This is a genomic window from Erythrobacter sp. (assembly GCF_039988855.1).
In the GTDB taxonomy this organism is placed as follows: Bacteria; Pseudomonadota; Alphaproteobacteria; order Sphingomonadales; family Sphingomonadaceae; genus Erythrobacter.
On the sequence record NZ_JBDXIY010000015.1, the window covers coordinates 802818 to 989470 of the forward strand.

Sequence of the window (186653 nt, forward strand, 5' to 3'; positions counted from 1 at the left end):
TGGAGGTTGCGGGCGGAGTGGCGACCGATGCTGCGGGCAATTCGATAACTGTTAAATATCAAGAAATGACCAGGCCCGGCTACAGTTACGGCGATTCTTATGTCATTTCCCAAGGTCCGAATGAGATCATTGATGAATTGGGGCGCAAACTTGAATCTGATTATTGCGTAACCATCGTTGCCGGAGGTCAAAGTGGTTTTGGCGGACAAGGGAATGCAGTTTCTCCCCTTGTAACTGGCTGTGCAGCGGTATCGGCCAGATATTGGAAACGGCCCAATGGCAGGCAATCAGATTACACCCATGACGTGCGCGGCAATATCCTGACGGTTACGGATAAGGCAGTACCTGGATCAAGTGATCCTGATATTACCCGATCATTCACATATGACTGCTCTTACGAGGTCAATTGCGCCAAGCCGACGAGTGTCACAGATGGCAATGGGAATGTATCTTTCTCCACCTACAGCACTGTTCACGGCGGCCTGATATCGCAAGTTGGACCCTCTGTGGGCGGCGTAGCACCGGCGATGAAGAACTATTACGTGCAACGTGAAGCATGGCTAAAGAGCGGTTCGGGTTATGCAAAGACGGGCGAGCCTATTTGGCTGCTTTCTGAAACGCGAAGTTGTCGTACCAGTGCGCTGGATCTGACCAATGGAACCTGTTCGGCCGGCGCAAATGATCTGGTGCGAACGACCTATGATTATGGCCCGGACACTGGCCCCAATAACCTCTGGCTGCGCGGTATGGCTGTTATTGCTGAAAATGGTGCAGGCCAGATCGAAACCCTTCGCACCTGTTATTCCTATGATGGCCAGGGCCGTAGAATTAGCGAGACCCAGCCAAACGCCGATCTGGCAAGCTGTCAGTAAAGGAGCAGTACGATGAAGAGATTTCTTTCTGCTGCGGCCCTTGTCAGCGCCGCCCTTTCAACTCTCGCTCCCAGCGTGGTTCAGGCGCAAAGTTCAGCTTCGCCTTATACCTCTGACACGCGTTATGATGTGATGGGCCGTGCGGTTGGCACAATTGCACCTGATCCAGATGGCTCTGGCTCCCTTGGGCATCTCGCAACGCGCACGACCTATGATGCGCGCGGCAATGTCATCAAGGTTGAGACAGGCGAGCTGACAAGTTGGCAAAGCGAGGCAGTGCTGCCTAAAGATTGGACTGGCTTCACCGTTCATACGATCGCTGAGACCACCTATGACGCGCTCAATCGCAAACTGACGGACCGTGTCAAAGGTTCGGATGGCGTTACCGTCGGCCCTACCGTCGGCCTTACCCAATACAGCTACGACAATCTTGGCCGTTTGGAATGCGCCGCTGTTCGCATGAACCCAGCGGTTTATGACAATCTGCCAGCCAGCGCATGTACGCCGGGAACGGAAGGATCAGAAGGCCCGGACCGGATCACCAAAACGATCTACGATGCCGCTGGACAGGTTTTGCAAGTGCGCAAGGCCGTTGATACAAACATTGAGATTGCGGATGTCACCTACTCCTACACGCTCAGTGGCCAGATTGAGCAGGTTATTGACGCCAACGGCAACCGGGCAGAGCTGCGCTATGATGGTCATGACCGGCAAACGCGCTGGGTATTCCCCTCCAAAACACGGCCAAGTAGTTTCAACAATGCAACCGCTGCAAGCGCGGCTTCATCAGCGGGCGCGCTTAATGAAAGCGACTACGAAGCCTACACCTACGACGACAACGGCAACCGGCTGAGCTTACGCAAGCGTGATGGGTCGGTCATCAACTACCAATATGACGCGCTTAACCGGATGACTAGGAAGGACTTGCCGGTTCGAGCAGACCTGCCAAGCTATCACCAGCGTGATGTCTACTACAGCTATGACCTACGCGGGCTTCAGACGCGGGCGGGCTTTTACAACCAAACCCACTCTTATGCTGTGAGATACGAGTACGATGGCTTTGGCCGCTTGCTCAACGAAGAGCAGCAAACTTATGGCGTATTGAATTCTGTCGATTCACGATACGACAAGAATGGCAACCGGACACATCTGACCTATCCTGACGGTGCGCAAGCTCGCTTTACCTATGATGGTCTCAATAGGCTCGATCGTGTAAAACAAGGTGGCACCGCTCTGGGCGGAATGATCTACAACGCTCGAGGCCTTACTTCTAAGCTCGAATGGCCGCTGAGCTCTTCGTCGGACAATGAGCGCAGCTATGGATACGACAATGCTGGCCGGTTGGACCAGATTGGTATCAATATTCATGGCACAGCTGATGATGTAACTTGGGGCTATACTCGCAACCCCGCCTCGCAAATCCGCGCCGAGACCCAGTCCAACGACAGCTACAGCTGGGATGGACATCCACAGACTGACGTGAATCGCAGCTACACAACCAATGGGCTTAATCAATACACCAGCGCGGGCCCTTCAAGCTTCACCTATGACGCTAATGGAAATCTAACCTCGGACGGCACCGACACTTACCTTTATGATATAGAGAACCGCTTGGTGCAGATGACGGGTGGTGGTTACACGACCAACCTATCATACGATCCGGTGGGCCGCCTTTATAAGCTGTCTTCCAATAAGCCAGGTTCAGTCGCGACATATTTTGTCTACGACGGCAATGCACTCATTGCTGAATACGACACTTCCAACCAAATGCTGCGGCGGTATGTCCATGGCTCCAATATAGAGGCCGATGATCCGTTGGTGTGGTATGAGGGCTCGGCGATGAGCTCCACCACGCGGCGGTATCTTCACGCCGACCCGCGCGGCAGCATTATTGCGGTCACCAACCGTCCGGGCGTATCCATCGCCATCAACTCCTACGATGAATACGGCATTCCGGACACAGCGTCAGGGGACGACATCGCCACCAAGGGACGGTTCCGGTATACGGGGCAGGCGTGGATCCCAGAGCTGGGCATGTATTACTACAAAGCCCGCATCTACTCGCCAACGCTGGGAAGGTTCCTCCAGACCGATCCGATTGGGTATGAGGACCAGTATAACCTCTACGGCTATGTCGGGAATGACCCGATCAATGGGATCGATCCGACGGGGTTGTTTGAGAGAGGCGGCACCCTTCAGCATGTGAACACCTGGAACGCCCAATCTGGAGGCACAATCAGGCAGCGGGATGTGGGCGGAAGCGCAAATGCTGCTCCCGAAGGTGGTGGAGAAGGGAATGGTGCTCAGGATGGGCAATCGAATGGCGTAGCTGAGACATTGGAAGAGATTAATCAGAGTTTAAATCTCACTCGGCTTGTGGCCTATCTGGCTTCCAAAGTGACTAAACGTTCAGCTGAAGCGGAGTACAAAGATATCCAAACGGCGGTGCTCAATCCGTTGACAACATTGGGCGAGCTAGCCCCAGCGTTCCCAGCTTCTGGCTTGGCGAGAGTTCCCGCTGCTACGGTCCAATTTGGAAGAGTGCCAAACCAAGTCTATCATACATTTCGACACGTCATAGATGCAGGGTTTGATGCAAGCAAGGTAGGTGGTGCTATTCTGAAGGATCTTCGCGGAGTGATAGTTCGAAACGGAGTCACGGTCGAACGGAGCGTCACAGTTGCTGGACAAAACTTCCAGTACAGGGCCCGTGGACTAGAAGGAGGAACAATTAATGTCGGAAGAATCGTCATACCTTGATAACAAAAGGAAAGCTCTAGTCGAATTCCTTTCAGGTACTAGCGTTTCGATCGATGTTAATTTTCAACCCGCCAACGATGGCGGGATGGGTGGGTTTTCCTTGGTATCACCAAGCATAGAGAAGTCGTCACCCACGCCAGAAAGCGAGGCGAAATACGTTGATACAGATGGCATTGAGGTATTGATCTCGTTGTTCTGTGACCGAAACGGAAACCCAGCATCGGTGGATTTCTGGAAACACGACTTTTCTTCACTGGTCGAGTTTCCAACTTCAAATCAGGTTGAGCGTATCTTTTGAGCAACTTGAATGGGCATCAATTGCATGCTCTATCTGGCCGCCGAATAAGGATCATACTCGGCAGGCGATGATCTCGCGACTTAGGGGCGGTTCCGGTATACGGGGCAGGCGTCGCTGCCAGAGCTGGGGCTCGGCTTGGGACAGTGCCCCCGGCACCGCCGTCGCCCGCGCTATTGCTACAAAGCCCGCATTTACTCGCCAACGCTCGGCAGGTTCCTCCAGACCGATCCGATTGGATATGAGGACCAGTACAACCTCTACGCCTATGTTGGGAATGATCCGATTAATGGGATTGATCCGACTGGGTTGTTTGAGAGAGGCGGCACCCTTCAGCATGTAAACACCTGGAACGCCCAATCTGGAGGCACAATCAGACAGCGCGATGTGGGCGGAAGCGCAAAAGAGCGCCAGAGTAGCGGAGTTCCGAGCAGTTTGGGGGTTGATGTTAGTGAAGCTGATCCGGCGACAGCTTCAGCATCTATGTCTAGGGAATCAGACGAATTGCATCCGCCCACAGGGTTTATAAATCCGTACGTCCATGTTGTACTTCCGGCAGATGGATTTGAGCATGCGGTGAATGTTCATGGAGCACAGAATCTGACGAGAAAGAAAAGCCTGTTCTTGTCTCAAATTAGTGATCCGCTGATTCTCCAGGTGATCGCACTTCAGGTTGCACGCAATTATGTTCCCGAGGTTGTTCGAAAGAATCCCAATGTCTACACATGGGTGACCACTCTTCCACATGCGGTCGGAACACTGCGAGGATCAGGATCGTTGACTTATAATATCACTGTGAAAGGGTTCAGAACTGGCTTCCATCCGAAGGATGGGCGAGCTATCATCCTCTTAAGCAACATTCACCCAGGCCGACCCAATGATTAATTTTTGACGACCATTTAGTTTATGAATTTGTTCCAATCGCGGAGAGAAATCGTGGATCAAGAACAGCTAGACACTCTTCATGAAGAACTAATCAAATTCCACTCTATGATTGCTTATTATCTCACCGCACAGGACCCGCTCCCCGATGAACTATCATCAAGTCTCGAACAGTTTTTGCCGAAAACCAGGGAGACTGTCGTAAAAATGGAAAGGGGGTTTGGCTGTCCACCTACGGGTTTGGCCATGATGTGGGACATGACAGGCGTACCGAAGCAAGAAGAGTGACGGTGTCGATCAGATCACATGGAACCGGGCTCCGTCGCTAATGAAGATTTGAAGCTTTGTTGCGGTTACCGATTATGCTGGCAACTCCATCGCCATCAACTCCTATGATGAATACGGCATTCCGGACACAGCGTCAGGGGATGACATCGCCACCAAGGGGCGGTTTCGGTATACGGGGCAGGCGTGGATCCCAGAGCTGGGCATGTACTACTACAAAGCCCGCATTTACTCACCAACGCTCGGAAGGTTCCTCCAGACCGATCCGATTGGGTATGAGGACCAGTATAATCTCTACGCCTATGTTGGGAATGATCCGATTAATCTGACAGACTTTTCCGGACTATGCCCGGATTGCAAAGCTGAAATGCTACAGGAAGCAGAGCGGCAGCAGGCTCAAACGCCGGAACAACTTGCTGCTGAGATTGAAGCAGTACGCAACAATCCTGAATCAAATGCGAAGGGAGCTATAGCTGGATTTGTAGTTCCGTTCGCTGGCGTAATGTCAGCTTTGCTACCTGGACCAGAGGATCTCGCTCTTTCCGGGGCGGTTGCCACCAAATTGGGCCAAAAACTAAAGGGGCTCTTCAGTTCAAGCAAAGGGGCGTCAAAAACATCCACCCTTTCACCAGGACCCAATGCTGGAGAGTCAATCCCGGCTTCGAGCACCGGTAGAGCTACAGCGTCCGAACAGAGGGAATTGAACCGAATAATGGGTGAGTCAGGTTGTCACAGCTGCGGTACTAACAATCCGGGAACCAAGAGCGGCAATGCAATCGGAGACCACCAGCCGGCGACTGCTTTAAATACTGACGGCGCACCTCAACGCTTGTACCCGCATTGCGATAGCTGTAGCCGTCGCCAAGCTGGTGAAGTGACAGCCGAAGCCCGGCGTCGAAGAGCAGAGCGCAATAGAAATAAGTACGGATAGCTATCAAATGGAAATGATAATCCCCCGCGGGATGCTTTACTTATATGATTGGGAGAATGACCAGGTCGAAATACCGGAGTACCGCGAAGATCAGACCGTTAGTGCCACGTCGACAGCTTTATCAATTGCTCTAATCAGCGATGAAGATGGTAATCCGACCGTCAAGCTAGGGCGCTTCGCAAATCAGGCGCGCTTCTCGTCAAGCTTTGGGACCTTTACGCTGAAATGCCCAAACAAGCTTTTGTCGTTGTGCACTATGGGTGACAACGAGGTTCAGCGGCTCCTACTAAGCCAAGACGCAATCGAAGTGAATATATCTGGAAATTCTAGAAAGTTCCCGTCTGAAATATTCATCTCAAGCTCATTTTTTGTCAGTGTTGAATAGGTTTACTTGATTGAAGTGCTGACCAGCAAGGGTTTTAACCTCCAAATGAGTGTTGGTTTCGAATGGTTCTTGAAGCCTATGGTGGAGCAACCAATTGGGTCGCTTTTTGCCCGATTTTCCTACATTTTAGAATCCTGTTACGCCTCGGCTTATGTTCAAAACTGGAAATCCCCGTATTCTCGTCCAATTTCAATCACTTCTCCCGCTCTAAGAGGCACTGATTGATGGAGTGGATTTTGTGCCTTGGACAGTGGCTCAAACGCCTACCACCGCGCTCCCTCTGCGGTCACTCCCGTCGCAAGGAGGCTCCAGAATAAGGGTCGTAGTCTGCAGACGGCAGTTCGGTTCTTGCGGGTTCGGCCACAGACGGCGGAGCTTGGTAAACCACTTGGCTCACGGGTTTCTCCCCTTGCCACATCAATGCCGAGGCTATTACCGGCGCGCCCAGCAGTACAAAGCATCCCAGCACCGCTCTTGCGCCCATCCGCACGGGCAAGCGCCCACCCAGCGCCGCAAACCCCACCAGAGCCACGGCTATCACACAAAGCGTCACCACCAGCGGCCCTTGCAACAGCTCGGTCATCCACCCCGCAGCGTTCTGCAAGGGCGAGCCACCGCTCGGCTCAAACAAGCTTGCCTGCACTGTCAAGAGCCCGATCATGCCGTCACCATCACTTGGGACACCCGCCGCTTGCCTGCTCTTCGCTCCAACTGGACGAACACATCAACGCTCTGGCGCACATAGTGCCGCACATCCTCGCGGCTGAGCTTGGAGCCTGCTTGCAACACCAGCAGAGCAAGCTGCTCAATGGCTCTGGCGGGCGTGTCTGCATGGATCGTGGTCATGGAGCCGGGATGCCCGGTGTTGACCGCGCGAAGGAAGGTGAAGGCCTCAACCCCGCGCAGCTCGCCCAGAATGATCCGGTCAGGCCGCATACGCAGCGCCGCGATCAACAAGTCTTCGGCTGTAATCTGCGCCTCGCTCAGCTCACCGCGTGCAGCGATCAAACCCACCGCGTTCTCATGCACGAGATGGAGTTCGGCAGTATCTTCGATCAGGACAAGTCGCTCCTCTCGCGGGATCTCAGCAAGCAGGGAGTTGAGGAAGGTGGTCTTGCCCGTTGAAGTTCCTCCAGAAACCAGAATATTGCGCCGGGAACGCACCGCTTCACGCAAAGCCGCTGCCGCTGCGACACCGCTAAGCGAGCGAAAGTCACGCTCCGTAGACAGCTCGCCCTTGTCTTTGACGGCTTCATCAAAAGCCCCGGCCTTCTCCCAATCGGCAAGCGCCAAATTGGCCGAGACATGTTTGCGGATAGCAAAGGAATACCCCTCGCGCGTGGCAGGAGGAGAGGCAATCTGCACCCGCGATCCGTCAGGCAAGGTTGCGGCAAGCAGAGGCTGCGTTCGGCTGATCCCTTGCGAGGAATGGGCGGCGATCTGTTTGGCAAGCCGTTCGAGCAGCTTGGGGTTAAGCGCATCGTTGGCGATACGTTCAATCCCGCCGCCAAGGCTCTCCACCCAAAGCTCCCCGGGACGATTGATCCAAATATCGGTCACGTCCTTGCGATCCAGAACGGTGGCGAGCGGCGCAAGGAAACTGTCGAGGTAGTAGCCTGCTTCGATGGTGCTCATCGATCAACACTCGAAAAGTCGAGGTCGCGGGCCACAAAGACCGATACGCTGGTGCCGTGGTTGACCTTTAAGGTGGGTTGGATGGCCTGAGGATCAGTGATCTGAACGTTCTGCGTGCTACCGGGGAGGGCCAATAGAACCCCGTTGCTGGCTTCGTTTACCGCCAGTCCAACGCCAATGTCGAGCACGGATTGCAAGATCGCCCCGCCAAACCTCTGCAAGAACTTGCTATCAACCTTGCCGCGAATACCCGCCCGACCAAGAGGGTCTGAGGAAGGCGAGTCCAAGGCAATCGTCACCCCATCGGGCCGGATCAGCCGTGTCCATTGGACCAGCGCTCTATTTTGCCCCCGCTGAAGATTGGCTTCGTATTCGCCATAAAGGCGGCTGCCCCTGGGGACGAGTACACGTGTGCCGTCAAAGCTCAGGACATTGCGCTGTACGAGCGCGCGCACGCCGCCAGCGCGGGTGGAATCCAAAGCTGTTTCAAGCACCGCTGGGATCACTGTGCCTTGCGGAATGGTGAAGGATGGATTGCGCAGGCGCTCAGCTTGGATACGTCCACCCTGCTCCTCTTCCTCGGCAAGGGAAGTCCTTGCCGTTCCCCGGGGGGCATCCGATGCCCTGAATACCACTTCGGGAATATCATTGTCTGGCGCTGCTGCCTGTGCGGGCTGAACGTCCGGCAGCAACGGCGAGGAAACTGACGGCAACGATATAGGCGGAGAAATCTGAGGGAAGAATACAGGTTGGCTCTGGACCGTGAGAGCAGGGGCGGGATTTGTTGGCCTTGCCTCAATCTGTGATCGCTCGCCAAACCTATCAGGCACCCGAAGCGGCGGCGGCGAGGCAATCCGTGTGCGAGGTGCTTCACTGGGTGCAAAGACGCTTGGTGCCTCTGCCGTTTCTTCTGATGCACTCAGAGCATTGTAGAGCATCCCTCCGCCAAGCAACAGTACCGCGAAGAAAGCCCACATCCTCCAATTGCTTTGCGAACCTGTGGAGACGACGGGCCTGATGTCTTGTGGCTCAGGGTCACTTGTTTCTGCCGAAGTCATTGCTCAGTGTCCTCGCGCGTGTTGCGCCTAGCCGTCGCTTTATCTTTGTTGATCCGGAAGATTAGCTCGCGGTGGACACGGTCGATCACAAACTCATCACCGCGCATATAGCCATCGACCACTTCCTCATCCCCTGTCGGTCCCTTGGCAAAGACAGCGGGGAGTGCTTGGTCAGGCGCGTAGGTAATGACGGTCTTTTCGCCATTGTCGCGAATAGACTGAGGACGCACTTCCCTGTCACCGCGAAGGCGGTAACCCCAAGTGAGGTTTCCGATGGGCACGGCCGTGTTCGTGCCGCTGTTTACTGCTGATGGACCGTATTCAAGCTCAACCACGAAAGCGGCCATCAGTCCTTCACTGACTTCTAACTCGAGTTGATAGAGCCTTTTGTCGGTCTGTACAGACAACCGTGCTGGCAAAGCTCCGGCTTTGGGAGTTATCTGAAGGCTGCCGCGTTCAGGAGGAACAGAAATGTCCCAAGCGCGGTTTCCGCTTAAGGTCGCGCGGCCAATTCTCTCGCCGGGATCTAAGATCACTGTGAGAGTGCTCTCAGGCAAAGCGGTGAGAATAACGGGTTGGCCTTCAATCCACTTCACGCTTTGAAGACGAGGATTGTTTGGATCAGGCGTTGGCAAAACTTGGGCAAAAGCAGTGTTAGCCGCCAACATCGATATTAAAAGCGCGCAGAGTGTTTTCATTGAGTCTGCCCTCCTGATTGTGACGGCAGCTCTACCCCGTTGACGATATTCTCCTCGGCAAGCGTTTCTGCATCGCGGCGATAGCCAGTCACTCGGAACCCAAGCGGATTCACATAGCGATCTGCCTCGCTCATTTCGGCGGCAACAAAATTGTAGTCGATAATGGCGACCCAATATTGCGGAGCTTGAGGTCTGCCACCTAAATCTGTTTGGCTTGTAGTGAAGCGGATCATCGCTCTGTTCTCGGCAAGGTTCGACACACTTCTGACCTCTGTGCGAAGGACTGCTCCTCGCGGGAGATACGCTAGTGGTGATGCCGGGTTCCCTGCATCCATGTCTCTTTGGTAGCCTTCGGCAACATTTCGGTCTGACCAAAGCGACACTTTGCGATAGTCGTCTTGGAGATTGCTCTGTGTAAAGCTCTCTCGAGCGATCACATATTGGACGAGAAACGACCGTGTAAGGGCAGTGTCGGGTGCGACAACCTGAGCGTTAAGAGGCGCAAGAGTTTCAACATTACCAGTCTGCCGATCAACAAGCAGCGTGTAGGGTTCAACTGTCTTCAGCGGAATTAGAAACACTAGGGCCAGCGCTTCAATAAACGCGATGAGAGCGGCAATGATAGCGACGATCCATGCGCGCCGGTTGGAGCGTTCGAGGCCATCGGTGACGCTGGTTGCCCAGCTGTCCGCAACTGGCAATTCAGAGATGTCGAGCTCGGGTTTTGCGTTCATGATTGTTGATCCCTAAGCAGCGAAGCCCTCGACGACCTTAGGCCGCGCCGGCGATAAGAGCTCCCTAGACGCGGCGCGTTTGCATGGGTGTGGTTCTGCGATTGCCCGCTTTGCACTCCCGCTTCGGTAGCGCGGCTATGGCTTTGGGCCGATATCAATCGCTCTCGCCTAACCGAGCTCTGGATTGAATTGCTTATGCGTTCAGCACGAAGGACAGGTCGTTCTAGCGATTGAGAGGGTAAATCGGCTGTTGCCCGTTGCCGCTCCCAAGGCCGCATCTGTTCTGGAAGATCTGGTAAGGTAACCCACCCACGGTAGAAAGTGACCTTCGCAAGCAGCCAGAGAATTGCCACTTGAACGATCACAAAAGCGAGCATGATCGCAAGAAGCTCCGTTGGAGCAGCCGGTGTTGCGTATCCAAGCCTTCTTACATTCAGAGCATCTGCCAACCACGGTTCGATAAGCGCAAGCTGAACGGACAAGACTATGCTCACGCCAATTGATCCGGCCACTGTGAATACCAATCCTTTCAGCCATCCTGCGAATATGCCGCGTGATTGCGCAAAGAAGTATAACCCCGCTGCAAGAGGCGCGAGCGCGAGAAGCAACCCGGCACCGATCCGCAAAAGTCCGAGAGTACCGATGACGCTTGCCAAATAGAGGACCCGTGCTCCCGCATAGCCGGTATCATCATCGACGGCGCTGCCTCGGAATGAGCTGTTTTGCCCCTCGCTCTCAACGATGGTGCCCGCATTTCGCCCTGCGCCAAGCGTTGTCAGCGCGACGATCGAATTGTCTGTGGCCTGCAACCGTTCAGAGAAGTCTCGAGAGCCACCATTACCGCTCGACGCCTGAATAACGCTCGCAATTTCGCCGGGGGCTTTGAGCGTCACATCATATACGACCGTCCTGAAGGCGGGCCAGGAAAAGGCGAGGGTGAGGACTAATCCGACCCTAATGACATCAAAGACAGCGTCACGCGCACCCGGCTGCGGACCGAACAAAAGCCTAATGCCAAAGAGCGCGATGAAAATGGTTAGGAGACTTGCCACCACCAGAGATACCGTGGAACCAGGCTGCCCCAAGGCCTGATATCCATAGCTGCCGATGAGCTGAGCTTGGCAGTCAATGTGTGTCAAAGTGCGTTCAAGAAACTCATCGCCAGTGATAATGGGAGGGCAAGTCATTAAGCTGCCTCCTCAATCAGGCGATGCAGCCAATTGGCAGGATCAGGACCGGTTTTCTTTACCAATTCGTCAAACAGTCGGACAGTGCTTTCCCTGCCTGAGAGTATCGTGAGAAGCTCACTCTCTCCGGATAGGTCGAGCCGAGCCACAACGCTTTCGCGGCCATGCTTGATCAGGAAACAATGTGAGGTGTCTGGAAGGGTGCGAACCAGATCGAACTCATGACGGCTCAGGCCAAAGCCGTTGATGTAATCTTCGGCTTTGGCCTTGGGGTTAATCATAAAGATCTGGGTTGCAGCCTGCTCGATTATTGCGCTTGCGATTTGGCTTTCGAGAGCATCGGATGCGCTTTGTGTTGCAAAGCCTACAATCCCGTTGCGTTTCCGGATCGTCTTTTCCCAATCCTTGATCCGGCGCACGAAGACCTCATCATCAAGCGCCTTCCAACCCTCATCAATCACAATGATCGTCGGGCTCCCATCAAGCCGTTCTTCGACCCGGTGGAAGAAATAGAACATAGCAGGCGTTCGGCACGCTGGGTCATCAAGGATCGCTGTCATGTCGAAGCCGACAGTTTCGGCATCTAGGTCGGTTAAGTCTCGCTCATTATCGAAGAGCCACGCCCGCTCTCCGTCGCCCCACCATGGACGCAGCCTCGAATAGAGATCGTCTGGCTCTGGCCGAGCATCGCCTCGAAAGAGCTCCACCAAGTGACGCAGTCTTCTGCGCTCGATGGGCTGAGCAAAATTTGTGTCGAGGGCGTCTTTGATAGCATCGAGCTCGGTGGTGCTCGCACCCCCGGCAAGGACACCTATCCAATCCATCAAAAACTGCCGATTTGCAGGCGTGTTTTCGATTTGGAGTGGATTAAGACCTGAACGGATGCCGGGGCTGAGCCTGTCGTATTGACCACCAATCGCCCGGATAAAAAGCTCTGCGCCTCGATCTTTGTCGAAGAAGATGGTCCGAGGTTGAAAGCGCCTCGCCTGAGCAAGCAGGAAGTTGAGCACCACGGTCTTACCGGAACCTGAGGGTCCGATAACCGTGAAGTTGCCAAGGTCTGCTTGATGGAAGTTGAAGAAGTACGGACCCGCAGCCGTCGTCTCAAACAGAGTGACAGCCTCGCCCCAATGATTGCCCCTTGCGCGCCCGACGGGAAAATTGTGCAGGCTGGCAAGCCCCGCAAAATTGGTCGTCGAAACTAATCCGCTCCGGCCAATATAGCGGAAGTTGCCGGGGAACTGCGCCCAGAACGTGGGCTCAAGCGCGATGTCCTCGCGAACAGCATTGATGCCAAGGTCTGCTAGCAGAGCGATAACTTCCGCGACGTGGCTTTCAAGATCGCTTATTTGATCTGCATGGATTGCAATGGTGGTGTGGTGCTCACCAAACCCTGCGCGGCCAGCTGCTACCTCATCTTTTGCATCGGCCAATTCATCGCGAAGCGAGCGCGCCTCATCATCGACCGATTGCATCCGTCGAAGGGTCAAGTTCATTTTCCCAAGTGCCTGTCCCCGCTCAACCATGGCAAAACTCTGAGAGACGTTGAGCTCAAACGGTAGCCTGTAAAGCTCATCGAACATGCCAGGGAAGGTTGAGCTTGGGTAATCCTTGATGGAAACCAGCGCCACAAAACGGCGAGCGTTATGACCCGATGGAGCCAGCTCAACGCAGTCTTGACCAAAGCTTATCCGGCGCGATGGGATGAAGTGTCCTAGATCGCCGTGAGGCAAAGCGACTGGGCGCATGTCTGCGTTGAAAAGGTATGAGAGGAACTCGAGTGGCTCGGAGCGCTTGCCATCTGGAGTGTCGTAAATACTCAGCAACGAAGGATCATACGCGCCGAGCGATGCCACCACCGCTTCCCGTGCTCGGTCAAGTGCGTGTTTTTCAGCTGCGATCAATCCTGCATTGCGCATGGCTGTGTTTGCGAACCAATTGCGGACTTGATCGACAATACCGATCTTGCCTTGCAAGGGGCGACGAATAATCGTCACAAACAGGTCATTCACAAACAGCTGTTTGCCAGAAAGCTTGCCCTGCCACCGCTCGTCAAGCCGCGCAGAAAAGTCATCAGCGGTCACGGGCTCAAGCGCGGCCTGGGCCCTTCGCCTTACGACATGATGATAGACCGCAAATCTTGAGCTCCCAAGCGTCCGCAGCATCGCATCACGCAGGCCTGCCCTGTAATTGAGTTCATCGGTATCAGCGGTTTCAAACAGCAATCCACCAAGACGGATTGTCTGCATCAGCAGCCCGTCGCGGGTTTGGACCGTCACATCATCAATGTGCCGAGCGTAAGGAAGGTGAACGCCCGCAGGCGCCTCCTTTGAGATCGTTTTAGGGTCATTTGTCAGGGCCGGTAGGAATTGCATTTCCACAGGCCGTAATTTTTAACGCGAGGACAATTGCGCACGCGGGTCAACCAAAGATCAAAAATACGCGGCTCTTGCAGGCAGGCAATCATTCCAATGCCGTGAATACACAAAGCTGCAAGCAAAACCCACAGGGTTTCGAAAATGAGGAACAGTTCAACTGCAATAATCGCATTGATCACGAAAAATGTGTAGGTAACGCCTGCGAACATTTGAGGTCGAGTAAGACCCACAAACAGTGTGTCACGTTGTAGTTGCTCTTCCATTTTCGCCCCACAAACAATTCTGATTCGATTGAATCAAGTTGGCGAGACAATTCAGACAATATACCGGACTATTGCAATCATAGGATTGCCTAATCACCAGACATTTGCACAAGATAATAGTTTTTGGAGCAAGTTACAGAAGTGGTGACAGGCTTATGTCCGCTTTCACCCCCATTTGCGTTCATCCTGCTATCGTCGACGAATGTCCAAAAGCCGACATCTGAGTTTCTTGACGGCCAGACAAATGGGTTAGTCTGTAAACAGGCCAATCGCATCGGCTCTTTCCAACAGATCAAATCCTAAATGTGGGAAATAATGTGGGAAAGTGGAACTGTAGTTAGCAGTAGGTCATTGAAATATAGAGCATATTTTAAGGAAAATGGCTCCCCGAGTTGGATTCGAACCAACGACCAAGTGATTAACAGTCACCTACTCTACCGCTGAGCTATCGGGGAGCAGCTTCCCAAGCGGTATTAAGGGAAGCGAGAGCGCGCCTATATGGGGGCTTTGCGACCTTGGCAAGAGGGGGTTTCAGGTTTTTTGCGCTCTACCCCATAATCATGGCTGAATTCTCTAATCAAGCGCAGCAGCAGGTGCTTTATCTGGGTGCCTAATCCACCGCAAACTGCTCAGACACGATCCGTTCTGCTAACGATTGTCCAGGATCAAACATCAGTTCAAGCGCTGAGGAATGGTCGATCTCCACCCGAACCTCTGCAATGTCACGAAGTTCTTTTTGGTCTGCGACCGCAGCAATTGGGCGTTTTGCCGGCTCAAGTACGCGCAATGTGATGCTCATTTCGTCAGGCAGAATGGCTCCGCGCCAACGCCGGGGCCTAAATGGGCTGATCGGGGTAAGGGCAAGCATGCTGCTATCGAGCGGCAAGATCGGTCCATTTGCAGAAAGGTTATAGGCGGTGGACCCGGCCGGGGTGGATACAAGAATACCATCCCCCACCAATTCCTTGATCCTAACCCTGCTTCCCACGGTAACTTCGATTTTTGCCGTCTGGCGCGTCTCACGCAGTAAGGATAGTTCATTGATAGCGCACAATTTGTGCATCTCGCCATCTTGCGTGACAGCTGTAATCCGCAAAGGTGAAATCGTTTTGCAGCGCGCCTTTTCCAAACGCCGGGTTACATTTGCCCGGTTGTCATAGCGGTTCATCAAAAAACCAACTGTGCCGCGGTTCATCCCGTAGGCCGGCACGATACGCCGCATATCCAACATGTTGTGTAGAGTGTGCAGCATAAAACCGTCACCTCCCAGAACCACAACCGCATCTGCATCACTCAGGGGAACCCAATCGCGTTGCCCTGCTAAGTTGGCAAAAGCCTCCTGCGCGCGCGGGGTTTCCGAGGCGACCAATGCAACCTTTTCAAATTGTATTGTTACATCGTCCAGCGAACCGCTCTCAGCATCCATGCCTATTGCCGTATCCATATGCGTTCTCCGCAAGATTTTCCCTCGTTGCCTTGCTATCGCCTAATCTCCGTTAGAGAGAGTATCAATGCATCAGCAACACGCCCCCCACGTTCGGCGCTAGTGAATATCACTGATGTTCCAAAATCGGGCGGATTGCAATCAATGAGCGCATTTAGCGGGATGAAGGCTAAGGAAAGCGCAATGGGTACTGGAAAGACATCGAAACCCTCGCAGCTATCCGGCTCCTTGCGCGGGCCGGTAGGCGGCGAGTTTCCCGGCGTGAAGCCGGCCGCACTCGACGCCGATTTGTTGCGCGCGCTTGACCGGCGCGAGATCGAAGTCCTTTTCCAGCCGCAGTTTTCTTGCCGCACCGGTGCATTGGTCGGGGCAGAGGCACTGGCCCGTTGGCAGCACCCCTCTTTGGGAGAAATCGGCGCGCGCGATCTGTTCGCGGTGGCTGAACGCGCAGCTTTGGTTGCGCCTTTGTCGCGCCATGTGGTTGCAAGAGCTCTTGAGGATGCAGCTTCATGGCCAAAAGAGCTGTCTGTATCGCTCAACATTACACCTGAAGAGCTAGGCGACCCGCGTTTTGCGGCTGACTTTGCGCAGGTAATTGCGAAAAGCGATATTGAGCCTGAGCGGCTGATGCTTGAGATCACGGAGGACGTGCTCTTGCGTAATTTGGATCAGGCAGCATCGGCCTTGCGCGCTTTGCGAGGGCTTGGGTTTAAAACCGCTCTCGATGATTTTGGCGCTGGCTTCTGCAACTTCCGCTATCTGCGTGAGTTGCCACTCGATGCGATCAAGCTTGATAAGATCATGGTCGATGATGTGCCGGGCGATGCCAAGGCGCTCGCGGTGCTTCGGGCGATTATTCAGCTTAGTAAAGCGCTGGACCTGGCGATCTATGCAGAAGGTATCGAGGACGATGTCCAGCGAGCCGCGATCACGGCGGAAGGTTGCGATTATTGGCAAGGGTTCTTGCGTGCTCAGCCAATGAAGAGCGATGATGTGCTGGCGCTTGCGGCAACTGCGCGTGGACGAGGGCATGGGTAGGAAGAGCCGGCTAACGTAGAGCTCTTCTAAGCAGCGCATCAGAGCTTATCGCTTGTTCTGTTATTAAATCAATTTTGACCTTGGTGAGTGAGCGCTTTTGGGGTTGTTAGCGGGCATGGCCCGAGGGTTGTTGGGCAAAATTTGGGTCTTCTAAAGCCCCTCGAACAGTACGGCTCAAACTTGGGCTATTGGTTCACCTTCAACGCTTTCGTCACTGTTTTGCGAAGGCGATTGAGCGGTTTTCAACAACAGCGAGATCAAGCCGGCGACAAACACCAACGCAGCGCTCGCCCCAAACATCGCTTGATACCCTCCGATTTCCTCTAATGTTGGCAGGATGGCCGACGCAATCACGAAACCCATTGTTCCCAAAGATAACAGGACGGACAGCGACGTCGCCGCAGTTGCAGTCGGCGTGACGCGCATCGCCAACACCAGATTTGCAAGGTAAAAGAGGAAAAGCGGCACACCCTTCGCAAAGTACCAGACAATATACAGCTCGTCCGATTGCCACAGCGCCTGATCCAGCATGTACACTGCCATAATCGGCATCGCCGCCGCGCCTGACCAAAAAGCGATCGGACCCGGACCAAGGCGATCCACGAACCAGCCTCCCACAGTCAGGCAAAAGGCGCCCATCACGATGTTTGAAATCGCGAGCATCGAGCCATATTCCGCTTGAGACCAACCCATTTGCCGGATCATAAACAGGCTATCTGTCGTGTCGTTAAGGTTCTGATGAATGCCGTAGGTCAGCAGCAAAAGCCCAACCAAGAGCGCTTCACGCCGGAACAGGCTCTTCAGTGCGGCGACCAAAATGGATCGCCAATCTTCATGATAAACGGCCCGTTGCGTGACAGTGCCTTGCGTCCAAGGAAGTAATTTTTCGCCTTCGCGTTCTCGAATGAGCACCACCGAAAGCGCCGGCAGCGCGAAGAATGCGATCATGCCCAGCATCGCGATTGAAAAGCCGTAATGTTCCAACAAATAGCTGGTTATCGCGGTCCCTCCGGCAATGCCGATAACTTTGCCGCCGAACATAAAACCGTTCATCCGACCCATTTCCGCCTTTGGTGTAAGATCAACAACCAACGCGTCGAGGGCGACATCTTGCACAGCCGTCAGGATCGACAGTGCTAGGATCACGCCGATCACGATGGCCGTGTCGCTTGCCTCAGGAGAGATCAATGCGGCAATGATCAAAGTGATAACGATGGCCGTTTGAGAGCCGATCAGCCAAGGGCGCCGCCGCCCCATGGGACGCCAAGTGTAGCGATCAATAAATAAGCCAGCGAGGAATTTTACGCTCCATGGCAGTCCGGCGGCTGCGACTGCAGATGCGACGACCGCAGTCGACTGACCGTTCGCGACAAGCCATGTTGGAATGGCAGCGAAGAATATTCCTTGCGGGAACTCTTGCGCCAAATAGAGCAAAGTTCCGAGCAAAAGGCGCAGTTTTGTGTGATCGGCAAAGGCAGGCAGCTTACCGGTTTCGCGCCATTCGGCGACGAGGCTTGTCATCGGGATTACCCCTTTATCTCAAAGGAAATGCGCGCTTTGACTGTGTGCGGCAGTTGGCATTTGCCTGCGCGATCAATCGTCATGATTGGTGACCAGTTTTTCATCGCCAACACGGGCGAGTAGGCACAGCAGCAATCCGATCAAACTGGTCACGCTCATGAACAGATAGGTCGCAGAATAGCCGCCCATCTCAATCACGAAACCGGAATTTGCCGAGTAGATGGATTGAGCCAAATTTGCGCTCGCCATAAACAATGCGAACTGCGTTGCGGCCACCGCTGGGCTGCAAATGCGCATCGCCCAACTTATCAAAGTGATCATCCCGGAAAGCGATAGGGCGTAGATCGCACAATCATAGATCATAAACGCCGTGTCGCCCTGCCAATTGGGCAAAGTCAGGCCGGCGGCTGCGCATAGGATCGCCAGGCCAGCCAATTGCACAATCACTGCCCGGGACAGGCCGAGCCACAACACAAGTGGGGCTGGCAGGATCAAGGCCGTACCCGCGGCGACCAGAGTGGCCGCGGCAACAAAATTGGAATAGCCTTCACTGCTAAATCCCAGATGCTGCACCGCTAAGGTTGGGGAGACTGAGCCAGCGAAGGCGAAGGGCGCTTGGGCAAAGGCAAGGCCTGCAAGGAAAAGCAGGACATGACGATTGAACAACGAGCGGATCACGCCAGTGATGATTGGCCAGAACGCATCCTGCTGACGCTCCAAACATTCAGGTGATGCGGTCCCATTGGACCATGGCGTCAGCCGTTCGCCCGGCCGTTCGCGAAAAATGCCAACGAAAACGCTCGCCACTGCGACAAGGGCCGCCAAGACCAGCGCGGTGGTTGTGATATCGCCTGACATAAGCAGGCCGCCGGCGATTACGCTGGTTAATGCGATGCCTGCCGATTGACTGGCAAACATGACACTGTTGATGCCGGTGCGTTCACTGTTGGGGACAATGTCCACCGCCAGCCCATCGACCGCCACATCGTTGAAGGCGGCGCACAGGTTTAAGACAAAGCACAGGCCCGATAATAGCGCTATTTCATTAGCAGTCGGCGCAAGCGCAGCCATGACCAAAAGGGTTGCGATCATCAAACCCTGCGCAGCTAGGATCCAACTCCGCCTTCGCCCCATAGGCTTGAACGTGAAGCGATCCATCAGCAATCCGTTGAACAGCTTTGCCGACCAAGGCAGCAGTGCAAAGGCCACAAAGGCTCCAATTTCAACCGGCGTGGCCCCTTTCGCCGCGAGCCATGCGGTCAGGGCGACCGTCGTCAATCCAGCGGGCACTCCTTGCAGGAAATAGAGCACCATAATGGTTGCAAACCGGGCGACGCGGTTTTCAGATAGTGCCGGGAGCGCAAGCGCGCGCGAAGGCGCAGCGCCAGATGCCGATGTCTGGGTCACGGTTGATCTCACAATGTAGATTGAACTCCGGCGGATAATTAGGACTAGCCATTACCCGCCGGAGCCAAGGGACCGGCGCTATTTGCGCACGGTATACTCTTGAAGCAGCATTGAGCTGAGCACGGTGCGATATTCGGCGCGGTTTCCGCTTTCAGCAATTTGCTGCTGGACGTTTGTTTTGGAGAATTCTGTCCAAGCGGCGTTGCGGCGTTCTTGCTCGGCAGCATCAAGCAACCTTGGGAACGTCGTCATCAGATAGATGTTTGGTTCGCCTTCACGCGGATTGACGTTAACATAGATTTTGTAGTCGCTGACCCATCCATTCGATTTGGCAAATTCCAAATTGGCGACCCACTGATCGGCAAGATGCTGCGCATATTTGAATTCAGCGCCATCGTTGACGAAGATTCCCGAGACTTCGGAATATTCACCGGGTTCGAGCGGAAATTCTTGCGCAGCTGCTGGAGCTGCCATTGGCAAAGCCAGTGCCATCGCAGTGACGGCAATCATTGTTTTAAATGTCTTCATGATGTTTCCCCTTGATTGAGAGAGGCCTCTCGCCCCTCCAAATTGGGAACAGTCAAAGCGCTGCAATTGCCCAGAATCCATGCGTTGCCGCGCTGGACTTCAAAGGCTTGCAAAACTTAGATTTTGTGCTGTTCCGCTGACCAAGGACTTGCCTGCAGCTGACCCATTGGGTCAACGGGGTGAAGCGTCAATAAAGCGTTATTTCGTCTTACATTTAGATATTGCGCGGGTCAGTTGGCATCAAATCAGGCCATCCATGGCGGTTCCATGCTTCGACCATGCCAATCTTTTCTGCAAACGCCATAAAGTCAGGATGAAGCCGGATATTCCTGATGGGGTCGATATCGATCCAAAGGCTCATTAGGCCAAACATGTTGGCGGGGTGAATGCGTTCAGAATACAGTTTCATCGCCAACTCGTTATGCCCCATCCAGATTGCAGGCATCGAAATTGAAGAATCGTATGGGTCGGCCATTGTTACATGAAGGCCATCGAGCATTTGGCAGTACGCATTGCGGGTGTCCTGTTCGCCGCTGAAAAGTCCGCGTGCTGCAAATTTAAAATAGGCATCGCGCGCTGCATCATCCATTTCGGGCATACCCGGCGGTCGCATGAGCAAGCTTCCAAGGAAGAAGCGGTTATAATAATGGTTTTCAACCGCAGCTTCGTATTCGCCCAAAGCAAACTGCGCCAGCGCGAAATACATTCGAACACCGCCAAGTTCTGCCATTCGCTTACCCACTTGGCGCGCTTCATCAAAATTGCCACTGGCCAAGTGCGCCGAGACAAGCATCGCGAAATTTCGAATGAAAATTGGATCGCGTTCAACCGCGGCTTCGATATAGGGCAATGCTTCGCGCGCTTTGCCCAGATAGAGCAGGCACGCTCCGAGACGTGAGGCCACATCGGAACTGCCCGGATCCCGAGCATAGGCTTCAAGCGAATAGTCCAGCGCTTTCGACGGATTGAACGACGTCCATTCATGCACGCCCAAGACGGAATAGGCATGGCCTTGGTTCGGATCGAGATCAATCGCGCGCTGCGCGCATCGCGCCGCATCGGCAGAATTCTTGACCCGTTCGAGGCTGGGGGTGAATGCTGCGACATTGATGTGTGCATCGGCCAGCTCCATCCAGCATTCAGCAAAATCGGGATCGATTTCGAGCGCGCGTTCGAGCAGGTCTATCGATTTCACAATGGCGCCATCCACTCCTACCCGGTGCAGCATTTCGCGCCCTTGTAAGTAGAGCGTGTAGGCCTCGCGATTTGTCGTCATCCGGCGCGAAGGTGCGGGCGATTGCGAAATGCCCAGTGCATTGCAGATCGCCGCAATGACATTCTCGCCGATGATCTGGCGCCCTTCCAAAAAGCTCTCAATCGAACCGGTGATTATGTCTGACCACAATTCGGTCCCCGTAGTTCCTTCGATCAGGGCTATTCTAATGGTAATTTCTTCAGCGCGGCGGCGGATTTCTCCTTCGATCAAATGGCTTACACGAAGGTTTTCGGCCATCTCTGTCAGCGTTTCGCCTCGCGCGGTGATGGCCGCAACCGAAGTCCTTCCGGCGAGCGCGAATCCTCCAATCCGGCCTAGTCCTGCCGACAATTCATCAAGCACCGCATCGGCGAGATAAAATTCGCCGCCCACATCATCGAATTGCTCGAGGGGAAGCACCGCCATGGTGATACGTCCGGTGCTAGGCGCTGCGGTTTGGAAAGCTGGAAAACGCACTCGAGCAGCTTCGAGCAAGGCGTCTCCAGCGGATTTTTCCGTAGCCGCATGTCCGGCCGATATCGCCGCTTTCAGCCGTGCATCGATGTGGTCGCGGCGTAGGGTGAGCCAATTGTCGAAAGCCGAATTGAGCGTTACGCCTTGGAGCAAGGGTCTGTTGCCAATTGCCAGAATCTGAGCGGTGGCCTCATCAGAACGAGTTTCCAAAGCTGTTTCGAGCGTGCTTATGTCGCTAGAGATTGATTGCGGGTCGAGCGCAACCACCGCACGGCTAACGTTGAGGCCTGAGTAGCCCAACGCCTCAAGCGCCCTTCCTAGATCGTGCAAGCATTGGCGTAGGCTTGCTTTAGCTTGTGGTAAAAAACGGTGGGGCCAAAACAACTTGGCCAAAGCCTCGCGATCGATCGAATGGTCAGTTTGAAGGAACAGGATTGCAAGGATCAGCGCCGCGCGCCGGTTGCTGATCGCAACTGGCGCGCCAGTATTCGTTTCAATTCTCAATTCGCCAAATAGGCTTGCGACAAGCGTCGTCGTTAACGCAGTTGCAGTCGCCTCATTTGTCAAAGCAATCCCCCCAAGCCGATGACGTTACATCAGCCACCGTACTTTGCAACGATCTGACGAGCTTAGCCTAAGCGCTATCGCCAACCATGCTTTCTTTGGGAAGGCAGGGGCTGTGCAAACGCAGATTGGCGAGGTCTTTCGACAAGCGCGGCAAGAATGGGGCTGCGGACACCAAAGCGATATACGCAAAAGTGACCTCTTGCCGCTACTGCGATGCGTCTGGTTCAGGGCCGAAGGCAGAACGGCGCCTTTTGGTTGGTTTAGCTTGGGAAGCGCTGTCTAAGCCGTTTTCTTGCGCCTATGCTTTCGCACTATGCCTGAAAGCCCCTTGGTCAGTTGGAACAATCCATTGAGGCGGCTTTCGGGGCTGCTCCATGCGCGGTTGATGACGAGCTTCATATCGGGGCGCAGTTTGGCGGTTTCTTGGCCGTTTTGGTTCTTCGTTTGGTTCAACCGGTCAACATAGGCGATAAGGCCGGGGCCATCGGGGAAGTTGTCCTTGTGGAAAGTCACCAGCGTTCCGCGTGCACCCACGTCGATCTTGGCAATGTTGGCTTCGATCGCTTGGTGCTTGATCTCGATCAGTTTGACGAGGTTTTGCGTTGGCGCGGGGAGGTCGCCGAAGCGGTCGATCATTTCGGCTGCCATGGCCTCAATCTCAGCCTTGTCGTTTGCTTGGTTAAGGCGGCGGTAGAGCGCCATGCGCACCGCCAAGTCGGGCACGTAATCCTCGGGGATCATGATCGGCGCATCCACCGTGATCTGGGGTGAGAAGGCGTCTTGCGCTTTCTCCAGACCCATTTCGCCCGCCTTGGCCGCTAGAATCGCGTCTTCGAGCATGGATTGGTAGAGTTCAAAGCCAACCTCGCGGATGTGGCCGGATTGCTCGTCTCCAAGCAGATTGCCTGCGCCGCGAATGTCGAGGTCGTGGGAGGCTAGTTGGAAGCCAGCACCGAGCGAATCAAGGTCGCCTAGAACTTTGAGGCGTTTCTCTGCGATTTCAGAAAGCTGCACGTCTTTCTCATAGGAGAGATAGGCGTAAGCCCGCAGTTTGGAGCGGCCCACGCGGCCCCTTAGTTGGTAGAGCTGTGCGAGGCCAAAGCGGTCGGCGCGGTGGATGATGATGGTGTTGGCAGATGGCAGATCGAGGCCCGATTCCACGATGGTGGTGGAGAGGAGCACTTCGTATTTGCCCTCGTAAAAGGCGCTCATCCGCTCTTCGATTTCGCCTGCGCCCATTTGGCCATGGGCGGAGATGGGCTTTACCTCGGGCACGTTCTCGCGCAGCCATTCTTCGACATCGGCCATATCGGAAATGCGGGGCACGACGATAAAGCTCTGCCCGCCGCGGTGGTGTTCGCGCAGCAGTGCCTCGCGCATCACCATATCGTCCCACTCCATCACATAAGTGCGCACCGCCAAGCGGTCGACCGGAGGGGTCTGTATGGTAGAAAGCTCGCGCAGGCCCGTCATCGCCATTTGCAGCGTGCGCGGGATGGGCGTTGCAGTCAGGGTCAGCATGTGGACGTCAGAGCGCAGCTGTTTGAGTTTCTCCTTATGCGTCACGCCAAAGCGCTGTTCTTCATCGACAATCACGAGGCCAAGGTTCTTAAACTCGGTCGATTTGGAAAGGATTGCGTGGGTGCCAACGATGATGTCCACCTGACCGCTTGAAAGGCCTTCGCGGGTTTCGGTCATCTCTTTGGAGGAGACGAGGCGTGAAAGGCGTCCGATGTTCAAGGGGAAGCCTGCAAAGCGTTCCTTGAAGTTGGTGTAATGCTGCCGCGCGAGCAGGGTGGTTGGGGCGACGATTGCGACTTGTTGGCCGTTCATGGCGGCAACGAAGGCTGCGCGAAGGGCGACTTCGGTTTTGCCAAAGCCAACGTCGCCGCACACCAAGCGGTCCATCGGCTTGCCGCTTTCAAGGTCGCGCAGGACATCAGCGATGGCGGCGTCCTGATCCTCGGTTTCTTCCCAAGGGAAGCGGTCGACGAATTGGTTGAAGCTGGCATCCTCGGCCTGGAACACGGGCGCTTTTTTTAGCGCGCGTTCGGCGGCAACCTTCATCAATTCGCCAGCGATTGCAGTGATGCGTTCTTTGAGCTTCGCGCGGCGTTTTTGCCAAGCTTCGCCGCCAAGCCGGTCGAGCATGACGGCGTCCTCGGATGAGCCATAGCGCGAGAGCACCTCAAGGTTCTCGACCGGGATAAAGAGCTTGTCGCCGCCTTTGTATTCAAGCTGTACGCAGTCATGCTGGCTTTTGCCGACGGGCACGCCTTCGAGGCCCATATATTTGCCGATGCCGTGCTCGACATGGACGACAAGGTCGCCTTTGGTGAGCGCTTGAAGCTCGGCAAGGAAGGCGTCGGAATCCTTGCGCTTCTTCTTGCGGCGCACAAGCCGGTCGCCGAGCACGTCCTGCTCAGTCAGGATTTCGAGTTCATCGCTGGCAAAGCCTGTATCAAGCGGCAGGACCATTGCCGCGATAGTGCCTTTGGCCGCTAGCCCCTGCGCTTCTTGCCAGCTGTCAGCGATGACCGAGGCCGCGCCTGCTTCATCGAGGATGGAGGCAATGCGCGCGCGACTTCCGGTGGAATAGGCGGCGAAGAGCGCTTTTTTGCCGGACTTGGTGATTGCGCCAAAGTGTTTGGCCGCCGCCTCATAGATGTTGTCACCGCGCGCGCGTTCTGGCGCAAAATCGCGGGCCGCTTTGAAACCAAAGTCTAGTGTGGTGGTGCTTTCGGGTTCAGCGAAAACGCTGGTGCGGTGGGCGGTTGCATCTTTGAGAGCGGCTTTGAATTCATCTTGCCCAAGATACAGTGCGTCTTTGCCCAATGGGCGATAACTGCCCGATTTCTCGCTCGCGATGCGGGTCCGTTGTGTGTGGTAATCGGTGATGTCAGACAATCGCTCTTCCGCAGCGCTTACGGCGCCTGCGTCAATCACGACCATGTCATCGGCGCTCAAATGGTCGAACAGTGTGGCGAGCTTGTCTTCAAACAGCGGGAGCCAATGCTCCATCCCGGCGAGGCGGCGCCCGTCGCTCACCGCTTCGTATAGCGGGTCTTGCGTCGCATTGGCCCCAAACAACTCGCGGTAGCGTGAGCGGAAACGCTTGATACTCTCATCGTCGATCAAAGCTTCGGATGCGGGGAGAAGTAGGTGGTCCTGCAAACGTCCGGTCGAACGCTGCGTGCTGGGATCGAACAGGCGCAAACTCTCAAGCTCATCGCCAAAGAAATCGAGCCGCAGACCTTCATCAAGGGACGAAGGGAAGATGTCGACAATCGAACCGCGCACCGCAAATTCGCCGTGGTCGATCACCGTGTCGGTGCGAGAATAGCCTTGGCGGGTGAGCAGGGCAGCGAGGCTGTCATGGCCGATGGTGGTGCCGACTTTAAATTCGCGCACGCTTTCGCGGATACGGAACGGGGTGAGCACGCGTTGCAGCACGGCATTGGCTGTGGTGACAATCAATTGCGAGGAACTCGACGGGCGCTGCATTCGGAACAGAGCCGACAAACGCGCAGCGCTGACCGACAAGGCAGGCGAGGCGCGGTCATAGGGGAGGCAATCCCATGCGGGGAACTCCAGAACCTCAACCTCTGGCGCAAAAAAGCGCGCGGCCTCTGCCACTGAACGCATCGCTGCATCATCGGGCGCGATAAAGACCGCGCGTTGTTTGGCGGCTCTCGCAAGGTCGGCCAGCACCAAGGGCTGCGCACCTCGGGGAAGTGAGGACAGCGTCAGCGGCGCGTTTGCGGAAAGGATGCGGGAGAGGTCTGGCATATCGGATCAGCTCAATAGCAATTGGGCCCCGCGAAGTTTTCGAGGGGCCTTTCGGTGTTTCAAGTTTGCAAACCGCTTAGCTTGGAATGTCGACGTAGTCGAGACGCTGCATCTTCTCGATCATTTCGCCTTGGAACCGCTCTGGCACGGCCTGCGTTTGAAGACCCCATGCCATGACATCGACATCGTCTTCGGCGAGCAAGTCTTCGAACCAGTCCATTTCGGTTTCGCCCCATGTCGCATGGTAGCGATCGAAATATCCACCGATCATATAGTCGGCTTCGCGCGTGCCTCTGTGCCAGGCGCGGAATTTGGCTCGGGCCAAACGGGTCTCTAATGTGGGCATATCAGGCATGTTCGTGCAGGTAAGGTACTCGCCACCGCCATGCAACCGGGTATAAGCAAGGCCCATGCGCCCAGACATTCTCAATCCCCTATTTGCAGAAAGCCAGACGCTGGACGGCGTTGGGCCAAAGCTTGCCAAGCCATTGGAGAAGCTGGGCCTGACGCGGGTGCGCGATCTGCTGTACCATCTGCCAGAAAGGTTCGTGACGCGGCGCGCGATTACCAATCTTGATGAAGCGGGTGAGGGCGAGCAGGTGATCGTCGCTCTTACGCCTACAGAGCACCGTGCGCCGTATAATCCGGGCCGTGGGCCCTTTCGCGTTCTGGCTCAGGATGAGATCGGGAATATTTGCGCTGTCACCTATTTTGGGCGCGCTTCCTATACTGGCAAGAAACAGCTTCCCGTGGGAGAGAAACGCTGGGTAGCAGGCCGCCTCGACCGATATGGCGATATGCTCCAGATCGTTCACCCCGACCATGTCGAGGAGACGAGCGATGCCAATATGGGCCGGATGACGGAGCCCATCTATCGCTTGTCCGAAGGGCTGACGCAGCCGCGCGTGGGTTCATTGGTGGAGCAATCGCTTTCCAAACTACCCGAGCTCTCCGAATGGATTGAGCCGGGACAGTTTGAGCGGGAAGGTTGGCCGTCATGGGCAGAGGCGGTGAAAGAGGCGCACAAGGGCCCGAATGAGCCAGCGCACAATCGTCTTGCCTATGATGAACTGCTCGCCAACAGCCTCGCGCTGCTTTTGGTGAAAGCGGAAGGGCGCAGGCGCAAGGGACAGGCGCTTGCGGGCGATGGCCGCTTTAGGGCGAAACTCGAATTGCCGTTTGAAATGACCGGGGCGCAGAAACGCTCTGTCACCGAAATCGAGGGCGATCTCCAGCAAGAGGCCCCGATGCTGCGCCTGCTGCAAGGCGATGTGGGGGCGGGTAAGACAGTTGTGGCCCTCAACGCCATGCTGATCGCCAATGAGGCAGGCAAGCAGGCGGCGCTTTTGGCTCCCACCGAAATCCTCGCGCGCCAGCATTTCGAGACCCTTCGCAAAATGGCCGCGCCTTGCGGTGTTGAGGTTGCGCTTCTCACGGGCCGGGCCAAGGGACGCGAGCGTGAGGGCGTTTTGATAAGCCTTTTACAGGGTGATATAGACATTCTGGTGGGCACCCATGCTATCTTTCAGGATAGCGTGACCTATAACGACTTGGGGCTGGTCGTGATTGATGAACAGCACCGCTTTGGCGTGGCTCAGCGTCTGGCACTTGCTGGCAAGGGTAAGCGCGCACCCCATACCCTTGCCATGACCGCAACACCCATCCCGCGCAGTTTAACGCTTGCCCAATATGGTGAGATGGATGTGAGCCGCTTAGATGAACTGCCGCCGGGCCGCCAAGCGATTGATACACTGGTCTTCCCGCAAAGCCGATTGGAAGAAATGGTCGCTGCTGTGGGCCGACATCTTGCTGGCGGGCAGCAAGCCTATTGGGTTTGCCCTATGGTCCGCGACGCCAATGGTTTCGGGGAAGTGACCGACATCGCCGCAGCCGAAGCGCGCTATGCGGCATTGGCCGAGCACTTCGGCGATCAAGTGGTTATGGTTCACGGACAGCTTCATCCCGATATCAAAGATGCGAGCATGCAAGCGTTTGCGAGCGGCAAGGCGAAGCTCCTCATCGCAACCACCGTCATTGAGGTCGGCGTCGATGTGCCCAGCGCTACGCTTATGGTGATTGAGCAAGCGGAACGCTTTGGCCTTGCGCAGCTGCACCAATTGCGCGGACGCGTGGGGCGGGGATCAGAGAAGAGCCGCTGCGTACTTCTTCGCGGGGATGAACTCTCCGAGAATGGTAAGAAACGCCTCACCTATGTGAAGGAATCGCAAGACGGCTTTTACCTCTCGGAAAAAGACCTTGAGCTGCGCGGCGGCGGTGAATTGCTGGGCACGCGACAATCAGGAGAGGCGGCTTTCCGGATTGCTGATTTGGAGCAAGTGCAAAAACTCCTCCCCGCGGCGCACGCCGATGCGCGCCTCTTAATGGAGCGTGATGGGGGCCTTACGTCTGAGCGAGGAGAAGCTGCGCGCATATTGCTCTATTTGTTTGAGCGCGATTGGGGTGTGCAGCTTTTAAGAGGGGGATAAGCAGTGTTTAGGCATGATCCGATTTGCGATTGCCCGCTAACACATCTGGACTATCCTCCAAGGCCCGCATTTTGGTGCGTCAGCTTTGCGACCAATTCGTCAACGGCTTCGCCAATTTCGTTCCAGCATTCCTGAAACTCGCTTTCGTCACCGTAGTACGGATCAGCAATTGAATCGCCACTGCGATGGTCCAATACGTCGAGCAGAAGGGACACTTGAGCCGTATGATTTCGAGGAGCCTTTGACCTAATGCCGGCGAGGTTTGCCTTGTCCAGGGCGAAGATATGCGTGAATTCATCGAAATCTGAATCGGCCAATTGCCGTCCACAGGCGCCCAAGATGTCGACGCCGTTTTGATGAGCGACGTCGATCGCACGCGGGTCAGGTGTATCGCCAATATGATAAGATGCAGTTCCAGCGGAATCCGTACGCACATTCAATCCTGCCTTTTGCGCCGCTGCGCGAAAGGCTCCTTCTGCCATTGGTGATCGGCAGATATTGCCAAGGCAGACGAAAAGTACCGAGTGTCTGTGATCATTTCCCTGTTGCATTGCTTAAAGCTACCAAGATGAGCGCAGCGCGCAACATGTAACCGTGCGGAATGTCGTAATCATTGGTCTATTTTGACCGGCTCCATGCGAGGCTGCGGCGCTATTCCTTCTTTGGGTTTGGGTCCGCCGCGATGACGGTTGCTTTGGACGTTGCCTCGGTCAACCAAATGTGCGCCGATTTGGTGGTTTGAGTTTACAATCACCCATGAATGGGTGTTAAGCGAAAGAACAACCAAAACCCCATTGAAGGAGCCGCCATGCTGGCCCGTTTCGTTGCTGCATTTTCGTTGCTTATTGCCTCTACCCCCGCCTTTGCTGAACCAGTTAGCTATTTTCAGGTTGAAGGCGTCACCTATAACGAAACGGTTGCCGCATATGAAGACCACGCAGGTTATGAAGTAGGCGAAAGGCCTGTGCGCCTTGGCGAGATGATCCCATATTTGCGGGGACTTGCGGCCAATTCAGATCGGATCGTTGTGGAGACTCTCGGCTATTCGCATGAACGCCGCCCGATAATTTCCTTCATCGTTACCAGCCCAGAAAATCACGCCAATTTAGAGAGCATCCGCCAAACCCACTTGGCCCGCCTTGAAGGCCGCGCCGCGCCGGGGTCTGCGCCGATGGTGTTGTGGATGAATTTCGGTGTTCACGGCGCAGAGACATCGGGGATGGAGGCCTCCGTTCCTGTACTGTACCATTTCGCAGCAGCCCAGGGCGCCGAAGTGGAAGCGATGCTGGATAACACGGTGCTGATATTCACCGTACCGTTCAATCCCGATGGCCACACGCGGCGGATCGATCATGTCGATACCTTTTGGTCTTACTCCGACAATTCCGACCCGAACGATGAAGCGCATGACCTTTGGGTGGAGGCGCGAACCAATCATTATTGGTTTGATTTGAACCGCCAATGGCTTTTGCTGACACAGCCCGAAGCACAGGCGTGGATCAAGCAATGGCACAAATGGAAGCCCATGTTGTCGGTTGACTATCACGAGATGGGGTCGAACTCGCCTTACTATTTCCACCCGGGAGAAGAGAAACGCAAAAACCCGTTGATCCCGGACCGCGCGCGCGAGCTGACGTACGGTATTGCCACGCGCCATGCGGCCTATCTCGACGCTGAAAAACATCTCTACACCACCGAAGAGCGCTTCGATAATTACTATATCGGCAAGGGCTCAACCTATCCCCAGGTGAACGGCTCGCTCGGAATTTTGTTCGAAGCAGGCGCAGCGCGGGGCGGGGCTATTCAAACGGAGCGCGGCCTTGTCAAAACTGCACAGAACGTACGGACTCAGTTCCGCACGGCTCTCACCAGCATTCAAGGCGCATTAGACCTTCGCAGCGAAATCACCGCTTATCAGCGCGACTTTTTTGCCGAAAATGCCAGAGCAGGCGGCGCGGGCGGCTGGGTGTTCACAGCTCAGGGCGATCCTGAACGCGCTGCACGCTTTGTTCGTTTGTTGAACATGCACGATATCGAGGTGAGCGCACTTGGCGCAGACTTCGCCGCAGATGGCGCAACATACAAAGCCGGTTCGAGCTACTTCGTTCCCATGTCTCAGACCAACAACCGGATGATCCGGGGCATTTTTGAGCGGGTGACAGAGTTTGAAGAGAACATCTTCTACGATGTTTCCGGTTGGACACTGCCGCTTGCCTATGACCTTGATTATACACGTGTCAGCCGTTCGCCTTCGGTGGCAGAGCGGGCACAGGGTCAGTTTCAAAGCGCAGCTGCGCCGGCGCGCGCGCCTTACGGATATGTGTTTGATTGGTCGCACACTTTTGCGCCGCGGGCGTTGAACCGCATCCTGTCCAAAGACATCATGGCAAGGGCCGCGATGGAAGAAACGGTTGTGCGTACGCAATCGGGAAATGTCGAACTGGGGCGCGGTGCGATTTTTGTCCCGCTTGACCGGCAAGAAGCGTCCGAGGAAACAATCCACCAAGTGATGCAAACCATCGCATTGGAAGACGGTGTGCCTGTTCATGCTGCGGTTTCGGGGCTTACCCCCGTGCCGGGACGCGACCTTGGCGCTGCCAACATATTCCGTGCACTGGAAGAACCGCGCATCGTGCTCGCCTACGGTGACGGCCTTGATTACTATGACGCAGGCGAAATGTGGTGGACTTTGGACCACGGGCAAAAAATGCCGGTGACTTTGGTGAGCAAAGACCGGCTTGGCCGGATTGATTGGAACCAATACACGCACCTTATCTTAGTTGGAGGCAATGCGTCATTACCCGCGCCCGTCACTGAAGGATTGAAACTCTGGATCAATGGCGGCGGAACTCTCATCGCGACGCGCAGCGCCAGCCTTTGGGCTGAGGAGCATATCCTTGGCCGCGAGAAGGAAGATGAGGAGGCAGACTCCGAAGAGGGCGAGGTCCCTCAGCGCCTGAATTTCGACGAGTTGGGTGTTCGCGATGCTGAACATGTGATCGGCGGGGCGATCTTTGCGAGCGATCTTGATACTTCGCATCCGCTGGGCTTTGGTTTTTCCGACCGCGCTTTGCCGGTTCACCGTAATGTGACTTTTACTTTGCAGCGTCCGGAAGAGAACCCTTACGCCGTGCCGGTGCAATATACGTCAGACCCGCTTCTTTCAGGTTACGCGTCTGAACGCCGCCAAGAAGAAATCGCCGGGACCCCTTCTGTGGTTGCAGAGCGCAAAGGGCGGGGCACTGTGATCCTTATGGCGGACAATCCTGTCTTTCGCGGCACATTTCCAGGCACAGAGAAGCTCTTGATGAACTCGCTGTTCTTCTCACGACTGATCGACGCACCGCGTGGAGACTATGCCGAACAAGGTGGCCACCAGCACAATTAGGCGCGAACCTTCGCATTTTGCGCTGCGAGGTGTGGATAGCCAAGGTGGCAAGTGGTCAATTCGCTCCTATAGATTGCGTTATGGCTACCCAAACGATTCCATCCTCGCCGCCCCATCCTGAACAGCAATATCTCGGTCTGATGCGGGATATTTGGGAACGTGGCAGTGAGCGCGTCGATCGAACCGGTATTGGCACACGTTCAATCCCCGGTGCGATGCTGCGTTTTGATCTGGCAAACGGCGCAATGCCGCTCCTCACTACAAAGCGCGTTTATTGGAAAACTGCCACGCGTGAGATGCTGTGGTTCCTTACTGGAGAGACCAATATCCGCCCGCTGGTGCTGCAAGGGGTAAAGATCTGGAACGAGTGGCCCCATGCTCGATATGTGAAGGAAACGGGCGAGGATATCTCGCTCGAGACCTTTGTAGAACGGATCGCGGATGATGAGGGCTTTGCTGACAAGTGGGGCGATCTTGGCCCCGTTTATGGCAAGCAATGGGTCGATTGGCCAACCTACCAGCGCCGCGAAGACGGTTTGTTTGAACAAGGCGCAGGTATCAATCAGGTCGCTGATGTGGTGGAATCCTTGCGCAATAACCCCGGAAGCCGCCGTCATATTATCGAAGGTTGGAACGTGGCAGAGGTCGATCAAATGGCGCTGCCGCCGTGCCATAAAACCTATCAGTTCCATGTGGCGGATGGGCGGTTGAACTGCCTCTTGTATCAACGCTCGTGCGATGTCGCCTTGGGCCTCCCATTTAACCTGTGGTCAGCGGCGCTTTTGAACCGGATGTTGGCGCAGCAAGCGGGGCTTGAACCGGGTGAACTCATTTGGATGGGCGGGGACGTGCATCTCTACCTCAATCACGCGCATTTGATTGATGAACAATTGAGTCGCACGCCTTCTGGAAACCCGACGCTGGAAATCACTAGAAAGCCTGAAACAATTTTCGATTACAAAATCGAGGACTTTGTAGTGCATGATTACGCGCCTCTGCCTCCAATCAAGGCTCCTGTTGCGGTTTGATTTGCATCGCTTGACCGCCGTAAAACGCCACCATACTCCCGCTCTCACACGCTTTTTCTGGGAGAGCAGACATGGCCGATCAGGCCTCCAACCGCCCCGCGCTTGCCTTGCACGTACCCGAGCCCAAGTCGCGGCCCGGTGATCCGGTTGATTTTAGCGAAGTTCATCTTCCCAAGGCTGGCGAGCAAGCTCGGCCGGACGAAGGCAGCAAGCCTGAAGATATGAAAGACTTTGCCTATGATCTCGTCCGTGTTCTGGGCGAGGACAATAAGGCGCATGGGCCATGGGACCCAAAGCTTGATCCCGATACCCTGCGCACGATGCTCGGCCATATGGCAATGGTTCGTGCTTTCGATGAACGCATGTTTCGCGGACAGCGTCAGGGTAAAACCTCATTCTACATGAAATGCACCGGGGAGGAGGCGACCAGCGTTGCCTCGTCCATGGCTCTGGCCTCCGATGACATGGTTTTCCCAAGCTATCGCCAGCAGGGCATTTTGATCGTGCGTGGTTATCCGCTGATCGAGATGATCAACCAGATCTATTCGAACGCCGGCGATAAGCTCAAAGGCCGCCAGCTGCCAATCATGTATTCAAGCCGCGAGCACAGCTTTTTCTCAATCTCCGGCAACTTGGCCACCCAAACCCCGCAAGCCGTTGGCTGGGCCATGGCAAGCGCGATTAAGGGCGACAGCCGGATTGCCGCCACATGGGTGGGCGAGGGCTCAACGGCGGAAGGCGACTTCCACTCCGCGTGTACTTTTGCCAGCGTTTACAACGCGCCGGTGATTTTGAATGTGGTGAACAATCAATGGGCGATTTCCAGCTTTAGCGGCTTTGCTGGCGCAGAACGCACCACCTTCGCCGCGCGCGCTTTGGGTTATGGCATCGCCGGGCTGCGCGTGGATGGGAACGATGCGCTCGCATGCTTTGCAGCGCAGCAATGGGCAGCAAACCGGGCGAGGGCGAACCAAGGTCCAACCTTGATCGAATATTTCACTTACCGCGCCGAAGGGCATTCAACCTCGGATGATCCATTGGGTTATCGCAGTGCGCAAGAGCGCGAGGAATGGCCGCTGGGCGATCCAGTGATGCGCCTCAAAAACCACCTGATCACCATAGGTGAGTGGGATGAAGACCGCCAAAAAGCGATGGATCTGGCCGCGGCTGAAGAGGTGAAGGCGACCACAAAGCAGGCGGAAAAGAACGGTATTTTGGGCCACGGTCTTCACCATCCGTTCCACACTATGTTCGAAGATGTGTTCGAAGAACTGCCGTGGCACCTCCAAGAACAAGCCGCACAGGCGACGCGCGAGCGAAAGATCAAATGGCCTGACCATCACCCCAAAGATGGAGCGGGCAAATGAACGCGCAGAGCAAAGATATGACTGACGCACCTGCAACCGCCGCAAGACGCATCAATATGATCGAGGCAATCAACGAAGCGCTCGACACAATGCTGGCGCGCGATCCCGATGTGATCGTGATGGGCGAAGATGTTGGCTATTTCGGCGGCGTCTTCCGCTGCACGGCGGGTCTTCAGGAAAAGCATGGTAAAACCCGTGTTTTCGACACTCCGATCAGCGAATGCGGCATCATTGGTGTGGCTGTTGGTATGGGAGCTTATGGCCTTCGCCCTGTCCCGGAAATCCAGTTTGCGGATTATATCTACCCTGGCATTGACCAGCTTATTAGCGAAGCGGCGCGCCTGCGTTATCGTTCGGCGACTGAATATATCGCGCCCATGACGGTGCGTTCGCCCTTTGGCGGCGGGATTTTTGGAGGGCAAACCCACTCGCAGTCACCTGAAAGCATGTTCACTCATGTCGCAGGGCTTAAGACAGTAATCCCATCGACGCCATATGATGCAAAAGGGCTGCTGATTTCAGCCATCGAAGACAATGATCCGGTGATCTTCTTCGAACCGAAGCGCATCTATAACGGCCCCTTCACGGGGTTCTACGACAAGCCCGTTGAACCTTGGAAAAAACACGATGCGAGCGAAGTGCCAGAGGGGTATTACAAGATACCACTGGGCAAGGCGCGCAATGTGCAAGAAGGTGAGGCTTTGACCATTCTGGCCTATGGGACCATGGTCCACGTCGCCGAAGCGGTGGCGCAAGAGAAGGGCGTGGACGCGGACATCCTCGACCTTCGCACGCTTGTCCCGCTTGATATCGAAGCGATTGAGGCATCGGTTAAAAAGACCGGGCGTTGCCTCATCGTACACGAAGCCACCCGCACCAGCGGCTTTGGCGCGGAACTATCCGCACTGGTGACAGAACGCTGTTTCTATCATCTCGAAGCGCCCGTTGAACGGGTAACCGGCTTCGACACACCCTATCCCCACAGTCTCGAATGGGCCTATTTCCCCGGTCCTGTTCGGATTGGCGAGGCAATCGACAAGATACTGAAAGACTGAGCGCATTATGGCAAAGTTTACATTCAACATGCCCGATGTGGGCGAGGGCGTCGCAGAAGCTGAGATCGTCGAATGGATGGTCAAGGTTGGCGATACTGTTTCTGAAGATCAGCACCTTGTCGACGTCATGACGGATAAGGCAACGATCGACATTGAAAGCCCGGTTGATGGCACCGTGACCGAGGTCGCTGGCGAAGTTGGTGATGTGGTCGCGGTTGGTTCAATGCTGCTCGTGGTTGAGATCGAGGGTGAGGATGCGCCAGAGGCCGAGGAGGAGGCTTCTCCTGCTCCGACACCAACACCAACGCCCGAACCAACACCTGAACCTAAGGCCCAACCTGCTCCAGCTGAAGCGCCAATCGAGGCAGCTGTTGAGGCGTCTTCGGGGGCAAAGGTCCTCGCAAGCCCGGCTGTGCGCCAACGTGCCCGCGATCTTGGCATTGACCTTGGCGAGGTAAAACCGGCGAGTGATGGCCGTGTGCGCCATGCCGATCTTGATCAATTCCTTGCCTACAATGCGGGCGCAGGCTTCTCTCCTGCAGGTGCAAAGCGCGAAGACGAGGCGATCAAAGTCATCGGCCTTCGCAAACGCATCGCCGCCAATATGAGCGCCGCCAAGCGCAACATCCCGCACTTTACCTATGTTGAAGAATGCGATGTGACGGACTTGGAAGCCATGCGTTCGGACCTCAATAGTGCGCGGGGCAGCAAGCCCAAGCTCACTATGATGCCGCTTCTGATTACGGCCTTTTGCAAGGTGCTTCCCAGCTATCCGATGATCAACGCGCGCTTCGATGATGAAGCCGGTGTTGTGACCCGCCATGGCTCGGTTCACCTTGGTATGGCGACGCAGACAGGCAATGGCCTGATGGTTCCGGTCATTCGCGATGCGCAAAGCCGCAATTTGTGGCAGCTGGCTTCTGAAATCACCCGTCTTGCCGGGGCCGCGCGTGATGGCTCGGCTAAGTCTGAGGAGCTTTCCGGCTCAACTCTCACGCTCACATCATTGGGGCCGCTTGGCGGGGTGGCGACCACTCCGGTCATCAATCGCCCTGAGGTTGCGATCATTGGCCCCAACCGGATTATCGAACGTCCGATGTTCGTATCCGATGGTATGGGCGGGGAGCGGATCGAGAAGCGCAAGCTTATGAATATCTCGATTTCCTGCGATCACCGCGTGGTCGATGGCTATGATGCAGCGAGCTTTATTCAGGAGGTGAAAACCTTGATCGAGACACCAGTTTTGCTGCTTTCAGACTAGCAGTTAAAAAAAGCGCATTTAGGTCAAAAGAGGGCGTTGACAGCCTTTCGAACGTGGCCTAGATGCGCGTCTCCCAAGAGGCGCTAGCCGCTTAAATGCGCGGGTGTAGCTCAGTTGGTTAGAGTATCGGCCTGTCACGCCGAGGGTCGCGAGTTCAAGTCTCGTCACTCGCGCCACTTGGGACATTTTCTTTAGGTATGAGCGATCATGATCCTCGCTGCGAAAGCAGTTCGAGGTTCGCCTCATGCTGTGCCTTGTCGATCTTATAGCGAGAGACAAAGTACAAGCCCGCCACATAGATCAGCAATAACGTTGGCGCGTAGAGCGCACCAAGCGACCACAATATGTCGTCGGCCACGGTGCCGGGCTCTGCTGCATCGGGGAATGCCACGGCAGATAGGATCAGCCCCGCTGCGAGCACGCCCAATCCTTGCGTGGATTTACGGGTGAAAGTGATTGCGGCGTAATAGACCCCTTCGTTGCGGCGCCCGGTCTTCACCTGGTTCGATTCCACAAGATCGGCGATCATCGCATAAGACACCGTCTGAACTGCGATGATAAAGGCCAGATCAAGCGTGTTGATCGCCACGATAAGCGGGAAGAGCAAAGGATCACCGTTTTCCGGCATCAATCCCGCCAGCCGGAGCAAATATGGCGCAGGTTGGACGGTGAACGCAAATAGGCCAAGGATGATCGTGGCGCGCTTTTTGCCCCACCGCTTCGTCGCCATGGGGGCAATCACAAAGGATATACCCGCCGACACAAACACCAGAGTAGTCCAGATGAATATCTGCCCTTCGCTAAATCCCCAAAAATGGTTGAGCATTAAGAATGCCAGACTTGCGCCCAATCCGGTGGCCACAGAAAATAAGACGGTCGCGGCAAACAGAGCAATGAAGCTGCGTTCGTTCAACGTTTCAAATATCTCTCCAAAGACGAGTTTTAGGCTGAATGGCTTTGTTCGCTTGGGCGGCACGGTAAGGGTCGGGATACGGTGATGGGTCCCGATGGTGGAAACCACAATTGCCGCGAACAATATGACTCCGGCGATAATGCCGTAAGTCTCAAAACCTGCCCGATCACGCAGACCAAGCGGGCCGGTTAGGATAAAGCCGAACATCAAAATGCTCATCATATTGCCGCCGCACCAGCCGAAGAAAATGCGGTACGATTGAAGGCTCGTGCGCTCATCATAATCGCGCGATAACTCTGGCAGCAGCGCAGTGGATGGCGTTTCGTAAAAGGTTATGAAGGTCCGGATCAGGACCGCCAGAATGGTGAGATAGAGGAACAATCCCAATTGCGAGAGTTCCGGCGGATTCCACAAAAGGAAATAGCTGAGCCCGACGGGGAGGGCGGCTGCATACATAAAGGGATGGCGCCTGCCCCAGCGTGATCGCAAATTGTCGGACCAATATCCCACCAAAGGGTCGGAAAAGGCATCGAACACCAAGGCGATCAGGATGGCGAGCCCAACAAGGCCGGGCTCCAACCCCACGACCGTTCCATAGAACAACAGCAGAAAGTAATCGAAACCGTTATTCTTGATCCCAAAGGCAGCCGCGCCAAAGCCGTGCGTGAGTTTCAGCAATACCGACGGCGGTGCAGGGGGGCTGGTTGCGGCGGGATTTTGCCCTGCCTGCGCGTTGTTTGCCATAAATGTCTCTCTCCAGTGAAAGAGGCTAAGCGCGTCCTTGCGCGCTGGCAATCAATGATTGTGAGAGGATGCGAAAAGCGAGGTCTAGGGCTCTAAGCGCCCCATTTGCCGGTTTCCATCCAGATGAGAAATCGCTTCAGCGGGAGTATCCAGATGACACCTAGGACGATGTAGACAATTGTTTGCACCCACCACGGCAATGCGCCCAAAATGTCAGCGAGATAGACCGCGATCAAGACACCATAGATTATCAACCCAAAAAACAGGCCGATAATGCCGACAGGAATTCTCCAAGTGGGGGTCTCGCGCATTAATCCAGTCCGTACATTCTTGTCGGTGTAATCACCGCATCCAATTTCACATCATGTGGCTCAATCGGCAATTCATCGCATAACTGCACGTCCCAGGCGAGGCCGATGGCCTTTGCCGGCGGATTTGCGGCAAGCCAACGGTCATAATGCCCGCCGCCTTGGCCCAATCGCTCTAACCTTTGCGTAAAACCGACCAGAGGCACGAAAAGCACGTCCGGTGAGATGAGTTCAGCATCTTGCGCGGGTTGGACAATTCCGAACGGACCTGGAGCGAGGTCTGTCTCGCTATGCGGATCGGTGTGCTCGCGAAATTCCATGCTTGCGCCTTCATTCGCGAAATGGGGAAGCGCGATGCGGTGCCCCGCCTCTTGGAAGAACCGGGCGTAAGCGTTTGTAGGCGCTTCAAATTCGGTGGCGTGGTACAGGCCGATTACGGCTCCACCATCAATCTTTGGCAGAAGGGGGCGAGGCGGCATGTTGAACAAAAGCCCGCGCACAATGTCAGGTTGTGCGGCCACATGTTCACGTCGGGCTTTGCGTAGAGATTTGCGAAGATCAGACTTAGTGATGGCGAGTATCCAAAAAACGGACGGAAGCCGCAGGGGCGACTGTCCTCATGTAGCGAAGCGATAGGGCAAAAGGGGCAACTGTCCTCATGTAGCGAAGCGATAGGGCAAAAGAAACGCCGACCGCAGCTTGTCTGCCCGTAAAGCGAGGATGCGCCTGCTGATGCGGGTGCGAAAGACAAAAAGTAGCGGAACCACCATGGGCCGGACCATGAAATCCACTGACGCGAAAACGTCAGGTGGGCGCCGTATACTCTAGACCCCAGGACGAACCCGTAATCTAAAGAAGGGACAGCTCCCTATGGATTGCTTATAGCCTCAGGGATGTTCGTTGGCTCGTGCCGGGCAGCCCCGCCGAGAGACTACTTAGGACGCCTTGGCCAACCCTTCAAGCTCAGTCGCAGTGGTCTCTGCGCGCAATGCCAAGGCTTCCAGTTTCTCAGCTAGCGCCTTGGTATGCGCCGCATTGTCTTCAGCGCTTCCAAACAAATCATGTTGGTGCCGTGCGTCTTCCTGCATTGCGGCGATTTCCGCCTTCAACTTTACCGCTTCCTTGCGTGAATGCTCTTCGGCCTTGCGCAAGGTTTCGATCTCTGCGTTGAGCTCGGCCTTACCCTTGCTTGCCTTCTCGATGTCCTGTTCGACTTCGGATTTTGCCTTGCGCGCGGCGTTGGTGATGTCGTCTTTTGCGCGGGCCAGTTCGGCATTCGCTTGTGCCAGTTCGGTGCGAGCATTGCCGACGTCTGTGCGCGCTTCGTCCAATTCATCGGCCATAAAAAGGGCAGCAAAAACCAAGTTCTCCGCCTCTTGTGCGGCACGAGCGCTCCCAAGTTTTGCGTAATTTTCGTCGATAAGCGCGCCAAATTTGCGCACCTTATCTTCGTCCGCCGGGTCACAGGCAATTTGGTAAGAACGTGGGCCGATCTGAATTTTGACCTTATTCACCCTCCAACTCCTCGATCAGTGTGTCCAATTCTCCAAGAGTATCAGCAACTTCTTCGCGAAGCTTCTCATGGGCATTAACAAGAGCCATAACTCGCGCTGAGCCGCCTGCGTGGGAGGGCGCGTCGGAGGGCGCGTCGGTTTTCTCTGAATTCTCAGTGGAAGACTTCAGGTCGAGCCGTGCCGCGTCAATACGCGCCATTGCAGCGGTTATCCGGGTCATAGCCTGATCGATACGTGTCGCGCTCATAGGGCGGAGATTTACCAAGTTTATGTCGGTTCGCAAAGCTTTGCTTGTTGCTGTTGATAAATGATCTCCAGATGGCAGCAATTATCAAGTCTTTGGGTAAGCGTGCGCGCCCGAGTGTTGACCTTGCAAGGTGGCTCAGCAATGGCCTTTCCACGCGGCAGTATATAGGGCGAATCGGCCCTTGCCTTGTCGTCAATGAAGTCGTGATAATCCAAGATTGCGTCCGCGAGGGTGCCCACGCAGGAGCCGAGCAAAATAATGACCATCGACCCAGCCCGCCTTCAACCAATGGCCAACGCCATCCGAGCTTTGTCGATGGACGCAGTGCAAGCTGCCAATTCTGGTCACCCAGGCATGCCCATGGGTATGGCTGATGCTGCGACCGTCTTGTTTGATCGGCATATGAAATTTGACGCAGGCCGTCCTGATTGGGCTGACCGCGACCGGTTTGTTCTTTCAGCGGGCCATGGGTCGATGCTGATCTATTCGCTTCTGAACCTTTCTGGATATGCGCGTCCGACAATGGACGAGATTGCCAACTTCCGCCAGCTGGGCAGCCCATGTGCTGGCCACCCTGAAAACTTCCTGCTTGATGGTGTTGAGTGCACCACCGGTCCTTTGGGACAGGGGCTTGCAATGGCCGTGGGCATGGCGATGGCTGAGCGGCATTTGAACGCGAAGTTTGGTGATGATCTGGTGGACCACCGCACTTGGGTGATTGCCGGCGACGGGTGCCTGATGGAAGGTATCAACCACGAGGCGATTGGTCTTGCTGGACACCTCAAGCTTGGTCAGATGAATGTCCTTTGGGATGACAATGCCATCACCATTGATGGCGGCACGGATATGTCGACCAGCGAAGATATCTGCGCCCGTTATGAAGCGACCGGTTGGCACGTCGTGAAATGCGATGGCCACGATTTTGCCAGCATTGATGCAGCGCTCGAGGCGGCGAAAGCTGACCCGCGCCCGTCCTTAGTGGCGTGTACGACGGTGATCGGCAAAGGCGCACCTAACAAGCAAGGCACCAGCGCCACCCACGGCGCGCCGCTTGGGCCTGATGAAATCAGCGCGGCGCGTGATGTTCTTGGTTGGGAAGCGGCGCCATTTAATGTGCCCGCCGAAATCGAAGCGAACTGGCGCAGCGTGGGCGCTAAGGGTGCTGAAGACAGCGCTGCATGGGATGCGCGTTTGGCAGCTTCCGCTCAAAAGCAAGCTTTCGAAGCGCAAATGGCAGGGCCTGCTGCGGGCGCAGATGCAGCGTTGCAAGGTTACATTCGCGCTCTTGCCGCAGAGCCAAAGAAGGTTGCGACCCGTAAGGCGTCCGAAATGGCGCTTGGCCCGCTGACTGAGCAGCTCCCGCAGCTTATCGGTGGCAGCGCTGACCTAACCGGGTCCAACAACACAAAAACACCATCGACCGCGCCGTTTACGCCCGAAGATTACGCGGGCCGTTATGTCTATTACGGCATCCGTGAATTTGGCATGGCCGCCGCGATGAACGGCATGGCTCTGCACGGCGGCGTGACCCCTTATGGCGGCACGTTCCTGATCTTCTCCGATTATTGCCGCAATGCGATCCGCCTGTCGGCTTTGCAGCAGACGCAGGTGATCTATGTCATGACCCATGACAGCATCGGCCTTGGCGAAGATGGTCCAACCCACCAGCCGATTGAGCAGGTGATGAGCCTTCGCCTGATCCCGAACCTTATGACATTCCGCCCGTGTGACACGATTGAGACCGCGGAATGCTGGGCATTGGCGGTGAAATCAACGCAGACGCCTTCGGTTCTTGCGCTGACCCGCCAAGGCTTGCCGCAGCTTCGCGGTGAGGGCGATGAAACATGGACCGGCGCCGACAACCGCTGCGCTAAGGGCGGCTACCGGCTCCAATCGGCGAAGGCCGCGCGCAAAGTTGTACTGGTCGCAAGCGGCAGCGAGGTCGCGCTTGCAACTGATTGCGCCGCCCAGCTTGAAGCGCAGGGCATCGGTACCGACATTGTCTCTATGCCGTGCACCGAACTCTTTGATGCGCAAGACGCAGCATATAAAGCAGACGTTTTGCCATCAGACGCTTTGATCGTTTCGATCGAAGCAGGCGTTACCCAAGGGTGGGAGCGTTATACGGGCCTTAGCGGGCTCAACATCGGCATCGACCGTTTCGGAGCCTCCGCGCCGGCCGGTCAGCTGTTCGAGAAATTCGGCCTCACCCCGGAGGCGATTGTTCCACAAATCCTCAAGAAATTGAGCAAGTAAGCAGGAAACCCTCACAATGACGACTAAGGTTGCAATTAACGGTTTTGGCCGCATCGGCCGTCTTGTCGCCCGCGCCATCCTTGAGCGCAGCGATGATGATATGGAGCTGGTCTCGATCAACGATCTGGCCGACACCAAATCAAACGCTCTTTTGTTCCAATATGATTCAACCCATGGCCGTTTCCCCGGCACGGTCGAAGTCGAAGAAGGCGCGATTGTCGTGAACGGCAACCGTATCGCTGTGACGTCTGAGCGTGACCCAGCCAACTTGCCGCATGGCGAACAGGGCGTGGACATTGTTCTGGAATGCACCGGCTTCTTCCAAAGCGACGAAGCATGCCGTCCGCACCTTGCTGCTGGCGCGAAACGCGTTCTGATCTCAGCCCCTGCGAAAGGCGTATCGGCAACCGTCGTATACGGCGTGAACCACGATGTTCTGACCGCAGAAGACGTAATCGTTTCGAACGCAAGCTGCACCACCAACTGCCTGTCGCCAATTGCCAAAGTGCTGAACGACACGGTCGGGATTGAGCGCGGCTTTATGACCACGGTTCACTCCTACACCAACGATCAGCGTATGCTGGACCAGATGCACGGTGATATGCGCCGGGCACGCGGCGGGGCTCAGAACATGATCCCAACCACTACTGGTGCTGCACGCGCTGTTGGTTTGGTTCTGCCTGAGCTTGCTGGTAAGCTCGACGGCTCTTCAATCCGCGTGCCAACACCGAACGTCAGCCTGGTTGACCTTGTGTTCCAACCGGGCCGCGACACCACGGCTGAGGAACTCAACGCTGCGCTTAAAGCGGCAGCCGATGGTCCGATGAAGGGTGTGCTTGATTTCACCACCGATCCGCTGGTGAGCTCAGACTTCAACCACCACCCGGCAAGCTCGACTGTGGACAGCCTTGAGACCAGCGTGATGGAAGGCAAGCTTGCCCGCGTGGTCAGCTGGTACGACAATGAATGGGGCTTCTCCAACCGCATGATCGACACCGCTAAGGTGATGGCGACGTTCCTTTAATTAGGTGCGCCCAATTCGATGAATATTACGGAATTGCATCCAGAATACCTTGGTGACCTCGCGCGCCAGTTTGGGTTTCTGGGTGCATTCCTTGGCGGTGTTTCGGCGACGCTTTTTGTGACACTCTTGACGCTGGCTAAGCCTTCGAACGTTGTGCGCTGGGCAATCGGGCTTGCCGCCGTGGGCGCCTGCTCATTCATCGTTACCGCTTATATGAGCGTTGGAGTGGTTGCGAACAGTCACCCCAATGCACCGCCCGAAATGGCAGGCAGTTCAATCGTGGCAATACAGGTTTTGATGTCTGCAAGCTTTGGGATTGGATCGCTGGCGTTGCTTGGGGCAATCGGTGTAAGCGGTTGGTCGCGTTCCAAAACGCTTGGCATAACAACGACCACGGTCGCCTTTCTTGGCGCCGTCCCGCTATTTTTAGATTTTGCATATTAGATTGACATAATTCAGTCGGAGCTCTCTTTTGATGTCTAAGTTCCAAACAATCGACGACTTAGGCGATGTGACCGGCAAGGTTGCGTTGGTCCGGGTCGATTTGAACCTTCCGATGAAGGATGGCTCTGCCACGGACCTAACCCGTGCTGAGGCGGTAAAGCCAACGATTCTTGAGCTAAGCAAAAAGGGCGCGAAAGTCCTATTGCTTGCCCACTTTGGCCGTCCTGGAGGCAAACGTTCCAGCGTGCTTTCGACCAGCATGGTTGTTGGCGATGTAGAGAATGTGCTGGGCAAAGAGATCATGTTCATCCCAGAGGTCTCTGGCCCAGTGGTTGAGCAAACTCTTGGTATCCTGCGCAATGGCGATATTGGCCTTTTGGAAAACACGCGGTTCTGGCCGGGTGAAGAGGCAAATGATGCCGGTTTTGCCAAGGACATTGCGGCCAGCGCCGATTTCTATGTGAATGATGCCTTTTCTGCCGCGCACCGGGCGCACGCAACCACCGAAGGCATCGCGCACATCCTGCCCGCCTATGCTGGCCGCGCGATGGAAAAGGAACTCAGGGCCCTCGATAGCGCGCTTGGCAATCCAGAGGCCCCCGTTGCCGCCGTCGTTGGCGGAGCGAAGGTATCGACCAAACTGGCTGTCCTCGAAAACCTTGTGGGCCGTGTCCAACACCTTATCATTGGTGGCGGCATGGCGAACACCTTCCTCGCTGCGCGCGGGGTCGATGTGGGCAAGAGCCTTTGCGAGCATGACCTTACCGATATCGCTTCCAAAATCATGGACGAAGCCGATCACGCTGGCTGCACCGTGCACCTGCCTTACGATGTTCTGGTTGCAAAGGAATTCGCGGCAAACCCTGCTTCTTTGCGCACATGCAATGTCCATGAAGTCGCAGAAGATGAGATGATCCTCGACATTGGTCCTCAGGCAACTGAGGCGCTGGCCGATGTACTCAAAACCTGCCGCACACTGGTATGGAACGGTCCATTGGGTGCGTTTGAAACGGAGCCCTTCGACACGGCAACCATGGCATTGGCCAATCATGTCGCCGCGTTAACCCTTGAAGAATCGCTGATCAGCGTTGCCGGGGGCGGGGATACGGTCGCTGCCGTTGCTCAAGCGGGCGTGACCGATGATGTGACCTATATCTCGACTGCAGGTGGTGCGTTCCTTGAATGGATGGAAGGTAAAGTCCTTCCCGGTGTTTCGGCGCTAGAAGGCTAAAATGAACAGGATTCAAGCCGAGCTCGAAGTCGATGAGACGCGCCTGATGCGTGCGTGGATGAATCGGGACCCGGACGAAGTGCGATCTATGATGGCGCGTGATTGTCTGATGATGTTTGGCACTCAACCGCCGGCATTGCTTGACCGGCCAAGCTTTCTAGCAGGGCTCGATCGAGGTCTTGTGTGCAAAGGCTTTCGTTTTCATGAGGCCAGTGCACGCAAATACGGCGCCAACGCTTGGTATTCGGCCCAGGTTGATTTGGAGCTTCAGGTCGGCGCAAACGATTGGTCCGGCACCTTTCTCCTGACCGATTTGTGGCGCCGCGCGAGAATTAGGCGCAATTGGCAGTTGGCTGAAAGGTCTGTTGCGCCGACGGACCCGAACAATAAGCTGTGCGATGCGATCCGTTCGCTGCAATTGTGGCGTTGAGATAAGGACGTGCTGCGATGACAGAACAAAAGACTGAATATGGCTATGGCAAAGCCGTCCGCTGCGAAGAGGGCGAGTTTGCTGGCTGGTATCATTGGAACCATGATCCATTCGAAACAGGCTCCGGACCGTTTTATATGCGCCGAGAGGACGATGGCACCTATCTGAGTGCCTTTCGGGCTGCGGAAAAACATATGAACGGTGGGGGCTCCATACATGGTGGATGCCTGATGACCTTCGCTGATTTTGCCTTATTCGCTATCGCGACCGATGAAATGGGTGAACAGATGGGGGTGACCATGAACCTATCGAGCGACTTTCTTGGAGGAGCGAAGGCCGGTGCATTGATGGAGGCACGCGGCGAAGTCACAAGAGGCGGGGGCAAGACCATATTTATTCGCGGGATGATCACCGCTGACGGCAAGCCCGCTCTCAGTTTTACAGGCATAATTCGGAAATTCTCAAAACGCTAACCACAAGGCCGGTTGCGAGCGGCAGTTGCTCTGGTTAAAGGGCTCGAGAAATTCACGCATACGATTGCATAGATGCGACATGCATAGAGGAATGAAGCGCAATGAACACTCAAGAGATGACTGCAAAAATTGCTAACGGCCAGGGCTTTATTGCAGCGCTTGACCAATCGGGCGGTTCAACTCCCAAGGCGCTTCGGGGCTACGGTGTGGAAGACAATGAATGGTCGGGCGATGATGAAATGTTCGCTCAAATCCATACTATGCGCAGCCGGGTCATCACAACGCCTTGTTTTTCCAGCGGTAAAGTTATCGGTGCGATCTTGTTCGAGAGAACCATGGACGGTGAAGTCGATGGAAAAAGCACAGCAGACGCCTTGAAGGCGCGCGGCATTGTACCGTTCATCAAAGTGGATCAAGGCTTGGCGGACGAGGAAAACGGCGCGCAGATGATGAAGCCATTGGACAAACTTCCTGCGCTTCTGGAAAAGTCAGTTGGTTACGGCATGTTCGGCACCAAAATGCGTTCGGTTATCAAGTCCGCAAATGCGCAAGGGATTGCGAACGTGGTGGCGCAGCAATTCGAAGTCGGCAACCAAATCGCGGACGCTGGCCTTATGCCGATGCTTGAGCCTGAATTTGATATCACCTCTGACAGCCGTGAGGAGGGTGAAGACACCCTTCTGGCGGAGATCATGAAAGGTTTGGACGCGCTGCCCGAAGGCCGCAAGGTCATGCTCAAGCTGTCTATCCCGGTAAAGCCGGGGCACTACGCCCCAGCGATTGAACACCCTAATGTGCTGCGCGTCGTGGCGCTTTCTGGTGGTTATTCAACCGATGACGCCTGCGACCATTTGGCCAAGAACCCCGGCATGATCGCAAGCTTCTCGCGCGGCCTCCTCCAAGATCTGCGCAAGGGCCAATCAAACGGTGAGTTTGACGGCGCACTTGGCAAGGCGATCAACCAAATTCAGGCGGCCAGCGTAGCGGGGTAAGGGACGCTTGTCCTGCAATGGTCTTTGCAAGGGGGCTTTGCCTAGGTGAGGCCCGTCGCTATGGGGTTGACCATGAGCGACATTGCAACACAGCTGTACCTTATCTCCCCGCAAGATGTAGGCGGTGATTTTCCTGACCGACTTGAGCGTGCTCTTAAGGCGGGTGAGGGGCTTGTCACTGCGTTTCAATTCCGGGTGAAGGGGCTCGCCGACCAACATGAGGCCGCTCGCTTGGCAGAGCCTTTACTAGAAATCTGCACCGCGCACGATGTCGCTTTTATCGTGAATGACGATGTGGCCCTTGCCAAACGCCTTAAGGCAGACGGTGTGCATTTGGGCCAAGATGATGGCGATCCTAAAGAAGCGCGCGAGGAGCTGGGCCGCGATGCGCAGATCGGTGTAACCTGTCATGCCTCAATGCATATGGCGATGGAAGCGGGCGAGGCGGGTGCAGACTATGTCGCCTTTGGCGCTTTCTTCGAGAGCACCACCAAGGACAAAGGCGATGCAGAGCGTCCGACGACTGAGATGATTGAACAGTGGGTAAAGCTGTTTGAAATTCCGCTTGTTGCTATCGGTGGGATCACGCCTGCTAATTGCGGGCCGTTGGTGGCTGCTGGCGCAGACTTTCTCGCCGTTTCCGGCGGTGTCTGGAATGGGGATGAAAGCAAAGCCGTGCGCGGCTTCAAAGAAGCGATTGACGCCGCGCAGTAAGTGCCGAGCCTATTGCCGCCGGTCCGCAAGCCTTGTGCATAGCAGTTCGCTGCGCTCACCCTTGGCATCAGTCTTAAGCAGTTGGTTTTCACCAACGCGTTCAAACAGCTCACCATTTTTGGGGCCTGCGGTGAACGTCAGTTTGTTTCCGCGCAGAATGTAGGTGCCCGTGCCCGCAGAATTTCGGTAGCGCGAAGCAGTGCTGATACGAAACCCTTCTGCATTCACCACCTTGTACGCAGCTCCGCCCGCATCACCAGGCAAGGTGCACTCATATTCTCCGTGCGGCATTGTCCGCAGCATTCCCCCTGTCGGAAGGGAAGCATGCTCGAATTGTCCAGAATGACCTTGCTTAGACAAGACAGGCCCAGCCGTCGCGACAACCGCTCCGGTCACGGCTAAAAGGATGATGAAAAGTGTTCTCATGCTTCGCTTGTATAGCTCTTGCCAGCTTTACTACCGATTTACCGTAAGTACGGCCAGCGTGTTAACCGTAAAAAAATGCATCCTATGCCGGAGGCGGGCGTAGTCATTCACTGCGCTTGCCCCGCATGGACGGAGCGGCTATTGGCGCCCATTGATTTCCAGTCAGGGTGCGCGCTCCAAATAAGCGACAGCGCCTTTCACATTTTTCGAAAGCATTTGTCTCATGAAAATCAGCGGCGTTGACATCCGTCCCGGCAATATCATCGAGTATGAGAAAGGCATCTGGAAGGTTGCCAAGATCCAGCATACCCAGCCAGGCAAAGGCGGCGCATATATGCAGGTCGAGATGAAGAACCTTCAGGACGGCCGCAAAACCAACGTCCGCTTCCGCAGCGCGGATACGGTGGAAAAGGTGCGCCTCGACACGCAGGATTACCAGTTCCTTTATGAAGACGGCGACATGCTCGTCTTTATGGACACGACCAATTATGAGCAGATCAACCTTCCCAACGATCTTCTCGGCGATGCGCGAGCGTTCCTTCAGGACGGGATGCAAGTGATGCTTGAGCTGTGGGAAGAAAAGCCAATCAGCGTACAATTGCCGCAACAGATCGAAGCCGAAATCACCGAGGCCGATGCCGTGGTGAAGGGTCAGACTGCCTCTTCGAGCTATAAGCCCGCCGTCCTCGACAATGGCGTTCGCATCATGGTTCCGCCTCACATCGAGAGCGGCACTCGCATTATCGTCGACGTGTACGAACAAACTTATGTTGGGAAGGCCTAAGCTCTCATGAGTATGTTTTCAGGCCTGATCCGCGTGATGGAACGCGCTGCTCGCAAAGCAGGTGGACGTTTGCGCCGTGACTTTGGCGAAGTTGAGCATTTGCAGGTGAGCCGCAAAGGCCCAGCGGACTTTGTTTCAAAGGCCGATATGCGCGCAGAACGCGCGATCTATGACGAACTGCTTCATGCACGGCCCGATTGGGGCTTCGTGATGGAAGAGGCTGGCGTCATCGAAGGCGCGCCGGACAAGCCGCGCTGGATCGTCGATCCTCTCGATGGAACGAGCAATTTCTTACACGGAATTCCCCACTTCGCGATCAGCATTGCAGTACAGGAACCGCGCCTTGGCGGCCCGGATGCGCAAGGGAACGCTTGGGGTGAAGTGACCGCTGGTGTCATCTACAACCCGATCCTTGACGAGACGTATTGGGCCGAAAAGACCCGCGGTGCATGGCTGCAAGACGCGCGGCTTCGCGTTTCAGCACGACGCCATTTGTCAGACGCTTTGATTGCCACTGGCATTCCGTTTCAGGGACACGGCGACTTTGCAGAGTGGAGCCGCATTTTCTGCGCGATCGGTCCAGAAGTTGCAGGTATCCGCCGGTTCGGCGCGGCCTCGCTTGATCTTGCCTATGTGGCGCAAGGGCGTTTTGATGGTTTTTGGGAAAGCGACCTCAACGATTGGGACACGGCTGCTGGCTGCCTTCTCGTGCGCGAGGCGGGCGGGTTTGTATCTGACTATCGCGGACGCTCTGAACAGATCCATTCCAAACAGATTATCGCTGCAAACGATGCGCTGCATTCCAAACTGCACAAAATTCTAGCGGGAAGCTTGCGATAAACGCCAAGCCCCGCTAACAGCGCGCTTCCGCTTTGCACGGAAGTGCCCCTGTGGTGGAATTGGTAGACGCGTTCGACTCAAAATCGAATTCCTAACGGAGTGCCCGTTCGAGTCGGGCCAGGGGCACCATTTTTTCTCACAACAACGCGTTATGATTGCGTCTCCGACGCGAACCGCAGGGGTTCCAGTGCGGATGGTTGCGAAAACACTTGCCATCACGCCTGCAAATTGAGAAACCTTGGGGCTCAAGCTGATTATGATTGAAGCTCCCTCCTATCACGCAATGGCCGCAATGGCTGTCACGGTCTTGATGTTTATCGAGTTCGTTCGCGGGCGCTTGTCGATTGAAATTGTTTCGCTACTTACCATCGCCGTTATCGCGGTGGGGCTCTATTTCTTTCCGCTTCCTGACAACAGGCCGATCGACGGCCTTGCACTCGCCTTTGGCGGATTTGGGCATTACGCGCTCATAACCATCTGCGCATTGATGATTATGGGCAGGGGACTTGTGGTCACAGGGGCACTGGAACCCGCCGCGCGGATACTTGAGCGATTGTTCAAGTTCAATCTGCAAATCGGGCTGCTTATATCCTTGGTGATTGCGCTGGTGCTGTCGATGTTCGTCAACAACACGCCTGTTCTGGTGTTGATGATCCCGATCTTCGCAGCGCTCGCTGCGAAAGGCGCGCTTCCTACGTCAAAGACGCTGATGCCGCTCAATGCGGCCAGCCTTATTGGCGGACTTGCAACAACCGTTGGTACCTCGACCAATATTCTTGTGGTTTCCATCGCTGTTGACCTTGGGATGCGAGAGATTGGTGTCTTTGATTTTACGCCGATTGTGATGGGCGCAGCGCTTATTGCGCTCCCCTATATGTGGCTGGTGATGCCTCGCTTGCTTAAAGATAACAGTGTTTCGGCGGCGGCGGGTGCGCGCATGTTCCACACGCGCCTGCGCGTTGGCAGCGATTCTATGCTGACGGGCAAAGAGCTTTCTGAAATCGAAGAGAAGCTTCCCGGCGGGATCACCTTTCACGGCAAACCCACCGGTCCATTTCAACCGCAGCAACGCGTCCATATCTCTGGCACGCATGAGGCCTTAGAAGATGCGACCCGCGAGCTGCGCGGCGAATTGGCCCCCACTTGGGTGCTCGACCGGATCAAGCGCACAGCCTCTGCTAAGGGCCTTGATCAGATGGTCGTGGAGATGACTGTCACGGCGGATTCGCGCCTGATCACACGGACACTGCCCAGCTCTGGCATCGCAGACCTTTACGGTGTGGCTGTGCTGGGTATCCACCGACCTGACCGGTTGATGGGAGAGCGCGACCAATATTCCGATGGGGGCGATCTGCGTATCGTCGAAGGCGATGTGCTTCTGGTCATGGGGATAGAACCTGATCTTCAGGAGTTTTCGCGTGCTGACAGTCTTCTAATGCTTGAAGGCGGACGCGAGCTTCCTCGGCGATCCAAAGCGTTGTTGTCCACCGCCATCATGGGCTTCTCGGTTGTTATGGCCGCGTTCGGTTTCTTGCCTATCGCAATTAGTGCGCTTGTCGGTGCGATCCTGATGTTTGTGACCGGCTGCGTGAAGTTTGACCGGGTGGGAAGGGCGCTTTCTGCTCAAGTGATCGTGCTGGTCGCGGCGTCCATCACCATAGGGCGCTTTATCGATGAAAGCGGGGCCGCGGCTTGGCTGGGTGAGAGCTTGTCGCTGGGTCTTGTATATCTTCCGCCTGCGCTGGTTCTGGCCGCAATCATGGCGTTTGTGACAGTGCTCACCAACTTTGCCTCCAACGCGACCGCCGCGACCGTCGGCACGCCGATTGCGTTTAGCATTGCCGCCACATTGGGCCTGCCTGCTGAACCGCTTGTGCTGGCTGTGCTGTTTGGGTGCAATCTATGTTACGCAACGCCGATTGCCTACCAAACCAACATGCTGATCATGGCAGAGGGTAAGTATGAGTTTGCCGACTATATCCGCACCGGTGTTCCGCTGGTGGTGATTATGGTGATGGCGCTCTCGGTGCTCTTGGTGATGAGTTATGGGCTTTAGGGGCGGTTATTAGGCCCTTTCAATAACCGGCTGTTTACAGCGAGAAAAAGCTCTTCAACATTTTCCTACATTGAGGCCATCTGCGATGGTTCGCGAATGCCGCAAGGGTTAGCATTCATCTCATCGAATTCACCGATTAATTGGTCCTTCGGTGATCGATCAGATTTTTGCCTTTGGACAGTGTGCCAAGTGTGTCAAAAACCTCTATTTAAAGAGCAAAAACAGAAAGTTGGTTCAGATCGCGAATTCGTTCTGCTCCGCCCAAATAATTACGGCCATCGACACAGGCGCGAACCTGCAGCGATGGCCGTGTTCTCCTCCCCAGGAGAAATTGGTTATGGGAAAACGCCTTATGCTTTAGCTTGGTACATATGTTCCCAAGCGGTGGTGCAGGGCGTTGATCTTGGCCAGTTCCTCGCGGTCTTCGGTTCCACGCGCATGGCTCTCAAGCGCGCGGCGCAAGAGCTTCATATCAGCGGTCGAAAGAAGCGCGCGGGCGCGGGCTGGTTCTGTGCTTGGGGTATCGGTGTCGCTCATCGTATCTCTCTTTACTGGTCCGAGATGGACCTAATGAGTTTAGCTAATGACGGGTCGTTTCGGTTCCCGCAAGGCCAGTCTTACGCTGGCCTTGCGGGTCCCCTCTCCAACTCGTTACGCGGCGGCGAACTGGTTCCCACTGACGCCTTAGGCGGCAGCGAATTGGTTCATCGTGTTGTCTTTGCCGCCGGCCTTAAGGGCTGCTTCACCGGCAAAGTACTCCTTGTGGTCATCGCCCATGTCGCTGCCTGCCATGTTCTGGTGCTTAACGCAGGCAATGCTTTGACGGATTTCTTCGCGCTGCACGTTCTTGACGTAGCCAAGCATCGCTTGCTCACCGAAGTATTCTTTCGCAAGATTGTCGGTGGACAAGGCAGCCGTGTGATAAGTTGGCAGCGTGATGAGGTGATGAAAGACGCCAGCACGTTTCGCAGCGTCTGCTTGGAAGGTGCGGATTTTTTCATCGGCTTCGATGGCAAGGTCGGTCGCGTCATAGTCGATGCTCATCAAGCGGTCGCGGTCGTAGGCAGAGATGTCTTTGCCCGCTTCGGACCAAGCGTCGAACACTTGTTGACGGAAGTTGAGGGTCCAGTTGAACGAAGGCGAGTTGTTGTAAACGAGCTTTGCGTTCGGGATGACTTCGCGAACACGGTCCACCATGCCAGCGATCTGCTCGACATGGGGCTTTTCGGTTTCGATCCACAGGAGGTCTGCGCCGTTCTGAAGCGAGGTGATGCAGTCAAGAACGCAGCGATCTTCGCCAGTGCCAGGACGGAAGCTGTAAAGGTTCGATGGGAGGCGTTTTGGCGCCATCAACTTGCCGTCACGGCTGATAAAGACCTGACCGTTGGTGATGTCAGCGGGGTCCACTTCGTCGCAGTCAAGGAATGCGTTGTATTGGTCACCAAGGTCGCCTGGCTCTTTCGAAAAAGCGATTTGCTTAGTGAGGCCAGCGCCGAGCGAGTCGGTCCGGGCAACGATCACGCCGTCTTCAACGCCCATTTCGAGGAAGGCGTGGCGACAAGCGCGGATCTTCTGAAGGAAGTCTTCGTGCGGAACGGTCACTTTGCCGTCTTGGTGGCCGCACTGCTTTTCGTCAGAAACTTGGTTCTCGATTTGGAGCGCGCAGGCACCCGCTTCGATCATCTTCTTGGCAAGGAGATAAGTCGCCTCTGCGTTACCAAAGCCGGCGTCGATATCGGCAATAATCGGAACCACGTGAGTTTCGTAATTGTCGATGTCGTTCTGGATTTGCTGTGCTTTAACATCGTCCCCCGCCTCGCGAGCTGCATCAAGAGTGCGGAACATACCGCCAAGCTCACGAGCGTCAGCTTGCTTGAGGAAAGTGTAAAGCTCTTCGATCAGTGCAGGAACAGAAGTCTTCTCATGCATGGATTGGTCGGGAAGCGGGCCAAACTCACTGCGAAGCGCGGCTACCATCCAGCCAGAAAGGTAGAGGTAACGCTGTTTCGTTGTGCCAAAGTGTTTCTTGATAGAGATCATCTTTTGTTGAGCGATAAACCCATGCCAGCAACCCAGCGATTGTGTGTAGTGGGCAGGGTCCGCGTCATAGGCTTCCATATCGGCGCGCATGATTCTTGCAGTGTGTTTCGCAATGTCGAGCCCGGTTGGGAAACGGTTCTGGATCGCCATACGGGCGGTCGCTTCGGGATCGATCGCGCCCCAGCTTGGACCGGCTGCAGAGATGGTGCTGCTCATTTCGGCGATTTTGTTTTGATAGGTCATGGGGAGGTCCTTAAGTCTCTGAGAGGGGTATGCACCTTCATTGCCATGGTGCAGCGCAACACAACAGGAAAACTTACAGACTTTGTTGTCTGTATAGCTCTATTTCCGGTAATTCTTGTGTAACTATGTAAAGTTATTTACAGATTCGATATGGCCGACTCTTCACTCCTTGCAGGACCATCCCTGCGTCGCCTGCGCAAACGCGAAGGCCTCACTCAAGCTGCAATGGCGGCTTCACTTGGCATCTCACCTAGCTATCTCAACTTGATCGAACGAAACCAGCGACCTTTGTCTGCACGGGTCTTGGTTCAAGTGATCGAACGCTTCGACTTTGATCCGCGCGACCTGCGTGAGGACGAGGCGATTGGCGGTATTGACGGCCTCGCACGCCGAATGGCGGATAAACGGTTTTCTGACCTCAATATCGACCGAGAAGAATTGCAGGAGTTCTTGTCAGCCGCTCCGCAAGCTGCCGCAGCCTTTGCCCGGCTCTATGACAATTCTCATGAACGCGAAGGCGGCACAGAGGATCCCATCGGGGAGGTGCGCGAAGCAGTGGAGCGGTGGCAAAACCACTTCGCCGATCTCGATCACAGCGCGGAAAAACTCGCTGACGAATTGCGCCTTTCACGCGGCGATATCAGTGTCGCCTTGATCGAACGTCTTCGCGAACGACACCGACTTAGTGTCCGAGTGCTGCCTGCCGAGGTCGTACCGGGTCTTGTGCACCGTCTCGACCTTCATGCGCGCCAATTGCAGCTTTCGGAAATGCTAGGCGGAGCAGCGCGCCGGTTTCAGATTGCTCGGCAGATCGCCAGCCTTGAACAGCGCGAAGAGATCGAATTGGTGGTCGAAGGCTCTAATTTGTCATCACCCGAAGCGCGGGAGAGATTTCGCGAGCACGTGACCGACTATGTCGCCGCGGCATTGTTGATGCCGTATGGGCGTTTCCTGAGGGCATGCGAGCAGACGGGCTACGATCTGCCGATTCTATCGCGCCGGTTTTCGGTTAGCTTTGACCAATTGGCACAGCGCCTTACCACCCTGCAACGTATCGGCGAACGCGGTCTTCCCTTCTTTACAGCATGGTTTGGACGGACGGGGCGCATGGTACATTTCAGCGGCGGGGCAAGCGGTGCGATCTATCCTCTGGATGGAGCTCGTTGGCCTGCATGGGCGCCCTATGCTTCCTTCGAAAGCCGCGGAACCATGCACACGCAGGCTGTGACCTTTGGCGAAGGGGAAGCTGCGCCCAAGCATTGGTTCACGGTTGCACGAACAATCGAAGTGGACGGTGCCGCGTGTTCTGCGCGCAGGTCCATCGTCTTGGGGCTTGAGGCGCGTTTCGCAGGCGAGATTGCGCAGGCGCGCGGTGTATTGCTTGACCCTCAAGATGCCGTGCCATTGGGAGCGGGATGCCCGCGCTGTGGACGATTGGAATGTCTAACACCCGCACCGGCGCGGCTTGCGATGCGGGAGGATTGACTGGAACGTAGGCGATTGAGGCCAAGCTTTATCACAGCGTTAACTCCTGATTCCCTCAGTTTTGCGGGGCTTACAAAGCCAGTGTAAAGTTTACCGACACTTAAACTCTCGCGCGTAGAGGGGGGAAACTAGAGTTTCTCAAGCCTAAGGCACCTGCGCTGCAATGATCCGTTTGTTCAAGCATTATATTCCCCATGCCGTTTTGCTTCTCGGCATGCTTGATTTTGCGCTTTTGGTGATCGCCAGCGAGACCGCATGGTTGCTTCGAGCCAATCAGATCGGAATGGATCTGGGCCCTATTGAGGGCCGCTGGGTGCCCTTGTTGGGCTCAGCTAGCGTCGTCTGGCTCGCGATGATCGCAGTTGGGGTTTACGGGCCTTATGCTTTGAGATCCCTTCGCTTTGCCAGCGCCCGTCTGCTTGTGGCGATCAGTCTTGGAATCATCGCGCTTGCAACTATCGACTGGCTTTTGCCCGGCGAGACCTTTTGGCGATCCACTTTGCTTTACGCGATGGGATTGTCGATCTTTGTGCTGATTGCTGACCGGCTGCTACTCAATAGTTTTCTCGGTTCATCTGCCTTTCGTAGGCGCGTCATGGTCTTGGGAGCAGGGGACCGAGCACAACGTTTGCGCAAACTTGGAGACCGGCCTGAATCTGGCTTTGTGATCGTGTCGTATATCTCGATGGGCGAAGCAGATCGCGTGGTTGAAGAAGCGATCGCGCGAGAGGCGATCCATGATTTGGGCCGCTTTGTTGAAAACCTAGGTGTGAGCGAGGTTGTGCTTGCGCTTCAAGAGCGCCGCAATTCACTGCCTTTGAGCGATCTTTTGCGGATCAAAACCAAAGGCGTTCACGTCAATGATTTTTCCAGCTTTCTGGAGCGGGAAACGGGCCGGGTCGATCTTGACACGGTCAATCCCAGCTGGCTGATTTTCTCCGATGGCTTCTCCAGCAGCCGGATTCTTTCCAGCGCGGCAAAGCGTGTTTTTGATATTCTTGCGAGCTTGATCCTGCTGCTTTTGACTTTCCCGATCATCGCGCTGTTTGCGCTGATTGTGAAATTGGACAGCAAGGGGCCTGCCTTCTTTAAGCAAAAACGGGTCGGACTGTATGGTGAACCCTTCTACCTCGTCAAACTGCGTTCAATGCGCACTGATGCGGAAAAGGATGGTGCAAAATGGGCTGCGGAAAACGATGACCGGATCACCCGCGTTGGCCGTTTTATTCGCAAAGTTCGCATCGACGAGCTTCCACAAACCTGGAGCGTGCTCAAAGGTGAGATGAGCTTTGTAGGTCCCCGTCCGGAGGTGCCAGCTTTCGTCGATGATCTCCAAGAGGAAATACGGTTCTATCAAGAGCGCCACATGGTCAAACCCGGAATTACCGGGTGGGCACAGATCAATTATCCCTACGGTGCGTCGACAGAAGACAGCCGTAAGAAGCTCGAATATGATCTCTATTACGCAAAGAACTACACGCCGTTTTTGGACTTCGTAATCCTGCTGCAAACGGTCCGCGTTGTGCTTTGGCCGGAAGGAGCACGGTAGTAGTGCCTGTGTTTGCCGACTTTACCAATATGATTGCGCTGATCTGCTATTTGATCGGCGGGATTGCTGCGGCGGGCGCCGGCGTCTGGATCGCGCGGGCGGGGGACGACAATCGCCCGGATCGCGAAGCTGCACTGATTGCATTGGGCGCGACCGTCATCTGGTGCAGCCTGTCGATCGCAGCCGAACCAGGATCAATTCTAATCGCCATTGCTGAAACGGCGCGCAACCTTGCGCTGCTGGCCGTGATTTTTCAGCTCTTTGCTGCCGACGGGCGAGATGAAAGCTTGAAGCCAACTAGGCCGGTGATTGTCACGCTTGTTCTGGTTCAGCTTTTCCAGCTGCTGGTGATTGCGATCGAGAAACAGGCAACCGAATTTCCGCAAGTCATGCAGCTTGCAAGTGAGATCGGCGGGCTTTTCAGCATGATGATCGCGATTGGTGCTCTTGTGTTGCTGCATAATCTTTATGCTGGCGCGGCCTCGGCATCGCGGCGGATTATCATGTGGAGTGGGATTGGGCTTGGCGCATTCTTTGCCTACGATCTCAACCTTCACACGCTTGCGTATTTGGGTGAAACAAACCCGGTGGTTTTGGGGTCGTTCCACGGAATCGTCGCAGGTGTTATGGCCATTATGATGGCAGTTGGCGCCAATTCGAGCAGCGCAGGGCTTGAATTCCGCCCCTCGCGCGCGGTGACGTTCCAAACACTCTCACTGCTTGTCATTGGTTCCTATTTGATCATCATGGTGCTCGTCACCCGTAGTCTTGCGCTGCTTGGAGGAGACGTCGGCAGAGCCAGCCAAATTGCATTTCTGGTTTTCGCCATTGCAGCGGCAATCATTTGGTTGCCGTCGCAGCGTATCCGCCGCTCTCTGCGGGTTATGGCAGCAAAACACTTGTTCCAGCACCGCTATGACTACCGCGAAGAATGGTTGCGTTTCACACGCACAATCGGCCATGCATCCAGTTCTGGCAGCAGCTTCAAAGAGCGCGCGGTAAAGGCGGTTGCAGACGTCACCGATAGCCCTGCAGGTTTGCTGCTAATGCCAAATGAAGAAGCCCAGCTAGAGCTTAACGCCCGTTGGAATTGGGCGACGCTTGATGTTCCTGCGCTGGCTAGCGACTTCAATTTGCCGGGCATTCTTGAGCAGCACAATCACATCCTTGCCTTGGATGAGACCCGTGCAGGTATCGAATATTTCGGTGAGCTGGAGCACATTCCGAGTTGGCTGAGCGAGGCAGAGGACGCATGGGCACTGGTGCCGCTTCTTCACTTCGATCGTTTAGTTGGGGTTATCGTCCTTGCTCGTCCGCGTATTGAGCGAAAACTCGACTGGGAGGATTTTGACCTCCTGCGCGTCGTAGGCCATCAATTGGCAAGTTATCTGGCTGAGCAAGCCGGCCAGCAGGCGCTGATGGATGCAAGCCGATTTGATGAATTCAACCGGCGAATGGCATTCGTGATGCACGATATCAAGAACATCGCGAGCCAACTCTCGCTGCTTTCGCGCAACGCACAAAAGCATGCCGATAATCCGGATTTCCGGGCTGATATGTTGGTCACCTTGCGCAATTCTTCGGACAAGCTGAATGCGCTTCTTGATCGGCTTGGCCGCTATGGCGCAGGGCACGCGCAAACAGCGCATGAGCTGGATCTGGCAGATCTAGCGGTCAAAGTGTGTGAGCGGTTCAAAGGTGTACACCCGGTTTCGCTGGCGCGTGCTGACCGGGTCACCGTGCTTGCTAATGCCGAAACTGCAGAACAGGCGATCCTCCATCTTGTGCAGAATGCGGTCGACGCCAGTGAGCCGGGTGAACCTGTTATAATCAACACGCAGCGCGATAAGCTGACCGGCGTGCTTGAAGTCGTGGATTCTGGCACGGGCATGACACCAGAATTTATGCGCACCGGTCTGTTCAAACCATTCGTATCGTCCAAGCAGGGTGGCTTTGGTATTGGTGCCTTTGAAGCGCGCGAAATTATCAAAGCGATGGGCGGCCGGCTGACTGTCGAATCCCGCGAGAATATTGGCACGCGCTTCTGCGTTAGTCTGCCGCTGCCCGAGGCGGCGCGCATGATTGACGAAAAAATGAGTTCGCGCACGCCGCCCGACAAAATCAATCAGAATATCACTCAAGAAAGCGAAGAGGCCGCCTGATGGCTGATAAGAAACCCGTATTGCTCGTTATTGAGGACGATGAAGGTCTACAGGCTCAGCTGAAATGGGCCTATGAGGACTTCGAAGTGGTTATCGCAGGCGACCGAGACAGTGCGATTGCCGCCCTGCGCAGCGAGATGCCAGCGGTGGTCACTCTTGATCTGGGTCTTCCACCTGATCCCGATGGCACAACCGAAGGCTTCGCCGTCCTTGATGCGATTATGGCGCTTAAGCCCGACACCAAAGTGATCGTGGCGAGCGGCCATGTTGCCCGCGAAAGCGCGCTTCAAGCGATTGAACGCGGTGCGTATGATTTCTACCAGAAACCGGTTGATATTGAGCAGCTTGGTTTGATCGTCAGGCGCGCGTTTAATCTGCACAAAATCGAAGGTGAGAACAGACGCCTCGTAGCGAATGCGAGCGAGGATAAGACAGTGCTTGGCCGCCTCATCACGGGCGCGCCAGAGATGGTGAAAGTTGCCCGTACAATTGAACGCGTTGCCTCAACCAATGTTTCTGTCATGCTTTTAGGTGCAAGTGGCACTGGCAAAGAGCTGCTTGCTCAAGGTTTGCATGATGCCAGCAACCGCTGCGACAAACCGTTCGTTGCAATTAACTGCGCCGCGATCCCAGAAAACCTCTTGGAAAGCGAGCTGTTTGGGCATGAAAAGGGCGCGTTTACCGGAGCGGTGAAGACGACCGAAGGTAAGATCGAAAGCGCGAATGGCGGCACGCTCTTCCTTGATGAAGTTGGCGATATTCCGCTGCCGCTCCAGGTGAAATTGCTCCGCTTTCTGCAGGAACGCACGATTGAACGGATAGGTGGGCGCAAGACCATTGAAGTCGACACGCGCATTGTGTGCGCCACCCACCAAAACCTTGAAGGGATGATTGCAGAAGGCACATTCCGCGAAGACCTGTTTTATCGGCTTGCAGAAATTGTGGTCCGCATTCCGGGCCTTGCCGAACGGCATGGTGATGGGATCCTTTTGGCCAAAGTGTTCCTGAAGCGTTTTGCCAAAGAGATGAACCCCGCGGTCACCGGTTTCGCCCCTGATGCATTGAAAGCCATTGATGGACATGATTGGCCCGGCAATGTGCGCGAGCTTGAAAACCGTGTGAAACGCGCTGTGATTATGGCCGATGGTAAATTGGTGGGGGCAGGTGACCTCGATTTCGAAGTCGATGATGAGGAGGACGAAGAAGTCCTCAACCTAAAATCTGCGCGCGAGCAATCAGATCGTCGGGTCATCCGCCATGCGCTTGCCCGCAGTGAGGGCAATATCTCAAGCACCGCAAAGCTCCTGGGAATCAGCCGTCCGACCCTTTATGATTTGCTCAAGCAGTACGATCTCCATGCTTAGAAGAACACATATGATCGCAGTGCTGGCTCTGGCGAGCGTGGTTGTTACGGGTTGCTCCAGCGAACCTACAACGGTTGAGCCCGTCCAGCTTAGCGGAAGCGAGGATTTTCTCAGGGTGGTTGAGGACGCGCGGCGATTTGTTCGGCAAGGCGATCTGGCGTCAGCTGGCAAAGCCTATGACGAAGCGCGAGAGATTGATCCCAATAACCCGGGTCTGTGGGTCGAGATTGCGCGCCTTCGCTTCTTGGGCGGTGAAAACCTTACAGCGATCGAGGCGGCGGATCATGCGCTAGAGCTTCAACCAAATTATGGGCCGGCGCTTCTTTTGCGTGCGCAGATGGTACGCGATGCAAATGGTATGGAAGAAGCCCTGCCATGGTTTGAAGCCGGGAATTCAGCAGATCCCGGCAATCAGGAAATGCTAGGCGAATATGCCGCGACACTGGGTGATCTGGGTTTCAACCGTGATATGCTCGATGCCGTTCGCGATCTTGCAGAGTTTTCGCCAGACAATGAACAAGCGCTCTATCTTCAGGCCGTGCTTGCTGCTCGCGGTAATAATCCAGCCGTGGCGGCACGTTTGCTCGAAAGAAGCCGTTATCTGCAAAACGATGTGCCAGCGGCAAAGATGCTCGATGCGATCATTAATATGCAACAGGGCAGTTATGATACCGCCGCAAATACGCTTGAGAGCTTAGCTGATGAGCAGCCGGCAAACATGCGGGTAAAAGAACTTCTGGCCAAAGCTTGGTGGCTTGGTGGCCGCGATGATTTGATCGCAGAGGGTTTTGGCGAAACCGCCAAACGTCCCGATGCTTCATCGTATCTCGTGATGCTGGTTGGCCGCGCAATTGAACGTTCGGGCAATCGCGAAGCAGCGATCCCCTACATCGAACGCGCCAATGCGCTAGGCAATGGATCAAGCTATGTCTTAACGAGCGAAGGCGGCCTTCCTGCCCCGACAAGCCGTTTGCGAGGACTTGTTTCAGCGGGTAATCTGAGCGAGGCACGCGCTGTCGCCGCGAGCGTGGTTCGGGAATTTCCGCAATCAGGTGATGCCTATTCACTTGCCGGTGATGTTGCTCTTGCCAGCGGCCAGCCTTTGGCTGCCATCGAAGCATATCAGGTGTCTGCCAAGGTGCGCCGTTCATGGCCGCTTACACGAAAGCTGACGGCGGCGATGTTGGAAGCCGGGGAGAGCGGGACTGCTAAGGCTTTGCTTTCAAGGTACATCCAAGGCGATCCGCAGAACTTAGATGCGTTGATGGTGCTTGCCCGTCTTAGCGCACAGGAAGAAGATTGGCTGCGCGTTGCAGTCCTTCTCGACACAGCAATCGCACATGGAGCGGGGAGCGATCCAACGGCTCTGGCGTTACGGGCACAAGCGGCACGCGAACTGGGTGATGAAGGCGATGCAAGTCAAGCAGAGGCCATGATCGCGGACCTTGTGGCCGAACCCTTCCTGTAGAAAGCAACCCGACTTCCTCGACAATTTTGTATTGCACAGGCAGGGGCGTAGGCAAATGTTGACCCGCTTCTCAATCCTTGCTGACCCAATGATAGTGGTGCTGCTTACTGCGACGCTATTGGCGAGCGTGTTACCCGCAACGGGCGAAGCGCGCGGTATCGCGCAAATGGTTTCAAACGTTGCAATCTTCCTCCTCTTCCTTGTGAATGGGATGCGCATTGCAAGAGGGGAAATTGCAAAGGGGCTGGCGAACTGGTGTTTCTTTGTGCCCCTGGTTGCATGGGTATTTGGCGCAATGCCCTTGATCGGCCTTGGCCTGTCTTCCTTGGCAGTGACTGTTTTGCCGCCATTGGTGGCCTTAGGCTTCCTGTTTCTGGGTGTGCTTCCATCAACGATACAATCGGCAACCTCTTACACCAGCCTTGCAAATGGCAATGTTGCGTTATCTGTGGTGGGGGCAGCCCTGATCAACATCGCCGGGGTCTTTATCACCGCGCCGCTGTTTGCTCTGCTTGCGGGAAGCGAGGCTGCGGATATCGGGATAGAGACGATTGTGCGTATCGGCATCATTCTGATCCTGCCCTTTATGATTGGACAAGCCGTTCAAGGCTGGACCATCGATTGGCTGAAAGAGCGCAAAAGCGATGTCGCGTGGCTCGACCGGATCGTCATTGGTATTGCGGTTTACGTAGCATTTTCAGGAGCGGTTGAACAAGGTTTGGGGCAAATGTTCACGCTTCTTGGCTGGGCGGCGCTCATTGGATTGATCATAGCCTATCTTATGACCGCAACTTGGGGCGCTTGGTTGACAGGTGGGTTGTTGAATGTGCCACGCGGAGACCGCATCGCCTTCCTGTTTGCTGGCGCTCAAAAGAGCGTTGCCATTGGCGCGCCATTGGCGGCAATTTTGTTTGCGCCAGATGTGGCAGGATTCGTTATCGCGCCGCTTTTGCTGTATCACCTGTTACAGCTGATAATCGCAGCGCCTCTTGCCAACATGCTTGGCAAAGAGACTAGCTCTTAGGCTGATAGGTCTGTTCTGCTGTCGGGAAGGTTCTCTCGCGCACTTCTTCAGCGTAATGCGCCACTGTCTTTTCAATGACAGTGGCAATGTCTTCATATTTCTTCACAAAGCGTGGTACGCGTTCAAACATGCCCAGCATGTCTTCGGTCACCAGAACCTGCCCATCGCACTGAGCCGAGGCACCAATGCCGATAGTGGGACAAGACACCGCTTTGGTTGCTTTGATCGCAATAGGTTCCAGAACCCCTTCAAGCACAATTCCAAACGCGCCTGCTTGATCGAGTGCAATCGCATCGCTCACAATCTTCTCAGCCTCCGCGTCCGACCGCCCGCGCGCCATATAGCCGCCAAGCACATTTACGGCTTGAGGGGTAAGGCCCACATGCCCCATTACCGGAATGCCGCGCTGATTTAGAAATTCGACTGTTTCGGCCATAGCTTCGCCGCCCTCAAGCTTTACCGCTGCTGCGCCCGTCTGTTTGAGCAGATAGGCGGCGCTTTCAAACGCTTGTTCTTTGGACGCTTCGTAAGAACCAAAGGGCATGTCTACAATCACAACCGAATGATACGAGCCTCGCACCACGGCCGCCCCATGATTGGCCATCATTTCAAGTGTCACCGGGACGGTGGAGGGGAGGCCATAGATCACCTGTGCAAGCGAATCTCCGACGAGCAACAGATCGCAATGTGCATCCAAAAGCTGTGCTTGCCGTGCGGTGTATGCGGTCAGCATTACAAGTGGTTCTTCGGTCATCCCATCCTTCTTGCGCGCCCTGATCTTGGGCACGGTCAGCCGCTTCATCGGCTGGGGAGTAGGATTGGCTCGGCTGGTGCTCGTATCGAGTTGGAATGTTGTGGACATATGGATGATTTAGCGCTCTGTTTCACAAAGGCCAATCAAGAGTTTTGCCAACCCCCTTGGCGCGCGGGCGAAAAACTTGCACAAAGGCTCTGTAGTTGAGGGATTGCGCCCATCAAGGGCGCTCTTAAAAGGAATATCACCACATGGCAGCAGTAGGTTCGGGGGCGAGAGCCGGTCATGAGAACTGGTCATCGCGTAGCGCTTTTATTTTGGCAGCCGTCGGCTCTGCAGTTGGGCTTGGCAATATGTGGCGCTTTCCAGCGGAAGCAGGAGAAAATGGGGGCGGTGCCTTTGTCCTCTTCTACATCTTCTGCGTGCTGTTGATTGGCTTGCCTGTTCTTTTGTCAGAGGTTTTGATCGGCCGGCACGGCCAAGCCAATGCACCCGAAAGTGTGCGCAAGGTGGCGCGCGATTCAAATGCGCCTGAAGGGTGGAGTGTGCTGGCCTCTATCGGCGTGTTTGCGGCGTTTCTCATCCTCAGCTTTTACTGCGTTGTTGGCGGCTGGGTGGTCTATTACATCGGCGTGTTTGCCAGCGATCTGTTCCAAACCGGGTTGGCCGGAGGCGCGTTTGAAGGGCGCAATCCAGATGATATCAAGGCGTTGATGCCGGGCTTGTTTGGCGATGGCAGTTTGATGGTCGCACTCAATCTGGGCTTTCTGGCGGTGACGATGTTCTTCGTCGCTCGCGGGGTTTCAAGCGGAATTGAATGGGTGGCAGTCTATCTTATGCCGCTGTTTTTCATACTTTTTCTTGCCATCACAATTTATGGCGCATTCACGGGTAATTTCGGAGATGCGGTGGCTTATCTCTTCACCTTCGATTTTTCCAAGCTAACGGGCGAAGTTATGCTGGCCGCTGTCGGTCAAGCGTTCTTTTCGCTTTCGCTGGGTGTTGCGGGTATGATGACTTACGGTGCCTATGCCAATCGCGACACCAATTTGGGCGAAACTTCCGGTATTATTGCAGGCGCTGACACGATGGTTGCCTTGTTGGCGGGCCTTGCAATTTTCCCGATTGTGTTTGCTGCAGGCCTTGCGACCAATGCGGGACCAGGGTTGATGTTTGAATCTCTGCCTTTGGCTTTCCAACAGATGCCTTTTGGCTCTCTGATCGGTTTGGCTTTCTTTGTGATGGTGTTCTTCGCAGCTTTGACTAGCTCGGTTTCACTTCTTGAAGCGCCTACAGCGTGGACTTTTGAGAAGTTCAAGATTGCGCGGCCTGTCGCAACAATCATTGTCGGCGCGGGCGCGGCAGTTTTGGGCGCGCTGTCTGCGCTATCCTTCAATGATTTGGCGGAGTTTTATCCACTTGGCTTCATCCCGCTGTTCGCCGAAACCAACTTCTTCGATACGCTCGACGGGCTGACGGCGAAGCTGTTTATGCCAATTGGTGCGATTTTGACCTGTATCTTTGTCGGTTGGATCGCCGATGCGCGGCTTATCGACAATGAGAACGGTCTTGATGGTGCTCTGCATAAGCTTTGGCGGGTGCTGGTACGCTTTGTGTGCCCGATTGTTCTGGCTGTGATCTTGTTCGTAGGTCTTACCAGTTAAGAGAAATAAGGAAGAGCGCACACTTGCACTCTTTCTTCACATGTGGAACATAATAGGAACAAGGGGACTGTTGGCGAGTCTCCTGCTATGTTCCTATGATAAAATCCGAACCTCTTCCTCGGCCTGAAATGCCGCCCCTTCCGCGCCTCTCGAGTGTGGATGTCGCTGCTCTATCAAAACAGCGTGAGGCGCGTTGGCGACCGTGCCTTGTCGATCAACCTCTGCATAGCGAGATTTTTGCCAGCGTTAGAGATGGCAGCGGGGCAGGGCTGGCATTGGCTTTGGCACGCGATGCTTTGGCGGTTGCAGGTGCCAAAGAGGATGCGCTGGTTGAGGCAGAGGACCGGCGCCAGCTCCTCTGGGTACAGGACAAGCGCGCGGTTCAGATGAATGGGCGGCCTTACATCCACGCTCTGCCAGAAGAATGGCGCGAACGGGTGATCTGTGTCGAAGCTGGCAAACCCGAAGATGCCCTGTTTGCATTGGAAGAAGGGCTTAAATGCCGTGAGTTAGCTTGCGTAATTGGAGAGATTGCGGGCAACCCGCGTGCGCTCGATTTTACCACATCGCGCAGACTTAGCCTGACAGCGGAAAAGCATGGTATCGCCTTGTGGTTGGTGCGGCTCGAGGCTGAGGCGGATTTGTCTTCTGCCCGTATGCGATGGCGCACACGGCCTGCGATTTCTTCTGAGTCGAGGTGGAATCCAGCTTGTCCCGGCACGCCTGCTTGGCAGGCGGAATTGTTCCGGGCGCGTTCTCATGCACCGGGAGAGTGGAGGCTTACCTCTAAAGACGGGCGATTGTGCGACGATGCACCGCCAAAGCAATCCAATCGTCCTCTAGAGCACCATCCAAATGTCCCTCTCTTCCTCTCCCAAAGATCACCGCACAGGTCGCCGCATTCTGGCAATCTGGTGCGCGCGACTTTCGGTCGATCGCTGGCGGCTGTCTCAAGAGGTTAAGGCGCGCGCGGCTGAATCTGAGGGAGATGATGAAAGGCTTGGTGCGAAGGAACCTGCGACAGTCCTCATCACTGAAACGGCCCATGGCCCGCGCATTGATGCGGTGAATGAAGCAGGGATCGAGGTGGGCGCGCGTTCAGGCACAATGCTCGCCGATGCCCGCGCGCTGTATCCAGGGCTCAAGACTGCTCCATCTGACCCGGCAGGTGATCTCGCCTTCCTTGAAAAGCTTGCCGTGTGGGCACAGCGTTGGGGGCCGTGGAGTGCGCTTGATCCGCCTGATGGCGTGCTCGTGGATGTAACCGCAGTCGCACATTTGTTTGGCGGGGAGCAGCGATTGTTAGCCGATGTGGAGAGCGCCTTTGCAAAACGGCATTTGGCGGTGCGCGCGGCTATTGCGCCCACAGCAGGCGCAGCGTGGGCGCTGGCGCATTACGGACCGCCTCTTGCGTGTGGGGGGAGCATTCTCAACGCTTCTGATGATGGAGAGGCTATGATGCGCCAACTCGCAGATATGCCAGCAGCGGCGCTTAGGCTCGATACTGATGTGCTCATTGTCCTGCGCCGTCTTGGGCTTAAACGTCTGGGGGACCTTTCCGACATCACCACAGGTGCCGTCAACCGCAGCGAAGCGGCTGCACGAGATGCGCTCCATCGCCGGTTTCGGGGACGCAAATCACCATCCGCGAACCCGCTTATCCGGCTCGATCAATTGCTGGGCAGAGTGCCTGAACCTCTGCTCCCCGTCGTTCCTCAGCATATGCCTTTGGTTCAGCGGCGTCTGATGGAGCCCCTCCGGCATCGCTCGCTACTGGATCAGGTACTTGCTGATTTGGCCCAAGATATGGCGCGCGAGCTTGAAGCGCAGGGGAAGGGGGCACGGCGGCTCGAACTGGGGATGTGGCGCGTCGATGGCGAGGTTATTGTGCGCCGGTTAGAGCTGGCCGCTGCCACCAGAGATGCGGCACACATTACCCGCCTGTTTGCTGAAAAGCTCGAGGGGATCGAGGCGGGTTTTGGCATCGAAACCGTACGCCTGCGCGCCAGCTGGGCTGAACCCTTTGCGGCCACTCAAGGCGATGTGGAAGAGGCGGCGGAACGCCACGGTATCTCTCTGTCCGCCTGTATCGACCGTTTGAGCGTTCGCCTTGGCCCCAATGCGGTGCGCCGCCCGGTTGCCCATGCTAGCCACCTGCCCGAACGCGCACAGAGTTGGCAGCCGCCGCTTGCGCCCGTTGCTGCTTGTGACACTTTGACGCCCCCCGGGACAAGGCCGCTCAAACTGCTGGACCGCGCAGAGAAAATCGCTGTGCTTTACGCCTCACCCGATGGCTATCCCCAGCGCTTTCGCTGGCGGTCCCGCGTTCATGAAGTGACCCGTGTTGAAGGACCTGAACGCATTGCACCTGAATGGTGGAGGGAGCGGTCCTCCACACGCCTTCGTGATTATTACCGTGTCGAGGATGAGCAAGGCGCGCGTTATTGGATATACCGTTCAGGCATTGCGAGTGATGGCCGCGGTGGTACTCCGGATTGGTTCCTTCACGGTATTGATGCGTAAACAGATGGAAATCATGCCCTTATGGTTATCTATTGTTAACTTGTCTCTGCGAAAATTCAGACATGGCTACTCAACAAGCCCCTCGCGAATCTGATCGGCGCCATCTTCAATTGATGGTGAAGGGACGCGTGCAATCGCGCGCGATCTTTGCCGATCTGTTGGATATCTCAGAAGGTGGTTGCAAACTTCGAGCGAGTTCTGGCTTTGCCAGCGTAGGCGACCGAGTGACAATTCGCATGAATGGCATTAATGCTCCCTTAGGCAAAGTTGCCTGGGTGGATGGTAAGATGGCGGGTGTTGCGTTTGAAAGCACCATGCATATCGCCGTTCTGGACCACCTTTGTGCAAGCGTTGAGAACGCAAGCTTCGGTGAACTGCAACGTATGCACCGCGTGTAGGCTGAACCAGAGCCCAATCTCAAAGACGCATGAAAAAAGGGACCAGGAGGATTATCCGGCCCCTTTTCGTTAGCAACCGTCGAAGCTGCTTTTTGATTTTTGGATTAGCCCGCGCTGAAAGGCAGTGAGCTGTGATGCAGGACGATTTTTAGATCGCCATTCTCGTCTTTTTCATAGGCAAATGAATACTCAACCTTGGTCACGCCGCCATCAGTGTCGGTGAACATGTAGTTGCCCATCGCGACCGCCATATCGCCGCTTTCTGAGATGACCGTACCGTTGTTGTCCCATGCAACAGCTGTGTAAGGCTTGATCGCAAAGCCGCCGTCTTCGGTGCCTTCGGTACCCACGAAGTAGCTCAGCGCTTCTTCTGTGGTTTCGCGGAACTGATCTTCAGCCGCCAAGGTTGGTTTGAACAGGATGGTTGCATCGTCGCCATAAGCATAGTGGGTCGCGATGTGTTCAGAAGCACGCGCGCTGTAATCGCCTTCTTCTGTGAAGGTTGCGCCAATTGCGACAATGCCTTCGCCCCATGCGATTTGTGCTGCTTCAACTTCTGCTTGGGTGATTGGGTTTGCGCTCGCAGCAGTTGCTGCATCATCGCCGCCGCATGCAGCCAGAGCAAGCGAACCAGCAGCGATGACACCAACGTAAGCAATCTTTTTCATAATTTTCTCCTTGGGCCCTCATAGAGCGTCTAAAGCTTGTGTCTTATATACGGCAGCGTGCTCGGGCGCAAAATTGCTCAGCAAGCCTAGGCCGGTGAGTGTAGGCTGGATACGTATATGAACGAGGGTGGCGGTTAAAGGTTTTGCATTTGCTGGATTGTGGAAAGGAACATATATAGAACAAATGCCCGAAACCCCGCTTACTCCTGATAAACGCACGCTGGAACTTGACCCTGACCTGATTGCGCCACCACCCAAGGCACCTTTCGTAGAGCTGGGGTTGGTGAGCTGTTTCTCATTCCTTCGCGGAGCCTCCGATGCGGTGGACTTGGTGATGAGCGCGCGCGAGCTGGGTTATGATGCGCTGGGGATCGCCGATAGCAACAGCTTTGCTGGTGTTGTGCGGCTTCATACTGAGGCAAAGACGCTCAAACTGCGACCTGTGATCGGCACAAGGATTGAGACGATCGAGGGGGTCGCCTTCCTCGCCTATCCCAAGGACCGTGCCGCTTATGGCCGTCTTTCGCGCTTGATCAGCCAAGGGCGGATGCGGACGATCTCGGGTGAGTGGCAGGAAAAGGGTGTGTGCGAGATCAGCCTTGCGATGTTGGCGGAGCATTCTGAGGGTGTGCAACTTATCCTCCTTCCCCCGGATAATCTGGACGCAAAGCTCACAATTGAGGTTGAGAATAATGTTGTTCCTCTTCGGCCTGAAGATGGCGCGGCGGGGATGATGAGTGTGACGGCTTCATTCCCTGAAATCCTTGGTCACCTCACTCACCAACTCTCAGGCCTGCATCACCTTGCCGCCAGCTACCTTTATAGGGGGGATGATGCGGCGAGGATCGATCGATTGGATGACCTTGCCCGTGCGCATGGTCTGATGCTGCTTGCGACCAATGATGTGCACTACCACACAGCTGCGCGGCGTCCCTTACAGGACGTTATGACGGCGATTGCGAATAAGAGGACCGTGGCTGAGGCAGGACACTTGCTCCACGCCAATGCTGAGCGACATTTGAAGTCGCCGGACCAAATGGTGCGCCTGTTTGAACGCTGGCCTCATGCAATCCATGCGGCGCGCGATATTGCGGATAATTGCGACTTTTCTCTTGATGAGCTTGCTTATGAGTACCCGGAGGAGATTTACCCCGATGGCATGACCCCGCAAGAATTCCTTGAGGTTGAAACATGGGCCGGGGCGCAGCGGCGGTACCCTGCCAAAGATTATCCGGGGGGTGTTCCCGAAACCGTCCATGATACGTTGGAACGCGAGTTGGCCTTGATCGCCAAACTGGATCTTGCTCGCTATTTTCTCACCATCAAGGATATCGTTGATTTTGCCCGGAACGTTGATCCGCCGATCCTGTGTCAGGGGAGGGGGTCTGCGGCCAATTCTGCCGTCTGCTATTGTCTTGAGATCACCAGTGTCGATCCGGCCAAGCACCAACTCCTCTTCGACCGCTTCATCTCCGAGGAACGCAAGGAACCGCCCGACATCGACGTCGATTTCGAGCATGAGCGGCGTGAGGAAGTGATTCAATATATCTATGCCAAATATGGCCGCGAGAGGGCTGGATTGACGGCGACGGTGATCCATTACCGACCCCGTATGGCAATCCGCGAAGTGGGCAAGGCGATGGGTCTCAGCGAGGATGTGACCAGCGCGCTCGCGCGCACGGTCTGGGGCGGTCATGGGCGTGAGATCGGAGAGGCGCATGTCGAAGATATCGGCATGGATCTCAGCGACCCACATTTGAAACGTGTGCTTGCCCTGACAGAGCAAATGATCGGTATGCCGCGCCATCTCTCACAGCATGTGGGGGGATTCATCCTGACACAAAAAGCGCTGACAGAGACGGTGCCTATCGGCAATGGCGCTATGCCAGAGCGTTCCTTCATCGAGTGGGACAAGGACGATATTGAGGCGCTCGGTATCCTTAAGGTGGATGTTCTGGCGTTGGGGATGTTGACCTGCATCAAGAAATGCCTCGACCTGCTCGCCGATCACCATGACCGCCCCTTGACACTCGCCACTGTGCCGCGTGAGGATCCAGAGACCTATGCGATGCTGCGCAAAGGAGACTCGCTCGGTGTCTTCCAGGTCGAGAGTAGGGCGCAGATGAACATGCTCCCACGCCTTCGCCCGCGCGAATTTTATGATCTTGTGATCCAGGTCGCGATTGTGCGCCCTGGACCCATTCAGGGTGACATGGTGCACCCCTATCTCAAACGTCGCCGGGGTGCAGAGGCGGTTGCAATCCCCAAACCTTCGCCAGCGCACGGCCCACCGGATGAGCTTTCCAGCATTTTGGCGCGCACTTTGGGTGTGCCGATTTTTCAAGAGCAGGCGATGAAGATCGCTCTGGATGCGGCCAAGTTTACAAGCCTTGAAGCCAACCGATTGCGTAAGGCGATGGCGACATTCCGGTCGCGCGGAAAGGTCGATGAGCTTGAGGACCTGATGGTCGGCAAGATGGTTGAGCGCGGATATGACGAGGATTTCGCTCAGCGCTGTTTCAATCAGATCAAGGGGTTTGGAGAATACGGCTTTCCTGAAAGTCACGCGGCCTCTTTCGCGCATCTCGTCTATGCCTCCAGCTGGCTCAAATGCCACTTCCCAGCAGCCTTCGCAGCGGCGCTTCTCAATTCCCAACCCATGGGCTTTTATGCGCCCGCGCAAATTGTACGGGACGCGCGCGAGCATGGCGTGAAAGTGCTTCCGGCAGACGTGAACGAGAGCCAATGGAATTGCACGCTCGAAGAGACTGATGATGGGGCGGGTAATACCCGCACGGGCCGCCTCGACCGTCATATCGCGCTTCGTCTTGGCCTGCGTCAGATTGACGGCCTGCATGAACACATCGCAGCACAATTGGTGGCAGAACGAGGGGAAAACGGCCCTTATCGCGATGTCACAGAGCTGCGCGAGCGGGCGGGGCTATCGCCTCCTCATATCGAGCGGCTTGCAAGCGCCGACGCATTCACTTCGCTTGAGCTTTCACGCCGTCAGGCCTTGTGGGATGCACGTAGCCTTATTGCAGGACCTGACCTGCCGCTCTTCCGTGCCGCTGATGAGCGTGATGAAGGGGCAGAGATTTCACCTACTAAGCTCCCGACGATGCCTCTCTCGGAAGAAGTGGTAAACGATTATCAGACCACGCGCCTGAGCCTCAAAGCGCACCCGCTCTCTTTCCTGCGCCCGCGCTTGGCCGAGCGCGGCTTTGTGCGGGCCTGCGACCTTAAGAACCGCAAGTATCGCTCTATGGCGCAGGTTGCTGGTGTGGTTCTCATCCGCCAGCGGCCAGGCAGCGCTAAAGGCGTGTGCTTTATCACGCTTGAAGATGAAACAGGGGTAGTGAACATAGTGATTTGGCCCGATCTGATGGCCGAGCAGCGCAAGGTTATCATGGGCGCACGGTTGATGGAGGTGCGAGGGCGCGTCGAATATGATGACGAGGTGATCCATGTCATCGCACACCACCTCACCGATGCGACCGATCGACTATACTCACTGTCAGATGACATGCTTAATTCGCCTGTTGCACGTGCAGATCATGTGAACACACCGCTTCAAGGTCGCAAAGCATCAACTGAGAAAGGCTCGGTAAAGCCGGTAAAGCCACGCGACATTATCGATCCGCTACCGCCCTCACGAGGCCATCCACGCAACCATCGGATCATTCCTAAGTCGCGGGATTTTCACTAGAGGGGGCACATGGCACGAAAGACGCGTTCAAAATCTCGGAAACGAAGATCAAAAAGTAGAAAGCGCGGGCTGTTAAGTCTGATCTTGCTTAGTATCGCTGCACTTGCCGTATTTGCCGGTTGGCATTGGTTGGAGCGGCACCCAGAGCACAACCCTTTGGCACCGCTCGATTTACGTGATCCGATTGGCCTTGCTACAGCCACAAAACTGATCGCCTTGCGCGGCGATACCCCAACATGCCGCGCGGTATTGGATCGAAGCGAGATTGCTTATTCTATCTTGCCACCACAAGGAGAAGGTCCATGCGCACGGCCAGATCGAACGCAGCTAAATACTTATCCGCTAAGGCCCAATGTGCCCGCAACGACATGTCCCGTCGCCGCGTCCCTCGAACTATGGCGCACGAAGAGCGTTGTACCTGCCGCGCGCGAAATTCTAGGTGGCGAGCTTTCCCATTTAGAACATATCGGTGTTTATAATTGCCGGCGGATGCGTGGCGGCAATTCTAATGCGTGGAGCCAGCATTCAACCGGAAATGCGATCGATATCAGTGCAGTGGTCCTAAAAGATGGAAGACGCATAAGCCTTCTTCAAAACTGGAATACTGAGGGAGATGAGGCCCGTTTTCTACGCGCAATCCGGGATGATGCCTGCGATGTTTTCGCGGTCGTTCTATCACCTGAATATAACGCAGCTCACGCCGATCATTTTCACCTTGATCAAGGTGGGAATTGGATGGGAGCCTGCCGTTAAACGGCTTCTAATGCGTATCCAGCGGATCGCACGGTGCGGATCGGGTCTTTAACCCCTTCAACCTCAATCGCCTGACGCAACCGGCGAATGTGAACATCGACCGTACGCAGTTCGATATCGCTGCCGTTGCCCCATACTCCATCGAGCAATTGACTACGGCTAAATACGCGGCCCGGACTTTCCATAAAGAACTTAAGGAGCCTGTATTCGGTTGGACCCAATTGCAGCGACACTCCCCGGCGTTGAACTTTATGCGCGACCGGGTCGAGCGTGATATCGCCCACTTCGATTGTTTCACCGGCAAGCGCTGGCCGGATGCGGCGCATTACAGCGGCCACGCGCGCGAGAAGTTCGCGCGGGGAAAAAGGCTTTGTGAGGTAATCATCTGCGCCCATCTCAAGGCCGCGAACCCTATCATCTTCGGTTTCGCGTGCAGTGAGCATGATGATCGGTACATGGGCGGTCGTTTTGTCGCGGCGCAATTGGCGGCACACTTCGATCCCGCTGGTGCCCTCTATCATCCAATCGAGAATAACGAGATCGGGGGCTTCCTCGCGGGCAAGCATCAGCGCATCGTCGCCATCCTTGGTCGAACGAACGTCATAACCTTCATTCTGAAATCTATATTCAAGCAGTTCGGCAAGCGCGGGATCGTCTTCAACCAGGAGCAATTTGGCCGCTAACATGACATTTGTCTCCTAAGCGCGATCCCGTGTCTTTCGAACTGTGTCAGACGCCTATTGCTTCAGCCAAGCTACAATTTCATGACGCGTGTCATATATTGTTGCTCAACGGTCATCCTCTGGTGGATAGACACCGGTCGCCGCAAAGTGGACCATCTCCGCAACATTGGTCGCATGGTCGCCAATCCGCTCCAGATTGCGGGCTACGAATAAAAGCTGTGCTGCGCTCGAAATGGTCGCAGGGTTTTCGACCATGTAGCTCACAAGATTGCGAAAAATGCTGTTGTAGAAAGCATCAACCTTGTTGTCGGTAGCAATCACTTCGCGCGCAAGATCAGGGTCACGTGCTGCATATGCTTTGAGCACGTCGTGAACCATTTCCGCTGCCACTTCGCCCATTGCAGGAAGTAGTGTTAACGGTTCAAATCGATCCTTGCCTTCGATGCTCCCAACGCGCTTGGCGATGTTCTTTGAATAGTCCCCGATGCGTTCAACCACGCCGGCGATCTTCAATGCTGCGATCACTTCGCGAAGGTCATCGGCCATCGGTGCGCGAAGGGCGATTACTCGGATCGCAAGTTTATCAACCTGCATTTCCAACTCATCGAGTTTCTTGTCGCCTTCAACAACCTTTTGCGCACGCTTGGCATCGCCTGTAACAAGTGAGGCCAATGCCTCTTCGATGGCCACTTCTGCCAGGCCGCCCATTTCACCGATCAAGCCGCGAAGCCGGGTGATGTCCTCGTCGAACGCTTTTACTGTATGGTCTGTCATTAGCCGTACCGCCCAGTGATATAGTCTTTGGTGCGCTGCTCGATTGGATTGGTGAAGATATCGGATGTGCGTCCGTATTCAACAATCTCGCCGAGGTGGAAGAATGCGGTGCGATCTGAAACACGCGCCGCTTGTTGCATAGAGTGGGTTACAATCACGATAGCGTAGCGGCTTGAAAGCTCAGCGATGAGCTCTTCGATCTTCGCCGTAGCAATCGGGTCAAGCGCAGAACAAGGTTCGTCCATCAGGATCACTTCGGGATCGACCGCAATCGCGCGCGCAATACAAAGACGTTGTTGCTGACCGCCTGATAAAGCAGTTCCAGGGTCGTTCAAACGGTCCTTTACTTCGTCCCATAGGCCGGCACGTTGCAGCGAACTTTCGACGATCCCTTCAAGGTCGCCTTTTTGTTCGAAGATACCGTGGATACGCGGGCCATACGCGATGTTGTCATAGATCGATTTGGGGAAGGGGTTAGGCTTTTGGAACACCATCCCCACACGGGCCCGCAATTGCACCACATCCATGTTGGACGAGTAGATATTTTCGCCGTCGAGTTCGATTTGACCTTCAACCCGCGCAGTCGGGATCGTGTCGTTCATGCGATTAAGTGCACGCAAGAATGTCGACTTGCCGCAGCCAGAAGGGCCAATGAAGGCCGTCACATATTTGGCCGGAATGGCGATCGAGACATCTTTAATGGCTTGTTTGTCGCCATAGTAGACCGAAACGCCTTCAGCGCTCATCTTCGGATCGACAGCTTCAAGATTGGGATGGATTACGGTCACCAGGATTTCTCAAACTTGTTGCGCAGATAAATGGCGAGGCCATTCATCAAAAGGAGGACGATAAGCAGCACTATAATAGCTGCACTTGTGCGTTCGACAAAACCGCGGTCGATTTCATCGGACCACAGGAAGATTTGGACAGGAAGAACGGTTGCCGCTGATGAAAGACCTTCGGGTGGCGTCGCGACGAAAGCGCGAAGGCCGATAAGGATCAGAGGAGCTGTTTCACCCAAAGCGCGCGCCATGCCGATAATGGTCCCGGTAAGCATACCAGGCAGAGCCAAAGGCAAAACGTGGTGGAACACAACTTGAACAGGGGAAGCTCCCACTGCGAGCGCGCCGTCTCGGATGGACGGCGGAACAGCTTTAATCGCATTGCGCCCAGAAATTACGATCACCGGCATCGTCATCAACGCAAGCGTGATACCGGCAATGATCGGGGTCGACCGCAGCGTAGGGAAAGCGGCCATCAGGAAGAACAAGCCAAGCAGACCAAAGATGATCGAGGGGACCGCTGCAAGATTGTTGATCGAAACCTCTAGAAAATCGGACCAACGGTTCTTGGGTGCATATTCTTCGAGGTAGAGCGCTGCCATAATCCCAATTGGGAAGGCGAGCACAAAAGTGACCAGCATCGTGAGCACAGATCCCTTAAGTGCGCCCCAAATGCCAGCCAACTGAGGGTCGGTCGCATCAGAGCGTTCAAGGAAACCGAAGTCAAAATTCTTGGCGAGCAAGCCTTTGTCGGAAAGATCCGCAGCAAGCGCCTGCATTTCGCCGGTGCCTTCGTCTGAATACCCAGCGGCAAGGTCAGCCGACGCAGCTAAATCAAGCGTTACTGTCCGTGTCAAAATCGAAGGGTTGGAATGGATCATGCTGGCCACTTCGCGCCAGGCTTCGCTGTTCAATTGCTCTGCACCTTCGGCGCCAAGGCTTGATTGTGCCGCGCCGTAAACAACAGATCGCAGGCCTTGGTTATCAAGGCTTCGCATGGTTTCTACCGCTGTTGCGCCCGCTTCCGGCGTCGCCAGCCCGCTTTGCACAAAGTCGACCTCAACCGCGAGTTCAGCGCGCTGAAACCCGCCAAGGCCGTTGAAAGCCATATTCGCCAGCAGGACGATAAGCACCAACACTGAGAACGAAATCGCCGCCAGTCCGAGCATTTTGAATCGCCGCTCTTGCGCATAGCGGACCTTAAGGCGCTGCTCGAATCTCTCGGTTCGGTGCGCACTTACAGGCTGGCTGCCTGTAACGGAGGGAGCAAGCGTATCACTCATAAGCTTCGCGATACCTTTTTACGACGCTCAACGCGACGAAGTTCAAGCCAAGGGTCACAAGGAACAGAATGAAACCGAGCGCAAAAGCGCTCAGCGTCGCTGGGTGGTCGAAACTGCCTTCGCCGGTAAGCATGGCGACAATTTGGACCGTAACAGTTGTCATTGAATCGAGTGGATTGGCGGACAGATTGGCAGCGGTCGAGGCAGCCATCACCACGATCATAGTTTCACCAATAGCGCGGCTGATTGCCAGCATAACGCCGCCCACAATGCCGGGAAGGGCAGCGGGAACCAAAACTTGCTTGATTGTTTCAGATGTCGTTGCGCCCATCGCGAGGCTACCATCTCGCATGGCTTGCGGGACAGCCGCGATGCTATCATCGGCCATGGATGAAACAAACGGGATGATCATGACGCCCATCACAAGGCCAGCGGCAAGAGCGCTTTCAGATGATGCGTTGGCAATACCCACAGACATCGCCAGGTCGCGGATCATTGGCGCAACGGTAAGCGCAGCAAAATATCCGTAAACAACGGTTGGAACACCTGCGAGGATTTCCAAGGCAGGCTTTGCCCAGGCCCGAAAACGCGGGTGCGCATATTGGGTTAGATAAATCGCGCTCATCATCCCAATGGGAATGGCGACGATCATCGCGATAACCGCCCCGATCAAAAGCGTGCCCCAGAAAAGCGGGATCGCGCCATAGCGGGTGGGATCTGGATTTTCGGCATTCGCCATCGGGTCAGGCGACCAGAAAGTTCCGAACAGGAAATCAATAGGCGAGACCATTTCGAAGAAACGGAAAGTCTCAAATATGAGGCTAGCGAGAATGCCGAAAGTGCTGAACACTGCGACAAGCGATGCGAGGATTAGCAGCGTCATAATGACCCGCTCAACCCGTGTGCGCGCGCCAAATTCCGGTTTTACGCGAAGGTAAGACCACGCCCCCGCAGCCCCGGCGATTGTCACCGTCAGCGCAATACCTATCCACCGATATTGAGAAAGTGCATCGCTGAATGGCGCTATCATCGACAGCGCATCTGGATTGGTTGTTGAAGCAATCGCGCCGTTCGCAACCGCGCGGGCTTCTCTCAATGCATCAAGCCGTGCGCTGTCCAATGAAGGCAGGCCATCCGCTGCTGGGCTTGCCAGCACAGACTGGAGCACGAGATTCGGAGAAATCGCATTCCAGACAAGCACGAAAATGATGGTTGGCACGAAGATCCAAAGACCTACGTACCAACCATGATAATTAGGAAGGCTCGCTAACCTGCTGCCAGAGCTTGCACGCAAAGCCCAAGCGCGGCTGCGTGCTGATAGCCACCCGGCAAGGGCTAAGCCCAGAACCAAAAGGAAGGAAGCAGTCAGCGTCTTATCCTAACTTACAAAGTGCCTTACTTAAGTTCCGACCCATCGATGGTCGTGTACTCTGTCGCAGCCGAGAGATTCGCGGCCATGACATCGTCTGGCGAGGCCACTAGACCAATGCCAGCCAGAGGGCCACCGCGTTCCCACATTTTTGTCCACTCCGTCAGATATTCTGCAAGGCCGTTGACCGTACCGACGTGTGCTTTCTTGACATAAACGAATAGAGGACGCGCGCCGGGATAGGCGAAGCTAGAGATGTTTTCGTAGGTTGGATCAACACCGTTCATAGGAAGACCTTGAACTTTGTCGGCGTTCTCTTCGAGGTAAGAATACCCAAAGACACCCACGGCGTTCTCATTACCTTCGATCTTTTGAACGATGAGGTTGTCCTGTTCGCCCTGATCGACGTAAAGGCCATCTGCACGCACTTCGGTGCAAACTTGGTCGTATTTGTCCTCGTCTTGCTCCTTAAGGGTATCCATTTCCGGATTGCTTTCACATCCTACCTCAAGGATCAGCTCTTTAAGAGCGTCACGTGTGCCTGACGTGGTGGGCGGACCGTAGACCAGAATAGGAAGAGCAGGGAGCGATGGGTCAACATCGGCCCAAGTCTGTGTTGTTTGCTCGCCTCCATACGGAGCAGCAGCCAGCGCTTCGTAGACGATCTTTGGCGTAAGATTGAGTTCGATACCGCCTTGTGCTGATGCAAAAGCAATTCCGTCGAGGCCGACTTGCATTTCAATTACGTCCGCAACTCCGTTTTCCTGACAATCGGAAAATTCAGATGCCTTCATGCGGCGTGATGCATTTGTAGCTGATGGGGTGTCGAGCCCGGCACCAGAACAAAACAGCTTCATGCCGCCGCCAGTACCAGTCGATTCGATGACAACCGCAGGCAGTTCAGGGTTTGAGCGGGTAAGCGATTCAGAAACAGCTTTCGCGAACGGGAAAACTGTTGATGAGCCAACTGAACGGATCGTTTCACGGCTTTCAGTGGTGCCTAGTTCGTCGGTACATGCGCTTAATGCAAGGCATGATGCGGCCATAAGGATAGCGGTTTTTGCAAGTTTCATAATCGTATTCCCCTTGATTGCTTAGGAGATCCCATAGGGATTGTTGTTTCAGTTTAGAGACAAGCTGGCCAGAAATCAGAAGATGAACGGCGCAGGCTTGTATGATTAAAAGTCTACTTGAGCGCGGGCCCCAAACACATGTACGTTGTAATTTGTGTCCCCGGTATTGGTTGGGAAAGCCGCGTCATCATATGACAAAAGGCCGTAATTTAGCAAAATACGAGTGTAGTCAGTGAAGGTCCAAATCAGGGATGCTTGTACGCTGTTTTGTGTTCCACCGATGATGCCTTGGGAATTGAGATCAAGGTGATCATAGCGCAGGTTTAATTGGATCGCACCTTTGCCGCCTTCGCCAAAGGGTTTGTTCGGTTTTACGCGGTCAAATGTACCCGCCGAATCCTTATAGCCGCGGCTGTCGCCTTGCGTCAGGAAATAACCGACCTCTGCTGATGCGCCAAGGAAGCTAGGATTTGCAAGTGCGCCCGGACGACTGACCGACTGGCGGTAGCCTTCGAGTGACACGTGAAACGGACCTGAAATAGCTGCGGCTTCGAGTCCAATTCCAAGCTCGCTGTTAGCTGAGAAGTTATCAGTGTTCACGAAACGGTTGTCGACAAAGTGGACAAGCGGCCGTTGGCGATAACGCACCGTGCTTCCTGTCCCTAGATCATTGTAGTGGACCGAGCCGCCAAAGTGCAGCTGAGTAGAGCCCGATTTTGGCGCATAGACAACTCGGCCATCAAAGCTGGTGTTTCCATTGGGCAGATCTTCGCTGTTATCAGAAAAAATGCCGCCTTGGATGAGAAGGTTATCAGCCGTGTACTGAGCTGAGAAACCGACACGGCGTTCGAACCCGAATGCGTCAGTAAACGCCGAACGCTCGATGAACGAGGTGTGGAGGCTGCTTGAGAGCTCTTCCAAACCTTGGAATGTGTTGTGCTGGCCGGCTGTCAAAGTCAGACTATCGTCTTTGTAGGTGATCGTGGCATCTGTCAGCGCGACGTCATTCTCAGCAAAATCGGCTTCGACCTTGTAACCAAATCCACCCGGGATTTTGCCTGATGCCCCCAACCGAACGCGCCGCGCTTCTGCGTCAAATCCACTGTCCGCGCCGGTTGATCCAGGCGCGCCAACATATCCGACGTCGATGTTTACCCGTCCGCGCGGCTTGAATGTGAATCCGCGATCGTCCTTGATTTCCGGCGCGGCTTTCAAATTGATCTGTGGCGCTGAATTCGCCGCGAGCGTTGCAGCTTCTGCTGTGTTTGCAGCAGATTGGGCCACCGTTTGCGCAGTATCTGCCGTACTCTGAGCTGCCTGCGTAGCTTCAGCATTTTGCGCTATGCTGCCTTCAAGTTGTTGCAAACGTTGGGTCAAACGAAGAAGCTCTGTTTTGAGCGCTTCGATCTCTTCTGCGTTCTCGTGAGGGTTATGCGCCAGAGCCTGGCTCGACACAGAACAGGTCAATGTCATCGCTAAAAGTGCAATCTTCGAGTGAGATATCATCTATTCGTTCCTGTAAAGGGTCAGGACTATTGCCTGAGTCGAAGGGCTGAATATGATCGTGATGTGACGCCAAAATGACTCTAATATTTCAGAAAAATGACAAATGGGGATAACCCGGTTTTGCCGAGGTTTTTGGGAGGCTCAGATCCGGCCCATTCACTAATCGCGGGGAGAGAGGCTGCTTAGGCCTGCGCGCTATCAGCGCTATCAGCGCTATCATCAGCCATGGGGAACCTGACAATAACCTTTGTGCCAACGCCTTCTTGGCTTTCTATATCCAAGCGTCCGCGGTGACGTTCGACAATGTGTTTCACGATGGCAAGGCCGAGGCCCGTTCCACCTGAGGCACGGCTGCGGCCCGGATCAGTGCGATAAAATCGTCTGGTAAGGTGCGGCACATGTTCAGGCGCTATCCCTTCGCCTTGATCGCTCACCGTGATGCGTGCCTCTCCAAGCCTCGAATGGTCAAGTCGGATGCGAACCGGGGTATCAGGCCCGCCATATTTAAGCGCATTATCGACCAGATTGCGGATCACTTGCTCAATCTGTTGTTCGTCCCCTTGAACTTCGGGTTTCTCAGCGAACTGGAGTTCCAATCTCTCCAACCGCTCAGAACCGGCCGCATCTCGGGCTGCACGTTCAACAACACTTGCCAATCCCAGACTTTTTTGCGGGGCATCATGCTTTTCCGCTTCGACACGGGACAGGCTCATCAAATCGCTGATGAGGCTTTGCATTCGGCTTGCCTCGCGTTGAATTGTGGTCAAAAACTTTTTCGAAGTGAGCGCGTCGAAATCGACACCGCTTTCACTCAAGGTTTCAACATAGCCAAGGATGGAGGCGAGGGGGGTGCGCAGTTCGTGGCTGGCGTTGGCGACAAAATCAGTGTGCGCGCGGCTGATATCTGCTTCTGCGCTTTTGTTGATGAGCTCAAGCACAGCCAAATCATCGTCGATGGACTGACGATTGATCCGCCAGATGTCCTGCCTCCGAACTAGACCACGAACAATCGCCTGACCGCCGGGCTCTTTTTCAAGGAGTGCAATTGCTGCGGGCTGGCGGAAAACAAGACGGGCATCTTGCCCGATAATATGAGAGCCGAGCAGCTTGCGCGAGGCGCGGTTGGCAATCGCAATTGTGTTCTTTTCGGTGACCAGAACAGGTGTTGTGGAGTTTTCCAAAAGCTCGCGCATTGAAGAAAGGCTGAGCGTTTTCTTCTTCTTCTTGACCCGCGATTCGGGAGGTGTGCTGGTCACGAGGAATAGCGAGCCCACCCAAAGGCCGAGTACTGACAGAACAAAGACTGGGTCGATTCCGAAAAGCAACATTGCCCCGCTCGTCACAATCGCGAGCCAGATACCAGTTTGCGGAATCACGCGGCGTTTCTCCATGACCCAAGCGTCTAGTGACTTAGGCTTGCGCGTCAAAGCGTATCTTCGAAGAGTTGGGGGTTTGTTTAAAACCGCTTCGCATACCCTTGCTGAGAAGCAAGAGGAGTTGGTGACCCCTACGGGAATCGAACCCGTGTTTCAGCCGTGAAAGGGCCGCGTCCTAACCGCTAGACGAAGGGGCCACGCTCGTTTGCGAGAGCGCGCATCTACGAGTGCTCTGAGCATGGGTCAAGCCCTCATGTTGCGAAGTTTCGAGAAAAATTAAACAATGCTGTGAGGAATAGCGATTTTGGCCCGATCTTCAGTCTGCAAAAGCAGCATCTTCAAGGTGAAGCTCTGCTGCCGGCCTTGGGCCCCAGTCATCTATCTTGACCCTGCCGGCCAAATGGAAATGACGCGACTTGCTCCGATGAATTAGGGTTTGCGCCATTTCTGTCTCGGCTGCACGAAATGCGATTGCTTTAAAGCTCTTGCCATCTGTGCCTGCTGCAATGACGCGCAAATGATCTTTGCCAACAATGTCGGCCTTCACAATCCGAACCGGGCCTACTGCGACGCGCGGTGCAGGCCAACCAACTCCGTAAGGCCCCGCTTCCTCTAGGGTCGTCACCAGATCTGGTGTCAGTCCGCCGGGCGCAAGAGACAGGTCCAATTGCATTGACTGGGAAAGTCGCGCGCGCTCTACATCGCGGGCAAGACGGGTGTCTAGAAACTCGCTGAACTCGGCAAGCTTGTTGGTCTCGATGGTCAAGCCGGCTGCCATTGCATGACCACCGCCAGCGACCAACAATCCTTGCTCACGCGCTGCGATAATTGCAGCACCGAGATCGACACCGCTAATTGAACGTCCCGAACCTTTTCCTGAGCCTGCACCTTCTTCACCATCGAGCGCAATGACGATGGAGGGTTTGCCGGTTTTTTCCTTAATTCGTCCAGCAACAATTCCAATCACACCCGGATGCCAACCGCTGCCCGAGAGGATCTGCACAGCCATATTGTGCTGTCCATCCAATTGCGCTTCGGCCGCTTCTTGAACTTCTGCTTCGATGGCACGGCGTTCTTCATTGAGAGCAGACAGCTGCTCTGCGATGTCACGCGCCTCGTCTGGATCGTTGGTTGTGAGGAGGCGGACACCAAGGGTTGATTCGCCGATTCTTCCTCCCGCATTGATACGGGGGCCCAAGGCAAATCCAAGGTCAGAAGCAATCGGGGCACGTTTCAATCGGCTTGCATCCAGCAGCGCGGCCATCCCAATCCGGTCTCTTCGGGCAAGCACTTTGAGCCCTTGCGCAACAAATGCGCGGTTAAGGCCATGCAAGGCGGCGACATCAGCAACGGTGCCGAGAGCAACGAGGTCCAAAAGCGCCATTAGATCGGGCTCTTCACGGTTTTCGAAGAAGCTTTTGGAACGAAGTGTGCGAACCAAAGCGATTGCCAAAAGAAATGCAACGCCAACCGCAGCCAAATGTCCATGCGAAGCTGCAAGGTCACTTTCATCGAGCCGATTAGGATTGACCAGAGCAGCCGTCGGGGGAAGTTCGCTTGCGCATTTGTGGTGATCGACTACGATCACATCAACATCCACATCGCGCGCCATAGTGAGAGCTTCGTGAGCCATAGCCCCGCAATCGACGGTGACGATCAAATCTGAACCGTCTTCGGCAAGTCGGACCAAAGCTTCGCCGCTAGGTCCGTAGCCTTCGAGCAAGCGATCCGGAATATAATATCCCGCTTCAACCCCAAGCCCGGCCAAAAGGTCGATGAGCAGAGCTGCGCTTGTCGCTCCATCAACATCGTAATCGCCGTAGACGGTAATCTTCTCGCCCTTGATGACGGCATCCGCAATGCGCTCAGCCGCCTTGTCCATGTCGCGAAACTCAGACGGGTTCGGCAAAAACTCGCGCATCGTTGGGGAGGTGTGTTTGGCGATCTCCTCGCGAGCAACTCCGCGCGACAGGAGCAATTGCTCCAAGATATCACTGCTGAGGCCGAAGGTTTCCTCGCCGCAGTCCATTGTGCCTCCGCGCCATCGCCACTCTCGACCGCCAAGCGATTGAGAGACACCGAGTACGTTTGAAAGTGTTCGTGTTACCATTCATCCCATTTAACCCATCCACCATCATGACAACAGGCACCAAGGATTGACAATCGACAGGCTCTTGGGATTGGATGGGTTATGGGCGAGGATAGGACGCTTCTCATAATTTGGCATAGCCGCACTGGCGCAAGCGAACAGATGGCGAAAGCTGCTGCGCGTCACGAGAATGCGCGGTTGATTAGGGCGAGCAATGTGACGACGCATGACCTTCTCGATGCGGCCGGCTATGTCTTTGTTTGTCCTGAGAATCTTGCTTCGATCAGCGGCGAGATGAAGGAAATGTTCGATACCCATTATTATGCCGTGCTCGGCAAGATCGAAGGCAGACCATATGCTTCGATCATTGCAGCAGGTTCAGATGGGGAGGGGGCTCAGCGGCAACTTGACCGAATTGCGACGGGTTGGCGTTTAAAACGTGTCGCAGACCCCAAGGTTGTAAATTTTGGTGCACAAAAGGCAGAAGAGATTTGGGCAGAAAAAACTGTCCCTCCGCAAATCGAAAGAGAATGCGAAGAACTCGGACTGTCTATTTCAGAAGGCATTTCTTTAGGTGTATTCTGAATTCCGGTGGAGGGAAACTAAGATGGGGAATAACATCGGAAGCGATGAAGCCACGGCGGTAGCTTGGATTGCATTTTCTGCTTTTCTAAGAAATAGTCTTACGCGCCTTAAGGGCGCCCGTCGGAAACTTTATAATGGGGAGGCTTGCTATCTCTGATCCTGGTCTCCCGGGCCCTCAAGGGCTCTTTCTTTTGTTTGGGCGCGGAAAACGACCAGATCGCCGCGCGATCAAAGAATTTGCTGCATGTTATCCAAATGTGTCCATCAGCCATGACCCTGTCGGTGAATCATCATTGCGGCTTGTCACGCCAGAAGGCGAGGATGCGGGCCATGCTGGGGAAACAATAACCAATATCCAACATGACCGCGTTTGGGTCGAATTTGTTCGAGATGGTCTGACATTTGATCTAGCGGGACTGGCCCCGGGGCATCCATCCGATGCCCCACAAGTTTCGCATCGCTTCGATTTGACACAGTTGCCCGCAAAAGACGACTACGAAGCGCTCCATTTGACACCGGGTCATCATCTTGCGGGCGGCGAAAGGTTAATCCCGATCGCCAAAAGCCTATTGGGTTTGGCACGGGACTTAGTTGACCACTTCGATGAGCTAGCCTGCGTTGTTTGGCCTCCCGCTGGCAGTGCGATCGGACACCAATTCTTCGAATCTATTGTCACTGCATGGTTGGATGGCGGACCTTTTCCGGCCCTTGGTCTGACGGCATTTCGTGAAGCCGTGGACGGCGCGCTGCAAAGCGAGGGACTTGATTTTTGGATAGGGCAGGAATTGCGGATTGAGCCTCCCCTTTCAAGCGACAAGGTTACAGCGACTCGGCTTGGTGTACGGCTCATAAACCAAATGGTATTGGTAGGTGGTGTAGAGACCAGTGAACGCGTGGTTGCGCCTGATGGCAATAGATTGCTGATGCGGCCATCGCGCAACGGAAAATTCGTAAGAGTTTGGCGAGAATGATCGCCGCTGCCGAAGAGGGATTGGTTGTCTGGGATCACTGCGCTAGCGATAGCGCGAAAGAGACAAGGGGTGCGTCCGCAAGCGACTGGGCAGAGCGCAAGCGCCTTTAGTGGTACCCGGCCCATAATTTCATTTCAGTCTGTAAATCGGCCGGGCTCTCCTCACTACGACCCTGGCCTTCAACGCCATCATCTTTTGCCAAAGCAATTGCTCGCAAAACGCTATTTTGGTCGAATGTTTGAAAGCATCGGGCGCGTGCGCGTTGGGTTTGATGATTTCCGTTACAACGGCCTTTTACTGCCAGCGACAGAAGAAGCATCGGTGCAAACTGGCCTACCGCTCCATCGCGGACCACACCGGAGATACAACGAGCTTGTTATTGAGCGAATTGGCTCAATCGAGCAGCGCTGGGACCTTGTGAATCGCAAAGATCCCGAAACCGCGCGCAATGAGGCCCTTGATCGGATGCGCCTTCTTCAAAGGGCGCTTCGCATCCGCCTGATCAACGAAGATAAGGGTTTCGTGCTAAACCGAAAAGACCCGCTGGGTACGGGCTTCAACTTTGATACGCTCGATGCAATGGCGGAGGAAATTTGGTCCTCTACTTAAGTCCAAGACGTACAGTTGGAAGCTTCAACCATTCGCGTCTTGGCAGCGTGATACTCGCTTTCGAAGCGCGCAACCATTTCCTCAACTGTGCCAACGGATTTGATTGATCCAATACCCTGGCCCGAACCCCAAATGTCTTTCCATGCTTTAGCTTTGGTGTTGCCGCCTGAGCCGAAGTTCATCTTGGAAGGATCGCTAACGGGCAGGTCGTCCGGGTCCATACCTGCGTTCTCAATCGAAGAACGCAGGTAGTTTCCATGCACGCCTGTAAAGAGGTTGGAATAAACGATGCCTTCCGCAGAGCCATCGACGATGCCTTGCTTATAACCTTGATCGGCGTTCGCTTCTTCAGTCGCGATAAACGCGCTTCCAGCATAGCCGAAATCTGCGCCGACTGCTTGAGCCGCAAGGATCGACGCTCCATGGCCGATTGAGCCGGAAAGAGCGACCAGGCCGTCAAACCACTCACGAATTTCGCGAATGAGAGCAAACGGTGACTGAACACCGGCATGGCCGCCTGCTCCTGCCGCAACTGGAATAAGACCATCTGCGCCTTTTTCGATCGCTTTGTGGGCAAAGCGGTTGTTGATGACGTCGTGCATGGTAATGCCGCCCCAACCACGCACGGCGTCAAAAATCTCGGTGCGGGCACCAAGCGAGGTGATCACCAAGGGAACCTGCCATTTCTCACATGTGGCCATGTCCTGCATCACGCGGTCATTCGACTTATGAACGATCTGGTTGACGGCGAACGGAGCTGCCGGCTTCTCAGGATTCTCACGGTTGTGCTTAGCTAGCTCTTCTGTGATTTGGTGAAGCCATTCATCCAACAGGCTTTGTGGGCGGGCGTTCAGGGCCGGAAAGCTGCCGATTATCCCAGCCTTACACTGCGCAATCACCAGCTCAGGGCCGGAAACGATGAACAGCGGTGAACCGATTAGCGGAAGGCGCAGACGGTCAAACGGGGCGGGAAGGGGCATTCAATTCTCTCCTAGTCACTTTCCAGTGTCACTTTACGAATGCGTTAGGTTGCAAATCGCAATCAAGCAAGCAGGTCTTCTAGCCCATAGAAACGGCTTGCGTTTCCGGCATAGAGTGCAGCTTTCTCATCCTTGCTTGATTGAGCGGTGATACGCTTAAAAGTGTTCCAAAGCACAGGGTAGCTTGCACCCCAGCGATCCACCGGATAATTGCTTTCAAACATGGCCCGGTCTGTGCCCAATGCCTCAATACAAGTTTCGATGTAAGGCTTCCAAAGGGGAGCCAATTTTTCCGACGACCAACCTGCAGCCGGTCCTTCTGGTGGTAGATCGCAATTGTGCATGGCAAGGCCGCCGAGCTTCACCATCACGTTCTCGCATTTGCCTAACTCGAGGATAGCCTCGCGCCAGATCGGGAAACGCTCTTCGAGCTTACCCGAATAGCTCGCATTGCCCAATGGAGTGCCGCAGTGATCAAGGCAAATAGGTGTATCAGGAAAGGCGCGTGCCAAGTCGATCACATCGTCAATTTGCGGCTCCAATACCCACGCATCAAACGTCAACCCACGCTTGCCAAGCTCTGCAAATCCTTTGCGGAAAGCGGCATCACGGTAAAGCTCAGGCGGCGCGTGGAACGGAGGGCCAAGCACTTCGGGATCAGCGTCCCATGCGCCTTGATGGCGAATACCTTTAAACCGCGATGGCGCTGCGGCTTTGAGCGCGTCGAGTACCTCGCCTGCGGCAGACCCCTGAGTTAAGTCAGCATGACCTACGATCCCGGCGCAAAGACGCGTTTCGCCGTATAAGCCGCTGGCGCTTTGTGCGGCGACGCCATTCACAAATTCAACTTCGCCCACGGGTTTAAGCCCTTCGCCATAGGCACCATTGTAGAAGGCTCCACATTCCATGAAGACGGTGCCGATAACATTATGACCACTTGTCGTGACTTCGGCGTTGAATTGATCAAATGTGTAATGTGCCACCGGTAGCAGTGTTTCGATAAAACGGTGATGGGGCTCCGGGAACATCGACAACATCGGGCGCAGGTCCCACAGGTGGTGGTGCGGGTCGATGATGGGAAGATCGGCTTCCAGAATGGCTTCACTCATGTTTTCGTATCTCCTGCGATTCTTCTGACCTTTATCAAGGACTATGCGCCGTTTGGCCATTTGTGTTTACCGGCGGTGGCTTGAGTAATTGAACGCCTCAACAAGTCGTTTTTCGGTAAACACACCATGCCAGTAATCATCCGTCGCATCGACGCTTACCTAGACCGGGCTCGATGGCAATCCGGTTCGCGCGCAGAAAGGCGAAAGAGACCGCGCCTTATGCCACAACCGCCGAATTTGCCGCACTTAGCACTGCGCGAACACTGGCAGTTGCGACGTCTTCATCGATGCCGCAGCCCCAGATGATCTGGTCGCCCGATTGGCACATGAGGTAGGCTGCAGCCTTTGCATTGCGGCCTGTTCCAAGCGCATGCTCGGTATAGTCGAGGACTTTGATATTAAGATCGAATGCATCCTCAAGCGTGGTGACGACACTTGAGATTAGGCCATTGCCACGTCCCGATACGCTTTGTGTGCCGCCATCGACCGCGATTTTGCCGGCAAACAGGCGGGTGCCATCAGAAGCACGGCTTTCTTCATAGTCGACCAATTGGAAGTACTTATCCGAAGTCTGGACGTGGTAGGCGCCTTTAAAGGCTTCCCAAATATCCGCCGCGTTGAGTTCACGGCCGAGTTGGTCGGCCATATGCTGAACATACTTCGAAAAGTCGGCCTGCATCTTTTTGGGGAGCTTCAGGCCTTGATCTTGCTCCAGCACCCAAGCAAACCCGCCTTTGCCGCTTTGTGAATTAACGCGGATTACTGCCTCATAGTCGCGGCCCAAATCGGCTGGATCAATCGGCAGGTACGGAACACGCCAAAGTTCATCGTTTTGCGTGTTATGCGCCTCAAAGCCTTTTTTGATCGCATCCTGATGGCTGCCAGAAAACGCGGTATATACCAATTCACCGCCATAAGGATGACGCTCATGCACGGGCAGATCGTTGCAATACTCAACCGTTTCAATAACGCGGTCGATGTCTGAAAAATCAAGCTCAGGATCAAGGCCTTGCGTGTACATATTAAGCGCCATCGTCACGAGGCAGCAATTGCCAGTGCGCTCACCATTCCCAAACAGGCACCCTTCCACACGGTCCGCGCCCGCCATAAGTCCAAGCTCTGCCGCCGCAACGCCGGTTCCCCGGTCATTGTGGGTGTGGAGCGATATCACCGCGCTTTTACGATTAGGCAAATGCTTGCAGAAATATTCGACTTGATCGGCGTAGATATTCGGGGTCGCGGCCTCTACCGTTGCGGGCAGGTTGAGGATGATGGGTTTGTCCGGCGTTGGCCGAAGCACTTCCATCACACCGGCGCACACTTCGATTGAGAAGTCTATTTCAGCGGTTGAGAAGGTCTCTGGCGAATATTGGAAATTCCAATCGGTGTTAGGCTGCGCGGCGGCACAATCGCGCATCACCTTGGCGCCATTCATGGCGATTTCGCGAACCTCATCCTTGCTCATGCGAAACACGATATCGCGCCACGCAGGGCTGACTGCGTTATAAAGGTGTACGATGGCTGCGCGCGCTCCGCGAAGGCTATCAAATGACGTGCGAATTAAATCTTCACGGCTTTGGGTAAGGACCTGTACCAGAACATCATCCGGCACAGCATCCGATTGCACTAGACCAGAGATAAAATCGAACTCGGTCGCGCCGGCGCTTGGGAAGCCGACCTCGATTTCTTTGACACCGACTTCGATGAGTAGATCAAAGAAACGCCGCTTTTTCACACCGTCCATCGGATCGATGATTGACTGATTGCCATCGCGAAGGTCGGTGGAAAGCCAACGGGGTGCTTTATCAACAATGCGCGATGGCCATTGGCGATCTGGCAGATTGATCTGCGGGAAGGGGCGATATTTGTTCGAAGGATTTTTAAGCATGGCTTAGACTTGTCACTTGTTGAGGTAGTGATTGGGAGATGGCTTGAATGACCCTTGGACGGTGGGCCGCGCCATTCTCATGCGCACGAACCCTACACCGCCCAAGGGCGGATAAGTCGTAGTAGGATCGCATTGCCATAAGTCATGCGCGTAGTCTTTGCTGATTTACCCTGACAGTGCAAGCCGCACAAAGTGCACAAACGCCCGATTTTCTATCTTAATGCAGTTTTTTGGTCATTCGAAAATCTTGCTGTAACCATCTTTGAATGACCGCCGAAAAGGCTAGAGACCCAGCGATCAGGCTGCTGGGGAAAATTGAAATCACCCCTAACGGAGGATATCCCGATGAAAAAATCACTATTTACCCTCGCTCTTTTGGCTACTGTTGCCGCGTGTAGCGCACCTGCTGAAAATGCAGCTGAAGGCGATTCTGTGGCTACCGAAGGCTCTGCTGTTGAAGCTGGCCTTTTTGCTGATCTTGGCGGTGAGGCAGAGAACCCAATCTACACTGAAAACGTTGGCGATACGCTAGCTGTACGCGGTTATGATGTTGTGAGTTACTTTGTTGGTGACGGCACGCCAGTAGAAGGCGCCGAGGCGCTGACCGTTCGTTACAACGGTTATGACTACCGCTTCGCCAATGAAGATAATGCGAACGCGTTTGTCGAAGATCCAGCAAAATATGCCCCAGCTTACGGCGGTTATTGTGCATGGGCCATTGGCGCGAAAGATGCGCTTGCACCAGGCGATCCCGAAGTCTATGAAATTGTTGACGGAAAGCTCTATTTGAACTTCAACAAAGACGTTCAAGCGAACTGGCAAAAAGACATCCCCGGCTTCATCACAAACGGTGACAAGAACTACCCAACGCACTCAGCTGATGAGCACTTCAAAAGCTAATAGCTGAGTACCGAAATTAAGAGCCCGGCGTCGATCTTACGATTGGCGCCGGGCTTTTTTGTGAGTCGGGTAAGGGAAAGTTACCCGCAGCGCGCGTCACGAATAATGCCGAGATTGTCGATCATAATGCTTAAGCGGGGACTGGCCGGATCGGGCTGCACATTTGCACCGTCCGGTAAAACAAAGCGCACCGAGCCTGCGCCAGCGGCTGCTTCCAAGATCGCAGTGCGCGCTGCGTCATCGGCAGGTTTGTCTATAAATGGGCCCATCAAATTGGCGGCGCAAATCGAACTTTGCGGATCATCCATTGTTCCGGGTACCGCCGTTTCTTCTGTGACACCGACAACCCCAGCGGACCTGGGGACAGCGCCGGGCAGTGGGGCGGCAACAGTGGGGCTATCGCTTGGCTCAACTGTTTCAGCGCCAGACTTGCTGCCATTGATACGAGCGGCAAAGTCCTCAGCGGTGTTTGAGCCACCCTCATTACTGGAATTGCAGGCAGTGATTGCAAGGATAAGCGTGCTGACGAGAACGGCGCGGCGTTTATTCAAGACCTTCTCCGATGCTTAACTTTTGCGAGTTCTTAGCCGCTCACTCGTGAGCTGCTCCACTTTTGTTACCCCCATAAGGCGCATCCCGCGTTCAATCTCATCTTTGAGGATATTCAGAGCGCGCTCAACCCCTTCTTGCCCAGCAGCGGCGAGCGCATAGAGATATAGACGGCCACCTGACGCAGCTGTCGCTCCGCTGCAAAGCGCTTTTAGAACGTGCGTTCCCCGGCGAACTCCGCCATCGCAAATTATCTCGATCTTGCCGCCGACCTCGTCGACGATCTCTGGCAATTGATCGAAAGGTGCCCGGCTCCCGTCCAATTGGCGGCCGCCATGGTTGGATATCATGATGGCATCCGCGCCAATTTCCACCGCGCGCCGTGCATCGCCAGCGCTCATGACGCCCTTGAGAACGAATTTGCCGCCCCATTGTTCACGAATCTGAGCAGCGGTGCTCCAACCCATCGAAGTGTCGAGCATGGTGTTGAAGTAATCTGCAATGCTCACGGCTTCTCTAGATCCTTCGCTTACATGCGTATCGAGATTTGGAAGGCGGAACTTTTCTCGAAAGAGATAATCCAACGTCCAGCGAGGCCGGGTCGCATAACTCCACACGCTTGAGGGGGAAAAACGGGGCGGGGTGGTAAAACCACTGCGCAAGCATCTTTCACGCTTACCCGCCACGATAGTGTCCACTGTCAAAGCCAGCGCATCAAACTTTGCTGCACGGCACCGTTCAATCATATGGGCGTTGAGCCCTTTGTCCTTATGAACATAGAGCTGGAACATTTTGGGGCCACTTGTGAGCGTTGCAATTTCTTCGATTGACCGTGTCGCGAGGCTGGAAATCCCGAACCAAAGCCCAAACTTATCAGCCGCTTTGGCAACCGCGGTTTCCCCCTGCCAATGAAAGGCCCGCTGTACGGCAGTGGGTGAGAGGATTAGCGGAAGGGCGCTTTTGCGGCCCAGGATTGTGCAAGAGGTGTCAATCGTCTCAACCCCGGCTAAGACATTGGGCACAAGGTCCACATTGTCATAGCTCGAAGTGTTGCGTGCCTTCGTTAGCTCATCGTCTGCCGCGCCGTCGATATAGTCAAACACCGGGAAGGGGAGCCGCGCTCGCGCAAGGTTCCTGAAATCGTCTATATTGTGGCAGTCAGTAAGACGCATTGCTCTCGCCCGTGTTCTTTTACGTGCCTCTGAAGGATTGTCATCGCCGTGTCGAGGCGTTCACTTAAGAACGCTGCTGCGAAGAAAAATACAAATCCAAACATTTTTTTTGATTGGTTGTCACCAATTGCGATTTCCCTGCGAAACAACAGATGTGCGCGGCCGCAAGGCGCTAAGCGGGTCACCCCGCCGGTCTCCCCCTTAGACCGGTGAACACCCCTAAGCCCCCAACCTGCATAGGCCTTGTGGTCGCCGCACGACGCTTTTTAACGAAGCGGGAAATAAGGAGATTACAAATGAAACTCAGGTATTTAGGAGCAGCAGCTGCCGCTATGCTCGCCACACCGGTTGCGCTCAGCGCACCTGCTATGGCTGACGGTGGCATCTTCGTTGGCGTTGAAGGCGCCAATGTCGCTGTGAGTGGCTATGACACGGTCAGCTACTTCCAAGGCGACGGCAAACCCGTCCTTGGAAGCGCAAACTTCAAAGTTAAGCACGGCGGCGCAGTTTACCATTTCTCAAGTCAAGCCAATGCGGATACGTTTAAAGCGAACCCTGACGCTTACGCTCCGCAATATGGCGGTCACTGTGCCTGGGCAATGAGCCGCGGCTCGCTCGCACCGGGCGACGCTACGCTTTACAAGATTCACGGCGGCAAGCTCTATCTGAATTTCAACCGCAATGTTCAAGGCACATGGCTTGGCGACATTGATGGTTTCATCGCCAAATCAGACCCTGCTTGGACGAAAGTTCCAGACGGCAAGAAGTTTGGCGACTGATCCGCCTTGTGTGGCGGCTGCATGCTTACCCTTGCCAGTTTCCCCTGTGCAAGAGCAGCCGCCCGCATCCCCTTTTGTTACTCACGATTTGAGAGGAAATACCCATGACTACTAAGACTAACTTCACGAAAATGTTGATGGTTGCAGGCGGCCTTGCTGTTGCAAGTGTAGCTGTTCCGGCTTCGGCACAATGTTCTGCCGCATGTTGTGCAGCTTCGGCTTGTGCAGCATCTGGTTGTTGCGCTGCAGGTTGCTGTGCCGCTGCAGGTTGCTGTGCTGCTGCAGGTTGCGCCGCTTCTGCTTGCGCCGCAGCAGGTTGTGCCGCTTCGGGCTGCGCTGCCTCGGCTTGCGAAGCTTCGGGCTGCTGTGCCGCTTCTGGATGTGCGCCTGCTGCCTGACGGGTGCATGCGTGAGTGTGGTCGGGAGGACACTCCTCCTAGCTTCTTCCGGCCACACTCTTTTCCCGTCTAAAGAATTTTAACAAGTTGGGCCAGATCCGTTGAACCGCGCGGCCAGCTCTGAAATTGTAAAGCGGCTAGGGATCACATCATTCGCGCAAGGCTGATACCGTGCATCTTGGATCATACAGTCAGGACCGCAAACAAGGTTTGCCACTTGCATCTCATGATCGATATGCCAGAATCGGCCACCCGGCGTTGAGATGTAGCCATCAAGACCACTGGCAATATCGCTCTCTATATCGGTGAGCGACGGCACTTCACCATCGTAATCCCGGCTAAACCGTCCATGCGTGTGAAAGCTGGCAATCGGCACCATGCCGGGTTCATCGAAATAAGAAAGGTCGCAGGTGGCTTCATCGCCGCCAATTTTACGCGACGCGCCGAGCTCGCCCTCGCTGGTTTCGAAAATGATTCCGCGAAGCTCAATATTCTCAGAAAAGCTGCGCTCCTGTAAAGCGTCCAACTGTTCCTTTGCAAAGGCTTGTACTTGTGATTGCGGGAGAACCGCTTGCAGAGCCTCTGGGCCCTTAACGTTCATGTAAGCACGCGCAATGATCACCACAAAGGCGATTGCACAAAGAGCGTAAATTAAGTGGGTGGTGCGTGGGTCGGACATCACACCACCCGCTTTGGTCTTAGTTTTTCGCTTTGTCGACCAGCTTGTTGGCACTGATCCACGGCATCATCGCGCGAAGCTCTGCGCCAGTTTTCTCGATTGGATGCGCTTCTGCACGTTTGCGGGCTGCCTTGAGTTCAGGCTGGCCTGCGCGGTTGTCGAGAACAAAGTCTTTCACGAAACGGCCCGATTGAATGTCATCAAGGACGCGCTTCATTTCCTTCTTCGTTTCCTCGGTGATGATACGCGGTCCCGTGGTGATGTCGCCATACTCCGCAGTATTCGAGATCGAATAGCGCATGTTTGCGATGCCGCCTTCGTAGAGAAGATCGACAATCAGCTTGGTCTCGTGGAGACATTCAAAATACGCCATTTCAGGGGCGTAACCAGCTTCAGTCAGAGTTTCGAAGCCGGCTTGGATCAAGTGGGTGATCCCGCCGCACAGAACCGCTTGCTCACCGAAAAGATCGGTTTCACATTCTTCGCGAAAATTGGTTTCAATGATGCCGGAACGACCGCCGCCAACACCACTTGCGTAAGCGAGAGCGACGTCTTTTGCTGCACCTGACGCGTCCTGATGGATGGCGATTAGGCAGGGGACACCGCCGCCGCGTTGATATTCACTGCGCACGGTGTGGCCAGGGCCTTTGGGAGCGATCATGATGACGTCGATGTCGTCTTGCGCTTCGATAAGACCAAAGTGGACGTTAAGTCCGTGCGCAAAAGCGAGCGCGGAACCGGGCTTCATATTGCCATGGATGTCATCGGCGTAAATCGCTGCCTGATGTTCATCAGGTGCAAGGATCATCAGTATGTCTGCCCAAGCGGCCGCTTCCTTGTTTGAAAGCACTTTGAAGCCCGCTTCTTCGGCCTTTTTCGCTGTTGCCGATCCTTCACGAAGGGCAACCGCAACTTCTGCAACGCCGCTGTCGCGCAAGTTCTGAGCGTGGGCGTGGCCCTGCGAACCATAACCGAGTACCGCGATTTTCTTTGATTTGACGAGGCCAAGGTCGGCATCGGCATCATAATAGACTTTCATGGGTGATCCCTTTGAATTGTATTTTAAGTCAGAAATTGGAGCTGTCTAAGCGTTGTGGTTGCCGCGCATCATGCCGACCACGCCAGACCGGCCAACCGATTGAAGGCCAATGTCGCGCATCAACGCGATGAAGCTGTCGATCTTGTCCGGTGCGCCTGTAAGTTCGAAAACGAAGCTCTCGGTTGTGGTATCGACCACATTCGCGCGAAAAACGTCGGCAATCCGCAGGGCTTCGACCCGTTTGTCGCCTGTCCCTGCCACTTTTACGAGAGCAAGCTCGCGCTCTACATGCGGGCCAGCAGCGGTGAGATCGGTGACTTTATGAACCGGCACAAGACGCTCCAATTGCGCCTCGATCTGGTCGATGACCTCGGGCGGTCCGTGAGTAGCAATCGTTATCCGGCTCACCGCATGATCGTCAGAGATATCCGCCACGGTCAAGCTGTCGATATTATAACCGCGCGCGGTAAACAGGCCGGTGATCTTGGCGAGAATGCCGGGTTCATTGTCCACCGTAATGGTTAAAACGTGGCGCTCGCCTTGTGTGCTTTGAATTTTCATGGGTGTCGTGTCCTAAACCAACGCCTTCGCTTCATCATCCATCGTGCCTTCGTGCGCGTCGCCATATAGCAGCATTTCAGTGTGAGCGGCCCCCGAGGGGATCATCGGCAAGCAGTTCGCATCCTTGGCAACACAGCAATCGACGATCACGGGGCCGTCATAGTCGAGCATGGCTTGGATTCCAGCATCGAGATCGTCCTTGTCCGTAATGCGAATGCCCTTCCAACCGTAAGCCTCACCCAGTGCCACAAAATCAGGGAGGCTTTCGGAATAGCTGTTGGAATAGCGGCTTTCATAGGTCAGCTCCTGCCACTGGCGGACCATGCCCATATATTCATTGTTCAAGATGAAGATTTTGACTGGCAAACGGTATTGAGAGGCCGTCCCAAGCTCTTGAATATTCATCTGAATTGATGCTTCTCCAGCTATGTCGATGACGAGGGATTCTGGATTGCCCATTTGCGCGCCGATGGCTGCGGGAAGGCCATAACCCATCGTCCCAAGACCACCAGACGTCAGCCACTTATTGGGTTTGTCAAAGCCGAAATATTGCGCGGCCCACATCTGGTGTTGACCCACTTCGGTAGTGATGATGGGAGACTTCTCGTGGGTGAGGGCATAGAGCCGCTCAATCGCCTTTTGCGGCATGATTGCGCTTGCGTCGGCCTTTGACACTTCTGGATAGGTCAAACATTCGCGCGCGCGCCATCCGGAGACACGCGCCTTCCATTCGCTAAGGTCTTGGGCTTCGCGATCACCCCATGCTTCAATGAGTTGTTCAAGAACGCTCGCGCAATCTCCGACGATACCGAGATCAACCGGCACTGTCTTGTTGATCGAACTGCGGTCGATATCGATATGGATTTTCTTTGAGTCTGGCGAAAAGGCGTCGAGCCGTCCTGTCACACGGTCATCAAAGCGCGCGCCAATGCAAACCATCACGTCGCATTTATTCATCGCTAAATTGGCTTCGTAGGTTCCGTGCATTCCCAACATGCCCAACCAATCGGGGTGAGTATTGGGAAAACACCCAAGACCCATCAAGGTGGATGTTGTGGGCGCTCCGGTCAGGTTCTGAAATTTGCGAAGCAATTCTGAAGCGTGGGGCCCAGAGTTAACAATGCCGCCTCCGGTGTAGAGGATCGGAGCTTCAGCCTGAGATATAAGTTCAATCGCTTCTGCAATTTGCTCAGCAGAGGCAACCATTTGCGGAGAATAACGGTGCGAGCCGTGGTGCGTTACATGGTCCCGGCTTTCCGATGGAACCGCGATTTGCACATCTTTTGGAATGTCGACCACAACCGGGCCAGGGCGGCCCGTGGTGGCGATGCGGAAGGCTTCTTCCACTGTCGCGACAAGTTCTGCTGGGTCCTTCACCAAGTAGTTATGCTTGGTACAGTGACGGGTGATGCCGACCGTATCGGCCTCTTGGAATGCGTCTGTGCCGATAAGACTGGAGGGAACTTGACCCGTGATCACAACCATTGGGATCGAATCCATCCAAGCATCGGCAATACCGGTCACAGCGTTCGTCGCACCGGGACCAGAGGTGACTAACACCACTCCCGGCTTGCCGGTCGCACGCGCATAACCTTCCGCAGCATGGGCAGCACCTGCTTCGTGCCGGACAAGGATGTGGCGAATGCGGTCGTCGCCGAAAAGCTCGTCGTAGATGGGGAGCACCGCGCCGCCAGGATAGCCGAATACGTATTCGACACCCTGTTCGATCAGGCATTCCATCAAAAGGGCCGCTCCTGAGCGCTGTCCCACGTGTTCTTACTCCCAAATACAATGACCAAAAAAAAAGCCCGCTGCGTGTTCGCATCGGGCCGGTCAGGTCATCAATAATAGATCCCGATCAGCCGGATTTCTCAACTAGAATGACAAGTACCATGATGATCAAAACCTATATGTTTGTGTCCAGTCACACCGCCAATCGGCCTTGGTCGTGACCCGGTGGCTATAGCGGCTCATTGATTAGGAGCCAAGCGATAGCTCGGTCCTTTCAAAGGCCGAATTAGCCACAGAAAATATTAAGTCAACAATTATTTGGGTAATTATATTACATTTATGGTAGCAATGACGAAATATCATCAGGTGCAATCCGCGACCATTCAGGTGGGTATTGATTGCGCAGCCATGTAAACTGACGCTTGGCATATTGCCGGGTTGATTGACCGCCTGCTGCAATTGCCTCCTCTCGGGTTATCTCACCGCGAATGAGAGATGCAACTTCTGGGACACCAATGGCCCGCATCACAGGAAGATCGGGCGAAAGCTCACGTGCAAGCAATGCTTCCACCTCTTCTATGGCCCCATCATCCAGCATCTTGGCAAACCGCATGTCACACCGATCATAGACCCATTGCCGCTCTGGCATGAGAATGACCGGGTGCAAGGTCACTTCTTCGCCAATGCCGCCAGACTTGGCTTGCTGCCAATCGGCCAGTGTCACTCCCGTAGAGCGCTTCACCTCTAATGCCCGTGCTATCCGTTGGCTATCACCCGGCTCCAATACGTCAGCGCGCAGCGGATCTTCAATTTGCAAAGCGGCGTAGGCATCTGCTGTGTCCATTGCTCGCACTTGTTCGCGCACTTCAACTTCGATTTCTGGAATAGGCGCGATACCTTCGATCAGAACTTTGAGGTACATACCGGTGCCGCCCACGAGGATCGGTGTCTTGCCGGCCGCATGCGCTTCTTCGATCTCAGCCTTCGCCCGAGCTGCCCAATCAGCCGCGGAACACGCCTCTGCGCCGTCCCACGTTCCATAGAGCCGATGTTCGCAATGCTTGAGGTCAATTTTTGAAGGCGCGGCGGAAAGGACCGGAATGTCCGCATAAACTTGCATGCTATCGGCGTTGATAATCACGCCCGACTGACCTTTGTTTCCAAGCGCTTTTGCCAAGGTTAGCGCAGATGCGCTCTTGCCGCTCGCGGTTGGCCCTGCAATGAGCCAAACTGGCCGTGTGGAAGCGGTGTCCGAAGGAGAATTTTTAGTGCTCATCGCGCGTCTGATAGCAGACAATCTGAATTGGAAAACACGTGTTGACGAAATGATGCGCGGATTGGCACCGACTTCGCAGGTCGGCGCGGACGTGCGCGCTGTCTTCGTGGAGCCTCTTTCAGCAGTCCCACATGTGCTGGAAATGCACTTTGACACGGACGAGGTGAGGTTGGTCTCGAATGTCCTGGAGACGCATTTTCCGGGATGTGATCATCTGATCACCAGCCACGAGGTTCAGCTTCCCCGGTTATTCATATCCGACATGGATTCGACGATGATCGAGCAGGAATGTATCGATGAGCTCGCCGACTTTGCTGGCTTGAAAGAGAAAATCTCCGACATCACTGAACGCGCGATGCAGGGTGAACTCGATTTCGAAACCGCGTTGCTTGAGCGGGTTGGGCTTCTTAAGGATCTTGGAGAGGAGGCGATTGATCAATGCTTGGCAGAGCGTATCTCTCCTACGCCGGGCGCAAGGACGGTGACGCAAACTTTGAGAGCGCATGGCGCTCGGACCGTTTTGGTAACAGGTGGATTTCACCACTTCGCAGACCGTGTTGCTGAATGGCTTGGATTTGATCGTGTCGTTGGCAACCGGCTTGGTGTGGCCAAAGGCAAGCTAACGGGACTGCTAGACGGACCGATCTCTGATGCGAATACGAAGTTGGCAACTTTGCGCGAAGAAGCAGCGAAATTGGGGGAGGGCACTCGCGTGCTCGCAACCGGTGATGGAGCGAACGACATCCCTATGATCGAAGCGGCGCATTATGGGTTTGCTTACCGGGCAAAGCCGAAAGCCCGTGACATGGCCAATGGCCGGGTCGATCAACCAGATTTGACTGCATTGCTTTCTTTATTGGGGATCCCTGAAAAGGACTGGGAAACCGGGTGAAGCAGTCGGCGCTTCTGAAAAGTTCAGTAATAGGGTTGCAAAAGGGAACCTATTTCGTTATTTACACAATTGTAAGTAGAGAGCGTTAGAGCTTGCCTAAATCCGAACCAATCAAGAGCAGCGCGTGATGACCACAGCCTATTCTCAAATTTTCGCAAACGACGGCACTGTCCTGCGCGATCCAGAGCGCCCTGAGCCTCGCTACTCATTGCCCCGTGCGATAAAGAACTTCCGGCTCCTTATGAAAGACAAGGAAGACACCAGCCTGGTCTTCAAAATCTACGAATCGCTGCCGTCCAATGACTTTTTGCCTCGCGTGCAAGAATTGATGCTTTCGCCGCGCGGAGAATTCCTCCGCTCATCTGAGCCAAGTCTTCCGGAAATCCTCGACGATCATGCAGAGCTGCGCAAAACGCCGAAAGGTTCGCTAGGGCATGCTTATTGCGATTTTATGGAAAGCGAAGGGCTGACAGCTGCGGGTCTTGTAGCGGAAAGTGACCGTTTGGGTCGCCCGAAATACAATGATCTGGTGCAGTGGTATAGTGAGCGCTCACGGGACACGCATGACCTCTTCCACGTCCTTACCGGCTATGGCCGCGATGCTCTGGGTGAACAATGCGTTCTGCTCTTCACACATGGTCAAGCGCCAACACAAGGCCATTTGCTGATTGGTTATGCGGGTTCCGCCAATATCAAAAAGATGATCTGGGGGTCAAAAGCCCCGGTCATGGGCGCAGTGCGTCAAGCCAAGGCCACAGGTTGCGGTGCTCCGCCGATGATTGAACAATCGATCCGCGAGCTTTTGAAGCAGCCTGTCGACGAAGTGCGCAAGACGCTCAATATTCCAGAGCCCACGCAATACCGGGAATGCCACCATATTTGGGCAGAAGAAGGAATTGATCCTTACGACCTGCTCGCCAGCGAAAACGAAACTAGTGAAGCGATTGCGGCTTAGGGTCTTTGATTAGAGCCAGCTTGCGATCTGGCTCAGCGGCTTTTTGAGTAATGCATGGGCGGGAACGCTCGCGTCATCGCTTGGTCGTCCGACTACCACAATCATCACCGGCTTTTCCCACTCTGGGCGCTCACATGCATCTCGTAAGAAACCCATGGGCGAAGGTGTGTGGGTGAGGGTGGCCAAGCCTGCCTCGTGCAAAGTCGTGATCAGCATGCCGCAAGCGATGCCGACGCTTTCATTGACATAATAATTTTGCGTCTTTCCGTCCTCTTCGATACCGCCCTTGCGCTGTGCAAAGACGACGATGAGGTACGGAGCGGTTTCGAGGAAAGGCTTGTCTTCATCTGTGCCGAGATCTTTGAGCGCGCCAAGCCATTCGTCGCTCGCTTTGGGTTTGTCTCCATCAGCGCCATAGAAACGCCGCTCTTCAGCTTCAGCAGCTTCGCGGATGGAGCGTTTCTTATCGGGAGAGGAGACGACCGCAAAGTGCCATGGTTGGTGGTTCGCTCCATTGGGCGCAGTGCCGGCCGCTTCAATGGCGGCTTCAATTGCTTCGCGCGGGACATCCTGTTCCGAGAAATATCGGCATGTGCGACGCTCTTTCAGTCGGTCACGTACGGAACGGGCACGGGCCACACTCTCTTCATCTGAGAGCGCCGCAAGCGAGTAAGGTATAGTTTCATGATTACGCATGAGTAGCTCTATCCAAATTTTTGGACCCGAAGGCTAGTGGACATTTAACTGACATGCTTGTTAGTATGGTGTGCAGGAGGAAGAGAAAAATGGCCCAGACGGATATGTCCTTGTTGGATTTACCTTTGGTGGCGCCCGAGCGCGTTGTGTCAGGGTTTCGCCCTTTGAAAGTGCTCCATCACTATGGAAAGCTTATCGAGGACAAAGAGGATACAGAACAGGTCTTTCACATTATCGAGGCAACAAAGGGTAAGAAATCCCACCGCCAAGCTTGGGACTTTATCAAGTCTGCCGATGGCCAGCTCTTGATGCGCGAGCAAGCGGTCATTCCTCCCATGCTCGATGACCATGCCCGCTGGGCTGACTTGCCCGACAACAGCGTGGGCAAGCACTATATCCGCTTTATGGAGCGCGAGGGGCTGACGGCTCAAGGGCTTGTCGATGAAAGCCATAAATGGGCGCCGCCCGAAGCTTTGCCGCAGGATTTGACGCAGTGGTATTTTGATCGTCTGCGCGACACGCATGATCTTTTCCATGTCCTAACCGGATATGGCCGCGATGCCTTGGGTGAGACGTCACTGCTTGGCTTTAGCTATTCGCAGAACCACAATAACGGTGTCTTCTTCATCGCCTATGCAGGGGCGCATCAGATCAAGAAAATGACTGGGACCAAGGCACCGCTTTACGCCTCAGTTCGTGAAGGTCGGCGTAATGGTAAAGCAGCAGCGAAGTTGGCGCATCTCGATGTGACAGCTTTGATGCGCGAAGACATTGACAAAGCGCGCGCGCGTTTGGGCATTAAGCCGGCTATGATTTACCGGGAATGTCTCGCCCAGTTGAAAGAAGAAGGCTTTGCCGAGGACGCACTCGATTTGTCGAGCAAAGAGCCACAAGCGCAGGCTGCCTAAGTCTCTTTTACCCGGCGAAGGTTCCACGCGAGCACCAAAATGGCGGCCACTCCGATGGCTGCCGATAGGGCAAATGGTGCGCCGGGGAAAAATACGCCTTCACCATCGGCAAAATGACCAAACGTGGTTGTCATCACCACAGGGCCAAAGATTGAAGTCACGCTGATCGCGCTGGCGATTGCGCCTTGAAGTTCGCCCTGTGCGTCTTCGGAAATCCGCTCACTCATCATTTGCTGCAGGGCAGGGAAGGCCATTCCCGACAGACAGCCAACAAAGATACCAACGATCATCATCCATGGCGCGCTGGCGAAGGCAAAGATCAGGAATGATGGCATCCCGAGCAAAAGCCCATAAAGGCTGGTGCGTTTCGCGCCAAAGCGGGTGACGACTTTGCCGGTCAGCACGCCTTGGACGAGCGCAAGCAGGAGGCCGTAAAGCGCGACACTGAGGCCCAGCTCAAACTCGGACCATCCCCATTGAAACCGGTTGAAATAGGCCCAAACCGTGAAGGTGGATTGAGACGCGAGCTGCATAAAGAAAATCACGGTGATAAAGCCTATGACGACGGGTGTTTTTGCCATTTGGATAAGAGTTCCCAGAGGGTTTGCTCTTGCACAAGAAAAGCTGCGCTGCCGATCTTTGGGCAGGGTTTCGCGTAAGATAAAGTAGCCCACAATCGATCCGCCGATTGCAAGGACAGCGGCGGCAAAGAATGGGAGGCGCACGGAAATCTCTCCCAGCATTCCGCCAAGCGCAGGTCCAAAGATGAAACCGCTGGCGCCCGCTCCACCTAAAATCCCGAAATACTTGCCGCGTTCTTCTGGGCTGACGATGTCCGCGACGCAGCTGTTCGCGGCGGTCCAACTTGCGCCCATTATCCCGGATAAAAGGCGGCCAGCGAATAGCCACCAAAGATCAGGTGCAAGCGCCATGATTACATAGTCGATGCCAAGCAGAAACAGCATGACCAAAAGGACAGGACGGCGTCCATATCGGTCTGAAATGCCGCCCACTATCGGCGCAAAGATGAACTGCATAATGGCGTATGCAAAAAGCAGCCAACCACCGATTTGCGCGGTTGCTTCTTCGCCTGCCCCGGTCATGCTTTCGAGCAAAGCTGGCATCACGGGAATGATGAGACCCATCCCCACCATGTCGACAAAAACGATGAAGGCGACAAAAATGAGGGTCGAGGCGGGGCGCTGATCGGTCATCTGTCAACCTTCGGGATCACGAATTTAAGACCAGACCAAATTTCATCGATCGCACATTTTTTGATATCTACAAACCCTGCATCCAGACCAAGCCTTTGGACTGCCCCTTGATCAAGCGCGGTTTCCATGCCTGATCCTTTCTTGGGCCAGCTTACCCAAACCTGACCATCCTTTGCTATCAATGTCCGAAGTTTTGCGAGATGATTGGCGAGCTTGGTTCCGTCAGTGACGAAGATATGAACCGCTTCCGTCCCTTCTTCGGGTTCGCCCACGATGACCAATTCGAGGCCATAATCCTCGATCTCCTCCCTGACTGTGCCGGGCATGTTTAGAAACCAACACCGCTGTCCATGGCGAAGGGTGAGCTTCTTTGCGAGGGGAGTTCCAGAATAGCCAGCGGTCATCACAAGGTGCTTTGCATAACGCAATCACCATAGTCCACACACAGGTGCCACAAAGCGCCCACTCCAAAAGCCCGCGCCCACCAGCGCGGGACAAGGAGTAGGGCGAGGTAGACGATCCCAGCTTCCCATCCATGGAAAGTGTGGAAGCCGATAGAGCAACGTTCAGGGTCGAAGATTGGGACCGCCCACAGGTGATCAATATCGATCACATTGCTGGCAACCATGACAGCGCCGAAACGTCTCCAATCGGTGCGGTAAACAACCCAAGCAATCAAGAGCGGCGCAAGCCAATGGCCGCCATAATGCAAAATGGGTTGTAAATGCTCTATGCTTCCATCCATTCGGCAAAGAAGCTTTTGTGAGCGTTGCGCATTTCCTCAAGTGAAATCCCAAGGAGGTTGTCACCGCCTACTGTTCCGATGCGAGTGAAGCCAACCATTTCTGCCTCGTCAATGTCTGGACCTTCGGCGACCATGGTGTTGAACGCGTGAGCAGTTGCCGCCGAAACGGTCACGACATAGCGCGCTTGATCTTCGCCAAACCACCATTGTGCGGCGGTGTAAGCATCGCTTGCCGAAACCTCAGCGCCAAGACCGCCGGACATAGCCATTTCAGCCAACGCTACTGCAAGACCGCCATCCGAAAGATCGTGAACCGCACTAAGTAGGCCGGCGTCGATGAGCTTGCGAACAATCTGTCCTGCACCCAGTTCAAGGGCCAAATTCACAGGTGGAGCACGGCCTTCATCGCGCCCTTTGACCACATCAAGCCAAAGCGATTTACCAAGATGAGAGCGGGTGGGATCAGGCTTGGCCCAGAATTCGGGTGCAATAAGATAGATCACGTCGCCTTCTGCTTTGAAGGCGGGGGTTACCATCTTCGATGCGTCTTCCAATATGCCTACGCCTCCAATAGCTGGGGTTGGCAGGATCGCAGAGCCGCCGCCGGTGGCTTTGCTCTCATTATAGAGACTGACATTGCCGGACACGATTGGGAAATCGAGCGTGCGGCATGCATCGCCCATACCTTCAAGCGCATGGACAAATTGGCTCATAATCTCGGGCCGCTGCGGGTTGGCAAAGTTGAGGCAGTTTGTAACAGCCAAAGGCCGTGCACCGACCGCACAGATATTACGATATGCCTCTGCAATCGCCTGTTTGCCGCCCTCATAGGGGTCTGCATAAACATAACGCGGTGTGCAATCGGTGCTAATCGCCAGGGCTTTATCGGTGCCATGAACGCGGACCACGCTGGCATCGCCGCCCGTTTGCAGAGTGTCGCCCATGACCTGGCTGTCATATTGCTCGCTGATCCAACCGCGCGAGGCGAGATTAGGGGAAGCGAGCAGTTTCAAGAGATCCGCGCCCGGGTCTTGAGTGTCCGGCGCGTCCTTCATCGGTGTGATACCCGCCCAAGACGCGTATTCGTCTTTGGAAATATAAGGGCGATCATACTCAGGCGCATCAGCTGCCAGAGGCCCAAGTGGGATGTCGCAGACGACCTCGCCATCAAATTCCAATACCATATGCCGCGTGTCGGTCACTTCGCCGATCACAGCAAAATCGAGTTCCCATTTTTCAAAGATCGCCGCGGCCATCTCTTCTTTGCCGGGTTTGAGAACCATAAGCATGCGCTCTTGGCTCTCTGACAGCATCATTTCGTAAGGCGTCATCGCCTCTTCCCGGCAGGGGACCTTGTTCATGTTGAGGCGGATGCCCGCCTTGCCATTGGTTGCCATTTCGACGCTGGAAGAGGTGAGGCCCGCTGCGCCCATATCCTGAATTGCAACGATGGCGTCTGTTGCCATCAGCTCAAGGCATGCCTCGATCAGTAGCTTTTCAGTGAAAGGATCGCCCACTTGAACGGTTGGACGTTTGGCCTCTGCGTCTTCCTCAAAATCCGCGCTCGCCATGGTCGCGCCGTGGATACCGTCGCGGCCGGTCTTAGAGCCGACATAAACGATCGGGTTTCCGACACCGGTGGCGGCCGAATAGAAGATCTTATCCGTATCGGCGATTCCAACGGTCATGGCATTCACAAGGATGTTACCATCATAGGCCGGATGAAAATTTGTCTCACCGCCGACTGTGGGTACGCCTACACAATTGCCATAACCGCCAATGCCGGCGACCACGCCTTGCACAAGGTGCTTCATTTTTGGGTGATCGGGGCGACCAAAACGCAAGGCATTCATATTGGCAACGGGACGCGCGCCCATGGTGAACACGTCGCGTAAAATCCCGCCGACCCCTGTCGCCGCGCCTTGATAAGGTTCGATATAAGAGGGGTGATTGTGGCTCTCCATCTTGAAGATTGCCGCTTGGCCATCACCAATGTCGATAATACCCGCATTCTCACCGGGACCGCAAATCACCCAATCCGCCTCAGTCGGCAGTTTTTTCAGATGAAGGCGCGATGACTTGTATGAACAATGCTCGGACCACATGACCGAGAATATGCCAAGCTCGACCAAATTGGGTTCGCGGCCAAGACCTGCCAGTACGCGTTCGTACTCTTCAGGAGAGAGGCCATGCTGTTCGACAACTTCTGGGGTAATTTCGCTCATGCGCGACCCCATAAGCTAGAGGCTCGCCGCCGCCAACCCGCCTCTCTGGGTAAAATAGCGATTCTTCCCCACCCACATGGCCAACAATGTTACCACCCCGAAGGCAAACAGCGCTTGGATGTAAAGAAATAGGCTCGCCTCCGTTGGGTGAGGGGCAAACCAATTGATTGCCTGCATGGCAAAAAGAGCAGCCAGAAGAATGAGGGGTTGAAAAATCGGACCCCGCGACCTCTTCATATAGAATAGAAATGCGGCAAGTGTGATCCCGATCTCGAGCGGCATAGCGATCTCTGGATGGTTCCAAAGGCCAAAGCCGTAGGTTTTCTCTCCGCCAGCAAGCGTAAGATCAGGGCGATGCGTAAGCCAATCGAGCACCCAATGTGATCCCACGACGCACGCAATAAGGAGCCCCGCAATGGTATCGCGATACCAAATCGCGATCACAATTCCGAAGGTCAGCGCCCACAAACCTGTACCAAGTAAGCTGTGAGTGTACGGCATATAATGTAGATCAAATGGAACCATCACGGTTGCATTGGGATCAATTCGCATCTGTTCGATGCCAACCATTGCCAATGCGAAAAAGGCCCAATCAACAAGCTGCGCCGCAACAAAATATGTCGCAAGCTTTGGCCCACGTGAATATGTTGCCGCTGCAAGGAAAGCTGGTGCGAAATGACCAATAAACATGATTGCCCCGAATGCCGCCCGTTTTTGTTTTTAGTTAGTCTGTATTAGCTTGCTTCGTGTGTGAAGCGCAATGCGATCCAGCATGCAAGGGTACTGGTGGTGCCCGTCGCAAATGCTCCCCAGAAGATATCAAACACAGTCACCTTTGTGGCCCATACCTTGAATACCGCTTGGCTGGTGAGATCAAAAGTCGCGTAGCAAAGGGCGCCCAGCAGTACCCCGTTCAAAAGGCTCTTCTTTACATCACCGCTTTCAAGACCCGGCCGGATCGCAAACCACATCATACCCGAAAGATAGGCGACATAGAATACGGCAGCTGCTCTTACATTGAAGTTTTCGGCCATGAGTTCACCGATGTTAGGGATGTAGAGATTAGGGCCTGCCCAATTCAGCCACATCGCATCGAGACCACCAAAAATCACTGCAGCGCATAGAAACGCGATCAAATATTTGGTCATGACCAATCCTTACTTTTGCTGGGCTAGAGCAGGGCCTTGAGACCAAGCACTTGACCGGGCGAGCGCTCAGCGTCAATGCTCAAGCCTATGGATCAGGGAAACACTGCAGGCGCCTCTGATGTGCCGCAAATCGACCAAATGAGCTTTGAACAGGCGCTCACCGCGCTTGAGGAAATTGTCACGCAGTTGGAGCGCGGCGATGTTCCACTTGACCAATCCATTGCGCTTTACGAACGCGGCGAGGTATTGCGTGCGGCATGCCAAGATAGGCTCGACAGCGCACAGGCGCGGATTGAAAAAATTGTTACTGGCAGTGCTGGCGCGCCGAGCAGCACAGCTCCGCTTGATGGAGGGCAATAGGTGAGCCTTGTCGGAATGGACGGTGACCTGCTCCAAGATGGCTTGAAACGCGTTCAATCAGAAATCGATTCGGTTTTTGACGCCTTTTTGCCAGTGCCTTCAGACACACGTTCTCGCCTTGTTGAAGCGATGCGATACGCTGCCATTGGGGGCGGCAAAAGGGTTCGGCCCTTATTGCTGGTCACGACAGCTGAGCTTTTCGGCGTCGATCGCACTGCTGCTTTGCGCGCGGGCGCAGCAATCGAGGCGATCCATTGTTATTCGCTAATCCACGACGATCTGCCTTGTATGGATGACGATGATCTTCGCCATGGCAAGGCAACATTGCATCATGCCTATGACGAGGCGACTGCTGTGCTTGCAGGCGATGCTCTTCATGCGCTCGCGTTCGAAATCCTAGCCGATCATGGCACCAGCCCTGACCCTTTTGTGCGGAGCGAATTGATTGCGACGCTCGGAGCGGCCAGCGGTATGAACGGAATGGCCGGGGGACAGATGATGGATATGGTCGCTGACGAGGAGGGCGTCAGATATGATCTTCAAGCTATCACGCGGCTCCAGCAATTGAAAACCGGGGCGTTGCTTTCTTGCTCAGTGGAAATGGGCGCCGTGCTAGGCAAAGTGCCAGCCGAAGGCCGCGCGCAACTGAGGGCCTATTCACGCGACATTGGTCTTGCATTCCAAATTGCGGATGACCTGCTTGACGTCGAAGGCGATGCAGAATTAGCGGGCAAGGCACTGCGCAAGGATGAGGGCCAAGGCAAACAAACCTTTGTTACGTTGATGGGCGTCGATCAAGCGCGCGAACAAGCGCGGGTATTGGTCGATCAGGCCATCGGACACTTAAGTTCGCATGGCTCAGAAGCCGACACCTTGCGTGCTTTGGCGCGGTTTATTGTGGAGCGGGACAGATAAATGATAAGTCAGGCAATAAGACCCGGCACATTTAGGAGCAATTTCTCATGACTAAGCGCATCGGGATCTACCCCGGCACATTTGATCCAATCACTTTGGGTCATACCGATATTATTCGGCGCGGGGCAAAGTTGGTTGATGAGTTGATTATCGGCGTCACCACAAACCCGTCCAAAAACCCAATGTTTTCAACCGAAGAGCGTTTTGCGATGGTCGAACGCGAGGTGCAGGCACTGGGTCTTACGAATGTAAAGGTCGTGGGCTTCAATGCACTGCTCGTGAAGTTTGCAAACAAAATGGGTGCCAATGTAATCATTCGGGGTCTGCGCGCCGTGGCGGATTTCGAATATGAGTATCAGATGGCAGGCATGAACCAACAGCTGGACGAGAAGATCGAAACCGTCTTCTTGATGGCCGATGTTTCGCTTCAACCGATTGCGTCCAAGCTTGTTAAAGAAATCGCCCTTTATGGCGGCGATATAACTCCATTTGTGAGCGCCGATGTTAAAGGTGAGGTCAATTCGCGCGTCGCAGAAATCGGCCGCAAAGGTGATTATTAGAAAGCGATGAGATTGTGCGGGAAAGCGTACTCATTCATTGAAGTGTCAGGCGCGCACCGTTAGATGAAGCGCAGATATTGTTACGGACCAAAGATAAAACCATGATCAAATCGCTAACCGCTTCTGTTGCTGCCCTGGGTCTTCTCGCGTTTTCGAGCCAAACTTTTGCGCAGGAAGAAGAGGCGCCTGCCACAACAGACACGCGCTTATTTCCTCCGATTAGCTTTGACCAAACCGAAAAGCCTGAAAACGTTTGGGTGATCGACCTTTCCAACGGTGAGCGGGTGAAGATCCGGTTGATGGAAGAGTGGGCTCCAAAGCATGTTGAGCGTATCAAAACTCTTACCCGTCAAGGGTTTTACGACGGAGTGATTTTCCACCGCGTGATCGACGGATTTATGGCGCAGGGCGGCGATCCAACCGGCACAGGTCAAGGCGGATCAGAGCTTCCTGACCTCACTGAAGAATTTAACCCTATGCCGCACGTGCGCGGCTCGGTCGCGATGGCGCGCGCCAGCGATGAAAACAGCGCGAACAGCCAATTTTTCATCGTGTTCTACCCGCGTTTCAACCTCGATAAACGCTATACCAATTTTGGCCGGGTAATCGATAACATGGCCGCAGTTGATGCAATCAACAAAGGTGAGCCGCCAACGGACCCTACTCGTATCGTTCAAGCCTCGCTTGCGGTTGATAACAAGCCTGTGCCCCGTCCAAGCGCCGCACCGTCAGTTGAGCCTGAATTGACCGCAGACCTACTGAACGCGCCGCTCGGCTCTCAATAACGCAAACGCAGTTTTGGTTCACGAAATGGGTTTTCGCATCCTTGCGAAACCCGTAAGGCCCGAGCCATGCGTGTTGATCTTTTCGACTTTGAGCTACCCCAAGAGCGTATTGCGCTAAGGCCAGTGCGTCCGCGTGATTCAGCGCGAATGCTGGTTGTTCGTGGGCAGAATGCAGTTTTTGGGGACAATTGCGTCCTCGACCTGCCGGAAGTGTTGGAACCTGGTGATGTGCTGGTTTTCAACGACACGCGCGTCTTGCCAGCCCAGCTCGAAGGGCGACGTTCTGGCGGTGAGGCGAAGATCGGCGCAACATTGCACAAACGTTTGGACCTGCGGCGTTGGCAGGCCTTTGTCCGCAATGCCAAGCGCGTGAAGGTGGGAGAACAACTCATCTTTGGTGGAGGCGTCACCGCCATCGCCGAAAAACGCCATACAGATGGATCAATCACCTTGTCCTTTGAAGGGGATGAGCCAGTAGAAGTGCTGCTCGACAGAGCGGGCACAATGCCACTGCCTCCCTATATCGCGGCGCGCCGGGGCGTGGATGAACAGGATTTGTCTGATTACCAAACTATGTTTGCCGCTGAAGACGGCGCAGTCGCCGCGCCAACCGCCAGCCTCCATTTCACCGACCGGCTTGTCGAGGCGCTTGATAAGCGCGGGATCGGACGAGAAACGCTCACATTGCATGTAGGCGCTGGTACATTTCTACCGGTGAAGGCTGACGACACTGATGATCACCAAATGCATTCCGAATTTGGCCGTATCAATGCTGAAACAGCGGCCCGATTGAACGAAGTAAAAGCAAATGGTGGCCGCATTATTGCAGTGGGCACAACGAGCCTGCGCACTCTAGAAAGCGCGGCGACGCAGGATGGCAAAATTCAAGAGTTCGCCGCAGACACCGACATCTTCATTACGCCGGGCTACCGCTTCAAAGCGGTGGACGGTTTGATGACCAATTTTCACCTTCCAAAATCCACTTTGATGATGCTGGTGAGTGCGCTTGTGGGCCGGGACCGGATCATGGACGCCTACACCCACGCCATTCAAAACGACTACCGCTTCTATTCGTATGGTGACTCGTCGTTGCTGCTGCCCTAGCGGGTGAAATATGTCTGACCCTATTCTTTCCATTCGCGGCCTGAAGAAAATTTATGCCGGCGGCTTAAAGGCGCTCGACGATGTCGATCTCGACATTCGCAAAGGCGAAATTTTCGCGCTTCTTGGGCCCAATGGAGCAGGCAAAACCACTTTGATCGGGGCCGTGTGCGGACTTGTTCGCCCGACATCTGGCACGATCACCGCCTTTGGAAGCGACCTTTCCATTGAATGGCGCAGGGCAAGGGCGCGCATTGGTCTGGTTCCGCAAGAACTTTCGACCGATATGTTCGAAACCGTTTGGCGCGCGGTATCGTATTCTCGCGGCCTTTTTGGCCTTGCCCCTGACAAGTTGAAGATTGAAGAGATTCTGCGTTCCCTCAGCCTATGGGAGAAGAAAGACAGCCAAATCCGCGAGCTGTCCGGTGGGATGAAGCGCCGTGTCCTGATCGCCAAGGCGCTCGCACATGAACCGGATCTGTTGTTCCTCGATGAACCAACAGCCGGCGTGGATGTCGAGCTGCGCAAGGGCATGTGGGAGCAGATTGGTGCACTTCGTGAAAAAGGCACCACCATCATCCTCACCACGCACTACATTGAAGAGGCCGAATTGATGGCTGATCGTGTGGGTATCATCCGCAAGGGCCAGATATTGATGGTCGATGATAAAGCGTCAATCATGCAGCACATGGGTTCGACAGAGGCGGTTCTCACGTTGGCTAAGCCGATGGATTCGATCCCCGATGAACTTGCATCATTTTCACTCACTCTAGGTGAGGGCGGTTTGTCCTTGATCTACCGCGGCGGCGGAGGTGAGGGCGACGGCAATGCCGAAGTCGCGGCGCTTACCAAAGCGCTGATCGGGGCGGGGGTCGACTATACGGGTATCGACATCCATGATTCCTCGCTTGAGGACATATTCGTGGGCCTCGTCTCTGAAGAGAATGGGGAGGCCGCGTGATGGGTAACTTCAATGCACGCGGGGCATGGTCGATTTACGTGCGCGAGTTGATGCGCGCTCTTCGGACCGCGTTTCAGTCGATCCTTTCGCCGGTATTGACGACATCGCTCTACTTCGTCGTTTTCGGAACGGTTATTGGGGGCCGGATGGAGCCAGTTGACGGGGTAGCCTATGGGGCGTTTATTATCCCGGGTTTGCTGATGCTGACCTTGCTTGGCGAAACGACGAGTAACTCCAGTTTCGGCATTTATATGCCGCGCTTTACCGGCACGATTTACGAGCTTTTGTCGGCACCTGTTGGAGTCTCTGAAACGCTGATCGGTTTTGTTGGCGCAGCTGCGACCAAAGGATTGATCCTGGCGGCAATTATCCTTGGCACGGCGACCTTCTTTGTCGAATATGAAATCAAATACCCTTTGGCAGCGGTGGGATACATCATGCTTGTCGCGGCCAGCTTCTCGCTCTTCGGATTTATCCTCGGCATTTGGGCGGACAGTTTTGAAAAACTGGGCATTATCCCGCTGCTTTTCCTAACGCCTCTGACGTTCCTTGGGGGTACATTCTATTCGATCGACGACTTGCCTGGGGTTTGGTCAACTATTGCCTATGCCAACCCAATCGCCTTTCTGGTGAGCGGGCTGCGATGGACTTTCTATGGCACATCCGATGTATCAATCTGGGTTTCGCTAGGTATGACTTTGGGCTTCCTCACCTTGTGCGTGTGCGTCATCGCCTTTGTCTTTAAAACCGGGTGGCGTTTGAGAGAATAGCTAATGCGGCATGAGCAGTTCTAACTATTGTTTAATTCTTCAGACATATTGCGGAACTGATCTTCTATAGGAACATTTGTATTGGACCAGCCCGTCGCAACAAAGATTGGTGCGCATATTACTTCCGCTCTGTTTGGCGGAGCATTCGCGACAGCACAATTCCGTCAATATAACGCGTGGGAGGGGGACCTATCCGGAATCTCGCCCGACGAACTTATCGTCGCAACGGCACTACCCACCGTGGTTTTCTTAGTCATTTTCGTCGCTGGCCATATGATGATCAGAAAGCTCAACGAGAAGGTGCGTTTAGCATATTCACTTTTAGGTTTCGTTGCGTTGTTCGCAGCGAGCCTCTCCGCAATGCCAATTCACCTCATTCAAACTGCGATGGACAACGGCATCGTCTCGATCCTTGTTGCGCTTAATGCTGCGATTGGTTCGCTTATTGGCTTTTTGCATTTAAGGTCAGCGGGGTATGAGTTTGACGAAAACGAGATAGCGCAGATTGAAGAAGCATTGGCGTCAAAGGCGAGTTCTTCAGCCGCAAGCCTAGTATCTGCGGAAGCCCAAGCATCAGGCCAAGCATCAGGGGAGCGAGGCCAATCTGCTCCTGCACAAGCCGTTCAAACGCCGGCAAAGAACGAAGCTGACGACAACACCGGCGTGGTTAGAACGAAAAACGGCACGTTCTTTGATGGGCCTTTGCAGGTGATTACTTCAGGCAATGCTGTGTTTGCAGCAGCTTTGTCTGGAGGCTTAGTGCACTTTTTATACACCGCCATCATCTATCTTGGATTCTCAAACGGGAAGTTTGGCGCAAGCGAGAGCCTGAAGGATGACATCCTGAGCGGAGGTGTTTTCTCTAGCGTCGTCTTCGGTCTGATGTTTTCCATTGTCGTTTGCATGATAACGCTCCCCCCGGCCATCTACATTCTGCACAAGTTTCTTGTCTCCAGAAATCGTGTTGATTTGACGAGCTATGTGGTGGCTGGCGGAGCGCTTCCTCTGGGCACTGGGCTGTTGATGTTTGGGCTTGGGTTATTGCTAACACATTGGCTAATTCTTCCGCTTGCTGCCGCAATGGGAGTTTACCATCGCCTTGCGGGGATCGAGCCTGCGGCGTTGCCTGACGATATTGAGGTTTCTGACCCGCGGGCATTAATCGCCGAGGATCACGTCAGACGCCGGATGCGACGAGTGGTCGGTTAATTCACACACTCGACTTATCGCGCTGGGTGGTTATGGGAGCGCCCATGACACAGCGCTTCGCTTTCGAACTTCACGCAACCGATGGCCGCGCGCGCACGGGTAAAATCACCATGCAACGCGGCGAGATCCGCACGCCTGCATTTATGCCGGTGGGCACTGCTGCAACCGTCAAGGCGATGAAACCTGAGAGCGTCCGGGAAATTGGCGCGGATATTATCCTTGGGAATACCTATCACTTGATGCTGCGGCCCGGTGCGGAACGTATGGCGCGGCTTGGTGGTCTGCATAACTTCATGAAATGGGATCGCCCGATCCTGACCGATAGCGGCGGTTATCAGGTGATGAGCCTGTCGGAACTGCGCAAGCTCACGGAAAAAGGCGTTGAATTTCGCAGCCATATTGATGGCTCAAAACACATGCTTACCCCAGAGCGCTCGATGGAAATTCAGCGTCTCCTAGGTTCAGACATCGTCATGTGCTTTGATGAATGTCCGCGCGCTGACCGGCCGCGTGATGAAATCGCGGCATCAATGGAGCTTTCCATGCGCTGGGCAAAGCGCAGCAGGAATGGCTTTGACGGCGGCGAAGAACACGCCGCGCGTTCTGCATTGTTTGGGATCCAGCAAGGCGCCCTTGATGAGGACCTTCGGCGTGTCAGCGCGCAAAAACTCGTGGACATTGGTTTTGACGGATACGCGGTTGGCGGCCTTGCTGTGGGCGAGGGGCAAGAGGCCATGTTCGGTGTGTTAGATTATGCTCCCGAAATGCTGCCGAAAGACCGCCCGCGCTATCTTATGGGGGTGGGCAAACCCGATGATCTGGTTGGTGCAGTGGAACGCGGTATCGACATGTTTGACTGCGTCCTTCCCACTAGATCGGGCCGCAACGGGCAGGCGTTCACCTGGAATGGGACTATCAACTTGCGCAATGCCCGTTTTGCTGAAGATCAGGAGCCACTTGATCCGACCTCTAATTGCTCCGCATCCCGCGACTATTCAAAAGCCTATTTGCACCACTTGCACAAATCGCATGAGATTTTGGGCGCAATGCTGCTGACTGAGCATAACCTGGCTTTTTATCATGCTTTGATGCAGAGAATGCGCGATGCTATTGCTCAGGGCAGTTTTACTGCCTTTGCCGGTGAGTTTCGGAGCAGTTATTTTGGAAAGTGAGCTTTGACAAAGCGTTGATACTTCGCAATATTGACCTCATATTGTCCATGGGGTTTTAATACATGAAATTTGATGTGAAGGGTCGGTTTGGTCATAAGGCTTGTGTTGCATTCGCAGGGGTGATGACGCTGGCAATGCTGGGGAACGGTTCCCTTGCATCTGCGTCCGAAGCCGAAGATGCAGCCAAACGTTTTGGCGCTCGTAGCTCAGTGCTCGATATTAGCCTTTCGCCCGATGGGACAAAACTCGCGTGGATCGCGCCAGGGCCGGGCCACTCAGAAAAGCTCCTAGTGATCGACATGGAGAACAATAAAAGCGTTCACACTGTCACCGCAAATTCTGCGATCTATGCCGACCTCTCGCGATGCGATTGGGCCACTAACGTTCGGATCGTTTGCGAGGTCTACGGCATGGGTGAAAGCGACGCCGATGTCCTTACGCCTTTTACGCGGATGTTCGCAATTGCAGATGACGGCTCTAATATCACGCCTTTGACTGCGCCACGCAATTATCGTGCGCTCGGCATCAATCAGAACGGCGGCGATATTGTCGCGCTTGATGTTGACGGCAAAGAGGGACAATTGTTGATGACCCGGAACCACATTCGGGAATTCTCAACCGGCACCCGAATGGCGAACGAGAAGGAAGGGTTGGGCATTGACCGGATCGACGTTGAGAGCGGCAAGCGCCGCACTGAAGTGCAACCGGATAGTGGCGCAGATTATTACCTCGCCGATGACAAGGGTTATGTACGCCTGAAGGCACGCAGCTCAAACGACACGCGCGGTTATGTGCGGGATGGCCGCGTTTATCTAGTACGTGAAAGCGGCAAGAATGAGTGGGAACGGTTAGAAAACATCACTTTAGATGGAGAAGTTATACAGTTCTCGCCAGCCGCCATTGACGCGGGACTCAATCAACTTTTCGCGTACACATCTATCAATGGACACAGGGCACTAGTTGGAATCCCGCTTGATGGAAGCGGTACAGCAAATGTCATTGCATCGCGCGATGATGCCGATGTTGCTGGTCTTGTTCGCATTGGTCGTCAACGCCGCGTTGTTGGCGTGAGTTATGCGACAGAGAAACGCTCGGTTGAGTATTTCGACGAGGAATTGGCCTCACTTGCAAATGCACTGACTCGGGCACTGCCAAGCCATCCATTGATCAATTTTGCCGGAGCGAGCTCTGATGAGAGCAAGCTAGTCATAATTGCTTCTTCGGACACGGACCCGGGTTCGGTGTATTTGTTCGATAAGGCATCCAAAAATCTTGAGCTGCTACTGGCGATGCGCGATTCGCTTGTCGATCAAAAGATGGGTGAGATGCGTCCTGTTACGTTCCCGGCTGCAGATGGAACGCAGATCCCAGGGTATCTGACTATGCCACCCGGTTCTGAAGGGAAAAACCTTCCCGCCATCGTCCTGCCCCATGGCGGCCCGGCTGCGCGTGATTATTGGGGCTTTGATTGGATCGTACAATTCTTCACCGCGCGCGGTTACGCTGTGCTTCAACCCAACTATCGCGGTTCCGCAGGCTATGGCGAAGCATGGTTTGGCCGCAATGGCTATCAAGCTTGGGATGTAGCGATTGGTGATGTCAACGATGCGGGGCGCTGGCTTGTATCTGAAGGGATCGGCGACCCTGAAAAGATTGCAATTGTTGGCTGGTCTTATGGCGGATATGCAGCTTTGCAATCGCAAGTGGTTGATCCTGAATTATACAAAGCGGTGGTGGCGATTGCTCCTGTGACAGACCTTGAATATTTGCGCGCTGATGCGCGCGCATACTCGAACTTTCGTTTTCGCGATCAACAATTGGGCCGTGGGCCTCACATTGCGGCGGGAAGCCCGCGGCGCCATGCTGAAAAGTTCGAGGCTCCGGTCGCGCTTTTTCACGGGACTCTCGATGTGAATGTTGAGGTCCGCCATTCCAAGGATATGGCAGAGGCGCTGGAAGATGCCGGAAAACAGGTCAGTTACGTTGAGTTTGAGGACCTGCAACATAGTTTGGAGGACAGCGATGCGCGCACGAAGATGTTGGACGACATTGACCGTTTTCTGAAGGATAGCCTCAGTCGATAAATTTCTCGACTAAAGCCCTCTCGACAAACTGAGTTATAGAGGCCAAGTGCCTTCGCATGAACGACTCTTCCGCAAAATTGCCTGAGGCAGCCAGCTCGCCTGAAAACTGCGAAACTATGGTTGAGGTGCGCGCTGGTGTTGATGCAACGGATCGCGAGATTGTGGCGCTGTTGGAACGGCGGTTTGGTTATATGCGGGCCGCCGCTCGGATTAAGCCGACACGCGAGGCGGTGCGAGATGAAGAGCGCAAGGCAAGCGTTATCGCGGCCGCCGTTGCTGAGGCCGAAGCCAGAAGTCTGCCTGTTGAGTTGATCGCTGAACTTTGGGAGCAGCTTGTCGAAGGCTCAATCGCCTATGAATTTGGTCATTGGGACAAAATTCGCGACTAGTCCGGTCGTTCTCTGCGTTCAGTAATAGCTATTCAAAACCACAAAAGAAAAGGGCGGCCCCGAAGGACCGCCCTGAATTCTGTATCGATGTGCCTCGCGGGAATTAGCGCGAGTAGAACTCGACCACGAGGTTTGGTTCCATCGTCACCGGATAAGGCACTTCGTCAAGCTTAGGCACGCGGGTGAACTGAACCTTGTCGTTGCCGTCTGGAGCAACGTAGTCAGGAATTTCACGCTCTGGCAGGCTTTGCGCTTCAATCACGAGAGCCATTTCTTTCGCTTTCGAACCGAGGCTGATCACGTCACCAACGTGGCAGCGACGCGAAGGAATGTTACACTTCACACCGTTTACGTAGATGTGGCCGTGGTTGACGATTTGACGCGCTGCAAAGATCGTTGGCGCGAACTTCGCACGGTACACGATCATGTCGAGACGACGCTCGAGCAGGCCGATGAGGTTTTGGCCCGTATCACCTTTAAGCTTGGTGGCGTCTTTGTAGGTTGAACGGAACTGCTTTTCAGTCACGTCGCCGTAATAGCCTTTAAGCTTCTGCTTGGCGCGAAGCTGAAGACCGAAGTCGCTCATTTTGCTCTTACGACGCTGACCGTGTTGGCCCGGACCGTAGGAACGCTTGTTCACTGGTGAATTTGGACGGCCCCAGATGTTTTCACCCATCCGGCGGTCGAGTTTATACTTGGCGCTCTTGCGCTTAGACATAGGTCTATCCTTCAAATTTGCTGGCTTACCCAAGGTGGTAAGCGTTGAACCCGGCACCGCACCATCAAGCAAATTTGCTCAATGCGGTCTCCGCTTCACCGGGGTGCGGGACCAATTGCGTGGGCGCGCGTATACCCGGCACTGCGCAGAAATCAAGCTTATTCGGAAAGGTCTTTGTCTGGCCGGCCAAGCGAAGTCAGTACGCCGCGCAAAGTCCGAACCTCAAGGTGGTTCCAACCCGGCTTGGTCAGTACAGTGCGAAGGGTGCGCCGTGTGGCCTCTGTCCGCGCCTCAGGATAGAAATAGCCCTTTGTCGCAAGCATTCCTTCAAGATGCGCGATGAGGCCTTCCAATGCATCCTGCGGGGCAGGGGGTAAGGCCTCTTCCTCCGCAGTAGGCTGCACGAGGCCGCTCTGCTCCAGCTCGCTCCCAATTCGCGACCATTCATAGGCGGTCAGGATGACGGCCTGCGCTAGATTGAGTGAACCAAATTCAGGATTGATCGGCACGGTGAGAATATGCCGGGCGAGCGCCACATCTTCGGTTGCGAGTCCCGATGCCTCGCGCCCAAACAAGACCGCGTGCCTTCCACCTTGGGAATGCATAAGCCGTGCGGCCTCATCCGGTCCCACAACAGGCTTGGTTACGCCCCGTTTGCGCACTGTAGAGGCGTAGACGTGCTCACAATCAGCCACAGCCTCAGCGGTGGTCTCAAATATCTTCGCCTCGTCCAGCACGATATCCGCACCCGCCGCAGCTGGGCCAGCGCTAGGGTTGGGCCAGCCATCGCGCGGGGCAACGATACGCATTTCGGTGAGGCCGAAATTGAGCATCGCACGCGCGGCTTTACCGATATTCTCACCCAGTTGGGGGCGCACGAGAACAATAATGGGTTTGTTAGACATGATCAGTCTTTAGCAGCGTCAGCGACGGTGCTGGCAAACTCTTCAAAGTCCTTCGCCTCTGAAAAATCGCGGTAGACGGATGCAAACCGGATGTAGGCCACCGTATCGAGCTGTTTGAGCCCGTCCATCACCATCTCGCCAATGCGAGAGGATGGGACTTCGGCATCGCCTGCGGTTTCCACTTGACGTTGAATGCCGGACACAAGTTGATCGATGCGTTCCTGCGAAACGTCGCGTTTTCGGCAGGCAAGCGAGACCGACTTTTCAAGCTTTAAACGATCGAAAGGTTCGCGTTTGGGCTCCGTACCGTCGGGCCCTGCCTTAACGATGACAACTTCGCGAAGTTGCACGCGTTCAAATGTGGTGAAGCGGGCGCCGCAAGAATTGCACTGCCGCCGCCTACGAATCGAGGTGTTATCCTCTGTCGGGCGCGAATCCTTTACTTGCGTATCTTCGTGGGCGCAAAATGGGCAGCGCATATGCTCTGGTTATCTTTCTGGATAGACCGGGAAGTCGGCGCACAGTTTAGCCACGCGGTTGCGCACGCTTTCTTCAACTTGTGCATCGCCTTCCGGGCCGTTTTTCGAAAGCCCATCAACCACCTCAGCGATCAATTGACCAACTTGACGGAATTCTACCGGGCCAAACCCGCGCGTCGTGCCCGCAGGAGTGCCAAGGCGAATGCCTGAGGTCACGAAGGGTGAGCGCGTGTCGAACGGAATGCCGTTTTTGTTGCAAGTGAGCCATGCCCGGTCAAGTCCGGCCTCTGCTGCCTTGCCGGTCACATCCTTTGCGGTGAGATCAACCAGCATGGAGTGATTGTCTGTGCCGCCAGAGACAATGCGCAGACCGTTTTCTTCAAGGCTTGCTGCAAGCGCGCGGGCGTTCTCTACAACGCGGTGGGCATATGTTTTGAACTCAGGGGCCAAAGCCTCTTTAAAGGAAACGGCTTTCGCCGCCACAACGTGCATAAGCGGGCCGCCTTGGAGGCCGGGGAACACCGCCATATTCAATGGCTTGGTGTATTTCTCATCATTCCAAAGGATGATGCCGGAACGCGGGCCGCGAAGCGATTTGTGAGTCGTCGATGTCACAATATCGCAATGGGGGAAGGGCGAAGGATGCGCACCGCCCGCCACGAGGCCTGAAATGTGGCTCATATCGCAAAGCAAGATTGCCCCCACTTCATCGGCGACTTTTCGGAATGCGGTAAAATCCCAAACCCGCGAATAGGCCGTGCCGCCGCAAATGATGAGCTTTGGTTTATGCTCGCGCGCGGTGGCTGCCACTGCATCCATATCGATCAGCTCATCGCCCTCAGTCACGCCGTAGCTGACCGGGTTGAACCATTTGCCCGACATATTGACCGGCGAACCGTGGGTGAGGTGTCCGCCTGAGTTCAGGTCGAGACCCATAAATGTGTCGCCTGGCTGAAGCATTGCAAGGAACACTGCCTGGTTCATCTGACTGCCAGAGTTCGGTTGAACATTGGCAAAATTACAACCAAACAATTGCTTAGCTCGGTCAATTGCGAGTGTTTCAACGACATCGGCGTAGTCGCACCCGCCGTAATAACGCTTGCCCGGATAGCCTTCTGCATATTTGTTGGTGAAGACGCTGCCGGTCGCCTCAAGCACCGCTTTCGACGCGATGTTCTCAGACGCAATCAGCTCGATCTTGTCCTGCTGGCGGTTTAATTCAGAACCAATCGCAGCGGCGATCTCGGGGTCGGCACTGGCAAGTGTGTCATGCCAAAACCTGTGCATTGGGTCAGCGGAGTGATTTGGCTGTGTGCTCATTGGTGGGTCTCGATGTGGTCTGGGTCGATGGGCGGATTGCCGAGTTTTGACACGCGGCGTTGATGACGGCCGGCAGGATCACCTTCATCGGCGAACTGAGTGCTTAGAAAAGTCGCTACGCAGGACTTCGCCATTTCGATGCCGGTCAGCCGTGCGCCAAGGGCAATGCAATTGGCATTATTGTGTTCGCGCGCCAGTGCGGCAGATAGAGGCTCTGATACCAAAGCACAGCGGGCGCTGGGGTGGCGGTTTACGCTGATTGAAATGCCAATCCCCGATCCGCACAAGGCCACGCCGTAATCCGCGGTGCCATCTGCAATCACATCGGCAAGTTTGTACCCATAATCGGGATAATCAACGCTTTCGCCGGGCTCTGGACCCAGGTCGGCAACTTCATGACCCTCTTCCATCAACCATTCAGCAAGCTCGGCTTTAAGGTCAGTGGCGGCATGATCGGATGCAATGGCTATACGCATGCGGCGCTTCATAGTGTGGTCGGGCGTGTGACTCCACCCCAATTGAGGCGCTTTTCTACGTTTAGCGAACGGTTGCCAATCTTACCCTTAACCTCTGGCACTTGATAGCTGCGGCTTGATGGGTCATGCCATTCGCTTGAAGAATAGCGACCTGGCGGATTTTCCAAGATGCGGTTTTTGTTTCTCTGTATGTTTTTGCTGGCACTGGCGATTCCCGGCGCGGGCCCGGGATCTGGCGAGGTCGCTGCGCGATCAGAAGCCGCGCCTGCGGTAGAAGCTCAGCAGGTAAAGCGTGCCTCTGCGATTGATCCGGGCTTTGGAGGGGTGATAATCTCGATTCGAAGCGAGCTTTATCTCGAAGAGCCACTCGACGTTTATTTCCTGCGTGAAGGTGGGAAGATCGCGAACCCAAGCGATGTGGTCCGGTTCGATCGCAAACAAAGCTTCTTCGCATTCGGCAATTCAACCGTGAAATATCAAGTCAGGGCTTATCAATTGCCGGTGGGAACCTATCGTATGGTTGCGCACGGCATTGATTGCCCCAAAATCCCGGCTCAGGACGAGCGGTGCCTGATCGACCGCAGGGGATTGACCGGCACAGTCGAAGTATCGCGCCCATCGCGTGGTTATGATGCAATTGCGCCCACATTTGAGGTTCGAGAAGGAACGCTTACCAATGCTGGCGACTTTGCTTTGACAGCGCGCAACACGGTAGAGTGGTCGGCGATCCCGCCAATGGAGCTTAGCAAGGTAGGCAGGCGTTTTCGCGATCTTCCAAGCGGGCCTGAACCGGTAATCCCTGAAGGATTTGCCCTCAAATTTGGGCTGTTCCCGCGCAGCTTTGAAGACGATCGCGGGCGTCGTTACTGACAAGGTGTTTAGATCAGTCGTTCGCTTTCTTGAGCATTTTATGCAGCCATTTCCAGAGCTTATCGACCTCTTTGGACGCTTTTCCATCAGGCGCAAGTTCGCCCGCTGTCTCACCCTTAGCGCTTGACCTGTGGAAGTCAGCGCGTTCGCCTAATGTCACCGGACAAACCTTAAGACCGATGTCTTTGGCCGCCTTCTTTGCTTCCTTAGCCAACTTGGTGGCGCCTGTGGGTACGGCGTTCAGCACTACAAAAGCAGGCGTTTTGGCGTAGTTTACAAGGTCGGCAATCGGCTCAAGCGCGGCAAGATCGAAGGCGCGCGGTTTTGTCGGGATAAGGACAATATCAGCCGCCTTAATCGCCTCCCGCGCGGCCGCATCGGCGTGGGGCGGGGTGTCGATCACCACGAAGTCCACGCCGTTCTTCTTTGCGCTCTCAATTGTCCGACCAAGCCGGGCAGGGGGCGCCGTCACCACCACCGGGAGAAAATCACCCCGCCAATCGCTCCACGCAGCAGCGGTTGCTTGCGGATCGGTATCGACCACGCAAGATTCGTGTTTGGCAGCCGCTGCCCGGGTGGCCAAATTGACCGCAAGCGTGGTTTTGCCGGAGCCGCCCTTTTGGCTGACGATGGCGATGGTTGTTGGAGTGGTAGGCATACGCTTCCTACTCAGTAGGACTTTGTTTTGCCGCTTCATACTGCATCAATTCTTCCACAAGCTCCGGCATCTTGTTCGTCACAACCTGCATGATTTCAGCCATATAGGTCTGGTTTGCATCTGAAAACGCAGGGTGCGAAATTAGCTCGGCCTGTCGTCCCATGAAGGCTTGGCCAGACGGCGTGGACACAAATGCCAAGATGTCTTGGAGTTCTTGGGTGGAGTAAAGATCAGCAAAGGCGATCGCCCAAGCATCCATCAACATTGGAATATTACGCAGCAAGATTTCATTTGTCTCAACAGATGCAAGTTCCTGCCATTGGACAAGGATTGCTAATGCCCCTTCATCGGTTACCAACCCATCAAGACTTTGCGCCACTTGGGCTTCCATCTGCTCAGCGGTGTCCTGAAACAGCTTGATATGGCTATCACCTGGATAGGCCTGTTCGAGGATAGCTTGCGCAAGAGCGAGCTTGGCCTCATCGGTGGTCTCAGCCTGAGCGCCGGCAATTTGCGAAGACGGCTCAGCCGCAGAGACGCTTGTCGTGGCCATTGCTGCTCCAATTATGGCACCGCCCATCATGACACTCAAAGCATATTTCATGATCATTGATCCAAGAAGCTCCGCATTTTGCGTGAACGGCTTGGGTGCTTAAGCTTGCGCAGCGCCTTTGCCTCAATCTGACGGATACGCTCGCGGGTCACGCTGAACTGTTGGCCAACCTCTTCAAGAGTGTGGTCGGTGTTCATGCCGATACCAAAACGCATACGCAGCACGCGCTCTTCACGCGGGGTGAGAGAGGCGAGAACGCGGGTGACGGTTTCCTTGAGGTTTGCCTGAATGGCGGCATCCACAGGAATGATTGCGTTCTTGTCTTCGATGAAATCGCCAAGGTGCGAATCTTCTTCATCACCAATCGGGGTCTCAAGCGAAATTGGCTCTTTGGCGATTTTCATCACTTTGCGAACCTTCTCCAAAGGCATGGAGAGGCGCGCCGCCATTTCCTCTGGTGTCGGCTCACGACCTTCTTCATGAAGGAATTGGCGCGAGGTCCGGACAAGCTTGTTGATCGTCTCGATCATATGGACCGGAATACGGATCGTGCGGGCTTGGTCAGCGATTGAACGGGTGATCGCCTGACGGATCCACCATGTTGCGTAAGTTGAGAATTTGTACCCGCGGCGGTATTCAAACTTATCAACCGCCTTCATCAGGCCGATGTTACCTTCTTGAATAAGATCAAGGAATTGCAGGCCGCGGTTCGTGTATTTTTTCGCAATGGAAATCACGAGGCGAAGGTTGGCTTCCACCATTTCCTTCTTCGCGATACGCGCCTCGCGCTCGCCCTTTTGCACCATATTCACGATGCGGCGAAACTCAGGCAAAGCCATGCCGGTGTTTGCAGCAATGTCGGTGATTTCAGTGCGGATGCGATCGAGCGCGCTTTCTTCTTTCTCGGCGAAAGCGGCCCATTTCTTGTCCTTGGCTGCACGTTCGGCAATCCAGCTGTCGTCAAGTTCATTGCCGACATAGGATTTGAGGAAGTCGATACGCTTAATCTTGTGACGTTCTGCCAAACGCAGCATCTGACCACCCAAGGCGGTCAAGCGGCGGTTGAAGGCGTAAAGGTTGTCGACGAGGAATTCGATTTTTGCAGCATGGAACTGCACGCTTTCGACTTCAGCCGTCAGCTCTTCCGAGAGCCTTTCGTACTTGTTCTCTTTGGCCTTCGGGAAAATTCCGCCATCGGCAAGGACTTGAACCCGCTCAAGCTGAAGTTTCTCGAAGCTTTTGAAAAGCTTTGTGATCCGGGCGAAACGCTCAATCGCGTCGGGTTTGAGGGCGGCTTCCATCTGAGCAAGAGAGAGTGTGTTATCCTCCTCCTCTTCCTCTTCCTTCTTGGCGCCTTCGCCTTCCTCGCCTTCTTCGCCTTCCTCTTTGTGATCTTCGACTTCACCGTCGTCATCACGGATGGTCGGTCCAGCGGTCTCCTCGGAAATCTCGCCGCCGTTTTCGGCTTCCTCGTTTTCCTGCTCCATCTTGTCAGGTGGAGGCTCTTTAGAAAGCATCGCATCAAGATCGAGGATTTCGCGAAGTTGCATATCTTCAGAATTGAGCGCTTCGGACCATTGGATGATCGCGTGGAATGTGATCGGGCTTTGGCACAGGCCCATGATCATCATGTCGCGGCCAGCTTCGATACGCTTGGCAATCGCGATCTCGCCTTCGCGTGAGAGCAGCTCCACCGCGCCCATTTCACGCAAGTACATACGCACAGGATCATCGGTACGTTCGCCCGTACCTGTCTTCTTCGCAGCAGGTTTCGCAGCAGCAGCAGGCTTTTTCTTGTCGTCGTCGACTTCCATTGCCTCGACTTCGGCGTCTTGTTCAGCCTCTGCCTCGGCCTCTTCGTCGTTTTCGACAATCTGGACGCCCATTTCCGACAATGCGGTTTGGATGTCTTCGATCTGATCAGGACTCATCTCTCCCGAAGGCAAAGCGGCGTTGAGCTCATCATAAGTGATGTAGCCCTTCTTCTTTGCCTTGGTCATGAGCTTCTTCACAGAAGCCTCATTGAGATCGATCAGCGGTGCGTCGTCTTTGTCGCTCTTAGCACTGGTTGCCATGTAATGTGTCTGTCCGTTCGCCGAAGATTGTGTCGTCTTTGGTCACCCCAACCGGACCAAAAGCTTCACAAGCTCTAACCATTAATCCCACCCCGGATCGAAAAATCCGGGAAAAACTCTACTCGGCCGATGCTCCGGCCTTTTTTCGCCCAAATGCCTTTAGGCGTTCTTCAACTGCATGGAGCTGCTCTCGCAATCTGACTTGCTCTGCCAAAGCCCCTTCGGGGTCTTCCTCAAACCTTGCGATCGTAGCCGCCATAGCAGCTTCGAGCGCTGGTTTTTGGGCCAGCAGCGATACAGCTTCGGTCAATTCCTCGCGCGCTTCACCGGGGTCTGTGCCTTCTCGAAGAAAGGCGAACTGTTGGTTTACCGGTGGGGCAGGACTGCCGTTATCTTCCGATATGGGCAATGCGCCGTCCGAATCAAGTGTTTCTGACAGCTCCATCAACGATTCTATCGCGGGCGCAGCATTTGGGTCGAGAAGTGCGAGGCGCGAAAGGGCTTCAGAATGAGTCGCGATCTCTTTGGGATGACGCACAAGACCAGCTATGACCGCTGACAAAAGTGAGGCTCTTTGCCCACCGGCCATCGCCCGGCCAAGCGTGTCACGCGCATCTCCGGAAAGCCCGCGCGGCGCCGTGTTTCGGTTTTGCCAATTGCCCCGTGATTGGCTCTGGCGCTGAGAGCCGCGATTGTTTTCACGGCGCGGGAAGGCAAAGGCGGAGAAACGGTCGAGCAGTTCGCGCCGATAAAGCGCCCGAATGTCTTTATTCTCGATCGTATCGACATGCTCCATGAGCCGCGCTTTGAGACCTGCCTTGGATTCAGGGCTGGAAAGCGGCTGAGCATCGCGTTCGCCTTCCCATAGCGCATCAAGCAAACTCTTTGGATTGTCGAGCAATTCGCCCATCGCCTTTGGACCTTGGCTGTTGATGAGATCATCTGGGTCCATACCGCTGGGCAGGCGCACAATAGAAAGCGAACGCATGGGGGCAAGGAGGGAAAGGGCGCGGCCAATCGCTCGCATCGCCGCACGTTCCCCGGCTTTATCACCGTCAAAGCACAGCACCGGCACCTCGACCATGCGCCACAGCATCTCTAGCTGAGTCTCCGTCAGGGCGGTGCCCAGCGGCGCAACCGCGTCCTCAAAACCCGCCTGCGCAAGCGCGACCACATCCATATAGCCCTCGACCACCACTACGCGTCCAGATTGACGCGAGGCAGGGGAAGCGCGGTGGAGGTTGTAGAGTGTGCGCCCCTTGTCAAACAGCGGAGTGTCGGGCGAGTTGAGATATTTCGCGACGCCCCCAGAACCCTTGGCGCGTTTATCCATAATCCGCCCGCCAAAGGCGATCACACGGCCACGCGCATCCTGAATGGGAAGCATGACCCGCCCACGGAACCGATCATAGGTCGTGCCATCATCGGTCTTGATCCGCATGCCGGTCTCCACCAACATCTGATCGTCATAGCGCGCAAGAGCACGGTTCAAAGCCTGCTTACTCTCCGGCGCATAGCCAAAGCCAAACTCTTGCAAAACTTCCGGTTTAAGCCCGCGATTAGTCAGATATTGCATCGCCTCGCGGCCATCGGAGCTTCGCAAATTGTCGAAGAACCAACCTTGCGCATCGGTGGTCACATCTATCAGCTCGGCGCGTTTTTCCGCCTTTTTGGCAGCAACCGGGTCCGGGGCAGGGACCTCCATCCCCGCTTCGCCAGCCAGCTCCTTACACGCATCAATGAAAGAGAGCCCGCGCTGCTCCGTCATCCACGAAATCACATCGCCATGCGCCCCGCAGCCAAAACAGTGGTAGAACCCCTTCTGATCGTTGACGTAGAAGCTGGGCGTGGCCTCATTGTGGAATGGGCAACACGCCTTGAACTCGCGCCCCGCACGGGTGAGCTTGGTCGAGCGATTGATCACGGTTGAAAGCGTGATCCTCGCGCGCAGCTCGTCCTTCCATTGCGGGGTAATGCTCATAAACAAACTGTGCGCCTAAGCGCGGGGCGGTTCAAGCGCACTTTTGCTCCCTTGTGGGTATGTCTGTGATTACGCCGCGATTACGAAAGCGCCGCCTTCACAAGGCCGCTGGCAAGCTTCCCATCGAGCACCGCACCGTGCTTGGCTTTCAATGCGCCCATGACCTGCCCCATATCTTTCATCGAAGAAGCGCCAGTTTCCGCCTTGATTGCTTCGATAGCGGCCTTGGTTTCATCCTCGCTCATCATCTGCGGCAGGAATTCTTCGATTACGGCAAGCTCTGCCTTTTCATTGTCCGCCAGCTCCTGACGCCCGCCTTTTTCGTACATCTCAATCGATTCGCGGCGCTGCTTCGCCATTTTCTGGAGGACAGAAGTTACCAGAGCATCATCGTCGATATCCTTGCCACTTGTGCGCTCTTCAATATCGCGGTCCTTGATCTTGGCGCTCATCTGGCGAAGGGTCGCAGTGCGCTCCTTCTCTTTGGCTTTCATCGCGGTAATGGTCGAAGCTTTGATGTCATCACGGATCATCGAAATTGGTCTTTCTTGTGGAAGGAATTACGTATGCAGGCCGCTTAGCCCAAATATGCTTCCCTAGATAGGTTGACGTGGGCCCTCGGCAAGCTTAGCGGGTGGGTCTTAGCGACATTGCTGTAAATCCCTTGCTTGGAGAGCCCCAAAATGGCTTCTGCTGCCACTCGTCCTGCGCAACCTGAAGGTGCGACGGGAGTCCTTGTTTTGGCCGATGGAACGGTGATCTGGGGGCGAGGGTTCGGCGCTTCTGGTGATGCCGTGGGTGAAGTGTGTTTCAACACGTCGATGACCGGCTATCAAGAGGTGATGACTGATCCCTCTTATGCGGCGCAGATCGTCACCTTCACATTCCCCCACATCGGGAATGTTGGTGCGAACAGTGAAGACGTCGAAAGCGCAGGCGCCAATGGTCCTTGGGGCGCGGTTGGCTGCGTTGTGCGCGAAGATGTGACCAAGCCATCGAACTTCCGTAGCTTGGGAAGCTTCCAAGAGTGGATGGAGAAAAACGGCAAAATCGGCCTTTCGGGCGTCGACACAAGGGCGCTCACCCGCCGCATCCGGCAATCAGGTGCTCCCAATGCGGTGATCGCCCATTCGCCGGAAGGGCAATTTGATATTCCCGCTCTTACCGCCCGCGCGCAGGAATGGGCCGGGCTAGAGGGCATGGACCTCGCCGTTCGCGTCACCCGTGAGGAGCAAGAAAGCTGGGAAGGCGGATTTTGGCGCTTGGGCCATGGCTATGGCCGCGCGGCCCACGACGCGACCCCCCATGTGGTGGCATTGGACTTTGGCGCGAAGGACAACATTTTTAGGAACCTCGTGCGCGCCGGGGCCAAGGTGACGGTGGTGCCCGCCAAAACCAGCTTTGACGACATTATGGCGCTTGGGCCCGACGGCGTATTTCTTTCCAACGGTCCCGGAGACCCTGCGGCGACGGGCGAATACGCCGTGCCAGTGATCCAGCAATTGCTCGAGGCTGACATGCCGCTTTTCGGCATATGTTTGGGCCACCAAATGCTTGCGCTCGCAGCGGGCGCAAAGACGATCAAAATGCACCAAGGGCATCGCGGCGCAAACCACCCGGTTCAGCGTGTTGGCGAGGGCTGGGGTGAGACCACTGGCCTCGTCGAAATCACCAGCATGAACCACGGCTTTGCAGTCGATGCGGACACTTTGCCAGACACGGTTGAGCAGACCCATGTGAGCCTCTTCGACGGCTCCAACTGCGGTATTTCGGTGAAGGGCAAGCAGGCATTCGGCGTGCAGTACCACCCCGAGGCGAGCCCGGGCCCGCAGGATAGCTTCTATCTGTTTGAGAAGTTTGTTGGGGGGCTAGGTTGAGAACGGCCTCCCTAATCCTTGTTGCCTTTCTCGCGTCATGTAACTCCGTGAGTGCTTCCGAGGCGGACGCATGCGGTGTATCCCTCAGTCAGCTGCAGGCGGCGGTCGAGCAGCATCAAGAGGCAGAACCATACTCTTCGCGTTCGATAGGCAAGTGTGAGCTTCATGTTGATGATGCACGAGACGTTCACATTGTCCCTGTTTTGGAGGATGCTGATCTGGGCTCGCCTGATCGAGAGGGCTCACCTCAGTGACTTCTTATCGCCTTGCCCTCGCATCTCTTGCATGTATCACCCTCACCGGCTGCCACATCCTCTTCCCCGAAGACCCGCGCGAAGGCACCGAGCTTAGTGAGGAATGCCCGACCCGCTTCTCGAGCCTCCTCGACCCGACAACCCAATTCGCACATGCATTTAATCCCACTATCGGAGAAGACAGATGAACCGCTTGTTGTTTGCCTCGGTGTTGATCGTCCCGATTGCTGCCTGTGCAGCCTCTGCAGATAATGGAAGTGTGCCCATTTATGAGGCGCAAACGGCTGACGAGGTAGGGGAGAGCATGCAAGTTCGCTACAGCATTGAGGTCACCAGCGGCCGAGGCATTCCAGGGTCACCGGGCGCGGACTTCTACGTCAAAGATTATAAAAACGTGCTCCAGACAATTGTTGATCGCTGCAAGCTGGGTCGCACTGTTCTGGTCCAGGCGACCGATGGCGTATCTCTTCTAACGATCATGAATAATGATCTGAGCGATACACAAATCACTTGCGTTAAAGACAGTGAACAACCCGGCCTTCGCCTCAAAGATGCAGGCATTAGAGGATGACGCGCTTTGCCATCATCATCGCCTCTGGTTTGTTCCTTTCGGGCTGCAGCATCCTCTTTCCCGAGGACCCACGCGAGGGCCAAGAGCTTAACGAGGAATGCCCGACCCGCGTTGCTGGCTTGCTCGGCCCTACAACCGGATTTGTCCAATATACTGAAGAGATGGGCGTCGCCACTTTTACCTTCGACATCACCAAAATGGCGTTTGAAGATATGCAGCGCCTGATGGTGGACGGCAGCGATGATACCGCTGGGTCGCGGGCTATGGCGGCGACCAATGAAGCTTCCACCGCAGTGGATGTCTTTATGCAAACGCCAGTCGATGAGAAGGGCGCATTCTTTATGGGCCGCGACCCGGCGCTTTACCGTGTGCGCGGCGGGCTCCAGCCCAAATCGACCATGATCGCAAGCGGCTGTGCCCGGCAACAGGCCGGTATGCGCCTTATCATGATCGACGTTGGGCCCGTTCCACCTGAGCCCGGACCAGAACCTGAGACCCCCGAAACAACTCCCGATAATGCCCATTCCCAAAACGAGAGCCAATAATGCCCAAGCGTAATGACATTTCCTCCATCCTTGTGATTGGCGCAGGGCCGATCATCATCGGGCAGGCGTGCGAGTTCGATTATTCGGGCACGCAGGCGATTAAGGCTTTGAAAGAAGAGGGATACCGGGTCATTCTGGTGAACTCGAACCCGGCAACGATCATGACCGATCCCGAGTTTGCTGACGCCACATATGTGGAGCCGATTACACCGGAAATCGTCGCCAAGATTATCGCTAAGGAAAAGCCCGATGCGCTGCTTCCTACCATGGGCGGTCAGACGGCACTGAACTGTGCGTTGGCTTTGGAGGATATGGGCATCCTCAAAGAGCACGGCGTGGAGATGATCGGCGCGAAAGCGGACGCCATCGACAAGGCTGAGAACCGCCAGCGTTTCCGTGATGCGATGGACAAGATTGGGTTGGAAAGCGCGCGCAGCGGCGTTGCCAACACCATCGAAGAAGCGCGCGAAATTGTGAAGCGCACAGGCTTGCCCTCGATCATCCGCCCAAGCTTCACCCTTGGCGGCACAGGCGGCGGGATCGCCTATAACACTCAGGAATTTGACCGGATCGTGCGTGAGGGGCTGGATGCGTCCCCGACTACGGAAGTTCTAATCGAAGAATCGCTGCTTGGCTGGAAAGAATATGAGATGGAAGTCGTCCGCGATAAGGCGGACAATTGCATCATCATCTGCTCGATCGAAAACGTCGATCCAATGGGCGTGCATACGGGCGATTCCATAACGGTCGCGCCGGCACTGACGCTGACCGATAAAGAATATCAGATCATGCGGAACGCCTCGATTGAGGTTCTGCGCGAGATCGGTGTCGAAACCGGCGGCTCCAACGTGCAATTCGCGGTGAACCCTGCCGATGGCCGTTTGATCGTGATCGAGATGAACCCGCGCGTGTCGCGTTCCTCTGCGCTGGCATCTAAGGCAACCGGCTTCCCGATTGCCCGCGTCGCGGCGAAACTGGCGGTGGGTTACACTCTGGATGAGATCACCAATGAGATCACGGGGGCAACGCCTGCAAGCTTTGAACCCACGATTGACTATGTCGTCACAAAAATCCCTCGCTTTGCTTTTGAGAAATTCAAAGGAGCGGAGCCGCTTCTCGCCACCGCGATGAAGTCTGTGGGTGAGGTTATGGCGATTGGCCGCAACTTCCAAGAAAGCGTGCAGAAGGCTTTGCGCGGCCTGGAAACCGGGCTCGACGGGTTCAACCGGGTGGTTGAATTGGAAGGTGTATCCAAAGACGTTATCACCGCGGCTTTGTCGCAGCGTACACCGGATCGGTTGCTTCAAGTGGGGCAGGCCTTTCGTGAAGGGCTTTCGCTTGAGGATATCCAGAACGTTACTGAATACGATGCATGGTTCCTGCGCCAGATCGAAGCGATCATTGATGCAGAACAGGAAGTCCAAGCCGACGGCCTGCCGCGCGATGCAGACGGCCTGCGCCGCCTCAAAGCCATGGGCTTCTCCGACAAACGCCTCGCAACCCTTGCGGTTCGTTCGGTTGGCGTGAAAGACGGTCTCGCAGAGACGCAGGCGAAACGCTCGGGCCTGCTCCACGATGCGCTCCAGGCCATGGCCGGGGCGACAAGCGAAGAAGAAGTGCGCGAACTTCGTCAAAAGCTTGGCGTGTCCCCGGTGTTCAAACGCATCGACAGCTGCGCCGCCGAATTTGAGGCTATTACGCCCTATATGTACTCAACCTATGAGGCCCCTACCTTTGGGGAGCCCGAGTGCGAGGCGGATGTGTCCGACCGCAAAAAGATCGTCATTCTTGGCGGCGGCCCGAACCGGATCGGGCAAGGGATTGAGTTTGATTACTGCTGCGTCCACGCCTGCTTTGCGTTGGCGGAGCAGGGGTTTGAGACCATTATGGTCAATTGCAATCCAGAAACCGTGTCGACCGATTATGACACTTCGGATCGCCTCTATTTCGAACCTTTGACAGCCGAAGACGTGCTCGAAATCCTGCGCGCTGAACAACAATCAGGCGAGCTTGTTGGAGTGATTGTTCAATTCGGTGGTCAGACCCCGCTGAAACTGGCGCAGGCTTTGGAAGACGCAGGGATCCCGATTCTCGGCACATCACCCGACGCCATTGATCATGCGGAAGACCGTGAACGGTTCGCCAAGCTCGTCAATGAGCTGGGCTTGAAACAACCGGACAACGGCATCGCTTATACCCGCGATGAAGCCGCCGCCGCAGCCGCGCGCATCGGTTATCCCGTGCTTCTTCGGCCATCCTTCGTCCTTGGCGGGCGGGCGATGGAAATTGTCGATAGCGAGGCGCAGCTTGATGACTACATCAAAACGGCTGTGAATGTGTCCGGCGATAGCCCTGTGCTCGTCGACCAATATCTTCGCGATGCGACCGAATGCGATGTGGATGCGCTATGTGACGGCGAGGAAGTACGCGTCGCAGCCGTCATGCAACATATTGAGGAAGCAGGTGTCCATTCAGGTGACAGCGCATGTACATTGCCGCCTTATTCGCTCTCTCCAGACATTGTCGCAGAGATGGAGCGTCAAGCAGAAGCGCTGGCAATGGCGCTCAAGGTGCGCGGCTTGATGAATGTGCAATTCGCGGTGAAAGATGACGAGGTGTACCTCATCGAGGTTAATCCGCGTGCTAGCCGCACAGTGCCTTTTGTCGCAAAAGCGATCGGTCAGCCCGTTGCAAAGATAGCGGCACGGGTCATGGCCGGCGAAAAGCTTGCTGATTTTGAGCCGTTCCGCCGGGATTTGCCTTACATGGCGATCAAAGAAGCGGTCTTCCCATTTGCTCGCTTCCCCGGTGCGGACCCGGCCCTCTCGCCTGAAATGAAGTCGACCGGCGAAGTTATGGGCATTGATTGCGCGTTTGAGCCTGCCTTCTTTAAATCGCAATTGGGCGCAGGGATGACCTTGCCCGAAGGCGGCACCGTGTTTGTTTCGGTGAAGAATTCCGACAAGGCCAACATCGTGCCAGCGGTGAAAGACTTGTTGGAATGCGGCTTTCAAGTCATCGCGACGGCGGGTACGCAGAAATACTTGTCAGAACAAGGACTTACAGTGGGCCGTGTAAACAAAGTTGCCGAAGGTCAGCCCCACATTGTTGACAGGATAATTGATGGAGAGATCGCCTTGATCTTCAATACCACTGAAGGCTGGCAGTCACTGAAAGACTCAAAATCCATCCGTGCTGGCGCGTTAGAGAAAAAGCTTCCGTATTACACAACCGCCACTGCATCGCGTGCGGTTGCGGCTTCAATCAAGGCGTTAAAGCCCTCGCAGCTTGAAGTTCGTTCTTTGCAAGACTATTATAGTTAGGCATTTACGACGTACCTCCCTTAATTTTGCGCTCGCAAAGTCGCTTCATCCGGAGTGGCCGAGGGCAAAATTTCCCAAAAGAGATAGGGATTGGGGGGACGTCAATACGGAAAGAAATGGGAATGGCTACGATGGATAAGGTTCCGATGCTCGCAGAAGGCTATGAGCGTCTGACCACAGACCTTAAGGCGCTTCGCGAAGAGCGTCCTCGGATCGTTGATGCGATCGAAGAGGCGCGTGCGCATGGCGATCTTTCAGAGAATGCCGAATATCACGCGGCGAAAGAGCGTCAGGGTCAAGTAGAAGCGCAAATCGGCGATCTTGAAGGCAAAATCAGCCGCGCGCAGATCATTGATCCAACCACTTTGTCCGGTGACAAGGTGGTGTTTGGCGCGACCGTCACCATGCTTGATGAGGACGACAAGCCCGTCAAATATCAGATCGTTGGCGAGACCGAGGCGGATGCATCCAAAGGGCGCATCTCTTATTCTTCACCCATCGCCCGCGCCATGATCGGTAAGCAGATCGAAGAAGAGATCGAGGTTTCTGTCCCTTCTGGCGATAAGTTTTACCTTATCGAAAAGATCGAATTTGTCTGAAGTTTGACGGATTACTCCTTCAACTGGGGTGAATTTCCGCCAAGTTCTTTTCCATCACATAGTTGTGAATAGCAACGCCGTGCATTTCGAAATCGCGGCGCTTTAGCAATGCATAACCAGCGCGTTCAAATGGGCCGCGCGCAAGTTCGCTTGCCTCGGTGTAGAGCTTTGTCACACCCATTTTGACCGCCTCACTCTCTGCATGATCGAGCAATCTTGCTGCCAGACCGCGGCCTGAATGTTTGTGGGAGCAATAGAGCATATCTAGGTGGCCATCGGGTTCCAGCAATGCATAGGCGGCAAGTTCGCCAGCCTCATCCATTATGACATAAATGTGCTGCCCGGCCTCGGCACGCGCCACAAACTGTTCCGCTTGGATGTGTCCCGATGACCAGACCCTGACCTGTTCAGGCGAATACGCCTGCGCGCCAATGGTCTGGATCGCATTCAGAGTTAGAGCCGCAAGTGCAGGGGCGTCGCCCACTTTAAAGGGACGAAGCGTGTAGGTCATCTCAGCGCTAATGTGTGTTTAGCTTTCTGGTGTCAGAAGCTTGTGAATGTGCACGATGACATATTTCATCTCGGCATCATCCACTGTGCGTTGTGCCTGAGCGCGCCAGGCATCAACAGCGGCATCATAAGAGCTGAAAACTCCGACGACATGGACACTTTCAGGGTCAGCAAAGTCGTGCCCCCGCGGGTCTTTGACGCGGCCACCCATTACGAGGTGCAGGCGTTGATTTGTAGTTGCTTCTTCCATTGATCGCTTCCTTGGGGAGGAGAATTACAGGGCACACGCCCTTATTCCTCGCCCGTTAAGCGAAGCGCGGTGCGAGCACAAGCTGTGTGCATACCAATTTTGGAAACAGTGTGCTCGGTTTAATGGCTTACACGGTCTGTGAGATCACGCACGGCTCGTTCTGCGCGGCGTTTCGTTCGGCGCGTTGCTGCACGCCCTTTATCTGCAGCTGATCCTGCCAAATAGCTTGCCTCACGGCGAAGTGCGCGCGCTTTGCTTGCTGCGCTATCTCCGAAATCTTCGAGCGTGTCTTTTGCGGCATTAGTGCCGCCCAAGGCGTCATCAATAAACTTGATTGCATACCCCACAACCGCGTCAGCAGCGAGTGTCCAAAGCGCGCTGCTGCGGTCCTTGGCTGCGTTTTTGACCGTGCCGACTGCTGCGTCTGCCGCGCTGCTAGCAGCTCCGCTGACTTTGCTCGCTGCACCCGATGCGGCGCTCGCTGCGCTTGATGCGGCTTTGCCAGCAACGCGTTGGCCCGGCTGTGTCATAAGGCCGATTGCCAGCCCAACTGCGACAGCGCCGCCGATCACCTTAAGCGGGTTTGCCTTGGTGTAATCAACCGCAGCATCAACGGCTTCCTTGGCTTGTTCGCCCAAGGTGCGGTCTGCGATCCGGCGTTCATTGGCCTCAATCTTCTGGCGAAGAGCATCGCGTTTAGCATCATCGGTCATAGGGGTTTTACTTGTCATTTGTGTCTCGGGAAGGGGGTTCTACTGCGGATGTGTCAGTTTCAGATTGCTGAACAGTTCGGTCTTGCTCTTCGGCAATCCCATCGGCTTCTGGAGTTTCCTCACCAAGATCTTCGGCCATTGCGGCGAGTAGGGGTTCGCGGCCAAACCATACGGCGAGGGCTCCCAATAGAATCGCAATGATGCCGCGATTGTCGACGGTGTGCACTTTGGCGACTTCATAAACGTCTTTTCCGCCCTCGATCACACCGCCAAGATAGCGCGAGGTCAGTCCTTTGGCCGAAAAGGTTGTGCGTGCATGCTCTATCTCGGCCATCAAAACGCTGCGTGAAGAATCGCGCATTGAACGGTAGTCGGCGAGGCGTTCTTCGATCTTGCTCATGCGTCGTCCTCCTTAGGCGAAGAAAACAACGCGGCGAGCTTTTTGACGCGGGTGAATGCGCTCCATCCAAGCAAAGCAACGACGAGCATTAGCCCGCCAAAGACAATGCCAATAGACCCCCAAATGCCGACAACCGACTCAAATGCGAGGACCAATCCTACTGCGAGCGCGAGGAACGCAATGTGGAGTAGGATGAGCGCAACAACGACGAGAGCGAGCGACACGCCAAGCAGGCGCCCTGCAAAAGCGGCCCTGGTCTTTTGAAAGCCCAGCTCCGCTTCGGCATAGGTACGCGCATTGTCGATCAAAGCCGACGCTTCGTCCATCAAAGAGGGGTCGATCTGAGGATCGGAACTATGTTCCGGCTCCCCAGTCTTAATCTCTGTCAGGTCAGGAGAGCCATCCTCAACGCTATTCGCGCCGGTCTGGCCTTGGGCCTCCGCCATTCAGTCCCCTTTCTCGCGCCTTTCGGCTTGCCTGTCACCTGTTACGGAAAAGGCGAGCGATAAGGAACCCGGCAACCGCGGCAATCCCAACTGCCGCAGCTGGGCTCTTGCGGATCGCGTCGCGGGTGTCTTCGCCGATTTCTTCGAGGCTCTTAGCTTCAAGTTTCGCCGAAGTTTCAGCCAGTGTACGAGAGGCCGAACGAGCGTAATCGCCATATTGTTCGCCAAACCGGTCGTCTAGCTGTGTGGCGGTGTCACCCAATGCCTTGCCAACTGAGGCAATTGCGTCGCTGGCTGCCGCTTTGCCATCAACGGCAAGCTCGCTTGCTTTCACTTTGGCTTTGTCACCGTATTCTTTGGCCTCAGCCATCATGTCGTCTCCACGGGATTTTGCTTGGTCTTTGTATACATCTGCGCGAGTATTGGCTTCACTGCGGAGTGCCGCTGCGCCAGCCTTCGCCTCTTGGAGCGCTGCGTTGAAACGGCTTTTAGCCTCGCCTGTACTGGCGGCGGCCTCTGGTTTAGCCTTTTTTGCAGTCGCACCGGTTTTCTTTGGAGCTGCCTTTTTGGCAGTTGTACGCTTAGTCGCCGTCTTAGCGGGCGTCTTTCTCGCGGTCTTTGTGGTCTTTGTTTCAGCCATGTTGATCTCTTGCCTTCGATTTTGCGCGGTGCAGCATAACGCAACCACGACTTTATGTCATGAAAATCTATGTCACTTGCACCGTTCTTTTCTCCCGCATAAGGGGTGCGGGAAAGAATTGATGCGGACGCCTAGTATAGGGATAACACCGGGTGTCTTAATCTAATATAACACTCTCACGCCGGAGTTCAAATAATGACAGCGATTATCGACATCCATGGACGCGAAATTCTCGATAGCCGGGGTAATCCGACGGTCGAAGTGGATGTTCTGCTCGACGACGGAAGTTTTGGCCGTGCGGCGGTGCCGTCGGGCGCATCAACGGGTGCGCACGAAGCGGTTGAATTGCGCGATGGTGACAAAGATCGCTACAAGGGCAAAGGCGTCTTGAAAGCGGTCGAGGCAGTAAACACAGAGATCCGTGAATTGTTGATCGGCGCATTCGATGCCGAAGATCAACGCGATATTGACCTGTCCTTGATCGCACTGGATGGCACCGAGAATAAAGCGCGCCTCGGAGCAAATGCTATTTTGGGCACTAGCTTGGCGGTTTCAAAAGCGGCCGCCAATGCGCGGGGCCTCCCATTATATTCCTATCTGGGAGGGGTATCCGCACACGTTCTGCCGGTGCCAATGATGAACATCATCAATGGGGGCGAACATGCCGATAACCCGATTGATATCCAAGAATTTATGATCATGCCTGTGGGCGCTGACAGCATTGCAGAGGCGGTGCGTTGGGGTTCGGAAGTGTTCCATACCTTGAAAAAGGGCCTCCATGACAAAGGTCTTGCGACCAGTGTTGGTGATGAAGGTGGTTTTGCCCCTGATCTTGCCAGTACCCGTGCTGCCCTCGATTTCATTATGGCGTCGGTTGAGCAAGCGGGCTTTGAGCCGGGTGAAGACATCGTCCTCGCGCTCGATTGTGCCGCGACTGAATTCTACCGTGATGGCAAATATGAAATCTCAGGCGAGGGGCTAAGCCTAGATGGTCAAGGCATGGCGGACTATCTTGCAAAGCTCTGCGATGATTACCCGATCCTCTCAATCGAAGACGGCATGAGCGAAGATGACTTCGAAGGCTGGGCCGCTGTAACCAGGGCAATTGGCGATCGTGTGCAGCTGGTCGGTGATGACTTGTTCGTCACTAATCCTGCGCGTCTGGGGCAAGGCATTGCCGATGGCCTCGCCAACTCCTTGCTGGTGAAAGTCAACCAAATTGGAACGCTGACTGAAACCTTGGCCGCCGTCGATATGGCGACCCGTGCGCGCTACACTTCGGTAATGAGCCACCGTTCAGGCGAAACAGAAGACGCAACCATTGCAGACCTCGCGGTTGCAACCAATTGCGGTCAGATCAAAACCGGAAGCCTTGCGCGTTCTGACAGGCTCGCCAAATACAACCAACTCATCCGCATCGAAGAAGAGCTCGGCGATAGCGCGGTTTATGCCGGACGCGGGTGTTTCGGCGCACTCGGTGCCTGAGATGTGAGATTGCATGGCCGTCAGAAGCTAGGCGGCCATGCCTGTGCTCGCGAAATACTCATCCATCGCCGTCAGGCCTTTTTCGGTTAGGCGGACGAGGACACGTCGTTGATCTTCGGGATCGTGTTGCCGCAAGATCAGTTCGTTTTCGGACAAGACGCCAAGCCAGCGCAAACCCGTTGTTGGCGGAGCGGCAGAGCCAATACACGCGCTTGAGACCGAAACAGGCTTGCTTTCAGCATGGGCGATGTAAAGGTCGAGAAGGATATCCCAGGCGGGCTCTCCAAAAAGCTCATCATTGGCGAATATCGTCCCGCGGCGGCGCCGGATGGCGTAGGCATCTCTTGCCAAATTTGCATATCGTATGCGTTTTGCTTTGATGTCGGTCGGGTGGAACGGGGAGGGGGCAGGACCTTGTGCGCTGGAATGCCCTCCAGATGGTGACGCAGTTTGCGGAGTGCCTTGTGTATTGATGTGCGGTCGCAGGGCATGTGACGCTGTATTCTCCAGATCGTGCGCGCCATTCGTGGTTTTGCGCAAGGCGTCTGCGATTACAGAGAGATGTTCGGCCAATGCGCCCAGATCGGTTTCCGGATTGGAGCGGTTTTCAGGCTGTGGTTGAACAGTCTCATTGAGCATCAGTTCCTCCTTAAGATCATCGATGAATGCACCTTTGAGCGGTGTCACCAATTCAAGAGAGGCCCCACGCCAAGCAGAGAATTGCTTGGATCAATCAAACGCTTGCCCCGAAACGGAGCTTAGGCATGTCAAAGCATCGACACATTACGTGGCATTGCGTAGATTTACATTATGATTCAGCCAATTCCGATCAAATATGATCAAAACACCTTCATAATGGAGGAGTCATCCAAGGTCTTCTTCAACGAAGAAGGGGGACCTGTTTGGCTCTGTCTCAGGCACTGCAATTGCTAGGTTCTTTTTCAGCTGCTCAATTGCCGCATTCACATGGATTGCAGCAATTCCCGCTCCCACTGTGTCGAGTATCTTTAGAACCGCCTCAAGATCGCGCCTGCAATCTTGTATATTGTCTATTTCACATGAAGTGAGTTGGATCATCCTAACCTCCGTCCCGAAGCTTCTTTTTTGATTGCACCAAGGAACCCCTTGGCAAGGTCCCTTAGACCCGTCTTAGGCGCGATTTATGACCCGGTGCATCCGTAGAAATACGTAAGCGTGTTCATAAGTGGTCGTTTCCCAACCACCTTTAGGATGATGTGAGCCAGCGTTAGACCGGCGTTGCTCTTGTCCTAAACGTCGAAACGTGAAGCCAATGCCAACAAAGCCAGTGCCGCTTTCGCAGCTTCTCCACCTTTGTCTTTTTGGGCCGGATCAGCGCGCACCAGCGCCTGTTCTTCATTCTCGACAGTCAGGATACCATTGCCGATCGCAATTCCATCCATGGTAAGCGCCATAATGGCCCGCGCGCTTTCCCCGGCAACGATTTCGAAATGATATGTCTCACCGCGGATAACGACGCCAATCGCAACGAATGCGTCATATTCGCCGCTCTCCGCAGCCAAGGCAATTGCGCCGGGAATCTCTAATGCACCTGGAACACTAAGAACTTCCGTTTTGTGCCCTTCGGCTTCGAGTGCAGCCTTTGCCCCAGCAATAAGCTTGTCGTTAAAGGATTCGTAGAAACGCGCTTCGACGATCAAGATTTTGGCCATGGTGAAGTCCTTTGCTGCAATATGTTTAAGCGTTTGGAGCAGAGATGCTCAAAGCTTAGACGCCGAAATTGATCCGGGGCCTGCCTATGATGTTAGAGTGTCTGCGTGGCAAGGTGACTGACATGAGTTGTACTCACAACATCCGGTGTCAATTCATTGGGGGATGGGTTGGTGTCCGGCGATAGTGATCCCAAAACCTTCGAGCGCGACCAAATCTGGGCGCGAGTTTGAAAGCAAGATCATCTCGTTTACCCCAAGGTCCGCAAGAATTTGGGAGCCAATGCCGATATTGCGGTGCTCTTCGTCCTGTGTCCATTTGGCCCCTTGGCCAACGCGCTGTGTGAGGATGACGATCACCCCGGCCCCTTTGTCTCCAATCGCACTCATTGCGCGTTGAAGGGTCCGTTTGCGTGGGCCGGGCGCACCTAGAACATCGTCGAATACTGAAATCGGGTGCACACGGGCGAGCGTCGGTTCATCCGGCGTCACATGCCCCTTTTGCAGGACATAGGCCATACTATCAGACACGGTGTTGCGATATGTGATCATACGCCATTGACCACCATAGTCACTTTCAAAGCTGCTCTCATCCACGCGTTGGACCAAATGGTCATTGCGCATACGATAGGCGATGAGATCACGGATATTGCCGATCTTGAGGCTGTGCTTACGCGCAAACTCAATTAGATCATCAAGACGCGCCATTGTCCCATCTTCATTCATGATCTCGCAGATCACACCTGACGGATTGAGGCCAGCTAGACGCGAAATATCCACGGCGGCCTCTGTATGGCCGGCACGAACCAGAGTTCCACCTTCGCGCGCCATAAGTGGGAAAACATGACCTGGCGTCACGATGTCATCTGCGTCCTTGGTGGCGTCAATCGCGACAGAGATCGTTCGAGCCCGATCAGCTGCGGAAATCCCCGTCGTAACCCCTTCTTTTGCCTCGATAGAAACGGTGAAGGCGGTCTGCATGCTTTCTTTGTTATTGCGGCTCATTGGGTCCAAGCCAAGCTTGTCGACCCGCCCTTTATCAAGGGCTAGACAAATCAGGCCGCGCCCGTGTGTCGCCATGAAGTTTACAGCGGCCGGGGTCGCCATCTGCGCAGGAATAATCAGATCGCCTTCATTCTCACGGTCTTCATCATCAACTAGGATATACATGCGCCCATTACGGGCTTCGTCGATGATTTCCTCAGCGCCAACAAGGACAGGCGTGTCATCATTTGCGTCGAGGAACTTCTGGAGTTTGGTGAGTGTATCCGCCGTTGGATTCCAATCAGGCTCACTTGCATCGCGCAATGTGTTAGCATGAAGGCCAGCTGCACGCGCAATTCCGGCTTTGGTATATGCGCCTTGGTGGATCAGGTCACGAACCTGTGTGATTGTTGATGTGCTCATATCAATCGAATAACACATTTCAATGTGATTGCAACTTACGCCGTGTGATGAAGTTGCCGGTGCTATATCAACGTCGCGTGCCTTTGGGTTCGACACTTGCTTCCGAAATACTCCGAAGGGGGCGCGGGGGCGCCTGTCCTTGCTGCCAAATTTATCAGTTGATGTTCTTTTGGCACTTTCGCCTTCAAGGCTTTGTATCATTGTGATTTCTGCTGCAGACAACAAATCAGAGTAAAGGTTCTCAGTTGACACGATCGCTCCTGGGTCCGGGGTCATTGTCATCTCGCCATGATGCCCACCGAATTGATCGAGCGCCGTTCTCAATTTCGTCTCGAAATGCTCTAGCACGCCTTGAAGCGTTCGGGCTTGACCAGAGCGTGAATAAAAGATTGGCCGGTTTGCTCGTGAAGCTCTGGGGAACAGGCTTGCAGCCGAATGGTTGGGATCGCGCTTCCATGCCTTCATAAAGCGCGCTGCGCCGCCGGTGCCGAGGAAGTGCCCTAGGTACAGTTCTGCTCCTGTTGCGCGTCGACCCAATACAGCTTCAAGCCGCTTTCCGTTCTCAAGCGCGTAGGCCGCAGCCATCATGGATGCGAGCTCAGGGTCAAAGCGCCAGTCGAGCTTTTGGCGGCGAGATGCGCTGTTCTCGTGCCCTGTGACAGTTCCAATGTGACTGGAATATCGGTCAAGACTGCGCAGCCATGTCCCTTCGATAAATTGAAACAATCCGGCTGCGCTTGATGAACGTGCTTGCGCATCAGGATCGAAGCCGGATTCAATTTGTGCTTTCGCAAGGAGGTATTGGTAATCGACCCCCGTCTGCCGCGAAGCGTTCCAAATGGCATCCATGACCTGTTTCCGCGGTGGAGAATGCGCTGCGTATGCCCTGTCGCTGGCGGTGTATACGGGTAGGAGCGGATCGGGATTTTCACCCTGTTTTCCAAGCCTTTGATAGCTGGAATGGCCGGGTGGCGACTGGGATGGTTGAGCAAAACTGGACTGGGCGGTCGCAGGCAGCGAGATGCCGAGAAGGCAGCCCAATACCATAATCCTGAAAATTGCCGCCGCCCGAACCATTGACCAGCGTTACGCCCTGGCGGGTTAAAGAGGGGCTATGAGAGATTGGTGAATTTCACCCAAACAACCACAGGTCGCGCGGCGCAGATATTAAGACGGAAGAAGGATTGGTGGACGCACCAGGGTTCGAACCTGGGACCCGCTGATTAAGAGTCAGCTGCTCTACCAACTGAGCTATGCGTCCGCCCCATTGGCTTATGCAGCCTTTTTGCTGTTTTCGCGAATCTGGTGACGGAATGCTCTTTCGTCGACGATTAGTATCGATTCGAACACATCCGACAGGTTCTCTTCAACGGTCAAGACACCGGAACTTTTGAGCTCCGCGATAAGTTTCATTGTCTCGCGCTGATCAAGTCCGGTGAGTTTGTGGATCTGGCGTAGTCTCGTAACTTCGCCTGAAAGCTGTCTTTGTGAAAGAACGCTCGCGATCCGAGAAAGGTACAAATACTGCCCTTCCGGGAAGTGGACGACCTTGTTCTTCTCTCTACGTAACCATTTGGAAAAAATAGTTATTAGGTTGTTCACACAAGTCATAGCGACCTCTAGACGAAAACGATTGCCAGACGGTACAAGGTGCATCTCTCGGATGAACTTTGGTCGTTGGGCTTTAGGAAGTGAGCTGCTGCCGTGTCGGGCCGCGGTTGCGACTCAGATGCCCAGCTTTTCGGGGTGTGCCGCTCTATCGAGATCATTGACGTCAACGTAAAGTCGCCCAGTTGGGGGACGTGTGTTACAAATGTATCATGCAGACGCATTTCGACCAGATAGCCGCGCAGACTGAGATCAGTGAGGTCTTACGGTATTCGCGTCGTGCGTTTTTCGAGCATGGCGCGATTAGTATGAGTTATCATGTCATACCGCTGTTCAAAGAATCTGACGGAACCGCCACTGCGGTGTATTCAGACGGGTACAGCAGGCAATGGCTCGATTTGTACGAGACCGCAGGGTTTCGCGCGAATGACCCCATACCGGCACGCGTGATGAGGCACGGTTCAATGATGACTTGGCTGGATGCCATGAGATCAGCGCCAAACACTGACGCTCAAGAAAACTACATGAAGACCGGAGGAAGGCACGGACTGATTCACGGAGTGGGCTTCCCCCTTTTCGGCCCCGGAGGCCGGAACGCCTATGCATCAGTTGATTTTGGGAAACCAATAACTGAAGTTGATCCTGAGGCTCTGGGTACGGTCAGAAGCATTGCACAGGCCGGTCATCAACGAATCTGTGTTCTTTTAGATGAAGATGTTGATAGACCAGCACTTTCTGCGCGTGAGATTGAGGTGCTAGAATGGGTGGCGCGCGGTAAATCGACCAGCTCAATCGCAACAATTCTCGAATTGTCGCCGGATACTGTGAAGACATATTCGAAGCGCATATATGCGAAACTGGACGTAACAGATCGCGTCGGTGCCGTGGTAAAGGCACTGAGGATGGGGCTCGTTGAAGTTTGAGCTAACTGGAGAACCCAGAGCGAGGGGCTTCGCGATTCCAGCGGTTTACCATCATTAATGCGCCGATGCAGATCATATTGGTCATCATGGATGATCCCCCGTGGCTCATAAAGGGCAGGGGAATGCCAACGACCGGAGCCATTCCCATTACCATCAACAGATTGACGGCAACGTAAAAGAAAATAGTGGCCGTCATACCGGCAGCCAGAAGGCTGGCAAAACGGTCGCGGGAAGTTCGGGCGACGCGAAGGCCCCAGCTGAGAATGACGGTGAAAACACCAAGTACGAACAGCCCCCCGATCAACCCCCATTCCTCTGCCATCGTCGCGAACACAAAATCGGTCTGGGGCTCGGGCAGATACTGCAGATGGCTTTGCGATCCGTTGTTAAAGCCTTTTCCGAAGATGCCGCCTGATCCAATTGCAATCTTTGATTGATTGATGTGATACCCTGCGCCCAGCGCGTCCGCTTCTGGGTTAAACATCGTCATGACGCGGCGCTGCTGATAATCTTGGAGGCCAAAGAAAAAGACGATCGGTGCAGCGGCAAGGGCGGCTACCCCGCCTCCGACAAACCACTTTAACGGGAGTCCAGCGAGCAGCATCACCACCGCTCCGCCAAAAGCAATGGCGAGCGATGTGCCAAGATCGGGCTGCAAAAGAACAAAAGACATTGGCAAAGCGATCAAGGTCCCCGGAATGACCAAGGCGCGCCATCCAGTGATCATACCCAGCGGCAAGCTGGCGTAAAACTGGGCAAGAGTGACCACAATCACTGGTTTCATCAGTTCGGAAGGTTGAAGCACCATAAACCCAAGGTCGAGCCACCTTTGGCTTCCCCCGCGCACATTTCCAAGTATTTCGACCCCAAGTAGTAGTAACAAAACAACCACATAGGCCGGATAGGTCATAAATCGCACAAAACCGCGAGGTAGAGATGCGATCACCGCTGCCATAACCAAAAAGACGCTAAAACGGATGAGATGCGAGGATGCGAATGGATCCAATCGGCCGCCAGCTGCGGAGTACAGAACCGCTGCCCCAAACAGGACCAGCAAAAATAACGGAATCAACATGCCCCACGGCTGACGTGCTATTGGCTCAGGGATGATGCTGTTATTCGCGCTCATGGCGCGGTCTCTGAGGTAGGAGCGGGATCGGGGTTCGAAGGAGTGACAATCGCGTCCGGAGGCGGTGTGGCGCCCGATGCGTTTTGATCCTCGCGCGGAGCAACAAAGGTCTCGCCGATCTCTTGAGTTTGCTCAGCCTCAACGCGAGCTTCGGCTTCGACGCGGTCAAAGATGTCTTCATCGCGTTGAGGAGGAGGGGTGACCGTTGCGCCGCGTTCTGCTGCGTAAGAGGCATAACGCCGTTCGAGACGCTCTTGTGCGGTGCCGCCCCATTGCCTTTCAAGACTGCGCAAGGCCTCTACGCCCTTGGCTGGATCGAATACGAACGTCATCACATCGCGGGCGATGGGATATGCTGCACCTGAACCTCCGCCGTGCTCAATCACAACCGCCCCAGCATAGCGCGGGTTGTCAGCGGGAGCGTGGAAGGTGAATAGACCGTGATCGCGGTACTTCCAAGGACCGCTGCGACCATCTGAAACACTCAAGGACACGACTTGCGCCGTGCCTGTTTTCCCTGCGATTTGAACATTCTCGATGGGAAGACGCGCACGCCGGGCTGTGCCAGCGCCGTTGACGACATTGCTCATCCCCTGGTGCACATGTGCAAGTTGCGCTGGGTCGAAGCCAAAGCTTTCCGGCGGGGTGACTGGGGCATCGAGTAAAAGCCGAGGGTTGACCTTCGTCCCTGTGGCAAGCCGCGCGCTCATCACCGCCAATTGTAGAGGGCTGGCGAGGTAATATCCTTGTCCAATGGATGCATTGACCGTGTCGAATGAGGCCCATTCGCGCCCAAACTTGTTGAATTTCCAGTCAGACGTCGGAACCGTGCCATAGAATTGGCTGGTCACTGGCAGATCAAATTCCTGCCCCATACCAAGCTGTTTGGCGAGGGCTGCGACTTTGTCGAACCCGATTTGTTGGGCGAAATGGTAGAAATAACTGTCGCAGCTTTGCGCGATCGCTCTGTCCATATTCACCACGCCGTGATTGGAGTGACAGTTAAAGAACCGGTTGCCGATGCGCCGCCCGCCGCCGCACACAATCGTATCATCGGGAGAAACACCGGCATGCAAAAACGCAAGCGAGTGCATCGGCTTTACCGTTGATCCTGGCGGATAAAGCCCTTTGAGGACTTTATTACGCAAGGGCACACGCTGATCCTCGCGCAGCATCGAATATTCAACCGAGCCAATGCCGTCGGAGAAGCTGTTGGGATCAAAGCTGGGCATGGAGGCCATGCACAAAAGGTCACCCGTTCGGCAATCCATGACCACAACAGAACCGCTCTCCAAGCCAATCCGGCGAGCAGCGTAATCTTGTAAGGGGCCATCAATCGTCAACTTGACCGCATCGCCTTGGATGTCGTCGCGCGTTTCCAGATCGCGCACAATCCTGCCGCCCGCGGTTACCTCAACCCGGCGCGCTCCCGGTGTGCCGCGAAGGCCCAGTTCGAATTGTTTTTCAAGGCCATCCTTGCCGATCTTATAGCCCGGCGTAATAAGGATGGGGTTACGGTCTTGCTCATATTCCTCGGCGGAAGCTGGACCAACATAACCGATAAGATGGCCAACGGATGATGCTGTTGGGTAAAACCGGGAAAACCCGCGTTGAGGAACAACGCCCTGCATATCGGGGAGACGTACGCTTAACGCGGCGAACTGTTCGTATTGGAGGCCGCTTGCGACTTCTACTGGGGCAAAACCACGTGCGCTGGTCACCTTGGTTTTGAGGTCAGTGATCCTGTCTGCTTCAAGGTCGAGCAAACCACCGATTTCCTCGATCATGGCTTCGGGGTCGGATAAACGGTCGGGAACGACGTCAACGCGGAAATCTGCACGGTTGGAGGCGAGGGGAGAGCCATTGCGGTCTAATATCCACCCTCTGCGCGGCGGGATAAGAGTGAGGTTTACACGGTTACTCTCTGATTCAAGGCGGTATTTTTCATTTTCTGCAATCGCCAAATAGCCCATTCGTCCGGCCAAAAGGAGTGCGACGGATGCTTGAATCCCGCCGATCACAACCGTGCGTCGTTCGAATGTGTTGCGCATGGTTGATGCATTGACCACGGGGCCGCTGCGCCGGGCGCCGTTGCCAAGTTTGAAAAACCGCTTCACCCGATCCTCCGAGCACGCGACAGGCGGAAACGATCAGCACGCGCGATCACTCTCGCGATCAGCGGATAGAGCATGATCGAAAGCGCGATCTGTGGGAGGATCACTAGCAATAGTTCAACTGATAAAGTGGCTCCGGACACAATCATAGCAGCGGGAATATAGAGCAAAATTGCGAAACCTGCGGTGAACCAGTCCTGCCAGAACCCGCGCCAAGGAAAGCGTGTTTCGATGAGCTCGAGCGCGATCATAGTCACAGACCATAAAAATATAGCGCTGCCAAAGGGCTGTCCGCTGAACAAATCATCAAATGCGCCAAGTGGTACACCGACCCATAGTGGCATAAGTCCCGGTCGCATCAACCTCCACCCAAGGAAGATGATAAAGCCCAATGGCGGGGCCATCGGCATGATGTCAGCCATGATAAAGAATGGCAGGAGTGACCCTAAAACTATTGTAATATGATGGACGGAATGGGTCCGCCACGGATCTTGCACCCGGTTTATCTTAGCACCGCCATAGGCGCGGTGCTGAATTGGGGGATCAAGCCCGTCCATCAGTCAGTAAGTTCTTCTTCGCTGAGCTCGTCGCGCTCTCTGACCCCGGCCGCTTCCACTGCCTTGGGTTCGTAGATCGGTTCAACGCTGACATAATTGGTTGCCGCTGGCTCCGCAATAAGTTGCGCCACGCCGCCATCTGGAGTGATCTCAGAGAGGACTGCGACGGCCACACCGGGGCGGTAATATCCGCCCGCGCCACTGGTCACGAAAACATCGCCCACTTCCAGAGGGTTAAGCCCAAGATTGATAAGGCGGATGCGCAACAATCCGTCCCCGCGCCCTTCGGCAAATGCCACCGTTTGGTCTGATGCGCGCCTGACGGGCAGGACGCTTTCCGTGTCGGTGAGCAGGAGGACACGCGATGAGGCAAGAGAGGTTTCAAGCACGCGTCCGATAACGCCGCGTTCTGAATGAACGGGCATGCCGATTTCGATGCCATCAGATTGCCCGACACCAATGTATGCGAAACGGCGAACCGATGACGAACTTGAGGCGACGAGGCGCGTGGTGGCAACAGGCGGGTTTTCTCCGTTATAGAGCCCCAGAAGCGCTTTTAATCTGTCATTCTCAGCCTCAACCGCCTGGGCTTCTGCCAAGCGAATGCGTGCGACTTCCACTTCTTCTTGCAAGATCGCATTCTGGCTACCCGCATACCAGAAACCGCTCAGTGTTTCCCAAATACCCTGACGCTTTGTTCTGACTGCTGCCGTTGCTTCACCTGCTGGACTTGCAACTGTGGTTGCGGCGCCGCGTAACGGTTGCATGATCGAAGGTTGCCACAAGGAAATCGCAAGGAGCGCAAGCCCGATCACCGCGCCAAGCGTCGCCAACAGATATCCGGTAAAGACCGAATACTGCTGCTTTTTCGAAAAGCCCGATCGACGCGATTTGGGCGACGCCATGGCCTTAACTTGTCCCTTGCTTCAAATGTTTCCTCAAGCGGTCATCAGCACGCCGCGATACACCGGGTCTTCCATCGCGCGACCTGTGCCAATGGCAACGCAGGTGAGCGGGTCTTCAGCGATAGAAACAGGAAGGCCAGTTTCCTCACGAAGATGCTCATCCAAGCGGCGAATAAGCGCGCCGCCCCCAGTTAGAACGATGCCCTGATCAACGATGTCCGCAGCCAATTCTGGCGCGGTGTTTTCCAGTGCAATGCGCACACCCTCGACAATCGCGCCGATAGGTTCAGACAGTGCCTCTGCCACATGCGATTGATTGATTGTAATCTCTTTAGGCACGCCGTTCACAAGGTCGCGGCCTTTTAATGTGATGGTTTCACCAATGCCGTCTTCGGGGATGATGGCGATACCGTAGTCCTTTTTGATCCGTTCCGCTGTCGCATCACCGATAAGCAGGTTGTGGTGACGGCGGACATAGGAAACGATTGCTTCGTCCATCTTGTCACCGCCGGTGCGCACGGATGTGGTGTAGGCTAGGCCGCGAAGCGACAGGACAGCAACCTCTGTCGTGCCTCCGCCGATATCGACCACCATCGAACCAACAGGTTCAGTCACAGGCATATCGGCACCAATCGCGGCTGCCATGGGTTCAAGGATGAGGTGCACTTCCGAAGCCCCCGCGTTCGAAGCGGCATCGCGGATCGCGCGTCGTTCAACCGAAGTCGAGCCAGAGGGAACACAAATCACAATTTCAGGATAGCGGAACAGATTGCGCTTCCCATGAACCTTGCGGATGAAGTGTTTGATCATCTCTTCCGCAATTTCGATGTCTGCAATAACACCATCACGAAGAGGCCGGATCGCCTCAATCGTATCAGGCGTTTTACCCATCATCATTTTCGCATCGTCGCCAACGGCCTTGACGCGTTTGATTCCACTTATGGTCTCAATCGCAACCACACTTGGTTCGTTCAAGATGATGCCTTGATCCTGCACATAGACCAGTGTGTTGGCAGTCCCAAGGTCGATCGCCATGTTCTGCGATCCGAATTTGAAAAGATTGGCAAAGAAGCTCATTGTCGCTGTGTTCCGTGATATCCCGTAAGTGCAAACCCGTGCGGGCCACCCGCCGCATTGCGTGTTCAGACGAAATGCTCATTCGGCCTAGCGAACCCCGGACAAAAAGGGAAAATTTTTGTTGACTGTGAAGCGTATTTTCCCCCGTCACCCTCGAATTTGCGACACTTAAGCGCTAGCTTGAGACAAATGCCCCAAATTCGACGCCTTCCTGAAACCCTTGTTAACCGTATTGCTGCGGGTGAAGTCGTTGAAAGACCTGCTTCAGCACTCAAAGAGCTGGTGGAAAACGCAATTGATGCAGATTCTTCGCGAATCGCCGTGTCGCTTGTTGATGGAGGGCTGACCCGACTCGAAGTGACCGATGATGGTTGCGGGATGAGCGCGGACGACATGACGCTTGCGTTGGAGCGTCACGCGACATCGAAGTTGCCAGATGAAGCCATTGAAATGGTGGCAACATTGGGCTTTAGGGGCGAAGCGCTCCCATCCATTGCTAGCGTCGCACGCCTGACACTGGAAAGCCGGGTTCGCGGTTCTGATGATGGTTGGCGCAAAGTCGTTGATCACGGCGAAATTGTTGAAGAGGGACCTGCTGCACTACCGTTTGGAACCCGCGTTCGAGTCGAACAGATATTCGCCCGCATTCCGGCTCGGCGCAAATTCCTTCGCACGGCGCGAAGTGAATACATGGCATGCCTTGATAATGTCCGCCGCCTTGCCATGGCGCGGCCTGATATTGCTTTCACTTTGGAGAATGTCACCGATGGAAAGGTCCGTAAGGGCCTGAACACTCAAGCCGATGAGGCGTTGGCCACCCGTGTTTCACAAATTGTTGCACGCGAACTGAAAGACAATGCGGTTGAGATTGATCTTAATCGCGATGGTCCGCACGGCCCGATGAGCCTCACGGGTCTTGCCGGCCTGCCGACTTACAACCGTGGCGTGGCCGATCATCAATATCTTTTTGTGAATGGGCGTCCGGTGAAAGATAAACTGCTCACCGGAGCGGTGCGCGGGGCTTACTCTGACATGCTCGCACGGGATCGCCATGCTGTGCTTGCGCTGTTCCTTGATATACCGCCGCAAGATGTGGACGTTAACGTCCACCCGGCGAAGACCGAGGTGCGGTTTAGAGATGCGGCCGGCGTGCGCGGCTTTATCGTGTCGGGTCTCCGTCAAGCATTGGCAACAGGTGATAGGCGCTCTGCGCAAGGTCCGGACCGGGCGGCGATGGGGCGATGGGTGGCTGAACCTTCACATCCAGTCCCGCACCAAGAAGCCCCCGCCATGCGCTCCATATTTGAAGCGCGCGATATGCCTCCTAAGGATGCATATCTTGCAGAGCCGCGTCCGGCGTTTTCATCTCCATATTCCCAGCCACCGGCGGACGCAGCGCTGCCTCAAGGCCGTGCGGAAGAAGCCGTGCCGCTTTCAGAGGAAACCCAAGATTACCCTCTGGGTATTGCGCGGGGCCAAGTGGCAAACACGTATATCGTCGCAGAAAGCCAAGACGGGCTTATCCTTGTTGACCAACACGCCGCGCATGAACGCCTCGTGCTTGAGCGACTGAAACGCTCTGGCGCAGAGGAGGCCGTGCAGCGCAGTCAAGCATTGCTTGTGCCCGATGTTGTTGAAATGGATGAGGCTGATTGCGACCGATTGGAAGAGGCGGCTGAGGGATTGGCCCGCTTTGGGCTTTCGGTTGAACGATTTGGATCGTCCGCAATGCTGGTACGCGCCGTGCCATCTGCGATCGCCAAGGCTGACACAGGAAAGCTCCTGCGCGACCTTGCCGATGACATCGCCAAGCATGGTCCTCAGAAGGAGAGCGGCTCTCTACTATTGGCTGAGAGGCTTGAATATGTGCTGGCAACGATGGCGTGTCACGGTTCGGTTAGAGCAGGGCGCGTTCTAAACGTGGCGGAGATGAACGCGCTCCTTCGAGAAATGGAAGCAACGCCGCGATCAGGCCAATGCAACCACGGACGGCCAACGTGGGTTAAATTGTCGATGGAAGATGTAGAGAAGCTTTTTGGTCGCCATTGAGGGTACCTTTGAAGTGACAGCAGAATCTCGAACCTTGTTAGCAGATGACGCTAATATTGTTACGCTTTCAAGTATCTGTAAAATAACACTCAGTCTGAAATGGACCCAATAAAATACCATTATGGATGCAACTGTGTTAACTTCGAGGCAGGTACAAGCATTCAAGAAATGCGGGTCACTTTGCAAAGCGCAGCTGAAGTCATTGTGCTCGATCTGGGTGTAAAGCAGGCTCGCCATTGCTCGATTGAGTGAGTGTACCCTGATTGGGGGGAGCTTTGCTTACTTGAGATTATGAAAATTCTTGATGGCGACACTCGCGGAAGGTGGACCGATGGGCTGGTCGATCCTCTTATCGTTCAGGCTGAGCGGTTTCTTACCAGTAGGCAGGTGAGAGATAAAACGCTTGGGCCTGACCTATTCGGTGAACCGGCATGGGAGATACTTCTATCTACCTTTATTGCTGCGGGACATTCCAGAGTGTGCGTTGTGCAACCCTTGGCTTATGAGCTGCACCTCGCTAAAAGCGACATGCGCAACTGGATTGTACGGCTTTCAGAACGTGGGTTGATCGAAGATTTAGGGGTGACAATTGCGATTACACCGCGCGCAGAAGCGATGATGAGGGATACGTTGGCCGCGCACCATCGCAGTTTTGCTCAGGACTTCGGCGGTGAAAATGGGCTTCTCCATTTTTCCAGCGGCCGGATTGTTTAAGGCAAATTGAGCGCCTTGAGGAATTAGAGTTAGACGTTGAATTTAAACAGTAAGATATCACCGTCTTGAACGTGGTATTCCTTACCTTCTTGCCGCAATTTGCCCGCTTCTCTTGCAGGAGCCTCCCCGCCAAGTTCGATGTAGTCATCATACGCGATCGTCTCGGCGCGGATGAAACCCTTCTCAAAGTCAGTGTGAATTTCGCCTGCCGCTTGCGGAGCCTTGGCTCCATCTGGGAAAGTCCAAGCGCGTGCTTCTTTGGGGCCTGCGGTGAAGAATGTTTTGAGGCCGAGCAAAGTGTATCCAGCGCGAATTACGCGGGCAAGGCCGCTTTCCTTTAGGCCAAGCTCTGTGAGATATTCAGAGCGGTCTTCTTGCGGCATGGCGACCAATTCGGCCTCGATTGCGGCTGATACGACAACCGCTTGCGCGCCCTCAGATGCTGCCTTTTCAAAAACCTTTTCGGAAAGAGCGTTGCCCGTGGAAGCTTCGTCTTCTGCAACGTTGCAGACATACAGAACAGGTTTGGCTGTAAGCAATTGTGCCTGTTCAAGTACGCGGGCTTCTTCTTCGTCGTTTGGTTCAACCAGCCGTGCAGGCTTGCCGTCCTTCAACAGCTCAAGCGCTTGCCCTAGGACCGAGGCCATAATTTTTGCTTCTTTATCACCAGCGGTGGCGCGCTTGGCCGCATTGGCAACACGCTTTTCCAAGCTTTCAAGATCGGACAGCATAAGCTCTGTCTCAACCACTTCGGCATCGGCAATGGGGTCAACATGGTTCGATACGTGCTGGATGTCGTCATCCTCGAAGCACCGAAGCACGTGCACAATCGCATCAACCTCGCGGATATTTCCCAGGAATTGATTGCCTAAACCCTCACCTTGGGCGGCACCTTTCACAAGGCCAGCAATATCAACAAAGGCGAGCTGAGTTGCGATGATTTTTGCGCTTGATGCAATTTCCGCAATCTTGTCCAACCGCTGATCGGGTACAGCGACCTGGCCCACATTAGGCTCAATCGTGCAGAACGGATAGTTCGCCGCCTGCGCAGCCTGCGTCTCGGTAAGAGCATTAAACATTGTGGACTTGCCAACATTAGGCAGGCCAACGATCCCGCAACGGAAACCCATGGATCAATTCTTTCGCTTGTGAAGTTGCGCCGCGCCTTAGCTTGGGGCGGGGCGCTTGGCCAGCCTTGGCGTGAGCCCGGTGGTCTAAGTGTTATGAACCGCTTTGATCCAAGGGCCGTACGGGCTCTCACCCAGCCATCCAACCTGAACCTCAGCGGCAACTTTGTTAATGGCTATTTGCGGTTTGGCTCCGGGGTGGACTTCGCGTCGCAACGGGCGTGTACCTGCGGGCATGGCGATTATTTCTGCCATAGCATTTGGAACATCCATGGGATCCGTTGATCCGCCGCCTGCGCGACCCCCAAGCTGTGCGATCAATGCTTCATAGCCATCCGTGTGTTTTTCTTCGGCACGTTCAAGCAATGCGAGACTGTTCTCGTTTGAGTTTTTCCAGATCATGGTCGGATAACCGCCGGGTTCGATAATGTTCACATCCACGCCGTGTGGGACCAATTCATAAGCAAGCTGTTCGCTCATCGCCTCAAGCGCGAACTTGGTTGGCGAATATTGCGCATAGCTTGGCACAATCACGCGGCCCAATTGCGAGGTTACGTTGATAATGAGACCGCTCTTGGCCTTACGCATCGCCGGGAGGACAGCGCGCGACATGCGGTGCGGGCCAAACACGTTCACATCGAACAGGTGGTGAGTCGCTTGCATGTCCTGAATTTCAAGTGGCCCGCCATACGACGTGCCGGCATTGTTAATTAGCACATCAAGCGATCCACCGGTCGCCGCGAGCACTTGCTCAACGCCGCTCGCAACTTGTTCATCGGACGTCACGTCAATTTCAATCACTTGTAGATCGAGCTTTTCGTTGAGAGCGAGCAAGCGCAGCTCATCTGCCTCTGGGCGAGGGAGGCTACGCATGCTTGCAAAGACTTTTGCGCCTTTACGTGCAAAATCTTCCGCGGCGAGGCGGCCAAAACCAGTCGAGCAGCCCGTGATGAGAACAGATTTGCCTGCCATATCGTGCGAAACATGCACTTTGTCATCGGCGGAAATATAGGCGCTTGCGGCAAGCGCCCCTGTTGCGGCTGCGCCGGCGAGGAGGGTGCGACGATTCATATTGGGCATGGGGTCAATCTCCGAGTTGTGCGGTAAAGGCGAACCACGCCTTCGCACTGTTTATGGGCATTCTATCCCAGCTCACTCGCTGCGTCGACAGTGGTTTTGACATCATCAAAGACGCCCAAGCGGTGCATCTCATTTTGAACGTACCACAAAGCCCAAATGTCATAGAGCGCATGGCCAATCATCACCGCCAGTAAACTTTCGAGTGTGAGGTAGAGCAGGGCGAATACGCACCCCATAACCCCAATCAGAAATGCGACCTTCATCTTTGCCAGGTGAATGGCTGCAAACAGAATTGAAGTGCCCGTTATGGCGATCCAAAGTGGCAGGTAATCCTTCGCAATGGTAAGCAGGCCGCCGCGAAAGAACGCTTCTTCCCATATCCCCGCACAAAGCGAGATGATGATGATTGAGCCCGTCCCAAGCTTGTTCTTGAGAAAGGCAAGGCTGTGCGCTTGATCGCGGATCAACTGCTCAGAAAACCGAGGGAAGAGTTTGAACAACAGAAACCCGGTTGCGATCATCCCGGCAGCGATTGCGATGCCGTAAAACACCTCATGAGGGCTAATCGTGACAAAGGTCAGAATATCACGTCCCGAAAGATACCAGATTACCGCTCCAGCTGCGGTGAAGATCGCGGCCTGTCCGCAAGTGGCTGTGAGCAGTTCACGCGTGCTCATCTGCGCCATTTCATCGCTTGGGTGGCTCATCCCGCTTTTTTACCCGTGCTGCCGTAGGGCAATATCGCTCATAAAACGTGGGTCGTTGCCCTCGGCCAACCATTGCGCCTCGGCCCCAATTGCACCCAGCATTTCAACCAAGTCATCTTGTTCCGCTTTGGCAAAATTACCCAGAACGTGAGAGTTGACGCGGTCCTTGTGACCGGGGTGCCCGATGCCAATCCGGATCCGACGGAAATCTGCACCAAGATGTTTATCGATGGAGCGCAGGCCGTTGTGACCTGCATGCCCCCCGCCTTGCTTTACCTTCACCCTAAAAGGCACAAGGTCTAACTCATCATGAAAGACAGTAAGCGCATCAAGTTCAAGCTTATAAAACCGCATCGCCTCTCCGACGCTGCGCCCGCTTTCGTTCATGAAGGTCGCAGGCTTTAGAAGCAGGATCTTTTCGCGGCCAATACGGCCCTCCTTCACCCAGCCTTGGAATTTCTTCTGTTCGGGCCCGAAGTCATGCATCTCGGCGATCACGTCGAGTGCCATAAAGCCGACATTGTGCCGGTGAAGTGCGTATTTTGGGCCGGGATTTCCGAGGCCTGTCCAGATCTGCATTTTGTTTCCTTAGCAGGCTTTGCCTCCCCCTCAAGCACCCGGCATACGCGAACGTAGCTAGCTTGCCTTGGCTTTCCATCCGAAAGTTCGGACGTATTGCCACCGCTGCGCGGTCAAGGGTCTCGATCAGCTTAGCCAACCCAAAAACAAAACACCGAGCCCCTTTCGGGACCCGGTGTCTTGATGATTTTCTCTGGTGGAGAGAGGCTTATTCGCCTTCGTCTTCACCTTTCTGTGCAGTTGCTTCAACTTCATCAGCTGCTGGCGCATCGTCTTCGTCGGCGGTGTCACCTTCAGACTGCTTGAGCGCAGATGGTGCAACCAGAGTGACAATGGTAAAGTCGCGGTCTGTAATCGCGCTTTCTGAGCCTTCCGGAAGTTGAATTTCGCTGATGTGGACCGCGTCGCCAACGTCTTTGCCAGCAACCGATACTTCGATTTCGCTGGGGATCTTGTCCGCTGCACAAACCAATTCAAGTTCGTGACGCACAACGTTGAGAACGCCGCCTTTAACAAGGCCGGGCGAGTCCTCTTCGCCAACAAAGACAACTGGGATCGACACGTCGATCTTTGCGTCTTTCGACAGACGGAAGAAATCCACGTGTGTCGGGCGGTCAGAGACCGGATGCAGAGAGACATCTTTAGGAATGGTGCGAACAGGTTTGCCGTTCACTTCGACCTGCACGATCGAGTTCATAAAGTGGCCGAGCATCAGTTGACGAACCAGTTCCTTTTCCTCGACGTGGATCATTTGGGGTTCTTCCTTGCCGCCATAAATAACAGCGGGGACCCGACCTTCGCGGCGAAGTGCACGGGAGGCTCCCTTGCCTGCCCGTTCGCGCGCTTCGGCGGGCAAATTCAGAGCGTCGCTCATAACATTAGCCTTTCGAAAATATATTCATTTAAGTGCCTTGCACGTCCCGCCTCCAGGGATGACCAGAACGCCAAGCTCGGCGCACATAGCGCGTGGGGGTGAGAATACAACCGAAAAGTCGTCTATGCTGCTATGCGCGATGACGCGTTTGGCGGTGTATCCATGCTGTTCAAGCATAGCGGGAAGGCCATCGGCACCTACAAGATGCGCGGTTCCTACGGCAACAAGCGGCTTCTGATCTGTTGCAAGCACCGGGAGAAGCTGGGTCACCCAATCTTTGTTCCGGTTTACAAGAAGGGCGTCTCGTAGCTCTGGATCCGCCATGATTCCATCTGTGGTGGCCTTCTCCAACGGTCCTACGTCGCCCGCTATCCATGCACGAAGGAGCCTGCCCGGATTTTCCCTTGAGGATGCCCACTCCTTAATCGTGCCTTCAAGCAGAGTTCGTTGGTCGTCGGCAGCCAGCGTGTCGAAAATCCATAATTGACTGCGAGCGGTTTCAAAGCCGCGCACCGGGCGGCCTTCGAATTCGGATATAATCGCACGATCCACACCAAACCGAGGTTCGCCGGGCGCATCTATTTGGGCGAGCATAATTGCGCTGGCCCAATCTTCGACATCCACAAAACTACTCGCTGAAAAATCAGAGCTAGCGAGCATCAATTCCAACTGTGACTGCAATGCAGGGTTCAAGCGTTGATCAATCGGATCGAGGCCTGGTGTGTAGGACAGCTCCGCAAAGGTATCGGCCACATCATCGGAGGCCCCAAGGTCAGCGACTTCAACCAGCAAAAGATCGGACCGTTCGGTCACTTCTTCGATTGCAGCTGTGCGCCAGAAAACGCCCTTAGGGAGGGCGTGGATTGTGCCTAACAGCCAGCCTTCGACCTCTCCGTCAGCGTTTGCGATCTCGTAAATGAGCGGATTGGGCGGTGGATAGGGTTCCACCTCACCTATCTTTTGTTCCTCGCTGCATGCCGTGATGGCAAACAGGGCGAGAACCAAGGTAATGGCCAGCGCCGTACGCCGCGCTGGGCGGGCATTATACGAAGCGCTGGGACTTTGGGTTGTCATTACTGGACCCGCTGAGTTTCGATACCGCGTTGAGCGAGGTATTGCTGAACGCTCTTATCGCCTGCAAGGTGACCTGCTCCCACAGCCATGAACACGGTACCCGGGGTCGTATCAAGACGGTTTTCAATCCATTCGGCCCATGTCGCATTACGCGAATAGAGAAGTGCTTCAGCTAGAGCTTCATCGGTAAGGTCTTCGTTCATGATTACCGCCAAGCCGTCGGGATCACCCTCGACCCATTCGGCAACCATGGCGTCGATTGTATCTTTAACCTTTGGCATGCCTTCAATCGCTTCCATCATAAAAGCTACCTGTACATCCAGCGGCAGTCCGTCAAAGATACCGATCTGGAATTCAGCGGATTCCAATGCGTCCAGTGTACGATCACCCGCTTGGGAGAGGATCACTCTATCAACGCCGGAATTGGGGTCATACCCTTGCTGGATAAGAGGGACCAACGAGAAGGTTAGGCTGGCAAGCCAAGGCTTCATCGGATCAAAAGCTGCCGGTTGGGCACCGAGTCCGGCGAGCGCTGCTTCATAACTTGCCGTTTGTTCTTCATTGAGGAGCGAACGCAGTGTTGTGCCATCGCCAAATTGGCCGCGCGCCTGTGCCAGTTGGCTCAGCGCCGCTTCGCTTGCTGGGTCCATTTTGATCTCTGTGACAACAGTATCTGATGAACCAAGGGCAGCATCAATCTCTGCATCGTACCATTCAAGGTCCGTTGGCAAAACGTGAACAGTACCGAAAAGATAGATCGTCGTGTCTTCATCGGACACTTTCCAAAGCGCTGGGCCATCTGGACCGCTGGCCAATTCGACGATCTGAGGAGTTGCTTCAGCATGTTCGTCGGCAAGAACCGGGCCGGAAGCTAGGAGAGCAAAGCCTGCAACGGTTGCGGTTAGAATTGAATTTAGCTTCATGTTTTAGATCCTTAACCCGGCGGTGAAGTAGCCGAACGAATTGAAATCAGAGATGAACCCATGTTGGGATGGGAGGCTCCTATCCAGATAGTTTGAAGGCTCAAACAAACAAATAGGTGAACGCAATCACAAGAAAGATAACATAATCGTCGACCGGAGGAATTACACCTTCAAACGTGCGCAAGGTCCATGCCGTGCAACCGTAACGTAGAGGCTAACGGTCCAGAACGCGCCAGCGGTTGGATGTTTTCAAATTTCTTCGTGGAAGATCTCTTCGATGGTCATGCCCAGCAGGCGCGCTATTCGAAAGGCGAGGGGAAGGGAGGGGGCGTGCTTACCCGTTTCGATGGCGTTGACAGCTTGGCGTGAGACATCGAGGCTTTCTGCCAGATCGGCCTGCGACCAATTGCGTTCTGCGCGCAGCACTTTGAGACGGTTTTTCATGCGTGGTCGCTCTCCATACGGTCTTGAGAAATTGCAATATCCACCTCTGGTAGCAGGAGAGACATACAGAATGACCGGTGGTCTTGTTTTATGTTGTGCTTCACCTGCACTGTCAATAATACCTGACATTATGTCATAACTTCATGACTATTAGTGTGCAAAAGCTGACTTAATCGCTGATAGAAAGGACGCATGGTGCATCGCACCATTGACGCTTCACGGGGCATCAGTCATTGGCTCCAACCCATGGATATAGCGCCTTCTTACGCCACGATTCCCGCACGCGATCCCGCCAACAGCTTTCAGGACATGATCCTGACGCTGCATGATTTTTGGGCGGCCAATGGATGCGTGATCTTGCAGCCCTATGACATGCGCATGGGGGCAGGGACCTTTCACACCGCAACAACTCTGCGCGCGCTTGGCCCTGAGCCTTGGAATGCCGCCTTTGTGCAGCCCTGCCGTCGCCCTACTGATGGACGTTATGGTGAAAACCCGAACCGCCTTCAGCATTATTACCAATATCAGGTGATCTTGAAGCCTAGCCCAAGCGACATTCAAGGCCTCTATCTTGAAAGCCTGCGGGCGATTGGTATTGATCCGCTAGCCCATGATATCCGCTTTGTTGAGGATGATTGGGAATCGCCAACGCTGGGCGCATGGGGCCTTGGCTGGGAAGTGTGGTGCGATGGGATGGAAGTCACCCAGTTCACCTATTTCCAACAGATGGGCGGCTTTGATTGTAAGCCTGTGGCGGGCGAGCTCACTTATGGGCTAGAACGCCTTGCGATGTACATTCAAGGCGTTGATAATGTTTACGATCTGGCGTTCAACAGCCACGGCGTGAGTTACGGGGACGTGTTCCTTGAGAACGAACGCCAGATGTCCAAATGGAACTTTGAGGTTGCTGATACGGACGCTTTGTTCGACCTGTTCGCTAAGGCTGAGGCGGAGTGTCAGAACGCTCTGGCCGCTGATGTTCCATTGGCCGCTTACGAACAAGCGGTAGAGGCGAGCCACCTCTTCAACCTCCTCCAGGCGCGCGGCGTGATCAGTGTGCAGGAACGCGCGTCCTACATGGCGCGGGTGAGGGACTTGGCGCGCTCATCCTGTGAAAAATATGCTCAGATGATGGCGCCTCAATGGGCCGAGAAATACCCGGAATGGAGCCTTATCTGATGGCCGATTTCCTTCTTGAACTTCTCACCGAAGAAATCCCTGCGCGCATGCAAAAAGGTGCGCGCGCTGAGCTGGAAAAGCTCTTTGCGCGTGAGCTTAGCGCAGCCGGCGTTGCTGCGGGTGACATCACAGTTTGGTCGACCCCGCGCCGTTTGGCGTTGATTGCCCGCGATCTACCGACTGAGACCGAAGCTGTGCGCGAAGAGGCCAAGGGGCCGCCTGTTGGCGCTCCTGATCAAGCGGTCGATGGTTTCTGCCGCAAGAACGGCGTCACCCGCGAGAGCCTTGAGGAACGCGAGGTTAAAGGCCGCGCGACCTATTTTGCCGTGATCGAAAAGCCGGGTCAGCAAGTGAGCGACCTTCTCAGTTCCGCAATTCCGGCGATGATCCGCGACTTCTCATGGCCCAAGTCCATGCGCTGGGGCGAGGCGTCTGTTTCTAGCGAAAGCACGCGCTGGGTCCGGCCTTTGTCGGGCATTATCGCTCTTTTGGGCGGCGAAGTCGTGCCGTGCGAGGCGGCGGGGCTGTCGAGCGGACGCACAACCATGGGGCACCGCTTCCACTCAAACGGCCTCATCGGCATTGATAATGCGGACGACTATGCGCCCAAACTGCGCGCCGCCCATGTGATCGTCGATCAGGAAGAGCGCGCCGGGATCATCCGCGAAGGCGCGCGCAAAGCCGCCAAAGCCGCTGGGCTTACGGTTGTTGCTGATGAGGGTTTGGTGGTTGAAAACGCAGGCCTCACCGAATGGCCAGCGCCGCTTTTGGGCCGCTTTGACGAGGAATTCCTCGCGGTGCCGCCCGAGGTGATCCAGCTCACCGCGCGGGTGAACCAGAAGTATTTCGTGTGCGAAGATAAAGCGGGCAAGCTCGCCAACGCCTTCATTTGCACTGCCAATATTGACGCCGCGGACCCCGCCGTAGTGGTGGATGGCAACCGCAAAGTGCTTGCAGCGCGCCTCGCCGATGCTCGCTTCTTCTGGGAGCTGGATCAGAAGAAAACGCTTGAGGAACACGCCAAGGGGCTGGAGCGGATAACTTTCCACGAGAAGCTTGGCACGGTCGCGGATAAAGTCGACCGGGTCGCGAAGCTTGCGCGGTGGTTGGTTGAGGAAGAGGTTATCAAACCCACATCCGTTCGCCCTGAGCCTGTCGAAGGGCGCGGCACACCGTCCGATAACAGTGCTTCGACAAGCTCAGCACGAACGGTTGAGGAGTTGGCCAACCTAGCCAAACAAGCCGCGCGTCTGTGCAAAGCAGACCTCGTCACCGAAATGGTCGGTGAGTTTCCTGAGCTTCAAGGCCTGATGGGCGGTTATTACGCGGAGAAAGAGGGGCTTCCAAGCGAAGTCTCCAACGCCATCCGCGACCACTACAAGCCGGTGGGGCAGGGCGACGATGTGCCGACTGCGCCTGTGACAGTGGCTGTGAGCTTGGCGGATAAGCTGGATACGCTTGCGGGCTTTTTTGCGGTCGGCGAGCTTCCGACGGGATCAAAGGATCCTTTTGCTCTGCGGCGTGCTGCTCTTGGCATTCTCGCAATCATGCAGAAGAATAGCTTGCGATTGCCGATTTCCCAAACCGCTTTTGACGTTACGAGCTTGTTGCTGTGGCAGATAGCTGGGCAAAATAGAGCCTTTACTTGGGATGGCGACCAACCAAATGAACAGCTAGTAACCTGTCACCCAGAGAAGTTTGAAGTGGATTGGGTCGGTCGCGATTGGTATGTGATGTTTGGGCGCGAAAGAGACCCCTACAGCCCGGTCGGTACTGATGACGAAATGGCCTTTGTAGGCGCTAAGGGTGTGCATCCTTGGAAAAATCGTGCCGTTTTGATTGACGAATTCGCAGACTTCTTCGCAGACCGCCTCAAAGTCCAACAGCGCGAAGCAGGCGTCCGCCATGACCTCATCGATGCGGTTTTCGCGCTTGGTGGTGAAGACGACCTCGTCCGCCTCCTTACCCGCGTCCATGCTCTCCAAAGCTTCATTGAAACCGACAATGGTGCAAACCTGCTCGCCGGGTACAAGCGCGCGGCGAATATCCTCAAGAAAGAGGAATGGGAACCGGGTGCGGCTAACCCTGCGCCTGAGCCTGCCGAAGCGGCTCTGATCGCGGCGCTTGATCAGGCGGAACCCAAAGCGGCATCCGCTATTCAGGCAGAAGATTTCGAAGGCGCAATGGAGGCGCTCGCACTCTTGCGCGCTCCAATCGACACCTTCTTTGAAGACGTAATTGTGAACGCTGAAGATAAGAATGTGCGCGCCAGTCGCCTCGACCTGTTAGCACGTCTGCGTAGCGCAGTTCACGAAGTTGCCGATTTCTCAAGGATTGAAGGTTGATGGTTCAGACAGTCTACCCCTTTGGCGGTGATGCCGCTCACGCCGATCCTCGTCAGGGCGACAAGACAATTACCGGGGGTAAGGGCGCGAACCTTGCCGAGATGGCGAGCATTGGCCTGCCGGTCCCTCCCGGCTTCACCATCACAACTGAGGAATCGGTGCGCTACTTGCAGGACGGCGCAGATTTCTCCGATGCTTTGCGGGCAAATGTCACCGAAGCGATTGGACATATCGAGAAATCGGTTGGCAAAAGCTTTGGCGACGCGGCTGACCCCATGCTGGTCTCAGTGCGTTCCGGCGCGCGGGTTTCGATGCCGGGCATGATGGACACGGTCCTCAACCTTGGCCTCAACGATGCAACGGTCGAAGGGCTTAGCGCGACTTCGGGTGATGAGCGTTTCGCATGGGACAGCTACCGCCGTTTCATTCAAATGTATTCCGATGTGGTCCTAGGTCTTGACCATGGCCTGTTCGAAGAAGCTCTTGAAATCTGCAAAGAAGACAATGGCTATTACGCCGATACAGAGCTTTCCGCCGAAGAGTGGAAGGCGCTTGTCGCTGAATTCAAGGGCATAGTGGAAAGCGAATGGGGCAAGCCGTTTCCGCAAGATGTGACCGAGCAATTGTGGGGCGCGATCCGGGCTGTGTTCGACAGTTGGGACAGCGACCGCGCCAAGGTTTACCGCCGCCTCAACGACATCCCCGGTGATTGGGGCACGGCGGTAAACGTGCAGGCGATGGTGTTCGGCAATATGGGCGACACGTCGGCGACCGGCGTTGCTTTCACCCGCGATCCGGCAACGGGTGAGCGCGCCTATTACGGCGAATATCTCATCAACGCGCAAGGCGAGGACGTTGTCGCTGGCATCCGCACGCCGCAATATCTGACCAAAGCCGCGCGTGAGACCGCCGGGGCAAAGCCGCTCTCCATGGAAGAAGCGATGCCAGAGGCTTACGGAGAGCTGGCGCGTGTTTTTGACCTTCTCGAAGGCCATTACCGCGATATGCAGGATATCGAGTTTACCGTTGAGCGCGGCAAACTTTGGATGCTGCAAACGCGCTCTGGCAAGCGCACGGCAAAGGCCGCGCTGCGCATGGCAGTCGATATGGAAGGCGAGGGGCTGATCACTCAGGAAGAGGCCGTGCGCAGGGTTGATCCCATGGCGCTCGACCAATTGCTTCACCCGACCCTTGACCCCGATGCGGAGCGCAATGTGCTGGGCTCTGGCCTGCCGGCATCTCCGGGGGCGGCAGCGGGTAAGATCGTGCTTGATGCCGATACGGCCGAGCAATGGGTTGAGCGGGGCGAAAAAGTCATCCTTGTCCGCGTTGAAACCTCGCCAGAAGACATTCACGGAATGCACGCAGCGCAGGGCATTCTGACCGCACGCGGCGGCATGACATCACACGCGGCAGTGGTTGCGCGCGGCATGGGGCGGCCCTGCGTGTCCGGTGCAAGCGCGGTTTCCATCGACCTTTCCTCGCGCACTTTGAAGATCGGTTATGAAGACCTCAAAGAGGGTGATGAAATCACTCTGGATGGCGCTAATGGTCAGATTATGCTGGGTATTGTACCCACGGTTGAGCCTGAGCTTGCCGGCGATTTTGGCACGTTGATGGTGTGGGCAGATGCTCATCGCCGCATGAAAGTGCGTGCCAATGCCGAAACACCAGCGGATTGCAAAATGGCGAAGGCGTTCGGAGCAGAAGGCATCGGTCTTTGCCGCACTGAGCACATGTTCTTTGATGCAAGCCGAATTAAAGCCGTGCGTCAGATGATCCTTGCGGAAGAAGACACAGGACGCCGTGCGGCTTTGGACATATTGCTTCCTGAACAGCGCGCCGATTTCACCGCGATTTTCGAAGTGATGACGGGTCTGCCTTGCACGATTCGCCTATTGGATCCGCCATTGCATGAATTCTTGCCAACGCAAGATGCCGAGTTCGAAGAGCTGGCCGATGTGACGGGGCTGGGTGTGGATCACCTCAAGCGCCGCGCGGACGAATTGCATGAGTTTAACCCAATGCTCGGCCACCGAGGCTGCCGTCTTGGGATCACTTTCCCGGACATTTATGAAATGCAAGCGCGGGCCATCTTCGAGGCGGTATGCGACGTGAAGAGGTCTTCTGGCGAGGTGCCTTTACCAGAGGTCATGATCCCGCTGGTGGCGACGAAAAAAGAGCTCGCTATCCTCAAAACGCTGGTTGACCGTGTGGCTGAGGAAGTCTTTGCGGAGAAGGGTACACGCGTTGATTATCTCGTTGGCACCATGATTGAGCTGCCGCGTGCAGCCTTGATGGCCGGAGAGATCGCCAAGGAAGGCGCATTCTTCAGCTTTGGCACAAATGATCTGACGCAAACCACGCTTGGCGTGAGCCGCGATGATTCGGCCAAATTCCTCGCGCCTTATGTCGAAAAAGGCATTTTCGCGCGTGATCCATTCGTCAGCCTTGATGAAGAAGGTGTTGGTCAGTTGGTGGAACTTGCCGCCGAGCGGGGACGGGCAACCCGTCCCGACATCAAACTTGGCATCTGCGGCGAGCATGGGGGTGATCCTGCCTCAATCGCATTCTGCGAAAGCGTTGGCCTCGATTATGTCAGCGCGTCGCCTTACCGGGTACCAATTGCACGCCTTGCAGCGGCACAAGCAGCCTTGAAATAGGCTTTAACGCCAACCTGTTAGAACGAGGATGTTGAAGGTTTCTGTGACCTTCCCATCCTCCCCGCGCAGGCTGTCGAAAGCCGCTTCTGCGCGTCTTAGCCAATCGCGCGTTAGGGGCGGCACTTCGGTTTTAAGCGACCGGGTCAAACCATGATCCCTCAGATCGCTGATCAACTGATGCAATGATGAAAACCGCACATTTAGCGCAAAGCTGTCCACCACTTTCCGTGAAAAACCAGCGCGTTCAAGCAGAGCTGTTCCGGCTCGATTGTCGACCAGCGGGTGCATGCGTGCAGCTGGTCTTTCACCATCTGCCTGTAAGGCAATTTGCCGAAGTGCCGGGAGCGAACCTACACCCGGAAAAGCAGCAATATAAAGCCCGCCTGATTTTAACCCATTACGCGCGTGGATAAGGGAACCGGGCAGGTCGTTGACGGTGCCAAGGCCAAGGATGTGAGCGATAAGATCATATTGCTCGAATGATCCGGGAACCTCCACGTCGAAATCCCCCAATTGCGCCCGAGTAGTAGCGTTCAAACCGCCCGTTTCATCCCCCATGATCAGGGACGTTTCCGCTTCAAAACGCATGAAATCCAAACGATCTGCAATATCCTGTGCAATCGTAGTATAGAGATAGGACGCAGCATCTTGCCCGGACTGAAGCGCGCGTGCGCGGGCCCATTTGGCCGCGGCAGCTTTGCGATCAAAGATCTGCGGGACTTGAGGCTTTGGCGTCGGCGGTTTTGACATGACGCATCCCTTGGCGCGCTTGCCGCGCTTGCGCAAGAGGTGCACAATGCCGCTCGATGGCGAGTTCAATGCACATTGCCAAAGGGATCAAGGAAGGCCTTCGACCCTTAGTTGATCTGGTTTATCCGCCGCGCTGCGCTTCGTGCGGCGCTGCGACGGCCAATCAAGGTTCACTATGCCTTGATTGCTGGGGTGAGCTTGAATTTCCGGTAAGCAAAGCAAAGCCCAAAGATGCGCGCCATGGCGGGATCATCGCGGCAACGGTTTACAATGATATGTCGCGCGGGCTTTTGTTGAAGTTTAAACACGGCGGCAAACTTGCACTTGCGCCCTTGCTCGGGAAAATGATGGCCTCGCGCATCCACGTTGACGTAGGCGCGAACCCATTGATTGTGCCTGTACCCCTTCATCGCACTCGCATTTGGCAGCGAGGATTCAACCAATCTGCCATGCTTGCGCGTGAAATTGCGAAGGCTGGGAAGGGGGAACTCATTGTGGACGCCCTCGTCAGGCAAAAGCGCACGCCCAGCCTGGGGAATATGAGCGCGGATAAACGCAAAACGGTTTTAGCTGGAGCGATTGTAATACGTCTCAAGGCAAGGGGTTTGATCAAAGGCCGAGAAATTATCCTTGTCGACGATGTTTTGACTAGCGGTGCGACAAGCGACGCCTGCGTCGAGGCTTTGCTTGGCGCGGGCGCGTCAAAAGTTCGCATAGCGTGCTTTGCGCGCGCGGATCACGGTGCGCTCGGTTAAGCACCGTTCGAACCTAAAACTGTTCCAGAAAAACGAAACGCCCGAGGCTGTTAAGCCCCGGGCGCCGCGTGACGAAACGGTGTAGATCCGCTCTAACGAGCTCAGAAGGCGACCCCCTAACTTCGCCTTCAGGACCTTGTCCCTCATTCGTTCAATCGGCCCTGCCAACACCCCGCTGTTGGTTTGAACCGATAACCCCCCTGAACCTGGCGTTTGACAACACCGATTGTTAGGTGGATGGACGCTCTTACGTCGTCCATGGAAGCGTTCTTCCACTCTGGTTCCATATCTTAAAGACGCTTTGCGGATTTTTGCGTATTTTGAGAGTCAGATGTTGTTATCTTGCAACAATCTGTCGCATGAGATGAACCTCTGACCGCTAGTTGTCTCGGATTGTTACGCTTAGGGAGAGCATTTTTGTCTGCGCCTGCATCTATAAACGCTGAAACACGTGAAGAGGGTACCTTGTTTGCTCCAAAGTACGACAACAATGGTTTGTTGTCGGCCGTGGTGCTTGATTCGATTTCGAAGGAGGTGCTCGTCGTCGCGTTTATGAATGCAGAGGCGTTGGCCGCCACTCGGGAAAGTGGGAAGGTGACCTTCTGGTCGCGTTCACGTCAAAAGATATGGATGAAGGGGGAAACCAGCGGGCATGTCCTTCAGGTCGAGGATATCCTTGTCGATTGCGATCAAGACGCCTTGGTTATTTACGCGAAGCCTGCAGGTCCGACCTGCCACACGGGGCGCACTTCCTGTTTTTATCGCAGGCTTACCCCGAAGGCCGATGATGCTTCCGCTCTCGTAAGGGTCAATTCTTGACGCTCACGTAAAGGTAAGGTAATTCATGTCGTCATGGATAGCCAAACCGACTCGCTCACCGATACTCACGCAGACGCTGATGAGCCGCGCCGCAATGGTGCGCATCTTGATCGGCCCGATGATTTGGCGCGTGAACAATTCTCAATCTCTGATTTGACCTCCGAATTCGGCTGCACAGCGCGTGCTTTGCGGTTTTACGAAGATGAAGGACTGATCAGCCCGGCTCGTGTGGGATTGACCCGCGTGTATTCCAAACGCGATCGTGCGCGCCTTGCCTGGATCATGCGAGCGAAGAATGTGGGCTTTAGCCTCACGGAAATCCGCGAGATGATCGACCTTTACGATCTTGACGATGGCCGTGTAGAACAACGCCGCGTCACGGTTGAACGCTGCCGCGCGCATATTTCCAAATTGAAAGAGCAGCGCGACGACATCGAATCGTCGATCAAAGAACTCAGCGATTTTGTCGTAGAGGTTGAAAAGCTCGATTTGGGCTGATCTTATCTCTCTACCGCTCCTTTTTAAAAGCCTCCTATAAAGGGATCACCTGATGCCAACATATACCGCCCCGACCCGTGACACGCGCTTCGTCCTCAACGAGATGCTGGACCTTGCTTCTTATGGCAATCTGCCAGGCTTTGAGAACGCCAGCCAAGATTTGATCGACACGATTGTCAATGAAGCTGGCAAGTTTTGTTCAGAAGTTCTCGCACCGATCAACCAATCGGGCGACGAAGAAGGCTGTACCCGTCACGAAGATGGCAGCGTGACCACGCCGAAGGGCTTTAAAGAAGCATACGACGCCTATGTCGAAGGCGGTTGGGGCACTTTGGGTAAGCCTGAAGAGTTCGGCGGCCAAGGCCTTCCGCACACTCTTGCAATGGTGGTGGAAGAGTTCACTGCTTCTGCAAACCAAGCGTTTGGCATGTATCCGGGCCTTACCAATGGTGCATCGGCGGCTATTGAAGTGGCTGGTACGCAGGAGCAGAAAAAAGCCTATCTGCCCAAGATGATTTCGGGCGAATGGTCGGGCACGATGAATTTGACCGAGCCGCATTGCGGTACCGATCTGGGCCTAATCCGCACCAAGGCAGAGCCGCTGGGGGATGGTTCTTACAAAATCAGCGGGACCAAAATCTTCATCTCAGCAGGTGAGCACGACCTAACCAGCAACATCATCCACCTTGTTCTGGCCAAGACTCCGGGTGCACCGGACAGCTCTAAAGGCATTTCGCTCTTCATCGTTCCTAAATTCATCCTTGATGAAAATGGAGAGCCCGGTGACCGCAACGGTGTCACTTGTGGCTCAATTGAAAAGAAGATGGGTATTCACGCCAACTCAACCTGTGTGCTCAACTATGACGAAGCGACCGGCTATATGCTGGGCGAAGAGAACAAAGGCCTTGCAGCCATGTTCGTTATGATGAACGCGGCGCGTTTGGGTGTGGGTCTTCAAGGTCTCGCACAAGCAGAAGTCTCTTATCAGAACGGCGTGACCTATGCGCTCGACCGTCGCCAGGGCCGTGCGCTTGCGGGTCCTGCCGAACCTGAGGCGAAAGCTGACCCAATCTTCGTGCACCCTGATGTGCGCCGGATGTTGATGGACGCCAAAGTCTTTAACGAAGGTATGCGCGCATTGTGCCTGTGGGGCGCTCTTCAAGTGGACCTCACTCACAAAGCGCAGACTGAGGAAGAGCGGCAGCTTGCTGATGACCTGATCGGTATCATGACCCCGGTGATCAAAGGGTACGGCACCGACAAAGGCTATGACATCGCCAACAATATGCAGCAGGTTTACGGCGGTCACGGATACGTCAAAGAATGGGGCATGGAGCAGTTCGTACGCGATAGCCGTATCGCCATGATCTACGAAGGCACCAACGGCGTTCAAGCGATGGATCTTTGTGGCCGTAAGCTTGCCAGCAAGGGCGGCCGCGCGATCCAAGCTTTCTTCAAGATGATTGATGACGCAATTGCAGACGCCAAAGGAAATGAGGCACTTGCCGACCTCGCGACCACGCTTGAAAAAGCTTTGGGTGAGCAGAAAGCAGCGACCATGTGGTTCATGCAAAACGCGATGGCGAACCCGAACCACCTTGGCGCCGGCGCGCACCACTACATGCACATCATGGGCATTGTGACGCTCGGTTTCTTCTGGCTGAAACAAGCTAAGACGGCATCTGCTGCTCTTACTGGCGACCCAGAAGACAAGGCGTTCTACGAGGCGAAAATGACTTCGGCAGCTTACTATGCAGAGCGCTTCTTGCCTGACGCAGGCGCGCTTCGCCGTAAGCTTGAAGCAGGCAGCGAGAACATGATGGCTTTGCCGGAAGAGGCATTCTCAACCGCTGCTTAATCGGCACTGATCAAAACACGAAAGACCCTCGCTAGTGGACAGCTGGCGGGGGCCTTTTTCTATGCGCAAAAGTTTGATGCAGATCACAGACACGCTTGCCAGATGCTCTCACCCTCAATAGCGTCGCGTACAAGAAAAATAGGGAGAGTGAATATGCGCAATCTGGCAACTGGATTGGGGGCCTTACTGGCATCAACCGCACTAGGGACCGCGGCCATCGCTCAAGATGACAGCCCGTTTAAGGCCGACATCACTCGCACCACGCACAATATCGCCCATATCGAAGCCGATACATGGGAAGGTGTGGGATACGGCGTTGCCTATGCCTATGCGCAGGACAATATCTGCATGATCGCCGAAGAATTCGTCAGCGTGCGCGGTGAACGCTCTCTCTATTTCGGGCCTGATGGCAAGAATGAGCTTGGCCTAAGAGGCGCAGACAATGTGACCTCAGACATCTTCTTTCGTAGCCAGATTAGTTTGCCATCCTTGCGGGCAGGGGCCGAGGAAACGAGCGAGGCAACGCAGGCTTTGATGGTAGGCTATGTTGCTGGATATAACCGTTATTTGTTCGACAATCCGGTATCGACCCTGCCATCCGAATGCCGCGATGCAGAATGGGTGCGCCCCATCACCTCTGATGATATGCTTCGGCTCACGGAAAAAACCATGCTTCTGGCCAGCTCGCTTGCGCTTGCAGGCGGGATCGCCGAGGCCCAGCCACCCAGCGGCAGCAAAGAGTCGGCCAATCTTGAAACGCTCACATTCCCGGCTCCACCAGAGCCAAACTATGGCAGCAATGGCTGGGCCTTTGGAAGCGATGCGACCGCGGATGGCAAAGGGCTTTTGATCGGCAATCCGCATTTCCCTTGGGAAGGGCCAGCACGCTTTTGGCAAATGCATGTGCGCGGGCCGGACGGTTATGACGTAATGGGAGTTGGGCTTGCCGGGACGCCGCTTCCAACGCTTGGTTTCAACAAAGACGTTGCATGGACCCACACCGTGACCAGAGCGCGCCATTTTACCGTCTATATGCTCTCGCTCGATCCCAAAGACCCCACCTCTTACATGGTCGATGGCAAGAGCGTGCCGATGGAAGAGATCACCGTCAGCGTGCCCATGCCAGAGGGCGAAGAGCCGGTGGAAAAGACGCTCTACACCACGCAGTTTGGCCGGATTGTCACCGTGGATGACACGCCATTGCAATGGCAATCGCAATTCGCATTCGCGCTTAAAGATGCCAATAGCGGCAATCAGCGCGGGATAGGAACCTGGCTTGAAATGGGCAGAGCGAGCAATGTCGGTGAGGTTGAAACCGCCATCAGCGAAACACTGGGCATTCCATGGGTGAACACCATTGCCGCCGATAGACAAGGCAATGCGCTGCATGCCGATATCACCGCGGTTCCCAATGTCAGTGCCGATTTTACAGAGAGCTGCGGCACGCCGTTTTCGGGAATTGTGGCCGACCGTGTGACCCTGCTTGATGGGACGCGTTCTGAGTGTGATTGGGGCAAGATCGCCAACGAAGGATCAATCCCCGGCCTGCTTCCCGCAAGCGATCAGGCATCGCGCACGCGCACCGATTACGTGACTAATTCCAATGACAGCTATTGGCTAAGCCATGCAGGGGAACCCTACCGCGAGCTATCACCGATCCTGGGGGCGTATAAGACACAGCTGAGCTTGCGCTCGCGCTCAAATTATACCGAGACCGAAGCGACCCTTGCACAAGCTGAGATGGATCAGGCGAGGGCAAAAGAACTGGTGTTTGGGAACAAGGTTCTTGCCGCTGATCTGGTCATGGAACCTTTGCTAGCCGCTTGCGAGGGTAGCAACTCTCTTGCGGAGGCATGCGATGTTCTGAGCAAATGGGACAGGCGCGTCGAAACAACCAGCCAGGGCGCGCTTTTGTTCCTTGCTTTCTGGAGCAAGGTTCGCGGGCGTAAAGATTTGTGGGACGTGCCGTTTGACGTGGACAACCCCGTAACAACGCCGTCTGGTTTCAATGCAAGCGAGGCCATGCTGGAGGCGCTTGGCGAAGCGGTGAGCGAATTGTCAGGAAAAGGCATCCCGCTGGCCGCTCCTTGGGGTCAGGTTCTCACCCGCGCAGATGGCGAGGACAAAATCGCAATCCATGGCGGTACGGGACTTGCGGGTATCTTGAATATGCAAGAATCGCAGAGCGTCGAAGGCGGACTGACGCCGGTTCACGGCTCAAGCTATATCCAGATCGTTAGCTTTGATGACGATGGACCTGTTGCCGACGCCATCCTCAGCTATTCACAAAGCACCAACCCTGCATCGCCGTTCTATGCTGACCAAACCCGCCTGTATTCTGAAAAGAAATGGCACCGCATGCCGTTCTCCGATGAAGAAATCGAAGCGGCACGGATCGGCGATACGGTGACGATTAGCGAGTAGAGTAGGGCGCGAATGATCGCGCCCGCTCAAACTATTCAACCGGCAAGAAGTCCGGCACGGAGAGGTAACGCTCACCAGTGTCATAGTTAAAGCCCATCACGCGTGAGCCTGCTGCCAATTCGGGCAGCTTCTTCGCGATGGCGGCCATAGTGGCACCTGATGAAATGCCGATCAACATGCCTTCCTCGCTCGCCGCTCTGCGGGCCATTTCTTTTGCGTCATCTGGATCAACCGTGATCGCACCATCGATTGCGTCGGTGTGAAGGTTGCCCGGAATAAAGCCTGCGCCAATGCCCTGAATCGGGTGGGGCCCCGGCTCACCGCCATTGATGACGGGGGAAGCGGTGGGTTCGACACCATACGCTTTGAAGTCTTTCCAATGCTTCTTCAGCTCTTCTGCGCAGCCTGTCAGGTGGCCGCCCGTGCCAACGCCGGTGATCATCACATCGATGGGAGTGTCGATGAAGTCCGCAAGAATTTCCTGCGCAGTCGTCCGCGCGTGCACAGCCGGGTTCGCGCCATTGTCAAACTGGCTTGGCATCCATGCGCCATCCGTCGATGCGACAATCTCTGCGGCGCGGGCAATCGCGCCCTTCATGCCTTTTTCCTTTGGTGTCAGATCGAATGAAGCGCCGTAGGCAAGCATCAGGCGTCGGCGTTCGATCGACATGCTTTCAGGCATAACGAGGATGAGGGTGTATCCCTTCACGGCTGCCACCATCGCAAGACCGATCCCGGTGTTGCCTGATGTAGGCTCTACGATTGTGCCGCCCGGTTTCAAAAGACCTTTGTCTTCGGCATCTTCGACCATAGCAAGCGCGATGCGGTCCTTGATTGATCCGCCGGGGTTTGACCGCTCAGATTTCAGCCACACTTCATGGTTCGGAAAGAGCTTTGACAATCGGATATGCGGCGTTCCGCCAATCGTCTCGAGAATGTTTGCAGCTTTCATGTCGGGCTCCCTACTTACTGTGTTTGGGCTTGAGTCTGTTTCTGTTGATCGCCTTCTAGCAAATCATCTGGCGGATCGAAGGTCTTTGTTGTGCGTAATACTGGGAATATTCGGCTCCACAGCAATACGGTTACAATCGCGCCTGCACCGCCGGCGATCAATGCCGCAACGGGACCAATGGCATAGGCAAGCGCGCCTGAGAAAGCATCGCCTCCTTCGTTCGAGGCGCTGATGGTCATTTGTGAGACAGCCGAAACCCGGCCGCGCTTGTCATCGGGCGTGTGCAATTGGATGAGGGATTGGCGGACATAGACGCTGAACATATCGGCCGAACCAATGATGAAAAGCATCGCAAGGCTAAACGCCATGTTGCGCGAAAAGGCAAAGGCGATCGTAGCGAGCCCGAACACAAAGACGGCCCAGAGCATTTTTGGACCCACTTGGGTTTTAAGCGGACGGAACGAAAAATACGCAGCGGTGAGTGCCGCACCAATGCCAGGAGCCATGGCAAGCTGCGCGAGACCGTCTGCTCCGACCTCAAGAATATCACGTGCAAAGACCGGCAGAAGTGCGTTTGCTCCGGCCAAGAAGACCGCCAACAAGTCCAAGGTGATCGCTCCCAAGACCATCTTGTTGCGGCCCACATATTGCAGGCCATCAACTATCGCGCCGATGGGGCGTTGATCTTTCTTCATGGCAGGTTGCGGGACTTTCCCAACACTGCTCAGCGCGATGAAACCCACCACATAAAGGCCAAAGCCCACGCCGTAGGGAAGGGCAGGACTAAGCGAATAGAGATATCCCCCCATCGCTGCACCAAGGATTGTGCCCAATTGCCATGCAACCGTGGATACCGCGATAGCCGTCGGCAGCAGTGTCTTTGGGACAAGATTAGGGGCAAGTGCGGAATAGGCAGGGCCCGCAAATCCGCGCGCAATGCCCAGCAGCACCGCGACCCCAAAAAGGATCGGCAAAGACAGCGTGCCAGCATAAGTGAACCACCCCAAAGTCCCTGCGCAAAGCATTTGCAAAAGGATCGTCAAAAGGGCAAGGATCCGGCGGTCGAACCGGTCTGCGGCCAATCCTGTGAACGGGGTAAGCACAAACAGAGGCAGAAACTGGAGTAGCCCAATCAGCGCCAATTGGCCTGATGCAGCGCCAATACTCATCCCGGCATCACGGGCCAGATTGTAGGTCTGCCAGCCGATGATCAAAATCATCGCATATTGGCCCAAAGTCATCGAAAAACGCGACGTCAAATAGGCGCGAAAATTGTGGACCTGAAGCGGATGAGTTGGATTTTTAGAAGTCACCCATGCGCCATGACAGGCGCAGGCGGCCTTGCCAAGCAAACGGTTTGGGTAGGCGTCTAAAGCTAGGGTTTAGCGATTACGGCGAAGTCGCGGATTGGGTTGCAGCGTGTCAATCATCGCCACAAAATCATCAAGACGGATGATCCGTTCAAACTGGAAACCAGCGCGTTTTTCACGGGTCCAAATCACATAGGCTTCAATCCGGCCAATGACCGGCAAGCGGATGATTACCCGTTCTCCACGTCCGAGGCTCTCAGCATCATCAACCATAAAGCCATGCGCAGAGATGTTTGACACATGAAGATTGATGTCGCCCTTCGAATGATGTTCGACAATTACAGGGAAATCCACCGGATGACGCGCTGCGCGCCGCATGTCGGTTACACTTAGATTTGCTCCACCTGCCACAGGTCCAACCCTCCTTAACAATCCGTCCGAACCCATGCGGACAATCTGCAAACTGGAGAAGAAAGGCTGATATTTCGTAAAGCGCTTGGGACAGTTACGAAGTTAACCGTTTTGACTAAGGGAAATCATGAAGCGTGATCCCCGTGATTGACCAGCAAGTTAGGCCCCTTCCGCATGCAATCGAGAGCGGGACCTAAACAGTAATGAGGCCATGCTTCTTTTTTCCAAGGCTAAGCTTTAACGGTTGTTCGCCGCTTGGATGCACCACATATCCAGCGTCCAAAATCACATCGCCGTCGATTTTGACTGCGCCTTCGGCAATCTTGCGTTTGGCTTCTTTGTTGGACGCGGTGAAACCAATTCCGGTCAGGACTTCTAAAAGCCGCACGCCGCCAGATCCCGTCGCAAAACTTGGCAAATCCTCGCCTGCTCCGCCGCCGACAAACGTTTCGCGGGCGGTGGCTTCTGCACCTTTCGCGGCATCCAACCCGCGCACCATCGCGGTTACCTCATTGGCAAGCAGGGCCTTCGCGTCATTGATTTCAGCTCCTTCCAGAGCTTCCAACCGAACGATCTCTTCCAATGATAGATCGGTGAAAAGGCGCAGGAACTTACCCACGTCACGGTCGTCTGTGTTGCGCCAATATTGCCAGAAGTCATAGGCGGGAAGCGCATCTTCATTGAGCCAGATGGCACCATCGACCGATTTACCCATCTTTGTGCCATCCGCGCGAGTGATAAGCGGCGCAGTGACCCCGTAAACCTCGCGTGCATCAATACGCCGGTTGAGCTCAATCCCGTTGACGATATTGCCCCATTGATCGGACCCGCCCAATTGCAATTGGCAATCATAGTCGCGCGCTAGCACGAGGTAGTCATAAGCCTGCATGATCATGTAGTTGAATTCGAGGAAGCTTAATGGCTGCTCGCGGTCGAGGCGGGTTTTAACCGAATCGAATGTCAGCATCCGATTGATCGTAAAGTGCGGGCCGACATCGCGCAGCATTTCGACATAGCCAAGCTTACTCAACCAATCGTCATTGTTGATGAGCAGCGCTCCGGTATCACTATCGTTAAAATCGAGGATGCGTTCAAAGCTGCCTTTGATACCGGCAATATTCCCGGCAAGCCGTTCGTCTGTCATCAGCTGGCGGGTTTCATCCTTGCCCGATGGATCGCCCACCTTGGCCGTACCGCCGCCCAAAATGACAATTGGGCGGTGCCCTGCCTGCTGCAGCCGCTTCAAAAGCATGATCGAGGCAAGGTTTCCGATGTGTAGCGATGATGCGGTCGGATCAAAGCCCACATAGCCGGTGATGACCTGCTTTGCGGCCCGCGAATCCAGTGCGCCCGGGTCGGTTATTTGGTGCAAATGGCCGCGTTCTTCGAGAAGGCGTAACAGATCAGATTCGTAAGTCATGAGGGGCCGCTTAACAGCGTGGGCTTACGCGGGCTAGAGCTTTGCGCGGTTGCGGCACGTTGGGGAAAGCCACTTGCTAAGCTTGCCCCGACTGCCGATAGGGGAGCGTATGAAACCTTTGATGCTCCACAGCTCCTGTGACCTTGGCCCCATTCGTTGCGTCACCGCAGAAGTGAAAGACACAGATGTTGGGTGCGAGGCCCGCTTCAAGCTTGAAGGCGGTGTGGATCAGATCAAACTTCCAGAAGCGGCTCCGTCGATCCGCACTGATGATTTGTGGAAGACCACCTGTTTTGAGATTTTCTGGCAGCCTATAGGCGTTGCCTACTACCGCGAGTTCAACCTTTCACCATCTGGACGCTGGGCTGCGTATGATTTTGACGCTTTCCGCGAAGGTATGCGTGATGCGCCGGTGGATGCAATTTCCCTGAGCGTGATCCAAAATTCGAGCGATGGGGTGGGGGAGTTGGAATTGGTGGCCAGCATTGCATCGCAATTGCCTACACCTGCGCAAATTGCACTTAATGCTATTGTCGAGCACGAGGACGGCGCCTTGCAATTCTGGGCGCTCGCCTTTGGTCCGGGCAAAGCCGAGTTTCATTCTGAGGCCTGCCGCCAATGGGTTCTTGGCGGGGAATAGGCGTTTCATATCGCCTGCAATTCTATTGCCAGCGGCAAACCATTTGTGGCGGTGGTTGCCAAAACGTCCGGATTGAGCGTCAGACGTGCTGTCTGCAAAACTTGATGTTACCAAGCTTCGCAATCATCATTGCGTTTGCTGCGGCACTGCGCCAATTCATCGCATATGACCTCATCAGTGAAATTTGGCATCGATCGCCTTATCGCCAGCCCTGAACTGCTCGCTCAGTTGGAGGGCCGCCGTGTCGCATTAATCGCTCATCCGGCAAGCGTGACCGAGGATTTGACCCATTCGCTTGATGCCTTGATCGCAGCAGGCGTGAATGTGACCGCCGCCTTTGGCCCGCAACATGGTCTTAAGGGCGACAAGCAGGACAATATGGTCGAGACGGCCGATGAGATGGATCCGGATTATGGCATCTCGGTGTTCTCGCTTTACGGCGAGGTGCGCAGGCCCACCGGTCAGATGATGAGCACCGCCGATGTGTTCTTGTATGACCTTCAGGACCTAGGCTGCCGGATATACACATTTGTCACAACGCTCCTCTACCTGCTCGAAGAGGCGCAGAAGCTGGGAAAAGAGGTGTGGGTCTTGGACCGCCCTAACCCTGCGGGGCGCCCGGTTGAAGGCACGATGCTGTTGCCAGGACATGAGAGTTTTGTGGGCGCTGCCCCTATGCCGATGCGCCACGGTTTGACGATGGGCGAGATGGGGCACTGGTTCATTGATCACTTCGACCTTGATGTGGCTTACAAGGTGGTGGCGATGGAAGGGTGGAACCCGAATGCAGGCGGGAACGCGATCGCGAGCGGTTATGGCTGGCCTGAGGACCGCATCTGGGTGAATCCGTCGCCCAATGCCGCGAGCCTGAATATGGCGCGCTGTTACGCTGGCACAGTGATGATCGAAGGCGCGACCGTGAGCGAGGGCAGGGGGACCACCCGGCCTTTGGAGGTGCTGTTCGGAGCGCCAGACATTGATGCAAAAGCGGTGATGCGCGAAATGCAAAGCCTAGCGCCCGATTGGTGCGAAGGTGTGACGATGCGCGATTGCTGGTTTGAACCGACGTTTCACAAACACGCAGGGCAGCTGTGCAATGCTATCATGCTCCACGCCGAAGGGCCGGGGTATGACCACGATGCGTTCAAACCGTGGAGGATGCAGGCACTGGCGTTCAAGGCAATCCGGCGGCTTTATCCGGACTATGAATTGTGGCGGGGCAAGGATTTCAAGTATGAATACACGAATGACGTCCTCGCGATTGATGTGATTAACGGTGGGCCGTCTTTGCGCGAGTGGGTGGATGATCCGGCGGCGGTGCCCGATGATCTGGATGCGCTGGCGTCAGTGGATGAGGCGGCTTGGGTTCAGGCTGCGAAGCCGCATTTAATCTATCGAGAGAGAACGAAATGAAAATCAGCGCATCAAATCATATCCAGCGCTCGGCTGTCTTTAGCGCGGTTTTGCTCTCGATGGCATCCGCATCCTTTGCTCAGCCTACCCCTGTCGAAAATGAGCCTGAGATAGTCAAAGAAGGGACTGATTGGCTGGGACGTGTTTCTTACATCCAGCGCTTTAGCTTGCCCGACCTCACTATCAACCGGCTCTACTTGTATAACTCTCAGGTATACCATGTGTTTGGAGGTGCAGGCGGTGTAACTGAGCCCATTAGTTTGAGAGTTAGATGTCGTGTACCACCCAACGGGTTGGTCCAGTTGCCACATTGCGAACCGGTAGCCTCGCCCGGTTCCGCTGCTGCGCAAGCCTTCAACGCCGTAACAATATCTTACGAGAACTGGCCAGAGATCCCACGACTACGATTGCTGAAACGCTGGTCAGGAACAGATGCAGAGGAGAAAAAGTGGGCACTTTATCGGCAGGTGGAGTTTGACCTCAATGTTCCAGCGATAACGGTCCCGGATGTTGATCTCGCAGCTGGCAAGATCGTAGAGGTTTCAGCGTTGAGAGAGAGAGCAAGAACCTTCCGGGAGGTGATAGAGAATTACCCAATCCGTGCACTACGTGAAGATCGCCAAGCTAACTTAGAGGCTCATTGCCAAATTCAAGGTGATCTTTCGATAATTTGTGATGAAGTAAACTCAGACCCACCTGAGGATCTGCGTTACTTCGAACCAACATTTCGCGAGGCAATGCTTAAGACGAAAGCAAACGCGACGCTCGCTGATGGAAGCGATGCACGCGGCGTCCGCTTTCGAGTGGTGTTTCCTTACAGGCTAAGACAACGGTAGCAACCATTACTCCAGATCAATGCCCCTGTTTCCGGCTAAGCTCGCGCATCGCATCATCCAGCCCTTCTAAGGTCAGCCCATACATGCGGTCGTTCACGAGCTCCTTGAGCATCTTGGTGGACTGCGAATAGCCCCATTGTTTTTCGGGCACGGGGTTTAGCCAGACCGTCGCGGGATAGGTGTCGGTCACACGTTTCATCCATGTCACCCCGGCTTCTTCGTTCATGTGCTCGACACTGCCGCCTGCGTGGGTGATTTCATAGGGGCTCATCGCCGCATCGCCCACGAAGATGACTTTATAATCGTGGCCGTATTTGTGGAGGATATCCCAGGTCTTCTCCCGCTCCTGCCAGCGGCGTTTATTGTCTTTCCACACGCCTTCATAAAGGCAGTTATGGAAATAGAAAAACTCTAGGTTTTTGAACTCAGTAGTGGCAGCACTGAACAATTCTTCGCACAGTTTGATGAAGGGATCCATCGAACCGCCAACATCAAGAAACAAGAGCAATTTCACCGCATTACGGCGCTCTGCTCGCATATGAATGTCGAGAAAGCCTTGTTTCGCCGTGCCATCAATTGTCGCATCCAGGTCAAGCTGATCCTGCGCGCCTTCACGGGCAAAACGGCGAAGACGGCGCAAAGCCATCTTAATGTTGCGGGTGCCCAATTCTTTGGTGTTGTCGAGGTTTTTAAACTCACGTTTTTCCCAGACTTTGACGGCTTTCTTGTGCTTGCTTTCGCCGCCAATACGCACGCCTTCCGGGTTGTAGCCTGAACTGCCGAAGGGCGAGGTGCCCCCTGTGCCAATCCATTTGTTACCGCCTTCGTGGCGCTTTTCCTGCTCAGCGAGGCGTTCTTTGAGTTTTTCCATCAGCTCATCCCAATCGCCGATCTTTTCCATCTCGGCCATTTCTTCTTCGGTGAGGAATTTCTCAGCCACCGCTTTGAGCCAATCCTCCGGCACATCGACCGGATTTTGCCCATAATCGGACATGATGCCTTTGAAGACCTTGTGGAACACCTGATCAAACCGGTCGAGCATCCCTTCGTCTTTTACGAAAGTCGCGCGGCTGAGGTAATAAAAAGCCTCTGGCGTCTGCTCGATCACGTCTTTGTCTAACGCCTCAAGCAGCGTCAGATGTTCTTTGAAACTTGCGCCAATGCCCGCTTCGCGCAGCTCGTCCATGAAATTGAAAAACATGCGTGCGAGTGTAGCTGCACGTACGCCGTGATGCTAGCCCGAAAGACGCATAACCGGCTCCAAATCTTCGCAGCTCTGTCCAGTTTTAAAGTTTCGCTAACCAAACTTAGTTAGACATCGCTTGCAAGACACGCCGCTAACTAGGCGTCTGAGGACAGGGTCGCAGACTAATGAAACCAATTGCAATAGAACCGGCAAACGGGGCGGCGCTTGAAGCCATTCCAGAAAACTGCGGCGCAGTAACGGTGGGATGCAGTCAGGTCGCAGGCGTGGTCGAAGCGGTGATTGCATCTTCCGAAGTCTTGCGCGCTGAACATGAGGCATTGCAAGGAACCGTTGCAGAGCTCGAAGCGGATCAGGCGAAAGTATCGGATGCGAGCGATGAAGCGCGGTTGCTTTCAGAGCGGGCGATTGAACGGCTTAACGAAGGTTCGGATTTGATCCATTCCTCATTGGGTCAAATCAACGGCTTGCTTGAAATGGTTGATACGCTTGCGGAGCATGTAACAACCTTTGCTGCCGCGATGGAGCAGGTTCGTCGCAGCGCAAAGGATATCGATGATATCGCAGAGACAACCAATATTTTGGCCCTCAATGCGACGATTGAAGCGATGCGAGCAGGGGACGCTGGGCGAACATTTGCTGTGGTTGCTGATGAAGTAAAGAGCCTTGCGAATGACACACGCAAAGCGACCGAAGAGATCACGCATACGATTGCCTCGCTCGATGAAGAAGCCAACACCTTCATCGGCAAAATTGAAGCGGGTAGCCACGCAAGCGGCGAAGCGAAGGCATCGGTTGCCCAGATCGAAGAAACAATGACAAATGTGAGCGGTCTTGTCGAAGAGGTTGATAAGCAGAACGATGTCATCGCTCGCTCAACCGGGACGATCAGCGGCCACGTCCACGCCGTGCAGGACGTATTGGAGCGTTATGACCGGGTGACACGCGAAAACGAGCACAAATTGTCGAACGCGCAAGGCGAAGCCGTCGGCCTTGAAAGCATCGCCAACGATATGTTCGATGGCCTTGTTCAAGCCGGCCTTTCGCCCCGCGACGAAGCCATGGCGCAGCATGCGATGGATGCAGCGCAAGAAATTATCGACATGACTGAAGACGCCATCCGTCGCGGAGAGATTTCTCAGCGAGCAGTGTTTGACAAGCAATACAAGCCGATCGAGGGGTCAAACCCTGAACGGTTCACCAACGGTTTGACTTCTTTCGCTGATCGCGTGTGGAAGCCCGTGATCAACCGTTCGACGGACAGCGTTGACGAGGCTGTGGCGACCGTGTGCGCGGATCCAAACGGGTTTATGCCTACGCATATCGATCGTTTCTCGCAAAAGCCGACCGGCGATTTTGATCATGATCAGCAATATGTCCGCAACGGCCTGATTATCATGGACCGCGCCGATAAGGTCGCCAGCCAAAGCGAAGCGCCCTATCGGCTTGCGGTGTTCCGGCAGCCGGGGCCAGGGGAACAGTATTACGTCGTGCGCAGCGTTTATGTTCCCATCCGCATCAATGGCGAGCGGTGGGGCGACCTCAAATTCGCCTATATTTTGGATGGCACAGACGAAGATTATGGTCGAGCCTGACTTGGCATGACCTGATCGGCGCGCGCCGCCGAGATTTAGCTCGGGTTGCGTCGCGCCATAAAGGCGAGGCGTTCAAACAGCATCACATCTTGCTCGTTCTTAAGAAGAGCGCCGTGAAGCGGTGGGATCGCGCTGTTGGGGTTGGCGTCTTGGAGAACATCCAACGGCATATCTTCGTTGAGGAGAAGCTTAAGCCAATCGAGCAGCTCGCTAGTCGAAGGTTTCTTCTTCAGGCCGGGAACTTCGCGCAGCTCATAAAAGATATCCATCGCCTTTTTCACCAGCGTTTTTTGAATGCCGGGGAAGTGAACGTCGATGATCGAAGACATCGTGTCGCGGTCTGGAAACTTGATGTAGTGGAAGAAGCAGCGGCGAAGGAACGCGTCGGGCAGCTCCTTTTCATTGTTTGAAGTGATGACGACGATGGGGCGATCCTGCGCCTCGATACGTTCCTGCGTTTCGTAGACATCAAAGCTCATCCGGTCGAGCTCTTGCAAAAGATCGTTCGGGAATTCGATGTCCGCTTTATCGATTTCGTCGATCAGAAGCACAGGCAGATGCTTGCTGGTGAATGCTTCCCACAGCTTACCTTTTTTGATGTAATTGCTGATGTCGTGAACGCGTTCATCACCCAATTGACCATCACGAAGACGCGCAACGGCGTCGTATTCATACAGCCCTTGCTGCGCCTTGGTGCTGGATTTGATGTTCCATTCGATCATTGGCGCGCCAAGAGCTTTGGAAATTTCATGGGCTAGGACCGTTTTACCAGTGCCCGGTTCACCCTTCACCAGAAGAGGACGACGAAGGGTCACGGCGGCATCCACTGCAATTTTCAGATCATCAGTTGCGATGTAATTGCTGGTGCCTTCAAAGCGTTGGCCGGAGTTGTCGCTCATGAGTTTTCCTTCAAAACGTATTTTCTTTGCCTATCCGATACGGATGCATGGGACGGTGTGCAAGAGGGCTTGCGCGGATGTTTGAAAAAGAGAGAGGTGGCAGTCACGGCTAGACAAAACGGTTAGGGCGTAATCCTGAGAAACCGCTGGGCGATGAGATCAAGAGCGCTTGGATCAAACCGCAAATCATCATCGCGCCAGCTCAAGATAAGCGCATGGGCGCGTCCGCTGGTATCTTGAAGAAGCCAGCTTAGATTGAGAACGCCGGGCTCAGAGCCGCCTTTATAGCCAGCGTATGCCCATTTCGCCTTTATGTCCGCAGACATTGAAGGGTTGATTGCCATGATCTCAAACGCTTCTGGATCAGCGGTTGTGAGCATATATCGCATCAAGTTCACAATATCGTTTGCGCTGGCAAACCATTCTACATCCAATGCGATGGGTGCGCCGGAAAAGGCCGCCTCGACCCGCCCATTGGGCAAGGTGATATCCTCTATCCCATCGAGGATCTGGCGCTTTACTTCTTCATCGCCGCGCAAATACGCGTTGAGCCGTCCCTCTGGCCCTGCTTTGAGCAAGAACATCTCGCGCGTTTTTAAGAAAGGCGCACTGAGTTCCGGCGCGCTGTGCCCGG

General features: G+C 55.0%; 172 protein-coding genes, 5 tRNA genes and 3 pseudogenes (1 of these 180 only partly in view). 80 read left to right on the top strand and 100 right to left on the bottom strand.

The features are described 5' to 3' along the window. The 6 genes and pseudogenes from ABJ205_RS06735 to ABJ205_RS06760 all read left to right on the top strand — a co-directional run. Positions 1-872, top strand: partial view of a hypothetical protein gene (locus tag ABJ205_RS06735; protein WP_348510025.1) — the 3' portion only. The gene continues 1144 nt to the left of window position 1, outside the view; only the last 872 of its 2016 coding nucleotides appear in the window; its start codon lies off the left edge, out of view; its stop codon occupies positions 870-872. A 12-nt stretch (positions 873-884) separates the two neighbouring features. After that, entirely contained in the window at positions 885-3632 is a 2748-nt protein-coding gene (locus tag ABJ205_RS06740) for an RHS repeat-associated core domain-containing protein (protein WP_348155372.1), read from the top strand. Further along, complete coding sequence (locus ABJ205_RS06745; protein WP_348155371.1) at positions 3607-3930, top strand: hypothetical protein; 324 nt, start codon at positions 3607-3609, stop codon at positions 3928-3930. Before ABJ205_RS06740 ends, ABJ205_RS06745 begins: the two co-directional genes overlap by 26 nt. Positions 3931-4032: 102 nt before the next feature. After that, positions 4033-4812 (top strand): annotated as a pseudogene (locus ABJ205_RS06750) (RHS repeat-associated core domain-containing protein); the annotation flags it as partial. 379 nt (positions 4813-5191) lie between these two features. Continuing rightward, on the top strand, positions 5192-6025 hold the full coding sequence (locus ABJ205_RS06755; protein ID WP_348510039.1) for an RHS repeat-associated core domain-containing protein: 834 nt from the start codon (positions 5192-5194) through the stop codon (positions 6023-6025). Between the two features lie 7 nt (positions 6026-6032). Further along, entirely contained in the window at positions 6033-6410 is a 378-nt protein-coding gene (locus ABJ205_RS06760) for a hypothetical protein (RefSeq protein WP_348510026.1), read from the top strand. A 286-nt stretch (positions 6411-6696) separates the two neighbouring features. Here the strand turns inward: ABJ205_RS06760 and ABJ205_RS06765 are convergent, their stop codons facing one another. From ABJ205_RS06765 to ABJ205_RS06810, 10 genes are all read right to left on the bottom strand, one after another. Further along, positions 6697-7071 (bottom strand): TrbC/VirB2 family protein, encoded by a 375-nt coding sequence (locus ABJ205_RS06765; RefSeq protein WP_348155369.1) that lies wholly within the window; start codon positions 7069-7071, stop codon positions 6697-6699. Beyond that, positions 7068-8045 (bottom strand): P-type DNA transfer ATPase VirB11, encoded by a 978-nt coding sequence (gene virB11, locus ABJ205_RS06770; RefSeq protein WP_348155367.1) that lies wholly within the window; start codon positions 8043-8045, stop codon positions 7068-7070. Before virB11 ends, ABJ205_RS06765 begins: the two co-directional genes overlap by 4 nt. Beyond that, on the bottom strand, positions 8042-9103 hold the full coding sequence (locus ABJ205_RS06775) for a TrbI/VirB10 family protein (RefSeq protein WP_348510027.1): 1062 nt from the start codon (positions 9101-9103) through the stop codon (positions 8042-8044). The genes virB11 and ABJ205_RS06775 overlap by 4 nt, the downstream gene beginning before the upstream one ends. Next, a complete protein-coding gene (locus tag ABJ205_RS06780) occupies positions 9100-9801 on the bottom strand; it encodes a TrbG/VirB9 family P-type conjugative transfer protein (protein WP_348155363.1) in 702 nt (233 codons plus the stop codon). The genes ABJ205_RS06775 and ABJ205_RS06780 overlap by 4 nt, the downstream gene beginning before the upstream one ends. Further along, the gene (locus ABJ205_RS06785; protein WP_348155360.1) at positions 9798-10535 is read right to left on the bottom strand and encodes a type IV secretion system protein; all 738 of its coding nucleotides are present in this window, start codon (positions 10533-10535) and stop codon (positions 9798-9800) included. Before ABJ205_RS06785 ends, ABJ205_RS06780 begins: the two co-directional genes overlap by 4 nt. Continuing rightward, entirely contained in the window at positions 10532-11722 is a 1191-nt protein-coding gene (locus tag ABJ205_RS06790; protein WP_348155358.1) for a type IV secretion system protein, read from the bottom strand. The genes ABJ205_RS06785 and ABJ205_RS06790 overlap by 4 nt, the downstream gene beginning before the upstream one ends. Next, positions 11722-14097: a VirB4 family type IV secretion system protein gene (locus ABJ205_RS06795; RefSeq protein ID WP_348155356.1), complete on the bottom strand. Its 2376-nt coding sequence runs from the start codon at positions 14095-14097 to the stop codon at positions 11722-11724. Before ABJ205_RS06795 ends, ABJ205_RS06790 begins: the two co-directional genes overlap by 1 nt. Further along, positions 14076-14363 (bottom strand): type IV secretion system protein VirB3, encoded by a 288-nt coding sequence (locus tag ABJ205_RS06800; RefSeq protein ID WP_348155354.1) that lies wholly within the window; start codon positions 14361-14363, stop codon positions 14076-14078. The genes ABJ205_RS06795 and ABJ205_RS06800 overlap by 22 nt, the downstream gene beginning before the upstream one ends. 380 nt (positions 14364-14743) lie before the next feature. After that, a tRNA-Asn gene (locus ABJ205_RS06805) sits at positions 14744-14818 on the bottom strand. Positions 14819-14973: 155 nt separating this feature from the next. Next, positions 14974-15807: an NAD kinase gene (locus ABJ205_RS06810; protein ID WP_348155352.1), complete on the bottom strand. Its 834-nt coding sequence runs from the start codon at positions 15805-15807 to the stop codon at positions 14974-14976. A 144-nt stretch (positions 15808-15951) separates the two neighbouring features. Here ABJ205_RS06810 and ABJ205_RS06815 point away from each other — a divergent pair, with 144 nt between their 5' ends. Continuing rightward, a complete protein-coding gene (locus ABJ205_RS06815) occupies positions 15952-16845 on the top strand; it encodes an EAL domain-containing protein (RefSeq protein WP_348155350.1) in 894 nt (297 codons plus the stop codon). Between the two features lie 174 nt (positions 16846-17019). On the opposite strand, the gene ABJ205_RS06820 is transcribed toward ABJ205_RS06815, so the two are convergent. The 6 genes from ABJ205_RS06820 to ABJ205_RS06845 all read right to left on the bottom strand — a co-directional run bounded on the left by ABJ205_RS06820 (position 17020) and on the right by ABJ205_RS06845 (position 26741). Beyond that, the gene (locus tag ABJ205_RS06820) at positions 17020-18366 is read right to left on the bottom strand and encodes an MFS transporter (protein WP_348155348.1); all 1347 of its coding nucleotides are present in this window, start codon (positions 18364-18366) and stop codon (positions 17020-17022) included. A 72-nt stretch (positions 18367-18438) separates the two neighbouring features. Beyond that, a complete protein-coding gene (locus ABJ205_RS06825; protein WP_348155346.1) occupies positions 18439-19773 on the bottom strand; it encodes an MFS transporter in 1335 nt (444 codons plus the stop codon). Positions 19774-19851: 78 nt separating this feature from the next. After that, positions 19852-20301: a hypothetical protein gene (locus ABJ205_RS06830; RefSeq protein ID WP_348155344.1), complete on the bottom strand. Its 450-nt coding sequence runs from the start codon at positions 20299-20301 to the stop codon at positions 19852-19854. 214 nt (positions 20302-20515) lie between these two features. After that, entirely contained in the window at positions 20516-22597 is a 2082-nt protein-coding gene (locus ABJ205_RS06835; protein ID WP_348155342.1) for a hypothetical protein, read from the bottom strand. Positions 22598-22876: 279 nt separating this feature from the next. After that, a complete protein-coding gene (mfd, locus tag ABJ205_RS06840) occupies positions 22877-26386 on the bottom strand; it encodes a transcription-repair coupling factor (protein ID WP_348155340.1) in 3510 nt (1169 codons plus the stop codon). A gap of 76 nt (positions 26387-26462) precedes the next feature. Further along, positions 26463-26741 (bottom strand): succinate dehydrogenase assembly factor 2, encoded by a 279-nt coding sequence (locus ABJ205_RS06845; protein WP_348155457.1) that lies wholly within the window; start codon positions 26739-26741, stop codon positions 26463-26465. A gap of 55 nt (positions 26742-26796) precedes the next feature. Between ABJ205_RS06845 and recG the strand changes: the two genes are divergently transcribed. Continuing rightward, positions 26797-28872: an ATP-dependent DNA helicase RecG gene (recG, locus tag ABJ205_RS06850; protein WP_348155339.1), complete on the top strand. Its 2076-nt coding sequence runs from the start codon at positions 26797-26799 to the stop codon at positions 28870-28872. Positions 28873-28922: 50 nt separating this feature from the next. Here the strand turns inward: recG and ABJ205_RS06855 are convergent, their stop codons facing one another. Continuing rightward, positions 28923-29423 carry a low molecular weight protein-tyrosine-phosphatase gene (locus ABJ205_RS06855; protein ID WP_348155337.1) on the bottom strand — a complete coding sequence of 167 codons (501 nt, stop codon included), beginning with the start codon at positions 29421-29423 and terminating at the stop codon, positions 28923-28925. Positions 29424-29680: 257 nt separating this feature from the next. On the opposite strand from ABJ205_RS06855, the gene ABJ205_RS06860 reads away from it, so the two are divergent. The 6 genes from ABJ205_RS06860 to ABJ205_RS06885 all read left to right on the top strand — a co-directional run bounded on the left by ABJ205_RS06860 (position 29681) and on the right by ABJ205_RS06885 (position 37147). Continuing rightward, positions 29681-32260 carry a M14 family zinc carboxypeptidase gene (locus ABJ205_RS06860; protein ID WP_348155334.1) on the top strand — a complete coding sequence of 860 codons (2580 nt, stop codon included), beginning with the start codon at positions 29681-29683 and terminating at the stop codon, positions 32258-32260. An 80-nt stretch (positions 32261-32340) separates the two neighbouring features. Then, positions 32341-33288: a thymidylate synthase gene (gene thyA, locus ABJ205_RS06865; RefSeq protein WP_348155332.1), complete on the top strand. Its 948-nt coding sequence runs from the start codon at positions 32341-32343 to the stop codon at positions 33286-33288. Between the two features lie 71 nt (positions 33289-33359). Then, positions 33360-34655 (top strand): 3-methyl-2-oxobutanoate dehydrogenase (2-methylpropanoyl-transferring) subunit alpha, encoded by a 1296-nt coding sequence (locus tag ABJ205_RS06870; RefSeq protein ID WP_348155331.1) that lies wholly within the window; start codon positions 33360-33362, stop codon positions 34653-34655. Beyond that, a complete protein-coding gene (locus tag ABJ205_RS06875; protein ID WP_348155329.1) occupies positions 34652-35710 on the top strand; it encodes an alpha-ketoacid dehydrogenase subunit beta in 1059 nt (352 codons plus the stop codon). The genes ABJ205_RS06870 and ABJ205_RS06875 overlap by 4 nt, the downstream gene beginning before the upstream one ends. 7 nt (positions 35711-35717) lie before the next feature. After that, positions 35718-36971, top strand: coding sequence for a dihydrolipoamide acetyltransferase family protein (locus ABJ205_RS06880; protein WP_348155327.1), 1254 nt, complete (start codon positions 35718-35720; stop codon positions 36969-36971). Positions 36972-37070: 99 nt separating this feature from the next. Continuing rightward, positions 37071-37147, top strand: a tRNA-Asp gene (locus ABJ205_RS06885). Between the two features lie 29 nt (positions 37148-37176). Here the strand turns inward: ABJ205_RS06885 and ABJ205_RS06890 are convergent. From ABJ205_RS06890 to ABJ205_RS06915, 6 genes are all read right to left on the bottom strand, one after another. Next, on the bottom strand, positions 37177-38628 hold the full coding sequence (locus ABJ205_RS06890; RefSeq protein WP_348155326.1) for an MFS transporter: 1452 nt from the start codon (positions 38626-38628) through the stop codon (positions 37177-37179). Between the two features lie 92 nt (positions 38629-38720). Next, complete coding sequence (locus ABJ205_RS06895; protein WP_348155323.1) at positions 38721-38939, bottom strand: DUF2842 domain-containing protein; 219 nt, start codon at positions 38937-38939, stop codon at positions 38721-38723. Then, positions 38939-39541: a 5-formyltetrahydrofolate cyclo-ligase gene (locus ABJ205_RS06900; protein WP_348510040.1), complete on the bottom strand. Its 603-nt coding sequence runs from the start codon at positions 39539-39541 to the stop codon at positions 38939-38941. Before ABJ205_RS06900 ends, ABJ205_RS06895 begins: the two co-directional genes overlap by 1 nt. A gap of 330 nt (positions 39542-39871) precedes the next feature. Beyond that, positions 39872-40450, bottom strand: a complete 579-nt coding sequence (gene zapA / locus ABJ205_RS06905; RefSeq protein WP_348155321.1) for a cell division protein ZapA — start codon at positions 40448-40450, stop codon at positions 39872-39874. Then, positions 40443-40697 (bottom strand): hypothetical protein, encoded by a 255-nt coding sequence (locus tag ABJ205_RS06910; RefSeq protein WP_348155319.1) that lies wholly within the window; start codon positions 40695-40697, stop codon positions 40443-40445. The genes zapA and ABJ205_RS06910 overlap by 8 nt, the downstream gene beginning before the upstream one ends. Before the next feature lie 20 nt (positions 40698-40717). Beyond that, positions 40718-40963: a hypothetical protein gene (locus ABJ205_RS06915; RefSeq protein ID WP_348155317.1), complete on the bottom strand. Its 246-nt coding sequence runs from the start codon at positions 40961-40963 to the stop codon at positions 40718-40720. Here ABJ205_RS06915 and tkt point away from each other — a divergent pair. The 8 genes from tkt to thiE all read left to right on the top strand — a co-directional run bounded on the left by tkt (position 40956) and on the right by thiE (position 48261). Then, positions 40956-42953 carry a transketolase gene (gene tkt, locus ABJ205_RS06920; protein WP_348510028.1) on the top strand — a complete coding sequence of 666 codons (1998 nt, stop codon included), beginning with the start codon at positions 40956-40958 and terminating at the stop codon, positions 42951-42953. The two genes, ABJ205_RS06915 and tkt, sit on opposite strands and share 8 nt — an antisense overlap. Positions 42954-42969: 16 nt before the next feature. Further along, a complete protein-coding gene (gene gap / locus ABJ205_RS06925; protein ID WP_348155314.1) occupies positions 42970-43977 on the top strand; it encodes a type I glyceraldehyde-3-phosphate dehydrogenase in 1008 nt (335 codons plus the stop codon). 18 nt (positions 43978-43995) lie between these two features. Continuing rightward, the gene (locus ABJ205_RS06930; RefSeq protein ID WP_348155313.1) at positions 43996-44421 is read left to right on the top strand and encodes a hypothetical protein; all 426 of its coding nucleotides are present in this window, start codon (positions 43996-43998) and stop codon (positions 44419-44421) included. A 31-nt stretch (positions 44422-44452) separates the two neighbouring features. Next, positions 44453-45652: a phosphoglycerate kinase gene (locus ABJ205_RS06935; protein ID WP_348155310.1), complete on the top strand. Its 1200-nt coding sequence runs from the start codon at positions 44453-44455 to the stop codon at positions 45650-45652. A 1-nt stretch (position 45653) separates the two neighbouring features. Then, on the top strand, positions 45654-46082 hold the full coding sequence (locus ABJ205_RS06940) for a nuclear transport factor 2 family protein (RefSeq protein WP_348155308.1): 429 nt from the start codon (positions 45654-45656) through the stop codon (positions 46080-46082). 17 nt (positions 46083-46099) lie between these two features. Further along, positions 46100-46555 carry a PaaI family thioesterase gene (locus tag ABJ205_RS06945; RefSeq protein ID WP_348155307.1) on the top strand — a complete coding sequence of 152 codons (456 nt, stop codon included), beginning with the start codon at positions 46100-46102 and terminating at the stop codon, positions 46553-46555. A 101-nt stretch (positions 46556-46656) separates the two neighbouring features. Beyond that, on the top strand, positions 46657-47547 hold the full coding sequence (locus ABJ205_RS06950) for a fructose bisphosphate aldolase (RefSeq protein ID WP_348155306.1): 891 nt from the start codon (positions 46657-46659) through the stop codon (positions 47545-47547). Between the two features lie 72 nt (positions 47548-47619). Next, positions 47620-48261: a thiamine phosphate synthase gene (gene thiE, locus ABJ205_RS06955; protein WP_348157132.1), complete on the top strand. Its 642-nt coding sequence runs from the start codon at positions 47620-47622 to the stop codon at positions 48259-48261. 9 nt (positions 48262-48270) lie between these two features. Here thiE and ABJ205_RS06960 read toward each other — a convergent pair whose 3' ends face one another. Next, the gene (locus ABJ205_RS06960; RefSeq protein ID WP_348157129.1) at positions 48271-48687 is read right to left on the bottom strand and encodes an elongation factor P; all 417 of its coding nucleotides are present in this window, start codon (positions 48685-48687) and stop codon (positions 48271-48273) included. Positions 48688-48910: 223 nt separating this feature from the next. Here ABJ205_RS06960 and efp point away from each other — a divergent pair, with 223 nt between their 5' ends. From efp to ABJ205_RS06980, 4 genes are all read left to right on the top strand, one after another. Further along, complete coding sequence (gene efp / locus ABJ205_RS06965; protein WP_348157127.1) at positions 48911-49471, top strand: elongation factor P; 561 nt, start codon at positions 48911-48913, stop codon at positions 49469-49471. A gap of 6 nt (positions 49472-49477) precedes the next feature. Continuing rightward, entirely contained in the window at positions 49478-50311 is an 834-nt protein-coding gene (locus ABJ205_RS06970; RefSeq protein ID WP_348157125.1) for an inositol monophosphatase family protein, read from the top strand. A gap of 44 nt (positions 50312-50355) precedes the next feature. Next, positions 50356-50440 (top strand) — tRNA-Leu (locus ABJ205_RS06975). A gap of 127 nt (positions 50441-50567) precedes the next feature. Beyond that, positions 50568-52367, top strand: coding sequence for an SLC13 family permease (locus tag ABJ205_RS06980; RefSeq protein ID WP_348157123.1), 1800 nt, complete (start codon positions 50568-50570; stop codon positions 52365-52367). A gap of 357 nt (positions 52368-52724) precedes the next feature. Here the strand turns inward: ABJ205_RS06980 and ABJ205_RS06985 are convergent, their stop codons facing one another. Beyond that, complete coding sequence (locus tag ABJ205_RS06985; protein WP_348157120.1) at positions 52725-52904, bottom strand: hypothetical protein; 180 nt, start codon at positions 52902-52904, stop codon at positions 52725-52727. A 147-nt stretch (positions 52905-53051) separates the two neighbouring features. Continuing rightward, positions 53052-54650, bottom strand: a complete 1599-nt coding sequence (locus tag ABJ205_RS06990) for an isocitrate lyase (RefSeq protein ID WP_348155588.1) — start codon at positions 54648-54650, stop codon at positions 53052-53054. A 150-nt stretch (positions 54651-54800) separates the two neighbouring features. Between ABJ205_RS06990 and ABJ205_RS06995 the strand changes: the two genes are divergently transcribed. The 6 genes from ABJ205_RS06995 (at position 54801) to ABJ205_RS07020 (ending at position 63702) form a co-directional block, all read left to right on the top strand. Next, positions 54801-56135 carry a short-chain fatty acyl-CoA regulator family protein gene (locus ABJ205_RS06995; protein ID WP_348155587.1) on the top strand — a complete coding sequence of 445 codons (1335 nt, stop codon included), beginning with the start codon at positions 54801-54803 and terminating at the stop codon, positions 56133-56135. Between the two features lie 163 nt (positions 56136-56298). Next, positions 56299-57684 carry a TIGR03013 family XrtA/PEP-CTERM system glycosyltransferase gene (locus ABJ205_RS07000; RefSeq protein WP_348155585.1) on the top strand — a complete coding sequence of 462 codons (1386 nt, stop codon included), beginning with the start codon at positions 56299-56301 and terminating at the stop codon, positions 57682-57684. 2 nt (positions 57685-57686) lie between these two features. Then, positions 57687-59846: an XrtA/PEP-CTERM system histidine kinase PrsK gene (gene prsK, locus ABJ205_RS07005; protein ID WP_348155584.1), complete on the top strand. Its 2160-nt coding sequence runs from the start codon at positions 57687-57689 to the stop codon at positions 59844-59846. Then, positions 59846-61210, top strand: coding sequence for a PEP-CTERM-box response regulator transcription factor (gene prsR, locus ABJ205_RS07010; RefSeq protein ID WP_348155582.1), 1365 nt, complete (start codon positions 59846-59848; stop codon positions 61208-61210). The genes prsK and prsR overlap by 1 nt, the downstream gene beginning before the upstream one ends. After that, positions 61203-62678 carry a tetratricopeptide repeat protein gene (locus tag ABJ205_RS07015; protein ID WP_348155580.1) on the top strand — a complete coding sequence of 492 codons (1476 nt, stop codon included), beginning with the start codon at positions 61203-61205 and terminating at the stop codon, positions 62676-62678. Before prsR ends, ABJ205_RS07015 begins: the two co-directional genes overlap by 8 nt. 55 nt (positions 62679-62733) lie before the next feature. Then, positions 62734-63702 (top strand): bile acid:sodium symporter family protein, encoded by a 969-nt coding sequence (locus tag ABJ205_RS07020; protein WP_348155578.1) that lies wholly within the window; start codon positions 62734-62736, stop codon positions 63700-63702. Here the strand turns inward: ABJ205_RS07020 and panB are convergent. After that, positions 63692-64564, bottom strand: a complete 873-nt coding sequence (panB, locus tag ABJ205_RS07025) for a 3-methyl-2-oxobutanoate hydroxymethyltransferase (protein WP_348155575.1) — start codon at positions 64562-64564, stop codon at positions 63692-63694. The two genes, ABJ205_RS07020 and panB, sit on opposite strands and share 11 nt — an antisense overlap. Positions 64565-64707: 143 nt before the next feature. On the opposite strand from panB, the gene ABJ205_RS07030 reads away from it, so the two are divergent. The 4 genes from ABJ205_RS07030 (at position 64708) to ABJ205_RS07045 (ending at position 69041) form a co-directional block, all read left to right on the top strand. Then, complete coding sequence (locus ABJ205_RS07030; protein ID WP_348155574.1) at positions 64708-66120, top strand: sodium-dependent transporter; 1413 nt, start codon at positions 64708-64710, stop codon at positions 66118-66120. 95 nt (positions 66121-66215) lie between these two features. After that, positions 66216-67082, top strand: coding sequence for a recA-like protein (locus ABJ205_RS07035; RefSeq protein ID WP_348155572.1), 867 nt, complete (start codon positions 66216-66218; stop codon positions 67080-67082). Further along, entirely contained in the window at positions 66976-68643 is a 1668-nt protein-coding gene (locus ABJ205_RS07040; protein WP_348155571.1) for a DUF6504 family protein, read from the top strand. The genes ABJ205_RS07035 and ABJ205_RS07040 overlap by 107 nt, the downstream gene beginning before the upstream one ends. 62 nt (positions 68644-68705) lie before the next feature. Then, positions 68706-69041: a PilZ domain-containing protein gene (locus tag ABJ205_RS07045; RefSeq protein ID WP_348155569.1), complete on the top strand. Its 336-nt coding sequence runs from the start codon at positions 68706-68708 to the stop codon at positions 69039-69041. Positions 69042-69145: 104 nt separating this feature from the next. Here the strand turns inward: ABJ205_RS07045 and ABJ205_RS07050 are convergent, their stop codons facing one another. Next, positions 69146-69709 carry a phosphoribosyl-AMP cyclohydrolase gene (locus ABJ205_RS07050; RefSeq protein WP_348155567.1) on the bottom strand — a complete coding sequence of 188 codons (564 nt, stop codon included), beginning with the start codon at positions 69707-69709 and terminating at the stop codon, positions 69146-69148. Between the two features lie 184 nt (positions 69710-69893). Here ABJ205_RS07050 and ABJ205_RS07055 point away from each other — a divergent pair, with 184 nt between their 5' ends. Further along, positions 69894-73418 carry an error-prone DNA polymerase gene (locus tag ABJ205_RS07055; protein ID WP_348510029.1) on the top strand — a complete coding sequence of 1175 codons (3525 nt, stop codon included), beginning with the start codon at positions 69894-69896 and terminating at the stop codon, positions 73416-73418. Positions 73419-73502: 84 nt separating this feature from the next. Next, positions 73503-74171, top strand: coding sequence for an extensin family protein (locus ABJ205_RS07060; RefSeq protein ID WP_348155563.1), 669 nt, complete (start codon positions 73503-73505; stop codon positions 74169-74171). Here the strand turns inward: ABJ205_RS07060 and phoB are convergent. The 10 genes from phoB to recJ form a co-directional block, all read right to left on the bottom strand. Then, positions 74168-74857, bottom strand: coding sequence for a phosphate regulon transcriptional regulator PhoB (gene phoB, locus ABJ205_RS07065; protein ID WP_348155560.1), 690 nt, complete (start codon positions 74855-74857; stop codon positions 74168-74170). The genes ABJ205_RS07060 and phoB overlap by 4 nt on opposite strands. 102 nt (positions 74858-74959) lie before the next feature. Next, positions 74960-75628, bottom strand: a complete 669-nt coding sequence (gene phoU / locus ABJ205_RS07070; RefSeq protein ID WP_348155558.1) for a phosphate signaling complex protein PhoU — start codon at positions 75626-75628, stop codon at positions 74960-74962. Beyond that, positions 75628-76374: a phosphate ABC transporter ATP-binding protein PstB gene (pstB, locus tag ABJ205_RS07075; RefSeq protein ID WP_348155594.1), complete on the bottom strand. Its 747-nt coding sequence runs from the start codon at positions 76372-76374 to the stop codon at positions 75628-75630. The genes phoU and pstB overlap by 1 nt, the downstream gene beginning before the upstream one ends. A 38-nt stretch (positions 76375-76412) precedes the next feature. Further along, entirely contained in the window at positions 76413-77693 is a 1281-nt protein-coding gene (pstA, locus tag ABJ205_RS07080; RefSeq protein WP_348155556.1) for a phosphate ABC transporter permease PstA, read from the bottom strand. Next, on the bottom strand, positions 77686-79062 hold the full coding sequence (gene pstC / locus ABJ205_RS07085) for a phosphate ABC transporter permease subunit PstC (protein WP_348155593.1): 1377 nt from the start codon (positions 79060-79062) through the stop codon (positions 77686-77688). Before pstC ends, pstA begins: the two co-directional genes overlap by 8 nt. A gap of 26 nt (positions 79063-79088) precedes the next feature. Continuing rightward, the gene (locus ABJ205_RS07090) at positions 79089-80135 is read right to left on the bottom strand and encodes a substrate-binding domain-containing protein (RefSeq protein WP_348155555.1); all 1047 of its coding nucleotides are present in this window, start codon (positions 80133-80135) and stop codon (positions 79089-79091) included. A 105-nt stretch (positions 80136-80240) separates the two neighbouring features. Then, complete coding sequence (locus ABJ205_RS07095) at positions 80241-81641, bottom strand: porin (RefSeq protein ID WP_348155553.1); 1401 nt, start codon at positions 81639-81641, stop codon at positions 80241-80243. 182 nt (positions 81642-81823) lie between these two features. After that, entirely contained in the window at positions 81824-83017 is a 1194-nt protein-coding gene (locus ABJ205_RS07100) for an ATP-binding protein (RefSeq protein ID WP_348155552.1), read from the bottom strand. A gap of 122 nt (positions 83018-83139) precedes the next feature. After that, positions 83140-83214, bottom strand: a tRNA-Glu gene (locus ABJ205_RS07105). Between the two features lie 119 nt (positions 83215-83333). Beyond that, complete coding sequence (gene recJ / locus ABJ205_RS07110) at positions 83334-85127, bottom strand: single-stranded-DNA-specific exonuclease RecJ (protein WP_348155550.1); 1794 nt, start codon at positions 85125-85127, stop codon at positions 83334-83336. A 195-nt stretch (positions 85128-85322) separates the two neighbouring features. Here recJ and ABJ205_RS07115 point away from each other — a divergent pair, with 195 nt between their 5' ends. The 3 genes from ABJ205_RS07115 to ABJ205_RS07125 all read left to right on the top strand — a co-directional run bounded on the left by ABJ205_RS07115 (position 85323) and on the right by ABJ205_RS07125 (position 87271). Next, the gene (locus ABJ205_RS07115) at positions 85323-85691 is read left to right on the top strand and encodes an NAD(P)H-dependent oxidoreductase (RefSeq protein WP_348510030.1); all 369 of its coding nucleotides are present in this window, start codon (positions 85323-85325) and stop codon (positions 85689-85691) included. A gap of 134 nt (positions 85692-85825) precedes the next feature. After that, positions 85826-86662, top strand: coding sequence for a hypothetical protein (locus ABJ205_RS07120; RefSeq protein ID WP_348155546.1), 837 nt, complete (start codon positions 85826-85828; stop codon positions 86660-86662). Between the two features lie 69 nt (positions 86663-86731). After that, positions 86732-87271, top strand: a complete 540-nt coding sequence (locus ABJ205_RS07125) for an AHH domain-containing protein (protein ID WP_348155544.1) — start codon at positions 86732-86734, stop codon at positions 87269-87271. Here ABJ205_RS07125 and ABJ205_RS07130 read toward each other — a convergent pair. The 3 genes from ABJ205_RS07130 to leuA all read right to left on the bottom strand — a co-directional run bounded on the left by ABJ205_RS07130 (position 87268) and on the right by leuA (position 91248). Beyond that, the gene (locus ABJ205_RS07130; protein ID WP_348155543.1) at positions 87268-88251 is read right to left on the bottom strand and encodes a nitronate monooxygenase family protein; all 984 of its coding nucleotides are present in this window, start codon (positions 88249-88251) and stop codon (positions 87268-87270) included. The two genes, ABJ205_RS07125 and ABJ205_RS07130, sit on opposite strands and share 4 nt — an antisense overlap. A gap of 62 nt (positions 88252-88313) precedes the next feature. After that, entirely contained in the window at positions 88314-89360 is a 1047-nt protein-coding gene (locus tag ABJ205_RS07135; protein WP_348155542.1) for an amidohydrolase family protein, read from the bottom strand. 217 nt (positions 89361-89577) lie between these two features. Beyond that, the gene (gene leuA, locus ABJ205_RS07140; RefSeq protein ID WP_348155540.1) at positions 89578-91248 is read right to left on the bottom strand and encodes a 2-isopropylmalate synthase; all 1671 of its coding nucleotides are present in this window, start codon (positions 91246-91248) and stop codon (positions 89578-89580) included. A 345-nt stretch (positions 91249-91593) separates the two neighbouring features. On the opposite strand from leuA, the gene ABJ205_RS07145 reads away from it, so the two are divergent. After that, positions 91594-92148, top strand: coding sequence for a YHS domain-containing (seleno)protein (locus tag ABJ205_RS07145; RefSeq protein ID WP_348155537.1), 555 nt, complete (start codon positions 91594-91596; stop codon positions 92146-92148). Positions 92149-92228: 80 nt separating this feature from the next. Here ABJ205_RS07145 and ABJ205_RS07150 read toward each other — a convergent pair whose 3' ends face one another. Then, positions 92229-92699 (bottom strand): hypothetical protein, encoded by a 471-nt coding sequence (locus tag ABJ205_RS07150; protein WP_348155535.1) that lies wholly within the window; start codon positions 92697-92699, stop codon positions 92229-92231. Between the two features lie 15 nt (positions 92700-92714). Next, entirely contained in the window at positions 92715-93869 is a 1155-nt protein-coding gene (locus tag ABJ205_RS07155) for an alpha-hydroxy acid oxidase (protein WP_348155533.1), read from the bottom strand. 296 nt (positions 93870-94165) lie between these two features. On the opposite strand from ABJ205_RS07155, the gene ABJ205_RS07160 reads away from it, so the two are divergent. Beyond that, complete coding sequence (locus ABJ205_RS07160; protein ID WP_348155531.1) at positions 94166-94648, top strand: YHS domain-containing (seleno)protein; 483 nt, start codon at positions 94166-94168, stop codon at positions 94646-94648. A gap of 123 nt (positions 94649-94771) precedes the next feature. Here the strand turns inward: ABJ205_RS07160 and ABJ205_RS07165 are convergent, their stop codons facing one another. The 6 genes from ABJ205_RS07165 to miaA form a co-directional block, all read right to left on the bottom strand. Further along, positions 94772-95104, bottom strand: a complete 333-nt coding sequence (locus ABJ205_RS07165) for a hypothetical protein (RefSeq protein WP_348155529.1) — start codon at positions 95102-95104, stop codon at positions 94772-94774. A 21-nt stretch (positions 95105-95125) separates the two neighbouring features. Then, positions 95126-95725, bottom strand: a complete 600-nt coding sequence (locus ABJ205_RS07170) for a DUF4329 domain-containing protein (protein ID WP_348155527.1) — start codon at positions 95723-95725, stop codon at positions 95126-95128. A 19-nt stretch (positions 95726-95744) separates the two neighbouring features. Next, positions 95745-96764, bottom strand: coding sequence for a ketol-acid reductoisomerase (gene ilvC / locus ABJ205_RS07175; protein ID WP_348155525.1), 1020 nt, complete (start codon positions 96762-96764; stop codon positions 95745-95747). Between the two features lie 45 nt (positions 96765-96809). Next, a complete protein-coding gene (ilvN, locus tag ABJ205_RS07180) occupies positions 96810-97325 on the bottom strand; it encodes an acetolactate synthase small subunit (protein ID WP_348155524.1) in 516 nt (171 codons plus the stop codon). A 12-nt stretch (positions 97326-97337) separates the two neighbouring features. Next, on the bottom strand, positions 97338-99095 hold the full coding sequence (ilvB, locus tag ABJ205_RS07185) for a biosynthetic-type acetolactate synthase large subunit (RefSeq protein ID WP_348155522.1): 1758 nt from the start codon (positions 99093-99095) through the stop codon (positions 97338-97340). A 298-nt stretch (positions 99096-99393) separates the two neighbouring features. Continuing rightward, positions 99394-100332 (bottom strand): tRNA (adenosine(37)-N6)-dimethylallyltransferase MiaA, encoded by a 939-nt coding sequence (gene miaA, locus ABJ205_RS07190; RefSeq protein ID WP_348155521.1) that lies wholly within the window; start codon positions 100330-100332, stop codon positions 99394-99396. On the opposite strand from miaA, the gene serB reads away from it, so the two are divergent. Further along, positions 100325-101224, top strand: a complete 900-nt coding sequence (serB, locus tag ABJ205_RS07195) for a phosphoserine phosphatase SerB (protein ID WP_348155520.1) — start codon at positions 100325-100327, stop codon at positions 101222-101224. The genes miaA and serB overlap by 8 nt on opposite strands. A 127-nt stretch (positions 101225-101351) precedes the next feature. Then, positions 101352-102179, top strand: a complete 828-nt coding sequence (locus ABJ205_RS07200) for a Coq4 family protein (RefSeq protein ID WP_348155519.1) — start codon at positions 101352-101354, stop codon at positions 102177-102179. A gap of 9 nt (positions 102180-102188) precedes the next feature. On the opposite strand, the gene ABJ205_RS07205 is transcribed toward ABJ205_RS07200, so the two are convergent. Further along, positions 102189-102875: a nitroreductase family protein gene (locus ABJ205_RS07205; RefSeq protein ID WP_348155518.1), complete on the bottom strand. Its 687-nt coding sequence runs from the start codon at positions 102873-102875 to the stop codon at positions 102189-102191. Positions 102876-102964: 89 nt separating this feature from the next. Between ABJ205_RS07205 and ABJ205_RS07210 the strand changes: the two genes are divergently transcribed. Next, positions 102965-103783 (top strand): Coq4 family protein, encoded by an 819-nt coding sequence (locus ABJ205_RS07210; protein ID WP_348155516.1) that lies wholly within the window; start codon positions 102965-102967, stop codon positions 103781-103783. On the opposite strand, the gene ABJ205_RS07215 is transcribed toward ABJ205_RS07210, so the two are convergent. Genes ABJ205_RS07215 through ABJ205_RS07240 form a run of 6 tightly spaced genes read right to left on the bottom strand, consistent with a single transcriptional unit; the run spans position 103780 to position 109115 of the window. Then, a complete protein-coding gene (locus ABJ205_RS07215; RefSeq protein WP_348155515.1) occupies positions 103780-104997 on the bottom strand; it encodes a TCR/Tet family MFS transporter in 1218 nt (405 codons plus the stop codon). The two genes, ABJ205_RS07210 and ABJ205_RS07215, sit on opposite strands and share 4 nt — an antisense overlap. Further along, complete coding sequence (locus ABJ205_RS07220) at positions 104994-105401, bottom strand: DUF3052 family protein (protein WP_348155513.1); 408 nt, start codon at positions 105399-105401, stop codon at positions 104994-104996. Before ABJ205_RS07220 ends, ABJ205_RS07215 begins: the two co-directional genes overlap by 4 nt. Beyond that, a complete protein-coding gene (locus tag ABJ205_RS07225; protein WP_348155511.1) occupies positions 105401-105742 on the bottom strand; it encodes a DUF6122 family protein in 342 nt (113 codons plus the stop codon). The genes ABJ205_RS07220 and ABJ205_RS07225 overlap by 1 nt, the downstream gene beginning before the upstream one ends. Then, the gene (purL, locus tag ABJ205_RS07230; RefSeq protein ID WP_348155509.1) at positions 105727-107967 is read right to left on the bottom strand and encodes a phosphoribosylformylglycinamidine synthase subunit PurL; all 2241 of its coding nucleotides are present in this window, start codon (positions 107965-107967) and stop codon (positions 105727-105729) included. The genes ABJ205_RS07225 and purL overlap by 16 nt, the downstream gene beginning before the upstream one ends. A gap of 15 nt (positions 107968-107982) precedes the next feature. Continuing rightward, complete coding sequence (locus tag ABJ205_RS07235) at positions 107983-108657, bottom strand: hypothetical protein (RefSeq protein WP_348155507.1); 675 nt, start codon at positions 108655-108657, stop codon at positions 107983-107985. Positions 108658-108701: 44 nt separating this feature from the next. Then, a complete protein-coding gene (locus ABJ205_RS07240; RefSeq protein WP_348155505.1) occupies positions 108702-109115 on the bottom strand; it encodes a DUF2177 family protein in 414 nt (137 codons plus the stop codon). 87 nt (positions 109116-109202) lie between these two features. On the opposite strand from ABJ205_RS07240, the gene ABJ205_RS07245 reads away from it, so the two are divergent. The 11 genes from ABJ205_RS07245 to ABJ205_RS07295 all read left to right on the top strand — a co-directional run bounded on the left by ABJ205_RS07245 (position 109203) and on the right by ABJ205_RS07295 (position 119421). Further along, a complete protein-coding gene (locus ABJ205_RS07245; RefSeq protein ID WP_348155503.1) occupies positions 109203-109475 on the top strand; it encodes an exodeoxyribonuclease VII small subunit in 273 nt (90 codons plus the stop codon). 15 nt (positions 109476-109490) lie between these two features. Next, positions 109491-110390: a polyprenyl synthetase family protein gene (locus ABJ205_RS07250; RefSeq protein WP_348155591.1), complete on the top strand. Its 900-nt coding sequence runs from the start codon at positions 109491-109493 to the stop codon at positions 110388-110390. Positions 110391-110437: 47 nt separating this feature from the next. Further along, complete coding sequence (gene coaD, locus ABJ205_RS07255; RefSeq protein ID WP_348155502.1) at positions 110438-110950, top strand: pantetheine-phosphate adenylyltransferase; 513 nt, start codon at positions 110438-110440, stop codon at positions 110948-110950. 101 nt (positions 110951-111051) lie between these two features. Continuing rightward, complete coding sequence (locus ABJ205_RS07260; RefSeq protein WP_348155501.1) at positions 111052-111735, top strand: peptidylprolyl isomerase; 684 nt, start codon at positions 111052-111054, stop codon at positions 111733-111735. Positions 111736-111801: 66 nt separating this feature from the next. Next, complete coding sequence (gene queA, locus ABJ205_RS07265; protein WP_348155499.1) at positions 111802-112839, top strand: tRNA preQ1(34) S-adenosylmethionine ribosyltransferase-isomerase QueA; 1038 nt, start codon at positions 111802-111804, stop codon at positions 112837-112839. Positions 112840-112849: 10 nt separating this feature from the next. After that, entirely contained in the window at positions 112850-113797 is a 948-nt protein-coding gene (locus ABJ205_RS07270; protein ID WP_348155496.1) for an ABC transporter ATP-binding protein, read from the top strand. Beyond that, positions 113797-114567: an ABC transporter permease gene (locus tag ABJ205_RS07275; RefSeq protein ID WP_348155494.1), complete on the top strand. Its 771-nt coding sequence runs from the start codon at positions 113797-113799 to the stop codon at positions 114565-114567. The genes ABJ205_RS07270 and ABJ205_RS07275 overlap by 1 nt, the downstream gene beginning before the upstream one ends. 81 nt (positions 114568-114648) lie before the next feature. Beyond that, on the top strand, positions 114649-115776 hold the full coding sequence (locus ABJ205_RS07280; protein ID WP_348155492.1) for a hypothetical protein: 1128 nt from the start codon (positions 114649-114651) through the stop codon (positions 115774-115776). A gap of 44 nt (positions 115777-115820) precedes the next feature. After that, positions 115821-116948, top strand: a complete 1128-nt coding sequence (gene tgt, locus ABJ205_RS07285) for a tRNA guanosine(34) transglycosylase Tgt (RefSeq protein ID WP_348155491.1) — start codon at positions 115821-115823, stop codon at positions 116946-116948. Positions 116949-117010: 62 nt separating this feature from the next. Further along, the gene (locus tag ABJ205_RS07290; RefSeq protein WP_348155489.1) at positions 117011-119032 is read left to right on the top strand and encodes a S9 family peptidase; all 2022 of its coding nucleotides are present in this window, start codon (positions 117011-117013) and stop codon (positions 119030-119032) included. Between the two features lie 56 nt (positions 119033-119088). Further along, entirely contained in the window at positions 119089-119421 is a 333-nt protein-coding gene (locus tag ABJ205_RS07295) for a chorismate mutase (RefSeq protein WP_348155487.1), read from the top strand. A 103-nt stretch (positions 119422-119524) separates the two neighbouring features. Here the strand turns inward: ABJ205_RS07295 and rpsD are convergent, their stop codons facing one another. The 5 genes from rpsD to ABJ205_RS07320 all read right to left on the bottom strand — a co-directional run bounded on the left by rpsD (position 119525) and on the right by ABJ205_RS07320 (position 123319). Beyond that, positions 119525-120139: a 30S ribosomal protein S4 gene (rpsD, locus tag ABJ205_RS07300; RefSeq protein WP_348155485.1), complete on the bottom strand. Its 615-nt coding sequence runs from the start codon at positions 120137-120139 to the stop codon at positions 119525-119527. 158 nt (positions 120140-120297) lie between these two features. After that, positions 120298-121044 carry an RNA methyltransferase gene (locus tag ABJ205_RS07305; RefSeq protein ID WP_348155483.1) on the bottom strand — a complete coding sequence of 249 codons (747 nt, stop codon included), beginning with the start codon at positions 121042-121044 and terminating at the stop codon, positions 120298-120300. 2 nt (positions 121045-121046) lie between these two features. Further along, positions 121047-121523: a transcriptional regulator NrdR gene (gene nrdR, locus ABJ205_RS07310; protein ID WP_348155481.1), complete on the bottom strand. Its 477-nt coding sequence runs from the start codon at positions 121521-121523 to the stop codon at positions 121047-121049. Between the two features lie 9 nt (positions 121524-121532). Further along, positions 121533-122843, bottom strand: a complete 1311-nt coding sequence (gene glyA / locus ABJ205_RS07315) for a serine hydroxymethyltransferase (protein ID WP_348155479.1) — start codon at positions 122841-122843, stop codon at positions 121533-121535. Then, positions 122840-123319, bottom strand: coding sequence for an RpiB/LacA/LacB family sugar-phosphate isomerase (locus ABJ205_RS07320; RefSeq protein WP_348312852.1), 480 nt, complete (start codon positions 123317-123319; stop codon positions 122840-122842). Before ABJ205_RS07320 ends, glyA begins: the two co-directional genes overlap by 4 nt. Positions 123320-123508: 189 nt before the next feature. Here ABJ205_RS07320 and ABJ205_RS07325 point away from each other — a divergent pair, with 189 nt between their 5' ends. Next, complete coding sequence (locus ABJ205_RS07325; RefSeq protein WP_348155262.1) at positions 123509-124189, top strand: hypothetical protein; 681 nt, start codon at positions 123509-123511, stop codon at positions 124187-124189. Between the two features lie 13 nt (positions 124190-124202). Here ABJ205_RS07325 and parA read toward each other — a convergent pair whose 3' ends face one another. The 5 genes from parA to ABJ205_RS07350 all read right to left on the bottom strand — a co-directional run bounded on the left by parA (position 124203) and on the right by ABJ205_RS07350 (position 129989). After that, on the bottom strand, positions 124203-124847 hold the full coding sequence (gene parA / locus ABJ205_RS07330; protein WP_348155263.1) for a ParA family partition ATPase: 645 nt from the start codon (positions 124845-124847) through the stop codon (positions 124203-124205). Between the two features lie 7 nt (positions 124848-124854). Then, complete coding sequence (locus tag ABJ205_RS07335; RefSeq protein ID WP_348155265.1) at positions 124855-125451, bottom strand: DUF2059 domain-containing protein; 597 nt, start codon at positions 125449-125451, stop codon at positions 124855-124857. Between the two features lie 2 nt (positions 125452-125453). Further along, positions 125454-127475, bottom strand: a complete 2022-nt coding sequence (rpoD, locus tag ABJ205_RS07340) for an RNA polymerase sigma factor RpoD (protein WP_348510031.1) — start codon at positions 127473-127475, stop codon at positions 125454-125456. A 118-nt stretch (positions 127476-127593) separates the two neighbouring features. Beyond that, complete coding sequence (dnaG, locus tag ABJ205_RS07345; RefSeq protein WP_348159326.1) at positions 127594-129456, bottom strand: DNA primase; 1863 nt, start codon at positions 129454-129456, stop codon at positions 127594-127596. An 80-nt stretch (positions 129457-129536) separates the two neighbouring features. Then, positions 129537-129989 (bottom strand): GatB/YqeY domain-containing protein, encoded by a 453-nt coding sequence (locus tag ABJ205_RS07350; RefSeq protein ID WP_348159328.1) that lies wholly within the window; start codon positions 129987-129989, stop codon positions 129537-129539. A gap of 150 nt (positions 129990-130139) precedes the next feature. On the opposite strand from ABJ205_RS07350, the gene carA reads away from it, so the two are divergent. The 6 genes from carA to greA all read left to right on the top strand — a co-directional run bounded on the left by carA (position 130140) and on the right by greA (position 136625). Beyond that, complete coding sequence (gene carA, locus ABJ205_RS07355; RefSeq protein WP_348159330.1) at positions 130140-131333, top strand: glutamine-hydrolyzing carbamoyl-phosphate synthase small subunit; 1194 nt, start codon at positions 130140-130142, stop codon at positions 131331-131333. Between the two features lie 250 nt (positions 131334-131583). Further along, positions 131584-131775 (top strand): hypothetical protein, encoded by a 192-nt coding sequence (locus tag ABJ205_RS07360; protein WP_348159332.1) that lies wholly within the window; start codon positions 131584-131586, stop codon positions 131773-131775. Then, positions 131772-132158 carry a hypothetical protein gene (locus ABJ205_RS07365; RefSeq protein ID WP_348159334.1) on the top strand — a complete coding sequence of 129 codons (387 nt, stop codon included), beginning with the start codon at positions 131772-131774 and terminating at the stop codon, positions 132156-132158. Before ABJ205_RS07360 ends, ABJ205_RS07365 begins: the two co-directional genes overlap by 4 nt. After that, complete coding sequence (locus ABJ205_RS07370; RefSeq protein ID WP_348159335.1) at positions 132155-132703, top strand: hypothetical protein; 549 nt, start codon at positions 132155-132157, stop codon at positions 132701-132703. The genes ABJ205_RS07365 and ABJ205_RS07370 overlap by 4 nt, the downstream gene beginning before the upstream one ends. Next, positions 132703-136026: a carbamoyl-phosphate synthase large subunit gene (gene carB / locus ABJ205_RS07375; protein ID WP_348159337.1), complete on the top strand. Its 3324-nt coding sequence runs from the start codon at positions 132703-132705 to the stop codon at positions 136024-136026. The genes ABJ205_RS07370 and carB overlap by 1 nt, the downstream gene beginning before the upstream one ends. 122 nt (positions 136027-136148) lie before the next feature. Beyond that, complete coding sequence (gene greA, locus ABJ205_RS07380) at positions 136149-136625, top strand: transcription elongation factor GreA (protein WP_348159338.1); 477 nt, start codon at positions 136149-136151, stop codon at positions 136623-136625. Positions 136626-136644: 19 nt separating this feature from the next. Here the strand turns inward: greA and ABJ205_RS07385 are convergent, their stop codons facing one another. From ABJ205_RS07385 to ABJ205_RS07410, 6 genes are all read right to left on the bottom strand, one after another. Continuing rightward, positions 136645-137136: a GNAT family N-acetyltransferase gene (locus ABJ205_RS07385; protein ID WP_348159340.1), complete on the bottom strand. Its 492-nt coding sequence runs from the start codon at positions 137134-137136 to the stop codon at positions 136645-136647. Between the two features lie 18 nt (positions 137137-137154). Continuing rightward, the gene (locus ABJ205_RS07390; RefSeq protein ID WP_348159342.1) at positions 137155-137385 is read right to left on the bottom strand and encodes a DUF4170 domain-containing protein; all 231 of its coding nucleotides are present in this window, start codon (positions 137383-137385) and stop codon (positions 137155-137157) included. A 119-nt stretch (positions 137386-137504) separates the two neighbouring features. Then, positions 137505-138098, bottom strand: a complete 594-nt coding sequence (locus ABJ205_RS07395) for a hypothetical protein (RefSeq protein ID WP_348510032.1) — start codon at positions 138096-138098, stop codon at positions 137505-137507. Positions 138099-138105: 7 nt separating this feature from the next. Then, the gene (locus tag ABJ205_RS07400; protein ID WP_348159344.1) at positions 138106-138498 is read right to left on the bottom strand and encodes a hypothetical protein; all 393 of its coding nucleotides are present in this window, start codon (positions 138496-138498) and stop codon (positions 138106-138108) included. After that, a complete protein-coding gene (locus ABJ205_RS07405; RefSeq protein ID WP_348159346.1) occupies positions 138495-138944 on the bottom strand; it encodes a phage holin family protein in 450 nt (149 codons plus the stop codon). Before ABJ205_RS07405 ends, ABJ205_RS07400 begins: the two co-directional genes overlap by 4 nt. Before the next feature lie 34 nt (positions 138945-138978). Continuing rightward, positions 138979-139584, bottom strand: coding sequence for a hypothetical protein (locus ABJ205_RS07410; protein WP_348159347.1), 606 nt, complete (start codon positions 139582-139584; stop codon positions 138979-138981). 195 nt (positions 139585-139779) lie between these two features. Here ABJ205_RS07410 and eno point away from each other — a divergent pair, with 195 nt between their 5' ends. Then, the gene (gene eno / locus ABJ205_RS07415; protein WP_348159349.1) at positions 139780-141069 is read left to right on the top strand and encodes a phosphopyruvate hydratase; all 1290 of its coding nucleotides are present in this window, start codon (positions 139780-139782) and stop codon (positions 141067-141069) included. A 27-nt stretch (positions 141070-141096) separates the two neighbouring features. On the opposite strand, the gene ABJ205_RS07420 is transcribed toward eno, so the two are convergent. The 7 genes and pseudogenes from ABJ205_RS07420 to ABJ205_RS07450 all read right to left on the bottom strand — a co-directional run bounded on the left by ABJ205_RS07420 (position 141097) and on the right by ABJ205_RS07450 (position 145685). Continuing rightward, a complete protein-coding gene (locus ABJ205_RS07420; protein ID WP_348510033.1) occupies positions 141097-141708 on the bottom strand; it encodes a winged helix DNA-binding protein in 612 nt (203 codons plus the stop codon). A gap of 225 nt (positions 141709-141933) precedes the next feature. Then, on the bottom strand, positions 141934-142146 hold the full coding sequence (locus ABJ205_RS07425) for a hypothetical protein (RefSeq protein ID WP_348159352.1): 213 nt from the start codon (positions 142144-142146) through the stop codon (positions 141934-141936). 191 nt (positions 142147-142337) lie between these two features. After that, entirely contained in the window at positions 142338-142760 is a 423-nt protein-coding gene (gene ribH / locus ABJ205_RS07430) for a 6,7-dimethyl-8-ribityllumazine synthase (RefSeq protein ID WP_348159354.1), read from the bottom strand. Between the two features lie 153 nt (positions 142761-142913). After that, the gene (gene ribB / locus ABJ205_RS07435) at positions 142914-144164 is read right to left on the bottom strand and encodes a 3,4-dihydroxy-2-butanone-4-phosphate synthase (protein WP_348159398.1); all 1251 of its coding nucleotides are present in this window, start codon (positions 144162-144164) and stop codon (positions 142914-142916) included. A 576-nt stretch (positions 144165-144740) separates the two neighbouring features. Next, positions 144741-145241: pseudogene (locus ABJ205_RS07440) on the bottom strand (transglycosylase SLT domain-containing protein); the annotation flags it as partial. A gap of 108 nt (positions 145242-145349) precedes the next feature. Continuing rightward, positions 145350-145425: transfer RNA gene (locus tag ABJ205_RS07445), tRNA-Lys, on the bottom strand. Between the two features lie 11 nt (positions 145426-145436). Further along, positions 145437-145685, bottom strand: a complete 249-nt coding sequence (locus ABJ205_RS07450; protein WP_348159356.1) for a hypothetical protein — start codon at positions 145683-145685, stop codon at positions 145437-145439. A gap of 299 nt (positions 145686-145984) precedes the next feature. Here ABJ205_RS07450 and ABJ205_RS07455 point away from each other — a divergent pair, with 299 nt between their 5' ends. Further along, positions 145985-146695, top strand: a complete 711-nt coding sequence (locus ABJ205_RS07455; RefSeq protein WP_348159358.1) for a LuxR C-terminal-related transcriptional regulator — start codon at positions 145985-145987, stop codon at positions 146693-146695. Position 146696: 1 nt separating this feature from the next. Here ABJ205_RS07455 and rodA read toward each other — a convergent pair whose 3' ends face one another. The 5 genes from rodA to ABJ205_RS07480 all read right to left on the bottom strand — a co-directional run bounded on the left by rodA (position 146697) and on the right by ABJ205_RS07480 (position 152477). After that, a complete protein-coding gene (gene rodA, locus ABJ205_RS07460) occupies positions 146697-147824 on the bottom strand; it encodes a rod shape-determining protein RodA (protein WP_348159359.1) in 1128 nt (375 codons plus the stop codon). Beyond that, entirely contained in the window at positions 147821-149875 is a 2055-nt protein-coding gene (gene mrdA / locus ABJ205_RS07465) for a penicillin-binding protein 2 (protein ID WP_348159400.1), read from the bottom strand. The genes rodA and mrdA overlap by 4 nt, the downstream gene beginning before the upstream one ends. Positions 149876-149937: 62 nt before the next feature. After that, positions 149938-150495: a rod shape-determining protein MreD gene (locus ABJ205_RS07470; RefSeq protein WP_348159361.1), complete on the bottom strand. Its 558-nt coding sequence runs from the start codon at positions 150493-150495 to the stop codon at positions 149938-149940. Next, positions 150495-151400, bottom strand: coding sequence for a rod shape-determining protein MreC (gene mreC, locus ABJ205_RS07475; protein ID WP_348159363.1), 906 nt, complete (start codon positions 151398-151400; stop codon positions 150495-150497). Before mreC ends, ABJ205_RS07470 begins: the two co-directional genes overlap by 1 nt. Before the next feature lie 33 nt (positions 151401-151433). Next, complete coding sequence (locus ABJ205_RS07480; RefSeq protein WP_348159365.1) at positions 151434-152477, bottom strand: rod shape-determining protein; 1044 nt, start codon at positions 152475-152477, stop codon at positions 151434-151436. A gap of 189 nt (positions 152478-152666) precedes the next feature. On the opposite strand from ABJ205_RS07480, the gene mutL reads away from it, so the two are divergent. Further along, complete coding sequence (mutL, locus tag ABJ205_RS07485) at positions 152667-154526, top strand: DNA mismatch repair endonuclease MutL (protein ID WP_348159367.1); 1860 nt, start codon at positions 152667-152669, stop codon at positions 154524-154526. Between the two features lie 291 nt (positions 154527-154817). Continuing rightward, on the top strand, positions 154818-155240 hold the full coding sequence (locus ABJ205_RS07490) for a hypothetical protein (protein WP_348159369.1): 423 nt from the start codon (positions 154818-154820) through the stop codon (positions 155238-155240). Between the two features lie 29 nt (positions 155241-155269). Here ABJ205_RS07490 and ychF read toward each other — a convergent pair whose 3' ends face one another. From ychF to ABJ205_RS07530, 8 genes are all read right to left on the bottom strand, one after another. Beyond that, positions 155270-156370: a redox-regulated ATPase YchF gene (gene ychF / locus ABJ205_RS07495; protein ID WP_348159371.1), complete on the bottom strand. Its 1101-nt coding sequence runs from the start codon at positions 156368-156370 to the stop codon at positions 155270-155272. 84 nt (positions 156371-156454) lie between these two features. Then, positions 156455-157447 carry an SDR family oxidoreductase gene (locus ABJ205_RS07500; RefSeq protein WP_348159373.1) on the bottom strand — a complete coding sequence of 331 codons (993 nt, stop codon included), beginning with the start codon at positions 157445-157447 and terminating at the stop codon, positions 156455-156457. Positions 157448-157509: 62 nt separating this feature from the next. After that, positions 157510-158154, bottom strand: a complete 645-nt coding sequence (locus ABJ205_RS07505; protein ID WP_348159375.1) for a CPBP family intramembrane glutamic endopeptidase — start codon at positions 158152-158154, stop codon at positions 157510-157512. A 9-nt stretch (positions 158155-158163) separates the two neighbouring features. Continuing rightward, on the bottom strand, positions 158164-158733 hold the full coding sequence (gene pth, locus ABJ205_RS07510) for an aminoacyl-tRNA hydrolase (RefSeq protein ID WP_348159377.1): 570 nt from the start codon (positions 158731-158733) through the stop codon (positions 158164-158166). A 208-nt stretch (positions 158734-158941) separates the two neighbouring features. Beyond that, positions 158942-159607, bottom strand: coding sequence for a 50S ribosomal protein L25/general stress protein Ctc (locus ABJ205_RS07515; RefSeq protein WP_348159378.1), 666 nt, complete (start codon positions 159605-159607; stop codon positions 158942-158944). A gap of 24 nt (positions 159608-159631) precedes the next feature. Beyond that, positions 159632-160681 carry a TraB/GumN family protein gene (locus ABJ205_RS07520; protein ID WP_348159380.1) on the bottom strand — a complete coding sequence of 350 codons (1050 nt, stop codon included), beginning with the start codon at positions 160679-160681 and terminating at the stop codon, positions 159632-159634. Continuing rightward, the gene (locus ABJ205_RS07525) at positions 160681-161604 is read right to left on the bottom strand and encodes a TraB/GumN family protein (RefSeq protein ID WP_348159381.1); all 924 of its coding nucleotides are present in this window, start codon (positions 161602-161604) and stop codon (positions 160681-160683) included. The genes ABJ205_RS07520 and ABJ205_RS07525 overlap by 1 nt, the downstream gene beginning before the upstream one ends. 249 nt (positions 161605-161853) lie before the next feature. Next, positions 161854-162048, bottom strand: a complete 195-nt coding sequence (locus ABJ205_RS07530) for a helix-turn-helix transcriptional regulator (RefSeq protein WP_348159382.1) — start codon at positions 162046-162048, stop codon at positions 161854-161856. A gap of 309 nt (positions 162049-162357) precedes the next feature. Here ABJ205_RS07530 and ABJ205_RS07535 point away from each other — a divergent pair, with 309 nt between their 5' ends. From ABJ205_RS07535 to ppdK, 3 genes are read left to right on the top strand one after another with little or no spacing between them, the layout of a single operon-like run. Next, on the top strand, positions 162358-163227 hold the full coding sequence (locus ABJ205_RS07535; RefSeq protein WP_348159401.1) for a glycine--tRNA ligase subunit alpha: 870 nt from the start codon (positions 162358-162360) through the stop codon (positions 163225-163227). Continuing rightward, a complete protein-coding gene (gene glyS, locus ABJ205_RS07540; RefSeq protein WP_348159383.1) occupies positions 163227-165572 on the top strand; it encodes a glycine--tRNA ligase subunit beta in 2346 nt (781 codons plus the stop codon). The genes ABJ205_RS07535 and glyS overlap by 1 nt, the downstream gene beginning before the upstream one ends. Beyond that, entirely contained in the window at positions 165572-168235 is a 2664-nt protein-coding gene (gene ppdK / locus ABJ205_RS07545; RefSeq protein ID WP_348510034.1) for a pyruvate, phosphate dikinase, read from the top strand. The genes glyS and ppdK overlap by 1 nt, the downstream gene beginning before the upstream one ends. Before the next feature lie 3 nt (positions 168236-168238). Here the strand turns inward: ppdK and ABJ205_RS07550 are convergent, their stop codons facing one another. Further along, complete coding sequence (locus ABJ205_RS07550; protein WP_348159387.1) at positions 168239-168985, bottom strand: methyltransferase; 747 nt, start codon at positions 168983-168985, stop codon at positions 168239-168241. A 68-nt stretch (positions 168986-169053) separates the two neighbouring features. On the opposite strand from ABJ205_RS07550, the gene ABJ205_RS07555 reads away from it, so the two are divergent. The 5 genes from ABJ205_RS07555 (at position 169054) to ABJ205_RS07575 (ending at position 175339) form a co-directional block, all read left to right on the top strand. After that, positions 169054-169740, top strand: a complete 687-nt coding sequence (locus ABJ205_RS07555) for a ComF family protein (protein ID WP_348159388.1) — start codon at positions 169054-169056, stop codon at positions 169738-169740. Positions 169741-170157: 417 nt separating this feature from the next. Next, complete coding sequence (gene hisI, locus ABJ205_RS07560) at positions 170158-170559, top strand: phosphoribosyl-AMP cyclohydrolase (RefSeq protein WP_348159390.1); 402 nt, start codon at positions 170158-170160, stop codon at positions 170557-170559. A 33-nt stretch (positions 170560-170592) separates the two neighbouring features. Beyond that, on the top strand, positions 170593-171057 hold the full coding sequence (locus tag ABJ205_RS07565) for a MerR family DNA-binding transcriptional regulator (RefSeq protein ID WP_348159392.1): 465 nt from the start codon (positions 170593-170595) through the stop codon (positions 171055-171057). Positions 171058-171109: 52 nt separating this feature from the next. Then, entirely contained in the window at positions 171110-172915 is a 1806-nt protein-coding gene (locus ABJ205_RS07570) for an acyl-CoA dehydrogenase C-terminal domain-containing protein (RefSeq protein WP_348159393.1), read from the top strand. Positions 172916-173068: 153 nt separating this feature from the next. Beyond that, positions 173069-175339 carry a penicillin acylase family protein gene (locus ABJ205_RS07575; RefSeq protein WP_348159394.1) on the top strand — a complete coding sequence of 757 codons (2271 nt, stop codon included), beginning with the start codon at positions 173069-173071 and terminating at the stop codon, positions 175337-175339. Positions 175340-175370: 31 nt separating this feature from the next. Here ABJ205_RS07575 and cysK read toward each other — a convergent pair whose 3' ends face one another. From cysK to tyrS, 4 genes are all read right to left on the bottom strand, one after another. Next, entirely contained in the window at positions 175371-176291 is a 921-nt protein-coding gene (cysK, locus tag ABJ205_RS07580; RefSeq protein WP_348159395.1) for a cysteine synthase A, read from the bottom strand. Between the two features lie 14 nt (positions 176292-176305). Beyond that, positions 176306-177604: an MFS transporter gene (locus ABJ205_RS07585; RefSeq protein WP_348159396.1), complete on the bottom strand. Its 1299-nt coding sequence runs from the start codon at positions 177602-177604 to the stop codon at positions 176306-176308. 69 nt (positions 177605-177673) lie between these two features. Then, entirely contained in the window at positions 177674-178012 is a 339-nt protein-coding gene (locus ABJ205_RS07590) for a PilZ domain-containing protein (RefSeq protein ID WP_348159397.1), read from the bottom strand. Between the two features lie 193 nt (positions 178013-178205). Then, positions 178206-179432 carry a tyrosine--tRNA ligase gene (gene tyrS, locus ABJ205_RS07595; RefSeq protein WP_348510035.1) on the bottom strand — a complete coding sequence of 409 codons (1227 nt, stop codon included), beginning with the start codon at positions 179430-179432 and terminating at the stop codon, positions 178206-178208. A 121-nt stretch (positions 179433-179553) separates the two neighbouring features. Between tyrS and ABJ205_RS07600 the strand changes: the two genes are divergently transcribed. From ABJ205_RS07600 to ABJ205_RS07610, 3 genes are all read left to right on the top strand, one after another. Further along, entirely contained in the window at positions 179554-180072 is a 519-nt protein-coding gene (locus ABJ205_RS07600; RefSeq protein ID WP_348510036.1) for a hypothetical protein, read from the top strand. A gap of 177 nt (positions 180073-180249) precedes the next feature. Then, positions 180250-181485, top strand: a complete 1236-nt coding sequence (locus ABJ205_RS07605) for a DUF1343 domain-containing protein (protein WP_348159664.1) — start codon at positions 180250-180252, stop codon at positions 181483-181485. Then, positions 181482-182321 (top strand): hypothetical protein, encoded by an 840-nt coding sequence (locus ABJ205_RS07610; protein ID WP_348159662.1) that lies wholly within the window; start codon positions 181482-181484, stop codon positions 182319-182321. The genes ABJ205_RS07605 and ABJ205_RS07610 overlap by 4 nt, the downstream gene beginning before the upstream one ends. Positions 182322-182337: 16 nt before the next feature. On the opposite strand, the gene ABJ205_RS07615 is transcribed toward ABJ205_RS07610, so the two are convergent. After that, complete coding sequence (locus ABJ205_RS07615; protein ID WP_348159661.1) at positions 182338-183522, bottom strand: VWA domain-containing protein; 1185 nt, start codon at positions 183520-183522, stop codon at positions 182338-182340. Between the two features lie 170 nt (positions 183523-183692). Here ABJ205_RS07615 and ABJ205_RS07620 point away from each other — a divergent pair, with 170 nt between their 5' ends. Further along, positions 183693-185120, top strand: coding sequence for a methyl-accepting chemotaxis protein (locus ABJ205_RS07620; protein ID WP_348159659.1), 1428 nt, complete (start codon positions 183693-183695; stop codon positions 185118-185120). Between the two features lie 35 nt (positions 185121-185155). Here the strand turns inward: ABJ205_RS07620 and ABJ205_RS07625 are convergent, their stop codons facing one another. After that, positions 185156-186019, bottom strand: coding sequence for a MoxR family ATPase (locus tag ABJ205_RS07625; RefSeq protein WP_348159657.1), 864 nt, complete (start codon positions 186017-186019; stop codon positions 185156-185158). Between the two features lie 122 nt (positions 186020-186141). After that, positions 186142-186653: pseudogene (locus ABJ205_RS07630) on the bottom strand (serine hydrolase); the annotation flags it as partial.

Coding starts and splice junctions, on each gene's coding strand:
- ABJ205_RS06740 (WP_348155372.1), top strand. CDS start 885: ATGAAGAGATTTCTTTCTGCTGCGGCCCTTGTCAGCGCCGCCCTTTCA.
- ABJ205_RS06745 (WP_348155371.1), top strand. CDS start 3,607: ATGTCGGAAGAATCGTCATACCTTGATAACAAAAGGAAAGCTCTAGTC.
- ABJ205_RS06760 (WP_348510026.1), top strand. CDS start 6,033: ATGGAAATGATAATCCCCCGCGGGATGCTTTACTTATATGATTGGGAG.
- ABJ205_RS06765 (WP_348155369.1), bottom strand. CDS start 7,071: ATGATCGGGCTCTTGACAGTGCAGGCAAGCTTGTTTGAGCCGAGCGGT.
- virB11 (WP_348155367.1), bottom strand. CDS start 8,045: ATGAGCACCATCGAAGCAGGCTACTACCTCGACAGTTTCCTTGCGCCG.
- ABJ205_RS06775 (WP_348510027.1), bottom strand. CDS start 9,103: ATGACTTCGGCAGAAACAAGTGACCCTGAGCCACAAGACATCAGGCCC.
- ABJ205_RS06780 (WP_348155363.1), bottom strand. CDS start 9,801: ATGAAAACACTCTGCGCGCTTTTAATATCGATGTTGGCGGCTAACACT.
- ABJ205_RS06785 (WP_348155360.1), bottom strand. CDS start 10,535: ATGAACGCAAAACCCGAGCTCGACATCTCTGAATTGCCAGTTGCGGAC.
- ABJ205_RS06790 (WP_348155358.1), bottom strand. CDS start 11,722: ATGACTTGCCCTCCCATTATCACTGGCGATGAGTTTCTTGAACGCACT.
- ABJ205_RS06795 (WP_348155356.1), bottom strand. CDS start 14,097: ATGCAATTCCTACCGGCCCTGACAAATGACCCTAAAACGATCTCAAAG.
- ABJ205_RS06800 (WP_348155354.1), bottom strand. CDS start 14,363: ATGGAAGAGCAACTACAACGTGACACACTGTTTGTGGGTCTTACTCGA.
- ABJ205_RS06810 (WP_348155352.1), bottom strand. CDS start 15,807: ATGGATACGGCAATAGGCATGGATGCTGAGAGCGGTTCGCTGGACGAT.
- ABJ205_RS06815 (WP_348155350.1), top strand. CDS start 15,952: ATGAGCGCATTTAGCGGGATGAAGGCTAAGGAAAGCGCAATGGGTACT.
- ABJ205_RS06820 (WP_348155348.1), bottom strand. CDS start 18,366: ATGACAAGCCTCGTCGCCGAATGGCGCGAAACCGGTAAGCTGCCTGCC.
- ABJ205_RS06830 (WP_348155344.1), bottom strand. CDS start 20,301: ATGAAGACATTTAAAACAATGATTGCCGTCACTGCGATGGCACTGGCT.
- mfd (WP_348155340.1), bottom strand. CDS start 26,386: ATGCCAGACCTCTCCCGCATCCTTTCCGCAAACGCGCCGCTGACGCTG.
- ABJ205_RS06845 (WP_348155457.1), bottom strand. CDS start 26,741: ATGCCTGATATGCCCACATTAGAGACCCGTTTGGCCCGAGCCAAATTC.
- recG (WP_348155339.1), top strand. CDS start 26,797: ATGCGCCCAGACATTCTCAATCCCCTATTTGCAGAAAGCCAGACGCTG.
- ABJ205_RS06855 (WP_348155337.1), bottom strand. CDS start 29,423: ATGCAACAGGGAAATGATCACAGACACTCGGTACTTTTCGTCTGCCTT.
- ABJ205_RS06860 (WP_348155334.1), top strand. CDS start 29,681: ATGCTGGCCCGTTTCGTTGCTGCATTTTCGTTGCTTATTGCCTCTACC.
- thyA (WP_348155332.1), top strand. CDS start 32,341: ATGGCTACCCAAACGATTCCATCCTCGCCGCCCCATCCTGAACAGCAA.
- ABJ205_RS06870 (WP_348155331.1), top strand. CDS start 33,360: ATGGCCGATCAGGCCTCCAACCGCCCCGCGCTTGCCTTGCACGTACCC.
- ABJ205_RS06875 (WP_348155329.1), top strand. CDS start 34,652: ATGAACGCGCAGAGCAAAGATATGACTGACGCACCTGCAACCGCCGCA.
- ABJ205_RS06880 (WP_348155327.1), top strand. CDS start 35,718: ATGGCAAAGTTTACATTCAACATGCCCGATGTGGGCGAGGGCGTCGCA.
- ABJ205_RS06890 (WP_348155326.1), bottom strand. CDS start 38,628: ATGGCAAACAACGCGCAGGCAGGGCAAAATCCCGCCGCAACCAGCCCC.
- ABJ205_RS06895 (WP_348155323.1), bottom strand. CDS start 38,939: ATGCGCGAGACCCCCACTTGGAGAATTCCTGTCGGCATTATCGGCCTG.
- ABJ205_RS06910 (WP_348155319.1), bottom strand. CDS start 40,697: ATGAGCGCGACACGTATCGATCAGGCTATGACCCGGATAACCGCTGCA.
- tkt (WP_348510028.1), top strand. CDS start 40,956: ATGACCATCGACCCAGCCCGCCTTCAACCAATGGCCAACGCCATCCGA.
- ABJ205_RS06915 (WP_348155317.1), bottom strand. CDS start 40,963: ATGGTCATTATTTTGCTCGGCTCCTGCGTGGGCACCCTCGCGGACGCA.
- gap (WP_348155314.1), top strand. CDS start 42,970: ATGACGACTAAGGTTGCAATTAACGGTTTTGGCCGCATCGGCCGTCTT.
- ABJ205_RS06930 (WP_348155313.1), top strand. CDS start 43,996: ATGAATATTACGGAATTGCATCCAGAATACCTTGGTGACCTCGCGCGC.
- ABJ205_RS06935 (WP_348155310.1), top strand. CDS start 44,453: ATGTCTAAGTTCCAAACAATCGACGACTTAGGCGATGTGACCGGCAAG.
- ABJ205_RS06940 (WP_348155308.1), top strand. CDS start 45,654: ATGAACAGGATTCAAGCCGAGCTCGAAGTCGATGAGACGCGCCTGATG.
- ABJ205_RS06945 (WP_348155307.1), top strand. CDS start 46,100: ATGACAGAACAAAAGACTGAATATGGCTATGGCAAAGCCGTCCGCTGC.
- ABJ205_RS06950 (WP_348155306.1), top strand. CDS start 46,657: ATGAACACTCAAGAGATGACTGCAAAAATTGCTAACGGCCAGGGCTTT.
- thiE (WP_348157132.1), top strand. CDS start 47,620: ATGAGCGACATTGCAACACAGCTGTACCTTATCTCCCCGCAAGATGTA.
- ABJ205_RS06960 (WP_348157129.1), bottom strand. CDS start 48,687: ATGAGAACACTTTTCATCATCCTTTTAGCCGTGACCGGAGCGGTTGTC.
- efp (WP_348157127.1), top strand. CDS start 48,911: ATGAAAATCAGCGGCGTTGACATCCGTCCCGGCAATATCATCGAGTAT.
- ABJ205_RS06970 (WP_348157125.1), top strand. CDS start 49,478: ATGAGTATGTTTTCAGGCCTGATCCGCGTGATGGAACGCGCTGCTCGC.
- ABJ205_RS06980 (WP_348157123.1), top strand. CDS start 50,568: ATGATTGAAGCTCCCTCCTATCACGCAATGGCCGCAATGGCTGTCACG.
- ABJ205_RS06985 (WP_348157120.1), bottom strand. CDS start 52,904: ATGAGCGACACCGATACCCCAAGCACAGAACCAGCCCGCGCCCGCGCG.
- ABJ205_RS06990 (WP_348155588.1), bottom strand. CDS start 54,650: ATGACCTATCAAAACAAAATCGCCGAAATGAGCAGCACCATCTCTGCA.
- ABJ205_RS06995 (WP_348155587.1), top strand. CDS start 54,801: ATGGCCGACTCTTCACTCCTTGCAGGACCATCCCTGCGTCGCCTGCGC.
- ABJ205_RS07000 (WP_348155585.1), top strand. CDS start 56,299: ATGATCCGTTTGTTCAAGCATTATATTCCCCATGCCGTTTTGCTTCTC.
- prsR (WP_348155582.1), top strand. CDS start 59,846: ATGGCTGATAAGAAACCCGTATTGCTCGTTATTGAGGACGATGAAGGT.
- ABJ205_RS07015 (WP_348155580.1), top strand. CDS start 61,203: ATGCTTAGAAGAACACATATGATCGCAGTGCTGGCTCTGGCGAGCGTG.
- ABJ205_RS07020 (WP_348155578.1), top strand. CDS start 62,734: ATGTTGACCCGCTTCTCAATCCTTGCTGACCCAATGATAGTGGTGCTG.
- panB (WP_348155575.1), bottom strand. CDS start 64,564: ATGTCCACAACATTCCAACTCGATACGAGCACCAGCCGAGCCAATCCT.
- ABJ205_RS07030 (WP_348155574.1), top strand. CDS start 64,708: ATGGCAGCAGTAGGTTCGGGGGCGAGAGCCGGTCATGAGAACTGGTCA.
- ABJ205_RS07035 (WP_348155572.1), top strand. CDS start 66,216: ATGATAAAATCCGAACCTCTTCCTCGGCCTGAAATGCCGCCCCTTCCG.
- ABJ205_RS07040 (WP_348155571.1), top strand. CDS start 66,976: ATGTCCCTCTCTTCCTCTCCCAAAGATCACCGCACAGGTCGCCGCATT.
- ABJ205_RS07045 (WP_348155569.1), top strand. CDS start 68,706: ATGGCTACTCAACAAGCCCCTCGCGAATCTGATCGGCGCCATCTTCAA.
- ABJ205_RS07050 (WP_348155567.1), bottom strand. CDS start 69,709: ATGAAAAAGATTGCTTACGTTGGTGTCATCGCTGCTGGTTCGCTTGCT.
- ABJ205_RS07055 (WP_348510029.1), top strand. CDS start 69,894: ATGCCCGAAACCCCGCTTACTCCTGATAAACGCACGCTGGAACTTGAC.
- phoB (WP_348155560.1), bottom strand. CDS start 74,857: ATGTTAGCGGCCAAATTGCTCCTGGTTGAAGACGATCCCGCGCTTGCC.
- phoU (WP_348155558.1), bottom strand. CDS start 75,628: ATGACAGACCATACAGTAAAAGCGTTCGACGAGGACATCACCCGGCTT.
- pstB (WP_348155594.1), bottom strand. CDS start 76,374: ATGAGCGCTGAAGGCGTTTCGGTCTACTATGGCGACAAACAAGCCATT.
- pstA (WP_348155556.1), bottom strand. CDS start 77,693: ATGAGTGATACGCTTGCTCCCTCCGTTACAGGCAGCCAGCCTGTAAGT.
- ABJ205_RS07090 (WP_348155555.1), bottom strand. CDS start 80,135: ATGAAACTTGCAAAAACCGCTATCCTTATGGCCGCATCATGCCTTGCA.
- ABJ205_RS07095 (WP_348155553.1), bottom strand. CDS start 81,641: ATGATATCTCACTCGAAGATTGCACTTTTAGCGATGACATTGACCTGT.
- recJ (WP_348155550.1), bottom strand. CDS start 85,127: ATGGTAACACGAACACTTTCAAACGTACTCGGTGTCTCTCAATCGCTT.
- ABJ205_RS07120 (WP_348155546.1), top strand. CDS start 85,826: ATGGGGAGGCTTGCTATCTCTGATCCTGGTCTCCCGGGCCCTCAAGGG.
- ABJ205_RS07130 (WP_348155543.1), bottom strand. CDS start 88,251: ATGCCCCTTCCCGCCCCGTTTGACCGTCTGCGCCTTCCGCTAATCGGT.
- ABJ205_RS07135 (WP_348155542.1), bottom strand. CDS start 89,360: ATGAGTGAAGCCATTCTGGAAGCCGATCTTCCCATCATCGACCCGCAC.
- leuA (WP_348155540.1), bottom strand. CDS start 91,248: ATGCTTAAAAATCCTTCGAACAAATATCGCCCCTTCCCGCAGATCAAT.
- ABJ205_RS07145 (WP_348155537.1), top strand. CDS start 91,594: ATGAAAAAATCACTATTTACCCTCGCTCTTTTGGCTACTGTTGCCGCG.
- ABJ205_RS07155 (WP_348155533.1), bottom strand. CDS start 93,869: ATGCGTCTTACTGACTGCCACAATATAGACGATTTCAGGAACCTTGCG.
- ABJ205_RS07160 (WP_348155531.1), top strand. CDS start 94,166: ATGAAACTCAGGTATTTAGGAGCAGCAGCTGCCGCTATGCTCGCCACA.
- ABJ205_RS07170 (WP_348155527.1), bottom strand. CDS start 95,725: ATGTCCGACCCACGCACCACCCACTTAATTTACGCTCTTTGTGCAATC.
- ilvC (WP_348155525.1), bottom strand. CDS start 96,764: ATGAAAGTCTATTATGATGCCGATGCCGACCTTGGCCTCGTCAAATCA.
- ilvN (WP_348155524.1), bottom strand. CDS start 97,325: ATGAAAATTCAAAGCACACAAGGCGAGCGCCACGTTTTAACCATTACG.
- miaA (WP_348155521.1), bottom strand. CDS start 100,332: ATGAGCACTAAAAATTCTCCTTCGGACACCGCTTCCACACGGCCAGTT.
- ABJ205_RS07200 (WP_348155519.1), top strand. CDS start 101,352: ATGACCACAGCCTATTCTCAAATTTTCGCAAACGACGGCACTGTCCTG.
- ABJ205_RS07205 (WP_348155518.1), bottom strand. CDS start 102,875: ATGCGTAATCATGAAACTATACCTTACTCGCTTGCGGCGCTCTCAGAT.
- ABJ205_RS07210 (WP_348155516.1), top strand. CDS start 102,965: ATGGCCCAGACGGATATGTCCTTGTTGGATTTACCTTTGGTGGCGCCC.
- ABJ205_RS07215 (WP_348155515.1), bottom strand. CDS start 104,997: ATGACCGATCAGCGCCCCGCCTCGACCCTCATTTTTGTCGCCTTCATC.
- ABJ205_RS07220 (WP_348155513.1), bottom strand. CDS start 105,401: ATGACCGCTGGCTATTCTGGAACTCCCCTCGCAAAGAAGCTCACCCTT.
- ABJ205_RS07225 (WP_348155511.1), bottom strand. CDS start 105,742: ATGGATGGAAGCATAGAGCATTTACAACCCATTTTGCATTATGGCGGC.
- purL (WP_348155509.1), bottom strand. CDS start 107,967: ATGAGCGAAATTACCCCAGAAGTTGTCGAACAGCATGGCCTCTCTCCT.
- ABJ205_RS07235 (WP_348155507.1), bottom strand. CDS start 108,657: ATGTTTATTGGTCATTTCGCACCAGCTTTCCTTGCAGCGGCAACATAT.
- ABJ205_RS07240 (WP_348155505.1), bottom strand. CDS start 109,115: ATGACCAAATATTTGATCGCGTTTCTATGCGCTGCAGTGATTTTTGGT.
- ABJ205_RS07245 (WP_348155503.1), top strand. CDS start 109,203: ATGGATCAGGGAAACACTGCAGGCGCCTCTGATGTGCCGCAAATCGAC.
- ABJ205_RS07250 (WP_348155591.1), top strand. CDS start 109,491: ATGGACGGTGACCTGCTCCAAGATGGCTTGAAACGCGTTCAATCAGAA.
- coaD (WP_348155502.1), top strand. CDS start 110,438: ATGACTAAGCGCATCGGGATCTACCCCGGCACATTTGATCCAATCACT.
- ABJ205_RS07260 (WP_348155501.1), top strand. CDS start 111,052: ATGATCAAATCGCTAACCGCTTCTGTTGCTGCCCTGGGTCTTCTCGCG.
- queA (WP_348155499.1), top strand. CDS start 111,802: ATGCGTGTTGATCTTTTCGACTTTGAGCTACCCCAAGAGCGTATTGCG.
- ABJ205_RS07270 (WP_348155496.1), top strand. CDS start 112,850: ATGTCTGACCCTATTCTTTCCATTCGCGGCCTGAAGAAAATTTATGCC.
- ABJ205_RS07275 (WP_348155494.1), top strand. CDS start 113,797: ATGGGTAACTTCAATGCACGCGGGGCATGGTCGATTTACGTGCGCGAG.
- tgt (WP_348155491.1), top strand. CDS start 115,821: ATGACACAGCGCTTCGCTTTCGAACTTCACGCAACCGATGGCCGCGCG.
- ABJ205_RS07290 (WP_348155489.1), top strand. CDS start 117,011: ATGAAATTTGATGTGAAGGGTCGGTTTGGTCATAAGGCTTGTGTTGCA.
- ABJ205_RS07295 (WP_348155487.1), top strand. CDS start 119,089: ATGAACGACTCTTCCGCAAAATTGCCTGAGGCAGCCAGCTCGCCTGAA.
- rpsD (WP_348155485.1), bottom strand. CDS start 120,139: ATGTCTAAGCGCAAGAGCGCCAAGTATAAACTCGACCGCCGGATGGGT.
- ABJ205_RS07305 (WP_348155483.1), bottom strand. CDS start 121,044: ATGTCTAACAAACCCATTATTGTTCTCGTGCGCCCCCAACTGGGTGAG.
- nrdR (WP_348155481.1), bottom strand. CDS start 121,523: ATGCGCTGCCCATTTTGCGCCCACGAAGATACGCAAGTAAAGGATTCG.
- glyA (WP_348155479.1), bottom strand. CDS start 122,843: ATGAGCACACAGCCAAATCACTCCGCTGACCCAATGCACAGGTTTTGG.
- ABJ205_RS07320 (WP_348312852.1), bottom strand. CDS start 123,319: ATGCGTATAGCCATTGCATCCGATCATGCCGCCACTGACCTTAAAGCC.
- ABJ205_RS07325 (WP_348155262.1), top strand. CDS start 123,509: ATGTTTTTGCTGGCACTGGCGATTCCCGGCGCGGGCCCGGGATCTGGC.
- parA (WP_348155263.1), bottom strand. CDS start 124,847: ATGCCTACCACTCCAACAACCATCGCCATCGTCAGCCAAAAGGGCGGC.
- ABJ205_RS07335 (WP_348155265.1), bottom strand. CDS start 125,451: ATGAAATATGCTTTGAGTGTCATGATGGGCGGTGCCATAATTGGAGCA.
- rpoD (WP_348510031.1), bottom strand. CDS start 127,475: ATGGCAACCAGTGCTAAGAGCGACAAAGACGACGCACCGCTGATCGAT.
- dnaG (WP_348159326.1), bottom strand. CDS start 129,456: ATGAGCATTACCCCGCAATGGAAGGACGAGCTGCGCGCGAGGATCACG.
- ABJ205_RS07350 (WP_348159328.1), bottom strand. CDS start 129,989: ATGATCCGTGATGACATCAAAGCTTCGACCATTACCGCGATGAAAGCC.
- carA (WP_348159330.1), top strand. CDS start 130,140: ATGGCTTCTGCTGCCACTCGTCCTGCGCAACCTGAAGGTGCGACGGGA.
- ABJ205_RS07365 (WP_348159334.1), top strand. CDS start 131,772: ATGAACCGCTTGTTGTTTGCCTCGGTGTTGATCGTCCCGATTGCTGCC.
- ABJ205_RS07370 (WP_348159335.1), top strand. CDS start 132,155: ATGACGCGCTTTGCCATCATCATCGCCTCTGGTTTGTTCCTTTCGGGC.
- carB (WP_348159337.1), top strand. CDS start 132,703: ATGCCCAAGCGTAATGACATTTCCTCCATCCTTGTGATTGGCGCAGGG.
- greA (WP_348159338.1), top strand. CDS start 136,149: ATGGCTACGATGGATAAGGTTCCGATGCTCGCAGAAGGCTATGAGCGT.
- ABJ205_RS07385 (WP_348159340.1), bottom strand. CDS start 137,136: ATGACCTACACGCTTCGTCCCTTTAAAGTGGGCGACGCCCCTGCACTT.
- ABJ205_RS07390 (WP_348159342.1), bottom strand. CDS start 137,385: ATGGAAGAAGCAACTACAAATCAACGCCTGCACCTCGTAATGGGTGGC.
- ABJ205_RS07395 (WP_348510032.1), bottom strand. CDS start 138,098: ATGACCGATGATGCTAAACGCGATGCTCTTCGCCAGAAGATTGAGGCC.
- ABJ205_RS07400 (WP_348159344.1), bottom strand. CDS start 138,498: ATGAGCAAGATCGAAGAACGCCTCGCCGACTACCGTTCAATGCGCGAT.
- ABJ205_RS07405 (WP_348159346.1), bottom strand. CDS start 138,944: ATGGCGGAGGCCCAAGGCCAGACCGGCGCGAATAGCGTTGAGGATGGC.
- ABJ205_RS07410 (WP_348159347.1), bottom strand. CDS start 139,584: ATGGCTGAAACAAAGACCACAAAGACCGCGAGAAAGACGCCCGCTAAG.
- eno (WP_348159349.1), top strand. CDS start 139,780: ATGACAGCGATTATCGACATCCATGGACGCGAAATTCTCGATAGCCGG.
- ABJ205_RS07420 (WP_348510033.1), bottom strand. CDS start 141,708: ATGCTCAATGAGACTGTTCAACCACAGCCTGAAAACCGCTCCAATCCG.
- ABJ205_RS07425 (WP_348159352.1), bottom strand. CDS start 142,146: ATGATCCAACTCACTTCATGTGAAATAGACAATATACAAGATTGCAGG.
- ribH (WP_348159354.1), bottom strand. CDS start 142,760: ATGGCCAAAATCTTGATCGTCGAAGCGCGTTTCTACGAATCCTTTAAC.
- ribB (WP_348159398.1), bottom strand. CDS start 144,164: ATGAGCACATCAACAATCACACAGGTTCGTGACCTGATCCACCAAGGC.
- ABJ205_RS07455 (WP_348159358.1), top strand. CDS start 145,985: ATGCAGACGCATTTCGACCAGATAGCCGCGCAGACTGAGATCAGTGAG.
- rodA (WP_348159359.1), bottom strand. CDS start 147,824: ATGAGCGCGAATAACAGCATCATCCCTGAGCCAATAGCACGTCAGCCG.
- mrdA (WP_348159400.1), bottom strand. CDS start 149,875: ATGCGCAACACATTCGAACGACGCACGGTTGTGATCGGCGGGATTCAA.
- ABJ205_RS07470 (WP_348159361.1), bottom strand. CDS start 150,495: ATGGACGGGCTTGATCCCCCAATTCAGCACCGCGCCTATGGCGGTGCT.
- mreC (WP_348159363.1), bottom strand. CDS start 151,400: ATGGCGTCGCCCAAATCGCGTCGATCGGGCTTTTCGAAAAAGCAGCAG.
- ABJ205_RS07480 (WP_348159365.1), bottom strand. CDS start 152,477: ATGAGCTTCTTTGCCAATCTTTTCAAATTCGGATCGCAGAACATGGCG.
- mutL (WP_348159367.1), top strand. CDS start 152,667: ATGCCCCAAATTCGACGCCTTCCTGAAACCCTTGTTAACCGTATTGCT.
- ABJ205_RS07490 (WP_348159369.1), top strand. CDS start 154,818: ATGAAAATTCTTGATGGCGACACTCGCGGAAGGTGGACCGATGGGCTG.
- ychF (WP_348159371.1), bottom strand. CDS start 156,370: ATGGGTTTCCGTTGCGGGATCGTTGGCCTGCCTAATGTTGGCAAGTCC.
- ABJ205_RS07500 (WP_348159373.1), bottom strand. CDS start 157,447: ATGCCCAATATGAATCGTCGCACCCTCCTCGCCGGCGCAGCCGCAACA.
- ABJ205_RS07505 (WP_348159375.1), bottom strand. CDS start 158,154: ATGAGCCACCCAAGCGATGAAATGGCGCAGATGAGCACGCGTGAACTG.
- pth (WP_348159377.1), bottom strand. CDS start 158,733: ATGCAGATCTGGACAGGCCTCGGAAATCCCGGCCCAAAATACGCACTT.
- ABJ205_RS07515 (WP_348159378.1), bottom strand. CDS start 159,607: ATGAGCGACGCTCTGAATTTGCCCGCCGAAGCGCGCGAACGGGCAGGC.
- ABJ205_RS07520 (WP_348159380.1), bottom strand. CDS start 160,681: ATGACAACCCAAAGTCCCAGCGCTTCGTATAATGCCCGCCCAGCGCGG.
- ABJ205_RS07525 (WP_348159381.1), bottom strand. CDS start 161,604: ATGAAGCTAAATTCAATTCTAACCGCAACCGTTGCAGGCTTTGCTCTC.
- ABJ205_RS07530 (WP_348159382.1), bottom strand. CDS start 162,048: ATGAAAAACCGTCTCAAAGTGCTGCGCGCAGAACGCAATTGGTCGCAG.
- ABJ205_RS07535 (WP_348159401.1), top strand. CDS start 162,358: ATGATCCTGACGCTGCATGATTTTTGGGCGGCCAATGGATGCGTGATC.
- glyS (WP_348159383.1), top strand. CDS start 163,227: ATGGCCGATTTCCTTCTTGAACTTCTCACCGAAGAAATCCCTGCGCGC.
- ppdK (WP_348510034.1), top strand. CDS start 165,572: ATGGTTCAGACAGTCTACCCCTTTGGCGGTGATGCCGCTCACGCCGAT.
- ABJ205_RS07550 (WP_348159387.1), bottom strand. CDS start 168,985: ATGTCAAAACCGCCGACGCCAAAGCCTCAAGTCCCGCAGATCTTTGAT.
- ABJ205_RS07555 (WP_348159388.1), top strand. CDS start 169,054: ATGCACATTGCCAAAGGGATCAAGGAAGGCCTTCGACCCTTAGTTGAT.
- ABJ205_RS07565 (WP_348159392.1), top strand. CDS start 170,593: ATGGATAGCCAAACCGACTCGCTCACCGATACTCACGCAGACGCTGAT.
- ABJ205_RS07570 (WP_348159393.1), top strand. CDS start 171,110: ATGCCAACATATACCGCCCCGACCCGTGACACGCGCTTCGTCCTCAAC.
- ABJ205_RS07575 (WP_348159394.1), top strand. CDS start 173,069: ATGCGCAATCTGGCAACTGGATTGGGGGCCTTACTGGCATCAACCGCA.
- cysK (WP_348159395.1), bottom strand. CDS start 176,291: ATGAAAGCTGCAAACATTCTCGAGACGATTGGCGGAACGCCGCATATC.
- tyrS (WP_348510035.1), bottom strand. CDS start 179,432: ATGACTTACGAATCTGATCTGTTACGCCTTCTCGAAGAACGCGGCCAT.
- ABJ205_RS07600 (WP_348510036.1), top strand. CDS start 179,554: ATGCTCCACAGCTCCTGTGACCTTGGCCCCATTCGTTGCGTCACCGCA.
- ABJ205_RS07610 (WP_348159662.1), top strand. CDS start 181,482: ATGAAAATCAGCGCATCAAATCATATCCAGCGCTCGGCTGTCTTTAGC.
- ABJ205_RS07615 (WP_348159661.1), bottom strand. CDS start 183,522: ATGTTTTTCAATTTCATGGACGAGCTGCGCGAAGCGGGCATTGGCGCA.
- ABJ205_RS07620 (WP_348159659.1), top strand. CDS start 183,693: ATGAAACCAATTGCAATAGAACCGGCAAACGGGGCGGCGCTTGAAGCC.
- ABJ205_RS07625 (WP_348159657.1), bottom strand. CDS start 186,019: ATGAGCGACAACTCCGGCCAACGCTTTGAAGGCACCAGCAATTACATC.